We start from the raw sequence: 184,146 nt of genomic DNA on the forward strand, positions 1-184,146 counted from the left end.
TTGCCGATGATTTTCGGCACGCTGAGGTTCTGGAAGATGCGCTGGTTGATGCGGTGCGCCAGGTAGGACAGTTGCGGGCGCAGGGTCACCGCGTAGCGGGTCAGGCGTTTGCCCGAATCACCCTGGGCGGCACGGTAGATCTGGCCGTGAATGCCGCTGCCGTCCGGCGAGAGCTGCAAGAAGGCCGGTTTGTGCAGCAGGGTTTCGAGGTCCAGGGACGGCTGTTCACTGACCAGCTCCACCTCAAACACGAACGGTTGGCTGATCGCCTCCCGGCCTTGCAAGGACAGCACCTGCAAATCGCTGGAGAGACCTTCGATGGTCAGGGCAAAGTGAGTCTGATTGGCCGGCGCGAACATCCCTTGTTCCTCGTGCAGTGCTGCGGCGTGCGCCAATGGCCGAAAAGGCCTCGGCAGACGCAAAAATTCTGGAAGGGCGAAAACAACATCGACCAGCAGAGCTGGCCGATGCTTGAGACGGTCGGCCTGATTTAGGCGACCGGCAGACGCCAGTCATCGGAACCCGAAGTACCGGAAACTTCGTGGGTCCAGGTGATTTTGCGGTAGGTGAACTGCACTTCTTCCAGGTGCGTGAAGTGCGAGTTCGACGGGTCCTGGCAGTTGTGCATTTTGTTGTTGATGGCGACGATGATGGCGTCTTCCAGTTTGGTGGTGTAGTAGTGCTCTTGGGTACCTTGAGCCGAAGTGCGGTACCACTGGATAACGATTTCGCTCATGCGCTCGCCGGAAGTCAGAGCGGCTTGCAGCAGTGGCGAGGACTTGTCGTAGACCTTGGTGATGACCACTGGCTTGTGAACGCGCTGACCGGTTGGCTGACCGGATTGCGGGTCACGCGGGATGATCACGTCGTGGCTGAAAGCCTGAACCATGACCTGGTCTTCGTGGCCTTCCTGGTAGGTGTTGCCAACCGAATCGGCGGTGAACGCGCCGGCGGTGATCAGACCTTGTTTTTCGCCAGTGACGGACATGTACGCTGGTGTAGCCATGGGTGTGCTCCTTGCTAAAAATTTTGGGGTGCCCGGGAGGCGTGTATCGCCCGGTGGGTGCCTGACTGTTATCAAGGTCCGTGCCAGAAGCGGTTAACGTTATATAAATCAGTGGGTTGAGTCGGTTTTATAACGATGGAAAAGATTTTCATCTTGGAACCCAAAGGAATGTGCGCAAGAACTTGCACACCACTGCGCAACTTCTTGCGCACTCGGCTGGAGGGCCTGACAGGCCGGGCGATCAGCCGCAAGGCAGGACATTTTTGGAGGATGAGTGCGCAACTTCTTGCGCATAACGGCCTTGCGCCACCCGTCATCGGCGCCTGACATCCGGTGCAACGAATGGGCCCGCCGCAGGGTCCATAGAAACAGCGCCGTCGAGCGTCCGAACAACCCTGAAACGGAGTGAGAACGACATGAAAATCCTGATGGTTTTAACGTCCCACGATCAATTGGGTGATACCGGCAAGAAAACCGGCTTCTGGCTGGAAGAATTCGCCGCTCCGTATTTCACCTTCAAGGACGCCGGTGCTCAGCTGACCCTGGCCTCGCCCAAGGGTGGCCAACCGCCGCTGGACCCGAAAAGCGACGAGCCCGACTTTCAAACAGAAGCCACCCATCGTTTTCGCAAAGATTCCGCCGCCCAAGCGGCGCTGGCGTCTACGGCGGTGCTGAGCACCGTGAGGCCGGAGGATTACGACGCCGTGTTTTATCCCGGCGGTCATGGTCCGCTGTGGGATTTGGCCGAAGACCGCTATTCGATTGCGCTGATCGAAGCGTTTATCAAGGCCGGCAAACCGGTCGCGGCGGTCTGTCATGCGCCGGGTGTGTTGCGTCACGTCAAAGGCACGGACGGCCAGCCGTTGGTCAAAGGCAAGCGCGTGACGGGCTTTAGCAACTCGGAGGAAGAAGCGGTGCAACTGACAAAGGTCGTGCCGTTTCTGGTGGAAGACATGCTGAAGGAGAAGGGCGGGATTTATTCCAAGGGTGATGACTGGGCGAGCTATGTGGTTGAGGACGGGTTGCTGATCACCGGTCAGAACCCGGCGTCTTCGCAGGCGGGTGCTGAAGCGTTGTTGGCGAAGCTCCGCTAAACCCGCAGCCGCTGGCGCACGTTGCGCCAGCGGCTACATGGGGTGTGTCTCAGATGGCATGCCCCAATGTGGCATAGCATTCTTCTACCGAGCGCCGCTGCGTCTCGGCATACAACCCCAGCTCATCAATCGTTAATCGTCCCAGCGCCTGTTCAAACGCCTGTTGATTCGAATGCTCGCCATAGTGGGTTTGCGCCGCGTCTCCCAGGTTCGACTGGAAAATCCCCGCCGCACTCACCGGCAGAAAGTCCTCATACACCAGCGGTTCGACCCGCAGATACCCGCCGTCCAGCAAATCCTCCAGCGACAACGATTCCAGCTTGTCCGCCTGCAGGCCTTTTTCCGTCACGAAGTAGCGAAAGTACGCCAGTTCCTGTCGGCGCATGCCTTCGTACGTGTCAGGGAATTCGCCAAAGTGCTGGGTCATCAGCGCGTTGTAGCGTGCGGCATTGGCTTCATTGGGGAAGTCTTTCAACTCGTCCCGAGCGGCGTTGAGCAAACGGTCGTACAACGCCCGTCCCTTGGGTGTCAGCGCGGCGCCACGCTGCTCGATTTCACCGAAACGCGCGCTGTGGCTGCCACGGGTTTCAGCTTGATCGGTGAATGCAACCGGCTCGTCCAGCGCTTTGAAACTGGTCTGGCGCAGCAGGATCGGGCACTGCCGGCGGGGCGGGCCTTCGACCACCGCTTTAGGGGTGATGCCGTGGGCAGGCATCTGCGCCTGGACGATGTCGATGTCCAGCGTGCGCGGGGTGAGGTGGTTGATGTGCGGGCCTTTGAAGGCCACGACGTCGGCGATCAGGCGATGCTGGTGGCTGAGTTTCTGGTATTGCTCGGCGGTAACCGTGGCGCTGTGGTGCCAGCGGAAGGTTTCCAGCGCCTGTTCGACGAACTGCTGCGCTTCTTGTTCGGTAAGGCCGCCCTCGGTTTCCGCACGTTCGATCAGGGTCAGCGCTGCCGGGGTGAAGATCTGGCGTTTGTCCAGCACCGACTGGGCGAAGGCCCGCAGGTCCAGGTCTTCGATCAGTTCCAGGCGCAGCAGCGAGGTGAATACGCGGAAGGGGCTGACCTGCAACGCGTCTTCATGCACCGCGCGAAACGCCGTGGAATGCACCGGCACGCCGGCCGGGGTCAGGTCGTAATAACCCACCGGTTGCATGCCCATCACGGCGAACAAACGGGCGAGCGTGGCCAGTTCTGCGGCGGTGCCGACGCGGATTGCACCGTGACGTTCCAGATCCAGGCGTTCGATTTCGCCGGTGCTGTTCAGCTGACGGGCGATCTGCGGGTCGTTGTCCAGCACGTATTGGTTAGTCTGCTCCACTAACTCCATGAGTGCGCCGTACAGGGGCACTTCTTCGCGGTACATGTCGGACATCGCTTTGGAGAAGCGTTGACGGATCAGGTCAGGGCTGACGAAGGGTGACTGGCTCATGAAAGAAATTCCCGGCGCGGTGACGTAAAGGATGTGCGAAAAGATCGCAGCCTTCAGCGGCGCCGACAAACGAAGAATCTTACGGACTTCATTCTCCCCAGGACTGCTGCACTACCGCTCGTGTAGCCGCAGCCTCGCGTTGCTCGTCAGCGGCTAAGGGTCGCGTTAGAGGGTCGCGTTACAGGTGCGAGCGGCTTTCGGTGCGCAGCGATCCCAGGAACTCGCGATACAGACGTGCGGTATTGGCCGGCTGTTCGACCATTGGCATGTGCCCGACGTGGTCCCAGATATGCACCCGCAGATCGACGATGCCTTTGCTCCAGACGGCCACGCTGCTGACGTCGATCAAACGGTCCTTGTGCCCCCACAGCAGCAGCGCCGGGCATTTGATGTCAGCCAGTTTGGGTTCCATCGGCGGGCTGGCGCGGAAGTCGTTGAAGATTTCTTCCAGCTCATCGCGACTTTGCTCATAGCGCTGGGCAACGGCGTCCAGCACCACGCCAGGCACCCACGGCGGTTCGGCCATGGTCATGGCGTAGAAACGCCGAAACTCTTCCCGCGAATGAATCAGAAAAGGGTTGTGCCCCTTGGCCAGGTGTCGCTCCAGATCACTGGCCTCGGGCGCAGTGACGCCGGCCGGGTCGATCAGCGCCACAGAAGCGATGCGGTCCGGGTAGGTGGCCGCCAGCCACGCCGCGATGTAGCCGCCCATGGAGTTGCCGATCACATGCACTTTCTCGACCCCGCAGACGTCGAGCAGCTGGATCATCCGCTTGGCCTGCAACGGGATGTCATAGCCGCCACCGGCCTTGAAGCCGGTTTCGCCATGGCCGGCAATGTCTGGAATGATCACCCGATGCGTACCGACAAAATGCCGGGCGAAGCGCAACCACAGGTTTTTGTCGGCACTGTAGCCGTGCAGCATCAGCACACTGCTGGACGCCTCATACGGCCCGCCTTGCCAGGTCGAGACGGTCATTTCGTTGATCGGCACGACGATCTTGTGCAGCCGATACAGCTTGGCTTCAATCGCCATGTTCCAGTCGTACAGCCAATAACCGATGGTCGGGTAGCTCAACCAGCTCCAGGCCACGATAACCGCGATAATGACGACCAATAGAAGCATCGGATGACTTCCTTAAACGTGATCAGGACAGAATGTGGTCGGCCGGTTTCAAGGCCCGGGTCAATCGGTGATAGCTGAAACTAAACCCCGGAAACATGGCGATCACATGACCGCTCTTGCTTTGATACCAGCTGTGACAGCCTCCAGACTTCCAAACGGTGCGCTCCATTTCCCTGTGGATCATTTCAGTGTAGGTACGTTCCGCTTCGGGGCGTACTTCAATGCTGCGTAAACCCTGTGCTTTTAACGTACGGATGCAGTCGAGGATGTAATTCATCTGCGATTCGATGATAAACAGCGCCGAGGTGTGGCCAATGCCGGTGTTGGGGCCGGTGACGATAAACAGGTTCGGGAAGTCCGGCAGGCTGGTGCCCAGATAGGCCCGCGGGTACTGCGCCCAGACGTCCTTGAGTCGTGTGCCGTGTTTGCCGGTGACGGGGTAGGAAATCACCCCGTCAGTGGCGTCGTAACCGGTGGACCAGACGATCAGGTCGAGGTCGATGTGCTGGCCGTCCTGAGTGACGATGCCGGTTTCATCGATGGACGCGATGCCCTGTTCGCGACTGTGCAACGTTACGTTGGGGCGGCTCAGCGCCGGGTAGTAGGTGCTGGAGACCAGCACGCGTTTGCAGCCGATGGTGAAGTCCGGAGTCAGTTTTTTGCGTAGTTCGGGGTCCGGCACCTGGCGCTTGAGAAAGCGCAAGGCCTGATGCTGAACCATGCGGATCGCCGGTTTCGAGTATTTGAAGGCAATCACGCGGGTTTCGAACTGCCAGTAGATCATCCAGCGCAGCAGTTTGTAGGCCGGTTTCAGGCCCAGCAGCCAACGCTGGAAAGGACCAAACGCGCGGTCAGCCCTCGGCAATACCCAGTGCGGCGTGCGCTGGAACACATGCAGGTGCGCGACGTCCGGGGCAATCGCCGGAATGACCTGCGCGGCGCTGGCACCGCTGCCGACGATGGCCACGCGTTTTTTCCGGTAATCGTAGGAATGGTCCCAATTGTTGGTGTGAAAGGTCTTGCCCTGAAAGCGTTCCACGCCTTCGAAGTGCGGGACGACCGGTTGGCTCAACGGCCCCGTCGCGTTAATCAGAAACTGCGCGTAAAACGTGCCTTTGCTGCCGGTGTGCACGGCCCAGCGTTTGTTGGTGTCATCCCATTCGATGCGTTCGACATTGGCCTCCAGCTCGACCCTGTCGCGCAGGCCGAAGTGTTCCACCACGTACTGGGTGTAGTGGTGCAGTTCCGCCTGTTGGGCGAACATTTGCGTCCAGCGATAGGGCGCAAAGGACAGCGAATAAAGGGGCGAGGGCACATCCACTGCTGCGCCTGGGTAGGTGTTCTGGCACCAGGTGCCGCCAAAAAAGTCCCGCCGCTCCAGCAAGCGAAAATCGTCGATGCCGGCCTTGAGCAAATTGATCGCCGCGCACTGACCGCCAAAACCGCTGCCAATGATCAACACTTGAAAAGTCTGCATGGGCCTCCTTTTTTAGAGTTATTGATTGAACCCTCCCTTCATGTATAGCCAAACATTGGGGACTCGCCTCGTGGCAATACCCCGGTATTCAAGCCGCTCACCGGTGATGGCTATTTAACGTCGCCCTGATAGACTTCAAACGCACCTGCAAGCCCGGTGTAATCCGGTTCCGATGAGTGGCGCAGAGGCCCTATGGCAAAAGCGGGGAAAGGACTTTCATTAGCCAGGAGGCTTTATACATCGCGAACCCTGGGCCTGGCCTTGGGATTGTTGTGCGTGGGCGCGGCGATGTACCCGCTCGACCCGGCACCGTGGGTGTGGGGGCTGATGCTGTTCAACGGCGTGTTGTGGCCGCACGTTGCTTATCAGTGGGCACGTCGGGCCAAGGTGCCGTTTCACGCCGAGCACCGCAACATCCTGGTCGACGCCTTTCTCGGCGGTTTCTGGGTCGCGGCCATGCAGTTCAATCCACTGCCCAGCGTTGCAACGCTGTCGATGATGGCGATGAACAACGTCGCCATCGGCGGCATGCGATTCCTGTTGGTGGGCACCGTCGCGCAAATACTCGGGATGGGGGTGGGGTGGCTGGCGTTTACCCCCGCGTTCATTCCGTCGACAACACCGTTGCAGATGTTCGCCTGCATGCCGCTGCTGATCCTGTATCCCTTGGCGCTTGGCTGGATCTGCTTCCGTCAGGCCACCACCCTGGGTCAGCAAAAGCGCGAGTTGCTGGCCCTGAGCCGTACCGACAGCCTGACCGGCCTGCTGAACCATGGCGCCTGGAAGGATCAACTTGAAGTCGAATTCCAGCGCTGCCAACGCCTGCAGCAGGGCGGGGCGATTGCGCTGATCGACATCGACCATTTCAAAGCGATCAATGACACCTACGGCCACGTCGCCGGGGACATCGTGTTGCGCCAGTTGAGCAAAATGCTCAAGCAAAACCTGCGCGTCGCTGATGTGGCCGGGCGCTATGGCGGCGACGAGTTCTGCGTGATCCTGCCCGATATGCCGTTGAACAGCGCCGCTGCGACGATGGAGGCACTGCGCGACCGCTTTGCCACGTTGGGTTACGAGCAGAGTCCGGCGTTGAAAGTCAGTTTGAGTATTGGCCTGGCGTCTTTCAGTACGGCGCACACCGATGCGACGTTATGGCTCAACGATGCGGATCAGGCGTTGTATGAAGCCAAGACCACGGGCCGCAATCGCGTGATCTGCCGCACCAATGGAAAGCCCTATCGTGAACTGCTCGACCCGGTCTGACCCTTTACTGCAGGTTAATCTTCGGCCATGGATTCTTGTGTGTCGCATTCGGTCTAGAGCCTTGCGTCGTAGTCAGGTAGGGTGTTTTTGACCCCGACACGAAACAAGGACCGATTCATGACGCTCAATCTCCCTCGCTCCCTTCTGGTCACCAGTCTGACCCTCGCCCTCGGCGCCTTCGCTCCTGCAGCCTTCGCCGAACCGCACAAACAAGTCCTCGCCGATTCCGAGCAATACAAGGGTGAAGCCCTGAAACTGCTGGAGCGGCTGGTCAACATCGACTCCGGATCCGGCTATGAGCCCGGCCTGACGCAAGTGCGCGACATCGCCATCGACGAGCTGAAAAAGCTCGGTGCGACCATTGAGCTGGTGCCCAACACACCCGACAAAAGCAGCCACGTGATTGCGACGCTGAAAGGCACCGGCAAGGCGAAAATCCTGCTGATGGCGCACATGGACACCGTCTTCAAGGAAGGCTCTGCCGCCGAGCGCCCGTTCCATATTAAGGACGGCCGCGCCTATGGGCCTGGCGTGATGGATGACAAGGGCGGCATCGTCGCCGGGATCTATGCGCTGAAAGTCCTGAAAAGCCTCGACTTCAAGGACTACGCGCAGATCACGTTCCTGCTCGACGCCAGTGAAGAAACCGGCTCCGACGTCGCCACCGACCTGATCAAGAAAACCGCCAAGGCCCACGACGTGACCCTCAACCTCGAACCGGGTCGTCCGGCGGATGGTTTGGTGGTGTGGCGCAAAGGCAGTGCGACGGCGGTGGTGGAAGTCAAAGGAAAAGCCGCTCACGCCGGTGTCGCGCCGGAACTGGGGCGCAACGCTGCCATGGAAGCCGCGCATCAGATTCTGCAACTCGGCAAGTTGGGTGATGAAGAGAAGAAAACCACCATCAATTTCACCGTGATCAAGGCCGGCGACCGGACCAACGTGATCCCGGACCAGGCCACGGCCAAGGCTGACGTGCGGGCGGCGGTACCGGAAGAATTCGACCGGATCGAGAAGGATCTGGCGCGGGTTTCCAAGGACAAGCTGATTGCGGATACCGAAGTCACCACCACCCTTCAGCGCGGATTACCGCCGATGCCGCAGACGGCGGAGTCGGATCGGTTGATGGCCATGGCGCAGGGGATTTACGGCGAAATTGGTCGCAAGTTGACCGAAGAAGGCAGCGGCGGGGCGGCGGATGCCAGTCTCTCGGCGGGTGTGGGTACGCCGACACTGGATGGGTTCGGGATTGTGGGCGGCAATATCCATACACCTGAAGAGTACGCGGAGGTAGAAAGCGTGGCGCCGCGGATTTATCTGTTGTCGCGGATGATTATGGAATTGACCAAGCAGTAATCCGCACCACTGATCGTTCCCACGCTCCGCTTCGGAATGCAGCCCTGGACGCTCCGCGTCCCTTCGAAGCCGAACGCGGAGCGTCCGTTGAGGCATTCCCACGCAGAGCATGGGAACAATCATCACTCCTTCACACGCATAAACTCTTCGGCCCAACGAATGTAGTCCTCAGGCTGCGTGTACGTATGCGTCAGCTCCGTCGCGCTCAAGTCGGACGCCTGGGTAAAGATCTGCCGCTGCTCGCGCAAGCTGTCGTACGTCGCCTTGATCGCCGCAAAGTAAGCGCCATGCCCGTCAATGGTCACCCGCACGCCCAGTTCGGCCAGGCGTTTGTCGTCGCGCAGCGCCGGGTTGCCGTAGGTGACCAGCATCAGCGGCACGCTCAGGTGTTCGGCGATTTTTTCCAGTTGATCGAAGTCCTGCACGCCCACCATGCAGATCCCGTCTGCCCCGGCGGCTTGGTACTGCTGGGTGCGACTGATGATTTCCTGGATCGGCAGAATGCCGGCGTTGGTGCGGGCGATGATCGCCATTTCCGAATCAACCCGGGCTTCCAGCGCGGCGCGGATCTTGCCGACGCCTTCTGCGACCCCGATCAGGTCGGTGGATTTGCGGCCGAATTGCGCCGGCAGCAAGGTGTCTTCAATAGTCAGGGCGGCGATGCCGGCGCGTTCAAGTTCGACGATGGTGCGCATCACGTTGAGCGCGTTGCCGTAGCCATGGTCGGCGTCGGCGATGACCGGTAGTTGCGCGACGCGGCCAATGCGCGTGGCCTGTTCGGCGAACTCGCTGAGGGTGATCAACGCAAAGTCGGGGGCGCCCAGCACCTGCAACGATGCGACGGAGCCGCCCAGAATTCCCACTTCAAAACCCAGGTCAGCGGCAATGCGGGCCGACATCGGGTCGAAGACCGAAGCCGTGTGATAGCAGGTGTTGGAAGCGAACAATTCGCGAAAGTTACGGCGCAAATCTTGATGGGAAAGCCTGGACATACGAGTTCCACCACTGCAATTGGAATGGAAGGGCTTGAGCAAAAGTGTCAACGCCGAAGGAACAAAAGGCTATCACGGGGGCGGGGGGCAAATGATGACGAATTTACAGGGATGCCGGTTTTTTCGTCGGTGCGTTCAGAAAAAGGCCGCAGACCTGATCGGTCTGCAGCTTGCGGCATGTTTAACGGTGGCGCTTTCAGCCGTTAGCCGTCACGTTCCAGATTTGCTTGATTTCATGGATGTTACCCACGTTATAGCGAAGCACGAATTCGCCACACGGGGATTGCTTGGTAGTCTCGACGGGAGTGTTGATCACGTTGGTACCTGCACGCAGCAGCGGGGTTTCATTCCAGTTGTTCGTTGGCTTGTTCATGTTTTCTTCCTTTGGTTTTTATCGGGTAGCGAATGACTACCACTATTAAGCAGTGCCAGCGTTTTTTCAAAGAACGCTGTTTCCTGCGTAGCAATACCGGGATAAGTCGGTATGTAGTTTTCGTCGAAGCACCACGCTTCTTCGTTTTTAACCGATCGTTGAGGATGGATCAGTAAACTCAACGAAGCGGACATTGTTTTCGGGGGGAGCTGCTTGTGTATTTCCTGTAGTGGAAGCATGTGCAGGACCTCGCCGGGTGCGAGTTTAAGTACTCGCTCTTCGCCGAGTATCGGTCTTGCATTCACGCGAATCGGTGTGTCATCAAGTATTTTTCGGGTCACGGTTATATAGCCGTCGCCGCTGTAACCCATGGCATAGATTTCAAAGTCGTGGGTGTGGTTCAAATCGTAGATGAACGTTTCACTTTCGTCTTGAGAAGAGACCGGTGACCAAAAACCCAAACGAACAGTAAACAGGTCATTGTAATACAGAACAAAAGCGTAAGCGCTATAGATACTGTTGCGTGTGCTGAAACCTTCTTGCTGAATAATGTTGTAAAGGTGCTCGCTCAGCAAGGTACGGTTGGTACTCAGTTGACGTAAGTCTTCTATTATTTGTGGCTTGTCTCGCTCTAGATCGTAAGCCGCCATTCGCTCAACAAATGTATTCAGCTTCATGCCGCTTCACTCTGTTGTTCGAGTAAAACATTCAGGCGACTGTTTTGCAGGTTTCTCAACAGTGGTACGAAATGCAGTGCGGCTTGCGGATCGATTTTATGAATGACCTGAAATGCTTTCCACGCGACGGCGGGGTGGTAGTGATAAATCAATTCTTCGGCCACTTTGCCAGCCCCTGGATCCTGCGCCGCTTCAAGTAGTTCAAGGCTCACCAGGTAGCGTGCGGCGCTATCGTCATGGGGAAACCAGGCGATTTTGTGTCGAGAGGCACGATCAAATACCCCGATATCTGCGCTTTTATCTGGCAGGTTGATACTGCCAATGAATGTCGCGTGCCCGTCGCCTGTGGGGTTGCTGTCGAACAGGACCTTCGTACCGTCGATGAATAACGGGTTGTTGGCGTCGACAATGACCTGCTTTCCAAGTATCAGATTGTTGGCTTCTACTCCATAGAGCTGGACAGGAAATGACTGGTCGTTGATGGCAAACAAAACACTGTTGCCTGGAACGGTGTACAGCTGCGGTGACGGCGGTGCGCGATCAGGTACTTTGAGACTGATGTTTCCACTGTCGTTGCAGTACAGTGTCAATGTTCCGGTGAGGGTGTTTGTTGACTTCATGATCGTCGCGCTTTTAGATGTTTCATGAGGGTGTTCAGGCGTGTTATGCAGCACGCTGACTAACTTATGAATTTCAGCGGATGTGTCCAGTGTTTTTAAAGTGGTTATCAGTTCGTTGGATGATAAGGTTGCGTTTAAAAGTGTCTTGATCATGAAGTGTTCTGCTTCGGTTCTTTGGGGTGGGGCGATCAGCTGGTTTGAGGTTGTGCGAAATACCGGGGCGTAAGATCAATTGTCTATAGGACGTTGCGTGGTGGGCTCGTTTAATGTGGCCGGTTTGTGTTTTTAGTATGGGGAGGACGACCACTAAAGGCAATTTAGTAGTTGTTAGTTGATGTTGTCAGTTGTTAATGGATGTTTATGGTGGGCTGATCCGCTATGGCGGAACTTTGGTTTACATTGATTATTAACACCAAGGCGACACTGTTACGCCGCCACAGCCTGCTGCTGTTGCTTCAACAAAGGCACCGCACGCACCGAATTGCCAGGTTGCAGTTGCAGGCGTTTGGCGGTGAGGCGGTCGACCACCAAACTGTTGCCGACCAGGCGTGCCTTGGCCACGGTAATGCGGCAGTTTTCCAGGCGTCGGTTGTGGATCAGCCACACCGGGGCCTGTTCGTCGGGTGTGCCAATGGCCAGTACCAGCGCCTGGCTGTCGCGCACGCTACGGATTTTCGCCACCGGCGCTTCGATCACCGGCCCGGCGTCGAAGATGTCGATGTAACCCTGATGGGCAAAGCCCTCGGCATTCAGGAGTTTCATCGCCGGCACGGTGTTCGGGTGCGCTTTGCCGATCACCGCCTGGGCCTGCTCAGTCAGCAGGCAGGTGTAAAGCGGTTGGCGCGGCATCAGTTCGGCGATGAAGGATTTATTGCCCAGCCCCGACAGGTGGTCGGCGTAGCTGAATTCCTTTTTGAAGAAGTGCCGGCCCAGGCTGTCCCAGAACGGTGAACAGCCGTGCTCGTCGGCGCTGCCACGCAGTTCGGCGATGAGTTTGTCGCCGAACAATTGTGGGAACTCGGCGACGAACAGCAGCCGTCCCAGCGACAGCAGCCGGCCGTTCGTACCCTGGCGTTGATCGTGACGCAGGAACAGCGAGCACAGCTCCGATTGGCCGGTCATTTCGTTGTTCAGGAACAAGGTCGGAATCTGTCGCGCAATCCCAAGATCCGGCGAAGCGCTGACAGTCAGCCCGACCCGGTAGTTGTACCAGGGTTCACGCAGGCCAACGGCGCCAGACATTGCACTGACGCCGACCACTTGCTGATCGTCATCCTCCAGCACAAACAGGTAATCGGCATCCGCACGCTCCACCTGTTCGGCAAATGTCCGCTGGGCCCAGCGCACCCGGTGCACCAGGCGATCCTCGTTGGCCGGCAGCGTGGTGAACCCCGGGCCGGCCTGTTGCACCAGATCCATCAAGGCGGGCAGGTCGGTGACGCGAACCGGGCGGACAATCATGATGCAGCTCCTTCTTTGCGCCAGTTCGGGCGCTGTCGTTGGGCACAGGGCCGGGTGATGCTCACAAGGCGATCAGCCGGATCGGGCTGCCATCGGTCACGTTCAAGGCCTGACACATCTCGGCGCTCAACCCCACCGGTTGCCCGGTTACAACATCCAGTTCAACGACGATCGCGCGATAGCCTTCGAGCGCATCGTTGCTCACCAGGTAACGACCGCGTGCATCGATGGATGAGCGCCGTTGCACCGTGCCTGTCTGGCTTTGGGCGATGGAGAGCACGTTCGAAGTGCGCGCATACAGGGTAGGGCCACCGTCGAACAGGTCGATGTAGCTGTTGGTTTCAAAGCCTTCGCGCTCAAGAATATCGAAGGCCTCCTGGCCGTCCGGGTGAATCCGGCCAATGCAGTCCTGGGCCGCCTGGGGCAGCATCGGCACGTAGATCGGGTACTGCGGCATCAGTTCGGCGAGGAAGGTCCGGGTTTCCAGTCCGCACAGCCGTTCGGCCTCAGTGTAAGGCAGGTCGAAAAAGTGTTTGCCCACCGCATCCCAGAACGGCGATTGCCCCTCATCGCTGCTGTAGCCGACGATTTCGGTGATGACCGCGTCGGCAAAGCGCTGCGGATGGGCGGCGATGAACAGCAGCCGTGCCCGTGACAGCAGCTCCGAAAATGCAGTGCGCACCAGCGTGGTATCGATGTGAAAGCCGCGCAGCAAGGTGTGACCGTTGAGGTCCTGGCACAGCGACAGCGCCGGCACGCCATGTTCGATGTTCAGTTCCCGGGAGGCGCTGGTGAAGTGGCGGTTACGCAAGCTGTAGAACGGCTCGTTGAAGCCGGCGGTGGCCAGGAGCTCTGAACAACCTGCCAGGCGTTGGGTCGTCAGGTCCTCCAGCACGAAGAAGTAATTCTCCGGGCCCTGTGCCTCAACGTCTTTTTCGAATGAGGCGCAGGAATCGATAATCCTCTGGCGCAGGCGTTCGGTGTCGTCCGGCAACGACGTGACACCCACCAGGCTGTCGCGCGCCAGTTGTTGTAACTGGGGCAGGTCGGTTAACTCGACTGGGCGTAAGACCAGCATGGATGTACTCCTGTATCAAAGGGTTCGGCGATGTGTTCCGAACCTGACTATCACTGTCGGTTTCCACGCGTTGAAGCAGCGATCGGCTGATTTGTTGTCAGACGCCGCCCTTTTTATCTTAAGCCGTTGCTCGGCTCGGACAGCACCCTGGGGGAGCCGGTTTTGTTGAGCAAAAAATAGGTCAGTCCCAAGGCTATGGCGCGGGGAGGGTGCGTAAACAGGCGGGGCCAGTGCAGATGGACTTGTTGCAGGTGGGGACGTGGTTGCAAGAGAGGGCCGAGCCCGTTACGCCGGTACGGGGCCAGCAAGGCGCGTGTGACCTTGCGTTCCGACGACGTCAGCTCCAGGCCGGCGTCGGTGATCAGGTCTCTGAAGGTGGGCATCCGGGCTCCTGCTGGATGGCGATGTCGGTTTCATTTCACAAATTGCGAAAGCAGTATTTATGTAGCCGAGCCTACAAGTCTAGTGAATTTTTCCACGCCTTTTTTGAGCCCTAAAACAGGGCGTAAACCGCGCGCTAAAGGGGCTACATGGTAGTCGATAGAGCTTGTAGGCTATCGCCCATAAACGTGTCGGAGATTGCCGAGTTTCACCGGCCCGCTGCAGGGGCAAGCCAGGCGTGCCGGTTGAAACGAAACGCCCTGAGTCGGGCTTCTTGCGGCACAATCAGGCGAATATCGTCGGCGCGTTGCCGTTTCCGTTTCATCGCCAGGGTGTTTATCCGTGCAAACAACCCGTTTGACCTTGATCTGTCACGCTCGAACCGTCGCACAGAAATTGGCGCGTTTTCCTACGAACGAACCGCTGGAAATGGATTGGCAATCGGCGAAGGGGTCGCGTCGTCATGCGTTCAAAGGGACGCCGCGTTTGCTCTGCGGTCCGGAATTGCGCACCCGGCAAACGGCCGCACTGTTTGGCGATGAAGTTGAAGTGGTCGATGCATTGAGCGATTGCGACTTCGGGCAGTGGCAGGGCGTGCGCATTGATGACCTGCAAACGTCGCAGCCCGAGGCGCTCCAGGCCTGGCTCGATGACCCAACCTCGGCGCCCCATGGCGGTGAGTCGGTGGCGCAACTGGGTCAGCGTGTGGCGCAGTGGCTGCACACCCTTGAGGCAACGCCGGGGCATGTTATTGCGGTCACCCATCCGTTTGTCATTCGCGCTGCGCTCACCCTGGTATTGCAGGGTGCGGCGTTCAACCAGATTGACGTTGAACCGTTGTCAGCCATTGAGTTGCGGTTCACCGGCCGCTGGCGCCTGCGCTTGCTCGGCACTGATGCCCAAGGAGTGCTGTGATGAGAAAACTGTTGGTCATCGGCATCGGCGCCGGTAATCCCGACTACATCACGATGCAGGCTGTGAAGGCGTTGAATCTCGTCGATGTGTTTTTCCTGATGGACAAGGGCCAGGACAAAGATTCACTGATCCACCTGCGTCGCGACATCTGCGAACGCTACATCACCGATCACGACTATCGCTTCGTCGAAGCCCACAGCCCCGAGCGTGAGCGCGGTGAGGTGGACTACACGAGCAGTGTCGAAGACCTCAACCTTGCCAAGCAATTGACCTTCGAACGCCTGATCAACGAGGAAATGACTGACGAGCAATGCGCCGGTTTCCTGGTGTGGGGCGATCCGGCGTTGTACGACAGCACGATCCGGATTTTGCAGGCGATCCTGGCGACGGGGCGCTGTGTGTTCGAGTTCGAGGTGATCCCCGGCATCACCAGCGTCCAGGCATTGGCAGCGCGCCATAAAGTGCCGCTCAATCGCATCGGTCGCTCGATTGAAATCACCACCGGGCGCCGTTTGGCCGCGGGGCAGGTGAGTGACGCGGACAGTGTGGTGGTGATGCTGGATGCGCAAGATGCCTACCGTCAGGTGGCTGATCTGCAGACCGAGATTTACTGGGGGGCTTATTTGGGGACGCCGGATGAGATGCTGATCAGCGGCAAGCTTGAAGAGGTAGCGGATGAGATTGAGCGGGTGCGCAAGGCGGCTCGATTGGCGAATGGGTGGATTATGGATACCTATCTGCTGCGCAAGCCTTGAATCCAGTGGTGTCTAGGCTGGCCTCATCGCGAGCGAGCTCCCACAGGAATTTCAGGCGTTATATCGATCCAATGTGGGAGCGAGCTTGCTCGCGATGGGGCCCTGAAGGTCAGCTCAAATACCAGCCATGTCCCCACGCCCAAACCGCTCCCGGTACACCGACGGCGGCACCCCCACCACCCCCCGAAACGCCACCCGAAAACTCTCCACCGACCGATACCCGCACTGCTCGGCAATCTGATCGGTATTGTGCCCGGTGCCCTCCAGCAACTCCCGGGCCCGCGCCAGTCGCTCATGCTGCAACCAGGCTTTTGGCGACATCCCGGTGGCTTCGGTAAAGCGGCGCAGAAACGTTCGCTCACTCATCGCCGCCTCGCTCGCCAGATCACGAACCTCCAGCGGCTGGTGCAAGCGCTCCCGCGCCCATTGCATGACGCGTGACACGTCACTGCGCGGCGTCGGGCTGACCGGTGTCGGAATAAACTGCGCCTGGCCGCCAGTGCGTTGCGGCGACATCACCAGCCGCCGAGCCACCGTGTTCGCCACTTGCGTACCGAAATCCCGCGCCACCAGGTGCAGGCAGGCATCGATGCCCGCTGCGCTGCCGGCCGAGGTAATCAATTGACCGGCATCGACATACAACACCTGCGGGTCCACCAGAATGTGCGGAAAACGTTCAGCCAGTTCAGTGGTGTAGCGCCAATGGGTGGTAGCGCCGTGACCGTCGAGCAAACCGGTCGCCGCCAGCACAAACACCCCGGAACAGATCGACAGCAATCGCGCCCCGCGTGCATGGGCCTTGCGCAAGGCGTCGAGCAAGTGTTCGGGCACCGGCGCATGACGGTCGCGCCAGCCGGGAATGATGATGGTCCGGGCATCTTCGAGCAGCTCCATGCCACCATCGGCCAGCACCTGAATGCCGCCCATGGCGCGCATCGGGCCTTGGTCCACGGCGACAATCCGGTGTTCGTACCACGGGAAGTCGAACTCTGGCCGTGCCAGGCCGAAAATCTCCACGGCAATGCCGAATTCGAAAGTACAAAGGCCGTCGTAGGCCAGAATCGCGACCAATCCAGGGTTAGGCTGCATTTGGCGGAAAGTTCCCGGTGAGTGTCTTGTGCGCCACTGTAGCGGCAAGTGGCGGGCGGATAAAGTCTTCTCACGCCCACACACTATGGAGTACAGAACATGACCAGCCTGGTTCGCGAAATCCCCGCCGCCCCTTCGGCCATTGCCTTGATGCATTTCAGCAACCGCCTGACTTTCGAAACCGACTGTTCCGACGTCCACACCAGCCAACAGGCCGGCGAAGTGGATTTTGTGCTGGTGGACGTACGCGGTCCGCTGGCGTTCGAGCGCGGCCATGTGCCGGGCGCGATCAATATTGCGGGGCGATTGCTGACCGCTGAAGGTCTCGCGGCTTACCCGAAAAGCAGTTTGTTCGTGGTGTATTGCGCGGGCCCGCATTGCAACGGCGCCAACAAGGCCGCTGTGAAACTTGCGGCACTGGGTTACCCGGTCAAGGAAATGATCGGCGGGGTGACGGGGTGGCTGGATGAAGGGTTTGAGTTGAGTGTGGCGGTGCAGCGGCCAGCCTCGACCGCCATAGGGTGTGAATGTTGATCAACCATTGCGCATAGCGGACGAAACGGTCCACCACCCATCCAGCGTCGCCTGCAACCAGTCATATACGGCGGTGTAGGCGGCGCTGTCCTGTTCACCCCGAGGCAACGGTGATTCCTCACCAAAGTGTTCATTGAGCATCGCCACCGACCCGGCATTCCACTCCGGATGGAACTGCAACCCCACACGCATCGGCCCCACCCGATACATCTGCTGTTCGCATTGAGCGCTGCTGGCGAGCAATTGCGCGCCGGGCGGCAGATCAATCGCGTCTTCGTGCCACTCCAGCACCTTCAGCCGCTGGCCATCGGCGAACGTCACCTCAGTCCAGCCGGTTTCGGTTCGATCCATCCGCCGCACCTGTCCGCCCAGACTCAACGCCAACAACTGCGCCCCCAGGCAAATCGCAAACACCGGAGCGCCCTGATTCAGGCTGCCCGCCAACCACTGCCGCTCGGCTTCCAGCCAGGCCGGGCCAGCACTGGATTCGTAAGGCCCACCCAACACCATCACCGGTGTCGCGCTCACCGGAGGCAATTGGCCGAGGTCTGCGCGAAAGACGTTCAGCGTCAAGCCTCGGGACGTGGCCCATTCAGCAATCGCCCCGGGACCTTCGGCGGGGTGGTGCTGGATCAGGTTCAATGTTGGCATCAGGATTCCCTGTCGTTTTTGTGTGTAGGTTTTGTCTGATTAAAGGACTTGTCCTACAGTCTGTGCACTGCGGTGGCGCACACTTCAAGGGACTCCGTTACGCGAGCCACTTTTCTGTAAGTATTTGTCGCTTAAACACAATTTGCCCATTTGAAGCCACTCTAGACTGCCGACCACTTCGGTTTTCACCGGCCGAAAGCCAATCGTAAGCTGCCAATAAAAGCCTCCGCACACGGGAGTTATAAATGAAAAAGCTAGTGATGTTCGGTGCCCTGGCACTGTCGATGTTGTCCCTGACCGCTGTGGCCGATGACGCCAAGCCGATCCGCATCGGTATTGAAGCCGGCTACCCGCCATTCTCGATGAAAACCCCTGACGGCAAACTGACCGGTTTCGACGTGGACATCGGCGATGCGCTGTGTGAGCAGATGAAAGTCAAATGTACGTGGGTCGAGCAGGAATTCGACGGCCTGATCCCGGCGCTGAAAGTGAAGAAAATCGACGCGATCCTGTCGTCCATGACCATCACTGACGACCGCAAGAAGAACGTCGATTTCACCATCAAGTACTACCACACGCCGGCGCGCTTCGTGATGAAGGAAGGCACCGACGTCAAGGACCCGCTGACCGATCTCAAAGGCAAGAAAGTCGGTGTGCTGCGCGCCAGTACCCACGACCGCTTCGCCACCGAAGTGCTGGTGCCGGGCGGGATTCAGCTGGTTCGCTACGGTTCCCAGCAGGAAGCCAACCTGGACATGGTCTCTGGCCGCGTTGACGCGCTGCTGGCCGACTCGGTCAACCTGGACGACGGTTTCCTGAAAACCGACGCCGGTAAAGGTTTCGCCTTCGTAGGCCCGGAATACAACGATCCGAAGTACTTCGGTGGCGGCGCCGGCATTGCCGTGCGCAAGGGCGATACCGCCCTGGCCGAGCAGTTCAATGCCGCTATCACCGAAATCCGCGCCAACGGCAAGTACAAGCAAGTGCAGGACAAGTACTTCAAGTTTGACGTTTACGGCGAGTAATCACGCTGTTCAAAAAAGTGGCAACCGTTGACGCGGTTGCCATTTTTTTTGTGCATTCTTTCTAGCAACAGAGAACGCTGTAGGAGTGAGCCTGCTCGCGATAGCAGTGGGTCAGTCGAAATTTAATGACATGACCCACCGCTATCGCGAGCAGGCTCACTCCTACAGGGGGATCTCACTGTTCAGATTTCAGGAGTTTATCCATGCAACGCACCGACCATTCACTGCCCTGGAGCCACCTGGGCACCGAACGTACCCTCAGCGTGTTTCGCTACGGCGCGGGCACGCGCAAGGTCTACATTCAGGCCAGCCTGCATGCGGACGAACTGCCGGGCATGCGCACGGCGTGGGAGTTGAAGAAACGCCTGGCCGAACTCGACACCCAAGGCCAACTGCAAGGCGTGATTGAACTGGTACCGGTGGCGAACCCGATCGGCCTCGATCAGCACCTGCAAGGCAGCCACATGGGCCGCTTTGAACTGGGCAGCGGCAAGAACTTCAACCGCTCGTTTGTCGAGCTCAGCGCACCGGTGGCCGCGTTGATCGGTGACCGATTGGGCGACGATGCGCAGGCCAACATCGCCCTGATTCGCCAGACCATGGGCCAGGTCCTTGATGGTTTGCCGGCACCGGCCTCGCAACTGGAAGCCATGCACCGCTTGCTGTTGCGCCATGCGTGTGATGCCGACATCACCCTCGATCTGCATTGTGATTTCGACGCGGCGATTCATCTCTATGCCTTGCCGCAGCATTGGCCGCAGTGGCAATCCCTGGCTGCGCGGCTGAAGGCTGGCGTAGCGTTGTTGTGTGAAGATTCCGGCGGCAGCTCGTTCGACGAATCGTGTTCTTCGCCATGGTTGCGTCTGGCGCGGGCGTTTCCTGACGCCGCTATTCCCCCGGCCAACCTGGCGACGACGCTGGAGTTGGGCAGCATGGGCGACACGCGGGTTGATCAGGCTCAGGCTAACTGCGAGGCGATCCTCGGTTTTCTGGCCGAGCAGGGATTCATCAAGGGCGCATGGCCGGCGGCACCGAGCGAATGCTGTGAAGGCATGCCGTTCGAAGGCACCGAGTACCTGTTCGCGCCGCATCACGGGGTGGTGAGCTTCCTGCGCAACGCCGGTGAATGGGTGGAGCGGGGCGATGCACTGTTTGAAGTGGTCGACCCGTTGAATGACCGGGTGACCACCGTGCGCGCCGGGACGAGCGGCGTGTTGTTCGCGATTGATCGCGGGCGGTATACGCAGCCGGGGACGTGGCAGGCGAAAGTGGCGGGGCGCGAGCCGATTCGGGTTGGGAAGTTGATTAACGATTAACTTCGGAGTCTCTAGTGCTTCCCCTGGCCTCATCGCGGGCAAGCCCAGCTGCCACAGGGGATCAGTGTTGAACACACATCTGTGATTCAACAAAGCCCCCTGTGGGAGCAGAGCTTGCTCGCGATGGGGTCATCAGCAACACCTGATATATCAGGGCCCACAGTGCTAGGCTCACCCCCGAATCCTGTTTCTGTAAAGGAAGGCCAATGTTGAAATTTCTCGCCATGCTGACACTGCTGGCATCCGCCTCGGTCCACGCTCAAACCCCGCTGCAATCCGATCTGCCCCTCAAGTACCTGGAACAAGCCAACCCCGAGTCGCAACACCAGCCACTGGTGATTTTCCTCCACGGTTACGGCAGCAACGAGCAGGACTTGTTCGGCATCAAAGATGATCTGCCCGCGACTTATACCTACCTGTCGGTGCGGGCGCCGATGACCCTGGAAGAGGGCAGCTACCAGTGGTTTACCAAGAAGGGCGAGGGCGCCTATAACGGCAAAACTGGCGACTTGAAGTCCAGCGGTCAGGTGCTGCTGGATTTCATCGCTCAAGCAGCGAAAAAATATCACACCGAACCCGACAAGGTGTTCCTGGTGGGGTTCAGCCAAGGCGCGATCATGTCCTACGAAGTGGCGTTGCGTCACCCCGAGGCAGTCGGCGGGATTGCAGCGTTGAGCGGACGGGTTCTGCCAGTCCTGAAATCAGCGCTCAAACCGGATGAAAACCTCCAGAAACTGGCGATCTTCATCGGTCATGGCAAAGAGGACAACCGCCTGCCGTACAAGGACGGAACAGACGCCGACACCCTGCTGAAAAGCCTGTCCCTCAAGCCTGAGTTTCATGGCTACGAAGGACTCGGCCATAACATCAGCGAGGCCGAGATTGTGGATTTGAACGCCTGGCTGCAGCGCCTCAACCCTTGAAGCTTACTTGCCGGTGACGATCTGTTTGATCAGCGTTTCATGCGCGGCCATGTCACCCGGACGGGAAATCACCTGAACCACTGCCATGCGGTTACCCGACGCCGCCATCAGCGTGGTGTTGAGGGTCATGCCGCCCCCTTGCGTGGCGGTGCTGTCCACCTGACGCAACCCCAGGCCTGACGCTTTCTGTGTCAGGCTTTTTTCGCTGAGTTTGTTGAAATCCGGCAGGGCCTTGCGTTGTGCGGCTTCGAAATCGGCGGCCGTACCGTCGAGAAACGCGCCGTCGTTGTCTTTGACGGTGACGTCTTTCGGCAGGTTGTTTTCCGCGGCGATCACCACGGTCTTGGTGGTTTCGTTGGTGTACATGGTGCCGCTGGCGCCGGACGGGCTGGCCGGCAGCGTGTTGGCGGTAAAGCCCTTGGGCAGGGAGAAGGTGAACTTGCCGCCCAGCATCGAGACTTTCTGCGTGGACGATGGCGTGGTGGCCGTGGCCTTGGCGGCCTGTGCATTCAACGCGCCCAGACTGGCAACCGCCGTCAGCAACAGGACAACGGCTTTTTTACTCAACAGTGACATGCAAAAAACTCCAGGGATGATCGCGCTTTGAGGGCGATCATCCCATGGACGTTGTGAAGCATTCCAGCGCGGCGGTGGTTTACACCCCGCGTTGCGACGGATAGCTGCTGATCACATCAAGAAACTCGATCCGCCGATCCTCGGCCAGCAACTCCGGCAGCAGCGCTTCGTACACCTGGCGATAGGGTTTGCTCAGGTGACGGGCGATGAAGTCTTCCTTGCTGCAATTCCAGGTTTCGTACAGCACCAGGGTGTTCGGCTCGTCTTGCAATTGGTGGACCCAGGTGTTGACGAAATCCGGCTCGGCAGACATCTGGTGCACCACCTCCAGCAGCCGTTCCCTGGTTTCGGCGAAACGTTCGGGTTTGGCTGGCAGGTAAACGATAAACGCGACTTGATCACTCATTTCATCACCTTCAAATGCTGGAGTCGGGACCGGATCTGGAGACTCAGGCCTGGTTTTGCGGGAACAGGTTGCGACGGGTTTCTTCGTCGAACTCGGCCTTGAGCACCAATTGCTCTTTCAAGCCGTGGGCACGTTGAGCGGCTGGGCGGGCGCTGATTTCATCGAACAGGCGCTTGACGTTCGGGTACGCCGCCAGTCCGTTTTCGCCGAGGATGTACGGCGCGTAGTTGGCCCAGCCCCAGAGCGCCATGTCGGCGATGCTGTAGGTGTCGCCGGCGAGGTATTGATGATCGGCCAGGCGCTGGTCGAGTACGCGGTAGTGACGTTCCACTTCTTTCAGGTAACGGTTTTTCGCATAAGCGAGGTCTTCCGGCGCGTGGTGCAGGAAGTGCACGGCTTGACCCGAGAACGGTGACAGGCCGGTGGCGATGAACATCAGCCACGACAGCAGTTCGGCATTGCCGGCAGCGGTGGTCGGCAGGAAACGCTGATGTTTTTGCGCCAGGTGCACCAGGATGGCCTGGGAGTCAAACACTGTGGCGTCACCATCAACGAGTGCTGGAACCTTGGCGTTCGGGTTGATCGCCAAAAAGGCTGGCAGGTGCTGCTCGCCCTTGAAGGTGTCGACGCCGATCAATTCGTAAGGCGTTTGCAGTTCTTCAAGCAGCAGGGCAACTTTCATCGGGTTAGGCGAAGGGTGGAAAAAGAATTTCATGGTGCAGGCCTCAGTCGGGTGGGTTGTGAACTGAGGCTGATGTTGAGGGAAACCCGTTCGATTGACGTACGAGGTTGTTGCTTTACTCGTTCGATGTTATCGAACGTGTTGCGATAGCCGTCTCGGAGGATCGCGTGGTGGCAATCACCGCGCCACCAATGATCAACAGCGCGGGCACGATCAGGATCGGACTGGCCTGGCTATCGCCCACGGTGATCAACAGCAGCGTGGAAATCAGCGGCGCCAGGTAGGAAAGCGCCCCCAATGTCGCCAGACTGCCGTGCTTGGTGGCGTGGTCCCAGGCCAAAAACGCCAGGCCCACCGGTCCCAGGCCCAGGCAGAGGATCGCGGCCCATTGACCGGCATCCGGCCAGACCGTGGTTTCAAACAGCAGATGGCAGATCAGCCCGCCGATGGCCACCAGGCCGCAGACACCGCCGATGGTGTTGCTGGGCACGTCGCTGAAGCGTCGATTGAAGACTGAATAAACGGCCCAGATCAGCGCACAGCCAAACGCCGCGAGATAGCCGGCCACCGGCATCGCCGCACCCGCCGCTGGTGCGTGTTGCTGCATGATGAACGCCGTGCCGGCGAGCCCTAGCAGCGCGCCGAGCATCTGTCGCTTGTGCAGCTTTTCCCCGGCCGATAACGCTGACAACAACACCAGCAACAAGGGCCAGAGGTAGTTGATCAGACTGGCCTCGGCGGCTGGGGCGGCTTTGAGCGCGAAAAAATACAGCGCGTGATAGACGAAGATTCCGCTGAACCCGGTCGCCCAGACGGCCCAGGGTTGTCGCCAGCTGCTGAAACCGGCGATGCCACGTCGCCCCAGAATGACCACGCTCGCCGCGAAGGCCACACCGAAACCGAGCGCCATCAGCTGAAACGGGGGAATGCCTTGGGTGAGGGTGGTCAGCAGCGCGAGGCAGGACCAGAGGAATATGGCGACAACGCCCACGGCAGTGGCTGAGCGGGCAGTGCGCACGGGTAACGTGGCGTGATTCATGTCTGGTCCTTCAGCACGGTGAGCGGGCGACATCCTGGCCCGCAGCTGTGAAGGAGCTTAGCGGTTGATCGCGGATCGTCCAGGCGCGGTCGTCGGCTTGACCGGGCGTGCCAGCAATTGCCGGGTGACCCCGAGCATCGCCACTGAAACCGCGACGCTGAGGGCAAACGCGCTCAGCCCCATGTGCGGCAATGCCAACGCCAACACCAGACAAAACGCCGCGAACGAATACATGCCGGTCGCCGTTGCTCGAAGGAGTGCGGCGGTAAACGCCGGGCCCCGGGTTTGCTGGGAAAACACTGCCATCACGCTGCCCAACACCGGGAACACCGCGAGCAAGCCGCTCCAGCGTTCGCCGACGGTGCTCGCCAGCAACGTAACCGCGAGGGTGAGCAGGGCGCCGGCCATCATGCGCAGCAGCAATTTATCGGACTTCGGCGCCGGGCCGGACACCAGCGGCTTTACCTTGGGGAACAGGTAAGGCGCAGCGAGCAGCGCAGTCGCCGCGGCGATGACTGAGAACACCAGGGACGGCGGGATCAGCGACAGGATGACGGCCGCCAAGGCCCAGACGGACAGCGACACCAGCAGCGCCAACGGCCAATTGGCGTGCTGGGCAACCTGGGCGTAGGTCACGCAGAAGGCAATCATCGCGAACATCGCCGATAACGCGGCCGTCGCCGATTGGGCGGCAAACACTTCACCTTGCTCGATGGCGAGGAAGAACAGAATCGGCCCGACCACCACCGGCAACCCGGACAACCAACCGGCCACGCTTGGCCCCCAGCGTTTACCGGCCAGGGAGATCAGCAACAGAAATCCTGGAATCACCAGCAGTTTGAGCATCAGCACGCACGCATCTCCTTCCTGAGAGAGACGGCAACGTTAGCATCGCGCGCACTGAATTGCTCCATCGATTGCCTGTTTTTGTATACAAAGTCGCCAGCCCTTGAACGTTCCCACGCTTTGCGTGGGAACGTTCATCAACTGCGGGCCCTTGGGTGTGCCGGGCGAAGCGTCTAAGCTGCACCCTCTCACCTGTTTCTGGATGTGTGTGTGAAATTCAGTCTACCCAAAGTCGCCACCGCGCCGTTCTGCCCGCCGGAAGTGGCCGGCACTGTTCCCGTTGATCCGCGCGCATCGTTCTTCAAGCGGGTGCTGAGCTTTGCCGGGCCGGGTTTGCTGGTGTCCATCGGCTACATGGACCCGGGTAATTGGGCGACCGCCATCGAGGCCGGCTCGCGCTTTGGCTACAGCCTGTTGTTTGTGGTGCTGCTGGCGAGTCTGGCGGGGATGGTGGTGCAGTGTTTGTGTTCGCGCCTGGGCATCGCTACCGGGCGCGATCTGGCGCAATTGTCCCGCGAGCGCTACAGCACGCGCACGGCACGCACGCAGTGGGTGCTGGCGGAAATCTCGATCATCGCCACCGACCTTGCCGAAGTGCTTGGCTGTGCGTTGGCGTTTCATCTATTACTCGGGTGCTCGCTGACGTTTGGCATCGCCCTGACGGCGTTCGACACGCTGCTGGTGCTGGCCCTGCAAAACCGCGGTTTCCGTCGTCTGGAAGCAATCATGCTGGTGCTGGTGAGCACCATCGGCGCGTGTTTCTTCGTCGAATTGCTGCTGATCAAACCTTACTGGCCAGACGTGGCGCGCGGCTTCACGCCGTCACTCTCGGCGATTGGCGATGCCGCGCCGCTGTACCTGGCCATCGGCATTCTCGGGGCCACGGTGATGCCGCATAACCTGTACCTGCACACCTCGATCGTGCAGACCCGACTGATCGGCAAGGACCTGGCCAGCAAGCAGGACGCGGTGAACCTGGCGCGCATCGACACCATCGGTTCGCTGGCGTTGGCACTGCTGGTCAATGCAGCGATCCTGATTCTCGCGGCGGCCGCGTTCCACAAGACCGGGCATACCGATGTGGTGGACATCCAGGACGCCTATCACTTGCTGGATCCGCTGGTGGGCGGGGCGTTGGCCAGCGTGTTGTTCGGCGTAGCGTTGCTGGCGTCGGGGCAGAGTTCGACCTTTACCGGGACCATCGCCGGGCAGGTGATCATGGAGGGTTTCCTGAACCTGCGGATTCCGTGCTGGCAACGGCGCTTGATCACCCGTGGGCTGGCGCTGATTCCGGCGTTCATTGGGGTGTGGCTGATGGGCGACAGTGCGGTTGGCAAGTTGCTGGTGTTGAGTCAGGTGGTATTGAGTTTGCAGTTGCCGTTTGCGTTGTACCCATTGATTCGCATGACCAACGATCGCCAGTTGATGGGGGCGTTCGTCAATCGCTGGCCGACTCGGGGTTTGGCGTGGGGGTTGTTTGTGGTGATCAGTGGGGCGAACAGCTGGTTGATCTTGCAGTTTCTGGGGTGACTGTCCGGGCCTCATCGCGAGCCGGCTCGCTCCCACAGTAGATCTTCGGTGAGCACAAACCCCCTGTGGGAGCGGACCTGCTCGCGAAGAATGATGACGCGGTCCCGGCCTGCTCACACAACTTGTAGCCGCAGGCTTCGCCAGCGGCTACAAGGGATTCGGGTATAGCGCAAGGACCCGGCGCGACGTGAATCGCGCCGGGGGTGTTGCCAGGCTGCAGCGGATCTTCGTGGGTCCCCGCGCAGTCTGAAGAACGCTTTACGCTCGTTCGATCGCCAATGCCACGCCCTGACCACCGCCGATGCACAGGGTGGCGAGGCCTTTCTTGGCGTCGCGCTTGATCATTTCATGCAGCAAGGTCACCAGCACGCGGCAGCCCGATGCGCCGATTGGGTGGCCCAGTGCGATGGCGCCGCCGTTGACGTTGACCTTGTTCAAGTCCCATTCCAGGTCCTTGGCCACCGCCAGCGATTGCGCAGCGAACGCTTCGTTGGCTTCGATCAGGTCGAGTTGATCGATGGACCAACCGGCCTTGCTCAGGCAACGACGGGTGGCCGACACCGGGCCGATGCCCATGATCGCCGGGTCTACGCCGGCGTTGGCGTAAGCAGCGATTGTCGCCAGCACGGGCAGGCCGAGGGCCTTGGCTTTATCGGCGCTCATCAGGATCACGGCAGCGGCGCCGTCGTTCAGCGACGATGCGTTGCCTGCCGTCACCGAGCCGTCCTTTTTGAACGCCGGTTTCAGCTCGCCCAGCGCTTCAGCGGTGGTGCCGGCACGCGGTTGTTCATCGGTGGCGAAGGACAGCGGATCGCCCTTGCGCTGAGGAATCAGGATTGGCGTGATCTCATCGACAAAACGCCCGGCTTCGATGGCCGCCGTGGCTTTTTGCTGGGAGCTAGCCGCGAAGGCGTCCTGTTGCTCGCGGGTCAGGCTGTATTTCTCGGCGAGGTTCTCGGCGGTGATACCCATGTGGTAATCGTTGAACGCATCCCACAGACCGTCGCTGATCATGGTGTCGACGATTTGCGCATGACCCATGCGCAGACCGGTGCGAGCACCCGGCATCACGTAGTTGGACAGGCTCATGTTTTCCTGGCCGCCGGCAATGATCACGTCGGCATCGCCGCAGCGAATCGCCTGGGTGGCCAGGTGCAAGGCTTTGAGGCCGGAACCGCAGACCTTATTCAGGGTCATGGCCGGCACGGTGAACGGCAGGCCGGCCTTGATCGCGGACTGGCGCGCAGGGTTCTGCCCGGCGCCGGCGGTCAGGACTTGACCCATGATCACTTCATCGACTTCAGCCGGGTTCAGGCCGGTTTGCGCCAGCAGCTGACGGATCACCGCCGCGCCGAGATCAACCGCGGAAACGCCGGCCAGAGAGCCCTGGAAGCTGCCAATGGCAGTGCGGGTGGCGGCGACAATGACGACGTCTTGCATGGGGGAATTCCTCACTGGTCAGCGAACTGCATTTCTGGAACGTGATCGGGAACAATCAGTTTACCAGCGGTTTTGGCGACGATTTCCTCGACGCTGACGCCCGGTGCACGTTCCTTGAGAATGAACGCGCCGTTTTCGATTTCCAGATAAGCCAGGTCGGTCAATACGCGCTTGATGCAGCCGGCGCCGGTCAGCGGCAGGCTGCAGTGGTCCAGCAGCTTGGATTCACCGTCCTTGGACGCGTGGGTCATGATGACGATGATGTTGTCTGCGCCAGCCACCAGGTCCATGGCGCCGCCCATGCCCTTGACCAGTTTGCCGGGAATCATCCATGAGGCGATGTTGCCTTGCACGTCGACTTCAAAGGCGCCCAGCACGGTCAGGTCGACATGACCACCGCGGATCATCGCGAAGGACTCGGCCGAGGAAAAGATCGACGCGCCGGTACGTGCGGTCACGGTTTGTTTGCCGGCGTTGATCATGTCGGCATCAATGGTTTCTTCAGTAGGGAAAGGACCCATGCCCAGCAGGCCGTTTTCCGACTGCAGCATGACTTCCATGCCTTCAGGGATGTAGTTGGCGACCAGGGTCGGGATGCCGATACCCAGGTTGACGTAAAAGCCGTCCTGCATTTCGCGGGCGACGCGTTGAGCCATTTGTTCGCGGGAAAGTGCCATTGTTGTTATTCCTTCATTCGGTCCGGGGGCAGGGGATCACTTACGGATGGTGCGCTGTTCGATGCGCTTCTCGAACGTGCCGCAGATGATCCGGTCGACGTAGATGCCAGGGGTGTGGATCTGCGCCGGGTCCAGCTCGCCGGGTTCGACGATTTCTTCGACTTCGACCACGGTGATCTTGCCGGCGGTGGCGGCCAGCGGGTTGAAGTTCTGGGCGGTGTGACGGTAGATCACGTTACCGAAATGGTCGGCTTTCCAGCCTTTGACGATGGCGAAGTCACCGGTGATGGACTCTTCCATCAGGTACTTGCGGCCATGGAATTCGCGGACTTCCTTGCCGTCGGCAACCGGGGTGCCAACGCCAGTGGCGGTGAAGAACGCCGGGATGCCGGCGCCGCCTGCGCGCATTTTTTCAGCGAGGGTGCCTTGGGGGGTCAGGACGACTTCGATTTCACCCTTGAGCAGTTGCTCTTCGAACAGCTTGTTTTCGCCGACGTAGGAGGCCACCACTTTGCTGATCTGGCGGTCGGTCAGCAGCACACCGAGGCCGAAACCGTCGACGCCGCAATTGTTGGACACCACGGTGAGGTCGCGGGTGCCTTTGCGTTTGATCTCGTTGATCAGGTTTTCCGGGATCCCGCACAGGCCGAAGCCGCCGGCGATCACGGTCATGCCGTCTTCCAGACCTGCCAGAGCTTCCTCGTAGGAACTCACGCGCTTGTCGAAACCTGCCATATGCACCTCTTTTATTCTTTGTGGGCGGCTGGCTAGCCGAATGAAGGGGAGTGTCTCGCTGTTGTATTCATTTGTTAAGTTGATTTTTAAGGTGGATTGATAGATAAAACTCACCAATCGGCGCTTCAATCTTGCCGCTTGAAGCTTATAACTTACCGCTGGAGCGAAGCGACCATGACAGTCAAGCAGATCCGCGCCTTCCTGGCGGTGGCCCAGAGCCTGAGTTTTGCCGTGGCCTGCGAACGCCTCCATCTGTCGCAATCGGCATTGAGCCTGACGATCAAGGCGCTGGAGGAGGGCCTGGGTGGGCGCTTGTTCACCCGCAACACACGCAACGTGGCGCTGACCGCCGAGGGTGAATCGCTGGTGCCACTGGCTCGCCGGTTGATCGCCGATTGGGACAATGCCGAGGACGAACTGCGCCAGCGCTTTACCCTCCAGCGCGGCCGCGTGACCCTGGCCGCGATGCCGTCGTTTGCCGGCAACCTGCTGCCGCCGATCCTCAAGACCTTCCGTGCGCGTTACCCCAAGGTCAACGTCACGGTGAATGACGTGATCAACGAGCAGGTGCTGGAAATGGTCCGCGACCGCCAGGTTGAGCTGGGCGTGGCGTTTGAGCCGACGCAAAGTTCGTCATTGGCGTTCATGCCGCTGTACATGGACCGCTTTGTGGCCATCGTGCCGAAGGATTCGCCGCTGACCGAGCATGATGATATCGATTGGCAGATGCTGCTCAAGGAGCCGTTCATCACCTTGCAGCGACCGTCGACGGTGCGGGTGATGCTGGAGGAACACCTACAGGCGCGGGGAATGAAGTTGCCGGTGGAATTTGAAAGTCATCAGTTGGCGACGGTCGGCAGAATGGTGGCCAGCGGGTTGGGGGTGAGCGCGGTGCCGGCGCTGTGCGCGGGGCAGATGCAAGAGCTCGGTGCGCGGTGCATCCCCCTGCGCGATCCGGTGGTGGAGCGGGCCATCGGCGTCTTGACCCAGCCTGGCGGTGAACTGTCGGCGGCGGCGCAGGCGCTGTTCGATATCCTCAAGGAAGAACTCGGCCAACCCATCTCCACGCACTGATCATCGGCTTGATAGCCAGCACAAATCTAATGTAGGAGTGAGCCTGCTCGCGATGGCGGTGGATCAGTCGACATCAATGGTGAAGGTACTGGCTTCATCGCGAGCAGGCTCATTCCTACAGGGTCAGTGTTACGTCAGTTTTTGGGCCAGCAGGGGTAAAAGCTGTTCACACGAGCCTTCAATCTTCATATCCAGCAGGTCATCCGCCCGTGTCTTCCCCAGATTCATGGCAATCAACGGCTTCCCTTGATCCGCCACCGCCCGGCACAGCCGAAACGCGGAGTACGCCATCAACGAAGACCCGACCACCAGCAACCCCGCCGCCTTTTCCACCGCGGCCATCGCCTTGGCCGCCGTTGCCTGCGCGACGTTTTCGCCAAAAAACACCACGTCCGGTTTCATCCGCTCGCCTTTGCAATGCGGGCACTGTGGCACTTGAAACCGCGCTTCGAATGCCGCATCCAGCAAGGTGTCGCCATCCGGCGCCTGTACCGCATCGACCCCGGCCAGATAAGGATTGTGCGCTTCCATCAATCGCTGAATGACGTCCCGCTCGCTGTGTAGTCCGCAATCCAGGCACAGCACCCGGTGCAGGCTGCCGTGCAGTTCGATCACATCGTGACTGCCGGCCTGATCGTGCAGGGTGTCGACGTTCTGGGTGATCAGGCCGCTGATCTGTTGCTTGCTTTGCAAATTGGCCAACGCCTCGTGCGCGACATTCGGCTGCGCCAGACGCACACGCGGCCAGCCGAGCATGGCCCGTGCCCAATAACGTCGACGCGATTGCGGGGCGGAGAGAAATTCCTGATACATCATCGGTTGCCGGCCGCGACGCACGCCCTGGTGATCGCGGTAGTCCGGAATGCCTGACGGGGTACTGATGCCGGCACCGGTCAGCACCACGAACGGCTGTTCAGCCATGAGTTGCCGAAGCCGCTCGAGTTGTTCGCGCAGGAGGCTGTCGAGCATGTTCAACACTCCGCAGAGGGCCTTGAGAGTGTGCAGCGTAGCAGACCGATCACCCGGACAGCGCGGCTGTCCGGGTGAAGATTGAGGTTTATTTACGCGCTTCCAGAATCAGGTTGAACGGTGTTTCGGTGGCGCGCCGGAACGACTTGAATCCCGCCTCGGTGAACACCTTGCGTAACCGCGCTTCGCCAGCCTGGGCGCCGAGCCCGAGACCGACTTCCTGGGACAGCGAGTTCGGCGTGCAAATGAATGTCGAGGCGGCATAGAACAGCCGGCCCACCGGGTTAATGTTGTCGTCGAGCGAATCATTGGCGAACGGCTCAACCAGCAGCACTGTGCCGTCCGGTTTCAGCGACTCATAGGCATGTTTGGCCGCGCCCACCGGGTCGCCCATGTCGTGCAGGCAGTCGAAGTAGCAAATCAGGTCATAGTCACCGCCAGGATAACTCTTGGCGGTGCCCTGAAAGAACCGGGCCCGCCCGGCCACGCCGCCTTCTTCGGCACGTTGGGTGGCGACGGTGACGGAAGGGGCGTGGTAGTCGAAACCGACGAACCGCGAGTCCGGGAACGCCTGGGCCATGATCACCGTTGAGGCGCCATGCCCGCAGCCGATGTCCGCGACTTTCGCGCCAGCCTCAAGCTTGGCCACCACGCCCTCAAGGGCCGGCAACCACTCGGTGATCAGGTGCGCTTTGTAACCAGGCCGGAAAAACCGCTCAGTGCCGCTGAACATGCACGGATGGTGATCGCCCCAAGGCAGGGCACCGTCGCCGCGCATGGCTTTGACCAGTTTGTCCTTGTCGTGGAAAAACGACGCCACCACGCCGATACCACCGGCTATGTAAACCGGTGAGTCTTCGATGGCCAGGGCCAGGGCTTGTTCTTCGGGCAGGCGGAACTGGCCTTCACGGTGCTCCATGTAGCCGGAGGCGGCGTGGGCGCTGAGCCATTCGCGCACCAGGCGGGAGTTGCAGCCGGTTTTCTCGGCGAGTGTTTCGGGGCTGATCGGCTGACTGTCGGCCATGGCCCGGTACAGGCCGAGTTCTTCGCCGAGGATGACATTGGCAAGCATCGCCGCGCCGCCCATGTCATTTACCAGTTTGCCCATGAAATCGTTGAGTCTGGCCTCGTCCATCACGTGTGCTCCTTTGGCAGGATCACGGTCCAGAGGCCGTATTTATCGAGGCATTCGTCTCTGGGCGGTGGTCGTGGGAATGAACAGGACGCCCATGCACGTCCTGGGTGCATTAAGTTTAGTTCGTGGCCCGCGCGCTGCGACCAGGAGCGACGAAAGCCCCGCTCCCACAAGGGGATTTGTGTTCCCACAGGGGAATGGCGGTGTGTATCGCACTGTATCTAAACCCGCACCCGATACAGTTTCTGCGACTGCCGGCCATTGCCGAACACAGCCCGGATACAAACCTGCGATGAACTGTACAAGCCATCCAGCGCCCGAACTCCGGTTCTGCCGAGGCATTCTCACTCCGTGAAGGGATCCCCCTGATGACTAAGCTTGTGTCTGAAACCAACCCCGTCAATCGCCTGCGCGTCGACCATTACACCCAAGGCATCATCGGCCCGAGCCAGCCCATGCTCGGGCCGCTGGCCGACGGTGGCACGCTGATCACCGGCACGCCGCCGGGCTGCTGGGGGCCGATGATCACGCCGGCGTTCGAAGGCGGCCACGAAGTCACGCAACCGGTGGCCATCGCCGGCGCCGAAGTCGGCGATGCGGTGGCGATCAAGATCAAAAGCATACGCGTGACCTCGCTGGCGACGTCGTCCGGGGTCATGAGTTTTGTCGAGGGGCGCTACAACGGCGACCCGTTCGTCTCCAAATTCTGCTCCAAGTGCGGCACCGACCACCCGGCCAGCCACGTTGAAGGCATCGGCGAAGACTCGATTCGTTGCAACAACTGCGGCGCTGAAGTCAGCGCGTTTCGTTTCAGCCATGGTTACGTGATCGTGTTCGATGGGCAAAACCAGGTCAGCCTCACCGTCAATCAGGACGTCGCCAACCGACTGGCCGGCAATGCCTCGCAGATGTCGGCCCTGCCGGAGTTCGCCGCCCAGCATTCGATCCTGTCGCTGGCCCGCGCTGACATTCCTGGCGTCGCCGCGCACATGCGTCCGTTTCTCGGCAACATTGGCACTACGCCGTCCCGTGACTTGCCCGACTCGCACAACTGCGCCGATTTCGGCCAGTACCTGATCAACGCGCCGCACCGTTTCGGCATGACCCGCGAAGAACTGCACGCGGCGAAAACCGACGGCCACATGGACACCAACTCGATTCGCGAAGGCTGTGTGCTGATCTGTCCGGTGAAAGTACCCGGCGCCGGGGTGTACATGGGCGACATGCATGCCCAGCAGGGCAACGGCGAAATCGCCGGGCACGCCACCGATTGCTCCGGGGAAACCGAAGTGCAGGTGGAAGTGATCAAGCACCTGACGCTGGAAGGCCCGATCCTCCTGCAAAACCTGGATGACCTGCCGCCCATGGCTCGGCCGATGACGGCCGGACAACGGCAGAAAGTCCGCGAACTGGGCGAGCGCTGGGGTCAGCACGAGATCGAACAGAGCGGCCCAATCACCTTTATCGGCAGCGGTGAAAACCTCAACGTCGCCGTGGAAAACGGCCTGAAACGCGCGGCGTCGGTCACCGGCCTTGCGTATGACGAAGTGCTTAACCGCGCGACCATTACCGGCTCCATTGACATCAGCCGCTTGCCCGGCACCGTCCGCGTGACCTTCCTGTGCCCGATGACCGTGCTGGACCGGATCGGCATCGGTCACCTGGTGCGCGAGAAATACGACCTGGCATAACGCCCACTCACGGGTCTGTACCAAAGTGTGTACAGACCCGCTGCTGATACATCCACCCAGATTTTCTGCCGCAACCGAACACAGCCCCGATACAGCGCTTCGATTAACTGTGATTCCGTTATGGCAATCATTGAGATCCACACCATGCAGACCTCTTCCACACCCACCCAGGCCAGCGTCGGGCTCGGCCTGCGTCGCGGTTTATTGAAAGACCTTCTGGCCGCCCGTACCGGTGATTTCGACTTTCTGGAAGTCGCCCCGGAAAACTGGATCGGCATCGGCGGTGCCCATGGCCATGCACTGCGCACCCTGGCCGAACGATTCCCTTTGTCCTGTCATGGTTTGTCGTTGTCCCTCGGCGGGCCGGCGCCGCTGGATGTCGGTTTTTTGCAGGAAGTCCGGGTGTTCCTCGACCAGCACCAGGTGCCGCTATACAGCGAGCATTTGAGCTATTGCAGCGATGACGGCCATCTCTACGACCTGCTGCCGCTGCCCTTTACCGAAGAAGCGGTGCACCACGTGGCGGCGCGCATCCGTCAGGCCCAGGACATTCTCGGCCGACGCCTGGCGGTGGAAAACGTTTCCTATTACGCCGCGCCGCAGCAGGACATGGATGAGGTGACCTTCACCAACGCGGTGTTGCGCGAGGCCGATTGCGACCTGCTGCTCGACGTCAACAACGTGTATGTCAATTCGATCAACCACGGTTTCGATCCGCTGACCTTTTTGGCTAATGTCGATTCAGGCCGGGTGGTGGGCATGCACGTGGCCGGGCATTTCGACGAATCCGACACCTTGAAAATCGACACCCACGGTGCCTCGGTGAAATCGGTGGTCTGGTCGTTGCTGGCGCAAGCGTATGCCCGGTTCGGCGCGCAACCGACGCTGCTGGAGCGGGATTTCAACTTCCCGGCGTTTTCTGAACTGGTGGCCGAATTGCAGACCATTCGCCGCTTGCAAACCGAGGGGGTGAACCGTGGATAAGCCCAGCCTGTTGGAACAGCAAACCACCCTGGGCCTCTACCTGCGCGATCCCGAGCACTGCGCGCCGCCCGGCGAAATGAATGCCGCGCGGGCGCAGGTATATCGCGACTTGATTTTCGCCAACCTGTCGACGTTGCTCAGCGGCACGTTCCCGGTGCTGATCAAGATAATCGGTGATGAGCAGTGGCGCACGCTGGTGCGGATTTTCCTGCGGGACCACCGTGCACAGACGCCGAAATTCGGCGAGATCGCCCAGGAATTTATCGGCTTTCTCGCGGCTGATCCGCAGGCGCTGAGCGAGGGCACGTGGCCGCCGTTCATGGTGGAACTGGCGCATTACGAATGGGTCGAGATGGCGTTGCAACAATCCGATGCCGAGCCGTTGGCGCCGAGCGATGCGGCGTTGATCCTGCAGCGGCCGTTGCAGGTTTCGCCACTGGCATGGCCGCTGGCGTATGGCTGGCCGGTGCAGTGGGTCGGACCGGATTTTCAACCCCAGGCAGCACCTGCTCAGCCGACGTTGTTACTGGTGCGCCGGGCGAAAGACTGGAGTGTGAAGTTTTCCGAACTGAGCCCGTTGGCGTGGCGGCTGTTGCAGCGGATCGAGGCGTTTCCCGACCTGAATGGACAGGCGCAGCTGGAAGAGCTGGCGGTCGAGGCGGGTGCGCGCGGGTCGGCGGAATTCATGGAAAGTGGCGCGGCGTTGTTGCGCCAGATGCACGGAGAAGGAGTTTTGGGGGTGGCATGATCGTTCCCCGCGGAGCGTGGGAACGATCATTGGCGGTGCGGCTTACACGGAGAAAAAGTACCGCGTCAGGTGAAAGAAGATCGGTGCCGCGAAGCAGATTGAATCCATCCGGTCGAGCATGCCGCCATGTCCTTTGATCATGGTTCCCCAATCCTTGGCGCTCAGGCTGCGTTTGATCGCTGACATGACCAGCCCACCGAGAAACCCCATCACCACAATCACCAGCGACATCAGCAACGACTGCCAGAAATTGAACGGCGTCATCCAGAACATGCACCCGCCGATCAGCGTGGCCGACAAGCCGCCACCCACCAAACCTTCAACGGTTTTCGACGGGCTCACCAACGGCGCGACTTTGTGTTTGCCAAAGAGCTTGCCGAACACGTACTGCAACACGTCACTCAACTGAACGACAAAGACCAGATAGAAGAGCAACAACGCGTTCTGCCCGGTGAACCCTTGCAGGTCCAGCAGCAACAGGGCCGGGGCGTGGCTGATGCAGTAGATGCAAATCATCACCCCCCATTGAATCTTGGCCGCGCGCTCCAGAAAGCTGTCGGTGTCCTGGCTCAGCACCGCAATCGCCGGCAGCAGCAGGAAGGCGTACACCGGAATCAACAGGGTGAACAGCGAATACCAGTGCGTGCCGATCAGCACGTATTGCAGCGGGATCAGGATGAAAAACGCCGAGAACAGCGCGTTATGGTCGCCGGGGCGGGTGGGCGTCAGGGTGATGAATTCCCTGAGGGCGAACAGCGAAATGAAGCCGAATAGAATGACCGTCGCATTCCCGCCCAGCAGGTAGGAGACGAAGAAGATGATCACCATCCCCCACCAGGCATTCACGCGCTGATTGAGGTTTTCGATGGTCGAGATCGAGCCCTCGGTTTTCGCCCGTTTAGCCAGCACGCGACCAATAATCGAAGCCACCGCCAGCAGGCAGGCGATGGCGCCAAAGAACCACAGAAACTTTTGTTCGAGCGTCATGCCGACAACCTCACGATGGCGTCACGCGCCCGTTGCAGAAACACCTGCTTTTCCTCATCGACGAACCGTGGCATCGGGTCGCCGATGCGGATAGTGCAGATGATCGGCAGCGGCACGTGTTTGCCCTTGGGCATGGAGCGGTGCAGGTTTTCCAGGTAGATGGGCACCAGATCAACTTCCGGGAACGCCTCGGCCAATCGGTACAGACCGGATTTGAATTCCCCGGGCAAGGCCTGGCTGGAGCGCGTGCCTTCCGGAAAGATGATGATCGAATGGCCGGCGCGCACCACATCGAAAATCGGCTCCAGTACATTGGTCCCCGGTGTCGGGTTGCGGTCGATCAGCACGGCATTCAGGCCTTTCTGCGAGATGTAGCGCAGAAAGCGGTTTTTGCCCCAGTAGTCGGCGGCGGCTACCGGTTTCACATTGACCCGGGCTTCGGGGGGCAGGGCGGCGATAATGGCCAGCGTGTCCATGTGGCTGGTGTGATTGGCAAAATAGATGCGCTGGCGGGTCAGGTCCGGCGGGCTTTCCCAGCGGGCGGTGACACCGATCAGGAAACGCAGCACTGAAATCAGCGCATTACTGATCCACATGGAGATTCCCCTTGAGCTGACGCGAGATGGCCAGGGTTCGCGTGACACAGGTCGCGGCGGATCCGGCGGCGATGATCACCAGCGTGATCAACAGTGCGTAGTGCGTGCCATACATCGTGGCTTCGAACGCATTCAGCAGCAGCCCGGCAGTCATCACGGCCATTCGATGCTGCTTGGCCATGGGGCCGATGAAGGTCTGCTTGAGGCCCAGCGAACCGCCAAACACGCGAACATACGCCGTGAGCGCCGCGGCCAATGCGGCAAACCATCCGAGGTCGCCGTGCCCGATGGCATAGCCGAGCCCGATGATCAGCAGGCTGTCGGCAATGCGGTCGGGGAATTCGTTGTAGAGGCTTCCGATGTCGGACTTCTTGCCGCCCTCGATGGCCACCATGCCGTCGAACAGGTTGCACAGCAGGCGCAACTGAATGCCGATGGCGCAGAGGATCGAGCCGATGAGGCCGTTATCGATATTCAGAGCCGCTGCCCCGGCGAGCGCAAAAGCAATGCTGGCGACGGAGATCTGATTGGGGGAAATGTCGCGTTTCACCAACCGGTCGGTGATGCGTTTTGCCCAGCCCGCCGAACGTGTCTTGATGGGCCTTCTGTTGTCATCCATTTACCGATATCCCTATTCATGATGATGCGCCGCAGGGGCAAATCGCCCGGCAGCGCCCCACAATATAGAGGCTTTCCTGTGTCCCTGCGCCTGTTTACTGACTGACAGGTCGAATCGGCAACTTCAGCTCCGCACACAATCCCCCACCCTCACGATTACTCAATACCAGCGATCCACCGATGGCCAACGCCAGTTGCTGGGCAATCGCCAACCCAAGCCCGGTGCCGCCGGTGCTGCGGTTGCGTGAATTTTCCACCCGGTAAAACGGCTCCATCACCTGTGCCAGCTCTTCCTCGGCAATGCCTGGCCCGCGGTCCATGACTTTCACCGACAGGCTGCCGTTTTTGCTTTCTACCTTGAGTTCGGCCGCACCCGCGAACTTCAGGGCATTGTCGGTGAGGTTCACCAACACCCGGCGCAATGCATGGGGGCGAGTGTCGATGACGGCTTCACTTTTGCCGCCCAGTTGCACGTCTTTGCCCATGTCCTGATAGTCGAACACCAGGCTGTCGAGAAATGAGTCCATGTCGGTGCGCCGACTTTCTTCGGTCGAGCCGTGAATGCTGCGCGCGTAGGCCACGCCTTCGCGCACCAGGTGTTCCATCTCGCCGAGGTCGTTCCACAGTTTGTCTTTTTCGACCGAGTCGTCCATGAATTCGGCGCGCAGTTTCATGCGGGTGATCGGGGTTTGCAGGTCATGGGAAATCGCCGCCAGCAGTTGCATACGTTCCTTGAGGTACGCGGCGATGCGTGCCTGCATGGCATTGAACGCCTTGGCCGCGTGGGCGACTTCGGTCGGGCCTTGTTCGTCCAGGTGCACGGCGTGGGTATTGGGGTCGAGGGTTTCCACGGCTTGGGCCAGGCGGGTCAGCGGGCGGATGGCGATGCGCACGGCCAGCCAGGTGCAGGCGATCAGCAGCGCCAATTGACCGAGCAACACAAACGGCAGCCACGGCGACAGCGGCACCATCGCCGGTCGTACGTCGATGGTCACCGGGCTGCCATCGGCCAGTTTCAGGTGGACCTGGAAGTGTTTGATCGGGCCGGGGAGGTCGGTCACGGTCATCGGGTAGTCCTTGCCGATGGCGTCCTTGATCGAGGTCACGGCAATCGGCGTGTCGCGCATGGCCGTGCCCGGCGAACCTTCATCCAGCAAATAGCGGTAGTTGCGCCGTTCCAGTTGCTGCAGCCAGCTCGCCCGCTCGGTGGCCGGCAAACGGTCGAGGATGGCGATGGAGGTCGAGACGTCGGTCTCGAGATTACCGAGCATGGTGTTTTTCGCGGTTTCGTAACGCTCGTAATACTGCGCGCCGAAGGACAGCGCCTGGGCGAGGATCAAGCCGATCAGGAAGATCAGCGACAGCCGCGAGGCGAGGGTACGGGGCCAGCGAATTGCCAGGTTCATGAGGGCGCACCGATGACTTCCACTGCCAGCGAAAACACATAGCCCTCGCTGCGCACGGTTTTGATGTAGGCCGGTTCGCGGGCGTCGTCCAGCAAGCGCTGGCGCAAGCGGCTGACCAGCAAGTCGATGGAACGGTCGAACAGGTCAGCGTCGCGGCCCTGGGTCAGGTTCAACAATTGATCGCGATTGAGCACCCGTTGCGGGTGATCGAGGAAGACCCGCAGCAGTCGGTATTCGGCGCCACTGAGCGCCACCATGGTGCCGTCCTCGTCCAGCAGGTGCCGGGCGGAGGTGTCCAGGCGCCAGCGACCGAAGGCCAGCAGCCGGCCGCTTTCGGTCACCACCAGGTTCGGCGGCAACATGCGTGTGCGGCGCAGCACGGCGTTGATGCGGGCGAGCAGCTCGCGGGCGGCAAACGGTTTGACCAGGTAATCATCGGCGCCCATTTCCAGGCCGATGATGCGGTCGGTTTCGTCGTTGCGCGCGGTGAGCATCAACACGGGCGTGGCCTTGTGTTTACCGGCGCGCAATTCGCGGCAGAGCATCAGGCCGTCGTCGCCGGGCATCATGATGTCGAGCACAATCAGGTCCACCGGCGTGGTTTCAAGGAAGGCACGCATTTGGCGGCCGTCGGCGACGACTGTGGTGCGCAGGCCGTTCTTCTTCAGGTAGTTGCCTACCAGTTCCCGGATCTCGCGGTCATCGTCGACGATGAGAATGTGATCGACGTGTTCCATGGGGGCCTTGCCTCTGTAAATGGGGGATGTCGCGCAGTCTATCGAGCCTTGGCCCGCTTGCCCGCCACCCTTTGTATTGCAGTGTATCTGGCTTGGCGGCGGATACACGCAGACGCAAAAACACGGTTTTTCAGGGGTTTTGTATCGCTGTGTATCAGGGGGCGGCTTTGATACGTACCGATTTATCCGCGTCTGTTCTCGACACAGAGCAGATACCTCGCGGGCTTCTAATAGGTTCCAACGAGGCAAACCACACCGCCTCGGCTCAATTGAACAACCTACCCATTGAAGCCTTGAGGAAACCGCCATGAACACCAAAGCCATTTACGCCGCTTGCCTGTTTGCTGCCCTGAACATCTGCACCTTGTCGGCCCGTGCCGAAGCAGACGTTACAGCCAAAACCTACACCTACGGCACCCATCTCGACATCAAGAAGGTCGTGTCGCTGAAACAGGATGCGACCCCAGTCTGCGGCGTGGTGGATGCGCAACTGACTTACCTGGATTCGCAGAACAAAACCCAGGTTCTGGACTACCGCAAAGTGGCTGACAACTGCAACTCGGACAACTGATTGCTGCACTCACCCAGTGCCCATCCCCTTTGAAACAGGAAGAACACCATGAACAACGTAAGCCGCTACCTGACCGCCATTGCCTTCTCCATCGCCGGCGCCGCCGCCCATGCCAATGCCGCTGTTGAACAGAACAGTTGTGGCAGCGCCACCTGCTTCCAGCTGACGCCGGTGGCGCACAAGGATTCCAACGCCTTTCTGGCCGAGGATGGTTTTAGCCGTACGCCGCAGGGGCAGATGGTTGCCGAGAACGGCGGCAGCCGGACTCCGCAGGGTCAGCAACTGGATAACCAGACGGCCTGAAAACCCCACCGCCCCCTTGTGGGAGTGAGCCTGCTCGCGATAGCGGTGTGTCAGACAACAATGATGCCGACTGATACACCGCTATCGCGAACAGGCTCACGCCTACAGGGATTGTGTGATGTGTCGCCCTTCATTATTTCAAGGTGATCCCATGTTTCTCATCGCTTTCCTGGGCGGCGTATTGACCGTGCTCAGTCCCTGTATCCTGCCGGTTGTTCCGTTCCTGTTCGCCGGGGTCAAACGTAGCCGTTCCTCCATCCTGCTGACCCTCGGCGGCATGGTCCTGACGTTCGCCCTGATCTCCAGCCTGGCCGTGGTCAGCAGTGAGTGGGTGGTGCAAGCCAACAACACCGGTCGCCATGTCGCCCTGTTCGTGATGGTGCTGTTTGCCCTGTCGCTGATTTTCGCCCGGATCGGTGACTGGATGGCCCGTCCGTTCGTGGCCCTGGGCAATCGCCTGGACCCCGACACCCGCAAAATGTCCGGCCCGTTGAGTTCGGTGATGATCGGTGTGGCCACCGGGCTGCTGTGGGCACCGTGCGCCGGGCCGATCCTCGGTGTGATCCTCACCGGCGCCATGCTGCAAGGTGCCAATGCGCAGACCAGTCTGTTGCTGCTGGCCTACGGCCTGGGCAGCGCGCTGTCCCTGGGGACTTTGATCTTCGCCGGTCGCGGCCTGGTCAATCGCTTGAAAGCGTCAATCCCGGTCACCGGTTGGCTGCGCAAGGGGGCAGGTGTTGCGGTGCTGGCGGCTGCGGCCGTGATTTCCACCGGCGCTGACAAAACCCTGCTCGCCGGCACCTCGTCCGAAGGCGTCAGCAGCCTCGAACAAGGCGTGCTGGAAACCGTGCCGAAAGTCGTCGACTACTTCGTCAGCAAGGTCAAAGCGGACTCGTCGATGGACAACGCCCAAGGCGCCATGCCATCGCTGAACGGCGCCGTCGAATGGATCAACTCGCCGGCCCTGACCAACGAATCGCTGAAAGGCAAAGTGGTGCTGGTGGATTTCTGGACCTTCGACTGCATCAACTGCCAGCACACGCTGCCGTATGTGAAGGACTGGGCGAAGAAATACGAGAAGGACGGTCTGGTGGTGATCGGTGTACACACCCCGGAATACGGTTTCGAGCGCATCATCGACAACGTCAAGGATCAGGTGAAAAAGCTCGGCATCACGTACCCGGTGGCCATCGACAACAACTACGCGATCTGGCGCAACTTCGATAACCAGTACTGGCCCGCTCACTACCTGATCGACGCCAAGGGCCAGGTGCGTTACACCCACTTCGGCGAAGGCAGCTACGAGACGCAGGAGAAGATGATCCAGCAACTGCTGGAAGAGGCGAAAGCCCCGGCGGCATAAGCGATCAAATCAATGGCTCACAGGCTCCGCGCCGTGGGCCATTGGTTTTTGCGCCTGACTGCGCCGCCACGCAGCCGGCGGTGCGCCGAACTCACGACGGAAGGCCCGGCTGAACGCGGTATCGGTCTGGTAACCCACCTCTTCGGCAATGCGCATCAATGAGCTGTTACTGCTGCGCAACAGGTTGGCCGCCAGCAGCATCCGCCATTGGGTCAGGTACTGCATCGGCGAACTCCCCACCAACTGCTGAAAGCGCTCAGCCAACACCGATCGTGAGGCGCCGGCCGTACGCGCCAGCTCATCCAGCGTCCAGGCGTGGCAGGGTTTGTTGTGCAGTGCGTTCAACGCAGCACCGACAATCCGGTCACCGACCCCGGCCAGCCAACCGGTCCGTCCTTCGCCCTGTTCGTTCATGTGCAGGCGCAGCACTTCGATGAACAACACCTCGGCCAGTTTCGCCAGCACGCCTTCGCCTCCGGGCCTCGGCGAGCGGGCTTCCGCCAGGGCATAACGCACGGAAGACTCCAGCCACATGCCGGCATGCGAGCCACGCACGTTGACCCGAACCACCGCCGGCAGCCCGGTCAGCAACATGCCGGCCAGCCGCGTATCGCACGCCAGATAACCGCACACCAACCGCGTGACTGCGCCACCTCCGCCATAACTCAATTGCCGTGGACGCCGTGCCAGCACCACGTCCAGCCGCGCACCTTTGGCGGGCGGCAGGCCAGGTTTGGAACTCATGCGATGGGCATCACCTTGCGGGAACACCACCACATCGCCCGCTGCCAGCAGCAGTGGCGGATCATCCCCGAGTTCGACGTAACACTCGCCCTCGGTGATCAGGTGGAAAATCACCACGCGTTCGGCACCGGGCTCCAGAAATGGCGCCGCCGTGTCGGCGCTGGGCGACTGGTAGCACCAGGGCGCGGTGAACCGGGCATTGATGAAAATCGCGCCGACCAGGCGTACGACCCGCAAGGTTTGGGACAGAGCGTCCATGGAGGTTTTCCGGTGTATGGATCGCATTGATTGTGAGCCTGTCGCCGGAAGGCAGCCAACCTCCGGACGATCGGACAAGGTTGGCCGACGATCGGGCAGGACGCGAGCGTGCGCCGGGGTGATAGTTGACTCACAGGGCCACTACCGACCCTGTCATCAATAACAAGAATGAGAGGTTGCCATGCCTAAGTTCATCATAGAACGCGAGATCCCCGGCGCTGGAACACTGTCAGAACGTGATTTGAAAGCCGCCGCGCTAAAGTCCTGCGACGTGTTGCGCGAATTGCCAGAGGTGCAGTGGCTTCAGAGTTACGTCACCGGTGACAAACTCTACTGCGTCTACATCTCCCCCAGCGAAGCGCTCATCAAAGAACACGCGACCCGCAGTGGTTTCCCGGCCAGTCGTATTTCCCAAGTGGCAAGCATTATCGATCCCACCACGGCGGAATAGGCCGCGGTCGGTTGCTATCCGTACGGAGCAGACTTCATGAGTACACCGATTGATCTCACTGCCCTGAAAAACCGCCAGATGGCCTCCTGGGCCAGCGGCGACTACGCCATTATCGGCACCACCTTGCAGATTGTCGGCGAGCAGCTTGCCGAAGCCTGCGACCTGCTCTGTGACGAGCGGGTGCTGGACGTGGCCGCCGGCAACGGCAACGCGACACTCGCCGCGGCACGTCGAGGCTGTCACGTCACCTCGACGGACTATGTGGCCGCCTTGCTGGAGCGTGGAGAGGACCGGGCCAGGGCAGAACGTCTGGAAGTGACCTTCCAGGTAGCCGACGCCGAAGCGTTGCCATTCGAGGACGCCAGCTTCGATGCTGTGCTGTCGACCTTCGGCGTGATGTTCACGCCCGACCAGCCCAAAGCGGCCACAGAACTGGCGCGAGTCTGCCGCCCGGGTGGGCGGATCGGCCTGGCCAACTGGACGCCGGAAGGCTTTGTCGGGCAGGTATTCAAGACCCTGGGCCGGCACCTGCCACCACCGGCGGGGGCACAGCCGCCGTCCAATTGGGGCACGGAAGCCTGGCTGCATTCACACTTTGATGAACGCAACTTCCTGGTCCAGGTGACGCGCCGCACCTTCAACTTCCGCTATCGCTCGGCGGCGCACTTCATCGACACCTTCCGCAACTGGTACGGGCCGGTCCACAAAGCCTTCGCGGCGCTACCGCCCGAGGGGGCCAAGGCCTTCGAGCAAGACCTGACCGAGCTGCTGAACCGGATGAACCGGGCGGGAGAGAAGTCGCTGGTGGTGCCCAGTGAATACCTTGAAGTAGTCATCACAAAACGCTGATTTGGCTGAGATGAAAAGTAGGAGTGAGCCTGCTTGCGATGGCGGCGGCACAGTCAACATTGATGTGGCTGACAGACCGCTTTCGCGAGCAGACTCACTCCTACAGGAAATTGTGGTGTTTTTGAGATTTACGAGAGGCTGGCGCCTCGGGCCGTCAGCAGTTCGCGCAATACCGAGCGGTGGCAGTGCGCTTCGTCTTCGCAGTAACAACCAACGGCCAATGAGGTTTGATGGGAGAGGGCGGCCAGCAGGTCCAGTAACTGGCTCGGCGCGGGGTGGTTCATTTCAGCCTTGAACTTGCGCCTGAAGGCTTCCCAGGCCTTGTCGTCGGTGGCCGCTTTGGCCTCGGCCACCAATTCCGCACTGGGCGACAGCAGCGGCTGCCACACGTCATAAAAATCCCGGCTGGCAAACTCGGCCTTCGGTACGCCACGGGGTGGGCGGCGGACCGTGCCCAGGCGCAGGCCTTCATCGGGCGTGCGCGGTGAGCCGAGGCGAACGATATGAATGGCCATGGCGGGTTACGAGTGACGCGAGCCGTCAAACCATTCCAGTGCCGTGCGCCAGATGCAAATCCCCAGAAAGTAAGCCGACATCAGCAACCAAAGCCCCATCACCATTGGGTTGATCACCGGATGATTGATCACCAGGGACAGACTGCACAGCAGCCAGATCGCCGTCACGGCGATGTTGATCGGCATAAAGCGGCGCACGCGAAACGGGTGCAGGAACTTCATCCGGGTCACGGTCAGCAAGGCCAGGCCGATGACCGTAAGCAAGGTGATCCAGGGAGACGGGGCGATGATGTACAGGCACAGCGCAACCACGTTCCACGCGGCCGGGAAGCCCTGGAAGTAATTGTCTTTGCTCTTCATGTTGACGTTGCAGAAACAGAACAGCGACGACACCAGAATCAGCGACACGGTCAGCAGCAGCGTGTAGTCCGGCAGCGGGATGTAGCGGTAGATGAACAGCGCCGGAATAAACACATAGGTCAGGTAGTCGATCACCAGGTCCAGGATTGAGCCATCGAAACTGGGCAGCACCGACTGCACATTGACCTTGCGCGCCAGTGCGCCATCCAGCCCGTCGACGATCAGTGCAACGCCCAGCCACAGCAGGCAATTGGTCGGTTGGTTTTCCAGCAGCGCCAGGGTGGCGAGGAAGGCGGTTACTACGCCGGTCGCGGTAAAACCATGGGCGCCCCATGCTTTGAGCCTGGCAATGTGTACAGTCGAAATCACGGGGGCGTTCTCCAAAAAGTGAAGCTAGCCTGTTATCACCCCTTCAGGTGGAGGTGTCGGCAAACCGGGTCGGGGTGCAGGTATCGACCGGAAATTCGGGCATAAGGTTCACCGTCAGTAAATCTTAGCCAATACCCCGGAAAAAACCGGCGTATTCATTGGGGCGAGCAGGTTTGACGTCAGCCCAACGGTGGTGGCGCATTGGCAGGCGAGGTCTATCGTTGCCTGACTGGGTCACTTTCGTTTGATGAGGACGTCGTCATGAACACCAGCGATTTGCTCGAACAATTACTGCGGGCCGGCCAGGGCTCGATGACGCAGCAGGGCGGCGGTGGCGCGTCGTCGCAAGACCCGCTCGGCGGCCTCGGCGGCTTGCTGGGTGGCCTGATGGGCGGCGGGACCGGCTCAAGTGCTGGCGGTGGCGGCCTGGGCGGCTTGCTCGGTGGTTTGCTCGGCGGCGGTTCACCGATGGGCGGCTCGACCCAGACTCGCTCCGGTGGCGGCACTAACTATGCAGCGCTGGCGTCGCTGGGGATGATGGCTTTTCAGGCGTATCAGGCCTGGCAGCGCAGTCAGGCCTCGGCCCCGCAACAGGCACCGCGCACGGTGGATCTGTTGTCCGGCCCGGAAGTCGAAGATCACAGCCATGCGGTGCTGCGCGCATTGATTGCAGCGGCGAAGGCCGATGGCCGGATTGATGACGCCGAGAAGGGGATGATCAGCGCTGAAATCGGCAAACACACCGATGACCCGGACCTTCAGCAATGGCTGGATGAGGAGGTCGCCCGGCCGCTGGATGCCAACGAAGTGGCGGTGTCGGCGACTGATCCGGCGATTGCGGCGGAGATGTACCTGGCGAGTGTGATGCTGGTGAATGACCAGGGCGAGGCTGAGCGTAATTATCTGGATGAGCTGGCCGGGGCGCTGAAGATAGATCCGCAATTGCAGGTGCATCTGGAGCAGCAGGCCAGGGGTGGTGCTGCCTGACACGGGAGCACAAAAGCTGTGCTGTTCATGAGATTGCTTTCGCGAGCAGGCTCACGCCTACATTTGACCGCGTACTTCAGATAGAACGCGGTCAAATGTAGGCGTGAGCCTGCTCGCGAAGAACGATAACGCGGTCAACCGACCAAAAACCTCACGCCATACGACTCGGCAATCTCAAGTATCCGGGGCAGGTCTTCAGGCACCTTGAGCCGATCCACCGCCGCAAAAAACTGCCCACCTCGCGGATCCGACACCACACCAATCATCTTCGCCGTCGCGCTGATGTTCTTGTAAGCATGGATCGCCCCTCCGGGAATGTGCACATACCCCCCGGCCGAAACCGTATTGGACACGCCCGCCACCGTCACTTCAACCTGCCCGTCGACCACATAAAACGCCTCATCCCACGGATGAAAGTGCGGTGGCGGGCCGCCCCCTTGCACACCTTCCTGAATGTGCATTTCAAAGGGTTTGCTCAGATCACCGCCGGCCAGAATCGTGATTTTCTCGCCGACGACATTCACCGCAGCCGGCGATGTTGCCGACTCGATGACATGAACCGTTCGCATGATTGCTCTCCGAAGAATGAACCCGCACCTGCTGAGTATATTCACTGACATGATCGTCGGAGCTGCGCCACAAGCCCGTCTGTCCGGGCAATTTCAACGCCGATTGAATTTTTTTCCGGCGTCGTCGCTCTGCTGATGTAGAGACGTGTTGCTGAACGTCCTGCCACTGGCCATAGACCGAGAGATGCGCCCATGACTGCCCTGACACGACTCCACTCCCGGCCTGCCCATGCGCAGGCAATGACTGCCGTTGGCAGCCTGAAGCAAACCTACGAGCAGTTGCTGCTGAGCGATAATGCCCAGCCTCTTGCGCGCACATTTCTGCACGCACAACTCCAGCATGCAGAGCACCTTGCGCAGGACATGCCGCAAGACCTGTCGGCCCTGCAAGGCTTCGTCGAACAACACTTTGCCGAAGTGGCCCGCCAATACGCCGAGTACCTGAAAGCCCGCAAAGCCGGAGGCGGGCGGCAGTTCTTCAGCAACAAGGCTCACGCCCTGTTTTTCCTGCAAGCGGTTGCCCCCACCAAACTGGTCGACGGCGCCTGGCTGTCCGGGTTGCTGCAACACTGGCGCGATCCGCGTTTCGACGGACTGATTTGTACCTATCTGGAAGAGTTGGGCGACGGCAACCCGGCGCAGAACCATGTGGTGATTTATCACAGGCTATTGGCCGATCTGGGTTTGCAGAACAGCGGCGTCATTGCCGACGAGTATTACCTGCAAGGCGCGATTCAGCTGGCGTTGGGTGAGTGCGCCGACGAATGCCTGCCCGAGGTGATCGGCTATAACCTGGGCTATGAACAACTGCCGCTGCACCTGCTGATCAGCGCCTATGAACTCGCCGAGCTCGGCATCGATCCGTATTACTTCACGCTCCACGTGACCATCGACAACGCCAGCACCGGCCACGCGCACAAAGCCGTGCAGGCAGTATCGCAACTGATGCCGCTGGAAGGTGATCGTGACGAGTTTTTGCGGCGGGTCGCGCTGGGCTATCGGCTGAATGATCTCGGGCAGGGCAGTCGGGCGATCATCGAATCGTTCGACCTCTACCGCGAAGTGCTGAACATGCTGGAGCGCAAACGCCCGTTCGGCCAGCACATGCATTCCGACTACTGCCGATTTGAAGGCAAGACCGTCAACCAGTGGTTATCGGCGCCCGAGCAGTTGCCCGGTTTCCTCACCGCCCTGGAAAACAAGGGCTGGATCAAGCGTCACCAGGACCCACAAGCCAGCCGTTTCTGGCAGTTGATCGAGGGTGACGGCGCGGCCATGTTCGGGGTGTTCAGCCCTTATGAAAAACAGCTGCTGCACGACTGGATTGCCGGCGACTGGACACCCGAGTGCCCACCACCGGCCTATCGCCGCAGCCAACACGACGACATCGAACCGCAATTGCCGGCCAGCGATCCGGATGTCCAGAGCCTGCAGTCCGCGCTGGGAGGACGACCCGCTGCCGAACAGATGCAAGTGCTGATCCCGTGGCTGTCGGCGCAGCGCCACGCGCATCCCGCCGGTCTGCTGGCCACGCGTCGTTTTATCGAGCTCAAGTCCAGCCTTCGCTAAGGAGCCTTACATGAATCAGGAAGAACACCTGAGCGCTGCCAACCTGGCGTTACTGCAACTGGGACGCCGCTTGCAGGCTGACGGCTATCGATTCATCACACCGACACCGCTGACGCATCAGCGCGTGCTTGATCGTGCCTTCGGGCGACAGGCCCAGACCCTGCGCGATGTGTTCGGTTGGTCGCGGCCGTTCGAGCCCGGTTTGTTGTCGGCGGATGAGCAGCTTCAATTGCAACGGGCTGGCGTGCTCGAGGAAGGCAACGGTCACCTGAAAAGCCGGGTGCGCTGGTCGAGCCTGGATGACCTGCTGTTTGTGCACTCCGCCTTTCCCACCGACGCGGCGGACGCAGTGTTCTTCGGACCAGACACTTACCGGTTTGCGCAACTGATCCATGCCCATCTGCAACAGAATGTCGCCCCGATCCGGCGCGCCGTGGACATCGGCTGTGGTGCCGGGGTCGGCGCGATTGTGATTGCCCGCGCACGCCGGGAAGCCGAAGTGCTGGCCGTGGACATCAACCCGGCGGCGCTGCGCCTGACCACGATCAATGCCGCGCTCGCCGAAGTGGCCAATGTCAGCGTCGAGACCAGCGATGTGCTGCAAGACGTCGACGGTCAGTTCGACTTGATCGTCGCCAACCCGCCCTACATGGCCGACCCGGCCGAGCGCGCCTACCGACATGGCGGCGGGGCGTTCGGTGCGCAACTGTCGCTGCGCATTGTCGAGCAAGCCTTGAATCGATTGGCACCCGGTGGTTCGCTGGTGTTGTACACCGGGGTGGCGATGATCGATGGCCACGATCCTTTCCTGCAAGCGCTGACCCCGCGCCTTGAGTCGCCGATGTTCGGCTGGACCTACCGCGAGCTCGATCCCGACGTGTTCGGTGAAGAGTTGCTGACCCCGGGCTATCAACGGGTGGAGCGGATTGCGGTGGTGGCGCTGACCGTTACGCGAGCCGGCCCCGGTATCGGAGGGATTGTTGAGTCAGCAGCAGGTGCGCCATGAACAAGAACCTCGACGACTACAACCGCATGCGCGATTTTTCGGCGACCTCTGAGCCCGCCGCGAACCAACGCCGGGGTAAAAAAGCCGCGAAAGATCACGCGCTGCAATTCTGCATTCAGAAGCATGACGCCTCACACCTGCATTACGACTTTCGCCTGGAACTCGATGGCGCCCTGAAAAGCTGGGCGGTGCCCAAAGGCCCGTCGCTCGACCCCAAGGTCAAGCGCCTGGCGGTCCACGTCGAAGACCATCCGCTGGACTACGCGACCTTCGAGGGCAGCATCCCGGAAGGCCATTACGGGGCTGGTGATGTGATCGTCTGGGACCGTGGCGTGTGGATCCCGCAGGAGGATCCGGCCAAGGCCTACGCCAAGGGCAAGCTCAAGTTCGAGCTGCAAGGCGAGAAGCTCGGCGGGCTCTGGAACCTGGTGCGCACGCACATGCCGGGCAAGCAGGAGCAGTGGTTTTTGATCAAACACCAGGACAGCGCGGCCAAACCCGAGAGTGATTACGACGTGGTCGCGGCCGAGCCCGACAGCGTGCTGAGTGACCGGACCATCGTCGCCAAAAAATCCAGGTCAGCGGCTAAACCCAAAGCCGTCAAGCAACCCGCGCGCAAGGCTGTACCCAAAGTAAAATCGGCGCCGCTCACCGGCGCCCGCAAAGCCCAACTGCCCGACCAGCTCAAACCCGAACTGGCCACGCTAGTGGAGAAGGCCCCGGACGGCGAGTGGAGTTATGAAATCAAGTTTGACGGCTACCGGATCATGGCCCGCATCAATCACGACGAGGTCAAACTGTTCACCCGCAACGGTCACGACTGGACCCACAAATTGCCCAAACAAGCCGAAGCGTTAGCGGCGCTGGGCCTCGAATCGGCCTGGCTCGACGGTGAAATGGTGGTGGCCAACGAGCAGGGCGTGCCGGACTTTCAGGCGCTGCAAAATGCCTTCGACGCCGGTGCCAGCGCCAACATCCTGTACTACCTGTTCGACCTGCCTTACCTCAACGGCGTGGACCTGCGCGAGGTGCCGGTCGAAGAACGCCGGGTGGCGCTGGCGACTGTGCTCAACGCCAATCACGACCCTTTGCTGCGCTTCTCGGATTCGTTTGGCGAAGCGCCGGAAGCCTTGCTTAACAGCGCCTGCCAGATGCAGATGGAAGGGCTGATCGGCAAACGACTGGGTTCGCCTTACGTGTCCCGGCGCAGCAGCGACTGGATCAAGCTAAAGTGCAAACACCGCCAGGAATTCGTGGTGGTCGGCTACACCGACCCGAAAGGTTCGCGCAACGCATTCGGTGCATTGCTGCTCGGCTTGCATGACCGTGACAGCGGCAAGTTGCGTTACGCTGGCAAGGTCGGCACCGGGTTCAACGAGACGACCCTCAAACGCATCTACGCGCAGCTGAAACCGTTGCTGGCGAAGAAATCGTCGGTGGTCAATCCACCGACCGGTTTCGAGGCCAAGGGTGTGCACTGGCTCAAACCCACTCTGTTGGCGGAAGTGGCCTTCGCCGAGATGACCAAGGAAGGCTCGGTGCGTCATGCAGTGTTCCATGGCCTGCGCGATGACAAACCCGCTGAGAGCATCACTGAGGAGCGCCCGAACGTGGTGAAGATCCCAGAGAAAAAAACCGCCCCGGCAGCGAAAAAGAAAACCGATTCACCCGCGCCGTCGCAGATCGGCCTGGGCGCGGGTAAGGTGCGTATCACTCATCCTGACCGGGTAATCGACGCCTCCAGCGGCACCACCAAGGTGCAATTGGCTGAGTATTACGCCAGTGTCGCCGAATGGATTTTGCCCGAGCTCAAGGACCGTCCCGTGGCACTGGTGCGTGCGCCGGACGGTATCGGTGGTGAACTGTTTTTCCAGAAAAACGCCGAGCGCCTGGCCATTCCGGGCATCACCACGCTGGACAAGGAACTCACCGGCCAACCGGTGATGATCATCAACAACGTCGAAGCGCTGATCGGCGCCGTGCAGATGAGCACCGTGGAACTGCACACCTGGAATGCCACTGCGGACAACCTCGACCGGCCCGACCGCTTCGTGCTCGACCTCGACCCGGACCCGGCGCTGCCGTGGAAAAGCATGGTCGAGGCGACACAGCTAACGTTGTCGGTGCTCGATGAGCTGGGATTGAAAGCGTTTCTCAAAACCAGCGGCGGCAAGGGTATCCACCTGGTGGTGCCGCTGACCCGCAAGCTCGGTTGGGACGAGGTGAAGGACTTCAGCCATGCGATAGTCAGCCACATGGCCAAGCTCTTGCCGGAACGGTTTTCCGCGGTGTCGGGACCGAAGAACCGGGTAGGGCGGATCTTCATCGATTACCTGCGCAACGGTCTGGGCGCCACCACCATTTGCGCTTACGCAGCGCGCACCCGTGAAGGGTTGCCGGTGTCGGTGCCGATCTTTCGCGAGGAGGTGGCTGAACTCAAGGGCGGCAATCAGTGGAACGTGCACAACGTGCATGAGCGCCTGGCCGAAGTGGGCGATGAGCCATGGGCGGACCTCAGGAAAACCCGGCAGACGATTACGGCCGAGATGCGACGGCGGGTGGGGATGAAAAAATAATCGGCGTTTGAAATGCCAGCGCCCCTTTAATGGGGCGCTGGTCGTTTCTCTTTGTTGCTTGATAAACGGTTATTTTTTATTGATGAACGCCCACAAGTCGGAGTTCAGCTTGTCGATGGCCACTTTGAAATCCTTGGCAGTGACTTTCTGGCTTTCGTTTTCCAGTGTGGTGCCAAAGACCTTGCGCACAACCCGGCCTACGGTCTGATTGGTATTGGCGTCGACAAACTCAGCCTCGATGTACAGCTCGGTGTCCTGGTCACGGTGACCGGTCGCCGCCTGTGTCGCGCCGACGACGGCAGCGATTGGAACGACTTCATACCACTTCATGCCTTCGTTCGAGGCGCTGACCCCGGTGATGGCTGCACGCAGGATCAAGGTCCTGGAACCGGCCGGTGCCGACGTCGAGTTGCTCACAATCCGGTATTTAGTGCCCAGCGTGGCTTTGGCCTTGCTGGTCATGTAGTTCTGGATGTCGGTCAGCGTCTGCTGATTCACCCGTTCATTGGGTTTCGGCGCCGGATAGAGTTCCAGCTTGTTGAACGCCACGGTGTCATACGCATTCGGATTCCACGACGGGCTCACCCAGCGCATCGCCGTGCCACCGCTTGGTGTTTCGACTTCTTTCAGGTTGTTGTAACTGGACAGGTAGCCGGAGTACTGCTCCTTCTCTGTGACTTTTGAAGTACAACCGCTTAGCAACACGCCGGTCAGTGCAGCACCGATGAACAGGTTTCGGGACAGATTCATAGTGGTGTTTACTCCATGGTTTGAGTCATTTTTTTTTCATTAACTACACATCAAAAACGCCAAGTCATGTTCCCGGTCAGCGCTTGTATCCAGGCGTTGTCGAATTGACCGGAAATTCGATTGCCCGAAACGGTTTTGGTCTGCTCGACGGGCATGTCACCCAGCCAGACCATGGCCCAACTGACATTGACGTCGGTGTCTTTGTTAAGAGCATAGGTGGCTCCTGTCGCAATGCGCCAGCTTTCGTTCATTGGCACGATGACGCTGCGATTGCTGTCGGAAACGGCACTGCTGTCGTACGCCACGCCGACGTTCCACAACCATTGTTCGGTGGCCTGGTATTGCGCGCCAAGGGAGAGGTGCCAGGTGTCCTTGAAGCCGGCATCGACCGTTTTTGATTGCGCCCCCGCTGCCGTGGTGTCGACCTGTACGCCGATGTCACCGAACTCCGACCAGTCCTGCCAGTTGGCCGAGGCCAGCAAGGCCCATTGCCGATCCAGTTGTTGATACAGGCTCAAGGTGACAGTTTGCGGCACCGTTATGTCGAGTTTGGTATTGGTGTTGTTGATGCGATCCAGCAAACGACCATCGCCTTTCACATCCAGTCGGTCTTCGAAATCCAGGTCTACCTTGCTGGTGTAGGTCAGGCCAATGCGCGTGCCGGCTTGTGGGGCATAGATCACCCCCACGTTAGCGCCGTAGCCCCAGGTGCCGTCCTTGTATTTGTACTGGCCGTCCGCGCGGTCGGTGAGACCCAAGGGGGAGCGGTCGATGGCGGTGTCCGCCTGCAACATGCCGTACATGGCCTTGACGCCCACACCGACCGACCATTGCTCGTTGAAGCGATACGCCACGCTGGGCACCAGGGACAAACCCAGCAGGCTGGAGTTTTGCGCGAAGTAGCGGCCGGACCAGTCGTTGTCGTAATTGACCGCCAGACCGAAATCGCCGTACTGGCCGAAACCGACGCTCCAGTGATCGTCGAGTTCATGGGTGATAAAGAAGCTGCCGCCAGGAATCGGGTCGAGGGCATTGCCACTGCCGCTGCCGGGGGTATTGGTGCCGGAATCTCGATCGAAGGACAGGTCACCGTAAAGCACTTGCAAACCGCCCGTGATCTGCGTGCCCGGCAAGTAACTCATGCCGGCCGGGTTACTGGCGATGGTCGAGGGGCCTTGAGCGCGGGCGGCGGCGCCGGCGTTGGCCAGGCCGGTGTTATCCGTGCCGATTTCGTAGAGCATGATGCCCCCGGCCCAGGCTTGCTGGCAGCACAGCGCAAGGAGGGTGAAAGTGGGTAAAGCAACTGTTCTTGTTGTCATGGATTTCCCCCAGCATTATTCCCTTCGAACAAGGGTAGCTGACGCCAGCCACCCTTGGATTCGGCTGCTTACTTGCCCATGGCTGCCCGGGCCGCTTCGATCTTGGCTTTGACCGAGTCGAGGTTGAAGCTCGCGCCTTTTTGCATCGGCGGGAACTCGATGGCGGTCTCAGCCAGTTTGGCCACCTGTTGCTGGACAAACACAAAACGCCAGAACTGGAACTTGAACCAGTCAAAGTATTGCGTCGAACCTTGCGCAGCCCCATTGTTCGCCCACCCCATGCGCTCAAACGGGTCGAGTCGCAGGTTGGTCAGGTAGGGCACGTCCACCGCCACTTTTGCTCCCAGCCATGCACTCGGCTGGTCAATGAAACGATATTTGTAGTCATCAATGCGCACTGCACCGAGGGTGCTCTCTCCAAAGTAGAAGATTTCATGCCGGTTGGACGGACCTTTGCCGGTAATCATCGGCGTCTGGTCGTAACCGTCGAGGTGCACCTTGTAGGTGGTATCGCCCAGTTGTTTGCCCTTGAGCAGTTCTGCGGTGATGTTCGGGTTGCCCGCCGCCGCGACCAGGGTCGGGAACCAGTCCATGCCCGAGATGATGCCGTTGGCGACCTGGTTGGCCGGCACTTTGCCCGGCCAGCGGATAATGGCCGGTACCCGGAAACCGCCTTCCATCACCGTGCCTTTACCCATCGCAAACGGGGTGGTGCCACCGTCCGGCCAGGTGAAGTTTTCCGCACCATTGTCCGTGGTGAAGACCACGATGGTGTTGTCATCCAGCCCGTCTTTTTTCAGCTTGGCCATGACATCGCCGACGACGTCATCGAGCTGAGCCATGCCGGCTTCCTGTTCCGACCAGCCGTTTTCTGCATTGCGCATGCCTTCGTACTTGTCGGAAAGGTGGGTAACGATGTGCATGCGGGTCGGGTTCAACCAGACGAAAAACGGTTTGTTGTCCTGCTTGGCCTTGTCGATGAAGCTGAAGGTCTTGTCACGAATTTCTTCGTCGACGGTTTTCATCCGCTCCGGATACAACGTGCCGGCGTCTTCGATTTTCTGTTTGCCGACCTTGCCCCAGCGCGGCATCACGGTGGGGTCATCGGTGGTGGTGGCCCAACTGTGGACCATGTTGCGTGGTCCGACCTTGTCCAGCAGCTCCTGCGGATAGTTGGGGTGCGCCGGGTCTTCCATGGCGTCGAGGTGATAGAGGTAACCGAAGAACTCGTCGAAGCCGTGGACGGTCGGCAGGAATTCGTTCAAGTCGCCCAGGTGGTTCTTGCCGAACTGGCCGGTGGCATAACCCATGGCTTTCAGGGTGGTAGCAATGGTCACGGCTTCGGCGGGAATACCGATGGGCGAACCGGCCTGGCCGACGGTGGTCATGCCGGTACGGATCGGCAGTTCACCGGTGATGAAGTTGGCGCGCCCGGCCGTGCAACTGGCCTCGGCGTAATAATCGGTAAAGCGCATGCCCTCATTGGCGAGCTGGTCGAGATTGGGTGTACGACCGGCCATCATCCCTTGGTTGTAGACGCCGATGTTGGACCAGCCGATGTCGTCGCCCATGATCACCAGAATGTTGGGAGGCTTATCGGCGGCGTGAGACATGCCGGCAATAGACATCGCAGACAACAGTAGAGGCACGGCGAGTACGGAGGATAATTTTTTCCGGTTCATGTCGAGTTCCTGTGCAGGACGTTAGCACTCGGAGAGAAGCCCCCCGGCCTCACTGAAATATTGGATCCCCCGCGAACAGCGTAGGTAAGGATCGTGAAATATCCAGAAACGGACATGCGAAAACAGGCCAGGCCGGCACACCAATGCGTTTTATTCGGCAATGAGTTGATGTGCGTCATCACATTGCACCTTGGGCACCAGCCTGTTCGAGTTCAGCCGGGAAGGTTAACTGCCTTGCGGCACCACCCGGGCATCATTGCCTGAGCCTTCGATGTAAACGTTCATGCCTTTACCCAGGGCGGGATTGATCGGCTGGGTCACCGATACCAGCACGCCACTTTTGACGCGCACGATGATCTGCTGCGCCTCTACCGGTTGATCGTACTTTTTCTTCTCGGCGTAGTTACCGCCAACCGCACCGGCGAGCGCGCCGGCAACCATGGCGACATCGCGACCGGTGCCACGCCCGATCAGGCTGCCGATGCCCAGCCCGCCCAGGCCACCGAGCACAGCGCCAACACCGCTGTCGTGATTGGTCTGCATCTGTGTGAGGGTTATCTGCTCGATCTTTCCTGAGCGAATCTCCATCTCACCGGCACCACCACCGCTTGATCCCACAGCGGCACAGGCACTGATCAACACCATCGCTAACGTGACAGTCATCCAGGACAGGACAGTTTTCATGCTTCGATCCTCGTTATCAGGAGTGGTTTGGAACAGGACTCAACTGCTAATGAACGCCCGCAGATCGGCATTCAGTTTGTCGATCGCGTCTTTAAAGTCCTTGGCGGTGATTTTCTGGCTCTCGTTTTCCAGTTGGCTACCGAATACCTTGCGCACCACTTTGACCATGGTCTGATTGGTTCTGGCGTCAATGAACTCGGCTTCGATGAACAGGTTGGTGTCTTGATCCCGGTGGCCGGTGGCGGCCTGTGTCGCGCCGATAACGGCCGCGATCGGCATCACCTCGTACCACTTCATGCCTTCGTTCGAAGTGCTGACGCCCGTGATTGCCGCACGCAGGATCAGCGGATGCGACCCGGCCGGTGCGGCGGCCGCGCTGGACGCTCTGCGGTACTTTTGGCCCAGCACGCTTTTGGCCTTGCTGGACATGTAGTTCTGCAAGTCGGTCAGTGTTTGCTGATTGACCTGCTCATTGGGTTTCGGCGCGGGATAAAACTCCAGCGTCCTGAACGCGATGGTGTCGTACGCATTCGGGTTCCACGACGGGCTCACCCAGCGCATCGCCGTTCCACCGCTGGGCGTCTCCACTTCCTGCAGGTTGTTGTAGTTCGACAGGTAGCCGGAGTACTGCGTCGTCTCGGTGACTTTCGAGGTGCAGCCGCCGAGCAGGAGCCCGGCCAATGCGGTGCAAAGGAGCAGGTTGCGGGACAGATTCATGGGGGTGCGTGCTCCATCGATGAAGCCCAATGTTCGGTCGTGACACAGCCGGCCAGCGCCCACCGGCTCTCGAAATCCAGAAACCTCTGCGGAGAGCGTAGGTAGCAATTGCCAAATATCCAGCATTTGCTTTCTTCGCTGATTGTTTACGTTCGTTTCGGCCCGCTATTTTTTCGATGGAATGGCGGATGCCATAAAACTGGGCTTTGCTGATAGGCGACGTCACCTCCGTCACCAGGCGTTCAACGCCTGACCTCTCTCTGCGGAGAACATCCGATGCCCACCCGCCAACAGCCTGTTCGCTGGCTCTCGATCAGCGTTGTCATCGCGGCGTTCACGACCCCGTTGTATGCCGGCCAGACACCCGCCGTCGATGCGCCGACGGCGCAGTTGGAGCCCAAAGCGCTGGATGTTCTCAAGGCCATGAGCGCCCGGCTGACCAGCACTCAGGGCCTGAGTTTCAAAGCCGTGACCACCTACGAAAAGCCCAGCCGGCTGGGGCCGGCCCTGGCCTACAGCACGGTGGCGCTGGTCAATGAACAGCGCCCGGATCGCCTGCGTGTCTTGACTTCGGGCGACGGTCCGGCCACCGAGTTTTATTACGACGGCAAGCAAGCCTATGCCTATGAGCGAAAAGACAACCTGCTTGCACAAGTCGATGCGCCGCCGACCATCGATGCAACGCTGGAGGCTGCGTATAAGCGCGCCGCCATCTATTTTCCGTTTACCGACGTGATCGTCGCTGATCCGTATAAAGACTTGTCCAGGGACATGCGTGTGGCGTTTTACGTCGGCCAGTCCACGGTGGTCGGCGATACCACCACCGATGTGATTGCCTACACCAGCGACACGGTGTTCGTCCAAGCCTGGATCGGTACCGAGGACAAGCTCCCGCGCCGGTTGCGGGCAGAGTTTCTCGATGACCCGAGCCGATCCCGGCATCAGGTCGATTTCAGTGACTGGAAGCTCAGTTCGGCGATGCCTGCGACGTTCTTCAAGCCCGACCAGATCGAATCGGCGCACCGTATCAAGTTTGCCCCGCCACCCAGCCTTCGTGCCCCACAAGGCGTTAAAGAACCGGTCACAAAACCCTGAACGAGGAGGGTGAATCATGAACAGATCTACCTTGAAGTTCGCGGGGTTGCTAGTCGCCGCGCTGGTGTGTAACGAGGCGGCAGCCTGGTCGCACGCCGGTCGCTTTGGAGGGGGATACGGCGGAGGGGGTTCATGGAGTCGTTCCGGCGAATTCGGCTCGGCTTCGGGCGGTGATGGCAGTTGGAGTGGAGAAACCGATCGCGGCGGCTCGGTGTCCGGCGGTGACGGCAGTTGGAGTGGTTCAGGCTATCGCGGCGGTTCGGCGTCCGGTGGCGAAGGGGCCTGGTCAGGCACGGGGGCCGAAGGTGGAACAGCGTCCGGCGGGGAGGGGGCCTGGCATGCACAAGGTGAAAATGGCGCCGCCGCTGCTGGCTACCACGCGGATGGTTATGGCACGACAGCCTACCGGGGACCCGCTTATGGCGGGGGCGCTTACCAGTCCGTTCCTTACGGGACGGCCTACTACCATCCGCCCGCCGCTGTGATTGCCAGCAGCGGCTGTTATTACTGCGGCGGCGGAGTCAATCCGGCAGCCGCCGTTGCGACGGGCGTGGCGGTGGGTGAGGCGGCGGGGACGGTGGTCGACGAGAATGCCGACGCCGACGATTTTAGCGCTGGCTATAACGCCGGGATGGTTGCTTCAGGACCGCCGACGATGCCCTTGGGCCAGACCTATGCCAGCCTGCCTCCCGGATGTCATTTGCAGACTTTTTCCCAGAACACGTATTACCAATGCGGCAATGCCTGGTTGCAACCCGCCTATGGCGCCAACGGGGTGTATTACACCGTGGTGACACCCCCGTGATCGGCGTTGCTCGGTCATTGGATTCCTGAATTGCGCCGCGACAGTCAGGCGTCCCGCAACAAGTCGTTGGCGTTGAGGATGTCGTAGGCGATTTCCGGGCGCTTCTCAAGGCCACGGCGAATGGCAGCGGGGATTGACTGGCGGGTCTTGCGGCACAGCCCCGGCTGCTCGCCGAGGGTGATGCCGATGCCGCGCATGGTCCGCACTTCGTTGAAACCTGGGGCAATCTCGACGCGGATGCCCAGTTGCTCGAACATCCGCTGTTGCAGGCGTTCGAGGTCGGCCAGGCTCTGGAGGTTTTCCAGGCGGTCGAGCAGGCGCTTTTCTTCCGGGCGGGTCAGAAACAGGATGCGCACGTCCGCACCCGGTGTTTCCAGCAGCGGGTCACGCCCGCAGGTGCAGGCGCCGGGCGGGCAGGGGGAGCGGATCGAAACAGGGGTCGTCATGGGCCCTAATCATAGAGCGCGCCAATCCGCTTTGCCCATAGCTGAATCGTCAGTCCGAGAGATCAGTCGTCGGGATGATCTGCGCATCCTCAACCGCCACACTGCTGGCGGTTTTCTTTTCCCGTCGATCACTCATCCAGGTGTTCAACTGCTCACCGAATTCGGCCGGGGCCTTGCGCCCGACTCTTCTGGCGAGGTCGAGAATGGTCTGCTGGGCGAGCGCTTCTTCCATGCGTTTTTGCGCGGTCATCATCACGGCATGTACCGAGCAAGGACCGTCGAGGGCCCACGCTGGCGGGGCGCCGTCGAACAAGGCGCAACGCCCGCGAATCTCGCGGCAATCGAAGATCAGTTTCTTGCCATCGATGGCGTTGACGATATCCAGCACGCTGATTTCGTCCGCCGGCCGCGCCAGTTTGAACCCGCCGCGCACGCCTTCGGTGGCCACCACCAGTTTGGCCTTGGCCAGGCGAGTGAAGATCTTGGCCAGGTAATCCAGCGGCACGCCTTGCAGTTCGGCGAGGTCGCGCACGCTTGCCTCACGGCTGTCGCCGTAATCGCCTACCAGAAAAATCAGGCAATGAATGCCGTATTCAACGCCCGCACTGTAAAGAGACATCGGGATCTCCGACTGAATGAGTCGCCAATGTTATCAGCCGATGGTGAGGCGGGCAACAATCCATGTTTGTCGCTATCTGCCCCGTGTTGCTTATAGATAAAAGCTGTTGGCGGGATTGTCGAGGTATCGAAGTGAATGATGGCAACCATGGAAAAAAGAACGTTGCACACTGTAACTCGGATAACTATAGTCGCCGTTGTCCGCTCGGCAACGAGTTCAGTCTTTGGTCATCCTCGGAGTTAAAACCATGAAACAGCACATTCTGGTCATCGGCGCAGGTTTCGGCGGCATGTGGACGGCGTTGAGCGCTACACGCCTGTTCGACCTGCATGATCACAACGGGGTAGAGGTCACGGTACTGGCGCCTCAGGCCGAGCTGCGCGTGCGTCCGCGCTTTTACGAACCGAATGCTCATCAACTGGCTGCACCGCTCGGTGAGCTGTTCGATGCAGTCGGTGTGAAGTTCATCAAGGGGGCCGCAGAGACCATCGACGTGGAGCAGAAAAGTGTCGGTTACACCGATGCTTCAGGCACCACCCAGAGCCTCAGCTACGACAAACTCGTTCTGGCGACCGGCAGCCGTCTGGCCCAGGCGAACACCCCGGGTGTGTCCGAGCATGCCTTTGATGTGGACCAGATCGAACACGCCGTGCGTCTGGAAAACCACCTCAAATCCCTGGCCAACCAGCCAGAAAGCAAAGCCCGCAACACCGTGGTCGTCGCTGGCGGCGGTTTCACCGGGATTGAAACGGCGACTGAAATGCCGGCGCGTCTGCGGGCAATTCTCGGTGAGGGCGCCGACATTGAAGTGATCATCATCGACCGTGGCGAGAAGGTCGGGGCTTCAATGGGAGCCGAAATCAGCCAGTCGATTGCCGAGGCGAGCGCTGAACTGGGAGTGAAATGGCGCGTGAAGTCGTCGGTGGCGGCGGTCGATGCAAACGGTGTGACCCTGGCCGACGGCCAGCGCATCGAGACCCAGACCGTGATCTGGACCACCGGTGTGCGCGCCAGCTCGCTGACCGAGCAAATCCCTGCCGAGCGTGATGGCCAAGGCCGTTTGCACGTGGACAGCCATCTGAAAGTCATCGGCCAGGACGACATCTTTGCCACAGGTGATGTGGCTTACGCGGCCTGCGACGACATCGGCAACTTCGCGATGATGACCTGCCAGCACGCCATCTCGCTGGGGCGTCACGCCGGTAACAACGTGGCGGCGCAGATGCTGGGCGTGGACCCGACGCCGTACAGCCAGCCCAAGTACGTGACGTGCCTGGACCTGGGCGCCTGGGGCGCGGTCTATACCGAGGGTTGGGACCGTCAAATCAAACTGGTCAAGCAGGAAGGCAAAAACCTGAAGACGCAGATCAACACCGTGTGGATCTACCCCCCGGCAGCTGATCGTGCCGTCGCATTGGCCGCAGCGGACCCGATGATTCCGGTGGCTTAATAGCGCCCAAATGAAAAATCCCGCTCAAGTGACCTTGGGCGGGATTTTTTATATATGGAAAGCTAGATGTGGAAAGCCTGGCGGCCGACCAGCAGCCATTTCCCACCCTTCTTCTGCCAGATCTGGAAGTTCTCGATTTCGGTCGGGATCACTTCAGTGCCCTTGAGGGCCTGGGCCGAGAAATGATTGCGCACCAGCGCCACATCGCCGGAGACGTTGATGGTCTGGTTTTGCATTTCCAGGGTTTTGAACGCGCTTTTGCCGGTTTCGATATCGGCGATGAATTCGCTCTTGTCCTGAACCTTGCCGCTGGAATGCCCGTAGGTCAGGTTCTCGGCGGTCAGGGTTTTAAGTTCGGGAATGTTCTTGTGCAGCATGGCTTGGGTCAGATGGTCGACGGCGCTGGCGACCTCTTTCTCGCCCGGTGCCGGGGCGGCGGCGACGTAGCCACTGAAGAGGCAGAGAAAACCGGCCAGCAGTTTGACGTTCTTCATAGGTGTTTCCTTATTGTTGTGGGAAGGTGACTCGTCGGTCATCGTACAACCTATAAAGAATTTAGAGAATACCCGGCACGACCCGTCTTCCTGGTCGTGCGCGGGCAGCGTGTTTCAGGCCAGCATCGACAGCAAACCGCCCTGACGATCCAGCTTGGCCAGGTCATCGAAGCCGCCGACATGGGTGTCGCCGATGAAAATCTGCGGCACGCTGCGTCGACCGCTGCGGCTGAGCATCTCCTCGAATTTGCCGGGGCTGGACTGGACGTTTATTTCCTCGGCCGCGATGCCTTTATTGGCCAACAGCGCCTTGGCGTTGCGGCAATAGGGGCAGGTGTCGGTGGTATAGATCGTCACGCTGTTCATCGTCGATACTCCTGAATTTAGTGGCCGCGCTTATGCATAGATGGCGGGAAAGTCGATCTCGGTGAGGGCGAGGTTGTTGAGGTAGTTGGTCAAGGTTTGTGCTGCGATGTGGCCCACCACCTCAACGATCTTGGCGTCGGTGATGCCGGCCGCCCGTGCGGCGTCGAGCTGTTCGAGGCTCAGATGGCCACGGCTTTCGGTAATTTGTTGGGCGAGGGTGGCGTAGGCATTCAACTGGCCGTGTCGGGCGCTGACGATGTCTTGTGCGGACAGCCCGGCTTTACCGGCAAACAGCGTGTGCGCCGCCAGGCAGTAATCGCAGCCGTTGACTTGCGAGGTGGCCAAAAAGATGGCTTCTTTTTCCGTCGCGCTCAGGGACGTTTTGCCCAGCGTCGCGCTTTGTTGCAGGTAGGCCGCAAGTACCACAGGGGCGTGCGCCAGGGTTTTGAAGACGTTCGGCAAAAAGCCGATTTTTTTCTGTACGCCTTCCAGCAGTGGGCGGGTGGTGTCAGTCGCGTTTTCGAGGCTCAGGGCGGTGATGCGGCTCATGGGTATTGCTCCGTCGATTCAAGCGCGGTGTGCGCTGGGTACGGGGTCTATGCTATGGGGCGACGCTGGCTTTTAGGGTGCAAATCGTCGAGGATATGCGACAGATCGTCCAGATATTCACCCGGGAGCCGTTCCATGGATCGCTTGTCCACGTTACTCACCCACTTCGGCGTCAGTGCCGGGAGCTTCTACAGCGGGCATTTTTGCGGCTCCGTGGCGTTTGATGGCGACCAGTCAACCGGCCACCTGCACCTGTTGCAGGCCGGCGAAGTGATGCTGAAAATGGCCGATGAGCCCGACCAGGTGCTCACCGAGCCGACGCTGATTTTTTTCCCGCGACCTTACCGTCACCGTTTATTCGCCAGCGAAGACTCGGGCGCCCAACTGGTGTGCGCGTCGCTGGATTTCGACGGTGGCGCCGGCAATGCCCTGGCCGCCGCGCTGCCGGACTTTCTGCTGCTCAAGCTCGACAGCATTCCGACGATGGCCGGCACGCTGGATTGGCTGTTCAGCGAAGCCTTCGGCGGCATTTGTGGCCGTGAAGCGATGATGGATCGACTGTTCGAATTGCTGGTGATCCAGCTGCTGCGGCATATCCTCAGCGACCGCGAACAGAGCCCCGGCATGATGGCCGGCCTCGCCGATCTGCGACTGGCACGGGCCATGAGCCTGATGCACGACGCGCCGGAAAAGTCCTGGACCGTGGCCGAACTGTCGGCGGCGGCGAACATGTCCCGCGCCAGTTTTGCCGAGCATTTTCGTCAGGTGGTAGGGCAGACACCGGTCGACTATCTCGTGAGCTGGCGCATCAGCCTGGCGCAGAAACGCTTGCGCGAAGGCAAGTCGATTGCGCTGATCGCCGATGAAGTCGGCTACGAAAGCCCCTCGGCACTGGCCCGGGCGTTTCGCCGAAAAACCGGGGTCAGCCCGCGGGAGTGGGTGCAGGCCGGCAAACGCCCGCGATGATCGGGTCTGCCGGGTGGTCTGAGGATCCTGAGATAGACTAACCAGCGGACATCCAACGAAGGGAGTGACCACCGTGGCGCGATTCACATGGACTCGCTGATCACCGCCGCCGCCCGTGCATTGGCCGCGGGTGATCCCCTCGGGGCGTTGAACCGGGTGGCCCTGCGCGAAGATGCGCCAGCGCTGGCACTGCGCGGTATCGCCATGGCGCAGCTCGGCGATCTGGAGCGCGCCAAGGCATTGGTCAAACGGGCGGCGCGTGCATTTGGTCCCAAAGAGCCGATGGCCCGAGCCCGCTGTGTGGTGGCCGAGGCCGAAATCGCCCTGGCGTCTCGCGATTTGAGCTGGCCGGAAAAAGCCCTCGACGCCGCGCGGGCAACGCTGGAGGCCCATGGCGATTGGGTGAATGCGGCCCATGCGCGGTATCTGGAGATCCGGCGTTTATTGCTGATCGGTCATCTCGAACAGGTCGAGGAGCGGCTCGCCCGGCTAGACCCTGCGCCCTTGCCACCAGCCTTGCGCGCCGCCCATGAATGGGTGGTGGCCGGCATCGCTCTGCGCCGGCTGGAGATCAAAAAGGCGCGGTCCGCGCTGGAAAGGGCCGGGCGCTTCGCCGGCGAGGCGGGGATTCCGGCGCTGAGCGCAGAAATGGAGAACGTCGTTCACGTCCTCAACGCGCCCGCCGCCCGGCTAATCAGCCGGGGCGAGGCGCGACCGGTGCTGCTGGATGAGGTTGAAACGCTGCTGACCTCAACGTCACTGGTGGTCGACGCCTGTCGATACACGGTGCGCGGCGCCGGCATGTCGGTGTCGCTGGCCAGGCGCCCGGTGTTGTTCACCCTCGTACGGGCATTGGCCGAAGCCTGGCCAGCCGATGTCACTCGCGAAACACTCATTGCCTATGCTTTTCGTTTGAAACTCAGTGACGAATCCCACCGTGCGCGGTTGCGCGTCGAAGTCGGACGGTTGCGTGCGGCGCTTCGACCGCTGGCCGGGATCACGGCGACGAAACGTGGCTTTGCACTGATGTCGGCGGACGTCGTGGTGCTGGCGCGGCCGGTCGAAGAACAGCACGCGGCGCTGTTGGCGTTTCTGGCAGACGGCGAGTCGTGGTCGAGTTCGGCGCTGGCGATGGCGCTGGGCACCGGTCAGCGCAGCGTGCAACGAGCGCTCGATTCGCTGGCGGTCGCCGGCAAAGTGCAGGCGTTTGGTCGTGGCCGCGCCCGTCGCTGGATGACGCCACCGATGCCGGGATTCGCGACGACTTTGTTACTCACGGCTTTGTTGCCGGGTGATTAGGCTCCACTCCACACACCCAGTGAAGAGGATGCAACCATGAAACGTTCAACTGCTGAAATCATCCGTGAATACGGCCCGTTTCCCGGTGTCGACAGCGTGCACGGCGTCTCGTTTGACGGCCAGCACGTCTGGTTTGCTTCCGGCGAAAAGCTCAACGCCCTCGACCCGGACAGTGGCAAGCCGCTGCGTTCGCTGGATATCACCGCAGACGCAGGAACCGCTTTCGACGGCGAGCATTTGTTCCAGATTGCCGGGGAACACATCAACAAGATCGATCCCAAGAGCGGTCGCGTGCTGGCCACGATTCCGGCACCCGGCAGCGGCACCGATTCGGGGCTGACCTGGGCGGAAGGCACCTTGTGGGTCGGTCAGTACCGGGCGCGCAAGATTCATCAGATCAACCCCGACACCGGGGCCATTCTGCGCACCATTGAGTCCAACCGTTTTGTCACCGGCGTGACCTGGGTGGATGGCGATCTGTGGCACGGCACGTGGGAGGAAGATCAGAGTGAGTTGCGGCGGATTGACCCGACCACCGGCAAGGTCCTGGAGGCGGTCGAAATGCCGCCTGGGGTCGGGGTGTCAGGTCTTGAGTCGGATGGTGGCGAGCAGTTTTTCTGTGGCGGGGGTAACAGCGGCAAGGTGCGGGCCGTGCGCCGGCCCGTGGCTTCCTAGAACGTAAACTGACGCGACGAGCGGGGCGCACGTTGGGCCAGTTCGATCTCCAGCAAGTGCTCAACCAGCACGTCATTGAGAAAGCGGAACTGATCATTGAGACCGACCACTTCGTTGTTGAAGTGGTTGGAGGCTGCCGGCATCAGCAGCGCTTCGAAGTTTTTGTCGAACACCAGTGACGGTGCCTGGCGCGACAGGTATTCGTGCGCGTAGTAGTTGGTGCCAAACACCGGGAAGCTCACGGAAAGGCTCACGGAGTGGATCATGATGGTTGCTCCTCGGTCTGACCGATGTCCAGGAAGAAGCGGGAAAACAGGGTCAGCGAAACGGCCGTCAGGGCCAGGCAGGTCAGGAGATGGATCAACATGATGTGGCCCTCCGATGTGGGCGTAGCGTTGTGATGGAGTGATGGTGCTTCAGGCGGTTTTATTGCGGAAGGCATTCGTCGCGATGGTGAATATCAACATTAATGATGGTGTTCTTTCGGGCTCCATCGCGAGCAGGCGCTCAAGTTCACCCTCAACCCAGCGAACAAACCCCGACTCCTATACTCAAATCAATAGGCCTGTGAGTTCCGGGCATTCTGCCCAGGGGCGACTGTAGGAAACCGCGATCTTGAACCTGCGTTCGCTGATCGTCGCCGTGTTGGTGGTGTTGGCGGGTTGCGCCACGCCTGCGCGTGCTCCCGTGGTGGACGTGGTCGTGGTGGTGTCCGACAGCACGTGGCACCAGGTGGATCGCGAAATCGTCGAAGCCTCCCAATCAGCCACCGAGCAGACCCGAATCTACTCGCGCGGGGCCATGGACTACTGGCGGACACGGGTCTACCAATTGACCGAAGAAAACTTCATCCCCTGGTTCAGCAGTTATTGGACCCAGGAGTGGCTGTCGATGAAGGTCAGCTGGTACACCATCAGCGCCAAAGGCGAGCAGGATGCCTCGGCCAAGCGCTTGGCGGAGTATTTGCTCGAGCAGTACCAGCAACGGGTGCTGGCGCCGGTCGCGGTCGAGATTGATCCCGATGCGATCCTCGGCCAGGCCACGGCGTTCTACGTGGACATTCTTCAGGAAGAGCTGCAGAAAATTTCCAAACGTCACGGCATACCGATGGCCCAGCTCAACGGGCGCATTCAGAAGATCCCCGCCATCGCCCTCGGACCGCCGTCGGCGCGTAATGCCTCGCTCTACCAGGTCGTCCATACGGCCCCCTTGAACTCGCTGCCGGCGTACGCGGCGCTGATCGACAAGATCCACAAGGCTGGCGGCGACAAAGGCGTTGGCTCGACCGACACCGCCATGGCCCCCGTGGCCAAACGTGCCAGTCAGCGCATGGAAGCCGAAATGGCCCCGCGTGGGGCCGCCAGCGCCGTGGCCGCTGCGGCGGGGAAACTGGCCGGGGGCTTGATCACCGTCGGCGTGGCCGGGGTTCGCGCACTGATTCAAGCCGCCGACCGGCCCGACAGCGAGGCGCTGATTCGCAGCAGCCTGGGCAACACGTTCGACAAGGCCTGGCTGAAGCTGGTGCAGAATCCGACGACCGGCGTCATGGCGGGGACGCTGTACATGGCGGGGCAGATCGAGGGCAACCTGGCGGCGAGCGCTGCACCACCGTCGGTCGGTTCGCCAGACGGTGACGTCGATTGGAACCCGACGCAATCGACTAGCCAGCAGACCGACCCTCAACCCCCCGCAGGAGAATGACCATGTCTTATGTCGATGGCTGTGTGATTGCCGTACCGACCGCCAACCGCGAGCAATTCAAGAAGCACGCCGAAATCACCAGTGCGATTTTCAAGGAGAACGGCGCCTTGAGCATTGTTGAATGCTGGGGCGACGATGTGCCGGACGGCAAAGTGACCTCGTTTCCGATGGCGGTGAAACTCAAGGCAGACGAAACCGTGGTGTTTTCCTGGATCATCTGGCCCGACAAGGCGACCCGCAATGCCGGCATGCAGAAAATGATGGCCGACCCGCGCATGCAACCGGACGTCAATTCAATGCCGTTCGATGGTCAGCGCATGATCTTCGGCGGCTTCAACATCCTCTACCAGTCCTGACACAACCTCACCGGATCACTCCGCGCTCGGGGTGATCCGGCAACTCTTGCGATGGCGGATTTCGTCATCCGTCGGCCGCTCCCTGACGAACTCGAAACGTGGCTCACCTTCGCTATAGTGAACCAGCCAGCCCCATTCCAGCTCGGACTCATCCTGCCCCGGTTGCGGTGGCATCGCCCACCATGGCTCTTTGCTGATGATCTGCCGCATGGCCCCCTCCCGTTGTTTTCGGTTGGTTCAACTATAACGTGCATGTCAGGAGGTGCCAGGCATGAACGACGAATCCCATGAACCGCTCAAGCGGCTGTTTTTTGCGCTGAACTGCCCGCCCGAACAACGCAGGGCGATTGCCCAGTGGCGCGGCGCACTTGAACTGCGCAGCGGGCGGCCGGTGCCGGCGGATAACTTTCACCTGACGTTGTTGTTTTTGGGTTCTGTCGGTGTGGCGCAGATCGGCGATATCTGCACGGCCGCGGCCAAGGTTCACGTACCGGGTGTGGCGTTGAGCGTGCTGCTTGATCGGCTGGATGTGTGGCGCAGGGCCGGGGTGTTGGTGCTCGCGCCAGAGCAGGCGCCGCCGCAGTTGTTGCGGCTGGTGTATGCGTTGGAACAGGCGATGTTGCCGTTTGGGCTGGAGGAAACGGCGAAGGAGTTTCGGCCGCATTTGACCTTGATGCGTGACTATCGGGTGCCGGTGCCTGAGTCCGCGACGCCGCCGGATTTTTTTCTGCGGGCGGATCGTTTTGTACTGTTTGAATCGCATAAGGGGCGTTATCGGGCATTGGCCGAATGGCCGCTGGTGCCCGTCTAAAAAAAGGCGCCCGAGGAGGGCGCCCAAATTCACCTTAACCGAGGAAGCCAGGTGAGGCCGTTCTGCTGCAGGGAGCGTGCAGCGGTGGTAAGGCGCTGCGGGAACGGAAAACGGTTGAGTCTTGTGTTGCGAGTGCTGGCCTCATCGCGGGCAAGCCCGGCTCCCACAGGGACTGGTGTCGTGCACTAACCTGTATTCCGACACAGAAACCTGTGGGAGCCGGGCTTGCCCGCGATGGCGGTCTCACATTCAGCGATTACTTCCCGAGCTTGACCCGCGTCCAGCCCCGGGTCATCACCCGCTGAATGCCGATCGGCATATCCGGAATTGCATACAACGTCGCCATCACCTCCTGCGGCGGATACGAACCCGGATCGTCGCGAATCGCCTCATCCACCAACGGCGTCGCCGCCGCGTTGGCGTTGCTGTAGCCGATGTTGTTAGTGATCTCGGCAATGATGTCCGGGCGCATCAGGAAGTTCATGAACAGGTAGGCGTTCTCGACGTTCGCCGCGTCCCGGGGAATGGCGACCATGTCATAGAAACTGCCGGCGCCTTCTTTCGGGATGCTGTAGTCGATCTTCACCGCATTGCCAGATTCCTGCGCGCGGGCCTTGGCTTGCAAGACGTCGCCGGAATAACCGACCGCCACACAGATGTTGCCGTTGGCGAGATCAGAGATGTATTTCGACGAATGGAAGTACGCCACCGAAGGGCGAATCTTCATGAACAGCGCTTCAGCTTCGGCGATCTGGCCCTTGTCCTGCGAGTTCACCGGGTAGCCCAGGTAGTGCAGGGCGGCCGGGAGCATTTCCGTTGGCGAATCAAGGAAACTGATACCGCAGGCTTTGAGCTTTTCCGCGTTTTCCGGTTTGAACAGCAAGTCCCAGGAGTTGGTCGGTGCATGGGCGCCGAGCACTTCCTTGACCTTGGCCGGATTGAAACCGATGCCGATCGAGCCCCACATGTACGGGAAGGCGTGAGCGTTATCCGGGTCGCTGGCGGACGCATTTTTCAGCAGGACCGGGTTGAGGTTTTTCCAGTTCGTCAGCTTCGATTTGTCCAGCGTCTGATAGACGCCAGCCTTGATCTGCTTGGCCAGGAAGCTGTTGGACGGCACGACAATGTCGTAGCCGGATTTGCCTGCGAGCAGGCGAGCCTCAAGGGTTTCATTGCTGTCGAACACATCGTAGGTCACGCGGATGCCGGTCTCGTCTTCGAACTTCTTGACGGTGTCCGGGGCGATGTAATCCGACCAGTTGTAGACGCGCAGTACCTTGTCATTGGCCTGGGCGCCGGTAGCCATCGCGCCCAATAAGGACAGTGTCAGCAGAGTCCTGCCAAACATTTTCATCGGTACAACTCCATTCTTTTTATTTAGAACACAAAACCTGTGGCGAGGGCGCAAGCCCCCTCACCACAGTTAACTCAACAACGGTATTAAGCCGTTGCTCCAGCCATTTGCTTGTTCGGTTGCTGCCACGATTCACTGGCGGTCTGGTCCATCGCTTCCTGGATCGCACGTTTGCGGGTGGCTTCAGCGCGGCGGCTGAAGTACCAGACCATGAAGGTCACGATCGAAACGGCGAGCAGAATCAGGCTGGCCACGGCGTTGATCTCAGGCTTCACGCCCAGACGCACCGCCGAGAACACTTCCATCGGCAAGGTCGTCGAACCCGGCCCCGACACGAAGCTCGCCAGTACCAGGTCATCCAGCGACAGGGCAAACGACATCATGCCGCCGGCCGCCAGCGATGGCGCGATCATCGGAATGGTGATCAGGAAAAATACCTTGAATGGCTTGGCCCCAAGGTCCATGGCCGCTTCTTCGATGGACAGGTCCAGCTCACGCAAACGGGCGGAAACCACCACCGCCACATACGCCGCACAGAACGTCGTGTGGGCGATCCAGATCGTGACGATGCCACGTTCCTGCGGCCAGCCGATCAACTGCGCCATCGCCACGAACAGCAGCAACAACGACAGACCGGTGATCACTTCCGGCATCACCAGCGGCGCCGTTACCAGGCCGCCAAACAGCGTGCGACCCTTGAAGCGCGTAACGCGCGTCAGGACAAACGCCGCCAGCGTACCGAGTGCGACCGCGGCCACCGCCGTGTAGCAGGCGATCTCCAGCGAGCGCACCACCGAGCCCATCAGTTGCGTGTTGTCGAGCAGGCCGGCGTACCACTTGAACGACCAGCCACCCCACACCGTCACCAGTTTCGAGGCGTTGAACGAGTAGATCACCAGGATCAGCATCGGCAAGTAGATAAACGACAGGCCGAACACCAGCATCATTTTTGAAAAACCGAAACGTTTCATCCCCGTGCCTCCATCTCTTTGGCCTGGCTGCGGTTGAACAGCAGAATCGGCACAATCAGGATCAACAGCATCACCACTGCCAGAGCAGACGCCACCGGCCAATCGCGGTTGTTGAAGAACTCTTGCCACAGCACGCGACCGATCATCAGGGTTTCCGGGCCGCCCAGCAGTTCCGGGATCACGAACTCACCGACCACCGGAATGAACACCAGCATGCAGCCGGCGATGATGCCGTTCTTGGCCAGCGGCACGGTGATTTTCCAGAAGTTGTTGAAGTTGCTCGACCCCAGGTCCGAACCCGCTTCCAGCAGGCTTTGATCGTGCTTGACCAGGTTGGCGTACAGCGGCAACACCATGAACGGCAGGTACGCATACACCACGCCGATATAGACGGCGGTGTTGGTGTTGAGGATCTCGATCGGGTGATCGGTCAGCCCGGTCCACATCAAAAACGCATTGAGAAGGCCGTTATTGCTGAGGATGCCCATCCACGCGTAAACGCGGATCAGGATCGCGGTCCAGGTCGGCATCATGATCAACAGCATCAGGACGTTTTGCGTTTCCTTGTTGGCCTTGGTAATGGCGTAGGCCATCGGGAAACCGATCACCAGGCACATCAGCGTGCTGAAAAACGCGACCTTCAACGAGCCGAGGTAGGCCGAGAGGTACAGTTCATCGTCGGTCAGCAACAGGTAGTTGCCGACGTTGAGGAACAGCTGAAACTTCTGTTCGGCGTAGGTGTAAATCTCCGAGTAAGGAGGAATGGCCAGCGCCGCTTCCGAGAAGCTGATCTTCATCACCAGGAAGAACGGCAACAGGAAAAACAGGCACAGCCACAGGAAAGGAACCCCGATGACGAGCTTTCGACCACTCGGCATCAGCCGCATGAACTGCTGATTGAGTGTTTTCATGAGCGCAGTACCACGCCGCTGTCGTCTTCCCACCACACATAGACGGTGTCATCCCAGGTCGGACGCGCGCCACGGCGTTCGGCGTTGGCCATGAACGACTGCACGACTTTGCCGCTTGGCAATTCAACGTAGAACACCGAGTGACCGCCGAGGTAGGCGATGTCATGCACTTTGCCTTGGGACCAGTTGTAGCGGTTCTCGGGCTTGACCGTGCTGAGCAGCATTTTTTCCGGGCGGATGGCGTAGGTGATCGACTTGTCCTGCACCGAGGTGCTGACGCCGTGACCGACGTAAATCTTCTGCTCGAGGTCCGGGCTGTGGATGATCGCGTGACCTTCAAGGTCTTCCACCACGGTGCCGTCGAAGGCGTTCACGTTGCCGATGAACTCGCAGACCATGCGGCTGACCGGTGCTTCATAGATGTCGACCGGGCTGCCGATTTGCGCGATCCAGCCCAGGTGCATGATTGCGATGCGCTGGGCCATGGTCATGGCCTCTTCCTGGTCGTGGGTCACCATCACGCACGTCACGCCGACGCGCTCGATGATTTCCACCAGCTCCAGTTGCATCTGTGAACGCAGTTTTTTATCCAGTGCACCCATCGGTTCGTCGAGCAGCAACAGCTTCGGACGCTTGGCCAGGGAGCGGGCGAGGGCCACACGCTGACGCTGACCGCCGGACAGTTGATGCGGTTTGCGCTTGGCGTATTGGGTCATGTGCACCAGGCGCAGCATTTCTTCAACGCGGGCGTCGATTTCGCTGGCGGGCAAACGGTCCTGCTTGAGGCCGAAGGCAATGTTCTGCGCCACGGTCATGTGCGGGAACAAGGCGTACGACTGGAACATCATGTTGATCGGTCGCTCGTACGGCGGCATGTCGGTGATGTCCACGCCGTCGAGGAAAATCCGCCCCTCGGTCGGGCGCTCGAAGCCTGCAAGCATGCGCAGCAGGGTCGATTTGCCGGAACCGGAACCGCCGAGCAGGGCGAAGATCTCGCCTTGATGAATCTCGAGCGAGACATCGTCTACTGCGCAGGTTTCGTCGAATTTCTTGGTGACGCGGTCGACTTTCACCAACACCTTTTTCGATGTCTGGTGACCTTCAAGAGCCTTCCTGTAAATGCTGGAGGCGTTTGCCATGTGAAACTCCCAACAGGTTTCAGTCGTCGGGCCAACGCGGCCTGACTTAATAGTTGATTGCAAGCCTGAGCCGTGCGAAGTCAGTGAATTCGGCAGTGCCCCCTGTGGGAGCGGGCTTGCCCGCGATGGCGGTGTGTCAGGCGACATCATCGTTACCTGATACACCGCATTCGCGGGCAAGCCCGCTCCCACAGGGATTTTCACCTGCTTCACTGGAATCGCCCGGCCTGGGCTTATTCGGCGCCGCCGTCCTGGCTGCCTGGTAGTACTTGTTGTTATCGCAGTGTGTTGCTGTCGCGAGGGGCGGGCGCGCGAAGGCACGCCCGTCTGACTCGCGGGGGCAGTAATCGGTTGTTTGTGTCTTGAGTCAGCGGCTTTTACGCAGCGCGGCCCGTCGCCGGCACGCATCGCCGAACGCCTGGAAAATACTCAAGTAAGGAGGATGGGTGAGCACCTGCCATTCCGGGTGCCATTGCACGCCGACGGCAAACGTCGGGCTGTGCTCCACCGAGATCGCCTCGATCAAACCGTCCGGCGCAATCGCTTCGGCACGCAGGCCGGGGGCGAGTCTGTCGATGCCCTGGCTGTGTATCGAATTGACCCTGAACTCGACTGGCAACTCCAGCGCTTCGAACACACCGCCCGGTTGCACGGTCACCGCATGCGCCGGTGCGTATTGCACCGCCAGCTCAGGACTGTCCGCTTCGCGGTGGTCGAGCATGCCCGGCAGTTCGTGGACCTTCTGGTGCAGGCTGCCACCAAACGCCACGTTCATTTCCTGGAAGCCCCGGCAGATGCCGAGCACCGGCACGCCAGCCGCAATGGCCGCACGTAATAAAGGAAGGGTCGTGGCATCCCGCGCCGGATCGTGATCCGTGCCGGGAGCGCTGGCCGGGCCTTGATAGTGGAAAGGTTCCACATTCGAAGGGGAGCCGGTCAGCAGCAGACCGTCGAGATGGGCGAGCACATCTTCGATTTCAGTCAATTCGCCTAAGGAAGGGATGACCACAGGCAGCCCCAGCGCCGCGACGCTGACAGCACGCAAGTACTTGTCGCCGCTGATGTGGTAGGGGTGCAGGCCAATCTGTTTGACGCATGCAGTAACGCCGATCAATGGCTTGAATGCCATTTTTATCACCTCGAAGTTTCACACTTGAACGAGCTTTTCCGGAGCTTAGCCTTGTTGATTTTAATTAACAACTCTCATGTAAAAAATTCTAAACGCCGCACGTCTGATCCTCAGCGTTTACGCGGTGCTCAAGGCTGATCTGGCACTCTCGTCCCCTAAAAAGGCCCGAAAATAAAGGTTGAAGGGGCAAGTGTTCGCTATTGACTTCACTTTGCCGTTCGGGTTGACTGGGCTCGTGAAAGGGTAGTGAACATAATAATTAACAGCTAAAAAATAGGTGCATCATGTCGGTCCCTCTGCGTGCCGTTCAACTCAACGAAGCAAACGCATTCCTTAAGAAATATCCTGAGGTTTTGTACGTCGACCTTCTGATTGCGGATATGAACGGCGTGGTGCGCGGCAAGCGCATCGAGCGCACCAGTCTTCATAAGGTCTACGAAAAAGGCATTAACCTGCCGGCGTCCCTGTTTGCTCTGGACATCAACGGTTCCACGGTGGAAAGCACCGGCCTGGGTCTGGACATCGGCGACTCTGACCGAATCTGCTTCCCCATCCCCGGCACCCTCAGCATTGAGCCGTGGCAGAAGCGCCCAACCGCTCAATTGCTGATGACCATGCACGAACTCGAAGGCCAGCCGTTCTTTGCCGACCCGCGAGAAGTGTTGGCCAATATCGTGCGCAAGTTCGATGACCTGGGCCTGACCATCTGCGCAGCCTTCGAACTCGAGTTTTATCTGATCGACCAGGACAACGTGAACGGTCGTCCACAATCGCCACGTTCCCCGGTATCGGGCAAGCGTCCGGTGTCGACCCAGGTGTATCTGATCGACGACCTCGACGAATACGTCGACTGTCTGCAAGACATCCTCGAAGGCGCGAAAGAGCAGGGCATTCCTGCCGACGCCATCGTCAAGGAAAGCGCCCCGGCGCAGTTCGAAGTCAACCTGCATCACGTCTCCGACCCGATCAAGGCCTGCGACTACGCGGTGTTGCTCAAGCGTCTGGTGAAGAACATCGCCTACGACCACGAGATGGACACCACGTTTATGGCCAAGCCCTATCCGGGTCAGGCGGGCAACGGTTTGCACGTGCACATTTCGATTCTCGACAAAGAAGGCAACAACATCTTTGCCAGCGAGGATCCCGAGCAGAACGCCGCGCTGCGACACGCGATCGGCGGTGTGCTCGAGACCCTGCCGGCGCAGATGGCGTTCCTCTGCCCGAACGTCAACTCGTACCGTCGTTTTGGTGCGCAGTTCTACGTGCCGAACTCCCCGAGCTGGGGCATCGACAACCGTACCGTGGCGGTGCGTGTGCCAACCGGTTCGCCGGACTCGGTGCGAATCGAACACCGCGTTGCGGGTGCCGACGCCAACCCGTACCTGTTGATGGCCTCGGTGCTGGCCGGTATTCACCACGGCCTGACCAACCAGATCGAGCCGGGCGCCCCGGTGGAAGGCAACAGCTACGAGCAGAACGAACAAAGCCTGCCGAACAACCTGCGCGATGCACTGCGCGAGCTGGACGACAGCGAAGTCATGGCCCGTTACATCGACCCGCTGTACATCGACGTGTTCGTGGCGTGCAAGGAAAGCGAGCTGGCCGAGTTCGAGAACTCCATTTCCGACCTTGAGTACAACTGGTACCTGCACACGGTTTGATGGGGCAAAACCCGGGTGAGGGGGTGTACACAAAACCTGTGTGCACCGCCAAACCCTGTGGGAGCGGGCTTGCCCGCGATGGCGTCATCACAGTCTCCATTGATGTCGCCTGACCCGTCGCTATCGCGGGCAAACCCACTGCCACAGGGATCTGCGGTGTACTGATACCCAACAAATACTTATTCCTCTGCGTCGAGTCACAACCATGACAAACACTCGCAGCGACTGGGAACAACGCTACCAGTCCCTCACCATCGAAGCCCGTGCATTCATCGACGGCCAATACTGCCCGGCACTCAGCGGCGACACCTTTGAGTGCATGAGCCCGGTCGACGGCCGCTTTCTGGCCAACGTCGCCAGCACCGACGAAGCCGACGCCAATGCGGCCGTCGCCGTCGCGCGCCGCACGTTTGAATCCGGCATCTGGGCCAATCTCGCCCCGGCCGAGCGCAAGCGCACCCTGATTCGCTTTGCCGACCTGATCCTGGCCAACCAGGAAGAACTCGCCCTGCTCGAAACCCTCGACATGGGCAAGCCGATCAACGACTCGATGAACATCGACATTCCAGCGACCGCCAACGCGATCCGCTGGAGCGCCGAAGCCATCGACAAGATCTACGACGAAGTCGCCGCCACCCCGCACGATCAACTCGGCCTCATCACCCGTGAACCTGCGGGCGTGGTCGCGGCCATCGTGCCGTGGAACTTCCCGTTGATCATGGCCAGCTGGAAGTTCGCCCCGGCACTGGCTGCCGGCAACTCGTTCATCCTCAAGCCATCGGAAAAGTCGCCGCTCACCGCCATTCGCATTGCGCAACTGGCGCTGGACGCCGGCATTCCGAAAGGCGTGTTCAACGTTCTGCCGGGCTACGGCCACACCGTCGGCAAGGCGCTGGCGTTGCACATGGACGTCGACGTGCTGGCCTTCACCGGCTCGACCGCGATTGCCAAGCAACTGATGATCTACGCCGGGCAAAGCAACATGAAACGCGTCTGGCTCGAAGCCGGCGGCAAGAGCCCGAACGTGGTGTTCGCCGACGCGCCAGACCTGCGCGCCGCCGCACAAGCAGCAGCCGGCGCGATTGCCTTCAACCAGGGCGAAGTCTGCACCGCGGGCTCGCGCCTGCTGGTGGAGCGTTCGATTCGCGAGCAGTTCATTCCACTGTTGGTGGAAGCGCTGCAAGCCTGGAAACCGGGGCACGCACTGGACCCGGAAACCACCGTCGGCGCGGTCGTCGACCAGCGTCAACTGGACAACGTGTTGCGTTACATCCAGGTCGGCAAAGACCAGGGCGCGCAACTGATCGCGGGCGGCAGCCGCACCCTCGAAAGCACCGGTGGCCTGTACGTGGAACCGGCGATTTTCGACGGTGTGACCAACGCCATGACCATCGCCCGCGAAGAAATCTTCGGCCCGGTGCTGTCGCTGATCACCTTCGACACCGCTGAAGAAGCGCTGGCGATTGCCAACGACAGCATCTTCGGCCTGGCCGCTGGCGTCTGGACCAGCAACCTGAGCAAGGCCCACACCTTCGCGCGCGGCTTGCGCGCCGGCAGCGTCTGGGTCAACCAGTACGACGGTGGCGACATGACCGCGCCGTTCGGCGGGTACAAGCAGTCGGGTAACGGTCGGGACAAATCGCTGCACGCGTTCGACAAATACACCGAGCTCAAAGCGACCTGGATCAAGCTCTAATACCTATAAAAAAAGCGACGGTCGCCGGCACGCTGCCGGTGGCCATCGGAGAAAGCTATGAAACAAAATTCTGTGAAACAAACCCACGTAAACAGCTACTACGCCGCCACCCGTAACTTCACCGGCGACTTCCCGGTGCTCGAACAAGCGGTGGACTGCGACGTCTGCATCATCGGCGCCGGCTACACCGGTTTGTCCTCGGCCCTGTTCCTCGCGGAAGCGGGCTACAGCGTGACCGTCCTCGAAGCCGCCAAAGTCGGTTTCGGCGCCAGCGGTCGCAACGGCGGCCAACTGGTCAACTCCTACAGCCGCGACGTCGATGTCATCGAAGAACGCTACGGCGACAAAACCGCTGAAGTCCTCGGCAGCATGATCTTCGAAGGCGCCGACATCATTCGTCAGCGCATACAGCACTACGACATCCAGTGCGACTACAAGCCCGGCGGCATCTTTGCCGCGATGAACAAGAAGCAGCTCAAAGGCCTGGCCGAGCAGAAAAGCAGCTGGGAACGCTACGGCAACAAAAACCTGAAAATGCTCGACGCGGCGGACATCAAGCGCGAAGTTGGGTCCGATGCCTACGTCGGCGGCCTGCTGGACATGCAGGGCGGCCATATTCACCCGCTGAACCTGGCCCTCGGCGAAGCCTCGGCCATCATCGGCCTGGGCGGCAAAATCTACGAACAATCGGCCGCGGTAGAAATCACCTACGGCGAACCGATTACCGTGCGCACCGCCAAAGGCGTGGTGAAGGCCAAGTACCTGCTGATCGCTGGTAACGCCTACCTGCCGCAGGGCCTCGACAATCGCGTGACCAGCAAAAGCATGCCGTGCGGCTCGCAAATCGTCGTCACCGAACCGTTGTCGGAAAAGGTTGCGCGCAGCCTGATCAAAAACAACTACTGCGTCGAAGACTGCAACTACCTGCTCGACTACTACCGCCTGACTGCCGACAACCGCCTGCTGTACGGCGGCGGCGTGGTCTACGGCGCGCGGGAGCCGGACGACATCGAACAACTGATCCGCCCGAAAATCCTCAAGACCTTCCCGCAACTCAAGGACGTGAAAATCGACTACCGCTGGACCGGCAACTTCCTGCTGACCATGTCGCGCATGCCGCAGTTCGGCCGCATCGAGAAAAACGCCTACTACATGCAAGGCTACAGCGGCCACGGCGTCACCTGCTCGCACCTGGCCGGCAAACTGATCTCGGAAATGATCCGCGGCGACGCCGAACGCTTCGACGCGTTCGCCTCGCTCCCGCACATGCCAATGATCGGCGGCCGCACCTTCCAGGCCCCGCTCACCGCCATGGGCGCCGCGTACTACGCGCTGCGCGATCGGTTCGGCATCTGATAAACGCTGCAAAACCTGCGGGAGCGGGCTTGCCCGCTCCCACAAGTTGATCCCGGTCGATCACAAGTTTTGCGGTCGCCACAGAACTCTGTGGGAGCGGGCTTGCCCGCGATGAGGCCCGACCAGCCACCATCAACCCCAACCAAACACCCTGATTTCAGGCCCAAACAACCTTTTCACCCACCCATTCATCGAACCTGCTGAGCAACACCACCAAACGTGATTTAATACCCGCCTTTCACATTTCCGGGACAGGGAAGCGGTACTTTCGCGGCCAAAAGTCGCCCGCCATCCACCCCCATAACCCTTAAGTATTCTTCGCATAAGGCTGTCATGGACACGGGCTCACGACTCAAACTAGTACGCGAAAGCTACAAACTGTCCCAGCGCGAGCTGGCCCGGCGTAGCGGCGTCACCAATGCCACCATCTCCCTGATCGAACAAAATCGCGTCAGTCCCTCCGTCAGCTCGCTCAAAAAACTGCTCGAAGGCATACCTATGTCTTTGGCGGACTTCTTCACCTTTGATCAGCCACCGCGTGAGCATCAATACGTGTTCCGCGCCAACGAACAGCCGGATCTCGGCCGTCATGGGCTGCGGTTGCTGCTGATTGGCGCTTCGGTGCCGAGTCGGCAGATGCGGTTGTTGCGTGAACAGTACGCGCCAGGGGCGAGTTCTGGGGAGGAACCCATCGTTCACTCGGAAGGCGAGGAGTGTGGGCTGGTTACGCGGGGGACGGTTGAGTTGACCGTGGACGGCCAAATCAGTGTGCTCAACGCCGGCGACGGCTACTACTTCCCGACAACCCTGCCGCACAAGTTTCGCAACATCGGCCAGGATGAAGCGGAAATCATCAGCGCCAACACTCCAGCCAACTTCTAATCTCAAAACGGACGCAACCCTGTAGCAGCTGCCGAAGGCTGCGTCCGCAGACGGAAAAGACGAAAAGGTGACAGATCTATTTGAATACACAGATCTGTTCCCTTATTTCGAATGGCCGGTCAGCTCAAATTTTTACAACCTCGATCGTCCATTCGCCCTGCACTTTCCGTGTGACGTATTGGAATGGCACAAACATTCCATACGTTTCGAGGTAGACGTAAATGTTGGTGCCGTATTGGTAGGTATCTTGGGTGCAGCTGAGTAGCTTGGCAGTCCCGGTCAAACTCGGGTGATACGCGCTGGCGGGTTTCTGCGACTGCACCTCACAGCTGAATCGGTTGTCGACCGGCACCAAGGCTCTGGGACCTTTCCCGCCGTTGGTATAAAGCATCTGCATATCCTGCGCGGTGTATCGCAGGAGGGCGCCGACCGGCATGTGCGCCCAATCGCCCTCGAAGCTGAGGTTCGTCAGCGCCTTATCCTCAATCGTTATCTCTCCTGCACGATTGCTGAATTCACTTTCAGCCAGGGTAATCAGTCCTCGGAACGTGGCTTTGACCCACTGACCGCGTCGGTCTTCATAACGCTCCGTCAGTTGATTTCCCGCCTTGCCCAAAAGGTATGTCGAGTCACGCCCGTTGAGCCGTACCGCTTCATCGGAATACTGTCTTGGCTCGGAGTTGTCTTTGAACACTCGGCGCAGCTGCTGAATGCTTTTCTCCAGTTTGGGCATATTCAATGCCTCGATGGCCTTCAACACCGGGGCGGCAACGACAGGGACCGGTGATTCGAAGGGCGACTGTTCGCGCCCTTCAAATGGTTTGTATTGGTCCAGCGATTGCGGTTTGCCGCAGGCCACCTGAACCAACTGACGCTCATCGGCTGTGAGGCTTTGCGAGCCGATGGCTTTGAGATCTGTCTGCACGCTGCCAGCGAGCACACGACTGTGAGTATCCAGGTAGAAATGGCTTAACGCGGTCAGTTGTTGCAAGGCGCAATTGGCTGTCCACCGCTGGCGTACTTGCCCATACAAGACGTTTTTGCCGGGCACCAAGCTCTCGCCGGGCAGTACCCGAGCCGTCCAGAAAGTCACCTCATCACCTTTCACGTTCAGGCTGCTGCGGTCGATCATCTGCCAATCCTGATGCTCGGGGGCAGAGAACATGCGCCATTGAGGAGATGCGGTCTGGGCACACACCTGCTTCAACTGCGCACTTTGCAGATACTGGCTCTTTTGTTCAGCCGGTAATTGCCAGGACTCCTGCGAACGCCCCCTCGGGTTGTCGGAGAATCGAGACATTCCCCTTTTGCTGCGGTAAGCCATTTGCGCATCGGGCTCGCTGCAGTTGGCGTCGAAACGTGCCAGATAGTGGCGTTCCGGACTTGGGGACGAAGCCACTAAATAGGTGATCCGGTCTCCCTCTCGCACGATCGAATTCGGCTCGGGTTTCTCGAGTATCACACTCTTGAAAACCGCCAGGCCCGGCTGGACCTCAGGTGTTGTGGTTTGAGCGGACGCGGGCTTTGTCGCTTGGCATCCAGAGAGGATCAAGGCAGCGGTCAGCAGTGAAAAAAGGCTGAAAGGGTGGGGTGTGGCGTCCATGCGGGTGTACTTCATTGATTATGATTGGGTGGTGGCATATTAACATGAGTGCTGGCTGCCAAAAGGACGCCGATGCTGGCAGCGTTAGATTTCGATGTTATGGAGCGCGAACAAAGTCAGCCGCGCTGATAGAGCAGACCATCCTCTCGCTAACTCGACAGGGGAATGAAATAAAAAACCCGCAACTCGGTGCGGTTTTTTTACGGCTTAGCTCTTATTACTAATTCTTTGGTGCCTCAAACCCGCGTTGCTCAATCACCCGAAACACATCACTCACATCCTGGATCAGGATTCGGGCGATGTTAGTGACGGTGTTGATGTCATTTTCGGCGTAGTCGGGGAGGCTGGTGCAGGCCGTGAGGTTTAGGTATTTGAGGACGGCGCTGAGGCGTTCGCTGACGCAGTTGTGGAGTTCGCGCAGTGGGGCATCGCTGTCGATGAGCAGGACGGGGTAGTTGGTGGCGAGTTGGGACATTGGGGTGAAGCGGCGGGGCGGGTTCTGGGTTGACATGCATATAGTCCTAAAAAATGAGTCAAAGTCGTCAAAATCCATTCACAGACAGAAACCAGCTGTGTCATGTCTGACGGTATTTGGTGATCTTCTTTTAGGGCTGCGAAACCCTGTCTCTGATGGTCGTCAGTGACGGGGCGAACTTTAAGCGAAGATTTTGGTGCCTGCAAACGGGGTTGTAGGACCGAAAGCGGGTTATTGGTTGATGTCGGAGGCAGAGCTTCCGGCGGGGTTACTGGCGTTAAATCAGAACGTGTTTAAGTGTCTGTGTACCTTGCTCGTTGGATTTACGGCTGCTGTGTAGCCGGACGCAGACTTCGCCAGCTGCTACAGGATGTGGGTGTGTTTAAAAACGCGGTGAAGGGTGGGGCGGCTTCGCTGCCCAGCGGGAGCAAGCTCCCTCGCCACAGAGGGTGGTTTCCTACACGATTTTCGGATGGCCAGAAACGACAAAGCCCCGAATCATCGAGGCTTTGATCCTTTGATGTCATTGCCTGGCTTGAGGCGAGTGCGGGTTGTGTTCGGTGTGTTTGGGGCCGGTCAGTGCCCATGCCACGACGCCGATCAGTGGCACGAAGACGATCACGACGATCCACAAGAGTTTGTTGCTGGATTTGCCTTGGGCTTTTCGGACTCGGTTGATGGCCCATAGCTCGATCAGCAGAAGCACTGCCACGAGTACGATCCAGATTGTTTCGGTTTGCATTGCTCACCCTCCTGATAGTCATTCAGTTAGGTGAGCTGCGGTGGGCGGGGTTCATTTAATTTTTGGTTAAGCGGGGTTGCTCGCGATAGTGGTCTGTCAGGCAATTCAGAATTGACTGTCAGGGCCTCATCGCGAGCAAGCTCGCTCCCACAGGGATTGTGGGGATAGTTAGAGGGAGGTGGCCAGTTTTCCGGTCGAGAGACGACGCTTATACGCACTGTCACGATTGGCCAGCCAGAAATACAAGGGCGAAGTCACCAATAACCCCACCAGCCAGGAAAGGTCTGCGCCGTTGATGTGTTCCGAAATCGGCCCGACATACAGCGGCGTGTTCATGAACGGTATCTGCACGACGATGCCAATCGCGTAGGCCAACAGCGCCTGCGGGTTGTACCGGCCGTAGATCCCGCCGTCGACTTTGAAGATCGAGTTGATGTCGTACTGACCTTTGTGAATCGCATAGAAGTCGATCAGGTTGATCGCGGTCCACGGCACCAGCACCACGAGCAGCACCAGGACCATGTCGACGAAGTGGCCGATGAAGTTGGCGGAGGCGCCAACGGCGGCGAAGCAGCACGCGGCGAGGACGATGACCGAGAAAACGGCGCGGCTTTTGGCGGTGGGAATCCAGCGATAGGCGAAGGTTTGCACCAGGGTGATCAGCGACAGCACGGCGCCGTAGAGGTTGAGGGCGTTGTGGCTGATGACGCTGAGCAAAAACAGCACGAGCATCAACGGGCCGATGGAGCCGGTGGCGAGTTTGACCGCGTCCATGGTGTCCATGCCGACGGGGGTGGCGAGCACGGCGACGGCGCCGAAGATGAACGAGAGGCTGGAGCCGAGCACGGTGCCCAGGTAAGTGGTCCAGAACGTGGCGGCGACCGGTACGTTGGCCGGCAGGTAGCGCGAGTAGTCGGAGACGTACGGCGCGAAGGCGATTTGCCAGAGCGCGGCGAGCGAAACGGTGGCGAGCCAGCCGGACAGGTTGAAGCTGCCACGGGTGAGGAAGTCGGCGGTTTGTACGTGGGTGAATATGTAGCCGAAGCCGAGCACGATGCCGGCGCCGAGCACCCAGGTGCCGATGCGGTTGAGCACGTGGATGAAGCGGTAACCGATGATGCCGATGATGCCGGAACCGAGCGCACCGATGACAATGCCGACGGGCACCGGCACGCTGTCGACCACGCCATGCAGGGACTTGCCAGCGAGGACGATGTTGGAGGCGAAGAAGCCGATGTACATGACGCCGGCGATCAGCACCACCAGCAGCGCACCGAGGGAGCCGAACTGGGCGCGGCTCTGGATCATTTGCGGGATGCCCATCTGCGGGCCTTGCGCCGAATGCAGCGCCATCAGCACGCCGCCAACCAGGTGGCCGACGAGAATGGCGACGATGCCCCACACCAGGTTCAGGTGAAACATTTGCACGCCGAGGGCGCCGGTGACGATCGGCAGCGGCGCGATGTTGCCGCCGAACCAGAGGGTGAACAGGTCGCGGGTTTTGCCATGACGATCTTCGGGTGGCACGTAGCCGATGGTGTGTTTCTCGATGAGCGGGGCGGAGGTTGTTGCAGCGGTAACCATGACGAACTCCAAGGCAATGTGAGTACGTGGACGTACTTCGGTGAGCGCCGTATGGGGGCGACGCTTTTCTTGTTGGAGTTGATGATGGGCGGTGGGCGGGGAGAGATAAATTAGTAAGATTGTGGGTATAGACGTTAAAAAATGTATGCCGGTTGGTCGCTGGAAATCCGGGGCGAACAGGGGGGGTATTACGGACGCGATACTGTGGGAGCGGGCTTGCCCGCGATGGCAGTCTGTCAGCCAACTCAATATTGACTGTCAGGCCCTCATCGCGGGCAAGCCCGCTCCCACAGGGATTTCTGGTGTGTTCGGATGCTTTGCTAGCTGATCGATTGCAGCATCCGTTGCAGCATCGCATCGCAGGCGGTGAGTTGTTGGAGGCTGACGAATTCGTCGGGTTTGTGGCCTTGGTCCATGCTGCCGGGGCCGCAGACGACGGTGGGGATGCCTGCTGCGTCGAACAGGCCGCCCTCGGTGCCGAAGGCCACGGTGCCGAATTCTCGGGAGCCGGAGAACGCGGCAATCAACTCAGCCGCTTCACTGTGCGCATCGGTCGCCAGACCGGGGTACGCCGACAACTCGCTGAAGCGGATCTCACTCTGTTCACTTACGGCACGCATGCGCGGCAACACCTGTCGCTCGGCATAGGCCTTCAGTTCCTGCGCCACATCATTGGGATCAAACGAGGGCAGGGCACGGATTTCGAAGTCGAAGCGGCAATCGGCGGGGACGATGTTCAACGCTTTACCGCCAGAAATCACGCCGGTTTGCACGGTGCTGAATGGCGGATCGAACCGCGCATCGTGAAGCTCCGGTGCCTTCAGTCGATGACCCATCCGCCCCAGTTCACCCACCAGTTCAGCCGCGTATTCAATCGCGTTGACCCCCAGCGGCGCGTACGCCGAATGGCACGCTTGCCCGTGAACATCACAACGCATCGCCAGTTTGCCTTTATGCCCGAGCACCGGTTTCAGTTCGGTCGGCTCACCAATGATGCAGAGCATCGGTTTGACCGGACGCTGTTGCAGTTCCGCCAGCAGCGATCGCACGCCCAGGCAGCCAACTTCCTCATCATAAGAAAGCGCGATGTGCACCGGCACGCGCAGCGTGGCCTGCACCAGCGACGGCACCAAGGCCAGTACACAGGCGATGTAGCCTTTCATGTCCGCCGTACCGCGACCGTAGAGTTTGCCGTCGCGTTCGGTGAGTTCGAACGGTGGAACGGTCCACGGCTGGCCGTCGACGGGCACCACGTCGGTGTGCCCCGACAGCACGATGCCCGGCACGCCCGCCGGGCCGAGGGTGGCGAACAGATTGGCCTTGCTGCGTTGCTCGTTGTAGACCAGTTCGCACGGCACGTCGAAACCCGCGAGGTAATCGCGGACGAACTCGATCAGGTGCAGGTTGGACTCGCGGCTGGTGGTGTCGAACGCCACCAGCGTCTGCAACAACTCGCGGCTGTGGCTCATCGGTCGTCTCCGGCGACGCCGTAGCCAGGGGATTTGTCCGGGGCGAGGGCGCGGTCGATGTAGTCCTGAACCTGCGGGCGATAGGCGTCCCACAATTTCTCGAGCTCACCGATAGGGTTTTCGTCGGCCCAGTCGACCCGCAGGTTGATGATCGGCCAGGTCAGTTCACCCACGACGATCATCGCCGCCGAATGCACCGGCCCGGCTTCACCGCCGGCGGCAATCGCGGCTTTCATCGCGGCGAGCAAGCGGTCGGCCAATTGACCTTCGCCATGTTCGAACGCTGCGACCATCGCTTCGATCACCGAGCGGTCCGCGAGCATGTTGCCGGCCGCCACGCAGTGTTCACCGGACACCGCGTTGTGATTGCCCAGGGTTTGCGCGCCGCTGAAATGCGCGGTGCGGCCGAGGTGGTCGATGGCGGTGATTTGCCGATACTGGCTGTAGCCGTTGCGGGTCAGGACTTTGTCCAGCGCCTCGGCCGGTGCGAGGCCTTGCTCCATCAGGGCCAGGGTTTCGGGGCCAAGCGAGGGAAGGGTGATGTTTTGCGTCGAGACCGCGCCGACACCCGGCAGCAGCCAGGGGCAACGGGCGCCGACGGCGATGCTGGAGGAACTGATTGCGATGCCGAACTGACCGGTTTCGGGGCAACGGGCGGCGATGGAGAAGGTCATGGTTTTGCTCCTTGGTTAACCCTTGGCTATTGAGGTGTCTGGGGCAAGTCGAATCGTCGCACCGCCGCTCCCACAGGGATCTTCAGTGGCCACAGAATTGTGTGCGACGATAAACCTGCGGGAGCTGGCTTGCCTGCGATGGCCGCGACTCGGTGTACCTGCTTACTCAGGAATCACCGCAATCACATCAATCTCCATCAACCACTGCGGCTGCCCCAGTGCCGACACCACCAACCCGGTCGAAATCGGAAACACGCCCTTCAGCCACTTGCCCACTTCCTGATAAACCGGCTCGCGATACCGCGGATCAATCAGGTAAGTCGTGGTTTTAACGATGTGGCTCAGGTCGCTGCCAGCCTCTTCCAGCAACTGCTTGACGTTGCGCATCGCCTGCTCGGCCTGCGCACGCGGGTCACCCAATCCGACCAGTTTGCCTTCGAAATCAGTGCCGACCTGGCCACGAACATAAACGGTATTACCGGCCCGCACGGCTTGGCACAAATCATTGTCCAGGCTCTGGTTCGGGTAGGTTTCCTTGGTGTTGAACATGCGAATACGGGTATGGGTTGGCGTGGCCATGTGAAGCTCCTGAAAAAAGTCTTAAGCGCTGACAGTGGTTTTATGGGCGACCGGCACGGCTTCAGCCTGACGCTGCGCCGCGTCGTGGTAGTCGAGGTACGACCGCTGGATGGCGATGTGATCGGCCACGTATTTCGCGTCGTGCCAAACGCCCCAGATGAACGAAGACCCACGACGCGACTGCCACGGCAGTCCGAGGAAATAAACCCCGGGCTCGCTCGACACACCGCGCTGATGCTGCGGCTTGCCGTTGTCGTCGAAAGCATCCACCTTGAGCCAGCTGTAATCGGTGGCAAAACCGGTGGCCCAGATGATCGAGGTCACGCCGGCCTTGACCAGGTCGAGCTCAAGAATTGGATTCGTCACGCACGCTGGATCAGGGAAGGTCATGCGCGCTTCAGGTTCTTCCGGCAGGTCCAGGCCGTTGCGCTCGATGTAGGCATCGGCAGCGTTGAGCAGCGCCAGATAGTTTTCGTCACCGCGCGCCAGGTTCTCGGCCAGGTTTGGCTGGAACGTCGCCACGCCGCCATTGAACGATTGGGTCAGGCCGACCAGGGTCATGCCGCGATGGGCGAGGCCACGGAAGTCGACAGTTTTGCCGCCATGGGCACCGCTGACCGCGATGGTCACATGTTCCCGGCCGGGTTTCATCGCCGCCTGATCCCACTCGCCGAGCACGCCCAGCCACCAGCAGAAATCCCGGTTGCGATAAGCGCGAGGTGGGCGGTCGTGTGCACCGACCGAGAGGTAAACCTGCTTGCCCGAACGCTGCAGTTCATCGGCGATCTGCACGCCCGACGAACCGGCACCCACCACCAGCACAGCGCCTTCCGGCAGTTGCTCGGGGTTGCGGTAATCGGCCGAGTGGATCTGAATGAACGGCTGATCTTTTGGCGCGATGGGCGGAATCACCGGTTTCTGGAACGGCCCGGTGGCCGCCACCACACGGTTGGCTTCAATCACGCCGTCGGAGGTTTCAATGGTGAAGCCTGGGCGGCCGACATTGCGCTTGACGCTCAGCACGTCCACGCCGGTGCGCACCGGGGCGTTGAATTTCTTGGCGTAGGCTTCGAAGTAATCGGCGACACGTTCTTTCGGGGCAAAGCCGTCGGGGCTCAGGTCATCGAATTCCATGCCTGGAAAGCGGTCGTGCCACGCCGGACCGTTGGCCACCAGCGAATCCCAACGCCCGGTGCGCCAGCGCTCGGCAATGCGGTTGCGCTCCAGCACCAGGTGCGGCACGCCGAGTTTGCTCAGGTGTTCACTCATGGCCACGCCAGCCTGACCGGCGCCAACGATCAGCGTGTCTGTTTTTGTTTTTTCTGTGGTCATCTCTTTACCCTTCGAAGTGGGATTCAGGTCGCTAATGGCCTGCCATCTCTTGGGGTCAAGACTAGGGATCACCCTGGTATCGGTAAAATATTATTAAGCTGGCATTTGAGTATAAATAACTGAGGCAGAGCGCCCGAACCCGCCTGGGCAGCGGGTTTGGCGGGAGGCGTGTCGAATGGCTAGTGCGCTTTCCAGTGCCCGCCGCCCGATTCACAGTCAATCTTTGCCTGACTCAGGTGTTCGGCACTGTAGTAGTACGTCGTGACCTGCGCGTTATCGGGGATATTCAGCGAGGTGCTGTTTTTGTCCTTGCTGGTGGAGTGCGGGTTGGCCAACGATTCCTGGGTCAGTGTGGCAATGCAGGTGGCCTGGTAGTGATCGGCGCACTGCTCGACCTTTTTCTTGGTGCTGGTCAGCATGTCCTTGCTTTCGTTGCTGCACGACCAGTCGATGGCGTTGACGGGCATGCCGTCGTACTCATAGCAGCTATGGGATTCAACCACCGGCACGGAAGGGCTTTGGGAGCGGGTCAGGACGTCGCAGCTTTCAGCCATGGCCAGCGTGGGGCTGAGGCAGGCGAGCAGAAGCAGAAGTCGGGTGTTCATCGGGATCTCCTCTCCAATGGCGCCTGACTTCGTCGAAGTTCGGCGCTATAGGGTTTCGAAAACGCGATGGGCCGCAGGGTTCAATTCGATTGTTGATCCGCTGCAGCCATCAGGCCGGGGCCTTAATGCATCTTGCTGTGATCCATCGTGCCGAGTGCCCGCGCTTCGGCTTGCACTTCGATGGTTTCTTGCTCGCCCTTGGCGTTTTTCACGGTCAGGGTCAGCGGGACTTTATCGCCTTCCTTCACCTGGGCGGTCAGGTCAATCAGCATCACGTGGTAGCCGTGGGGATCCAAGGTCACAGGCTTGCCGGCCGGCAGCGCGACGGATTCGACCATGCCCATCTTCATCACATCGTCTTTCATGCTCATTTGGTGAATCTGTACCGTTTTTGCCACCGGGGACTGAACGCTTACCAGGGTGCTGTCGCTGTCAGCTTGCACGGTCATGAAGGCGCCGGTCGACGGTTGGCCGGCAACGGTCGCGCGGACCCAGGCGTCGTGGACTTCGGTTTGCGCCGACGCCTGGAACGCCAGGCCTATCAGCGACAGGCCCAGAGCCATTTGTTTGATGCGTTTGAAGGATGTGGCAGTCATTAGCAGACCTCCATGACGGTGAGCAGGTCTTCTGCGCACTCTTGGGCGGTAAGGGACGCGGACAGGCCCAGGCGCAAGTTGCCCCGGGAGTCGAAGACGTAACTGGTCGCGGTGTGGGAGAGGGTGTAGCTGTCACCGTTCGGGACTTTTTCAAAGAACACGCCAAACTCCTTGGCGGTGGCGGCGGTTTCTTCCAGCGTGCCGTGCAGCGCCTCGAACGTCGGGTCGAAGGATTTGACGTATTTGTCGAGCATCTGCGGCGTGTCGCGTTCAGGGTCGAGGGTGATGAAGATCACCTGGAGCTTTTCGCCATCGCGGCCCATCAGTTTTTTCGCTTGGGCGGCGCGGGCCAGGGTGGTCGGGCACACGGCCGGGCATTGAGTGAAACCGAAGAAAATCATCGGCATCATCCCGCGATAGCTGGTCAGCATCCGGGTTTCGCCATCGACGTCCTTGAGCTTGAAGGTCCGGCCCATGATCTTGTCGCTGAGGTCCTTGCCGTACTTGAACGACAGTTTGCTGCTGTCATCACAACCGGCCAGCAGGCCGAGGCTCAACAGGCTCATGCCGCGCAGGACAGTGCGACGGGTATACAACGTACTCATGGGGGAAAATCCTGTGTAGCGACGTGAAATCTTGGGCGGCTGATGTATCAGACGAAAAATGCGCGTGGATATTAACAAACTGTAGTGGTCCGCTGGTCATTGTCGGACCGGCGCGGGTTGCGGTACAGAGACAGAACCTGCAGAAAACTACGGATCAGATACGATCCCTGTAGCCGCTGCCGACCCTGCGTTCGGCACCGGCTACAAGGTCGGCGTTGCAGCAGACACAATCTCCTCGCCGTTGCGTTACGGCTGCTAAGCTTCGACCTTGCAGCGTCCGAGCCTTCCCCGGCGGGAGCATTGCAGAGGTTCAAGGAGTACGACTTCAGTATCCATTCCACCTCAAAAGAGGTGGTGAGTGATTGTCGATAACCTGCACGGAGGCAGGCAATGGTAATCAAGCACGTTGGCCATTCGAGTGCCGAGGGTGTTCCCGAGCCACTTGATCGTGAAGAAATGGAGCGGGTGCTGGCGCAGTTGTTGGCCAGTCCGGTGTTTGCCAAGTCCAGGCGGATGGGCGATCTGCTGCGCTTCCTGGTCGATCATGACCTTCAACATCCGACCATTGCGCTCACTGAGCACGCCATCGGCCTGGCGGTGTTTCGCCGTGATCCGGCGATTTACTGCACTGGCGACGATCCGGTGGTGCGTGTGCAGGTGGGGCGATTGCGCCGCAAACTTGCGGCGCATTACGCCACCAGCGGTCAGCAAGACCCGGTACACCTGAGCCTTCCGGCTGGATGTTATCGCCTCGCCTATCAACGACTTCGGCCCAAGGCGATCGCGGCGCGCCACCCGGTGTTGCAGATTCAGCCGTTCACCTGCATCACCCGCGACGGCGACGACTTTGCCCGGGGCTTGTGTGAAGAGCTGAGTTGCAGGCTGTTCGAATCGTTCGAGCAGACACAAAGCCATGGCAATCACGTATTGATGAAGGTGCCACGCAGCAGCGTCAAAGCCTCGGACCTGGTGCGGGCCGGGCGCGGCAATTACTCACTGGAGGGCAGTGTGCGGGTTGAGTCGACCCGGGTTCGGGCTTCGGTGCGCTTGATTGATGTCGCACAGGGGCGGATTCGCTGGTCAGAACAGTTTGATCGTAATCGACCTTACGGCATCGCCACGCAGGAGGATCTGGCGGAGTCGATTTGCCAATCGTTGACGGGGTATTTCGCCCGTGGCGGCAGTGACGCTTGAATAGACGGGGCAACCGCAAGGTTGCCCCGGTTGCAGGGCTTACACGACGGTCCAGCTGCCTCCGGAGTAGAGGCGGGCGGCATTGTTGTCGAACGTCAGGTCGATTTCGACGGATTGTGAGCGCGACGTGCTGAACATGGTGCTGGTCTGCACGTTCTGTTCGAACCACACCAATAGGGTTTCGATCGGGGTCAGCGCCGTAGAGCCGCGGACCACTGGGTTGGAGGCCACGTAGATCGGGGTGCTGACCTGCTTGCCATCGATGCCGGTGGACAATTGGCTGACGCCCGGGTGGATGTTGCCGTAATTGTTGATCAGGGTGATCGACGTGTCAGGGCCGCCGCTCGTCGCCGCGCCCATCAACCCCGAATTGTCGAGTATTGACTGTTGACCCAGACCAATCGTGACGATGTTGGTCGAGACTTCCACTTGCACGTTCGCCTGGAACGTATTGGAACCGAACAGCTGATACTGCGGGGTCCAGCTAAAGGTGTTGTTGCTCAGGTATTGGACATAGGACTGCCAGACCACATTGTAGGCTTCGTTACCGACCTTCTTGGCGAAACACAACTTGTAGCCTGATTGTTTCAGCGTGGTCAGGTCGCCGGCGGCGATCTGGATTTTGACCGACTTTTGAGTGGCCGCCAGCGTCGAAGTCAGGACCTTGGCGTAGTCAGTGCTTTTCAAGGCTGTTGGAGCGGCCAGCAGCGATTTGATGGCGGCCTGCACGTTGTCATGAAGTGTTTGTTGATGCTCGCTTACTGCAATGGATTTGCTCATGGTTTCCCTATTCCTTGGTGTGGTGTGTCGGGCAATCAATGGCTCATTGAGCACATCGACGGCTTCACTGTAGGCGGGCGGAGCGGGGCGGCGAAGTGTCTTGGCGTTACAGCCGGAGGGCTCATCAACACGGTTCCAGCCCGGCAGGTAACAGCGCGTGTAACGGCGGAGTATCAAGCGATGAAACAGCGGGGAGGCCTTTCGACCACCCCGCCGTGGCCTCAGTGCGCGGCCGCACTCACCGTTGCGTCAGCAAAGGTGAAGTTCCAGCTGGTGCGTTTGCCTTTGGCGACCTCGATCAGCTTGTTCTCGAACACCGTGTGATTGACCAGGCCGGTGTAGGTCATTTTTCGGCTGGCGTTGTCGCCGGTCACGTCAACCGGCGTGCCGTCGGACTCGAACATGGCCTTTTTCAGATCGGCTTCCGACGGGACGCTGCTCTGGTTTTTTTCAACAATGACGAAACTCATGGTGTCACCTCTTCCGTGATGGGGGGATCGGCGGGCAGCCGGGCCGAACGTCCGTGCCTGCACACCGAAGGCACTACTCTATTGGCCGGCCAGGCCGCGCAGAAGTGACAACACGGTCGCTAAGGTAACAGCGTGGAGATCGTCGGAATCAGCCACGTAACAAGGGCGTATCACGGCACGCGTTTCTCCATGGTCGCCTTCAGCGCTTCCGTCACCAGCGCCGCCACAATCGGCTCTGACGTCGAACGCATCTCTCCACCGACGGTGGCTTGCTGGGCTTTGACCTTTTCCACGTATTGCGATGCGGGTCCATCGGCGACCAGCGATGACAGCTCTTCCTCGGAGAACGACTTCTCATAGGCCCGCGCCAGGTTCTCGTCCCATTCCGGCTGGTACTTGGGTAGTAACGCGGTGATTTCTTCGGAGACGATGCGGTTGGCGTCGTCAGCCCCCAGCTTCTCGGCAATCACCGACCAGGACACCGTTCCCTGCGCCGTCGACAGGGCGATGGCCGGGAGGTTGCTGCCCATGTGCGCTTTGGCGACCAAGGTGCGCGCTTCATTCAGGGCCGGGGTGTCCGCAGCGGCTGGATTTGAAAGTGTGAATAGCAGCGTTAATGCGAGGGCGGTAGTAGACATCCGATGCACGATTGGGCTCCGTGGTTGGGGAAACAGGGACATCAGAGCAGCGTAGACCAGGCCCATCGACCAACCATTGGTTTAATCAATAATCACCATCAAGGAATGCAAGTTCTGTTTTTTCGCCATGGGAGGAGGATAGCCACATACCGAATTCGCCTTTGAAGGAACCTGTGCGATGAGAATGTCTACCTTGCTGGCTTTTGTCGCCGTATTCACCGGCAGCGTCGCCGCCACCGTGCCGGCCTACGCGGCTGAGCCGGCTTGCCATTTCCCCCCTGTAGCCGACAGCACCGCCAGCCTGCAACATGCCCAATCAGTGGGCGTGCTCTACAGCGAAAACACCGTCAACACCCTTCAATACCTTGAGCAATACCATGCGGTGGCGGTGAACGGCGCGAAGAACCCGCAGCTGGATTCGCGCATCAGCAGCGCCTTCGTCAACAGCTCTGATCCGAAACTTGCGATCAACTGGCTCATGGGCTCGCTGCAAAAACAGTTCGGTTCGGTGACGGTCTACGACAACCTCGACGCACTGGTACAAGCCCACCCCGACGTGGTGGTGATGCTGGACACCTACAGCCGCCTGGTGTCCAAGCGCAATAATCAGGTCGAAGCGCGTTTCATGGCCAAGTTCTACGATGCGAACCTGCAGTACATCGGCCAGGCCGAAGGCTCACGCGCCCAACAAATGCCTTCGGTTTGGGTGCACGGCAAAGCGGCGCCGGACATTGCGGCGCAGATCGACCGGCAAACCGAATTGCAGGTGAATGCGCTGAAGCAGTTTGATGCTTCGCTGAAGGCGTTGGTGACCTCCGGCAACGTGGCGCAGGTGGCGAGTAACTAAACCTTGGCAGGTGTTCAGTTCAACTCTTTCAGGAAGGCCGACGCGGCAAACCCATCGATCAGGCCATCACCTTGAAGGTCGATACTCGACCATTCGGTGTTGGCCGGTTTGGCGATTACTTGCTGACCGGGCTTCAAGCTACTCACTACGCTGTACTCGGTTCCTGGGCCACCACGCAGCCTCAGACTGGTGCGCGCTATCACTTCGTGAGTGGCGGCAACCGGAGTTAGCGTATCGGTCGACGATTCGACCGCAAGCACGAACGCCCCGAAGTCGTCGGTGTGTTGGGGATTGATCAGGTTGAAGTCGAGGTCCAGGCCGCCCAGTTTCGCCGCCGGGGCTTTTTGCTGAATGTGATAGGCGCCATTCTTTATCGCCTCCTTCGTTCCACGAAACCCGGAAGACATCGCCAGCCAGATCAGTGAGCACAAGTTGCTTTTGGACAACGCGCTGGCGGTGGCACCCGAGCCATAGACACCGACCCGATAAGCTGGCTGGCCGCCGGAAACCTCGTTGAACGCCCGCTGCACTCCCTGGAAATACGGGACGATGTTGCTGGTGATTTCGTTGGCGCTGGCATCAAAGTCGACGGAAAAATAGATGCCTGACCCGTCAGGTTGGCCGATGTCGTTGTGGGCATAGCGGTAAGCTCTGCGTCCCGCCTCATACCCTTTGATTTCGGAAAAGTCGTCGGCGTTGTTTTGTCGCTGTTGGAACACCACGGCGATGTTCATGCCTTGTGCACAGATTGATTGCGCCTCAATCAGCGTCAAGCACTTGTCAGGGAACGTTCTCGAGTTGCTGAAGTTGTAGTAACGAATAATGGTTCGTACATTTTCTTTCACCAGGTTGCGCAGTTTTGATGTGGTGTTGTAGGGGGTGTCGATAATGAACATGATAAGTTTCCTTTCGGCGATGGCGCACTTATACCGAGTGCGAGAGTCGATGGTTTTCGCTCAGGCATTAATAAGAGGCGCGTTTAGCGAGGTCGTCAACACACTTAAGTATTTATACTTTCAAGGTGTAAGGGAATTGAATCAGCTGTTAAGTTGATGCAACAAGGTTTGATAAGTTTGTGAGAGGGTTGAAGGTGTAATATGTTTTGTGCGTGTTGTTGTATTTATGCTTGCCGGGCTTTACAGCCCGGCAATGTGTTTGAAGTTATCGCGATCCGTTATAAACCCGATTAATCGCGCCGCGAACTGCGTCGCGCCACGCCGGCAACGCTGACCGGGGTGAGAGGGCGACCAACGACGGCTTCGGCCGGGGAAATGACACTGTGTACGCCGGGGATCGACAGGGTCTCACCGAGTTCTAGCGCGGCGCTCAGCACCAGGCCGCCGAGCAGCAACCCGCCTGTCTTTATCAAAAGGTTCATTTGGCTGGTCCTTTCACAAAGTTCTTCGGCAAATCATCGCCATTAGGAAGGTCCTTCAAGTCGATTTTCTTCGCATTCGTCGAGTTGTTGAAGGTGAAGTCGTCAGCCGCCACTTCACTGCCGGTCTTCCAGTCACTCAATCGAATGCTGAACTGCGGCCCACCCTCCACCCGTTTTGAGGTGATGACATAGCGGCAGGGGTAGGGGCGCTCACCTTGGGCGATCCAGATCTGCCAATCCACTTCCTTGGTTCTGAACGCCAGGTGATCGCACTCGACCCCACTGATGACGCCACTGCCCAGGTCTTTTATGTCGTTCACGCCCGTCATCAAGGACGCTTGAGGGTTGGACACGAACAGATCGGCGCCGGCTAAAGGTCGGTCGTATTTTTTCCTGAGTACATCAATCAAATTATCCAGGGTGCCGGGCACTTCCACTTGCGTATACGCGTTAACGTTTTTGCCAAACAGGGTCAGGGTTTTTCCGTCAAACAGTATTTCCATGTCGACAAATCCGCTGGCGCGAGTATTGCGTATCTTGTCTGGCCGGCTGATGACGGTTGTACCGGAAGCGGACAGTGCAAGTTTCTGCTTCTCTTTGGTGGTGACTTCGTAGTCGGTGTCGTAATTGAACGATATATTTTTTTGCGCTGACATATAGTCGGACATGCTCTTAAGCAAGTTTTTAGCGTACGCCTCATCGGCATGGGCCGTGATCGGACTGTTCAATCCGATGATTAATGCCAGACCGGCGCCAGTGATACGCAGTGTCGCGGATTCGATTAACTGTCGGGCGATCTTTTCCATGGAAGTTCACCGCTTGGAATTGCCGGGTTGCCCGGCCTGGACTTATAACGTTAGTCCCATCACCTACGTATTGAACGACCACTCATCCGGGCTGGTGTTTGAGCGATTAGCGCTCGATTATTCGGTCTATTGAATGACGGCGTTCAGCAAGCGACTCACGGCTTCTGCCTCGACCGCTCCTTCGGCGAAACCTTCGGCAAACACCGCGCAACTCGCGGTGTGGTCACCTTCACCGCAGCGATATACCGCGATCACGCTGCCCGGTCCGCCGCCGGTGTGTCCGCTTAATACCCGCCCACCCTCGACCGCGCCTTGCATCAGGCCAAGCGCGTAACCCGGCGCAAGCCACGGACGCCCGGCTATCGGCCCGCCAAGCGTGCGAGCCGTCTGCATCTCGCGCAGCAACGCCGGCGGCAGCGTCTGGCCGGCCAGTAGACGATCGAGACAAACAGCGGCTTGATCCAGCGGGCCAACCAACAGCCCGTGATAAACCCAGCCCGGGTCGTACGATGGTGCGGTGCCCATGTTCACGCCCTGCAGATCGGCGGGCGTTGTGGCGAGGCGTACACCTGACAGACCGAGGGGTGAAAAAACCAGTCGGGTCAACGCTTCTTCCAGCGCAAGACCGCTCAGGCGTTCGATGAATTTCGCCACGTACAGGTAGCCAACGTTTGAATAGCGCCAGCCGTCACCGGGCGTGTAGCGCAACCGGGGCGCGTCGAGCCGGCGCAGCATTTCCTCGGCGGGCCACGGTGTTTCGTTGCTTGCGACGGCCGCGTGGTATTCCGCCAACTCTGCGTAATCCGCCAGCCCGGCTTCATGCCGCAACACTTGGCGCAAGGTAAACGGCCCTTCCGGCAGTGTCTCGTCCAGGTCGAACAGGCCATCACGCACCAGCGACAGCGCGGCGGCGCTGAGCACGGTCTTGGTGAAACTCCACCAAGGAACAATCACCTGAGGGTCTACAGGCATGGGCATTGAACCGTTTGAGACAAGGGCAAAAAGCATGGGTAATGGCTGCTCTGGACGAAGGCACCGTGGGAGTTTGCCAGATACCTCATCAATCACCGCCTCGATTGTGTTTTTCCGGCGGTTTGGCTAATCTCGCATAAACACGCAAAAGCAGGCATAAACATGCAAGATCAGCACGCTGCATCCGAGCTCCCTTCCGTGCGCCGGCAGAAAATCCTCCTGATCCTTGAACGCGACGGCAAGGTCATGGCTTCGGAGTTGAGCCAGCATTTCGCCGTGTCCGAAGACACCATCCGCCGTGACCTGTCAGAGCTCGCCAGCGCAGGACTGGTGCAACGGGTGCATGGTGGGGCGTTGCCGCGACCGAAAGACACGGGCAAGGATTTCTTCACCCGGGTGGGTGAAACCGATGAGGTGAAAACGCGCCTGGCGCAACTCGCCGCGCGCCGGGTGCAGGATGGCCAGATTGTGCTGTTCGATTCAGGGAGCACCACGCTGCAGATCGCGCGGTCGCTACCGGCGGACATTGCCATCACGGCGATTACCGCGTCGCCGATGATCGCCATTGCGTTGGCCGACTACAAAGGCATCAAAGTGATCCTGGCCGGCGGGCAACTCAATCCCGCGACGATGTCGGCCAGCGGGCAGGAAACCCTGCGGCTGATCGAGGGGATCAAGGCTGACTTGCTGTTCACCGGGGTCTGCGCGATTCACCCGGACGTCGGCATCAGCTCGCTGCATTTTGATGAGGTGCCGGTGAAACAGGCGATGCTCAATAGCGCATCGCACGTGGTGGCCGTGACCATGGCGGACAAACTGGGGGCGGTGGAACCGTTCGTGGTTGCACCGTGCAATCGCCTCCACACGCTGATCACTGAGCAACAGGTGGCGTCGGGCAACGTTGAGGATTATCAGCGGTTAGGTATTGAAGTGATTCAGGTCGATGCCTGAGCTCAACCATGACCCAGCGCAATCGCAAACGACACAACGATGAAGCAGGCAAAGGCAAAATTCAGGTTCATGAGGGTGTCGTCCGACTATCCGAGATGGCGACATCTTGAATAAGCCGGGGACAAATAAAAAATTCGTCTTCGTGATGTAAATGATCGAAGGAATTGATACCTAAACCAGGTACTTGTGAAACCACGTCACGGTGCGGTCCCACGCCAGTTTCGCGGCGGCTTCGTCGTATCGCGGCGTCGAGTCGTTATGGAAACCATGGTTGCAGCCCGGATAAATGTAAGCTTCATAGGTTTTGCCGTCGGCTTTCAGCGCCGCTTCATACGCCGGCCAACCGTCATTGACGCCCTTGTCCAGTTCACCGTAATGCAGCAATAGGGGCGCCTTGATCCTGGGCACGTCTTCAGCCTTTGGCTGGCGGCCATAAAAAGGCACGGCTGCCGCCAGTTCCGGATACGCCACGGCCGCTGCGTTGGCGACACCGCCGCCATAGCAGAAGCCGGTGATGCCGACTTTGCCGGTGGTGGTGTCGTTTTTCATCAGCCACTCGATGGCGGCGAAAAAGTCGTTCATGAGTTTTTCGGGATCAACCTTCGCCTGAAGCTCACGACCCTTGTCATCGTTGCCCGGATAGCCGCCCACCGAGCTCAAGCCGTCAGGGGCGAGGGCGATGAACCCGGCCTTGGCGACGCGTCGAGCGACGTCTTCGATGTAGGGATTGAGGCCACGGTTTTCATGCACGACCACCACCGCCGGGACTTTGCCGCTGGCCTTGGCCGGGCGCACCAGGTAGCCGCGCACATTGCCGTGGCCCTTGGGTGAGGGGTAGGTGATGTACTCGGGCAGGATGTCCGGGTCGGTGAATTCCACTTGTTCGGCGAGCGCGTAGTGGGGGCTCAGTGAGGCGAGCAGTGCGCTGGCGGTCAAACCGCCCAAAGCGAACAACGCCGCGCGATCGAGAAACTCGCGGCGGTTGATCTTGCCGTGGACGTAGTAGTCATAGAGTTCGAGCAGTTCGGGGGCGAAATCTTTGGCGGTGAGACGTTCCATCGAGGCGCTTCCCGTTTAATCAGAATTTGAATCAGTAAAGCAGTGTTTGGTACACCACCCGGGCCATGCGCCCGGGTATGCACAACGAGGGTTAATGCCCACCCACCACCATATGACTGAACGGTGCCACATACGCCTGCAACGTCACCAGCCCGCCGACCAGAATCGCCAGCACAATCGAGTGGAAGAACACATACCGCAGAATTTCCCCCTCATGCCCGTACCAGCGTGTTGCCGTGGACGCGACCACAATCGACTGCGCGTCGACCATTTTGCCCATGACCCCGCCAGAGCTGTTCGCCGCCGCCATCAGCACCGGGCTGATCCCGAGCTGTTCGGACGTTACCCGTTGCAAGCCGCCGAACAACACGTTGGACGCGGTGTCCGAGCCGGTCAACGCCACGCCGAGCCAGCCGAGGAGGGTGCCGAACATCGGGTAGAAAATGCCGGTCGCGGCGAAGGCCAGGCCCATGGTCGCGTCCAGTCCCGAGTAACGCGTGAGGTAACCCAAGGCCAACATCGCCGCGATGGTGATCAATGAGTAGCGCACCACCCACAGTGTTCGCAGGTATTGGCGAGCCAGTTGCGGGATCGAGTAGCCCATCAGCAGCCCGCCGAGGATGGCGGACAGCAAGATGCCGCTGCCGGTGGCGGTGAACCAGGTGAACTTGTAGATCGCCTCTTCGGTTTTCGGTGCCGGCACCACCGGTGGCACCTTCTCGACTTGCAGGTGCAGGGTGGTGAAGGTCAGGGCCGGCGAGAAGATCGGGTTGGCTTCGCGCATTGGTTTGCCCTGCGGGTCGAGCTTGACCGACTGGGTCTGCGGATCGATCGCCGGGCGGGTATCGAACATGTTTTTGAAACCCTGGGTGCCCCAGGCGAAGACGAAGATCGTGAGGATGATCCACGGCATCCAGGCGCGCATCACCGCCGGTTTCGCATCGCCGGAGAAGGTCCCGCCGACCGCCGGTGGTTGCTCATGTTCGGCATCGATTTTCGAGTTGTCGACACGCCCGGTCAGGGCGGCCGAGGTGTGGACCGTGGCCGGTTTCCAGACCTTGAGGAAACCCGTGAGGCAGGCCATGGAAATCAGCGCGGCGATCACGTCCACGAGCATCGGGCCGTGGTAGTTGGACACAAGAAATTGCGGGACCGCGAAGCTGACGCCGGCCACGAGGATCGCCGGCCAGATCTCCAGCATTTTTCGCCAACCGGCGAACGCCCAGATCAACCAGAACGGTACGAGCACCGAGAAGAACGGCAGCTGCCGACCGACCATCATCGACAGCTCCATTTCATCCAGTCCGGTGACTTTGGCCAGGGTAATGATCGGTGTGCCCAGCGCGCCGAACGCCACCGGTGCGGTATTCGCGATCAAGGCCAGGCCCGAAGCGGCCAAAGGCGAGAAGCCCAAGCCGATCAGAATCGCACCGGTCACCGCCACGGGCGTGCCGAACCCGGCCGCGCCTTCAAAAAACGCACCGAAGCAGAAGGCGATCAGCAGCAGTTGCAGGCGTCGATCGTCGGTGATGCGCGCCAGGGAATCCTGCAGCACTTTGAACGAGCCGTTCTCGGTGGTCAGTCGGTGCAGGAAGATGATGTTGAGCACGATCCAGCCAATCGGCAGCAAGCCGTTGGCCGCCCCGAACAACGCCGCCGAGCCCGCCATGTTGGCCGGCATGCCGAAGGCAAAGATCGCGATCAGCAGGGCGGAGCCCAGTGCAAGCAGCGCCGCCATGTGCGCCTTGATGTGGAAAAACGCCAGGGAGGTCAGCATCACCACCACCGGCACGGCGGCCATGAGGGTTGAAATGACCGGGTTACCGAAGGGATCGTAGATTTGCTGCCAGACCATGTTCCACCTCTGCTTTTTATTGTGGGTAGCGCAGGCCCCGGGCGGGGTTGGTGAAATGCAGTATAGGTGGCATTACGCCGCTGTCTCGGCAGGTTCGTCGCCATTGAAACGTGCCGTGGCCGGCGATGATTCCGGGCGAACTTCTACTACGCTCAGAGGGATGACTGACCCGATCCACTCACCACGCGGGGGAGACAGCAATGACTGAACGCCACGAGGAACACAAGGAGACGCTTTCCAACGGATGCTCGATCAAAGTCACAGCCGAGATACTGAAAGACGGCTCCCTGAAAATGCTCATCGGGGTGTACCGGCCGGACGGTTCGGTGATCGAAGAAAACCACCATCCGTCCCCGCACCTGCTGGACATGGAGGCGGCGATGGACTGGGCCATCGAGCAAGCCAAGACCGTCGGCAACAGTCAGCAAACGTTGTAAGAGCGGCTCGTCACCGCTCTGTTCATCATCCTTATTGCGTACCGAACATGGCCGTCCAGTAGATGCCTGCATCGCTTTTCGGATCGTTCGCGTAAGCCGCGCCGAGCTCACGGAACTGTGGGTTCATCAGGTTGGCGCAATGACCGGGGCTGGCCAGCCAGCCGTCGACCACTTTACGCACGGTGTCTTGCCCGGCGGCAATGTTCTCGCCGATCTGCTGAAAGTTGTAACCCGCCAGTTCCGCGCGATCCCCTGGCGTGCGGCCGTCGCGGTCCTTGTGATCAAAATAGTTGCCGTTGGCCATGGCCCGCGAGTTGGTTTCGGCGGCGGACGCGAGGGTGGCGTTCCAGGCCAGCGGCGTGGTCGCGGCAAATGACTGGGCGCCGCACTGACGGGGTTTGCTGCGCGCGGCATTGAGCTCGACCAACAGCTTCTGGCCTTCGGCGGCGGCATCACCCAGGCGCGCGGTCAACAGCGGGCGGGCGAGCACGATGCGCCAGTCGTTGCCTTGGCGGCTGACGCCGATGTCGACGAATTTCAGGTTAAGCACCACCTGGCAGAAGCTTTCCTGTATCGCCATCATTGCCGATTGCGCATCACGCGGGCCGGTCAGGGATATCGCCTGCACATGGAGCATCGGATACGACGCACGCACCATGGCCTGCTGCAAGTCGACCTGTCCGCTGGCCGGCAAAATCAGGCGCGGATCGCTGGTCAGTGGTGGCAACTCCGGCGAGACCTGACCGGCGCAACTCTGCGGCAGGCTGCGAAAGGCGTTGATCGAATCGGCCAGTTGCGATTCCTCGGACGCCATGGCCGTTGTGGCAAGCACCAGACCCAACGACAACCCCGACAAGCGCATAGCGGATGAAAAGACGTGCATGGAAACCCCCTTGGACGGACTGCGCCCATGATGCGCGAATTCCCCCCGTACAAGGCAATGGCTTTTTGCAGTTTGTTGCTGAGTAGTTGATATGATTTGGCTACTACCCTAATCCGACACCTTTCAGAGTGTTTGCACCATGCCCGCTAAATGCATCGCCGCGTTTCTCGCTCTGTGTCTACTTACCGGTCAGTCCATGGCGGACGATCAACAACAAAAAAAGGAGGTTGCGCAAGACAAGGCGCAGGTGCTTGAACAGAAGGCCGCCGAGAAGAGCAGTAATGTACCGGTGCCCAAGTCCGAGGCCATCACCCAGTCCGAAGTCCAGGCCGTCGACCCGGCCGGCACGGCGCCGTTGGACGACGCGATTACCTGCATGGCGCGCTCCATCTACTGGGAGGCCAAAGGCAAGGACACGGCCGATATGGAAGCGGTGGCCAACGTGGTGATGAACCGCCTCGGCCACGAGGGTTTTCCCGATACGGTGTGCGCAGTGGTCAAGCAAGGTTCCGAAACCAAGAGCTGCCAGTTCTCCTGGTGGTGCGACGGGAAATCGGACTCGGTCCAGGAAGAAACGCAATATGCGCTGGCCAAGGAAATCGCGCGCAAGGCGCTGAACAAGCAACTGCCGGATCGCACCGGCGGCGCGATGTATTTTCACGACAAGACGGTGAAACCGGTCTGGGCCAAGGAGTACATCAAAACAGCGAGCATCGGTTTGTTCGTGTTCTACAAGCCCCATGACGGGTCGGCGAAGTAGCTCGGCCGACCCAGAGGCTCACAGCACTTAAGCCTCGCGACCATGCGCTGCGGCGGCCAGTTGCCCGGTATCGACCCGGACAAACACTGAGTCGCCCACCGCCGTGAGCACGCCGTCGGCGTAGACCTCGCAGATGACGCGGGTCTTGCGCCCGACCTCGCCCTCAACCCTGGCGCGCAAGGTCAGCGTAACGCCCATCGGCGTCGGTTTGATGAACTTGATGCCCAGGTTGCCGGTGACGCAGTCGATGCGCGGCAGGGAGCCCGGTTCGCGGTTTTCGGCCCGGTAGTGATACGCCATGGCCGTCCAGTTCGAATGGCAATCCACCAACATCGCAATCAAGCCCCCGTACACCAGATCCGGCCAGCCACAGTATTTGGCCTCGGGCAGGTGCTCGGCGACGACGTGGACGCCGTCCTCGTGCCAGTGGCTCTTGACGTGCAATCCGTGAGGGTTGCGGCTGCCGCAGCCGTAGCACACGCCATCCGGTGCGGCGCGGTCCTGCATGGAGATATCGAGCATGGTGATCCCTTGTTGTGCCTTGAAGTCCGTCTGCGATTAAAGCGCTGGAACGAGGGGAAGTCCATTGCGCCATCCTGGTGCTTTTTTAACAGCGCACGCCGAGCGCCATCAGCTTTCCCATACGGGCACCGGTGCTTTCAAATCAATGAGATAGCGCGGTGATGCAAGTCGGGCGCAAACGTGGCATGCACATTGCTCCTGTCACAGCGCACCTTTTTCGGTGCGAATGATCCGGGACGACCCGGAGGCCTCACGGCTGTGCGATATCTGGACGACCAGGTGACATTTTGACTAATCATCAGGAGGTTACTTATGGCGCCCATGCCTCGAATTGCCCCTCATTCAGCCTTTGAAACCTTGCCCCTCGTCGACATCAGCGGGCTGTTTTCGAACCTCGCATCCGAACGCATAAACGCAGCGATTGCCTTGGGCGACGCCGCCTCGCAAGCCGGGTTTCTCTATGTGACCGGGCACGGTATCGACCCGCAGATCATCCATCGGCTCAAGCAACGGGCAGCGGAATATTTCGCCCAGTCGACCGAGCAGAAAATGCAGGACTACATCGGACTGTCGAGCAATCACAGCGGCTATGTGCCCGAAGGTGAGGAGCAATTTGTCGAAGGGGCTATCGACCACAAGGAAGCCTTCGACGTCGGCTTCGATTATGCGTCGGCGCTGGGGCGACGGCCGATGCTTGGGCCGAATCGCTGGCCGGTCTTGCCGGGTTTCAAGGACGACATCAAGGCCTACTACGACGCGGTGTTCAACCTCAGCCTCACCTTGTTTCGCGGCTTCGCACTGGCGCTGGGCCTGCCGGAAAATGCCATCAGCCAGCGGGTGAACAACCCGCCGAGCCAACTGCGCCTGATCCACTATCCCTTTTCGCCGAATGCCCCGGTGGATCGCCCCGGCATCGGCGCGCACACTGATTACGAATGCTTCACCATCCTGCTGCCGACTGCACCGGGCCTTGAAGTGTTGAACGGGGTCGGGCAGTGGATCGACGTGCCGGTGGTGGACGGCGCGTTTGTAATCAACATCGGCGACATGATGGAAGTGCTGAGCAACGGCCGCTACGTCGCCACCGCTCACCGGGTGCGCAAAGTCGCTCAGGAGCGCTACGCCTTCCCGATGTTTTGCGCCTGTGACTACGACACGGTGATCGAGCCCATCGCACAGTTGCTCGACCCGCAAACCCCCAGCCGTTATGGGCCACACGTCTGCGGCGATCACCTCTACGCGCAAACCCTGCAAACCTTCCGCTACCTCAAACAGCGACTGGCCGCCGGCGAGTTGAGCTTGCCCGACGGCGCCAAGGGTTTGTCTTCGTTTGGTCGCGTCGCCATGGCGGGGGAGGCTTGAGATGAATCTGCTGGATCTCGTTACCCAACATCCGCAACCCGCCGCTGATGGCGTACCGGACTGGATGCTCGGCTTCTACAAACGCCGCTCGATCAGTTTCGCTGACGGCCTGACTGACGTGGACACCCACGTCTGCTGGTTTCAAAGCCGCCACTTCACCATCGATCTGCGCCTGCCGCTGGAAGGCCAACAAGTGCCGGCCAAACCGCTGCTGGAATACAGTGCCGAAGAACTGCAGACCCTGGCCAATTACGAAGGCTGGGAAGCGTTGTGTTCATGGGAAGGCGACGTGTTGAATTGGCACACCGACACCTCGTTACAGTTGCATAACCGTTGGCCCGAGCCCGGTGTGCTCAAGCGCATCGGCAACTGCATGATCGAGTTTTCCCCCAGTGGGGCCTATGTCGAGGACTGGCGACTCCAGGTATCAAAGTCGGGTGCGTTGATCGGCTTGCGCTTGATTGAGGAACGAGAGGTGCTGAGCGGTTTTGTGCTGCACCGTGGCGGTGGTTTGATCGTCTGCGGTGAGCATGCGGCGTTGGTGCTCGGGCGGGCTGATCCGCTCGAATCCAGTCCTGAGGGCGAACCGCTGCGGGATCTGATCGCCCGCCACGGTGAAGACCCGCAATGGCTCAAGCGTGCATTCAACTTTGAGACATCGGTGGCCGAAGGTTCTCTCGAAACAGGCTACAAAGTGACGCTTTCCACCTGCGCCGGGCGTGTCGGTCAGCCGCTAATTTCACTGGAGGGTTTCGAGCGGCTGGCCGACGGCAAGCACGTCTCGCAATCAGTCGCCGTCGATGGCGTTGCCCGAGAACGCCTGTTCGTCATCGACACCCTGGAACCCGACGTCAGCTACACACAAACCACCGGATTCACCGCCAGCGCCGCGCAATGGTACGCACGTGAATCCCCGACCTTGAGCCGCTACACCCAGCCGCTCGTTTGACATCAACGCGTCACCCATTTCATAACCCGTGAGGTTTCCATGAAGGCATTCTCGTGCGTGTTTTACCGTTTCGCAGCGGTGTTGCTGGCCGTCTCCTGTCTCGCGTTCGGCGCTTCGGCGGCGGAGAAAAAGCAGGAGTTCAAGGTGGCGTGGTCGATCTATTCCGGCTGGATGCCCTGGGGTTACGCCAGTGAACACGGGATCATCGACAAGTGGGCGAAGAAGTACGGGATCAAGATCGAACTGGTGCAGCTCAACGACTACATTGAATCGATCAACCAATACGCGGCTGGCGCGTTCGACGCCTGCGGCATGACCAACATGGACGCCCTGACCATTCCGAGTGCCAATGGCGTGGACACCACCGGCCTGATCCTCGGCGACTATTCCAACGGCAACGATGCCATCGTGCTCAAACACGGCAAGACCTTCGCCGACATCAAGGGCCAACAGGTCAACCTGGTGGAGCTGTCGGTCTCCGACTACCTGATGTCCCGGGCCCTGGACATCCATGGCCTGTCGCAGCGGGACATCAAGATCATGAACACCTCGGACGCCGATGCCGTGGCGTCTTTCACCACCCCCGGCGTGACCGCAGCGGCGCTGTGGAACCCGCAACTGAGCATGGTGATGAAACAGTCACCAACGGCGGTGGAAGTGTTCACCTCCAAGGAAATCCCGGGCGAGATCATCGACATGATGGCCGTCAACACCGAGACCCTGAAGGCCAACCCGGAACTGGGCAAGGCACTGGTCGGTGCCTGGTTCGAAACGCTGCAGTTGATGTCTGGCGACAACGGCCAGGCCATCGCCGCACGCACCTCGATGGCTGAACGTTCGGGCACCGACCTCAAAGGCTACGAAGATCAACTGACGCAAACCATGCTGTTCTATACACCGGCCACGGCGTTCGAATTCGCCAATTCCGACGCGATCCGCCACACCATGGACAAGGTCCGCACCTTCTCCTTTGCCAAGGGCTTGCTGGGTCAGGCGGCGACCAGCGCCGATGCCGTGGGCATGCAATTCGCCGATGGCTCGACGTTGGGTGACAAGAACAATATCAAGCTGCGGTTTGATACGCAGTTTGTGAATATGGCGGTGACCAATCAGCTGTGACCGTTCGGGGGGCGTTCGAAGGAGTGCCCCCTTATTGGCGGTCAGAACTTGGCGTAGTTCAAGGCATCGACAATGGCTGAACCACCGATGCCGGTCAGCGACAGCAACAGCGCACGAATCAGCGGGTCTTCGGAATAGCGGGAGAACGAGCCCGTGTTGAGCGTGGCGATGCGGTCGCGGATCATCTGGAATTTTTCGTAGTAGCCCGGCTTTTTGGGGGTCTCCAGTAGATAGGCATCGATACGCATCAATGCCAGCGTACGAGCCTTTTCGGCCGCCCGACGCAGCGACAGTGCGGACGCGAGCAGGATCAGCGTGGTCAGCAGGAATGAAATGACCACGCTGGGAGGCGTCGGCCAGTTGTCGAACAGGCTGCTGCGCGACGCCAGCAGAATCAACATGACCACCGTCGGCGCATAGATCAGGCGGCTGACCGCTGAAGTGCGCTTGGCGATCAACTGCAAGTCCACCCATTCATCGATGCAGGGATGCCTGAGAACGCCGAAAATCTTCCCGTGTTCCTGCTGCAGCTTTTCGGGCCAGATCGCATGGTGATTGCTCAGATGCCGTATGAACCGGGTCAGTAGCAGATTGGCGTCCACGACCCAGAACACCAGCACCTGGAAAGCCAGGGTCGGGATCAGCCAAACGAACATCCACCAACTCGACTGACCGCGCACCGGAACCTGTTCCATTGGCCAGATCACAAACAAGACGCTGGTGACCACGATGAACACCCAGGTCGCGAGCAAGGCGCGCAAGAGGCGGGCACCGAACGCTCCGCAGATGCAGTGCTCTCCCCAGAAGCGCGCAATGGAAATCATATTTCGTTCGTCGTCGCAGTTGGCCTGGACCGTTGTGCACGTCTTTGACCAGTTGTCATTGGTACTGACCAACGGGAAAAAAATCAGCAACAGGAAATGCCCAAACTCATTGCACCAACGACGAAAGCTCCAGCGCCTGCCTTTGTGAAAAAAGTGCAGTACCTGGCGGCACAAACCCAATCGGTATCTGCGCATGTAGGCGTGCAACTGGTAGGCGCTTTCTATCTCGGCCCTGTTGATGCGCAGGTTGCGCCAGCCCCATGCCAGTGCCGAAAGGCAGATCAGCACGGCGGCGACGCGCAGCGCTACCGTCGGCCAGGCACTGATGCCTTCAAACAGGAACATCGGCTCGCCGAGCCCATTGTTCGTCAAGGTGCTGCGCATTTGGTACGCCAGCATCAACGCGAGCACGAACCCCACGAGAGGGACGACGATGTACCACGTTGGCGAATCGTACACGCCGCTGCTGGCGCTGGCCGTTGCGTTATTTTCCAGTGTCTGCTGGTCGAGGTGACGGGTCCAGTTCGAGGTAATGATGCCCAGCAGGATCAGCACGAACGTGAACCAGAGAAACTCGGCATGCCAGAAGCGGGTGGCGATAAATGCGCAGGCTGCCGCGATCATATAAAGCGTCATGGGCACGCCGCGTACCCAGTCAAGCTTCGTCTCGTGGGCCATTTTTGGCCCCGACACCCATCGCCAGGCAATGAACCCGCCAAGTAGCAGAAGGGTAAACGTCAGCGGCCCAGCCCAGAAAAATGCTTGGGTTCTTTTGAATTCTTCGCGCATGGATTGAGAAGCATCAGGGTAGGGCGGTGGCGATGGATCCTGCAGGCAGTTCAAAGACATCAGATCGTGAGGACGTATGTCTTGATCCGAAACGGTCAGCAGGGTCGCAGCCTCGCAACTCGTCGGGCGTTCATGGATTACCGGGCTGGCCAGCGGGATGAAGCCGCTGATACCCACCTCATACATACCGGGCGAGAGCAGGTTCGATTTCGAATAGTGAAATTTCGCAAACTTGGCATCGAAGGGTTGTGGTGCCAATGCCGCCAGCACGGACACGAAAACCGAACTTTGCAGACTGTCGCGAAACGGCGGCACGTCTTGTTGCAGGGCGCGCGTCAGCGTCAGCCCATAAGGCGCCGCCAGAATCAGGTTGCGGGTGGTTTCGGCCTGACCTCGTTGCAACATGCGCGCGTCGAGGTCGGTGGAAAAATACAGCTTGTATGGCATCCGGCTCTTGAGCGCCTGCAATACCAGGAGTTTGTCGTAGGTATCGACACCTAATATGCCGATGGCGCCGATGCCTGGTTCGCCGTTTTGTCGATAGACCGCGTCCTCGCGCGCGATGTGGTCGGCAAGGCGTCGCAGGTAGTCGAACTGGGAGTTTCCGTCGGCTTTCTCCAGTGGGCTGAGGTCAATTTTGTTGGCGTCCTTGCTGTTTTTGCCGGCATCGCTGCTGGCGGTTTTGTCATTGCTCGCGGCTTCCTCGGGGAGGCGTCCGTCCAGTCCCCGTAGATAGCTGTAACGTAAAACCCACTTGTCGACTGCTGTCTTGTCGTCGCGTTCGTTCAGGTCGGCCTTGTCGACCACCCAGGCCTTGAAACTTTCGATCAGCGCGCGACTGTAAAAGCTGTCCCATTCGGAAATCAGTGCGATTCGGTCTGGCGGCAGCGGCCAACTGTTCTTTACGCAGAGTTGTCCGTTTCGCTGCCGCTTGTCTTTGCTGCAATGCAGGCTGGTGGCCGGATCGACATTGCGCAGTTTCAGTTCCTCCAGTGTCAGTTGCGCCATGGTGCCGTCGTCGCTGACGGTGCGCAGCAACTTCATGGGTTGTTTGTTCTTTATTGGCGGCTCGGGAACATTGAGGTGGTTTTTCAGTGTCAAGTTGTCCGCAGTGGCCAGGGGCGAGTAGATCTCGACATTGGATGTTGCCCGGGCGTTGGCTTCATCCTGATACATGCCACGCAAGATGGTTGAAGTGGCGGGGCCGATGACTTTGAGCACCGTACGATCGTCAGGCACGCCGGTGCAGGCCAATGGGTAACTGTTTTCGACCGTGCTGCACGCCAGGCTTTGACGCAACTTCTCCAGTTGCTCCAATGGCCGTGGACCCAGTGCGTCCTGCTTGAGCCAGAACACGATGGTGTGGTCGGCGGGTTCGGGGGCGCCTTCAAGAGGTTTGGGTGGATCGAATGGATTGGAAACAAATATTTCATACGGCACATCGATGAAGCGTTGGTCCGGCGAAGGATCAACCGAGAGATCGGCGGCCAGTCTCAAACAATGGATGTACTGCTCCTGATCCGGCACCCGGTGGGAGTTTTTGAACCCGGCAAGCAGGGCATAGCGAGTGCGCCGCCGGCGCTCGACCTCGTCGGCGTAAGGGCCGCCTTCCACCAACGACACCATGATGTCGGGCGGGGTGGAAGTTCCGGGCGGCGAGGAAGCCCTGGGCGTGCACAATTGCGCGGCATCCGGACTCTTGATGTCGTCAAGTTTCTTGCGATAGCGCTCCAGTGCATCAAACGGGTCTTGCCATAACCGCGCCTCAATGGGCAGTTGCGCCTGAAACTGCGCACCGATGGGCCGCGGCTCGAGGAATGGTTCGCGAGTCAGTGCAAACGTCGATACGACCAGACTGAGGATGACCGCACTACCCGGTAGCCAAAACGCCAGATTAGTGCCTGAGTCCTTATTAATGTCCATGGCCTTTCCCTCGAATGGCCGACAGCAACACGTTAGTTATAGACCCGATTGGCAAGTTGGATTTTGAACATGAGTTAGTTTCTGTAGTTGAAACTATTGTTGCGACGGAAAGTTGTAACGCGGTTAATACACTAGTGTGAAATAGACAAAGTTGAAGTATTCGATCCGCTGATCGCCGAATTCTTGCCCCCACGCTAACTGGCGTAGAGTGATGGCTTGAAATCATCTATGCCGCTTTTAAGGTCAAAGGGATCAACCGCCCATGCACCACATCGGACTCATCGTCTACCCAGGCTTCCAGGTCCTCGGCCTCGCCATGTGCGCCACCTTCGAACTGGCCAATAACACCGCCGAAGCGCCGGTGTACAGCCTTTCCCTGCTGTCCGAGCACGGCGGCACGGTGCAGACCTCCGCCGGATTCGGCGTGGAAACCCAGGCATTCGATCAACGGGCGTTCGATACGCTGCTGGTGATGGGCGACAACCTGATCCGGCCCACGTCGCCAGGCATGGTGGCGTTTTTGCGCCGTGCCAGCGAATCCACCCGGCGGCTGGGGTCGATTTGCACCGGTGCGATTGCGCTGGCCGAGGCGGGTTTGCTCGATGGGCGGCGAGCGACCACACACTGGTGTCATGCGCCGGCCTTGCAACGGGCGTTTCCAAAGGTACTGGTCGAAGAGGACCGCATCTTCATCAACGACGGCAACCTCTGGACTGCCGCCGGCATGAGCGCCTGTGTCGACCTGGCGTTGGCGCTGGTGGAAAAAGACCTTGGCGCCCAGGTGGCGCGCACGGTGGCTCGGCAGTTGGTGGTGTATCACCGCCGCGCGGGTGGGCAATCGCAGTTCTCAGTGATGCTGGAATTGGAGCCGAAGACCGATCGCATTCAGGCGGCGTTGACCTACGCCAAACAGCACCTGAAATCCGCGTTGTCGGTGGAAGAGTTGGCGGGCGCTGCGAATTTGAGCCCTCGGCAATTCAGTCGAGTATTCCATGCGGAAACTGGTCAATCGCCCGCCAAAGCCATCGAAAACCTTCGCGTGGAAGCCGCACGGTTGATGATGGAAACCGGTCGGCATGCCATCGATGTGGTCGCCACCGAGACCGGTTTTGGTGACCGGGAGCGTATGCGTCGGGCCTTTATCCGCGCCTTCGGCCAACCACCGCAGGTGATCCAGCGGGCGAATCGGGTGATGACCTGAAAAGTGGTGTATTCGACATTTAAGACAAAATATGATTACCGTAATCTGGATCTCGTTGAAGCCCATTCCCTCAGTGAGATCACCGCCATGACCATCGTCAAAGCCGCTGCCGTCCAAATCGCACCTGTGCTCTACAGCCGTGAAGGCACCGTAGAGAAGGTCGTCAACAAAATTCGCGAACTCGGCGAGAAGGGCGTGCAGTTCGCCGTCTTCCCGGAAACCATCGTGCCGTACTACCCGTACTTTTCCTTTGTGCAGTCGCCATTCGACATGGGCTCCGAGCACTACAAGTTGCTCGATCAGGCTGTTGTCGTGCCGTCGGCAACCACCGATGCAATCGGCAAAGCGGCCAAAGACGCCAACATGGTCGTGTCCATCGGCGTCAATGAGCGCGATGGCAGCACCCTGTACAACACGCAGTTGCTGTTTGATGCCGACGGCACGCTGATTCAGGCGCGTCGCAAGATTTCGCCGACCTATCACGAACGCATGATCTGGGGCATGGGCGATGGCTCCGGCCTGCGTGCCATCGACAGTGCTGTTGGCCGTATCGGTCAACTGGCCTGCTGGGAACATTACAACCCGCTGGCCCGGTATGCCCTGATCGAAGACGGCGAACAGATCCACGCCTCGATGTACCCCGGCTCGTTCGCCGGTGAGCGGTTCACCCGGCAGATGGAAGTCAGCATCCGCATGCATGCCCTGGAATCGGCGTGCTTTGTGGTCAACTCGACCGCCTGGTTATACCCGGATCAGCAAGCACAAATCATGGCCGACACCGGTTGCGAGATCGGCCCGATCTCCGGCGGTTGCTACACCGCGATCATCGACCCACAAGGTGAAGTCATCGGCGCGCTGACTGAAGGCGAAGGCGAGGTCATCGCTGACATCGACCTGTTCCAGATCGAGATTCGTAAACGTCAAATGGATGGCCGCGGTCACTACAGCCGTCCGGAAATCCTCAGCCTGAACATCGACCGCACACCGCACCGCCATGTGCATGAGCGCAATGCCCAGCCGACACGGGCGGTCACCGGTCAACCGGAAGCCGTGTGATCGGGTAAACGCGAGGTACAAAAAAGGCCCCTTCATCAATCGATGAAGGGGCCTTTTCCGTGGTGGGCAGTTTTACAGTTCCTGGGCCAGGAAGATCAACGTGTTGCCATGCGCCTCAGCCGCTGCGCGCTGGTTGTAGCTGTCGCGGTGCGAGCAGTTGAAGCCGTGTTCGGCTTCCGGGTACACGACAATTTCCACGTTGTCGTTGGTGTCGAAACGTTCGGCGATTTTCTCCACGGCTTCGAGGGAAATGTGGCTGTCCTGTTCACCGAAGTGCATCAGCAAAGGCACTTCAATGTCGTCGGCGCGGTCCAGGTGATTCTGGATGCCGCCGCCGTAATAGGCGATCGCTACATCCACCAAACCATTGGTGGCCGTGAGGTACGACAGCAGGCCGCCAAAGCAGTAACCGATGGAAGCGATGCCGCCATCCAGCCCCGGCTGGGCATCGAGGGTGTCGATGGCCAGTTTGATGTCGGCCTGGGCCTTGGTGATGTCGGTGGCGTTCATCAGCTCGACGGCGCGTTTCCAGCCGGCTTCGTCGTAGGTCAGTTCGATGCGGTGGCCGTTGCGCCAGAACAGGTCCGGCGCGATCACCAGATAACCATCAGCGGCGTATTGCTCGGCGACGGAGCGGATGTGCTCGTTGACGCCGAAGATCTCCTGGATCAAGACGATCCCCGGGCCACGCTGGGTATGCGGAATGGCCAGGTAAGCGCCAAATTTACCGTCGTCGCTGTCGATCTCGATCCATTGGGTGGTCACGCTCATGGTGGCTCCTGTCTACGCAAGTGAGGTGGAAGGTGAAGCGTGTCACGGTAGCATTTCAACGATTGTGACGGCGCCAGAAAAATCGCGCCAGCAGCGTATCGAGGCTCAGCTTGCCGGCACCCGAGAGCAGCAAGGGCAGGAGGGCGGCGAGGTAGATCACCGGCAGTTTGAAGTTGCCGTGGCCTTTATTGCTGATGGCGTAACCCTGGGCAAGCTCACTTAATGTAGACCAATCGGCCGGCCAGTGAACGGCGGCAGTGGCGACAACGGTGACCACGATCAGGATGATCGCCGAGACCCGCGTGCCCACACCCACCAGTATCGCGAGGGCGCAAATCAGCTCGGCCCACATCGACAGTTCCCAGTTCAACGTGGCAGGCACGTGATCGAACGGAAACGGAAAACGGTCCTGGATGTCGGCAAACCAGTTCTCGCCGTTCCATTTTTCCAGGCCCGACTCAAAGAATTCCCAGGCAATGAACAACCGCAAGGTCAGGGGCGCGAGCCAGCTACCGGCACGGTCGAGGTTCAGGTGCAGGCCTTTGACGGCCGAAGAGATTGAAGTGTTCATGGGCTAGATCTCCGTCAGGTCAGGAATGCGGGGCATCGAGTGCCCCGCGCAAGGGGACTACTCGGCGGCACCGCACTTGCCTTCGCCACATTTGCCTTCGGCGGGTTTTTCCGCGGTGTCGGCCTGGACCTGGCTGTAACCGTGGGCCAGTTGTTTCATGCTGAACGCTTCGGATTCGGAGGCCGAAGCGATGTTCGACAAGGCCAGGCCACCGGCGATGAGCAGGCCGAGGGTCAGGGAAGAAGTGGAGAGCTTGAACATGGTGATACTCCGTACAGTGAGTGAGTTGAGCGCTTTGATCGGCTTGGCCAATCGACCGGTGCAGTTGACCAAGCCGGTGTATCTGCGATGTGTCGTTGGGGCGGGGTTTTATGGACGGGGTGTGTCAGGGGCGGGTCTGTACACACGCAGATACACAGCCACCGCGAATCCCGTGTAGGCGTTGGGTTTTGGATTGGGGTGAGGCCGCTGTGATTCCTGGCCGACGCGCAGCGTCTAGCCTCAGTGTCCCCGCAATCCCATGGGGCGTGACTTTGGAACCTCGCATGCAAGCGCTGTTGAACGAGATCCTCGACGCTGTCCGGCCGCTGATCGGGCAGGGCAAGGTGGCGGACTACATTCCTGCCCTCGGCACCGTGCCGGCCAATCAATTGGGCATTGCCGTGTACAGCAACGACGGTGAGTTGTACTGCGCCGGCGATGCCGAGACGCCGTTCTCGGTGCAGAGTATTTCCAAGGTCTTCAGCCTGGTGCAGGCCATCGAACACTCCGGTGAGGCGATCTGGGAACGTCTGGGCCACGAACCTTCCGGTCAACCGTTCAACTCGCTGGTGCAGCTGGAATTCGAGCGCGGCCGTCCGCGTAATCCCTTCATCAATGCCGGCGCCCTGGTGATCTGCGACATCAACCAGTCGCGCTTTGCCGCCCCGGCGTTGTCGATGCGGGATTTTGTTCGTCGGCTGTCCGGCAATCCGCAGGTCATGGTCGATGGCAAAGTCGCCGAGTCCGAATACCAACACCGTGCGCGCAACGCCGCCATGGCCTACCTGATGCAGTCGTTCGGCAACTTTCACAACGACGTCGAATCCGTGCTGCGCAGCTACTTCAGCCACTGCGCGTTGCGCATGAATTGCATCGACCTGGCCCGGGCGTTCTGCTTTTTGGCCAACGACGGGTTCTGCAAGCACAGCGGCGAACAGATCCTCACTGCGCGCCAGACTCAACAGGTCAACTCGATCATGGCCACCAGCGGGCTGTACGACGAGGCCGGCAACTTTGCCTATCGCGTGGGTTTGCCGGGCAAGAGCGGGGTTGGCGGCGGAATTGTCGCCGTGGTGCCGGGGCAATTCACGGTGTGCGTCTGGTCGCCGGAACTGAACGCCGCCGGCAATTCCCTGGCCGGGATGGCCGCGCTGGAATTGCTGAGCCAGCGGATTGGCTGGTCGGTGTTTTAACGGGCAGGATTAATGACGCTCCGGAAAATTTCCTATACATTTTCCGGCCGCCCCCTGCATGGTGAAACCGCTTCATGTCTCTTGCGCTCGAACGTCTAGTCGCTGGTACGCCGATTCCTTTTGCCGGTAATCGTGTCACGGTCGTCAGCCCCGAACTGGCCGCACGCTTCCAGCCCGGCGACCACCTGCTGGTGGAACAGGTCAGCGGCGAATTGTTGCTGATCCCGGTGGCGGACCAGCAAGCGGCCAGCGTTGCGATAGAGCGCGCAGAAGCAGCCTTCATCGCGATGTCGGCGGTGTCGGATCAAGCGATCAGCCACTTCTTCGACCTGTTTGCCCAACGTCTGGAAACCCCGCAATGCTGGGACTTGATCGCGGCCGCCAACCTCGCTGACATCGAGCGCGCCAAAGCCCGTGGACGCTCAACCACGCGCTTGCTGGCCGATGAACGCATGCGCCGCGACATGATCGCCGGCCTACGGGCGTGGCGCGATGCGTCGGCCACGCGCGGCAAAGTGATCAGTTGCGTCGAACATGACGGCTGGAAAGTCGAGCAAGTGGTGTCGCCGCTGGGCATCGTCGCGTTTGTCTTCGAAGGTCGACCGAACGTGTTCGCCGATGCCGCCGGTGTCTTGCGCACCGGTAACACCGCGGTGCTGCGTATCGGCAGCGATGCATTGGGCACCGCCCAGGCCATCGTCACCCATGCGCTGAACCCGGCGCTGAGCGACGCCGGATTGCCGGTCGGCGCGGTGTCGCTGGTCGAAAGCGTCAATCACGCGGCCGGTTGGGCGATGTTCGCCGACCGGCGTCTGTCCCTGGCCGTGGCGCGGGGTTCGGGGCGTGCGGTCAGCCAATTGGGCAGCATCGCCCAACAAGCGGGCACCGCCGTCAGCCTGCACGGCACCGGTGGCGCCTGGCTGATTGCCGACCAACACGCCGACGCGACGCGCTTCGCCGCCGTGGTGCGCAATTCCCTGGACCGCAAGGTCTGCAACACCCTCAACGTCTGCCTGATCCAGCGCGACCGCGCCGCCGATCTGGTGCCGCTGTTTCTCGATGCGTTGCAACAGGCCGGCACTGCACGGGGCCAGGGCTGCAAATTGCACATCGTCGAGGGCAGCGAGGCATGTTTGCCGACGGAATGGTTGAGCGCGAGCGTCGAGGTGTACCGCGCCGAAGGCTACCGCACCGAAGCCATGGCCGAGCCACTGCCGGAGGAGCAATTGGGCCGCGAGTGGGAATGGGAAGAAACCCCGGAAGTCAGCCTGATGATCGTCGATGACCTGGACCGTGCGATTGCCTTGTTCAATCGCTATAGCCCGCAGTTCACGGTGTCGTTGATCAGTGAGGATGACGCGGCGCATGAGCGCTTCTACAACGCGGTCAACGCGCCATTTGTCGGCAACGGCATCACGCGTTGGGTCGACGGACAGTACGCCTTGAACAAGCCGGAGCTGGGTCTTTCGAATTGGGAGAGTGGTCGACTGTTTGCGCGCAGCGCGATTCTCTCGGGAGACGGTGTGTTCACCATTCGCAGCCGCATGACGCAGACCGATCTGTCGGTCAAGCGCTAGGGATTCCGACCGCAGGCGAGGGGGCACACTATAATTAAGGTGTTTGCTCCTTCGTTCTGAAAGAGGGATCCATCATGAAACTCCGTTCCTTCGAGCAATATTCCCATCACCTGGAATCGGTCGCTCACGATACCTGGCTGACGGCCCGGGTGAAGTCGGCCCTGGCCATGGGCGAACCCACCCTCGCCATGCACATTCACGTCAAAACCCATGCGGGCACCGTGGCGTTGAGTGGTCGGGTCAACACCCATCGGCAATGTGAACAGGCTGTGGCACTGGCCCGCTCGGTTCAAGGTGTGGTCGACGTCGATGCCCGGGAATTACTGACACACGTGTTCAAACCAGGCACTTTTCCCGAAGCGCCCAACGCTGAGGAGAGCGCGGAGCAGCGGCCACGTTCGTCAGACGACCAATGACCCTGTCAGCAGCGCTTCCGGGATCGGGAGCGCTGCGCAAGGGCTGATCATCAAGCGGCTTCGACCGCTTTGCCGTACACCGCGCACGTCGTCGGATGTTCCGCCAGCGAGACGAAGGTGCGGGTGCTGGCCTCCAGGGCGTCAATCGAACCGGTTTCGATGTCGTAGACCCAGCCATGCAAATTCAACAGGCCTTTTTCCTGCGCCAGGCGCACGCTCGGGTGTGTCTGGATGTTGGCCAGTTGCGCAATGACGTTTTCCCGGACCATTGAACTGACCCTTGCCGCATCACTGGTGTGAGGGCGGGATTCGTTGATGACTTTCGCCGATTCGGCGTGCTGCAACCAGCCGCTGACTGCCGGCAGGTGATCCATGCATGTGCACTTGGCGATGGCGGTCATGGCGCCGCAATCCGAATGGCCGCAGATCACAATGTCGGTCACACCGAGCACTGCGACCGCGTATTCAACCGTGGCCGACACACCGCCCGGATGAGGGCTGTAGGAGGGCACGATGTTGCCGGCGTTGCGGATGACGAACAATTCACCGGGTTCTTGCTGGGTCAGTAATTCGGGCACTACACGGCTGTCGGAACAGGTGATGAACAACGTGCCGGGATGCTGGGTGGTGGCCAGGTGTTTGAACAGGTCGGTGCGTTGTGGAAAAGCTTCGTTCTGGAACTTCAAAAAACCGTCGATGAGCGCTTTCATGCTGATGTCCTCATTGTGTTTGTAGCCGCTGTCGAGCCCGCGAGGCTGCGTCCGGCTGCGAAGCAGTCGCCTGTATTGGCGAGGACTGCGTCCTCGGACGCAGCCTCGCGGGCTCGGCAGCGGCTACAGGGGGGTTGTGTCGGGTTAGAACGGGCGCAGTGGCAGGAACTTGCCGTCCAGGGTGATCACCGCACGGGAGCCGCCTTCCGGGTCTTCGACTTTTTTCATGTCGAGCTTGAAGTTGATCGCGCTGATGATGCCGTCGCCAAATTGCTCATGAACCAGGGCTTTGAGGGTGGTGCCGTAGATCTGGATCATTTCGTAGAAACGGTAAATGGTCGGGTCGGTCGGGACACCGGAGAGGCTGCCGCGCAGGGGGATGATCTGCAGGCGGGCCACCGCGTCGGCGTCCAGTTCCAGCTTGTCGCCGATCACTTCGGCAGCGGCTTTGGGCAACGGATGCTGACCGAGGAGGGCGGCGGTGACGTAGGCCAGGCCCAGGCCGGTGCCGTCGGTCAGGTCCTGCCAGGACAGATTCTTGCGGGCCTTGGCATCGAGGATCGAGGTGGTCAGGGCCAGGCTTGGGTCGTTGTAGGCGTGGGACTGTTGCATGGTGATTCTCCTGTCGGCGTGGTGTTGCTTGGGTGTGAAGCCATCTTCTGCCGATTGATCCATAGCGTCCAAGATCGATATACAATGCTGTGCATAAGCCCTGCCTATAGATGGAATCCCCATGCTGCTACGACATCTGCGCTATTTGCTGGCGGTCGCCGACCACGGCGGCTTCACCCGGGCCGCCGAGGCGTTGCATGTGTCGCAGCCGACCTTGTCCCAGCAAATCCGGCAGCTGGAAGAAACCCTGGGCGTAAGCCTGTTCGACCGCACCTCGCGCACCGTCAAACCGACCGATGCCGGCGCGGCCTACATCGAGTGTGCTCGTCGCGTATTGGTGGAACTGGAGGCTGGAAAACGTGCGCTGCATGACGTGAAGGACTTGTCCCGCGGCACCTTGCGCCTGGCGATGACGCCGACGTTCATGGCGTATCTCGTGGGGCCGCTGGTGCGCGATTACGTGGCGCGGTTTCCGAATATCCATCTGGAGATTTTCGAACTGTCGATGGGTGACATTGAAGCGGGGTTGGTGGATGACTCACTGGACATCGCCATTGCGTTCAATGAAGTCAGAAATGCCGACATTGAATCGATTCCAGCGTTTACCGAGACACTGGGGGTGATGGTGGGGCGCGCTCACCCGTTGTATGACAGTCAGCTCGCATTGCCCGCTGAAGAACTCGCTCAACTGGAGTTCGCGCTGTTGACCCCGGACTTCATCACCCGCACCCGCATCAATGAGTATTTTGCCCAGGAGCAGATCACGCCGAAGGTGGTGATCGAGGTCAATTCTGTGAGCACCTTGCTGGAAGTCATTCGGCACACGGCAATTGCCACCATCCTGCCGGAAGCCATCGCCAGCCAGGAGCGTGCGCTGCGCAAGATTCCATTGGTGGGGGAGGCGCCAACCCGCGGGGCGGCGTTGTTGCGTCGTAAAAACAACTACCACAGCGCGGCGTCGGTGGCGTTTATGAATCTGGTGTTGGGGCTGTAAAACACTCAGGCACAAAAAAGGGCCTGCTCTTTAATGGGAGCAGGCCCTTTTTTATCAGTAAGTCAGTTTGTTAGTAGAACCGATCAATCACCCGAACTTCGTTTTGGTTCTGCAGCGAAGCCCATGCCTGTTTCAGCGTTTGCAGAACATTACCGATGAAGTCCTTGTCGGCCGCGGCTTTCTTGCCGACATAGCCCTGGCCGCGACGGTACATCTTCAGTCGGGCGAGCAGGTTCTGGTTGTTCTGGTCGAACTCCGCTTCATGAGCGTGAGGCGACAGGCAGTCGATATGAACCTGGCCCGATTTGCTGATCCACAGAATGTGGCTGTCGTGGCTGTCTTTTTGCGCCGCGAACAGACGAGCCAGTTCATCGATAGAAGGTTGATTGTTCAGATTCATAATTTGCCCCTTGACCATTTGGTGATCTTTCAAAGTTGGTTCGCTAATACAAGTAGCCCATCGGTTAGTTGATCCCTGGCACCGAAACCAGGACGTCAGCGGTCGGCCGTCAAATTCAACGGGTCTCGCGTCTGTTGCATGTAGTCGTGTTGAATAACTGCTACGCGTTAGCGTCACAACGAAGAGAAGCAGCGAATACCTGGAGGCCACTGCCGACTTTTCAGGGTCGGCCACAAGCTTCATGAGGATTGATCGCCAGCGCTTCTCGTCCTTGTACTGGACGTTCGGGCCAGGTCAGCTTCTTCAATCTGCCTTGTGGGCAGCGTGTATCCGGGAAAAACAGCTCGGCGGTCAGACGAGCTTGCTCAAACATGTTGCTGTACTCCCGATCGGGGAGATGTCTGCATCATGCAAGGGCAAAACGGAGGCGTCAACCGTTATGTAGTGATTTTTTTCAGTCACTACATATTGTCGGACAAAACGGATTGGAATGAAAAAGCGAGGCCGGGACACGCCCCTCAGGCCTACGGCTGCGGGCTCTGAAAGCGGTAGAACGTGCAGGGATAACCGTCTACTGGCTGCTGATGCAGGGTGAATTGATTGCCCGTAAGATCAGGCATCACTTTGGCCCAGAACCGCCGTGCAGGCGGGTTCGCATCGATGTGGAAAATCTGCCATTGACCGGGGAATTGGCTCAAGAGGGTGGAAACGACAAACTTCGCGACACCTTGGCCACGGAAGCGCCGACTGACAAAAAAATAGCCGATGTTGTACTCGGCGCCTTCGAGGTGGGTGTCGTCGTCCACGGTCACGAAACCGGCCAGCTCACCGTCGACCCGGATCAAAAACGCTCGGGTCGCGGGCTTGCGCCAGTAATCGAGTTTGGGCTGGATGTTGAAAAAGCCATGCTCACCCAGTTCCAGCGGCAGCCATTCGCTGAAGTCGTAGACGTAGAACTGCATCAGGTTTTGGAGGGTGTCGAAGTCGTCACGCTGGGCGGCGTGCAGTTCTATCGAAGGCATTGTGCGGGGCGCTCCAGGTTACGCAGGGCCATCCGTGGCCCTGTAAGGATCACTCAGTGCGGCGCGAAGTCGTACTGGCCGCCTTTCTTCAATGCAGCGAGGTAAGCCGGGCGCGCCTGGAAGCGTTGGACCCAGGCCGCCACATGCGGGTAGTTGGCCAGTTTGCCTTGGGCACGGGCGATCTCGCCGATGAAGCTCATCTGGATATCGGCGGCGCTGAACTCGTCACCGAGCAGGTAATCGGACTGGCTCAGTGCGGTGTCGAGGTAGCCCAGGTAGTTCGCCACTTCCGAGTTGATGCGCGGATGCAGCGGCGCCCCGGCTTCACCGAGGCGTCCGACATACAGGTTCAGCATCAGCGGCAACATCGCAGAGCCTTCGGCGAAGTGCAGCCACTGGACGTATTCGTCGTAGGCAGGGGTGGAAGGATCGGGTTGCAGGCGACCCTGGCCATGACGGCGGATCAGGTAATCAATGATCGCCGCGGACTCGATCAGCTTCTGCTTACCGTCTTCAATGACCGGCGATTTACCCAGCGCATTGATCGCTTTCAGTTCCGGCGGGGCAAGATTGGTTTTCGGATCGCGCTGATACAGTTTCAGCTCGTAAGGAATCGCCAATTCTTCCAGCAGCCAGAGAATGCGCTGGGAACGGGAGTTGTTCAGGTGATGCACGATAATCATAAATATAATTCCTGTAGCCGCTGTCGAGTGAAACGAGGCTGCGATGTCTTTTCAGAACAGGCAGTCGCCGGGCTTGAAGAACACTAGACCATCCCGGTCCGTTCGAAGTGCCATCAAGCCTTGCTTGTCGGTTTCGCGGCGCGTTTGCTGCCCGTCGAGGGTTTGCGTGTCGCCGGTTTGCGTTTTTTCTTCCACGGTGCGGCACCTCGCCCGGCCGGGCTGGCGGGGCCGCTGATGGTCAGGCTCAAACCGGCGCAACGGGCGACTTGTTTGCTCATCCACGCCGCCTGTTTGGTGACGAACTCTTCCAGGCTCATTTCGCCACTCTGCACCATGTCCAGCGCTTGTTCCCAGATCGCGGTGGTGCCGGGGTCGGCAATCGCGCGCGGCACCGCATCGATCAGGCTGAAAGCTGCCGGGGTAGCGGCCAGCGCTTTGCCGTTCTTGATCAGGTAACCACGGTCGAGAAGGCCCTGAATGATCGAGGCGCGTGTCGCCTCGGTGCCGATGCCGGTGGTGTCCTTGAGCTTCTGTTTGAGCAGCGGGTCTTCCACCAGTTTGGCCACGTTTTTCATGGCCTTGATCAGGTCGCCTTCGGTGAACGGTTTGGGTGGCTGTGTCCACAGGTCCTTGAGCTTCACATCGGCCACGGTGCAATCCAGCCCCTCCGCCAGTGCCGGCAAGGTTTGTGGCGCAGGCGCCTCACGGCCCTTGGCGGGGGCGAGGGCTTCCGGCAGGGCACGCTTCCAACCGGGTTCGACGATCTGTTTGCCGACGGCACGCAGGGCTTCGCCGGCGCAGTTGAAGTCGGCCTGGGTGCGGTCGTATTCATGATTGGGCAGGAACTGCGCCAGATAACGCGCACGAATCAGCGTGTAGACCGCCCGCTGTTTGCCCACCAGCCGATCCAGATTCTTCGCCGCTGCGGTGGGGATGATGCCGTGGTGCGCCGTGACCTTGGCATCGTTCCAGGCCCGTGAGCGCCGTTGCGGTTCCAGGTAATCGTTCAGCGCGTTCAGGGACGGATCGGCCTGGCGCAGTGCGGCGAGAATGCCGGGGGCTTCGCTGTGCTGACTCAGCGGCAGAAAACCGCAATCACTGCGCGGGTAGGTGATGACTTTGTGGGTTTCGTAGAGCGCCTGGGCGATATCCAGAGTTTCCTGGGCGCCGAGGCCGAGCTTCTTCGAACAGACTTCCTGCAAGGTGCCCAGATCGAAGGGTAGCGGGGCGACTTCACGCATGCGCTCGGTGCGCAGTTTGATCACTCGTGCGCTCGCGGCGTTGCCAAGCGCTTGTGCGGCGGCTTGCGCGAGGGGCTGGTTCAGGCAGCGATCCTGGTCATCACAAGCATCGGACGTTGCACGCCATTGGGCTGTGAACGCCGTACCTTCGTGCAGCAGCTGCACGTCGATGGCCCAGTAAGCCACGGGGACGAAATCGGCAATGCTGCGATCGCGGTCCACCACCAGCCGCAAGGTCGGCGTCTGCACCCGACCTACCGGCAACACGCCCTGATAACCGGACTGACGGCCCAGCAACGTAAACAACCGGCTCATGTTCATCCCGATCAGCCAGTCGGCCCGGGAGCGACCCAGCGCCGAATGATAAAGGCTGAATGTTTCGGCCCCCGGTTTCAGCGCAGACAGTGCCTTGCGGATCGACGCATCGTCCAGCGCCGACAGCCACAGCCGACGGATCGGCCCGCGATAGCGGCAGTGCTCGACCAGTTCGCGAGCGATCATCTCGCCTTCGCGGTCGGCGTCGGTGGCGATCACCAGCTCATCGGCCTCGCCGAGCAAGCGTTTGACGGCTTTGTACTGGCTGGCCGTGCGCGGCTTGACGGTCATCTTCCATTTCTCGGGAATGATCGGCAGGTCGGCCAGTACCCAGCGTTTGTAGCGCGCGTCGTAGGCGTCCGGCGGTGCCGTTTCCAGCAAATGGCCGATGCACCAGGTCACCGTGACGTCTGTTCCCAGCCAGCAGCCATCGCCCCGACGCTTGGCGCCTAGCACGGCTGCAATGTCTTTGGCCTGGGAAGGTTTTTCACAGAGGTACAGCCGCATAACCACCATCGTTCATCAAGTGTGCAAGAGGCGCACAGAATGGCCGGTGATGAGCGCCGGATCAATCTTTATCTGTATGGATGTACAGCAAAGCTGTTGCGTCGGGTTGCGGCGGTCAAAACGGCCCGTTCGGCTGCGGGGCCGTGGCGATGCCGAATTTTGGGTTATACCTGACAGTTGTGGTCTCAGGTTTCGGGGCAACGGCGCACGCCATCAAGGGCGGGCCACGCTCCCAGGTTCATCACCGTCATGAGGAACGTATTCCATGAAAAGCTCCGGTCTCAGTCCTGTCATCACCATCGACGAGCAGCCGGGTTGCCTGCTGGTGAAGTTTCATGGCATTCAGGTCGCCGCGTCCGCGCGCGCTTTGGTGCTGTTGGAGGCCAATTACCCGCCGGTCTACTACATACCGCGAGAGGACATCGACGAAAAGTATTACGCCCGCACCGACCACACCAGCTATTGCCCCTACAAGGGCGATGCCAGCTATTACAGCTTGCAAGTCCCGGGGCATGAAGGCGCCAATGCGGTCTGGAGTTACGAGAACCCTAAAATATCCGTCAATCAGATTCGTGGATACGTGGCGTTCTACCCGGATCAGGTGAAATTCGAATTGCTCGATGCCGAAGCCTGAGGATCGTTTTCCAAGGTGTGTGGCGAGGGAGAACCTCGCCACAAAGCCCCGTCAGTTTTTATCGAGATCGACGTTCTTGGTCTCGCGCAAACAGATCATCCCCACCACCAGGCTCACCGCGGTAATCACCACCGGGTACCAGAGCCCGTAGAAGATGTCGCCGGTGTAGACCACCAACGCAAACGACACGGTCGGCAAGAACCCGCCAAACCAGCCGTTGCCGATGTGATAGGGCAGCGACATCGAGGTGTAGCGGATGCGCGTCGGGAACAGTTCGACCATCAACGCCGCCAGCGGGCCATAGCACATGGCGCTGATGATGATCAGCGCGACGATCAACGCAACGATCATCGGCTTGTTGATTTGCTGCATATCAGCCTGTGACGGATAGCCGGCCAGTGTCACCGCGCCACGCAGGGCCGCTTCGTCGTAACCGTCGATTTTCACGTCACCGACACTGACCTGTACGCCACTGCCCGCGGGTGCTTCGGCGCTTGCGTATGGCAGGCCTTGTTTGACCAGGAAGGTTTTGACCTTGTCGCACGGGCTATCAAATTTCGCCTTGCCCACCGGGTCGAACTGGAACGTGCACGTCGCCGGGTCGGCCAATACGGTAATCGGTGCCTGACGGCTGGCCTGGTCAATGGCCGGGTTGGCGTAATGCGCCAGGGATTTGAAGATCGGGAAATACAGCGCGGTGGCCAGCAGCAGGCCGATCATCAGCACCGGTTTGCGCCCGACCTTGTCCGACAGCCAGCCAAAGAAAATGAAGAAAGGCGCGCCAATGATCACGCTGACAATCAGCAAACCGTTGGCCACCGCCGGGTCCATCTTCAGGAACTGGGTGAGGAAAAACAGCACGTAAAACTGCGCGGCGTAAAAGGTCACCGCTTGCCCGGCGTTGATGCTGAACAGGGCAATCAACACGACCTTGAGGTTTTCCCACTTGCCGAAGGAATCACGCAGCGGCGACTTGCAGAGTTTGCCTTCCTCTTTCATTTTCACGAAGGCCGGCGACTCGTGCAGGCTCAGGCGAATCCAGGTCGAGATGCCCAGCAAAATGATGGAAAACAGAAACGGAATCCGCCAGCCCCAGACTTCAAACTGGTCGCCAGTGAAGTAGCGGCAACCGAGCACCACCAGCAGCGACAGCAATAAACCGAGGGTCGCCGTGGACTGAATCCAGCTGGTGTGGAAACCACGTTTGCCTATCGGTGCATGCTCAGCGACATAGGTGGCCGCGCCGCCATATTCACCGCCCAGGGCCAGACCCTGAAGCATGCGCAGCACCACGAGGATAATCGGCGCGGCGATGCCGATGCTCGCGTAGGTCGGCAGTAAGCCGACGCAGAACGTCGCCAGGCCCATGAGTACGATGGTTGCGAGGAAGGTGTATTTGCGTCCGATCATGTCCCCCAATCGACCGAACACCAACGCGCCGAAAGGCCGCACGATGAAGCCTGCGGCGAAGGCCATCAGGGCAAAGATGAACGCCGTGGTGTCGTTGACCCCGGCGAAAAATTGTTTGCTGATGACCGCCGCGAGGGCGCCATAGAGGAAAAAGTCGTACCACTCGAACACCGTCCCCAGTGACGAGGCGAAGATGACTTTGCGGGTGTCGTGGGTGATCGCCGCGACGGGCGCGGCTTCCAGGGTCTGAACATGTTCTGACATATCGGTATCCCTCACAGTGATTGTTTTTGTTGTTCCACTGGTGTTGCGTGTTCCATGTAGAGCTCAATGCCCACAAGCCAAGCTCATTACCCTTGTAGGCGTGAACCGGCTCCGGGCGGCGTTCCGACGATAGCGGTGTAGCAGTCACCATAGATGTTGAATATCAGTCAGTCATCGCGAGCAGGCTCACTCCTGCAGGAATGGTGTTGGCTGTTGATTCGAGGATTAGCTGGGCGGCTTTTTCGGCAATCATCAACGTCGGCGAACAGGTATTGCCCGAGGTAATGCGCGGCATGATCGAGGCATCAGCTACACGCAAACCGGGAATGCCACGGACCCGCAACTCGGCATCCACCACCGCTTCCGCGTCATTACCCATCCGGCAAGTACCCACCGGATGGAAAATAGTCGTGCCGATCTGCGCAGCCGCCTCATGCAATTCCTCTTCAGTCTGCAAACGGTCACCGGGCAAATACTCGACCGGTTTGAACGCATGCAGCGCCGGCGCAGCAACGATGCGCCGGGTCAGGCGAATGGCATCAGCCGCCACACGCAAATCCTCCGGGTGACTCAAATAGTTGGGGTTAATCACTGGCGCGTCCTGCGGGCTGGCAGAACTGATGTCTACTCGGCCACGGCTCTGCGGCCGTAGATCGCAAACCGAGGCAGTAAAAGCAGGGAAGGGGTGCAACGGCTCGCCGAAGCGCTCCAGCGACAAGGGCTGCACGTGATATTCGAGATTCGCCGAGGTCTGTTCCGGACCCGAGCGGGCGAAGGCCCCCAGTTGACTCGGCGCCATGGACAGCGGGCCGCTGCGGTCATACAGATAGCGCAAACCCATGCCCATCTTGCCCCACACGCTGCCGGCGATCTGGTTCAGCGTTCGCGCATTTTCCAGTTTGTAGATCAACCGCAATTGCAGGTGATCCTGCAGATTGCCGCCCACCCCCGGCAGCTCATGGGCGACGCCGATTCCGAGTTTTTGCAGCAGCGGACGCGGACCGATCCCCGAGCGCTGAAGGATGCCCGGTGAGCCGACAGAGCCGGCGCACAAGACGATTTCCTTGCGCGCCTTGAAGGTTTTCGCCTGACCTTGGCAGCGCGTTATCAGCGCTGAGGCGCGACCGTTTTCCAGCAACACGCGGTCCACTTCGACGTCGGTCAGCACGGTGAGATTGACGCGATGGCGGACCGGTTTGAGAAAAGCCTTGGCCGCGTTCCAGCGGATCCCGGCCTTCTGGTTGACCTGAAAGTAGCCGCAGCCTTCGTTATCGCCCTGGTTGAAATCATCAATGCTGGCAATGCCGCTTTGCTCGGCAGCGTTGCGGAAGGCGTCCAGAATCGACCACGACAGCCGCTGCCGCTCGACCCGCCAGTCGCCGCTGGCGCCGTGAAACTCGGAGTCGCCGGCAAAATGGTTTTCGCTCTTTTTGAACAACGGCAACACGTCGTTCCAGCTCCAGCCCGGATTGCCATCGGCAGCCCAGCGGTCGTAGTCGCCGGCCTGGCCACGCATGTAGATCATGCCGTTGATGGAAGAACAGCCGCCGAGCACTTTGCCGCGCGGGTAACTCAGGGTGCGACCTTGCAGGCCGGCTTGTGCCTGAGTCTTGAAACACCAATCGGTGCGCGGGTTGCCGATGCAGAACAGGTAACCCACGGGAATGTGAATCCACGCATAGTTATCGCGGCCACCGGCTTCGAGCAGCAGCACCCGGTGTTGCGGGTTGGCCGACAGTCGATTGGCCAGCAAACAACCCGCCGGCCCGGCGCCGACCACAATGTAGTCGAATTCATCCAGGAGAGTCTTCATCCCTGACCTCGTCTTGTTGTTCTTGTTGTCGGTCATCCTAGTTGTTCGCTTTCGTCAAAAGAATGTTAGTTTTTGCGCAGCCGCTGTGCGTTTTTAAACAGCATTGCCTCAAGGACGGATCATGTTCGACTGGAATGACCTGCGGTTTTTTCTCGAGTTGCAGCGCAGCGGGCGTTTGCTCACCGCTGCCCGCCGTTTGAACACCACCCACGCCACAGTCGCGCGGCACATCGAGGCCATCGAAAAGAGCCTCGGTACGGCGCTGTTCGTCCAGCATGCTCAGGGTTACGAAATGACCCCGGCCGGCGAAGCGCTGCTCAAACACGCCGAAGCCATGGAAAACGTCGCGTTGCTGGCCCAGGAAGAAATCACCCAGTCCACCGCGCCGCTGGGCAAGATTCGCGTCGGCGTCACGGAAGGGCTGGGCATCATGTTCCTTGCCAGCCGCATGAACGGCTTGTTCGAACGCTATCCGGGACTGGAAGTGGAACTGGTGGCGGTGCCGCGCTTCGTCAGCATCCTCAACCGCGAAGCCGAAATCAGCATCCACCTCGAACGCCCGGCCGCCGACATGCTGGTCACCCGCAAACTCACCGACTATCGATTGGGGCTCTACGCCAGCCAGGCGTATCTCGATCGCTCACCGCCATTGCGCAGCCGCGAAGACCTCGGGCGCCATGCCTGGATCGGCTATGTCGACGACTTGCTGTTCAGCCAGGAATTGATGTTCCTTAATAGCTTCTGCCGCAATCCACGGGTGGTGTTTCACAGCACCAGCGTCATCGCCCAGCAACAGGCTGCGCGCTCCGGGTTGGGGATTGCGGTGTTGCCTTGTTACATGGCAAGTGCAGATGCGGACCTGGTGCCGTTGTTGCCGGACGAGAGTATTGAGCGAAGTTACTGGATCAGTACCCGGCGCGAGTTGCACAAGTCGGTGCGGCTGCGGGTGGTTTGGGACTATGTGGTGGGGTTGTGTGAGGCGGAGCAGGGGTTGTTGCTGGGATAGCCAATCGCGGCCACTCTATGGGCTGACGACAAGGAGCGTTATCCGACACTCCGTCGTGACAAAGGGAGCTTGCAGCATGGCCGAAGACACAAAAGTAAAAGGACCGGCGTCGTACTTCCCGTCCATTGAGAAAAAGTATGGGCAGCCGATTAGCCACTGGCTGGCGTTGCTCGGAACAGTGAGCGACAAGAAGCACATGGAAATCGTGGCGTGGTTGAAAGATGAACACGGCATGGGCCATGGCCATGCCAATGCGTTGGTCGCGCACTATCTGGCCGCCAACAAAAAGTGACCGGGCAGGGGGGCAGGGCATGTTTGTGCCCCCCCGATCCCTCAGACAAAACACAAAACCCTGTGGGGGTGAGCTTGCTCGCGCCCACAGGGATTTCATTTGTCTGGCGCTTAAACAACAAAACCCGCATCTGTTTAAGCGAAGCCTCCTGTTACCAGCCAAAGGCTACAACGCCTTGCGCCATCGCCTACGGGTAAGACAGAATTCGCCGGCTTGTGCGTCTGGGGCGCGGGTTTTATCGTGGCTGGGTCACTGAAAAACAGTGATCGGGTTTGGTAGCCCGGTATAACTAGTCGCATAGCGCACCGTTTGCAGGACTGTTCTGTCTCTGCTTTATGGTGGCCATGCGCAGGGCTCCCATGGGAGCGCCGGGTTCCTAGTTACCGGTCTACCAACCCGCGTATGGCCGCCACCCATCGTTTGGTAGCGTGGGTGAAGGCTCCGTTTTCAATTAGGAGTTTTACTATGATCAAACCAACACCCAACCCGCCCGACACCGATCCGGCATCGCCCTACGAATCCCTCGATTCGAAAAAACTCCACGAAGCGGCCGAACGCGCCCTCGACCACTATCTCAACCCGGCCGCCCAGATCATGGCCAGCACCCACGAACCCGAACCGATGTTCCTCGCCAACCCCAAGTGCGACTCAGAATCCCTGCTGGTCAACGCCAGCGAATCACTGGGCTCGGCGACCACCATGCTCAGCAATCTCGCGGCGTTGTTGGAGAACTCACACCGCAAGACGCTGCTGGGGATTACGCAGGTGGTCATGCTGGGGGAACTGGCGGTGAATCAGGCGCTGGATAAGGTTGAAGTGAAGGAGTAAGCACGGCCCCTCTGTGGCGGGAAACTGATTGCTCGCCACAGAGCGCAACCACCAATCGCACCCAGTCAACGCTGATTCCATCAAGGAAGATAAAAACCATGAAACTATTATTCATCACTTTTCTAGGGGGGGTGTCGTTAGCTCAAACATCACTATCCTTCGCTGAAAATGTTAATGGAAAAAACCTCTATTTACAGCGATGCGCCATGTGTCACGGAATAGATCTCAAAGCTACAGGGCCATTGGCTAATAAAAGCAATCCTCCTACACCTGATCTAACAACCTCCGCTTTCAAAAAACGATTAAATGATTATCCGGGCGTGATTGTGTCATCGATAATACTTCGTCCCAATGGAGACTTAATTCCAAAAACGTTACGAGAGAACGGTGTAAAGCTATCGCCGTACTCATGGAGCATTAAAGATCTGCGCGATTTGAATCAATACATGGGGGGTGTTATTTCAAAAAAACGGTGATGTTTGAGATGAGAGACAGGCACAGACAGCTAAAAGCCATTTCAGGTTTGAGGACGTGTGGGGCAATGCAAATGAGCCAGCCGACCTCTCGCAGGTAAATCGCTCATGAGCAATCTCGGAATACAACCTCGGGCGGCTCATCGCATCCAGCAGCAGTCGGCTGCGGTTGTGACAGGCAAATAACGGCCAAAAGGAGACATTCGATTTTTTTGAGAACCTCAAGTCCTTCGATGAAAGCAGCAGATCTCGCACTGGTTGCGCTGCCAATTCGACCAATCGCTCGCACACGGTCGATCTCAACTAATTCCGGCCTCGCAAGAAAGACAGCGCCGGAGCATGGTCATCATTCACCTGAGTCCTGACCGCTCGGCTCGTTGTCCCAACATGCTAAGAAACTGTCCCGCTGCGCTCATAGCCTCGTGCCTGGGATATCTACGATAGGACCACTACCTCCGCCCCATCAGCGGGGGCCGGTTACCTATAACGGGCGCATATCTTGCGCACCGACGTATAAGCACGGAGTGGAGACAACAATGACAAAAATCGCCGAAATCCAGGACACCCCTTCACCAACCTCTCCCTCGGCACCGGCCATCATCCGGTCGTCGGTGCGCCAGCATTCGATCAAGGTGGAGCTTTGCACGCCCGCCATCGGCGCCGAGCTCAGCAACGTCAGCCTTGTCGACGCCGCTGAGGACCCCGAACTGATCGCGCAAATCCGGGAGCTGTGGCTCAAGCACAAAGTGCTGTTCTTTCGCGATCAGAACATCACTCCAATGGAGCAACAGCATTTCGCCGCGCAATTCAGCGAACTGGAAGCACATCCCCTGGCGCCCAGCCATCCGGAGGCGGACAAGTTGCTGATGCTGTACCGCAACCTCGATCCGAGCAAGCCCAAGAGCTATGTCGAAAAGGCCAGCCGCGAGAACCTCTGGCATGCCGATGTCACTTACAAGAAGGCGCCGCCCCGCGGCGCGGTGTTGCGCTGCGAACTGGGTCCGGAAACCGGCGGAGACACTCTGTTTTCCAACATGGTGATGGCCTACGACAATCTGCCCGACACCATCAAGCAGCGGATCGAGGGTTTGTATGCCAAGCACGGTGCCGAGCAGACCTTTGGCGCCCAGTTGCCACGCGAAGAACGTCACGCGATGGCCCTGAAGACCCCCGGCGCTGAACACCCGGTTGTGCTGATCCATCCCGAGACGGGTGAAAAGGTGCTGTTCGTCAACTCCGCGTTCACCACCCATTTCTCGAATTTCTTCAACTTCGAGGACATCCGTTACGGCCAGGACTTCATGCCCGAGGCTCATCATCTGATGAACTACCTGATCTCCCAGGCCGCCATTCCTGAATATCAGGTACGCCTGAAATGGCGCACCAACACGGTTGCCATGTGGGACAACCTGCAAGTCCAGCACTACGCGGTGGCTGACTACGGCAATGCGCCAAGAAAGATGCTGCGCGCGACCCTGACGGGCACCCCGCTGAACTGACCCTGACTGCCTGACAGGCTGCCAGAACACCCGACCCTCCGTGATGGTCGGGCGATCCCGGCCGCCGAAAAATTCCCGCTCACAACAACAATCAACGGAGATACCTATGCTCTACGAACACGTCGACACCGCCGTCATCGATGGCGAATCCCTGCCCTGGATTCCGTTTACCCCGTATGCGGATAACGTCCTGCTCAAGTACTTCAAACTCGACCCGATCCGCGGCGAATGGATCGTCATGATGAAGGCGCCGATCGACATGCAACTGCCCAAGCACCATCACACGGGCACGGTGATGGTCTACACCTTCGAAGGCCAGTGGAAATACAAGGAGCATGACTGGGTCGCCGGCCCGGGCAGCATTGTCTACGAGACGGCCGGGTCGACTCACACCCCGGAAGTCGTCAGCACCGGCAATGGCGACGGCTATGTGCTGACCCTGGTCCAGGTCAATGGCGACCTCGCGTTTGTCGATGACAACGACAATATCGTCGCGCTGGAAAACTGGAAGTCCGGCCTCAAGCGTTACCTCGCTTATTGCGAGCTGCACGACATCGCGCCGAAAGATCTCACAGCATTTAACTGATCCGGTTCCAGCAACGCTCCCGGCAGGCCCCGATTCACGGGGCAGCCGGGACGGTTACCTGATCGCCAATATCCAGGGGAGGAAAACAGGCTGTCCCGGTTCGCGGTCTTGACGTGGAATCTGACAGAGAGCCCTGGCCGCCTGTCCGCTCCCCGATCTCAGACTTATGAACGGAGCGATGCCCATGCATGGCTTGATGATGCACAAGCAGCTGTTGATTTCTTCTCTGATAGAACATGCCGACCGCCATCATGGCGATACACCGATTGTGTCCCGCAGGGTCGAGGGCGATATCCATCGCTACACCTTCCGAGACTGCCACCGTCGCGCGCGCCAGATGGCCAGCGCCCTGACCGGCCTGGGCGTGCAGCCAGCCGACCGCATCGGTACGCTGGCCTGGAACGGCTATCGTCACCTGGAGTTGTACTATGGCATCGGCGGCATGGGTGCCATCGTGCATACCATCAACCCACGCCTGCATGAAGACCAGGTGGCCTACATCGCCAATCATGCCGAAGACCAGTACATCTTTTTCGACATGACCTTCCTGCCGTTGATCAAGCTCATCGCTGGCCGCTGCCACACGGTCAAGGCGTTCATCGCCATGACCGATCAGGCCCATATGCCGACAGACGCCGGTATCGACAACCTGCTGTGCTATGAAGATCTGCTTCAACAGGGTTCCTGCGACTACGCCTGGCCGGATCTCGACGAAGATGCCGCGTGTACGCTCTGCTACACCTCCGGCACCACGGGCAACCCAAAAGGTGTCTTGTACAGTCATCGCTCATCGCTGCTGCACACTTATGCGGCGGCGCTACCGGATGCCCTGAATTGTTCGGCGCGCGACGTCATCCTGCCGGTTGTGCCGATGTTCCATGTCAACGCCTGGGGGCTCCCGTATATCGCCTGCATGGTCGGCGCCAAGCTGGTATTTCCGGGACCTGCGCTGGACGGCCAATCGCTGTTTGAGCTGCTCGAAGCCGAGCAGGTGACGCTGTCCGCCGGCGTACCGACGGTCTGGCAAGGCCTTCTTGGGCATCTTGAGGTCACAGGTCAGCGGTTCTCCAGCATGAAGCGCACCATCATTGGCGGCGCAGCCTGCCCCACGGCCATGCTGCACACGTTTCAGGAGATCTTCGGCGTAGCAGTGCTGCACGTCTGGGGGATGACGGAATTGAGCCCGATCGGAACCATTGGCACCCTCAAGGCCAGGCACCTGGTCATGTCCCCGGCCGAGCGTAATGCCGTGCAGTCCAAACAAGGCCGCGCAGTATTTGGCGTCGACATGAAGATCGTCGGTACGGACGGCGTGGAACTGCCTTGGGACGGCGCGACCTCGGGTGACCTGATGGTGCGTGGACCCTGGGTGGTACGCGACTATTTCAGAAACGAAGGTGAGTGCTCGCCGCTGCTCGAGCACGCCGGCCAGACATGGTTCCTGACCGGCGATGTGGCGACCATCGATGGCGATGGCTTCATGCAGATCACCGATCGCAGCAAGGATGTGATCAAGTCGGGTGGCGAGTGGATAGGCTCCATTGACCTGGAGAACATTGCGCTGAGCCACCCGTCAGTCGCCCAGGCGGCCTGCATCGCGGCCAAACATGCGAAGTGGGATGAACGGCCCTTGCTGATCATCGTCAGGAAAGCGCAGGCAGCCCTGACGCGGGATGAACTGCTGGCCTTTTATGAAGGCAAGATTGCCAGGTGGTGGACGCCGGATGATGTGGTCTTCGTCGACACGATTCCACTGGGTGCTACGGGCAAGGTCTTGAAGAACTGTCTGCGCGAGCAGTTCGGCGATCATCTGCTGGTCAAGGTTGTCAGCTGAGTAGCCAGGTAAAAATCCAGCCCTGTCCATGTGCAAAGGCAGCGCGGACGTTACGGCAGATGCCGCTAGCGTTCGCCCTGCCTTTTGCATTCACGCTATGCAGTGGCTTAGCGTGCCGCTGGCTCACAGGACATCGACTGCTCGAGAAACTCCAGCAGCAATTCGTTGACCTGGGCAGGGCTTTCCTCTGCGGCGCTATGGCCTACACCGGGTAGCAGCACCTTTTTGCACAGTGCGGGCAGATAGGCGTCCATCTGGTCGTAGAGACCACGGATTTCGACCGGCTCCAGGGAAGGGTCGGCAGCACCACCGATGAACAGGCTCGGCTGGCTGACCTTCGCGCCGTCGAGAAACGCGGTGATTTCCCAGTTGCGGTCACGACAGCGGTAATAGTTGAGGGCTCCGGTAAAGCCCGTGCGTGTGTACTCGGCGACGTAGTAGTCCAGCGACCGCGGGCTCAACCAGGACGGAAACTCCCCCTTCGGCTCGGTGAAGGCATTGAGAATGGGTTCACCGGCCTCGACGAACAGACGCCAGCGTTCGGCGCCGACGGCGCTGCCGGAGATCGAATAGAAGACGCTGCTCAAGGTCTTGCGCGGATCATGGGCCAACTCGCGATCCGGCTTGTCGAGCTGCTGGAAATACAGGTGGTGGTAGACCCTTCCTTTCGCCATGGCCTGCAGACCCGCGGTCGGCTTGACCTTGCTGCGCGGTGGCACCGGCGTATTGAGCATCACCAGGCCACGGAACAGATCCGGTCGCAACAGGGCCGACGCTTGAGCCACCCAGGCCCCCAGGTCATGCCCAATGATGACCGCGGACGTTTCGCCCAGGGCCCCCATCAAGCCCACCATGTCGCCGACGGCCTGGCTCATGTCATAGGCTTCGATGGCATCGGGTCGGTCCGACTGCCCGAACCCGCGTTGATCGGGCACGACAACCCGAAAGCCGGCCTCGGCCAAAGCCACGATCTGGCGCCGCCACATGTACCAGAGGTAGGGGAAACCGTGCAGCAGGATGACGAGCGGGCCCTGGCCCTCGTCGATGTAATGCATGCGGATGCCGTTGACTTCGGCAAAGCAGTGGTTGAATGCATCAGGATCGTCGGCATCCGCAGGCGCCATTGCAGCGAGCGGCTGACCGATACGCATCGAAGTGCGCGTCTCCATTTTCTACCTCCATCTTATCAATTGTGGGCCTGAAGGTAGCGCCATGTGGGTGCCCTGCACTGAGCTTCCCGGGACACAATCTTGTGAAATTGGGACATCGTCAACACCTAAAGCGCGGCGCCTTACGCCATCGTTCCCGGCTCTTCGCCTGTGTCCCAATATGCTAAGAAATTATCCCGCCATGCCCATGGCACCGGGCCCATGCTCCCTAAAATGGATCCGCGCTACCTGCTCTGCATCACGCCAGACCAGGGTTGAAGATCGCTGGCGCCAGTAGTTCCGCCACAAGCGTCCTCTTCACGCGCAAAACACCTTCGATGAAAAAAGCAACGCCGCCATCGGCCGAGGGAGATCCTGCACATGCCCAAGCTTGTTCGCGCCGCCGTCTTGACCAAATACCTGGAAGTCACCCAGGACCTCGGATTCAACCCGTGCGACATCATGACCGTCGTCGGGCTGAGCAAGGCTCAACTGCGAGTCCCGGAAAACCGTATACCCATCGATTCCGCCATGCGCCTGCTGGAAGATTCTGCCGTCGCCAGTGGTTGCCAGACCCTCGGCCTGCGCATGGCCGAGTCGCGCCAGCTTTCAGACTTCGGCGCGGTCAGCCTGCTGCTCAGCCAGCAACGCACCCTGCGTGAGGCCTTTCAGGTAATGGAGCACTATCGTCATCTGATGAATGACTCCCTGGGGATCTTCGTTGAAGAAGCCGGCCGGATGGTGATCATTCGTGCCGAGATGGTCACCGAATCGTTGCTGCCCAGTCGCCAGGCCTCGGAACTGGTCATCGGCGTGCTGTTCGGCATGTGCTCGACACTGCTCGGCGTGCAGTGGCGCCCGTACAGCGTTAACTTCATGCACCAGCCGCCAGAGAACCTGCATCTGCATCGACGCCTGTTCGGCTGCAACCTGGAGTTTGGCAGCGATTTCAACGGCATCGTCTGCTCCGATGCCAGTCTGGACATGGTCAACGCCAATGCCGACCCGGCCATGGCAAGTTATGCCAGACACTACATCGACTCGCTGCAAAGCGATGTAAACACGTCGTTGTTGTTCGAAGTGCGCAAGGCCATCTACCTGTTGTTGCCCATGGGGCGCGCCACGATCGAACAGATCGCGCTGTCACAGGGCATGAACGTGCGCACCTTTCAACGCCGTCTGCAGGACGACGGCTGTGCCTTCAACGACCTGATCAACGAGGTGCGCCGTGACCTGGCGCTGCGTTATCTGGAAAACCCGAATCACTCGATGAGCAGCATCGCCGACATGTTCGGCTTCTCCATGGCCAGTTCCTTCACGCGCTGGTTCATCAACCAGTTCGGCATGCCGCCAGCGGCGTGGCGTCGCGCGCAGAAACAAGCGGTCGCTCCCTGACAGGGAGCGCTGTTCCCGCCTTTCAACGCACACAAAAAAACGGCGACTGCTGGTACAGTCGCCGCGAAAACCGGTGCTTGTCACACCGGTGGTGAGCCTCACTGTAATGAGGAGCCAGCTCAGTGAAGCCCTGCCATAAACCTGTGTGAAGCCTGTTTTCAGGAACCCCAGTGCAGTAACAGAAGCACCAGCACCACGAGAAACACAGTTTCCCCGACCATCAGCAGGATCGGCTTGATCCCGACCGCCGCCAGTTCCTTGAGCCGGGTTTTCATGCCCAGGGCACTGATGGAAATCACCAGGCACCAGCGCGAGAACTCATTGACCCCGCCTTGCACCGCCGGCGCGATCCAGCCGGTGCTGTTGATGCAGGCCAGCATCAGAAATCCCACGGCGAACCATGGCAGCAGCGGTGGGCGTTTGCCTGTCGGGTCGGCACCTTGCATGCGGGTAACCATGGCCGCAGCGACGATGACCGGCAGCAGCATGGCGACGCGTATCAGCTTGACCACAGTGGCGGTATCGCCGGTCTCGGTCGACATGCCGTAACCGGCGCCCACGACCTGAGCGACATCGTGGATAGTCGCGCCGAGGAACACCCCGGCAATTTGCGGCGACAGTGATAACCCGTAAGCAATCATTGGATAGACGATCATTGCCAGGGTCGACAACGCCGACACGCCGATCACCGTGAACAGGGTCGCACGCTCTTTCTGCGGATGGTTAGGCAACGCTGCGGCCAGGGCCAAGGCTGCCGATGCACCGCAGATGGCGGTGGCGCCACCGGTGAGCATGCCGAACAATCGGGAAAAGCCGAGCAGCCTGGCAGCGATCACCGAGACGCCGATGGTCACCACCACCAGGATCACCACCAGCGCCATCGGCTTCCAGCCCAACGCCGCCATTTGTTCCAGGGTGATACGCATGCCCAGTAGCGACACGCCGATGCGCAGCACCATACGCGCGGTGAACTCGACACCGGCCTTGCACGAGCCTTCGTCCGCCAGAAAGTTCAGCGCCATGCCCAGCAACAAGGCGAACAGCATGACCGGCGCACCATAGTGCTCAGACAAAAACGAAGCGGCAGCCGCCACGATCAGGCTGACGGTAAAACCCGGTGCCAATTCGCGCACGCGGGTATGGGCTTGGTTGAGAGCAATGGCGCTCATGGTATGGATTCCTCACCAATCAGCATCTGCTCCAGCTTGCGCTTGCCGATCAGGTTCCAGGGGCGATCGAAAAACACATCAACACTTGAAAATCGACTCACAACTTCACCTCTAACGCGCCGCCACTGACAGGTGCTGCGACGCTGTCACCCGTTAAACGGGCAATATCTTTGTGGTAGTGACACTTGGCGTAAAAGAACACCGCCGCGGCCGCGAGGCTGACCAGTGGCACCAGTTGAAACGCGGCATGCAGGCCGATCAGGTCGGAAACCCGGCCGGTAATGAATGGCCCCGGGGCCAGGCCCAGCAGATTATTGGCCAGGGTCAGCGTGGCAAATGCGGTGCCGTGCACCGAGTAATGGGTCAGGTTGGCGACCATCGCCCCGCTAGGGCCGGTGGTCCCGGTGGCAATCAGCATGCCCAGGCAGATCAACAGCAATTGCACGGGCCCCGCCTGCAGCGCGAACGCCGCCGACAAGAGCAGGCAACTGCCCAGGCAGAAGGCAATGGCCAGGCTGACTTTGCGCTCCGGTAAGTTGCGACACAGCCGGTCGCTAAGCATGCCGCACAGAATCATCCCCACACCGCTGCACAGCACAATGAGGGCAGCCAGCCCGCCTGCCTTGTCCGTCGGCATGTCGTAGTAGCGGTTCAGGTAGCTGGGAATCCACACCATCACCGTGCCGCCGACAAACAACTGCAAACCACTGCCGACATAGGTCGCTACTACCGAACGGCTGGACCACAGGGTGCGCAACGGGCGCAGGTCCTGCGTCCCCTGGTTCAGGGCCTGCGCCGCACGTTGCGGCGCAATGCGTGCTTCCTTGACGATGATCGGGTACAGCACCGCCAGGCACAGGCCGAACAACGCCATGCCGGCAAATGACCAGCGCCAGCCCAGCTTGGCGGCGATCGCGCCGCCCAGGGCCATGCCCAGCACAGCGCCGAACAAGCCGCCGGCCATGAACGCGCTGGCCAGGGTGGCTCGCATGTGTTTTGGGAATACCGAAATCACCACCGCGATGCCCACGCTGCCGTAGGCGGCTTCGCCGACGCCGACCATGAACCGGGCGATGAACATCTGCGGGTAGTCCTGCGCCAAGGCGCAGCCCAAAGTGGCCACGCTCCACAGCATCGCCATCAGCGCCAGGCTCTTGACCCGGCCGAAGCGGTCGGCCATCAGCGACAGCGGGAACGTCAGCAGGCCGACCATCAGGGCGACAATGCCACTGAGCAGGCCGAGCTGGCCGTCACTCAGTGCCCACTCGCTCTTGAGCAGCGGGAACACCGCATTGAGCACCTGGCGCGACATGTAATCGGAAATCAACATGCCGAAGGTCAGTGCAAAGACAATCCAGGCATATCTACGCGCAACGTTGACGCAACCAGCGTCATCATCGTCGGCGATTGGGTGAAAGGCCATGTAGCCTCCTCATGGGTTTTATTGTTGTTATCCAGCGGATGGCCTATACGGCGCTGCCTCCACTATTTTCAGTGACCTGAAGGTAGCTCTGGCGGGGCGTCCTGCACTAAGCTTCGCAGGACACACTCTTGTGAAATTGGGACAGCCCAGCATGTACACCCTGACCCGCAGTGCCAGCCTGACCCACTATGAGCAAGTGGCCCGCTCCGTAGGGCTGGACCCGTTTCGCATGCTGCGTCTAGCCAAGCTGCCAGCCAGTACCCTGGCCGATCCGAACATCATGATCAGCAGCGATTCGGTCGGCTGGCTGCTGGAAGAGTCGGCGCGCCTGTCTGGCCATGAGGCGTTCGGGCTGTTGCTGGCGCAATCGAGGCAACTGTCCAACTTCGGCATGCTCGCGCTGCTCATTCGCGAAGAGCCGACACTGCGCGCAGCCTTGCTGTCCTGCGCGCGTTACGCCCGGTTGCATAACGCCGGCGTGGAGCTGCGGCTTGAAGATGTCGGGGACCTGGTCCTGTTGCATATGGGTGTGAACATGCAGGGTCATCATGGCGTCTGGCGCCAGGCGATCGAACAGGCGACGGGGATTATCGTGCGCACCTTGAACAATCTCAGCGGCCAGACTTTCCGGCCAGTCAGGGTCAGCTTTACCCACGAGCGACCCACCAGCCTGGAAGTCCATCACCGCGTGCTGGGCACGGCGATCGAGTTTTCCCAGGAGTTCAATGCCATCGTTTGCCGCGCCCGCGATCTCGACGCGGCCATTCCCGCGGCAGACCCGACGCTGCATCGCGAAGTGAAGCGATCCCTGGACCTGCTGTTGGCCAACCTGCGCGACGAGCCGACGCAGCAGGTGCGCCAGGTGGTCAAGATGTTGTTGCCGGGCGGGCTGTGTTCCGTCGATGGCGTTGCCCAGCATCTCGGCGTGCATCGACGCACGCTGAACCGGCACCTCGCGGAGGAAGGGCAAAGCGTCACCACCATCATCAATGCCGTGCGTGCCGATCTCGCCGAAGAGTACCTGGCCAACAGCAAGCGCCGGTTATATGAGGTCGCCGAGCTGCTTGGTTTTTCCTCTGCCGGTGACTTTTCCCGCTGGTTCCGTGGCCAGTTTGGCCAGACGCCATCGAGTTGGGTCACAGCCTACCGAGAGAGCCAGGTGACACCCGGGTCACTCACCTGAGTAAGTGGAACGGGCGGTCCCAAGGGAGCGCGCCTGCGAGCGGACGACCTTGTCCCAATACGCTAATAAAATGTCCTGAAATGCACAGGATTGCCCGTGCCTGCCAATTAGGATAGGCGCGCGGCATCGCTGTCGGCTCCTGCCGCAGCCTCCCGCGGATTCACCTGTCCCACACCGCCGCAGCCAAAAAACTGGATCAACAATAACAAGCGCCGCCGTCACTCAAGGCATGGCTTTCACCTGTCACGCCCACGGCCCGGCCATAGACCAATTAAATGGAGACGCAATGCGAGTCGAACAACTGACCTGCGCCATCGGCGCGGAACTGCTCGATGTGAACCTGGGCGACGCAGTGCGCGATGACGACATGTTCAACGAAATTTACGCCGCACTGCTCAAACACAAGGTGCTGTTCCTGCGTGACCAGGATCTGGACAAACTTTCCCGTCGCGATCACGAGGCTTTTTCCCTGCGCATGGGGCAGCTCGAAACCCACCCGATGCTGCCCAGCCATCCCGAAGCGCCCGGCCTCGTGCAAATCTACAAGACCCCCGAGAACCCGGCGGACCGCTATGAAAATGCCTGGCACTGCGATGCCACCTGGCGTGAATCGCCGCCGATGGGCGCGGTGCTGCGTTGCATCGAATGCCCTCCGGTCGGCGGCGACACCATGTGGGCCAACATGGTGCTGGCCTATGACAAGCTGCCGGCGGACGTGAAACAGGAAATTGGCAACCTGATCGCCAGCCATAGCTTCAACGCCTCCTTCGCCGCCGCCATGCCCAGGGAAAAGCGCCTGGCGATGAAGGCGCAGTACCCGGATTCTGAGCATCCGGTCGTGCGCACCCACCCGGAAACCGGCGAGAAGGTGCTGTTCGTCAATGCCTACGCCACACACTTCGTCAATTACCACCGCGATGGCCGTGTCCGTTTCGGCCAGGATTACAACCAGGCCGGCGTCGACCTGCTCAAGTACCTGATCAGCCAGGCCTACAATCCTGAGTATCAGGTGCGCTGGCGTTGGAAGAAAAACAGCGTGGCGATTTGGGATAACCGCTGCACCCAACACTATGCCGTGATGGACTATCCGCCTTGCCATCGCAAGATGGAGCGCGCGGCTATTATCGGTGACACACCCTACTGATCAGTCAACCGGTTCAAACCCCAGAGACGCTGCTGGGCGTCTCCTTTGGGTCGATTTCTGCCTCACAAGAGGATCCCCCCTACGCTTGCAAAAATCGATCGGGCCGGCATGGACAAAGGGCACTGGACGCCTTGTCATCGATGATCTCCTCGCTGGCCAGACGTCCCACTGTCGCAGCCAAAGTAATTCCAGGGTGCATTGCACAAACGTAGACGCCACCCACTTTGGGTAGATAACCGATGATGGGGATGCCATCGGCAGGCATGGGCCTGAGTCCGACACAAGCCCGTTCCGGATCTATGGAAACAACACCATGGAGTTCGTTCTGGATTGTCTTGGCAGTTCGAAGCGCTATCGCAGCCGGCTGATTTTCCATGGCGTCGTCCAGGTAATCTTCTGCCGCCAGCAACGCATCATCCGAACTTTGCCTCACTTCCATTTCAGGGCTGGAGATGAGGGTGTGCACGAGGTTGGGTTGTGACTTGTAACGAATGAAAATGGCAGGCGAGGCCTCTATTGGCAGGGACACTCCAAGCATGTCTGTCAGTTTCGTGATGCCTGTCCCGGCTGCCAGTACGACAATATCGGCATCGAGGATGCCTATTGTTGTTTCGACTCCGGTCACCGTTGCACTCTGGGTTACAAAACCGAGCACTCGCGTCTGAGTGAGAATCTTCGCCCCATACGCCTGGGCACCTGCGATCAACGCATGCGTAGCTGCCACTGCGTCCAGCGCTCCTTCTTCAGCTGCATACAGAGCAGACTGGGGAGGGTTCTTGAGATTTGGTTCCAGGTCGAGAATCTGCGATCGAGACACCAGGTTTGCCGAAGCTTGGTGACCTGAGATCGGCAGCGCTCCAATCGCCATCACGCTGTAAGACAAGGCACCTGTCCATCTTATCTCCAGACCTGGCAGCTGCGTTTCGAGTCGGCGGTACTCCTTGATGGCAGAACCGCGCAGTTGCGCAATTGGGTCAGGTTCGGGGTGTGAGGCATTGAGCCAAGCGAATGAGCTGCCAGTCACTCCCGAAGCTATATCTTCAGCTTCTACCAAAGTGACATTCGCGCCTTTACCTGCCAAGTGATACGCCAATGACGCGCCAACGATGCCTGCACCAATGACAACGACTCGTTTGTCCTGACCATTTCCCATATCAACCTCCGTTCTGTCGATGTGCCGATGGTACGACAGCTGGATGATTTCATGACATGAGAACCTGATCGTTCAGCTTTTTGAGTGTCTGCTTCTGGCCGATTTCTGCCTGTCGCGACAGATCAAAATCGAACCAAAAGCGGACATTTTTAAGGTGATTTTTGATTCCTCATCGTCTTTCTCATTGCTGCCCTTCAATCAGGATTCATATCCGTTGTAGCGCTCAAATTGGAAGCTCCTAGGAAGTAAAACATTCCACCTGCAACAATGAAGAGCGCAAGCATGTAGAAGATGTAGTGGGGAGGCTGAGTCGCCAATACGATTCCGCAAAGCACTGGCCCCAGCGCCGCGCCGAGGTTGGACAGGTTTTGTGCTCCGTAATACATGCCGCGCAGGTTGTCCGGAGCGATTTTGTCGATGAACATGTACTCGGCGGGGAATACGATGATCTCGCCGACCGTAAAAATGGCTATCGAAATGACCCAGGGCAGGATAGAGGTCGACAGGGCAAAACCCGCCAACCCCATCATGAACATACTCAGTCCCGCGACCAGCCACAGATTCAGATGCCTGTGAGAGATCTTCCTGCCTATGGAGTATTGCAAACTGATCACCATCAGCGCGTTGGTCGCCACAACGATACTGATGATCTGATAGGTGGATTCTGGTGTCGTAGTGACCACCAGATACTGCGAGAGGTAAGCGGTGAACTGGCCAAAGACCACCGCACTTAGCAGCCCACCAATGGTGAAACACACCAACCGATAATCCTGGAGTAACAATTTTCCCACGGCCAGAAACGGTACTGGTATCTGAGCCGAATCGGTGGCGTTCAGGTCTCTATTGCCCCAAACGAAATAGATGAAGAAAAATCCTGCTCCCAGCCCGGCGGATAACAGGAATGGCAAGCTGATATCCAGTTTGGCCATGCCAGCGCCAAGAAACGGGCCGACGGCATACCCAATGTTGGTCAGCGTATATTTGATCGAGAAAACTTCGCTGCGATCAGTGACGGGAAGCAGGCTGCCAAATCCTGATTTAATCGCGATATCAATGACCGCATAAGCCAGGTTGATCAGTACCAGACAGCTGTAGAACAGCCAAAGTTCGCGAGCCAGAAACGTCCCGAGAAACCCCAGCGTGAACACGCCACTGAAGGCCAAGATCAGCCGGTAACTGGACATCTTGTCGACCAGAAAACCACCGTAAAGACTCAATAACGACCCAATGATCAGTGTGCTGCCTATAACCAGGCCGATATCGGCGACGCTTAAGCTGAAACTGCCGGAAAGGTAAATGACCAGATAGGGCAGTGTAATTGCTCGCGCCAGGGTCAATATAAGGGATGCCGAAAGCAGCAAATTTATTGTTGTCGGATAGTTTTTTAGCGTGGCCAGCATCCTTGCCTCATCGTTCAGCAGGTTGTTTTTCATGGTGTTCGGCAGTCGCATCGGGTTATGGATGCGCGGATCAAGCTTACTGGGGAATTGTGTTCTGATTTATGATGTTTTTTACCAGATCGAAAGAACTCAGTTCATGAATGCGGGGCGTCCATGTTTTCCTCCGAACGTTTAAAGGGCATTGATGTATTTGTCTGCGTTGCCGACTCCGGCAGCTTTAAAGGCGCTGCCGAGCGGATGAGTCTGACGGCTTCGGCAGTCAGCAAAGGAATCGCTCGATTGGAGAGCAGGCTTGGGACTCGGTTATTCCATCGAACAACTCGAAGCTTGTCACTGACGGATGCGGGGATTGCGTTCTATCGCACATGTAGAGGCGTGCTGGCTGAGCTCGAAGAGGCTGAGCTGTCCCTACTTGCCGAAAACACTGAACCTCGCGGCAGGATTCGCATTGACCTTCCAGGTGCATTCGGCCGCCTGCAGGCACTTCCGGTCATTCTGCGGTTTGCCCAGGAACATGCACTGCTGCTGCCGCACATTTCGTTTTCCGACCGTTTCATCGATCCTATCGAGAAAGGTGCCGATATCGTCGTACGCATAGGTGGTTCGGACGTTTGGCCCGCCACATTGGGGCACCGCTATCTGGGCAGTGAGTGGCATATCTTCTGTGCGTCTCCCGCATATTTGAGTAAGCACGGCACGCCCTTGACTGATCGCGACCTGGAACATCATCAGTGCATCGCTTACGGCTGGGCGGATGGAACGGTTAACCCTTGGAGTTTTTCAGGAAAGCATCCGGGCGAAATTGAACGCAGGGCTATAGGCGCAAAGTTCGTTGTGGGAGATGGCGAAGGTTTGGTAATCGCGGTATCGGCGGGATGCGGGATAGCACAGTTACCGTCATGGTTGATCAAACGTCAGCTTGAAGAGGGGACATTGGTTGAAGTGCTTCCCCAGTTGGCAACCGATGGCCAGGCGATCAATCTGATTTGGGTAAAGAGCCGTCAGGCGCTTCCCAAGGTCAGTGCATTATTGGAGGCACTTACCGCTGGTTTGGTGCCGTCTGCTAGCAAAACCCAATGACCGCTTCTGGCCGAAAGCAGCCATCCACTAACAACCTCTTTCGACCAAAGCTGAAGTGGCCAGCTTGGGGAGCAGACATTCAAGGTCTGGCCTAACCCGGCGCTACGCGGCTTTTCGCCCGGCGCGCCATATTGATCGATACGTTAAGCCCCAGGCTTCAGATGCGCCTAAGTGTCAGCGAAACATCTTCCCTCGTTTCCAACCCCAATACTCCAATCGGCAGCGTGACGTCTGAAGCTGACGCGCCGGCAATCCGAGCGGTATTAATAAAATAAAAACTACCTGTTCTGCGCCTGAACGTCGCGATGGAGTTCGCGCGACTTCGCACATGACTCGGTTTTCTGATCTGGCTCAACGTATCTACCGTACCTGGGCGTAGTGTTTGCAATAACGTTTCGTAGACACGGCGGAAATGGGTGCTTACGTCCTTTACGGTTTTCAGTGTGTTTTTGAGATGTTTTTGCCTTTTTCATACTTTAAAGGGTGTCCGATGAAAACCTCATATTTCGTAGCAACGACAATCCTCGCCGCAGGCTTGTCTGCCCTTGCATCTCCCGCCAACTCGCAGACACTCGAAAAAATTGCCGACAGTAATAAAATCACCGTGTCTTACCGGGAGGCATCGATACCTTTCAGCTACTTGATCGGTCCTACCGAAGCGGTGGGTTTCTCAGTCGATTTAACGGATGCCATCGTTGATGATGTGCGCAGGAAGCTCAAGAGGCCGAACTTGGAAGTGGCTTACATTCCTGTGTCTTCGCAAACCCGCATTCCGTTGCTGGTTAATGGCACATACGATCTGGAGTGCGGATCCACCACCAACAACGCTGCGCGTGGCAAGGACGTGGCTTTTGCAATTAGTCATTTCTACACCGGCACGCGTCTATTGACCAAGAAGACCTCCGGCATAAAGAACTACGCCGATCTCGCAAAGAAGACGGTCGCCAGCACCGTCGGCAGCACGAACGAGAAGGTTCTCCGCCAATACAGTGCCGACAACAATCTAGACATACAGGTCGTCTTGGGCAAAGACTATGACGACTCCTTGGCGCTGGTTGAAAATGATCGTGCCGTGGCGTTTGCCATGGACGATATTCTGCTGTTTGGCCTCATGGCGAACTCCAAAAATCCCGATTCGTACGAAGTCGTGGGTGATGCGCTGCAAGTCGAACCCTACGGCTGCATGCTTCGCAAAGATGATCCTGAATTCAAGCAATTGGTCGATGGCACCATCACCCGCCTCATGGAGTCGGGCGAATTCGCAAGGCTGTACACCAAGTGGTTTCAATCACCGATTCCTCCAAAAGGAATGAATCTGAATATGCCGATGAGCGAACAGCTCAAAGCCAATCTCAAGGCCCGCAGTGACAAACCAGCGCTGTAAAGCTTGACGAGTACCTGAGCAAATGACACAGAAGTCCGATTTGACTCGGTCATTGCGAGCAGCTGCCGGCTCCACATCGCATTGGGTTGGCACTAAGGCTCGTTGAGAGCGGTTCCAGCCGCAAACTCAGATTAGAGTGGGCTCTATTCACCTAATTGAGTACAAAGCCGATCGGTTGCGTAATCTCATACTCGCGGGACTTTACTTAAACGGTGGGAGGCAACTCCCGTGTCATGTGCGGTAAAGACGTGCGTGGCGAGCTATCCGGAATAGCCAGCGTCGCACGTAACCCGCCTTCCGGTCGGTTGACCAGCGTGATGTGTCCGCCCAGCCGGGTCGCGATGGTGTTGACGATGGTCAGCCCCAGTCCCGCGCCCTGGACATTGCCGCGACTGTAAAACCGTTCGAACAACCGCTCGCGGTCCGCTTCATCAATGCCAGGGCCCTGATCCTCGACACTCAGCAAATAGAAGCCATCGGCCTGACCTAACTGCACGGTGATCACGCCTTTATCAGGGGAGAAATTTACCGCGTTGCTGATCAGGTTGTTCAGTGCGATGTCGATGGCGGCAGCGTCGGCCACCACTTTGAAGGGGCGGTCCTGGACGTCGAAGGCCAGCTCAAGATTTTTACTCAGTATCCAGGGCGTAAGCTGAGCCAGGCTGCCGCGCACAATTTCGGCCAGGTCGATCCCGTGCTGCAGCGGCGCCATGGCTTTGGGTTCCAGGCGAGCCATGGTCAGCAATTGATTGACCAGGCGGCTGGTGCGGTCGACGCCGGCGATCAGAAACTCCAGCGAGTCACGGCGCTCTTCTTCGGTGCCAGCCTCCAGCAGATTTTGCGCATGGACCCGCAGCACCGCCAAAGGCGTGCGCATTTCGTGGGCGGCATCGGCGATGAAGCGGTGTTCGCGGGCCAGCACTTCCTGAATCTGCGCCAGCATGCGATTGAGCGCTGCTTGCATCGGCTCCAGTTCACTGGGCAGCGGGGTCAGTTGCAACGGTTCCAGCGAGCCGCTGTGCCGTGCCCGCAACGTCGCCGCCATGTTTTCCAGCGGCTTGAGGCCCCAGCCGATAGCGATCCAGATCAGCACCGCCAGAATCAAGCTGCCCAGCACATTGGGCCACAAGGTATGGCGCATGATCCGATCCACCAGGTCCGCGCGCACGTCGTCCCGTTCGCCGACCCAGATTTTCAGCTCGTTCTGTTTGTCATCCAGCAGGAACGCGCGCCAATGGCGATTGTTCAGGTCGACCACATCACTGAAACCGGGTGTTGCTGGCGGTGTGCTGAAAGAGGGCGCGCTGGCCGTATGTACCAGCACTTCGCCGTGACGATTCCAGACCTGAAACGCCAGTTTGGTTTCATAAGGATGGCCGTCGACCCTGGGGTCTGCTTCGCCCAAGGCTTTATTGAAGGCCTGATACAGGTCGGCGTGTTCCTTGTTGGCCAAGGGCATGCGCATCACGCCTTGCAACAGCCGGGCGTTTTGAGCCAGTTGGGCATCATAGACTTCGGCGATTTCATGATTGCTGTCGTGCAGATTGAACAGGCTGATCACCGCGACGCCGACCAGCATCAGGCCAATGATGAGCGTGAGGCTGCGGCGTCGAATCGACGTCATCGACGCTCCTCCACCAGATAACCGACACCGCGAATGGTGCGGATCAGGTCGGTGGAGAATTTTTTGCGCAAGTGGTGGATATGCACTTCCAGGGTGTTGCTTTCGGCTTCCTCGCTCCAGCCATACAACAACTGCATCAGGTGATCGCGGGTCATGACCCGGCCTGGCGGCGAGAGCAATTCGTGCAGCAGCTGATATTCCTTGGGCGTCAGTGCTACCGGTTCGCCGTGATAACTGACTTGCTGGGTGCCAGGGTTCAGGCTGATGCCGGCGTGCTCGATCAGCATTTGCGCGCGCCCGACACTGCGGCGCAGCAGGGCCCGCAAGCGCGCCTTGAGTTCTGCCAGGTCAAAGGGCTTGATCAGGTAATCGTCGGCCCCGGCATCCAGCCCGGCAATGCGGTCTTCGGTCGCGTCGCGCGCGGTGAGGATCAGCACCGGCAGGTTGGAACCGCTGTCACGCAAGCGCCGTAATACCTCAAGCCCGTCCATGCGCGGCAGACCGAGGTCGAGCACGGCCAGGTCAAACGTTTCGCTCAATAGCGCGTGCAAGGCGCTGGCACCATCCTGTAGCCAATCGACGGTGTAACCCTCGCGGCCCAAGGCCTGATGGATGCCCTCGCCGAGGGCAACGTCGTCCTCGATCAGTAATAAGCGCACACGAACTCCTGTCAGTCGAGTTTCTTGTTCACGTCCACCAGCAACGCTTCAATCTCTTTGCGTCGCCCCGCGTCGGCGGTTTCCCGTCCGGGTCTTGGCGCTGCCTGCAACGCTTTCTGCAGCGCGCTTTTGGCTTCGTTGTAGCGCTTTTGACGGTAGAGGTGATCGCCCCAGAAGTACAGACTATCGATGCCGTCCGGGTTGAGTTGCAAGGCCTGTTTGAGCAACTGTTCGGCCTTGTCCGAATCACCAAAACCGATGGGCCAGCCCGGCACGCGGTCATACAGCGCACCCAGACTTGTATAAGCCGAGCCTTGCAGGGCTTTCGGGTCCAGGGTCAGGGCTTTTTCCAGATCGGCTTTTGCCGCCTTGACCTTGCTCAGCGCGCCGAGGCCGCCCTGGGCACCGGCCCAACTGCTGTTGACGATGCCGGACCAGATCCAGGCTTCTGCCACCGATTGGCGTTGCTGGGTGAACGCCGACGCCTGGGCCGCCAGTTGTTCAAACGCTGCAGTGCGTTGCGCTTCGGGCACTTCGTATTGAATGTGCGCCCAGCTTTGCTGGATGCCTTTGAGGCGTTGCTGGTCGGCGGGGTCGAGGGCCCAGGCACTTTGGCTCAAGGCGCCGAGTATCAGGCAAGCGATGACTTTTTTCATGGTTTCAAGTGCTCGTTGTCAGGTTTTTCGCTCAGACGACGGATCAGCGGCAATTGCTTGCGCAAGCCCTTGTCCACCAGATGGGGCAGCAGACTGTTCAGGCGCACGAAAAAGCGTTCCGGCCAGCCCAGGTACAAATCGCGGTGATCACCGGCGATGGCATGGATCACGGCAGCCGCGACCGTTTGCGGATCATCGACGTTGGCTTTGAGTGCATCATTCAAGGCTTGGGCCGCCGGGCTGTTCATCCGGGTGCGGGTGGCGCGCGGGGCGACATACAACACGTTGACGCGGGTGTCCGCCAGTTCCCGGCGCAAGGCTTCGGAAAACCCGCGCAGGGCAAACTTGGTGGCGCAATAGCTGGCATAGCCGGGGTAGCCGATGGAACCGTAGGTTGAGCCGACGTTCACCACCATCGCGCTTTCGGCTTCCTTGAGCAGCGGCAGCAAGAGTTTGGTCAGGCAGATCGGCGCGCTGATGTTGACCGCCATCATTGAGTGGATTTCGCTGTCCTCGAGTTGTTCGAGCATGGCGAAGTGATTGATTCCGGCGGCGTTGATCAACAGGTTGATCCCGCCAATGGCTTGGGCAGCAGCCAACACCTTGCGCCGATCGGTGAGGACGGTCAGGTCCGCGCCGATCCAGCACAGCTGCTGCGGATAGCGCGCCAGCAACGGCGCCAACGGTGCCTCTTGCCGCGCGACCGCCAGCACTCGGGCACCGCTGGCGCACAGGGCGGTTGCGATCGCCAGGCCGATGCCACCGCTGGCACCGGTGAGTACCACACGAGCTTCAGACAGGCGCATGCAATGTCTCCCCGTCGCGTGGCAAGCCACGGAACATGTCGGTGTACAGCGTGTACACCACTTTGGACGCGTGAATGACCGCAGCCTGGTCGGCCGGATCATCGAGGGTGTTCATCAGGCGGCGATAAGTCTGCATGTGCTCGATGTCCAGGGAGCCATGGGAGCTGAGGTAGCTGAAGGCACTTTCCGGCAAGTCCAGCCGCTCGCGAATACTGCCGGCGGCGTGAGTGGCCAGGGCGATGCTGGTGCCTTCCAGCACGTTGACCATCCCGAACAGGCCGACCGGGTTGTCCCGGGCAATCAGGTCGTAGAGAAAACTGACCATCAACTCGATGGGCAGGCTCGGATGACCGTCGCGCACCGCAACCTTGTCGCCGCCGCAGGCCTCGATGTCATTGAGGATCCATTGTTCGTGGCCGTATTCATCCTCGATGTATTCGCAAACGGCTTTGCGCAGCCATTCCAGACGCAACGGCAGACGCGCGCCGCAGGCCATCATCAAGGGCACGGTGTGGCGTACGTGGTAATAGGCTTGCGCCAGAAACGCGCGGTAACTTTCCAGGCTGACCTTGCCCTCCAGGGCGTCGATAATGATCGGCAGATTGAACAGCGCATGGCGTTCTTGTTGCGTGGCTTCTTGCAGCCTGTCGAAAAAACTCATGATGCGGATTCCTCGGAGAAGACAGATTCAGACAGTTGCGCCCGGTAACGCTCGACGATGGCGTCACGGCGCAGTCGGCCATTGGCGGTAAGCAGGCCATTGGCGGGGGTGAAGGGTTGATCCAGTCGGGTCCAGTGGTGGACCTGGGCGTAATCGGGCAAGGCTTCGTTGGCCTGGGCGACGGTGGCGGCGAGTTCGTCGTCGGTGCATTCAGGACGCGAGGGCCAGAGCAGCGCATGGTTGTAGGGCAGGGCTTCGCCGTAGACGAAGGCCTGGGCGATGTGGCGGCGCTGGGTCAATTCGGACTCGACCCACTCCGGGTTCACGTTGCGCCCGAAACTGGTGACGAATTGATGTTTCTTGCGCCCGTTGAGGTAGAGAAAACCTTCGGGGTCAAATTCGCCGAGATCACCGGTCGGCCACCAATCATCGGTGGGCGGTGCTTCGCCCAGATAGCCCAGCAAGGTCGAACCCTTGACCAGCACTTCGCCGTCCTGAGCCAAGCGAATCTCTACATGGGGCAGGGGCTGGCCCACGCTGCCGGGACGGCGCGCGCCGGGCCGATTAAGGCACACCACCGAGGCGCACTCCGACAGTCCGTAGCCTTCGTAAACCGGCAGGCCGATACGTCGAGCACGGTGCAGCAATTCCTCGGACACCCGTGCGCCACCCACTGCGGCAAAACGCAGCGTGCCGGGGTTGAAGGCTTTCTGCTCGGCGGCACTGACCAACATTAGTAACAGCTGCGGCACCAGGATCAGGCTCTCGGGGGCGCGGGCGGCCAGGCAACCGAGCAGCTGTGGCACGTCCACTCCGCTGGCCCCTTGGATGCCGAGGGATTTCTGGCTGGGCACGCTCAAGGTCGCGCCGGCATACAACGCGGCATAACAACCGAGGTTTTCCAGCAGGATCGCCAAGGGCAACAGCGCCAGGTGATGCTGCGGATCGGTGGGTTTGCTGGCCTGATCCAGTTCGCGAGCGACCGTCAAAATACTCTCCGCGCTCAGGCACACGCCTTTGGGCGTACCCGTGGTGCCGGAGGTGAAGGTCAGTTTGGCGGTCCCCTCGGGCAGGCGATTCGCGTCCATGAAGGTCCGGCACCAGAACCCGTCGGCTTTCTCGTAGCCGGCCTCCTGCAGTTCGGCGTCCAGCTGCGGCTCGGCAATCACCCGTTCGGCGTGACTCTGTTCCAGGCAGTGGCGGCGCTGGGCCGGGCTGAAAAACGGTGGCAACGTCAGGCAGGTCAGGCCTTCGAACAACGCGGCCAGGTCCCAGAGCATCGCTTCAACGCCATTGTCCAGGGCCAGCGCAAGCACCCTGACGTGTTCATCGCGCAGACGCTGCTGGCGAGTCAGCACTTCGGCGTACAGCGTGGCGTAGTCCACCTTCACCTGATCGCCCCACAACGCAATCGCGCTGGGTGTGCGTTCGGCATGGTTGCGCAGGGTCTGTTTGAACCGTTCGGTTTCAGGCGACATGGCTGGACTCCTCATTGGACGTTGGCAACCCCAGGCGACTGAACATCCCGCTGTTGTGCAAATGGATGAAGCCGGCGCGAATGTTGCCCACGTGTACCCAGGGCTTGCTTTCGTAATAACTGCCCCAGTGGTGGCGCTCATCACCCAGCCGCTCGGGATCGGCGGCGCACAGCGTCACGGGTTTCAAGCCCAGGCGATGAAAGCTGTTGACCAGGCCGACATTGCCGGTGAACGCCACCCACTCCAGGCCACCCATGGCCAGAAGGTAGGTGATGGCGATGATGCTCATCCGTGCGCTGCCGGTGTCACTGGCGGCCAGGTTGCCGACTTCGACGATGCCGGCACGGTCCACGGGGCGATCGGCGGCCGCGCTGATCAGCGGGTCGATCGATTCGTCCAGATAACGCTCCAGAAACAACTGCCCAAGACTCGCGAGACGAATCCCGGCCACCGCACACAGTTCGCCCGCCGCGTTGCTCATGCCGAACAGTTCGGGCATGAAATGACGGATGTCGGCACCGTGGGCCTTGCGAAAGCGTTGCTGGATAAAGTCTTCAAAGAGGGGGCGCCGGGGCTCGTCCGGCAGCGCTCTGTGCAAACTCATCTGTTCGGTTTCGGATTGGCCGAAACGCAGGGGGAGCGCGATGTTCCACTCAAAATCGGGCATGGGAAGACGCCTCCACGGTTCAATTGAGGAAGAGTATTGAAGGCAATACTTAAGAGAGTCTGAAGGTGGAAAAAAGGAGGAGGGCAGCGGTCTTCAGACTGCCTTAAGACTTGGCGGGCAATGTGCGGCCAGTCAGTTCGGTGACACATCGGACCCAGGTAAGGCGAATGACTCGCCAGCCGGCAACAACTTTACGAGGCCCCTTATGACCCGCGACTCAGCAGCACCTCGCTATGGAAAACTGTCGATGATCATGCACTGGCTGATGCTGGGCTTGTTTGTCGGCGTCTACACCAGTATCGAGCTCAAAGGCATGCTCCCCCGCGGGCATGCGTTGAAGGGCCTGTTTCTGGGGCTTCATGGGCTGTTCGGGTTGAGCATTTTCATATTGGTCTGGGTGAGGCTGCTGGGGCGACTCACGCCTCGTCCGCCCATCACCCCGGCATTGCCCCTGTGGCAGACCGGCATTTCGCACCTGATGCATCTGGCGTTGTACGGATTGATGATCGCCACCCCGCTGCTGGCCTGGCTGATGCTCTCGGCCGGCGGCAAGCCGATGCCCTATTTCGGGTTCTACCTGCCGTCATTGGTGGCGGTTGATCCTGATCTGGCCCGGCAGTTCAAGCATTGGCACGAACTGCTCGGCAGCGCCGGTTACTGGCTGATCGGTTTGCACGCGGCGGCGGGGCTGTTTCATCACTATTGGGTCCGCGACAACACCCTGACCCGTATGCTGCCGGGCCGATCCGGCAATGCGGTCAATCAGCGCCAGCGATGATCTTGAATTTGGTGCGGGCCAGGCAAAAAGACAATACACGGACTATTGAAGTCCCCTGAATACCCCTCAGGCAAAACACAACCCCCTGTAGGCGTGAGCCTGCTCGCGAAGACGGCCGCCCATCCAGCACCGATGCTGAGTGACACATCGCCATCGCGAGCAGGCTCACGCCTACAGGGATTTCGTTCGAATGAGGCAGTGCGTCATTTGCCTCTGTTCCGCTGACGATGAGCACGGCGATAGCGTTACACCATCGCTCTGTGTCTCGGGACTCCGGACTGGGTATTTGCAATTTGAATCGGTCACAGGTGTTCATCTGCCGAACTAACACTGATTTTAGCTTCCTGGGCGAATCGAAAAAGACCTACACCGAGGAAGTACGTGGCAACGACGAAAAGTAGACCGGCACCATAGGCGTACTTGAAGCCGATGAACTCGGTTAAAAAGATAATAGCGAGCAGCAGGGTGGCGCACAGTCCGCCGCGTAAAGAAGACAGGATACCGGCGCTCAATAAGTCAGCCCTCCGCCGCAATCGCTCCAGGTCAACCCTGAGGTGCGCACGGCTCAGGTCGTCTTCGGGGATCGCATTGAGTACCCGTGTACGGTCGATGACAACTGATAACCTCGAAGACATTAACGAAACGAACGCCGCTATTGCACCCAAGAAAAACGTAGGGGCTGTTGCTTGTGAAAAGATGTGGGACAACCGTACAGCGTCAGGAATGAACTCGTTCAATTGAGAGCCCCCCTATAGGCCGAGTATCTGCCATTTTCCAGGCTGGAATAAGGCGCCACTTGGAACTCACTGCCTCCTCCAGATCGCATCGCCGCAACAAACACAGCTTTGGCATCCCGTTTCGCGGAGGTTGGCCGGCGGTTGGATAGCGACGGTTTAATTGCAACCGTCGCCGGGTCAATTTACTCCTTGGTTCGTCGGCGCGCGTGCAACCTGTATCGCCGCGTATTTTGAATTCATGCGTTACTCTTTGCCGCTTTCGATGGCTTGCTGGGCCTGCTTCAACTTCTCGATATCGGCTTGGGTCAACTCGGGGCGGTCAATCTTCAGCGTCAGTTTGTTCAGCTTGCCGGTGAACGTGAACGGCGGCAGATAGTCAGCGTCGTTGACCCCGGTGAGGGTGTCAGATCCGATATCCAGACTTTCATCCCAGGCCAGGGTGAAGGGAAGGCTGTGCTCCATTTTGTGTTGGTCGACGACTTTGCCGTCCACCTTGAGCGTGCCCATTCCGCCGAGACCGACGCCCGAAAAACTGTTGAACGCCAGCGTTGCAGCGCCGAGACCGTCGTACTTGAAGTCGAATTCCAGCACATGTTTGCCCGGTGTGAGCGCGTCGGCACCAGCCCAGCGTACCCGCTCCAGATCGATCAGGTTCCACAGGAACACCGGTTTGCTCTTCAGAAGGTAGAAGCCGTAGCCAGCGAAACGTCCGCCCTGGGTGATCAACATGCCTTCGGCACCGTTATCGCCAACTTCCACCTCGGCTGTGTAGGTGTAGGACGTATTCAGCACGCTCGGCGCATCGCCATTGGGTGTGCCCTTCAGAGGATGTTCCCAGGTGAACACGTTGCGTCCGGCCGTAATGCTCGGCCTTGGGGCTATCATCCGCGGCAGTACTGAAGTGTCGAGCGGCAGTACCTGATACTTGCGCGCTTCATCCATGAACATGGCCTGCAGCTGTTTGAGCTTCTCCGGGTTCTGCAACGCCAGATCGGTGGACTGTGAGTAGTCCTCGTTCAGGTTGTACAACTCCCATTGCATCTGCATGGGGTCGGAGGCTTTGGCGGTCATATTCCAAGGGGCCCGCACCACTTTGGTACTGGCCATCCAGCCGTCGTGGTAGAGCGCGTGGTCGCCGAGCATTTCGAAGTATTGAGTCTTGTGGGCAGAGGGGGCCTGGGCGTTTGTCTTGTCGAAGGTGTAAAGCAGGCTGTTGCCTTCAATGGGCTTCTGGGCAATGCCATTGACCGTGTTCGGCGCACTGACGCCGGTGGCCTCCAGGATGGTCGGCACAATGTCGATGACGTGGTGGAACTGGGTACGGATGCCGCCCTTGTCGGTGATTCGCGAGGGCCAGGAAATGGCCATGCCCTGGCGCACGCCGCCCAGGTGCGATGCGATCTGCTTGACCCATGTAAAGGGCACATCAAAGGCCCAGGCCCAGCCAGCAGCCATGTGGTTGTAGGTCTGGTCGCTGCCCCAGGCGTCGTAGTATTTCTTCAGTTGCAACTCGACCGGTATTTGCACGCCGTTGAACATGGCGACTTCATTAGGTGTTCCGAACATCTGCCCTTCAGCACTGGTGCCGTTGTCGCCGGTGATATAGATGATCAGGGTGTTGTCCAGTTTGCCCATGTCCTCGATGGACTGGATCACGCGGCCGATCTCATGGTCGGTATAGGCCTCGTAAGCGGCGAACACCTCAACCTGGCGGATATACAACTTCTTCTGGTCGGCGCTCAGGCTGTTCCAGTCGGGCAACAGATCGTTGGGCCAAGGGGTCAGTCGGGTGTCCGGCGGAATCACACCGAGCTTTTTCTGGTTGGCAAAGATGGTCTCGCGCAGCTGGTTCCAGCCGCCATCGAAGAGGTGCATGTCGCCGATCTTCTTGATCCACTCCTGCGTAGCGTTATGTGGCGCGTGGGTGCCGCCGGGTGCGTAGTAGACAAAGAATGGACGGTCCGGGGTCAGGGCGTTCATGCGTTGCATGTAGTCGATCGCATCGTCGGCCATTGCCGTGGTCAGGTTCCAGCCAGGCTTGCCCTCGAATGGATAGATTTGTGTGGTGTTGCGGAACAGGTTGGGCTGCCACTGATTGGTGTCGCCACCGATAAAGCCATAGAAGTACTCAAACCCCATACCGGTTGGCCACTGACCGAAGGGCCCGGCCTGGCTGGCCTGGAAGGCTGGGGTGTTGTGATCCTTGCCGAACCAGGAGGTGTGGTAACCGTTATCTTGCAAAATGCGGCCGATCGTCGACGTGTTTTTTTCGATGATGCTGTCATAGCCGGGATAACCGGTGGCCGTTTCGGAAACAGTCCCGAAACCGACCGAGTGGTGGTTACGTCCGGTAATGAGTGCCGCGCGGGTCGGTGAGCACAGCGCGGTGGAGTTGAATTGGGTGTAGCGCAGGCCGTTGGCCGCGATGCGATCCATGGCAGGCGTTGGAATCACCCCGCCAAAGGTGCTGGATACCCCGTAGCCAGCGTCATCGGTGATGATCAGCAGCACATTCGGCGCGCCCTTGGGCGGCACGATGGTCGCCGGCCAGTAGGGTTTGGAGCTTTGCGCAATGTCCGTGATCGTGCCCCCGAAGGGTATGTCGGGCGCCGGTAGCTGATCGCCGGAAATGACTCGGGTGGTGCTGGTCGTGCCCGGCGGACCATTGAGTTGATCAGCCTGAGGGTTGTTGGTGTACACGCCGAGGGCAAGGCATAGCAGCAGGGGAGAGACGGTTCGCCGCACCGAGGTTGAACAAGGAGGGATCATCATTGGCTCCTGTTTGGGAACACACCGCTGCAAACGGGTTGCCGCTCGGACAGGGAATGTGCGCGATTAAAAGTGGCCTGTGTTGGTGTTGCCTTTATTGATATTTGTCAATTGAACCAGTCTTTGCAGGTGCGCTCGGTCAGCGATCAACCGCACAATCCTCGCAGCCAGACAAACCCGTGGACGCGCCGATGCAGCTCAAGAACAAACGCTGGAGCAATGCCATTGTTGCAGTCGGACTTCTGACTGTCGGCCTGGCTTTCGCGGTGTATCAGCACCTTCGTGATCCATCGCCCATGACGTTGGGTGATGGAAAAAATGGCCCCCCGGAGATGGTTTGGATTCCTGCCGGCGAGTTCTTGATGGGGAGCGATAACAAGAAGGCGAAGCCCAGTGAGGGGCCGGCTCACAAGGTTCGGCTCGATGGTTTCTGGATTGACCGTCATGATGTCACTAATGCCGATTTCGCCCGCTTCATTGCTGAAACACATTACGTCACTACTGCCGAACGCAAGCCTGAATGGGACGATCTGAAAGTACAGCTACCCGCAGGTACTCCAGAGCCGGACGACAGTGTCATGGTGCCTGGCGCATTGGTTTTCGTGGGCACGGACAGGCCAATCCCCCTGGATGATTTCAGCCAGTGGTGGGCATTTGTTCCCGGGGCCAACTGGCGTCATCCGTCAGGCCCGGGCAGTAGCATCGAGGGCAAGGAAACCCATCCGGTCGTTCAGGTTTCACATGAAGACGCAGAGGCGTACGCGCAGTGGGCACATAAACGTCTGCTGACCGAGGCGGAATGGGAATACGCCGCAAGAGGGGGGCTGAAACAAGCGGACTATGCGTGGGGGAATGATTTCACGCCGGGCGGCCAAAAAATGGCCAACACCTGGGATGAGGTACAACCGTTTCCAGTGACCGGGTCCAGCAATACATTCAAGATTGGCACCCAACCGGTAGGAAGTTACAAACCTAACGCGTATGGGCTGTACGACATGTCCGGGAACGTTTGGCAGTGGGTCGCCGATTGGTATCGTACTGATGCCTTTAACCTTGAACTCAAACGTCAGTCAGCTGGCGGAGTCTCGTCTAACCCGGTGGGGCCGCCGGACAGCTATGACCCAGCACTCGGGACAACGGCCAACGCGCCTCAGCGTGTGATTCGAGGTGGATCTTTTCTTTGTAGCGACAGCTACTGCACGAGCTTTCGAACCAGTGCCAGGCAGGGGGCGGATCCGATGAATGCCATGTCACATCTCGGATTTCGCTTGGCGATGAGCAATGATCAATGGAAAAAGATCCGCTGAATACAATCCGCACGCCGGTGTCGCGTAGTGCCGTCAAAAATGTTCGGCCAAGGCGCCCAACCCCTTGAGGGTTCTCTGGTATCGACAGCTCCCCTGGACAACAACCAGCTTTGCAACGCTTCAGTCATTGCCTTCCCGCACCCACCGCCTGACTTCACCCTGCACGGCATACGCTGGCGCCTCCACCGCATTGAAATCCTGCGTATACCGCTGGGCAAATCCCTCAACTCCCCATTCCTGAAACTGCTGGACATGCTTCAGCTCATGAGCCCAGAGCGCAATGTTCACTTCTGCCGTTTGAGCATCCCGAAAGAGGATGACGTCGATCAGCGTCACCGCACCGACATCGGGGTTTTGCAGCATGGCCGTGGCGGCGGTGAATTGGCCGTTATCGCTCACTTTATAGCGCGCGGCATCGAGCACGCCGGGGTCATACCAGCGCAACAGTTGCTCGCGAATGTGCGGTGGAATGGGTTGAGTATCGGCAGTGGCTGCTTCAGCCCGGGCTTGAGTCAGCCACATCGCCAAGGCGGGTGCGGCGATCTGGTAGATGCCATCAGGTGGCAGGCCGAGCAGTTGCCCCACGTCTGGCAGGCAAATGCAGCTGTCCAGGCACACTTGTTTTTCACCCGCAGGGCAGGGACTGGTCTGGGCGGGCACTTCAAGGGGCAGGTAAAGAAAAAGCAGCGTCATCAGGCGCTTGGTGATGGGCGGCATTGGGCGCTCCAGGGACGGATGCGGCGCGAACAGTGGATCAAAATTGATCGACGACCCGGATCGCTTTAGCCTAGACCCGAATCAACCCCATCAGCATAATTCCAAAAAAGGGGGGGACTTGTTTTCCATGTCTCATCCAAGGGTCAACAGGACGCCGGGGCGGCAGGAGCATGCAATGGAACTGAAGTTCAGCCACATCGATGTACTGGTCAATAGTCTCGACGAAGCCTGTGCTTACTACGCGAACATACTGCAAGCCAGGATCTCTAGAACCCTCATTTGGGAACGCGGTGGTCTGCACGTGCGCTACGCGATTGCGCTGATCGGTCAAGAGCGCTTCATGTTGGTACAGCCGTTGGCGGGGAACCTGAAGGAACTGTTGGACGCCTCGGGCGAGGGGATGATTTATCGCCATTGCTACTCGACACCGGACATCGAGAAGACCTTTGACGAATTGATAGCCGCCGGTGTTCAGCCGGAAGATGAAAACGGCAAGCCATTGGCCCGCGCGAATCTGCAATCCCCATCCGGGGCACGCATCCTCTGGTTGCCCAAGCGTTTCGGGCACTTCTCTATCGAAATCCTGGAAGAGAAGGCGCTGGAGGCATTTGTTGCGGCGGCGTTCGAGGACGAGGTCCTCCCAGTCCGGTAAGCGCGGTACTCCTGTGGTAATGGGGTGGCTGATTGGCGACTGCTTCGCCGCCGAACGCTGCCTTGCGTTGCTCGTCAGCGGCTACAGGTCAAGGGAGGATTTCGAATGCGGTGCTGGCCAGGCGTTCGCCGTTTACGAGGATGTGCACGGCATGCACGCCCATATAGTGTTTGCGGGTGGTGAGCTCTTTGATCTGCTGGCCACGGCTGACGAGTTCGCTGGCGTTGCCGGGCAGCGTCAAGGTCTTGAGCTTGAACACCTTCGCCGACGTGCTGCCATTGGCTTTGACGTAATCAATCGCATAGTCGATCACCAGTCGTTGGCTGTCGGGTACGGTGGATTTCACACCAAACGACAGGGTGATTTTCTCTCCGAGCCGAATCACCGCCGGCTCGACCGTCACCCCGACAATCTCGACCTCAGCCTTGCCACTGGCGCCAATAATCGCCAGCGCTCGCTGATTGCCCTGTTTGATCAAGCTGCGCAACGCATGCCTGGCAATCCACGCCGTGTGCTTGTTATCCAGCGCCCAACCCTCGATCAGGTCCAGCACCCATTCCGGATGATCCTTGGTGATGTCATTGAGGTGGTTGGCCACGGACTTGCGCACATAAAGGCTTTCATCCGCCTTCAGGTTGTCGAGAATCGGCGCCGCCAGCGTCGGATCTGCCTGGACCTGCTCCAACCGGAACGACCACGGCAAGCGCGGTCGGCTGCCTTCGCTGGCCAGGCGTCGGACATGCTCATTCTGATCCCGCGACCATTCCTGCATCAGCGCCAATGAACGCTGCAAATCACTGCGCAGAAAATACCGAACCGCAAATTCCGCCGAGCCAAACGCGGTGAAATACTTGAGCGCCTCCATCGACTGCTCGAAATCATGTTCGCCATACATCGCCACATAATGCGGCAGCGAAATACTGACGAAACCACTGTTCAGCCGAGGGGCGAGGGCGCGCAGCACCTCAAGCGACTCGTCATACCCCAGCGGCAGCACCGCATGCAGGCATTCACTGACCCGCGCCATGCGCTGCATGATCGACAGGTCGGCGAGGCCGTCGTTGGCCATCCTCAGGAAGGCCTTGGCCTTGAACCCGGGGTAAACCGCCGTCATTTCGGTTGCGATGTGCTTGAGGCGCTCGGCGTTGAAGATTTCCTTCAGCGCCGGGGCGGGTTGTTCGGCGGCGGTCATGGTTGAGTCCGGTCGGGTGGGCGGCTCAGGTTATCGGGGTATTGATGAACGCCTCAAGCTTTTCTGCCTGCGCGGTGAAGGCGGCAATTCGCGGGAAGCGCTCGGCATCGACCTGATCCGGGATCACCAGATGGGTGAAGCTCCAGGCGACGGCCACTGTAATCCCGTCCTGCGCGATCAAGGCGCCATTCGCTAACGGCTGCTTTTCCAGTTCACGTTCAAGTGATGAATAAGCGGCGGCCAATTGGCCTTCGACGCGTTCGACCCACGGTTGAAACTGGATCTCGGCGGGACGCAGGTTGCGCTCGTAATAAAGCTGCACTGATTTTTCGCACGCCGCCAACGCCAGGCCGATCACCCGCAAGGCGCGCAGCCGCTGCTTGAGGTCGCCGGGCATCAGGCTTTTGCCGGGGCCGGCGAGGGCTTCGAGATAGTCGATGATCAGGGTTGAATCCATCAACACGTCGCCGTCGTCCAGCACGAGCGTCGGCGCCTTGACCACCGGGTTGATCTGTTGAAATTGCTCGAAGTGCCGAAACACTGAGACCGATTGGTGCTCCAGGTTGATGCCCAGGTGTTGGGCAGAAATGGCCACGCGCCTTACGTAGGGTGAATCCAGCATGCCGATCAGCTTCATTAATACACTCCTGCAGAGGACCCATTCGGGACGGTCAACCTTAGCTGAGGATCCGCGCCCTGCAAGCAAAGGGAGGGCTTGTGCGGCCGTTTGTCTTCTATATACAGCCGCTCGATTGAATTTCTTGCTATAAACGCACTCCGATAACCGCCGCAACGGTCGCAGTAGAGCACTTTGCGTACCTTGTCGGACAAATTCGCTGACTTTTCAGTTGCTGGGGCCTCAAGTCGGCCTTAGACTGCCGCCCCTCGTAAATTGAGTGCCGGGTGGCGCTTGGAATAAACGGCGCCTTTCCGATGGCCTTCAACAGGTCCGCCGGAACGCTCCCTAATTCGCCTTAATGCACGTTTTTTTATAGAGATATCAATGACAAAGGACAAGTTGCTGGCCATGCCGGCGGATGACTACATGAATGCTGAGCAACATGCTTTTTTCAGCGAGCTGTTGCAGAACATGAAAGTCGAAACCCATGAGCGCATCGAGCAGAACCGCATCGCCATCGAGAGCCTGGACACCCCGGCCGATCCGGCAGACGCGGCTTCGGTCGAAGAAGAGCGCACCTGGCTGGTCAACGCGATCGATCGCGACCAGCGCATGCTGCCTCAGTTGGAACAGGCTCTGGAACGCATCAAAGAAGACAGCTTCGGCTGGTGCGACGACAGCGGCGAGGCCATTGGCCTGAAACGCCTGCTGATCAGCCCGACCACCAAGTACTGCATCGAAGCGCAAGAGCGTCACGAACAGATCGACAAGCACCAGCGTCAGGCCTGATTTCGTAGCGCCCCGCATCGCGGGCGAGCCTCACTCCCAAAGGAGCAAGGCTGGCCCGCGATGCTTTTTTTCGTCTGTAAAAAAGCTCATGCGCCTCTATTGATCTACTGCACTACCCACGACTAATGGACCATAGATAATGGCCTTGTAGTGGCGTTTAATGCGAAGACAACAATTAGAAGATCGTGGGGTGACGAAGATGACGAGAGACGGATCTCTGGCGACGGCCGCGCCTGCGCCAGTACTTTTGCCGAAAAACCCCTGGCTGACGCCGACCCTGCAAAGCATCGCCCTGATGCTGTTGTTGTGCGGCATGGCGCTGGGTGGATGGCCGCTTTACCTCGGCTTGCCGTTGGCGGTGTTGATTATCTGGTTGCCGCGTCTGCGTTCACGCGCTGCGCCTCAAGACTCGCCGGCGGAAAACGCCAGCGCCATCACCACATTGACCCGCGATCTTTCCTACACCACCAGCCATAACGCACTGTCTGCGGCCGGCGTGGCCTTTTCAGTCAAGCAACTGGCGGACAAGCTGCAGTCGCAACTCAGCGCGGCGGCGCAGATTGTCCGCAATGCCGAGGCGATGATCGCGACCGAAGAAGTCACGTCCAAGCTCAGCCGCGAAGCGCTCGGCGCCGCCAGTGAAGCGCATCAGAGCGGTGCCGCCGGGCGTAAGGAGTTGATCGAGTCCATCGCCCGCATGCATCAACTCAGCGAACGCGCCAGCAACAGTCGCGAGCTGATCGAGGCCCTGAGCCTGCGCAGCGACGATATCCAGCGGGTGACGCTTGTGATCCAGTCCATCGCCAGCCAGACCAATCTGCTGGCATTGAACGCCGCGATCGAAGCGGCGCGGGCCGGGGAACACGGGCGCGGTTTCGCGGTGGTGGCCGATGAAGTACGGGGTTTGGCCGCGCGGACCGCGACGGCGACCGGTGAAGTCGGCGAGATGGTCGCCGATATCCAGCAACGCACCGCCCAGGTCGTCGAGCAGATCCGCCAACTCTCCAGCGACCTCGATACAGGTGTCGAGCAAGTCGAGCATACCGGTCAGCACCTGGAAAACATTGCGCGCCTGGCGGCGGGTGTCGAGCATCAGGTCGGGGAAATCGCCCGTGGCGCCGACACCAATCGCGAACAACTCGACAGCCTGTTTCACGCCATCGAACAGATGCGCAGCGATCTGGCGATCAGCGACCAGCAGACCCAGCGTCTGGCCCAGGCCGCCGTGCAAATGGAAGGGCAGGCCGAATCCATCAGCGAGCGCCTGGCCGAAGTCGGACTGGATGACTATCACCAACGGATTTATGACCTGGCCCGGGAAGGCGCAAGCCAGATTGCCGCGCGTTTCGAAGCGGATATCGACCAGGGACGCGTCAGTCTCGATGACTTGTTTGATCGCAATTATCAGGCGATCCCCAATACCAGCCCGGCCAAGTTCCAGACCCGCTTCGACCGCTACACCGATCAGGTCCTGCCGACGATTCAGGAGCCGTTGTTGCCGCGTCATGAAGGGCTGGTGTTTGCCATCGCCTGCACACAGCAGGGTTATGTGCCGACTCATAACATCGTTTTCAGCCAGCCGCTGACGGGCGATGCGACGGTCGATACTTTGCAAAACCGCACCAAGCGCAAATTCGCTGATCGCACCGGTATCCGCTGCGGCAGCCATCAGCAGCCGGTGTTGTTGCAGACGTATACCCGCGACACCGGCGAACTGATGCACGATCTCTCTGTGCCCATCCTCGTCAAGGGCCGGCATTGGGGCGGTTTGCGCCTGGGTTACAAACCACAAGGGCCACGCTAGCCGCTGGCGATTGTTACGATTCCGGCAACGAAGCTGTGCAGCCTCGTTGCTGTTTCCTCTCGGATGAACTCATTAACATGCCTTCATTGTTAGGTTGCTAATGAAATTCGAGAGGCCAGCATGCAAAGCAAATTGGATATCGCGGTGATGATTGGCAGCGGGGTGCCCGCCTGTTTGCGCGCGATGGGACAGAGCGTTTGTTGGGTGGTACTGCTCAACGGCGAGCGCCGGGGGACGGCGTTTGCCAGTCGCGGTGAGGCAGAGGAGTGCAGGGCTGCCTGGCTGGCGCAATTGAACGTCGAATCAGCGGGCAGCCTGCACTGACTGTGCTGGCTAGTGACGCTGGTGCAGGCGCAAATTCAGGTCGTCGACCACTCGCGCCCAATCGGCGTCTTTACGTATCTGTTCTTTGAGGAAGCCGGCTTGCTGCGGGGTCCAGAACTCGGCGTCGATCATTTTTTTGTCTCCGGCCAACGGTGAATGGCTGGCGATGAAATCGTCGATGCCTTTTTGGCTGGAGTCCAGACCGAGTTGGTCGAACAAACCTTTCAAGTCGTGTGTAGGTGAATCCATGTTCATCTCCTGGTGGGTCGCGTCGAATGCGAGATCTGAAGGGCGGCTTCATTGCATCTGAGGCGGCCGCGCTTCAGGAGTTCGATGGATGTTCAAAAACAGGAGTGAGCATAGACGGCAAATTTGATGATCAGGCTTTCAATGCCCCTGCATCGACGGCAGCCTTCAGTTCAATGGCCGCTTCCTGAGCGGCGATGGCGGCGACATCTGCCGTTTTGAACCAGCGATCTTTCTCGACCTGGTGATACGTCACCGTGGTCAATTTTGGTTTGGCGCGCATGACTATCACTGCCTGGAATTCGCCGTCGATCTCTCTGGCTTCGCCCCGGATAATAAATTCGCCGATATCAAATTCCGTCACGTAGCAGCCTTCCCTTGGAAATGTTTTGTTGTTTTGAGCGCCGTCCGACGTGGGAACGGGTTTCATGGGGCGGGCAGTATGGCAGTAGTTGCCCGCCGACGGCTGAGTTAACTCGACGGTGTGACGAAACGTCTATTGGAATGAACTCAGGCGTGGCTTTATTCGCGTGATTCAAGTGAGCGAGCAAGCGCACACGCCTGGTTGTGGTCACCGCGGAAACCTCTGACGCGTCCTGTGGAAGTTTCCTTGATATGGAAAAACGCGTTACCGGCCAGGACGACCTGGAACCTGGGTCGGGCAGGGCTTACAGGAGGGAAGGGCGGTTGTTCGTATAACGCCTGCGACAGCGCTAAGGCGTCGTGCGTGTAAGGCGATTGGTCGGTTGCAAAGTGAGTCATTGTGCACATATGAAGTCCTTTTCATTGTTTTGCCGACGTATGTATGCCGTTTTGGCTAGTCTCTGTCAGCATCGCTGCTCTAGAATCGCCATCAAGGGTGGGCGAATGGTGTCCATCTAAAGCAATTTTTTGCGTGCGATATGTCGGAAAAGTGCTTTTCTTGTAGGGTTTTTTCCTTAAAGTTGGTAGTCCTGTTTTCTCTGGCAGCAAGAAGGGCATTTTCCTTCAACATCTGACGACGTTGAGGGAAGACGGCGCGAGTGTTATTCCAGTACGCTCACTGACCTCGCGATGCATAAGCCCTCTGCCCGGATCAGGATTTCAACCCGGTTTATTTGCTAGACCCTCGGCATGGCCGCTTTTTTCTGCTGCGCGTTTGTCCTGCGTGCGGCATCCATTTCAGATGTGGGGATGTTTCCTTGGCAGTAAGTAATCTCGATATGCATGCTTTGTTCGTGCTGGGTGATTTGCGCGCAAAGTTGGTTAAACAGTTTCAATCTCGTTTCGTCTATGTCACCGAACAGAACGCCGAAGGCATTTACATTGCCGAGATCGACACCGAAGAAGCACTGGTGGTGGATGACAAGCCAGGGCTCAAACTCAAGGTTGGCGATCATTTCAGCGCCTCGGTCCTGCCCAGTCGCGAAGGAGGCAAGCTGGACATCAAGTTCCGCGAGATCAAACTGACGGTGTATGGCTTGGGCGATTACGCGTTTGTCACCACCGCCGATGGCCAGGCGATTGTGTTCAAGGAAGGTCATAGCGTGGTGATGGTGTTTGCCGCTCATCAACAGTTGCAGGAAGGCCTGACCAAAACCCTGAAAGCCGTGACCGCCAAAGCCGCCAAGTGGCGCAAGGGCGAGCTGGTGACCTTCAAGGCCAGCGAGTAATGACCCTGACCCGCGCCGACTTCCACGAACAGAACCAGGCCAGTGCCCACACTGATGCCCTTCGGTTGTTCGAGCAGAAGGCTGTTCTGCAGGGAGCCTGGCTGAATTGGGTGGCGTCACAGCTCTATACGCTGCGCCCGGCGGCGTACGCCGGCATGGTCAGAAGAGAGCTATCCCTCTTGCAGGAATCTTCCGAAAATTAAATCCCGTCCCTCGAAATCAGGATCCTCTACTACAGTCAATTGACTGAATATTTTGAGGCTTGCGGTCTTTCATCAGGCCATCCTGCTATTGCTGTGAACAGCACGAGGTGCAAAAGCATGAAAGGATTTCGACGGTTACTGGCTGCGTCCGTGGCCAGTTTCGGGTTGTTGACGTCACCTGTTCCGGTGTTCGCCGCCCAGGCACCGATCCACTTCGCCGACCTGAATTGGGAAAGCGGCAGCCTGATCACCGATATCCTGCGGATCATTGTCGAGAAGGGCTACGGGCTACCGACGGATACCTTGCCGGGCACCACCATTACCCTGGAGACCGCCCTGGCCAATAATGACATTCAGGTCATTGGTGAAGAATGGGCCGGCCGCAGCCCGGTCTGGGTCAAGGCTGAGGCCGAAGGCAAGGTCGCCAGCCTGGGCGATACGGTCAAAGGCGCGACCGAAGGGTGGTGGGTTCCGGAGTACGTGATCAAGGGCGACCCGGCCAAAGGCATCAAGCCACTGGCGCCGGGGCTGCGCAGTGTCAGCGACCTGCCCAGGTACAAAGACGTGTTCAGCGACCCGGAATCCCCTGGCAAGGGCCGCTTCCTCAACAGCCCGATCGGCTGGACCTCGGAAGTGGTGAACAAGCAGAAGCTCACCGCCTATGGCCTGAACGACAGCTATGTGAATTTTCGCAGCGGTTCCGGAGCGGCGCTGGACGCGGAAATCACCTCATCTATCCATCGCGGCAAGCCGGTGCTGTTCTATTACTGGTCACCGACGCCCTTGCTCGGACGCTTCAAGCTGATCCAGCTGGAGGAGCCACCGTTCGACGCCGACGCCTGGAAGACCCTGACCGACGCTGACAATCCAAATCCCAAGCCAACCCGTTCACTGGCCTCGAAGCTGTCCATCGGTGTGTCTACGCCGTTTCTAAAACAGTACCCGCAGATCACCGAGTTCTTCAGCAAGGTCGATTTGCCCATCGATCCCTTGAACAAGGCCCTGGCCGATATGAGCGAAAAACACACCCCGCCACGCCAGGCTGCGGAAGCATTCATGAAGGCGCACCCGGATGTCTGGAAGGCGTGGTTGCCCAAGGAGGTGGCCGATAAAGTTTCCGCCGAACTGAAGTAAACCGCTGATCCACACAACTTCATTCGCTATCGCCGCCCGGAGCACGTGTGCTCTCACTGGATGGATAACTGAATATGAACCTGTTGGTTGCGCAATGGATGGCTTCAATCTTTTTGATGATCAGCCTGGTCCATGTGTATTGGGCGTCGGGTGGCAAGTTGGGCAGCGAGGCGGCGGTACCGCGATTGCCCGGGGAGGGGGGCGCGCAATCAAGGCCTGCGTTCAAGCCGTCGGGGTTGGTGACGTTGCTGGTGGCGGTGGGATTGCTGCTGATCGCGATGCTGGTGTGCCTGCGGGTCGGGCTGTGCTTGCCGGCGGTGCAGGACGTGTGGCTGCAATGGGTGATCAGTGGCATCGCGATACTGATGTTCGCCCGGGCGATTGGCGATTCGAACCTGGTCGGGTTTTTCAAAGAGGTGAAGGATTCGAAGTTTGCCCGGCTCGATACGTGGGTGTATTCGCCGTTGTGCGTGGCGTTGGGGGCGGGGTTGTTGACGGTGGCCTGGATTTGAGTGGCTGCTGATATCGCTATCGCGAGCAAGCTCGGCTCCTACATCTATGGGGGGCTAATAGAGTCCAGGTATCAGCCGCCAGGTCGTGGCGCAATACGCCTCATACTCCCCACCAAACTGCGCCCTCAACAACGCCTCTTCCGAGTGAATCCGCGCAATCAGCGGAATCACCGTCAACGCCGCCAGCAACAGCCCGACCCCCGAACGAAAGGCCAGCGCCCAGCCCAAGGCAATCACCAGCATCCCCAGGTAGCTGGGGTTGCGCAGGCACCGGTAAATTCCGTCGGTGACCAGCGTGTGCCCCGGCTGAATCGCCACCAGGCCGCTGAAGCGCTTGCCCAGTACAAACACCGGCCACATGCGTAGCGCGCCGCCGAGGCAGAACAACAATGCGCCCATCCAGCGCAGGCCTTCGCCGCCAAAGGTCCAGAAGTCGATCCGGTCGGTGTAGGCTGGCAGGAATCCGCTGAGCAACCCGATCACCCCGAACGCCGGCAGCACCCAGCGATTGGCCCGGTCTTCCCGTTCGCCGGAACTCAGATTGACCTCGGTGAACAGCGACAACACGGTCATGACCACGGTTGCGAGGGCAACCACCACCAACGACCCATGGGCAAAAAACGCCGCAAACCCGCCCATGCCCCACACGGCAAGACCGAGGTAGGCAAGGGTGCCGACGATGGCGAAGAACGCCAGTTTGGCCGAGATTTTCATGGGCGCCTCCTGATGAGCCTTGGCCCGTTTCAGTTTAGATGCCCACGGTTGTTCACGCGTTCAACTCGGCCCTGGCATTGCGCCGGATCACTTGCGGCGGTTGGCCGAATGCCCTTAAAAAGGCTTCGCGCATGCGGCGTCGGTCGGTAAAACCGGCCTCGGTGGCGATCTGGTCGAGGGTCAGGCGCCCGCGTTCGAGCATCTGCCGTGCCGCTTCCAGACGCAGGTTTTCGATGGCCTTGGCTGGCGTCTGTCCGGTCTCGGCGCGAAAACTGCGGCTGAATTGCCGCGGGCTCAGGCGCGCCACGTCGGCCAGTTGCTCCACCGAGAGCGGCGAGGCCAGGTGTTCCTGGGCGTAGCCAAGAACAGTCTGAATGCGGTCAGATTTTGGCGCCAATTCGAGCAATGCCGAATGCTGGGACTGGCCACCCGCACGACGCTGGTACATCACCAGTTTCTGCGCCACGGAACGCGCCAGTTCCGCGCCGTGATCCTTCTCGACCATGGCCAGCGCCAGGTCGATGCCGGCGGTCATGCCGGCCGAGGTCCAGATCGGGCCGTCGACCACGTAGATGCGGTCTTCTTCCACCTTGATCGAGGGAAAACGCGCTTGCAGGTCTCGGGCATACGCCCAGTGAGTGGTGGCCCGCCGTCCGTCGAGCAGACCGGCCTGCGCCAGCACGAACGCCCCGGAACAAATTGACGCCATCCGCCGTGCGGTGCTCACGCTGTCGCGCAGGTAGGTCAGCACGCTGTCGGGCGCCTGTTGGACGATGCAATCGCCGCCGACCACGATCACCGTATCAAATACCCGCTCACCGAACGCCAGGGTTCCGACGCTCAATCCCCCGGAGGCGCGCAGGGTGCTGCCATCTTCGGAGACTACGCTGACGTCATACAGCGTCTCACCGGCGCTGAAGTTGGCGTACTCGAACACCGGCATGGCGGCCAGCGCCATGGACTGGAAACCCTCGAACACCACAAATGCCACGCTAGTCATTGCCAGACCCTCAAAAGGACATGTCCTGAAAACGTACTTTAAACGTCATTTGAGACAAGTGTAAGAGCCTCTATAACTGTTCGCACCCGGCGAACTGATCGCCTCACTGTGAAGGAAACTCGACATGGCTCTCTCATCCAAAGGCACCGCATTGATCACTGGCGCATCGTCGGGCATCGGCGCGGTGTATGCCGACCGTCTCGCGCGGCAGGGTTACGACCTGATTCTGGTCGCCCGCAGTCAGACCAAACTGAACGCTCTGGCGAACCACTTGAGCAATGAAACCGGGCGCGCGGTGGAGGTGGTCGCCGCCGATTTGAAAGTCAAAGCCGATGTGCTGCGAGTCGAGGACATCCTGCGTAACGACGCCAGCATCACCTTGTTGGTCAACAACGCCGGCGTCGGCGCTGTCATGCCATTGCTGGGCAGCCCGGTCGATGAGATGGAAGACATGATCACCCTCAACGTTACCGCGCTGATGCGTCTGGCCTACGCCGTGGTGCCAGGCTTCGTCGGCCGTGGCACCGGCACTGTGATCAACATTTCGTCGATCGTTGCCGTCGCGCCAGAAATCCTCAACGGTGTGTACGGCGGAACCAAGGCTTTTGTCTTGGGCTTGAGTCAGTCGATGCACCACGAACTGGCGGACAAAGGCATTCGTGTCCAGGCGGTATTGCCCGGCGCGACCGCAACCGATTTCTGGAACGAAGCCGGCAACCCGGTGGAAAACCTGCCGCAAGAGATCGTGATGTCGGCGCAAGAAATGGTTGATGCCGCGCTGGTAGGTTTGGCAAACGGCGAAGTGGTGACCGTGCCGAGCCTGCACGACGGCGAGCAATGGGACCGTTACGAAGCGCAGCGTCAGACTCTGTCGGGGTTGTTCGGCAACTCCAGCGCCGCAGCGCGCTATCGCTAAACCGGGGGCGGCGGGCAGGGTGAACTAAGCTTGGATAAGAATGGTTCACCTTTGGGACACCCGCGATGCTTCACATCAAGACACCGTTGATCCTGCACCTGGGCCTGTCGACACCGACCCGACGGATCTGGTTAAAGATGGAAAACCTGCAACCCAGCGGTTCGTTCAAGCTGCGTGGCATGGGGTTACTGTGCAGTCAGGCCAAGGCGCAGGGCAAAAGCCGAGTGGTGTGTCCTTCGGGGGGCAATGCCGGTTTTGCCACTGCTATTGCTGCCGCCAGCCTCGGGTTGAGCGCCTGCATTGTGGTACCGCACACCACCCCTGAATCAACCCGCGCGAGGATCCGCAAAACCGGTGCCGAAGTAATTGTGCACGGCAAGGTCTGGGACGAGGCCAATCAACGGGCCAAAGAACTTTCACAGGACGCCGACACCGAATACGTACCGGCCTTCGATCACCCCGTATTGTGGGAAGGGCACAGCACGCTGGTCGATGAAGTGCTGGAGGTGTGTCCTCAAATGGATGTGATGGTGACGTCGGTGGGGGGCGCAGGCTTGCTGGCGGGCATTCTCACAGGGCTGATGCGCCATGGGCGCACGGATTGCCGGATCATCGCTTGCGAAACCGAGGGTGCCGCTTCTTTCGCGGCGGCCATGAAAGCCGGGCATCCGGTCCGGTTGCCGCGCATCGATACCGTGGCGACCTCGCTGGGCGCGGCGAAGGTGGCGGCCTGGCCGGTGCGGCACCTGCGCGATTTCCGTCACCAATGCGTCGTGCTCAGCGATGAGGACGCGATCATGGGGGTCGTCCGTTTTGCCAGCGACCTGCGTCAGCTGGTGGAGCCAGCGTGTGGTGTGTCATTGGCGGTGGCGTACCTCGACCATCCCGCCATAGCCGATGCGCACGACGTGGTGATCGTGGTCTGTGGCGGGGTGAGTGTCAGTGCGCAATTAGTCGCCGGGTGGGCACGTTTGTCCGCAGGGAAAGCGAAGTAGGGCTGTAAACGCACTCCAGGTGTCACAAGCCCCACCGCTGTTTTCACGGACTTTATTGGCCGGCAGCATCGCCTTCCTGGATCAGGATGGCGCGAGCCAGGTCTTCATCGGTGGCGTTGAGTCCGGGATTGTCCTGACGGATTTTTTTCAGCACCGATTCCAGATAAACCCCGCGAATAGCACCACCACTGGCCACGAAGCTGGAAGCGTCATCCCGCGCGGGAATCATGAGTTTATGGTCCTTGAAGGTCGAGTACAGCGAAGCGGAGACCCCGGCCGACGTGGCAACATCGCCCGCATCCACTTTGGCCATAGCCGAGCCGAAGGGTAAACACAGCATCAGGGAAGAGATGATAATCAGACGGCGCATGACGGTGTCCTCTGAAAGCGTGAAGCAAATAGGAAGTACCTCATAGTTTAGGATGCGCGGCGAGCGCCAGGAGTTCCTTGACCGAAAAATTTCGTTCAAAAACGCACAATTGCTCCGGTGGTCAGCCACTGATCACGTTCCCCTGTCAGATTGCGTCCCGCCACCACATCAACGTCGATACGCTCGCCAAGGTGAAACCGTGGACCGGCCTGCCACGCCTGTTCAGCACCTCGTTGGCCATAGCGTTCGGCAATCAGCGTCAGTGACCGGGCCAGGTCGTATTCGACGCCGGTGCCCCAGGTCCAACGATGGTGTTGTGCCCCGTCGTCATAGGCCTGAGCCCATCCCGTGTTGAGGTTCAGGCGCAGTGCTCGAATCGGCTGGTAGGTGAACGGAAGGTTCAATTCGCTGCCATCGAAAACGTGTGCCCGGTTGAAAGCGAAATGCGCCGTGCCTGCCAGCGCCCATTCAAGACCGAGATCTTCTCGCGCAAACAGTGAGGTCTTGAACTGCGGGCTCAGTTGAGTTTCCGAGTCTGCGTCATCGCGACTGTGCGCAATGGCCGCGCCGAGTTGCAGGGTGGGCAGCCCCTTCAACGTGCAGTCCTGGGACAACGATGCGTTGCTCGATGAGTGATTATGGCGACCGCTCTGGTACCAGGTGTCGATGTTGCATTCGCCCGGTGCATTGATCGCGGCATCATCCACCACGTACGCACCGCCGGCCGCTTTGGCTTTGGACATCACTGTCAGGAGTGCGATCAGGCTCAGGGTGATACTGACGAACCACAGATTGCGCCGCACCCTTCGACCTTGCACGGGTGGCAGGTTGCGCACAAAAGACATGAATTCACGAGTCGGTTTCTGCATGAGGTTTACCTCGAAGTTTTCATTTGAAAAGCAGCCCCCTTTTAACCACACCCCCCTGTAGCAGCTGTCGAGACCCGGCGAGGCTGCGTCCGGGCTCGACAGCTGCTACACCGGGCGTGCGGGGGTGGCAAGCGACAGGGTTTGCAAACCGGCCGCCCGGGCTTGGGCGAGCAGCTCTTCGGTGTCTTCGCCGCCGGGCAGGGCGATCACCACGTCCGGTCGGCTGTCGCGCAACATGAAGTGGTTGCGCAAGCGCTCTGCCGATTTGCCGTGGCGCTGCCAGTTAGGCGGGTAACGCACAAGGTCGATGCCTTGTTCTCGCGCCCATTCTTCGATTTCGCCGCCCAGATGCCGGTTACCGCCATGGATCAGCACACGCACCGGGTGCGCGCGTTGGAAGGCGTCGAGCACCCGTCGGCAATGGCCGCTGTCGGCGTAATGGCGTCCCGCACAAATCAGCAGGCGCATGACGGGGTTTCCTTCGCCGGATCGTTGTTCTCGATCACTCGCTCACCGACGCGTTCAAGCAAGGGATAGGCGAGGGCGGCGATGTGGTGGTGCACGCGGCGGTAATCGCGCAGCACGCGCTGGAAGAGGTCTCCGGACTCGGCCCAGGTGTTTTTGTCATCCTGCAGTTTGCGAAAATGCTCACGGCTGGCGTGCGCTTCCAACTGTCTGACGGTTTCCTTGCGACTGATCAATTGATGGGCGATGGCGATGTCTTCGCGCAGGAATACGCTGATCGCCAGGCTCAGGCTTTCCAGCAAGGCGTCGTGCAGCGGGGCGATGTTGCCCAGCTCGAACGCCGAGAACTGTTCGCCACGGCGCACCCTGCGCATCGCCAATTGCGCGAGGCTGCTGGAGAGAATGTCCGCCGCGTGTTCGAGGTTGATCACGAACAGGAGGATTTCCTGGGCGCGATCGGCATCGTCGTCGCTGAGGCCTTCCTTGCCGATGTCGGCCAGATAGGCACGAATCGCTGCGCTGAGCAGGTCCAGGGATTGATCGATGCGTCGTACGTCGTCGACACAGGTCGGCGCCGAGGTGTGGAACAGCTGCAACAGGCGCCCGAGCATCGCCGAGAACATATCGACCATGCGCAGCGCTTCCCGGGCCGCGTTGGACAAACCGATATTGGCCACGTCCAGGCCGGCCTCGTCCAGATAGTGCGGCATGCCGGGATCGACTTCCCGCACCGGATCCGGCAGCAGCCGGGTCAGGGCATTGGCAAGTACGTCGGTCAAACCGATGAACACCAGCGCCAACAACAGATTGAAACCGCTGTGCAGGACCACCACCAGTGTCGTCGGATTCAGGTTCGTCTCGGCCAGCTCCCCGGCAAACGGCAACACCGCCAGCGCACCGACCACCCGCACCAGCAGATTACCCAGCGGCAAACGTCGACCGACGCTCGATCCAGCGTTGATCACTGACGGCAAGGTCCCGCCAATGTTTACACCCAGGACCAACGCCACCAGGGTGGTCGCGGAGAGCATGCCGGTCGCGGCCAGCGAGACGATCAGCAACACTACGGCCACGCTGGAATGGCAGAGCCAGGTGAGCAGCAGCGCCACCAGCAGGGCAATCAGCAGGTCGCCGTCCAGGCTTTGCATGATCAGTTGAAACACTGGCGTGGTTTCGACGTGCGCCAGGGTTGAACCGAGCATGTGCAGGGCCAGCAGCATCAGCCCCAGGCCGATCAGCGCACAGCCGATACTTTCAAAGCGTGAGTCATCGCGCAGGCGAAAGACGATCAACCCCGTCAGTAGCATCAGTGGCATGAGCATCGACAGGTCGAGGCTGAGCAATTGCACCACCAGGGTCGAACCGAAATTGGCGCCCAGCATCATCGCCAGCGCCGGGGCGAGCGCGAGGGTGCCGGCGGCGGTGAACGAGGTCGCCATCAGGCTGACGGCGGTGCTGCTTTGCAGGAGGCCGGTGATGCCGATCCCCGACAGCAACGCCATCCAGCGGTTGTTCAGGTGGTGGCCGAGCCACTGGCGCAACGGCGAACCAAAGCCGCGCAGCAACGCCGAAGAAATCATGTGAGTGCCCCACAGCAGCAATGCGATGGCACCTGCGAGGTTGACCAGTAGAGTCGTTCCCGACATGAGAACTCTCCTTATTCCGTGTTGCATTGATTGAAAATCCAACCACAAAAACCTGTGGGAGCGAGCTTGCTCGCGATAGCGGTGTGTCAGTCAACACGGATGTTGAATGTGCTGATGCCATCGCGAGCAGGCTCACTCCTACAGGGGGTGGCTCAAATCAGAACCACTGCTTGAAGCGGCGGATGTAGAGGGTTTTCATGACCTGCGCGAAGACGCAGTAGCTGAGCAAGGTGCCGACCAGCCAAGGGAAATACGCCCACGGTAATGGCTGCAAACCGACCAGCGTGCCCAGTGGCGAGAACGGAATGTAGATGCCCAGCACCATCACCAGCCCGGTCATCAGAATCACCGGCAATGCCGCCGTGCTCTGGAAGAACGGGATCTTTTGCGTGCGCAGCATGTGCACCACCAGCGTCTGCGACAGCAGCCCTTCGATGAACCAGCCGGACTGGAACAGGCCCTGCATTTCCACACTATTGGCGGCGAACACGTACCACATCAGCGCAAACGTGGTGATGTCGAACACCGATGACGTCGGCCCGATCCACAGCATGAAACGGCCGATGTTCTTCGCGTCCCACTTGCGCGGTTTGCTGAGGAATTCCTTGTCCATCTTGTCCCACGGCAGCGCCAGCTGAGAGATGTCGTACATGAGGTTTTGCAGCAGCAGGTGAATCGACAGCATCGGCAGAAACGGAATGAACGCACTGGCCACTAGCACCGAGAACACGTTGCCGAAGTTGGAACTGGCAGTCATGTTCAGGTACTTCATGATATTGCCGAAGGTTTCGCGGCCCTTGAGCACGCCTTCTTCGAGCACCATCAGGCTCTTTTCCAACAGGATGATATCGGCCGATTCCTTGGCAATGTCGGTGCCGCTGTCCACCGAAATGCCGACGTCGGCATCGCGCAGGGCGGGGGCATCGTTGATACCGTCGCCGAGGAAACCCACGGTATGACCGTTGGCCTGCAACGCCTTCAGCACCCGCGACTTTTGCAGCGGCGTCAGCTTGGCGAACACCGTGCGTTCTTCGACGCGCAGCTTGAGGGTGGTGTCGTCCATGCTTTCGATGTCCTGGCCGAGCAGCGGGGTGCCCGGTTCCAGGCCGACGTCGCGGCAGATCTTGCCAGTGACGACCGCGTTGTCGCCGGTCAGCACCTTGACCGTCACGCCCATGTCCCGTAGCGCCGCAATGGCTGGGCCAGCGGTTTCCTTCGGTGGATCAAGGAAGGTCAGGAAGCCGCGAATCACCAGTTCGCGCTCATCCTCGGTGGTGTACTGGTTTTTGCTCTGTGCTGTCGGGATCTCGCGGGTGGCGACCAGCAGCACGCGGAAGCCGTCTTCGTTGTACTCGTTGGCCAGGGCCAGCAGGTCTTTGCGGCGTTGATCATCGAGGGCGACGACGCTGCCGTTTTCATGGAGGTGACTGGCGATGGACAGCATTTCCTCGACCGCGCCTTTGCACACCATCAAGTGGTCGTCGCGGCTGTCCTTGACGATGATCGACAGGCGCCGACGGACGAAGTCGAATGGCAATTCATCGACCTTGCTGTAGGCGAATGGCACACGGAACTTCGTGTTGCTGTTGGCAAATTGCACCACCGCCTGATCCATCAGGTTTTTCAAACCACTCTGGTGATGGCTGTTGAGCCACGCCAGTTCGAGGATCACATCGTCGCGCCGGCCATGGCTGTCGACGTGGTGCTCGAGAATGATCTTGTCCTGGGTCAGGGTGCCGGTCTTGTCGGTACACAGCACGTCCATCGAACCGAAGTTCTGGATCGCGTTGAGGCGCTTGACCACCACTTTGCGCTTGGCCATGGCCATCGCGCCTTTAGCGAGGTTGGCGCTGACAATCATCGGCAGCATTTCCGGGGTCAGGCCGACCGCGACCGCCAGCGCAAACAGAAACGCGTCGCTCCAGTCGCCCTTGGAAAAGCCGTTGAGCAGGAACACGATCGGCACCATCACCAGCATGAAACGGATCAACAGCCAGCTGACACTGTTCACCCCACGGTCGAACGCCGTTTGCACCCGCGAGCCGACAATCGCTTTGGCCAGCGAACCGAAGTAAGTGCGCGAGCCAGTCGCGACCACCACGGCTTTGGCGGTGCCGCTGACCACGTTGGTGCCCATGAAGCAGATGTTTGGCAGGTCGAGCAGGTTCGATTGATCGGCGGCGTTGCCGGTAGCGGACTTCTGGGCGACGTTGCCCAAGGTGTCGTATTTCTCCACCGGCAAGGCTTCGCCGGTGAGCACGGCCTGGCTGATGAACAGGTCGCGGGATTCGATCAGGCGGATATCCGCCGGGATCATGTCACCGGCGCTGAGTTGCACGATGTCGCCGGCCACCAGCTCGCGCATCGGTACTTCACGAAGCGTCGCCTCCTGGCCACGTTGCCCGCGCCGCAACACGGTGGCGGTGGTGCGCACCATGGCCTTGAGGGTTTCGGCCGACTTGGCCGAGCGGTATTCCTGCCAGAACCGCAGCAGGCTGCTCAAGGTAACCATGGTCATGATGATAATGACCTTGGTCAGGTCGGCGTCGTCGCTTTCACCCTGGCTGATCGGCAGCCAGTAATCGGTGAAGAAACTGATGCCAGCCAGGGTCAGCAGCACATAGATGAAAGGATTGTTCAGGGCTTTGAGCAGCTGGACGAGGGCGTGAGGCGGCTTGTCGTGGGCGACTTCGTTGTAGCCCCCACGCGCCAGACGGCCCTCGACTTCCAGTTCGGTGAGGCCGTCCGGGGTTGCATTGAGGTTGGCGAGGGTGACGGCGAGGCCGTTCTGGGCTTCTCGTGCGGCGCGCATCGACAGTTTGGCGTTGTCGCTGCTGGCACCTTTGGCGCGGGTATTCGGGGTTTTTACGGTGGTCATCGCGTGTGCTCCTGCCGCTGACTGGCGGCACGACACACAGCCGGCTCACCCAACTACAGGCGAGCGAATGTATGTCGAGCCGCAAACAAGCGATCGATGTCAGAAGTATTGGTTTGTTGTTTTAACGTTCGCTGGCTATCAATAGGGAAGTGATAGGCAGCGAACCGTCTACTGGCTTCGTCCATAACTAACTCCAATTAACGTGTGTTTTAAAAGGCAATAAGAAGTTGTCGGTTTCCCTTGTCAGGAAACCGTTGAAGGAAGGACTTTAAAGTGCCTTCAAATCAACTGAATGTGCGGTTTGTCAGGCTCGGCTTCGCAGCCGGACGCGACGCGCGATGCGTCGACTCGGTGGTTCCTGGCTGTCGTCCAGGTTCCAGCGTTGCTGAAGTCGACCCGTCATCGGGCAGACGCGCCAGTTGGCACGCGGATGTGCCTTGGAAGTGGACGAAGGGCTGGAAAACGGCGCAATGGCGCGCTTCGCGAGCGTAGGCTCACGGCAGGGCTTGACCCGCATGGTCGAAGCAAAGGCGCGTACGCCGGGCATTACGATGGTGTTGAAGTTCATAACATGCCTCTGGACCGGACGGACACCGGTGAGGCAAGTTACGGTGGAGCATCAAGCTCTAGCGCAGCTCACCCGACCGAAAAGTCGAGTCCCGTCATTTTCTGGGTTATGTGCCAGATTCTGCAGTTTCGCAGCAACCCGACAGCGACTAGATACTGTGTCCATTGGATTCCGTAGTGAATTGAAAAAGGGCCTTCGTCGAAGGCCCGGGCAATTTACTCAGCGAGGTGAAGTCCGTCAACCTTAAAGGCCCGATTAATAGTGTATTAAATGGAAAAGTTGCACATTTGATTATTGAGTTCAGCCAAATGACAGTAAGTTGTCATTCATGTGAAGGCGTGCAGCGAGGGCCGGTTTGAAAATGAGCACAGGACAATCGAGCATCGATACCGACTGCGTAGTGGTTGGGGCCGGCGTGGTCGGGCTGGCGGTTGCCAGGGCGCTGGCCGGGACCGGGCGGGAAGTGATCCTGATCGAAGCCGGCGAGGGGATTGGGGTGGGCATCAGCTCGCGCAACTCGGAGGTGATTCACGCCGGTATTTACTACCCGACCGGTAGCCTCAAGGCGCAGTTGTGCGTTGAAGGCAAGCAACGGTTGTATGCCTTCTGCGATGCGCGCGGGGTTGATTATCAGCGCCTGGGCAAGCTGATCGTGGCCACCGATGACAACCAGTGCGCGGCGTTGCGGGCATTGTTGGAACAAGGGCGACGGAATGGCGTCGATGATTTGCAGTGGCTGGATGCCGCGCAGGCCCGAGTGCTTGAACCGGCACTGTCCTGCGTCGCCGCGCTCTGGTCACCTTCTACGGGAATTATCGATTCCCATGCGTTGATGCTCGCGCTTCAGGCGGATGGGGAAGCCAGCGGGATGTCGATTGCCTTTCATACACCGCTGGAATCCGCTCGTTGTACGGCACACGGTTTTGATCTGGTCATCGGCGGTGCGCAACCCATGCCCCTGAGTTGCCGCGAGTTGATCAACTGCGCCGGGCTTTCTGCGCCTGACGTGGCGAGCCGGATCGAAGGGTTGCCCTCGCAGCACGTTTCAGTGGCCCGATTGTGCAAGGGCAGTTATTTCAGTTTCAGCGGCCGCGCGCCGTTCCGGCATCTGGTCTATCCGGCGCCGGAAAGTGCCGGGCTCGGCGTGCACATGACCCTCGACCTCGGCGGCCAGGCACGTTTCGGGCCGGACGTCGAATGGGTCGATCAGGTCGATTACCGCGTGGACTCGCGCCGCGCCGATGGATTTTACGAGGCGATCCGCCGTTACTGGCCCGGTCTTCCCGATAACAGCCTGCAACCGGCCTACAGCGGCATTCGCCCGAAAATCACCGGTCCGACCGAACCTGCAGCGGATTTCATCATCAGCGGTCCGGCCGAACATGGCGTGCCGGGACTGGTGAACCTGTTCGGCATCGAGTCACCGGGCCTGACCAGTTGCCTGGCACTGGCCGAGCGGGTGGTGCAGCGCCTTACGCAAACCCGTAGCAGCTGACGAGCCGAACGCAGCCTCGCGGTGCTCGTCAGCTGCTACATAAGGGGCACGAAGCGCAGGTGCCGGTTATCAGCCGTTGCGATGCCCGGAGCCATGAGGGCTATGCTTTGCAGTGCGCCCATCACCATGGGAGACCTCTGATGATCAACGTACGCACTGCCCGCATGCTTGCCGATTACAAAAACTGGGCCGACCAGCGCCTCTTTGACAGCCTGGCCGCATTGCCGGCGGGTGAGGTCAGTAAAGATCGCGTGTCGGTGTTCAAGAACATGATCGGCACCCTGAACCACATCTACGTCGTGGACTGCATCTGGCAGGCCCACCTCGAAGGCCGAGGCCACGGCTTCAAAACGTCGCATGATCTGTTGCACGCCGACCTTGCCGAACTGCGCATGGCGCAACGGGAGATTGATCACTGGTATTGCGACTGGAGCGAAAGCCAGACCGAAACGTCACTGGATAAACCCGTTGAATTCACGTTTGTCTCTGGCGAAAGCGGCACCATGAGCGCTGGCGCGATACTGATGCACGTGGTCAACCACGCCAGCTATCACCGTGGCTGGGTGATCCAGATGTACTTCGAAATCCCGGCCATGCCACCGGTCACGGACTTGCCGGTGTACCTGCGCGAAACCCAGTCGACCGCTTTTAAGTCGCCGCATGCCCCGGCAGTGGAGCCGCCATGTACTGTGCAATTTTCGAGCGCAACCAGCGTTCTGCCGGGTCGTTATCGTTGACGCCGTTCCAGACCATGGACAGTTCGGACAGCACGATATCAAACGGCGGGTCGTCGGCCCGCAACTGGCTGCTGCCTTCGATCAGCGCACACGCGGCATAGTCCGGCACCGAGGCGAGCAAATCGGTGCCGGCCAGTAATGAGCGCAATCCGGCAAACTGCGGCACCGCCAGCACTACCCGCCGCGAACGACCGATGCGCGCCAAGTCGTTATCGATGGCCCCGGTCAAGTCCCCGGAAAACGACACCAGCGCATGAGGTCTTTCGCAGAATTCATCCAGTGTCAGAACACCGGGGCGGTCGTCGCCGCGCAGGATTTTTACGCTCAAGTCGCGCAATTTCTTGCGCTTGGCGTTGGCTGGCAGTTCCGTGGTGTAACTGATCCCGACAGAAATCTCGCCGCTGGCGAGCATCGACGACATCAGCAGAAAATTCACCCGCCGCACCACTACCACGACGTTCTGCGCTTCTTCGCGAATCTGCTTGAGCAACGGCGGAAACAAGCCGAACTCAGCGTCGTCGGACAGGCCGATGCGAAACACATCACGGCTGGTGGACGGGTCGAAATCCTTGGCCCGGCTGACCGCGCCGGAAATGGTGTCCATCGCCGGTTGCAGTTCCTTGAGGATCGCCAAGGCGCGCAGGGTCGGCTCCAGCGTACGGCCGTTGCGCACCAACAGCGGGTCGTCGAACAAATCGCGCAATTTGGCCAGTGAGGCGCTGACGGCGGGTTGGCCGAGGAACAGCTTCTCCCCGGCGCGGGTGAGGTTTTTCTCGAACATCAGGGTTTCGAAAATCACCAGCAGGTTCATGTCCACACGGCGCAGGTCGTTGCGGTTCATGTTGGAGGCTCGCAGGATTTTGAGGGTCTGTTCAGTAAAGCATCAAACCTGAGAGGGTCATTAAACGGCGATGTGTAACACACATCTCCAGACACTCTGCGAGGCTACACAATCCCTGCCAGGCATTCCGCATTCCATGATGTCGGGCGAACTGGCGGTGAACCGCATGCTGGATAAAGTCGATCCACAAAGCTAACGCTGATCTAAGGCGAGGCGAGGTCCTGTGGCGAGGGAGCTTGCTCCCGGTGGGCAGCGCAGCGGCCCCACTCACTGGTGACGCGTTCTATCAGGCACGCCGCGGCAAAGGTTTTACGACTACTGCGTAGCCGAACGGGAGCAAGCTCCCTCGCCACACTGGTCAAGTTGACCTTGAATTTTGCAGTGTTTGTTCGGGCCTCATCGCGAGCAGGCTCACTCCCACAGGGATTTTTGTGGACTCACTA

General features: G+C 59.7%; 189 protein-coding genes and 1 pseudogene. 77 read left to right on the forward strand and 113 right to left on the reverse strand.

Features of this window, described 5'->3' with window-relative positions:
* Together D882_RS0121855 and D882_RS0121865 are read right to left on the reverse strand one after the other, a co-directional pair.
* A partial coding sequence (locus tag D882_RS0121855) for a contractile injection system protein, VgrG/Pvc8 family (RefSeq protein ID WP_027923554.1) occupies positions 1 to 359 on the reverse strand: 359 nt, incomplete at its 3' end.
* Positions 360 to 490: 131 nt separating this feature from the next.
* Positions 491 to 1,006 (reverse strand): Hcp family type VI secretion system effector, encoded by a 516-nt coding sequence (locus tag D882_RS0121865; protein ID WP_007948242.1) that lies wholly within the window; start codon positions 1,004 to 1,006, stop codon positions 491 to 493.
* 416 nt (positions 1,007 to 1,422) lie between these two features.
* Between D882_RS0121865 and D882_RS0121870 the strand changes: the two genes are divergently transcribed.
* The gene (locus D882_RS0121870; RefSeq protein ID WP_027925202.1) at positions 1,423 to 2,100 is read left to right on the forward strand and encodes a type 1 glutamine amidotransferase domain-containing protein; all 678 of its coding nucleotides are present in this window, start codon (positions 1,423 to 1,425) and stop codon (positions 2,098 to 2,100) included.
* 49 nt (positions 2,101 to 2,149) lie between these two features.
* Here the strand turns inward: D882_RS0121870 and D882_RS0121875 are convergent, their stop codons facing one another.
* The 3 genes from D882_RS0121875 to D882_RS0121885 form a co-directional block, all read right to left on the reverse strand.
* Positions 2,150 to 3,535: a VOC family protein gene (locus D882_RS0121875; protein ID WP_027925203.1), complete on the reverse strand. Its 1,386-nt coding sequence runs from the start codon at positions 3,533 to 3,535 to the stop codon at positions 2,150 to 2,152.
* A 178-nt stretch (positions 3,536 to 3,713) separates the two neighbouring features.
* Entirely contained in the window at positions 3,714 to 4,661 is a 948-nt protein-coding gene (locus D882_RS0121880; protein ID WP_027925204.1) for an alpha/beta fold hydrolase, read from the reverse strand.
* Between the two features lie 22 nt (positions 4,662 to 4,683).
* Positions 4,684 to 6,138 (reverse strand): NAD(P)/FAD-dependent oxidoreductase, encoded by a 1,455-nt coding sequence (locus D882_RS0121885; RefSeq protein ID WP_027925205.1) that lies wholly within the window; start codon positions 6,136 to 6,138, stop codon positions 4,684 to 4,686.
* 192 nt (positions 6,139 to 6,330) lie between these two features.
* Here D882_RS0121885 and D882_RS0121890 point away from each other — a divergent pair, with 192 nt between their 5' ends.
* Positions 6,331 to 7,401 (forward strand): diguanylate cyclase, encoded by a 1,071-nt coding sequence (locus D882_RS0121890; protein ID WP_027925206.1) that lies wholly within the window; start codon positions 6,331 to 6,333, stop codon positions 7,399 to 7,401.
* A 117-nt stretch (positions 7,402 to 7,518) separates the two neighbouring features.
* Positions 7,519 to 8,754, forward strand: coding sequence for a M20/M25/M40 family metallo-hydrolase (locus tag D882_RS0121895; RefSeq protein WP_027925207.1), 1,236 nt, complete (start codon positions 7,519 to 7,521; stop codon positions 8,752 to 8,754).
* Positions 8,755 to 8,876: 122 nt separating this feature from the next.
* Here D882_RS0121895 and D882_RS0121900 read toward each other — a convergent pair whose 3' ends face one another.
* The 7 genes and pseudogenes from D882_RS0121900 to D882_RS1000000132730 all read right to left on the reverse strand — a co-directional run.
* On the reverse strand, positions 8,877 to 9,746 hold the full coding sequence (locus tag D882_RS0121900; protein WP_027925208.1) for an oxaloacetate decarboxylase: 870 nt from the start codon (positions 9,744 to 9,746) through the stop codon (positions 8,877 to 8,879).
* A gap of 196 nt (positions 9,747 to 9,942) precedes the next feature.
* Positions 9,943 to 10,119 carry a hypothetical protein gene (locus D882_RS1000000132910; RefSeq protein ID WP_172825910.1) on the reverse strand — a complete coding sequence of 59 codons (177 nt, stop codon included), beginning with the start codon at positions 10,117 to 10,119 and terminating at the stop codon, positions 9,943 to 9,945.
* Positions 10,116 to 10,796 carry a hypothetical protein gene (locus D882_RS0121910; protein ID WP_027925209.1) on the reverse strand — a complete coding sequence of 227 codons (681 nt, stop codon included), beginning with the start codon at positions 10,794 to 10,796 and terminating at the stop codon, positions 10,116 to 10,118. Before D882_RS0121910 ends, D882_RS1000000132910 begins: the two co-directional genes overlap by 4 nt.
* Positions 10,793 to 11,569: a hypothetical protein gene (locus D882_RS0121915; protein WP_027925210.1), complete on the reverse strand. Its 777-nt coding sequence runs from the start codon at positions 11,567 to 11,569 to the stop codon at positions 10,793 to 10,795. The genes D882_RS0121910 and D882_RS0121915 overlap by 4 nt, the downstream gene beginning before the upstream one ends.
* A 273-nt stretch (positions 11,570 to 11,842) precedes the next feature.
* Positions 11,843 to 12,877: an arginine N-succinyltransferase gene (gene astA / locus D882_RS0121920; RefSeq protein WP_027925211.1), complete on the reverse strand. Its 1,035-nt coding sequence runs from the start codon at positions 12,875 to 12,877 to the stop codon at positions 11,843 to 11,845.
* A gap of 61 nt (positions 12,878 to 12,938) precedes the next feature.
* Complete coding sequence (locus D882_RS0121925; protein ID WP_027925212.1) at positions 12,939 to 13,955, reverse strand: arginine N-succinyltransferase; 1,017 nt, start codon at positions 13,953 to 13,955, stop codon at positions 12,939 to 12,941.
* Positions 13,956 to 14,206: 251 nt separating this feature from the next.
* A pseudogene (locus D882_RS1000000132730) lies at positions 14,207 to 14,338 on the reverse strand (MurR/RpiR family transcriptional regulator); the annotation flags it as partial.
* Positions 14,339 to 14,678: 340 nt separating this feature from the next.
* Here D882_RS1000000132730 and D882_RS0121935 point away from each other — a divergent pair.
* Together D882_RS0121935 and cobF are read left to right on the forward strand one after the other, a co-directional pair.
* Positions 14,679 to 15,251, forward strand: a complete 573-nt coding sequence (locus D882_RS0121935; RefSeq protein WP_027925214.1) for a histidine phosphatase family protein — start codon at positions 14,679 to 14,681, stop codon at positions 15,249 to 15,251.
* Positions 15,251 to 16,006: a precorrin-6A synthase (deacetylating) gene (gene cobF, locus D882_RS0121940; RefSeq protein ID WP_027925215.1), complete on the forward strand. Its 756-nt coding sequence runs from the start codon at positions 15,251 to 15,253 to the stop codon at positions 16,004 to 16,006. Before D882_RS0121935 ends, cobF begins: the two co-directional genes overlap by 1 nt.
* Positions 16,007 to 16,120: 114 nt before the next feature.
* Here the strand turns inward: cobF and ftrA are convergent, their stop codons facing one another.
* Positions 16,121 to 17,095 carry a transcriptional regulator FtrA gene (gene ftrA, locus D882_RS0121945; protein WP_027925216.1) on the reverse strand — a complete coding sequence of 325 codons (975 nt, stop codon included), beginning with the start codon at positions 17,093 to 17,095 and terminating at the stop codon, positions 16,121 to 16,123.
* A gap of 99 nt (positions 17,096 to 17,194) precedes the next feature.
* Between ftrA and D882_RS0121950 the strand changes: the two genes are divergently transcribed.
* Positions 17,195 to 17,629, forward strand: a complete 435-nt coding sequence (locus tag D882_RS0121950) for a rhodanese-like domain-containing protein (protein WP_027925217.1) — start codon at positions 17,195 to 17,197, stop codon at positions 17,627 to 17,629.
* Here D882_RS0121950 and D882_RS0121955 read toward each other — a convergent pair whose 3' ends face one another.
* Complete coding sequence (locus tag D882_RS0121955; RefSeq protein ID WP_027925218.1) at positions 17,630 to 18,280, reverse strand: type 1 glutamine amidotransferase; 651 nt, start codon at positions 18,278 to 18,280, stop codon at positions 17,630 to 17,632.
* Between the two features lie 245 nt (positions 18,281 to 18,525).
* On the opposite strand from D882_RS0121955, the gene D882_RS0121960 reads away from it, so the two are divergent.
* From D882_RS0121960 to D882_RS0121970, 3 genes are all read left to right on the forward strand, one after another.
* Positions 18,526 to 19,305: an ABC transporter substrate-binding protein gene (locus tag D882_RS0121960; protein ID WP_027925219.1), complete on the forward strand. Its 780-nt coding sequence runs from the start codon at positions 18,526 to 18,528 to the stop codon at positions 19,303 to 19,305.
* A 203-nt stretch (positions 19,306 to 19,508) separates the two neighbouring features.
* Positions 19,509 to 20,621: a M14 family metallopeptidase gene (locus D882_RS0121965; RefSeq protein ID WP_027925220.1), complete on the forward strand. Its 1,113-nt coding sequence runs from the start codon at positions 19,509 to 19,511 to the stop codon at positions 20,619 to 20,621.
* Positions 20,622 to 20,827: 206 nt separating this feature from the next.
* Positions 20,828 to 21,544: an alpha/beta hydrolase gene (locus tag D882_RS0121970; RefSeq protein ID WP_027925221.1), complete on the forward strand. Its 717-nt coding sequence runs from the start codon at positions 20,828 to 20,830 to the stop codon at positions 21,542 to 21,544.
* 3 nt (positions 21,545 to 21,547) lie between these two features.
* Here D882_RS0121970 and D882_RS0121975 read toward each other — a convergent pair whose 3' ends face one another.
* The 5 genes from D882_RS0121975 to D882_RS0121995 all read right to left on the reverse strand — a co-directional run bounded on the left by D882_RS0121975 (position 21,548) and on the right by D882_RS0121995 (position 25,099).
* The gene (locus D882_RS0121975; protein ID WP_027925222.1) at positions 21,548 to 22,120 is read right to left on the reverse strand and encodes a hypothetical protein; all 573 of its coding nucleotides are present in this window, start codon (positions 22,118 to 22,120) and stop codon (positions 21,548 to 21,550) included.
* 79 nt (positions 22,121 to 22,199) lie between these two features.
* Positions 22,200 to 22,526, reverse strand: a complete 327-nt coding sequence (locus tag D882_RS0121980; protein WP_027925223.1) for a putative quinol monooxygenase — start codon at positions 22,524 to 22,526, stop codon at positions 22,200 to 22,202.
* 43 nt (positions 22,527 to 22,569) lie between these two features.
* Complete coding sequence (locus tag D882_RS0121985; protein WP_027925224.1) at positions 22,570 to 23,241, reverse strand: glutathione S-transferase family protein; 672 nt, start codon at positions 23,239 to 23,241, stop codon at positions 22,570 to 22,572.
* A gap of 82 nt (positions 23,242 to 23,323) precedes the next feature.
* Positions 23,324 to 24,247: a DMT family transporter gene (locus D882_RS0121990; RefSeq protein ID WP_027925225.1), complete on the reverse strand. Its 924-nt coding sequence runs from the start codon at positions 24,245 to 24,247 to the stop codon at positions 23,324 to 23,326.
* A 57-nt stretch (positions 24,248 to 24,304) separates the two neighbouring features.
* A complete protein-coding gene (locus D882_RS0121995) occupies positions 24,305 to 25,099 on the reverse strand; it encodes a hypothetical protein (RefSeq protein WP_027925226.1) in 795 nt (264 codons plus the stop codon).
* 204 nt (positions 25,100 to 25,303) lie between these two features.
* Between D882_RS0121995 and D882_RS0122000 the strand changes: the two genes are divergently transcribed.
* The gene (locus D882_RS0122000; protein ID WP_027925227.1) at positions 25,304 to 26,623 is read left to right on the forward strand and encodes an Nramp family divalent metal transporter; all 1,320 of its coding nucleotides are present in this window, start codon (positions 25,304 to 25,306) and stop codon (positions 26,621 to 26,623) included.
* 258 nt (positions 26,624 to 26,881) lie between these two features.
* Here the strand turns inward: D882_RS0122000 and D882_RS0122005 are convergent, their stop codons facing one another.
* The 3 genes from D882_RS0122005 to D882_RS0122015 are packed head-to-tail and all read right to left on the reverse strand — an operon-like array spanning position 26,882 to position 29,475.
* Entirely contained in the window at positions 26,882 to 28,063 is a 1,182-nt protein-coding gene (locus tag D882_RS0122005; RefSeq protein WP_027925228.1) for an acetyl-CoA C-acetyltransferase, read from the reverse strand.
* 11 nt (positions 28,064 to 28,074) lie between these two features.
* Entirely contained in the window at positions 28,075 to 28,740 is a 666-nt protein-coding gene (locus D882_RS0122010) for a CoA transferase subunit B (protein WP_027925229.1), read from the reverse strand.
* A gap of 36 nt (positions 28,741 to 28,776) precedes the next feature.
* A complete protein-coding gene (locus D882_RS0122015; RefSeq protein WP_027925230.1) occupies positions 28,777 to 29,475 on the reverse strand; it encodes a CoA transferase subunit A in 699 nt (232 codons plus the stop codon).
* Between the two features lie 174 nt (positions 29,476 to 29,649).
* Between D882_RS0122015 and D882_RS0122020 the strand changes: the two genes are divergently transcribed.
* Positions 29,650 to 30,549, forward strand: a complete 900-nt coding sequence (locus tag D882_RS0122020; RefSeq protein WP_027925231.1) for a LysR family transcriptional regulator — start codon at positions 29,650 to 29,652, stop codon at positions 30,547 to 30,549.
* Between the two features lie 129 nt (positions 30,550 to 30,678).
* Here the strand turns inward: D882_RS0122020 and D882_RS0122025 are convergent, their stop codons facing one another.
* Together D882_RS0122025 and D882_RS0122030 are read right to left on the reverse strand one after the other, a co-directional pair.
* A complete protein-coding gene (locus D882_RS0122025) occupies positions 30,679 to 31,518 on the reverse strand; it encodes an NAD-dependent protein deacetylase (protein ID WP_027925232.1) in 840 nt (279 codons plus the stop codon).
* Between the two features lie 88 nt (positions 31,519 to 31,606).
* Complete coding sequence (locus tag D882_RS0122030) at positions 31,607 to 32,653, reverse strand: class I SAM-dependent methyltransferase (RefSeq protein ID WP_027925233.1); 1,047 nt, start codon at positions 32,651 to 32,653, stop codon at positions 31,607 to 31,609.
* 368 nt (positions 32,654 to 33,021) lie between these two features.
* Here D882_RS0122030 and D882_RS0122035 point away from each other — a divergent pair, with 368 nt between their 5' ends.
* From D882_RS0122035 to D882_RS0122045, 3 genes are all read left to right on the forward strand, one after another.
* Complete coding sequence (locus tag D882_RS0122035) at positions 33,022 to 34,344, forward strand: acetamidase/formamidase family protein (protein ID WP_027925234.1); 1,323 nt, start codon at positions 33,022 to 33,024, stop codon at positions 34,342 to 34,344.
* A 144-nt stretch (positions 34,345 to 34,488) separates the two neighbouring features.
* Entirely contained in the window at positions 34,489 to 35,328 is an 840-nt protein-coding gene (locus D882_RS0122040) for a DUF692 domain-containing protein (RefSeq protein WP_027925235.1), read from the forward strand.
* On the forward strand, positions 35,321 to 36,076 hold the full coding sequence (locus D882_RS0122045; protein ID WP_027925236.1) for a DUF2063 domain-containing protein: 756 nt from the start codon (positions 35,321 to 35,323) through the stop codon (positions 36,074 to 36,076). Before D882_RS0122040 ends, D882_RS0122045 begins: the two co-directional genes overlap by 8 nt.
* 42 nt (positions 36,077 to 36,118) lie before the next feature.
* Here the strand turns inward: D882_RS0122045 and D882_RS0122050 are convergent, their stop codons facing one another.
* The 5 genes from D882_RS0122050 to D882_RS0122070 all read right to left on the reverse strand — a co-directional run bounded on the left by D882_RS0122050 (position 36,119) and on the right by D882_RS0122070 (position 40,420).
* A complete protein-coding gene (locus tag D882_RS0122050; RefSeq protein ID WP_027925237.1) occupies positions 36,119 to 37,063 on the reverse strand; it encodes a phosphatidate cytidylyltransferase in 945 nt (314 codons plus the stop codon).
* On the reverse strand, positions 37,060 to 37,659 hold the full coding sequence (locus D882_RS0122055; protein ID WP_027925238.1) for a 1-acyl-sn-glycerol-3-phosphate acyltransferase: 600 nt from the start codon (positions 37,657 to 37,659) through the stop codon (positions 37,060 to 37,062). The genes D882_RS0122050 and D882_RS0122055 overlap by 4 nt, the downstream gene beginning before the upstream one ends.
* Positions 37,646 to 38,278, reverse strand: a complete 633-nt coding sequence (locus tag D882_RS0122060) for a CDP-alcohol phosphatidyltransferase family protein (protein WP_027925239.1) — start codon at positions 38,276 to 38,278, stop codon at positions 37,646 to 37,648. The genes D882_RS0122055 and D882_RS0122060 overlap by 14 nt, the downstream gene beginning before the upstream one ends.
* Positions 38,279 to 38,372: 94 nt before the next feature.
* A complete protein-coding gene (locus D882_RS0122065) occupies positions 38,373 to 39,683 on the reverse strand; it encodes an ATP-binding protein (RefSeq protein ID WP_027925240.1) in 1,311 nt (436 codons plus the stop codon).
* Positions 39,680 to 40,420, reverse strand: coding sequence for a response regulator (locus D882_RS0122070; protein WP_027925241.1), 741 nt, complete (start codon positions 40,418 to 40,420; stop codon positions 39,680 to 39,682). Before D882_RS0122070 ends, D882_RS0122065 begins: the two co-directional genes overlap by 4 nt.
* 307 nt (positions 40,421 to 40,727) lie before the next feature.
* On the opposite strand from D882_RS0122070, the gene D882_RS0122075 reads away from it, so the two are divergent.
* From D882_RS0122075 to D882_RS0122085, 3 genes are all read left to right on the forward strand, one after another.
* Positions 40,728 to 40,991, forward strand: a complete 264-nt coding sequence (locus tag D882_RS0122075; protein ID WP_027925242.1) for a DUF2790 domain-containing protein — start codon at positions 40,728 to 40,730, stop codon at positions 40,989 to 40,991.
* A gap of 48 nt (positions 40,992 to 41,039) precedes the next feature.
* Positions 41,040 to 41,294: a hypothetical protein gene (locus tag D882_RS0122080; protein ID WP_027925243.1), complete on the forward strand. Its 255-nt coding sequence runs from the start codon at positions 41,040 to 41,042 to the stop codon at positions 41,292 to 41,294.
* Between the two features lie 151 nt (positions 41,295 to 41,445).
* On the forward strand, positions 41,446 to 42,657 hold the full coding sequence (locus tag D882_RS0122085) for a cytochrome c biogenesis protein DipZ (protein ID WP_027925244.1): 1,212 nt from the start codon (positions 41,446 to 41,448) through the stop codon (positions 42,655 to 42,657).
* A gap of 9 nt (positions 42,658 to 42,666) precedes the next feature.
* Here D882_RS0122085 and D882_RS0122090 read toward each other — a convergent pair whose 3' ends face one another.
* Complete coding sequence (locus D882_RS0122090) at positions 42,667 to 43,659, reverse strand: AraC family transcriptional regulator (RefSeq protein ID WP_027925245.1); 993 nt, start codon at positions 43,657 to 43,659, stop codon at positions 42,667 to 42,669.
* A 181-nt stretch (positions 43,660 to 43,840) separates the two neighbouring features.
* On the opposite strand from D882_RS0122090, the gene D882_RS0122095 reads away from it, so the two are divergent.
* Together D882_RS0122095 and D882_RS0122100 are read left to right on the forward strand one after the other, a co-directional pair.
* A complete protein-coding gene (locus D882_RS0122095) occupies positions 43,841 to 44,110 on the forward strand; it encodes a DUF4242 domain-containing protein (RefSeq protein WP_027925246.1) in 270 nt (89 codons plus the stop codon).
* 36 nt (positions 44,111 to 44,146) lie between these two features.
* Positions 44,147 to 44,959, forward strand: coding sequence for a class I SAM-dependent methyltransferase (locus D882_RS0122100; RefSeq protein ID WP_027925247.1), 813 nt, complete (start codon positions 44,147 to 44,149; stop codon positions 44,957 to 44,959).
* A gap of 128 nt (positions 44,960 to 45,087) precedes the next feature.
* On the opposite strand, the gene D882_RS0122105 is transcribed toward D882_RS0122100, so the two are convergent.
* On the reverse strand, positions 45,088 to 45,474 hold the full coding sequence (locus D882_RS0122105) for a DUF488 domain-containing protein (protein WP_027925248.1): 387 nt from the start codon (positions 45,472 to 45,474) through the stop codon (positions 45,088 to 45,090).
* Between the two features lie 6 nt (positions 45,475 to 45,480).
* Positions 45,481 to 46,203, reverse strand: a complete 723-nt coding sequence (gene pcsA, locus D882_RS0122110) for a phosphatidylcholine synthase (protein WP_027925249.1) — start codon at positions 46,201 to 46,203, stop codon at positions 45,481 to 45,483.
* A 261-nt stretch (positions 46,204 to 46,464) separates the two neighbouring features.
* On the opposite strand from pcsA, the gene D882_RS0122115 reads away from it, so the two are divergent.
* The gene (locus D882_RS0122115; protein WP_081743997.1) at positions 46,465 to 47,190 is read left to right on the forward strand and encodes a tellurite resistance TerB family protein; all 726 of its coding nucleotides are present in this window, start codon (positions 46,465 to 46,467) and stop codon (positions 47,188 to 47,190) included.
* A 134-nt stretch (positions 47,191 to 47,324) separates the two neighbouring features.
* On the opposite strand, the gene D882_RS0122120 is transcribed toward D882_RS0122115, so the two are convergent.
* Positions 47,325 to 47,759, reverse strand: coding sequence for a cupin domain-containing protein (locus D882_RS0122120; RefSeq protein WP_027925251.1), 435 nt, complete (start codon positions 47,757 to 47,759; stop codon positions 47,325 to 47,327).
* Positions 47,760 to 47,951: 192 nt separating this feature from the next.
* Here D882_RS0122120 and D882_RS0122125 point away from each other — a divergent pair, with 192 nt between their 5' ends.
* From D882_RS0122125 to ligD, 3 genes are read left to right on the forward strand one after another with little or no spacing between them, the layout of a single operon-like run.
* A complete protein-coding gene (locus D882_RS0122125; protein WP_027925252.1) occupies positions 47,952 to 49,328 on the forward strand; it encodes an iron-containing redox enzyme family protein in 1,377 nt (458 codons plus the stop codon).
* A gap of 10 nt (positions 49,329 to 49,338) precedes the next feature.
* Entirely contained in the window at positions 49,339 to 50,334 is a 996-nt protein-coding gene (locus D882_RS0122130) for a class I SAM-dependent methyltransferase (protein WP_027925253.1), read from the forward strand.
* Complete coding sequence (ligD, locus tag D882_RS0122135) at positions 50,331 to 52,910, forward strand: DNA ligase D (RefSeq protein ID WP_027925254.1); 2,580 nt, start codon at positions 50,331 to 50,333, stop codon at positions 52,908 to 52,910. Before D882_RS0122130 ends, ligD begins: the two co-directional genes overlap by 4 nt.
* A 69-nt stretch (positions 52,911 to 52,979) precedes the next feature.
* Here the strand turns inward: ligD and D882_RS0122140 are convergent, their stop codons facing one another.
* The 5 genes from D882_RS0122140 to D882_RS0122160 all read right to left on the reverse strand — a co-directional run bounded on the left by D882_RS0122140 (position 52,980) and on the right by D882_RS0122160 (position 58,062).
* Entirely contained in the window at positions 52,980 to 53,660 is a 681-nt protein-coding gene (locus D882_RS0122140; RefSeq protein ID WP_027925255.1) for a DUF3313 domain-containing protein, read from the reverse strand.
* Between the two features lie 50 nt (positions 53,661 to 53,710).
* Positions 53,711 to 54,979: an OmpP1/FadL family transporter gene (locus D882_RS0122145; protein WP_027925256.1), complete on the reverse strand. Its 1,269-nt coding sequence runs from the start codon at positions 54,977 to 54,979 to the stop codon at positions 53,711 to 53,713.
* A 68-nt stretch (positions 54,980 to 55,047) separates the two neighbouring features.
* On the reverse strand, positions 55,048 to 56,661 hold the full coding sequence (locus D882_RS0122150) for an arylsulfatase (protein WP_027925257.1): 1,614 nt from the start codon (positions 56,659 to 56,661) through the stop codon (positions 55,048 to 55,050).
* A gap of 225 nt (positions 56,662 to 56,886) precedes the next feature.
* Entirely contained in the window at positions 56,887 to 57,345 is a 459-nt protein-coding gene (locus D882_RS0122155) for a glycine zipper 2TM domain-containing protein (protein WP_027925258.1), read from the reverse strand.
* 39 nt (positions 57,346 to 57,384) lie between these two features.
* On the reverse strand, positions 57,385 to 58,062 hold the full coding sequence (locus D882_RS0122160) for a DUF3313 domain-containing protein (RefSeq protein ID WP_027925259.1): 678 nt from the start codon (positions 58,060 to 58,062) through the stop codon (positions 57,385 to 57,387).
* Between the two features lie 276 nt (positions 58,063 to 58,338).
* On the opposite strand from D882_RS0122160, the gene D882_RS0122165 reads away from it, so the two are divergent.
* Positions 58,339 to 59,157: a DUF2092 domain-containing protein gene (locus tag D882_RS0122165; protein WP_027925260.1), complete on the forward strand. Its 819-nt coding sequence runs from the start codon at positions 58,339 to 58,341 to the stop codon at positions 59,155 to 59,157.
* A gap of 16 nt (positions 59,158 to 59,173) precedes the next feature.
* The gene (locus D882_RS0122170; RefSeq protein WP_027925261.1) at positions 59,174 to 59,962 is read left to right on the forward strand and encodes a hypothetical protein; all 789 of its coding nucleotides are present in this window, start codon (positions 59,174 to 59,176) and stop codon (positions 59,960 to 59,962) included.
* A gap of 44 nt (positions 59,963 to 60,006) precedes the next feature.
* On the opposite strand, the gene D882_RS0122175 is transcribed toward D882_RS0122170, so the two are convergent.
* Together D882_RS0122175 and D882_RS0122180 are read right to left on the reverse strand one after the other, a co-directional pair.
* Positions 60,007 to 60,408, reverse strand: a complete 402-nt coding sequence (locus D882_RS0122175) for a hypothetical protein (protein WP_027925262.1) — start codon at positions 60,406 to 60,408, stop codon at positions 60,007 to 60,009.
* Positions 60,409 to 60,457: 49 nt separating this feature from the next.
* Entirely contained in the window at positions 60,458 to 61,027 is a 570-nt protein-coding gene (locus D882_RS0122180) for an Rrf2 family transcriptional regulator (RefSeq protein ID WP_027925263.1), read from the reverse strand.
* Positions 61,028 to 61,274: 247 nt separating this feature from the next.
* Between D882_RS0122180 and D882_RS0122185 the strand changes: the two genes are divergently transcribed.
* Positions 61,275 to 62,477, forward strand: coding sequence for an NAD(P)/FAD-dependent oxidoreductase (locus D882_RS0122185; RefSeq protein WP_027925264.1), 1,203 nt, complete (start codon positions 61,275 to 61,277; stop codon positions 62,475 to 62,477).
* Positions 62,478 to 62,539: 62 nt separating this feature from the next.
* On the opposite strand, the gene D882_RS0122190 is transcribed toward D882_RS0122185, so the two are convergent.
* From D882_RS0122190 to D882_RS0122200, 3 genes are all read right to left on the reverse strand, one after another.
* Complete coding sequence (locus D882_RS0122190) at positions 62,540 to 62,971, reverse strand: nuclear transport factor 2 family protein (RefSeq protein ID WP_027925265.1); 432 nt, start codon at positions 62,969 to 62,971, stop codon at positions 62,540 to 62,542.
* Positions 62,972 to 63,085: 114 nt separating this feature from the next.
* Positions 63,086 to 63,337 carry a glutaredoxin 3 gene (grxC, locus tag D882_RS0122195; protein WP_027925266.1) on the reverse strand — a complete coding sequence of 84 codons (252 nt, stop codon included), beginning with the start codon at positions 63,335 to 63,337 and terminating at the stop codon, positions 63,086 to 63,088.
* 30 nt (positions 63,338 to 63,367) lie between these two features.
* Positions 63,368 to 63,886 (reverse strand): carboxymuconolactone decarboxylase family protein, encoded by a 519-nt coding sequence (locus D882_RS0122200; RefSeq protein ID WP_027925267.1) that lies wholly within the window; start codon positions 63,884 to 63,886, stop codon positions 63,368 to 63,370.
* 135 nt (positions 63,887 to 64,021) lie between these two features.
* Here D882_RS0122200 and D882_RS0122205 point away from each other — a divergent pair, with 135 nt between their 5' ends.
* The 3 genes from D882_RS0122205 (at position 64,022) to D882_RS0122215 (ending at position 66,826) form a co-directional block, all read left to right on the forward strand.
* The gene (locus D882_RS0122205) at positions 64,022 to 64,852 is read left to right on the forward strand and encodes an AraC family transcriptional regulator (RefSeq protein ID WP_027925268.1); all 831 of its coding nucleotides are present in this window, start codon (positions 64,022 to 64,024) and stop codon (positions 64,850 to 64,852) included.
* A gap of 87 nt (positions 64,853 to 64,939) precedes the next feature.
* Positions 64,940 to 66,151, forward strand: a complete 1,212-nt coding sequence (locus D882_RS0122210) for a hypothetical protein (protein WP_027925269.1) — start codon at positions 64,940 to 64,942, stop codon at positions 66,149 to 66,151.
* A gap of 36 nt (positions 66,152 to 66,187) precedes the next feature.
* Entirely contained in the window at positions 66,188 to 66,826 is a 639-nt protein-coding gene (locus D882_RS0122215) for a glutaminyl-peptide cyclotransferase (RefSeq protein ID WP_027925270.1), read from the forward strand.
* Here D882_RS0122215 and D882_RS0122220 read toward each other — a convergent pair.
* A complete protein-coding gene (locus D882_RS0122220) occupies positions 66,823 to 67,092 on the reverse strand; it encodes a hypothetical protein (protein ID WP_027925271.1) in 270 nt (89 codons plus the stop codon). The two genes, D882_RS0122215 and D882_RS0122220, sit on opposite strands and share 4 nt — an antisense overlap.
* A 349-nt stretch (positions 67,093 to 67,441) precedes the next feature.
* Here D882_RS0122220 and D882_RS0122230 point away from each other — a divergent pair, with 349 nt between their 5' ends.
* Together D882_RS0122230 and D882_RS0122235 are read left to right on the forward strand one after the other, a co-directional pair.
* Positions 67,442 to 68,527, forward strand: a complete 1,086-nt coding sequence (locus D882_RS0122230; RefSeq protein ID WP_027925272.1) for a hypothetical protein — start codon at positions 67,442 to 67,444, stop codon at positions 68,525 to 68,527.
* Positions 68,528 to 68,529: 2 nt separating this feature from the next.
* Positions 68,530 to 68,883: a DUF1428 domain-containing protein gene (locus tag D882_RS0122235; RefSeq protein WP_027925273.1), complete on the forward strand. Its 354-nt coding sequence runs from the start codon at positions 68,530 to 68,532 to the stop codon at positions 68,881 to 68,883.
* Between the two features lie 15 nt (positions 68,884 to 68,898).
* Here the strand turns inward: D882_RS0122235 and D882_RS0122240 are convergent, their stop codons facing one another.
* A complete protein-coding gene (locus tag D882_RS0122240) occupies positions 68,899 to 69,093 on the reverse strand; it encodes a hypothetical protein (RefSeq protein ID WP_027925274.1) in 195 nt (64 codons plus the stop codon).
* Between the two features lie 61 nt (positions 69,094 to 69,154).
* On the opposite strand from D882_RS0122240, the gene thpR reads away from it, so the two are divergent.
* Positions 69,155 to 69,694 (forward strand): RNA 2',3'-cyclic phosphodiesterase, encoded by a 540-nt coding sequence (gene thpR / locus D882_RS0122245; protein ID WP_027925275.1) that lies wholly within the window; start codon positions 69,155 to 69,157, stop codon positions 69,692 to 69,694.
* 256 nt (positions 69,695 to 69,950) lie between these two features.
* Here thpR and D882_RS0122250 read toward each other — a convergent pair whose 3' ends face one another.
* The 5 genes from D882_RS0122250 to D882_RS0122270 form a co-directional block, all read right to left on the reverse strand.
* The gene (locus D882_RS0122250; protein WP_027925276.1) at positions 69,951 to 71,048 is read right to left on the reverse strand and encodes a polyamine ABC transporter substrate-binding protein; all 1,098 of its coding nucleotides are present in this window, start codon (positions 71,046 to 71,048) and stop codon (positions 69,951 to 69,953) included.
* An 86-nt stretch (positions 71,049 to 71,134) separates the two neighbouring features.
* Complete coding sequence (locus D882_RS0122255; protein WP_027925277.1) at positions 71,135 to 72,019, reverse strand: ABC transporter permease subunit; 885 nt, start codon at positions 72,017 to 72,019, stop codon at positions 71,135 to 71,137.
* Positions 72,016 to 72,897: an ABC transporter permease subunit gene (locus D882_RS0122260; RefSeq protein ID WP_170219144.1), complete on the reverse strand. Its 882-nt coding sequence runs from the start codon at positions 72,895 to 72,897 to the stop codon at positions 72,016 to 72,018. Before D882_RS0122260 ends, D882_RS0122255 begins: the two co-directional genes overlap by 4 nt.
* Positions 72,898 to 72,926: 29 nt before the next feature.
* A complete protein-coding gene (gene potA / locus D882_RS0122265; RefSeq protein WP_027925279.1) occupies positions 72,927 to 74,069 on the reverse strand; it encodes a polyamine ABC transporter ATP-binding protein in 1,143 nt (380 codons plus the stop codon).
* Positions 74,070 to 74,436: 367 nt separating this feature from the next.
* Positions 74,437 to 75,198 (reverse strand): gamma-glutamyl-gamma-aminobutyrate hydrolase family protein, encoded by a 762-nt coding sequence (locus D882_RS0122270; protein WP_027925280.1) that lies wholly within the window; start codon positions 75,196 to 75,198, stop codon positions 74,437 to 74,439.
* 284 nt (positions 75,199 to 75,482) lie between these two features.
* On the opposite strand from D882_RS0122270, the gene D882_RS0122275 reads away from it, so the two are divergent.
* The 4 genes from D882_RS0122275 (at position 75,483) to D882_RS0122290 (ending at position 80,793) form a co-directional block, all read left to right on the forward strand.
* Positions 75,483 to 76,859 (forward strand): glutamine synthetase family protein, encoded by a 1,377-nt coding sequence (locus D882_RS0122275; RefSeq protein WP_027925281.1) that lies wholly within the window; start codon positions 75,483 to 75,485, stop codon positions 76,857 to 76,859.
* Positions 76,860 to 77,064: 205 nt separating this feature from the next.
* The gene (locus tag D882_RS0122280) at positions 77,065 to 78,555 is read left to right on the forward strand and encodes an aldehyde dehydrogenase (RefSeq protein ID WP_027925282.1); all 1,491 of its coding nucleotides are present in this window, start codon (positions 77,065 to 77,067) and stop codon (positions 78,553 to 78,555) included.
* Between the two features lie 72 nt (positions 78,556 to 78,627).
* Complete coding sequence (locus tag D882_RS0122285) at positions 78,628 to 79,911, forward strand: FAD-binding oxidoreductase (protein ID WP_027925283.1); 1,284 nt, start codon at positions 78,628 to 78,630, stop codon at positions 79,909 to 79,911.
* A gap of 333 nt (positions 79,912 to 80,244) precedes the next feature.
* Positions 80,245 to 80,793, forward strand: coding sequence for a cupin domain-containing protein (locus D882_RS0122290; RefSeq protein ID WP_007946335.1), 549 nt, complete (start codon positions 80,245 to 80,247; stop codon positions 80,791 to 80,793).
* 124 nt (positions 80,794 to 80,917) lie between these two features.
* Here D882_RS0122290 and D882_RS0122295 read toward each other — a convergent pair whose 3' ends face one another.
* The 11 genes from D882_RS0122295 to D882_RS0122345 form a co-directional block, all read right to left on the reverse strand.
* Complete coding sequence (locus D882_RS0122295) at positions 80,918 to 82,396, reverse strand: hypothetical protein (RefSeq protein WP_155953743.1); 1,479 nt, start codon at positions 82,394 to 82,396, stop codon at positions 80,918 to 80,920.
* Positions 82,397 to 82,616: 220 nt separating this feature from the next.
* Positions 82,617 to 82,907: a hypothetical protein gene (locus tag D882_RS0122300; protein ID WP_027925285.1), complete on the reverse strand. Its 291-nt coding sequence runs from the start codon at positions 82,905 to 82,907 to the stop codon at positions 82,617 to 82,619.
* A 487-nt stretch (positions 82,908 to 83,394) separates the two neighbouring features.
* On the reverse strand, positions 83,395 to 83,613 hold the full coding sequence (locus D882_RS0122305) for a PLD nuclease N-terminal domain-containing protein (RefSeq protein ID WP_027925286.1): 219 nt from the start codon (positions 83,611 to 83,613) through the stop codon (positions 83,395 to 83,397).
* Positions 83,614 to 83,781: 168 nt separating this feature from the next.
* Positions 83,782 to 85,197 carry a cytosine permease gene (locus D882_RS0122310; RefSeq protein ID WP_027925287.1) on the reverse strand — a complete coding sequence of 472 codons (1,416 nt, stop codon included), beginning with the start codon at positions 85,195 to 85,197 and terminating at the stop codon, positions 83,782 to 83,784.
* Between the two features lie 320 nt (positions 85,198 to 85,517).
* The gene (gene argE / locus D882_RS0122315) at positions 85,518 to 86,666 is read right to left on the reverse strand and encodes an acetylornithine deacetylase (RefSeq protein ID WP_027925288.1); all 1,149 of its coding nucleotides are present in this window, start codon (positions 86,664 to 86,666) and stop codon (positions 85,518 to 85,520) included.
* A complete protein-coding gene (locus tag D882_RS0122320; protein WP_027925289.1) occupies positions 86,663 to 87,340 on the reverse strand; it encodes a DUF1028 domain-containing protein in 678 nt (225 codons plus the stop codon). The genes argE and D882_RS0122320 overlap by 4 nt, the downstream gene beginning before the upstream one ends.
* A 162-nt stretch (positions 87,341 to 87,502) precedes the next feature.
* Complete coding sequence (locus tag D882_RS0122325; protein WP_027925290.1) at positions 87,503 to 87,919, reverse strand: RidA family protein; 417 nt, start codon at positions 87,917 to 87,919, stop codon at positions 87,503 to 87,505.
* A gap of 21 nt (positions 87,920 to 87,940) precedes the next feature.
* A complete protein-coding gene (locus D882_RS0122330; RefSeq protein ID WP_371258958.1) occupies positions 87,941 to 89,287 on the reverse strand; it encodes a flavin-containing monooxygenase in 1,347 nt (448 codons plus the stop codon).
* A gap of 143 nt (positions 89,288 to 89,430) precedes the next feature.
* A complete protein-coding gene (locus D882_RS0122335; protein ID WP_027925292.1) occupies positions 89,431 to 89,856 on the reverse strand; it encodes a hypothetical protein in 426 nt (141 codons plus the stop codon).
* 122 nt (positions 89,857 to 89,978) lie between these two features.
* Positions 89,979 to 90,452, reverse strand: coding sequence for a copper chaperone PCu(A)C (locus D882_RS0122340; protein ID WP_027925293.1), 474 nt, complete (start codon positions 90,450 to 90,452; stop codon positions 89,979 to 89,981).
* Entirely contained in the window at positions 90,452 to 91,057 is a 606-nt protein-coding gene (locus D882_RS0122345; protein ID WP_027925294.1) for an SCO family protein, read from the reverse strand. Before D882_RS0122345 ends, D882_RS0122340 begins: the two co-directional genes overlap by 1 nt.
* A gap of 390 nt (positions 91,058 to 91,447) precedes the next feature.
* Here D882_RS0122345 and D882_RS0122350 point away from each other — a divergent pair, with 390 nt between their 5' ends.
* Entirely contained in the window at positions 91,448 to 92,251 is an 804-nt protein-coding gene (locus D882_RS0122350; RefSeq protein ID WP_027925295.1) for a membrane protein, read from the forward strand.
* A gap of 39 nt (positions 92,252 to 92,290) precedes the next feature.
* On the opposite strand, the gene D882_RS0122355 is transcribed toward D882_RS0122350, so the two are convergent.
* The 3 genes from D882_RS0122355 to D882_RS01000000131340 all read right to left on the reverse strand — a co-directional run bounded on the left by D882_RS0122355 (position 92,291) and on the right by D882_RS01000000131340 (position 94,139).
* The gene (locus D882_RS0122355; RefSeq protein ID WP_027925296.1) at positions 92,291 to 93,031 is read right to left on the reverse strand and encodes a hypothetical protein; all 741 of its coding nucleotides are present in this window, start codon (positions 93,029 to 93,031) and stop codon (positions 92,291 to 92,293) included.
* 221 nt (positions 93,032 to 93,252) lie between these two features.
* Positions 93,253 to 93,501 (reverse strand): hypothetical protein, encoded by a 249-nt coding sequence (locus D882_RS0122360; RefSeq protein ID WP_027925297.1) that lies wholly within the window; start codon positions 93,499 to 93,501, stop codon positions 93,253 to 93,255.
* Positions 93,502 to 93,671: 170 nt separating this feature from the next.
* The gene (locus D882_RS01000000131340; protein ID WP_155953744.1) at positions 93,672 to 94,139 is read right to left on the reverse strand and encodes a hypothetical protein; all 468 of its coding nucleotides are present in this window, start codon (positions 94,137 to 94,139) and stop codon (positions 93,672 to 93,674) included.
* Between the two features lie 178 nt (positions 94,140 to 94,317).
* Here D882_RS01000000131340 and D882_RS0122370 point away from each other — a divergent pair, with 178 nt between their 5' ends.
* Complete coding sequence (locus D882_RS0122370; protein WP_027925298.1) at positions 94,318 to 94,986, forward strand: hypothetical protein; 669 nt, start codon at positions 94,318 to 94,320, stop codon at positions 94,984 to 94,986.
* Positions 94,987 to 95,000: 14 nt separating this feature from the next.
* On the opposite strand, the gene D882_RS0122375 is transcribed toward D882_RS0122370, so the two are convergent.
* From D882_RS0122375 to D882_RS0122395, 4 genes are all read right to left on the reverse strand, one after another.
* Entirely contained in the window at positions 95,001 to 95,882 is an 882-nt protein-coding gene (locus D882_RS0122375) for a glycoside hydrolase domain-containing protein (RefSeq protein WP_027925299.1), read from the reverse strand.
* 290 nt (positions 95,883 to 96,172) lie between these two features.
* Positions 96,173 to 96,364, reverse strand: a complete 192-nt coding sequence (locus tag D882_RS0122385; protein ID WP_027925300.1) for a hypothetical protein — start codon at positions 96,362 to 96,364, stop codon at positions 96,173 to 96,175.
* A complete protein-coding gene (locus D882_RS0122390) occupies positions 96,361 to 97,170 on the reverse strand; it encodes a DUF2092 domain-containing protein (protein ID WP_027925301.1) in 810 nt (269 codons plus the stop codon). The genes D882_RS0122385 and D882_RS0122390 overlap by 4 nt, the downstream gene beginning before the upstream one ends.
* Before the next feature lie 126 nt (positions 97,171 to 97,296).
* Entirely contained in the window at positions 97,297 to 98,178 is an 882-nt protein-coding gene (locus D882_RS0122395; protein ID WP_027925302.1) for a serine hydrolase, read from the reverse strand.
* A gap of 126 nt (positions 98,179 to 98,304) precedes the next feature.
* On the opposite strand from D882_RS0122395, the gene D882_RS0122400 reads away from it, so the two are divergent.
* On the forward strand, positions 98,305 to 99,093 hold the full coding sequence (locus D882_RS0122400) for a DeoR/GlpR family DNA-binding transcription regulator (RefSeq protein WP_027925303.1): 789 nt from the start codon (positions 98,305 to 98,307) through the stop codon (positions 99,091 to 99,093).
* Positions 99,094 to 99,264: 171 nt separating this feature from the next.
* Here the strand turns inward: D882_RS0122400 and yghX are convergent, their stop codons facing one another.
* Positions 99,265 to 100,152, reverse strand: a complete 888-nt coding sequence (gene yghX / locus D882_RS0122405) for a YghX family hydrolase (RefSeq protein WP_027925304.1) — start codon at positions 100,150 to 100,152, stop codon at positions 99,265 to 99,267.
* Positions 100,153 to 100,243: 91 nt separating this feature from the next.
* Positions 100,244 to 102,007, reverse strand: coding sequence for an L-lactate permease (locus D882_RS0122410; RefSeq protein ID WP_027925305.1), 1,764 nt, complete (start codon positions 102,005 to 102,007; stop codon positions 100,244 to 100,246).
* Between the two features lie 200 nt (positions 102,008 to 102,207).
* On the opposite strand from D882_RS0122410, the gene D882_RS0122415 reads away from it, so the two are divergent.
* The gene (locus tag D882_RS0122415; protein WP_027925306.1) at positions 102,208 to 102,444 is read left to right on the forward strand and encodes a hypothetical protein; all 237 of its coding nucleotides are present in this window, start codon (positions 102,208 to 102,210) and stop codon (positions 102,442 to 102,444) included.
* A 31-nt stretch (positions 102,445 to 102,475) separates the two neighbouring features.
* On the opposite strand, the gene D882_RS0122420 is transcribed toward D882_RS0122415, so the two are convergent.
* Entirely contained in the window at positions 102,476 to 103,327 is an 852-nt protein-coding gene (locus D882_RS0122420) for a CAP domain-containing protein (RefSeq protein ID WP_027925307.1), read from the reverse strand.
* Between the two features lie 139 nt (positions 103,328 to 103,466).
* On the opposite strand from D882_RS0122420, the gene D882_RS0122425 reads away from it, so the two are divergent.
* Positions 103,467 to 104,087 carry a cell wall hydrolase gene (locus tag D882_RS0122425; protein ID WP_027925308.1) on the forward strand — a complete coding sequence of 207 codons (621 nt, stop codon included), beginning with the start codon at positions 103,467 to 103,469 and terminating at the stop codon, positions 104,085 to 104,087.
* A 27-nt stretch (positions 104,088 to 104,114) separates the two neighbouring features.
* On the opposite strand, the gene D882_RS0122430 is transcribed toward D882_RS0122425, so the two are convergent.
* Positions 104,115 to 104,609 carry a PaaI family thioesterase gene (locus D882_RS0122430; RefSeq protein ID WP_027925309.1) on the reverse strand — a complete coding sequence of 165 codons (495 nt, stop codon included), beginning with the start codon at positions 104,607 to 104,609 and terminating at the stop codon, positions 104,115 to 104,117.
* Positions 104,610 to 104,921: 312 nt separating this feature from the next.
* Here D882_RS0122430 and D882_RS0122435 point away from each other — a divergent pair, with 312 nt between their 5' ends.
* The 3 genes from D882_RS0122435 to D882_RS0122445 are packed head-to-tail and all read left to right on the forward strand — an operon-like array spanning position 104,922 to position 108,039.
* Positions 104,922 to 105,971: an isopenicillin N synthase family dioxygenase gene (locus tag D882_RS0122435; RefSeq protein ID WP_371258957.1), complete on the forward strand. Its 1,050-nt coding sequence runs from the start codon at positions 104,922 to 104,924 to the stop codon at positions 105,969 to 105,971.
* 1 nt (position 105,972) lies between these two features.
* Positions 105,973 to 106,920, forward strand: coding sequence for a hypothetical protein (locus tag D882_RS0122440; RefSeq protein ID WP_027925311.1), 948 nt, complete (start codon positions 105,973 to 105,975; stop codon positions 106,918 to 106,920).
* 39 nt (positions 106,921 to 106,959) lie between these two features.
* A complete protein-coding gene (locus tag D882_RS0122445; protein WP_032833637.1) occupies positions 106,960 to 108,039 on the forward strand; it encodes a putative urea ABC transporter substrate-binding protein in 1,080 nt (359 codons plus the stop codon).
* Between the two features lie 41 nt (positions 108,040 to 108,080).
* Here D882_RS0122445 and D882_RS0122450 read toward each other — a convergent pair whose 3' ends face one another.
* Positions 108,081 to 111,575 carry a membrane protein gene (locus D882_RS0122450; RefSeq protein ID WP_027925313.1) on the reverse strand — a complete coding sequence of 1,165 codons (3,495 nt, stop codon included), beginning with the start codon at positions 111,573 to 111,575 and terminating at the stop codon, positions 108,081 to 108,083.
* Between the two features lie 262 nt (positions 111,576 to 111,837).
* Here D882_RS0122450 and D882_RS0122455 point away from each other — a divergent pair, with 262 nt between their 5' ends.
* Positions 111,838 to 112,776, forward strand: a complete 939-nt coding sequence (locus D882_RS0122455) for a GlxA family transcriptional regulator (protein ID WP_027925314.1) — start codon at positions 111,838 to 111,840, stop codon at positions 112,774 to 112,776.
* Positions 112,777 to 112,863: 87 nt separating this feature from the next.
* The gene (locus tag D882_RS0122460; RefSeq protein WP_027925315.1) at positions 112,864 to 113,832 is read left to right on the forward strand and encodes a nitrilase-related carbon-nitrogen hydrolase; all 969 of its coding nucleotides are present in this window, start codon (positions 112,864 to 112,866) and stop codon (positions 113,830 to 113,832) included.
* Positions 113,833 to 113,904: 72 nt separating this feature from the next.
* Here the strand turns inward: D882_RS0122460 and D882_RS0122465 are convergent, their stop codons facing one another.
* From D882_RS0122465 to D882_RS0122475, 3 genes are read right to left on the reverse strand one after another with little or no spacing between them, the layout of a single operon-like run.
* Positions 113,905 to 114,603 (reverse strand): dienelactone hydrolase family protein, encoded by a 699-nt coding sequence (locus D882_RS0122465; RefSeq protein WP_027925316.1) that lies wholly within the window; start codon positions 114,601 to 114,603, stop codon positions 113,905 to 113,907.
* Positions 114,604 to 114,658: 55 nt separating this feature from the next.
* Positions 114,659 to 115,174, reverse strand: coding sequence for a DoxX family protein (locus D882_RS0122470; protein WP_027925317.1), 516 nt, complete (start codon positions 115,172 to 115,174; stop codon positions 114,659 to 114,661).
* A gap of 57 nt (positions 115,175 to 115,231) precedes the next feature.
* Positions 115,232 to 115,435 (reverse strand): hypothetical protein, encoded by a 204-nt coding sequence (locus D882_RS0122475; RefSeq protein ID WP_027925318.1) that lies wholly within the window; start codon positions 115,433 to 115,435, stop codon positions 115,232 to 115,234.
* A gap of 284 nt (positions 115,436 to 115,719) precedes the next feature.
* Here D882_RS0122475 and glsB point away from each other — a divergent pair, with 284 nt between their 5' ends.
* The 3 genes from glsB to D882_RS0122490 all read left to right on the forward strand — a co-directional run bounded on the left by glsB (position 115,720) and on the right by D882_RS0122490 (position 118,621).
* Positions 115,720 to 116,628: a glutaminase B gene (glsB, locus tag D882_RS0122480; protein WP_027925319.1), complete on the forward strand. Its 909-nt coding sequence runs from the start codon at positions 115,720 to 115,722 to the stop codon at positions 116,626 to 116,628.
* A 74-nt stretch (positions 116,629 to 116,702) separates the two neighbouring features.
* Positions 116,703 to 118,205 (forward strand): aldehyde dehydrogenase family protein, encoded by a 1,503-nt coding sequence (locus D882_RS0122485; RefSeq protein ID WP_027925320.1) that lies wholly within the window; start codon positions 116,703 to 116,705, stop codon positions 118,203 to 118,205.
* A gap of 74 nt (positions 118,206 to 118,279) precedes the next feature.
* The gene (locus D882_RS0122490; RefSeq protein WP_027925321.1) at positions 118,280 to 118,621 is read left to right on the forward strand and encodes a BON domain-containing protein; all 342 of its coding nucleotides are present in this window, start codon (positions 118,280 to 118,282) and stop codon (positions 118,619 to 118,621) included.
* Between the two features lie 50 nt (positions 118,622 to 118,671).
* On the opposite strand, the gene D882_RS0122495 is transcribed toward D882_RS0122490, so the two are convergent.
* Together D882_RS0122495 and cynS are read right to left on the reverse strand one after the other, a co-directional pair.
* On the reverse strand, positions 118,672 to 119,331 hold the full coding sequence (locus D882_RS0122495) for a carbonic anhydrase (protein ID WP_027925322.1): 660 nt from the start codon (positions 119,329 to 119,331) through the stop codon (positions 118,672 to 118,674).
* Between the two features lie 144 nt (positions 119,332 to 119,475).
* Positions 119,476 to 119,943 carry a cyanase gene (gene cynS / locus D882_RS0122500; protein ID WP_027925323.1) on the reverse strand — a complete coding sequence of 156 codons (468 nt, stop codon included), beginning with the start codon at positions 119,941 to 119,943 and terminating at the stop codon, positions 119,476 to 119,478.
* Positions 119,944 to 120,064: 121 nt separating this feature from the next.
* Between cynS and cynR the strand changes: the two genes are divergently transcribed.
* The gene (gene cynR, locus D882_RS0122505) at positions 120,065 to 120,937 is read left to right on the forward strand and encodes a transcriptional regulator CynR (RefSeq protein ID WP_027925324.1); all 873 of its coding nucleotides are present in this window, start codon (positions 120,065 to 120,067) and stop codon (positions 120,935 to 120,937) included.
* Positions 120,938 to 121,007: 70 nt separating this feature from the next.
* Here the strand turns inward: cynR and D882_RS0122510 are convergent, their stop codons facing one another.
* The 4 genes from D882_RS0122510 to D882_RS0122525 all read right to left on the reverse strand — a co-directional run bounded on the left by D882_RS0122510 (position 121,008) and on the right by D882_RS0122525 (position 125,105).
* Complete coding sequence (locus D882_RS0122510) at positions 121,008 to 121,337, reverse strand: hypothetical protein (protein WP_027925325.1); 330 nt, start codon at positions 121,335 to 121,337, stop codon at positions 121,008 to 121,010.
* A 524-nt stretch (positions 121,338 to 121,861) separates the two neighbouring features.
* Positions 121,862 to 122,359, reverse strand: coding sequence for a GNAT family N-acetyltransferase (locus D882_RS0122515; RefSeq protein ID WP_027925326.1), 498 nt, complete (start codon positions 122,357 to 122,359; stop codon positions 121,862 to 121,864).
* A 53-nt stretch (positions 122,360 to 122,412) separates the two neighbouring features.
* Positions 122,413 to 123,042 (reverse strand): glutathione S-transferase family protein, encoded by a 630-nt coding sequence (locus D882_RS0122520; protein ID WP_027925327.1) that lies wholly within the window; start codon positions 123,040 to 123,042, stop codon positions 122,413 to 122,415.
* 113 nt (positions 123,043 to 123,155) lie between these two features.
* The gene (locus D882_RS0122525) at positions 123,156 to 125,105 is read right to left on the reverse strand and encodes a DNA topoisomerase III (RefSeq protein ID WP_027925328.1); all 1,950 of its coding nucleotides are present in this window, start codon (positions 125,103 to 125,105) and stop codon (positions 123,156 to 123,158) included.
* Positions 125,106 to 125,370: 265 nt separating this feature from the next.
* Between D882_RS0122525 and D882_RS0122530 the strand changes: the two genes are divergently transcribed.
* Entirely contained in the window at positions 125,371 to 125,739 is a 369-nt protein-coding gene (locus D882_RS0122530) for a DUF427 domain-containing protein (RefSeq protein ID WP_027925329.1), read from the forward strand.
* A gap of 51 nt (positions 125,740 to 125,790) precedes the next feature.
* Here D882_RS0122530 and D882_RS0122535 read toward each other — a convergent pair whose 3' ends face one another.
* Entirely contained in the window at positions 125,791 to 127,413 is a 1,623-nt protein-coding gene (locus D882_RS0122535) for an MFS transporter (RefSeq protein WP_027925330.1), read from the reverse strand.
* 163 nt (positions 127,414 to 127,576) lie between these two features.
* Positions 127,577 to 129,226, reverse strand: a complete 1,650-nt coding sequence (locus D882_RS0122540) for a GMC family oxidoreductase (RefSeq protein WP_027925331.1) — start codon at positions 129,224 to 129,226, stop codon at positions 127,577 to 127,579.
* Positions 129,227 to 129,347: 121 nt separating this feature from the next.
* Between D882_RS0122540 and D882_RS0122545 the strand changes: the two genes are divergently transcribed.
* The 7 genes from D882_RS0122545 to D882_RS0122570 all read left to right on the forward strand — a co-directional run bounded on the left by D882_RS0122545 (position 129,348) and on the right by D882_RS0122570 (position 135,744).
* Positions 129,348 to 130,232 (forward strand): LysR family transcriptional regulator, encoded by an 885-nt coding sequence (locus D882_RS0122545; protein ID WP_027925332.1) that lies wholly within the window; start codon positions 129,348 to 129,350, stop codon positions 130,230 to 130,232.
* Positions 130,233 to 130,308: 76 nt separating this feature from the next.
* Entirely contained in the window at positions 130,309 to 130,524 is a 216-nt protein-coding gene (locus D882_RS0122550) for a DUF4287 domain-containing protein (protein ID WP_027925333.1), read from the forward strand.
* A 465-nt stretch (positions 130,525 to 130,989) separates the two neighbouring features.
* Complete coding sequence (locus D882_RS0122555; RefSeq protein WP_027925334.1) at positions 130,990 to 131,352, forward strand: DUF6124 family protein; 363 nt, start codon at positions 130,990 to 130,992, stop codon at positions 131,350 to 131,352.
* A 98-nt stretch (positions 131,353 to 131,450) separates the two neighbouring features.
* Positions 131,451 to 131,828 (forward strand): c-type cytochrome, encoded by a 378-nt coding sequence (locus tag D882_RS1000000132245; RefSeq protein ID WP_081743999.1) that lies wholly within the window; start codon positions 131,451 to 131,453, stop codon positions 131,826 to 131,828.
* 623 nt (positions 131,829 to 132,451) lie between these two features.
* Positions 132,452 to 133,324 (forward strand): TauD/TfdA family dioxygenase, encoded by an 873-nt coding sequence (locus D882_RS0122560; protein WP_218186582.1) that lies wholly within the window; start codon positions 132,452 to 132,454, stop codon positions 133,322 to 133,324.
* A 106-nt stretch (positions 133,325 to 133,430) separates the two neighbouring features.
* Positions 133,431 to 133,910 (forward strand): 2,4'-dihydroxyacetophenone dioxygenase family protein, encoded by a 480-nt coding sequence (locus tag D882_RS0122565; RefSeq protein ID WP_027925336.1) that lies wholly within the window; start codon positions 133,431 to 133,433, stop codon positions 133,908 to 133,910.
* Between the two features lie 184 nt (positions 133,911 to 134,094).
* On the forward strand, positions 134,095 to 135,744 hold the full coding sequence (locus D882_RS0122570) for a 3-(methylthio)propionyl-CoA ligase (RefSeq protein ID WP_027925337.1): 1,650 nt from the start codon (positions 134,095 to 134,097) through the stop codon (positions 135,742 to 135,744).
* Between the two features lie 107 nt (positions 135,745 to 135,851).
* Here the strand turns inward: D882_RS0122570 and D882_RS01000000131345 are convergent, their stop codons facing one another.
* On the reverse strand, positions 135,852 to 136,913 hold the full coding sequence (locus D882_RS01000000131345) for an alpha/beta fold hydrolase (RefSeq protein ID WP_081744000.1): 1,062 nt from the start codon (positions 136,911 to 136,913) through the stop codon (positions 135,852 to 135,854).
* A gap of 360 nt (positions 136,914 to 137,273) precedes the next feature.
* On the opposite strand from D882_RS01000000131345, the gene D882_RS0122580 reads away from it, so the two are divergent.
* Positions 137,274 to 138,287: an AraC family transcriptional regulator gene (locus D882_RS0122580; RefSeq protein WP_027925338.1), complete on the forward strand. Its 1,014-nt coding sequence runs from the start codon at positions 137,274 to 137,276 to the stop codon at positions 138,285 to 138,287.
* Positions 138,288 to 138,445: 158 nt separating this feature from the next.
* Here D882_RS0122580 and D882_RS0122585 read toward each other — a convergent pair whose 3' ends face one another.
* Positions 138,446 to 139,456: a YeiH family protein gene (locus D882_RS0122585; RefSeq protein WP_027925339.1), complete on the reverse strand. Its 1,011-nt coding sequence runs from the start codon at positions 139,454 to 139,456 to the stop codon at positions 138,446 to 138,448.
* A gap of 97 nt (positions 139,457 to 139,553) precedes the next feature.
* Entirely contained in the window at positions 139,554 to 140,879 is a 1,326-nt protein-coding gene (locus tag D882_RS0122595) for an MFS transporter (protein ID WP_027925340.1), read from the reverse strand.
* A 151-nt stretch (positions 140,880 to 141,030) separates the two neighbouring features.
* Between D882_RS0122595 and D882_RS0122600 the strand changes: the two genes are divergently transcribed.
* Both D882_RS0122600 and D882_RS0122605 read left to right on the forward strand, forming a co-directional pair.
* Positions 141,031 to 142,062: an AraC family transcriptional regulator gene (locus D882_RS0122600; protein WP_032833639.1), complete on the forward strand. Its 1,032-nt coding sequence runs from the start codon at positions 141,031 to 141,033 to the stop codon at positions 142,060 to 142,062.
* Positions 142,063 to 142,348: 286 nt separating this feature from the next.
* Positions 142,349 to 143,206 (forward strand): TauD/TfdA family dioxygenase, encoded by an 858-nt coding sequence (locus tag D882_RS0122605; RefSeq protein WP_027925342.1) that lies wholly within the window; start codon positions 142,349 to 142,351, stop codon positions 143,204 to 143,206.
* Between the two features lie 79 nt (positions 143,207 to 143,285).
* Here the strand turns inward: D882_RS0122605 and D882_RS0122610 are convergent, their stop codons facing one another.
* Both D882_RS0122610 and D882_RS0122615 read right to left on the reverse strand, forming a co-directional pair.
* Positions 143,286 to 144,359, reverse strand: a complete 1,074-nt coding sequence (locus D882_RS0122610; RefSeq protein ID WP_027925343.1) for an FAD-binding oxidoreductase — start codon at positions 144,357 to 144,359, stop codon at positions 143,286 to 143,288.
* A 194-nt stretch (positions 144,360 to 144,553) separates the two neighbouring features.
* Positions 144,554 to 145,759: an MFS transporter gene (locus tag D882_RS0122615; protein ID WP_027925344.1), complete on the reverse strand. Its 1,206-nt coding sequence runs from the start codon at positions 145,757 to 145,759 to the stop codon at positions 144,554 to 144,556.
* 153 nt (positions 145,760 to 145,912) lie between these two features.
* Here D882_RS0122615 and D882_RS0122620 point away from each other — a divergent pair, with 153 nt between their 5' ends.
* Together D882_RS0122620 and D882_RS0122625 are read left to right on the forward strand one after the other, a co-directional pair.
* Positions 145,913 to 146,839: a LysR family transcriptional regulator gene (locus D882_RS0122620; protein ID WP_027925345.1), complete on the forward strand. Its 927-nt coding sequence runs from the start codon at positions 145,913 to 145,915 to the stop codon at positions 146,837 to 146,839.
* A gap of 412 nt (positions 146,840 to 147,251) precedes the next feature.
* Positions 147,252 to 148,223: a transporter substrate-binding domain-containing protein gene (locus D882_RS0122625; protein WP_256218463.1), complete on the forward strand. Its 972-nt coding sequence runs from the start codon at positions 147,252 to 147,254 to the stop codon at positions 148,221 to 148,223.
* Positions 148,224 to 148,428: 205 nt separating this feature from the next.
* Here D882_RS0122625 and D882_RS0122630 read toward each other — a convergent pair whose 3' ends face one another.
* Genes D882_RS0122630 through D882_RS0122660 form a run of 7 tightly spaced genes read right to left on the reverse strand, consistent with a single transcriptional unit; the run spans position 148,429 to position 154,774 of the window.
* Complete coding sequence (locus tag D882_RS0122630) at positions 148,429 to 149,847, reverse strand: ATP-binding protein (protein ID WP_027925347.1); 1,419 nt, start codon at positions 149,845 to 149,847, stop codon at positions 148,429 to 148,431.
* Entirely contained in the window at positions 149,844 to 150,506 is a 663-nt protein-coding gene (locus D882_RS0122635) for a response regulator (RefSeq protein WP_027925348.1), read from the reverse strand. The genes D882_RS0122630 and D882_RS0122635 overlap by 4 nt, the downstream gene beginning before the upstream one ends.
* Positions 150,507 to 150,517: 11 nt before the next feature.
* Positions 150,518 to 151,162, reverse strand: coding sequence for a tetratricopeptide repeat protein (locus tag D882_RS0122640; protein ID WP_027925349.1), 645 nt, complete (start codon positions 151,160 to 151,162; stop codon positions 150,518 to 150,520).
* Positions 151,159 to 151,968, reverse strand: coding sequence for an SDR family oxidoreductase (locus D882_RS0122645; RefSeq protein ID WP_027925350.1), 810 nt, complete (start codon positions 151,966 to 151,968; stop codon positions 151,159 to 151,161). Before D882_RS0122645 ends, D882_RS0122640 begins: the two co-directional genes overlap by 4 nt.
* A complete protein-coding gene (locus D882_RS0122650) occupies positions 151,955 to 152,629 on the reverse strand; it encodes a TenA family transcriptional regulator (RefSeq protein ID WP_027925351.1) in 675 nt (224 codons plus the stop codon). Before D882_RS0122650 ends, D882_RS0122645 begins: the two co-directional genes overlap by 14 nt.
* The gene (locus D882_RS0122655; protein WP_027925352.1) at positions 152,626 to 154,107 is read right to left on the reverse strand and encodes an AMP-binding protein; all 1,482 of its coding nucleotides are present in this window, start codon (positions 154,105 to 154,107) and stop codon (positions 152,626 to 152,628) included. The genes D882_RS0122650 and D882_RS0122655 overlap by 4 nt, the downstream gene beginning before the upstream one ends.
* A complete protein-coding gene (locus D882_RS0122660) occupies positions 154,097 to 154,774 on the reverse strand; it encodes a thermostable hemolysin (RefSeq protein WP_027925353.1) in 678 nt (225 codons plus the stop codon). Before D882_RS0122660 ends, D882_RS0122655 begins: the two co-directional genes overlap by 11 nt.
* Before the next feature lie 205 nt (positions 154,775 to 154,979).
* Between D882_RS0122660 and D882_RS0122665 the strand changes: the two genes are divergently transcribed.
* Entirely contained in the window at positions 154,980 to 155,552 is a 573-nt protein-coding gene (locus D882_RS0122665; RefSeq protein ID WP_027925354.1) for a cytochrome b, read from the forward strand.
* 302 nt (positions 155,553 to 155,854) lie between these two features.
* Here D882_RS0122665 and D882_RS01000000131350 read toward each other — a convergent pair whose 3' ends face one another.
* Together D882_RS01000000131350 and D882_RS01000000131355 are read right to left on the reverse strand one after the other, a co-directional pair.
* Positions 155,855 to 156,289, reverse strand: a complete 435-nt coding sequence (locus D882_RS01000000131350) for a DUF2721 domain-containing protein (RefSeq protein ID WP_032833640.1) — start codon at positions 156,287 to 156,289, stop codon at positions 155,855 to 155,857.
* A gap of 243 nt (positions 156,290 to 156,532) precedes the next feature.
* Positions 156,533 to 159,058, reverse strand: a complete 2,526-nt coding sequence (locus tag D882_RS01000000131355) for an arylsulfatase (RefSeq protein ID WP_081744001.1) — start codon at positions 159,056 to 159,058, stop codon at positions 156,533 to 156,535.
* A gap of 191 nt (positions 159,059 to 159,249) precedes the next feature.
* On the opposite strand from D882_RS01000000131355, the gene D882_RS0122680 reads away from it, so the two are divergent.
* A complete protein-coding gene (locus D882_RS0122680; RefSeq protein ID WP_027925355.1) occupies positions 159,250 to 160,365 on the forward strand; it encodes a formylglycine-generating enzyme family protein in 1,116 nt (371 codons plus the stop codon).
* A gap of 120 nt (positions 160,366 to 160,485) precedes the next feature.
* Here D882_RS0122680 and D882_RS0122685 read toward each other — a convergent pair whose 3' ends face one another.
* Positions 160,486 to 161,082 (reverse strand): DUF4157 domain-containing protein, encoded by a 597-nt coding sequence (locus D882_RS0122685; protein ID WP_027925356.1) that lies wholly within the window; start codon positions 161,080 to 161,082, stop codon positions 160,486 to 160,488.
* A 175-nt stretch (positions 161,083 to 161,257) separates the two neighbouring features.
* Between D882_RS0122685 and D882_RS0122690 the strand changes: the two genes are divergently transcribed.
* The gene (locus tag D882_RS0122690) at positions 161,258 to 161,734 is read left to right on the forward strand and encodes a VOC family protein (protein WP_027925357.1); all 477 of its coding nucleotides are present in this window, start codon (positions 161,258 to 161,260) and stop codon (positions 161,732 to 161,734) included.
* Positions 161,735 to 161,822: 88 nt separating this feature from the next.
* Here D882_RS0122690 and D882_RS0122695 read toward each other — a convergent pair whose 3' ends face one another.
* Both D882_RS0122695 and D882_RS0122700 read right to left on the reverse strand, forming a co-directional pair.
* Positions 161,823 to 162,926: a DNA alkylation repair protein gene (locus tag D882_RS0122695; RefSeq protein WP_027925358.1), complete on the reverse strand. Its 1,104-nt coding sequence runs from the start codon at positions 162,924 to 162,926 to the stop codon at positions 161,823 to 161,825.
* A gap of 25 nt (positions 162,927 to 162,951) precedes the next feature.
* Entirely contained in the window at positions 162,952 to 163,563 is a 612-nt protein-coding gene (locus tag D882_RS0122700) for a glutathione S-transferase (RefSeq protein WP_027925359.1), read from the reverse strand.
* A gap of 366 nt (positions 163,564 to 163,929) precedes the next feature.
* On the opposite strand from D882_RS0122700, the gene D882_RS0122705 reads away from it, so the two are divergent.
* The 3 genes from D882_RS0122705 to D882_RS0122715 all read left to right on the forward strand — a co-directional run bounded on the left by D882_RS0122705 (position 163,930) and on the right by D882_RS0122715 (position 166,462).
* Positions 163,930 to 164,334 (forward strand): TraR/DksA family transcriptional regulator, encoded by a 405-nt coding sequence (locus D882_RS0122705; protein ID WP_007907888.1) that lies wholly within the window; start codon positions 163,930 to 163,932, stop codon positions 164,332 to 164,334.
* Positions 164,335 to 164,914: 580 nt separating this feature from the next.
* The gene (locus D882_RS0122710; RefSeq protein WP_371258959.1) at positions 164,915 to 166,138 is read left to right on the forward strand and encodes a methyl-accepting chemotaxis protein; all 1,224 of its coding nucleotides are present in this window, start codon (positions 164,915 to 164,917) and stop codon (positions 166,136 to 166,138) included.
* A 120-nt stretch (positions 166,139 to 166,258) separates the two neighbouring features.
* Positions 166,259 to 166,462 carry a hypothetical protein gene (locus D882_RS0122715; protein ID WP_027925361.1) on the forward strand — a complete coding sequence of 68 codons (204 nt, stop codon included), beginning with the start codon at positions 166,259 to 166,261 and terminating at the stop codon, positions 166,460 to 166,462.
* 9 nt (positions 166,463 to 166,471) lie between these two features.
* Here the strand turns inward: D882_RS0122715 and D882_RS0122720 are convergent, their stop codons facing one another.
* The 3 genes from D882_RS0122720 to D882_RS1000000133255 form a co-directional block, all read right to left on the reverse strand.
* Positions 166,472 to 166,711 (reverse strand): DUF2789 domain-containing protein, encoded by a 240-nt coding sequence (locus D882_RS0122720; protein WP_027925362.1) that lies wholly within the window; start codon positions 166,709 to 166,711, stop codon positions 166,472 to 166,474.
* Positions 166,712 to 166,841: 130 nt separating this feature from the next.
* Positions 166,842 to 167,072, reverse strand: a complete 231-nt coding sequence (locus D882_RS0122725; RefSeq protein WP_027925363.1) for a hypothetical protein — start codon at positions 167,070 to 167,072, stop codon at positions 166,842 to 166,844.
* 158 nt (positions 167,073 to 167,230) lie between these two features.
* Complete coding sequence (locus D882_RS1000000133255; protein WP_081744002.1) at positions 167,231 to 167,479, reverse strand: hypothetical protein; 249 nt, start codon at positions 167,477 to 167,479, stop codon at positions 167,231 to 167,233.
* A 431-nt stretch (positions 167,480 to 167,910) separates the two neighbouring features.
* Between D882_RS1000000133255 and D882_RS0122730 the strand changes: the two genes are divergently transcribed.
* The 4 genes from D882_RS0122730 to D882_RS0122745 all read left to right on the forward strand — a co-directional run bounded on the left by D882_RS0122730 (position 167,911) and on the right by D882_RS0122745 (position 170,209).
* Entirely contained in the window at positions 167,911 to 168,360 is a 450-nt protein-coding gene (locus tag D882_RS0122730) for a hypothetical protein (RefSeq protein ID WP_172825907.1), read from the forward strand.
* On the forward strand, positions 168,360 to 168,563 hold the full coding sequence (locus D882_RS0122735; RefSeq protein ID WP_027925365.1) for a hypothetical protein: 204 nt from the start codon (positions 168,360 to 168,362) through the stop codon (positions 168,561 to 168,563). The genes D882_RS0122730 and D882_RS0122735 overlap by 1 nt, the downstream gene beginning before the upstream one ends.
* A 117-nt stretch (positions 168,564 to 168,680) precedes the next feature.
* A complete protein-coding gene (locus D882_RS0122740; RefSeq protein WP_027925366.1) occupies positions 168,681 to 169,697 on the forward strand; it encodes an ABC transporter substrate-binding protein in 1,017 nt (338 codons plus the stop codon).
* Positions 169,698 to 169,771: 74 nt separating this feature from the next.
* The gene (locus D882_RS0122745) at positions 169,772 to 170,209 is read left to right on the forward strand and encodes a DUF3995 domain-containing protein (RefSeq protein ID WP_027925367.1); all 438 of its coding nucleotides are present in this window, start codon (positions 169,772 to 169,774) and stop codon (positions 170,207 to 170,209) included.
* Between the two features lie 54 nt (positions 170,210 to 170,263).
* On the opposite strand, the gene D882_RS0122750 is transcribed toward D882_RS0122745, so the two are convergent.
* On the reverse strand, positions 170,264 to 170,923 hold the full coding sequence (locus D882_RS0122750) for an isoprenylcysteine carboxylmethyltransferase family protein (protein WP_027925368.1): 660 nt from the start codon (positions 170,921 to 170,923) through the stop codon (positions 170,264 to 170,266).
* Positions 170,924 to 170,975: 52 nt separating this feature from the next.
* Positions 170,976 to 171,923 (reverse strand): GlxA family transcriptional regulator, encoded by a 948-nt coding sequence (locus tag D882_RS0122755; RefSeq protein WP_027925369.1) that lies wholly within the window; start codon positions 171,921 to 171,923, stop codon positions 170,976 to 170,978.
* A 124-nt stretch (positions 171,924 to 172,047) separates the two neighbouring features.
* On the opposite strand from D882_RS0122755, the gene D882_RS0122760 reads away from it, so the two are divergent.
* Both D882_RS0122760 and D882_RS0122765 read left to right on the forward strand, forming a co-directional pair.
* A complete protein-coding gene (locus tag D882_RS0122760; RefSeq protein WP_027925370.1) occupies positions 172,048 to 172,839 on the forward strand; it encodes an SDR family oxidoreductase in 792 nt (263 codons plus the stop codon).
* 65 nt (positions 172,840 to 172,904) lie between these two features.
* Positions 172,905 to 173,834, forward strand: coding sequence for a pyridoxal-phosphate dependent enzyme (locus tag D882_RS0122765; protein WP_027925371.1), 930 nt, complete (start codon positions 172,905 to 172,907; stop codon positions 173,832 to 173,834).
* Positions 173,835 to 173,886: 52 nt separating this feature from the next.
* Here D882_RS0122765 and D882_RS0122770 read toward each other — a convergent pair whose 3' ends face one another.
* The 6 genes from D882_RS0122770 to D882_RS0122795 all read right to left on the reverse strand — a co-directional run bounded on the left by D882_RS0122770 (position 173,887) and on the right by D882_RS0122795 (position 180,630).
* Positions 173,887 to 174,204: a DUF2388 domain-containing protein gene (locus D882_RS0122770; RefSeq protein ID WP_027925372.1), complete on the reverse strand. Its 318-nt coding sequence runs from the start codon at positions 174,202 to 174,204 to the stop codon at positions 173,887 to 173,889.
* A 95-nt stretch (positions 174,205 to 174,299) separates the two neighbouring features.
* Positions 174,300 to 175,073 (reverse strand): hypothetical protein, encoded by a 774-nt coding sequence (locus D882_RS0122775; protein WP_027925373.1) that lies wholly within the window; start codon positions 175,071 to 175,073, stop codon positions 174,300 to 174,302.
* Between the two features lie 105 nt (positions 175,074 to 175,178).
* Complete coding sequence (locus D882_RS0122780; RefSeq protein WP_027925374.1) at positions 175,179 to 175,541, reverse strand: DUF2493 domain-containing protein; 363 nt, start codon at positions 175,539 to 175,541, stop codon at positions 175,179 to 175,181.
* Positions 175,529 to 177,184, reverse strand: coding sequence for a Na/Pi cotransporter family protein (locus D882_RS0122785; protein ID WP_027925375.1), 1,656 nt, complete (start codon positions 177,182 to 177,184; stop codon positions 175,529 to 175,531). The genes D882_RS0122780 and D882_RS0122785 overlap by 13 nt, the downstream gene beginning before the upstream one ends.
* A 157-nt stretch (positions 177,185 to 177,341) precedes the next feature.
* Positions 177,342 to 180,062: a magnesium-translocating P-type ATPase gene (gene mgtA, locus D882_RS0122790; protein WP_027925376.1), complete on the reverse strand. Its 2,721-nt coding sequence runs from the start codon at positions 180,060 to 180,062 to the stop codon at positions 177,342 to 177,344.
* 304 nt (positions 180,063 to 180,366) lie between these two features.
* Positions 180,367 to 180,630, reverse strand: a complete 264-nt coding sequence (locus D882_RS0122795; RefSeq protein ID WP_027925377.1) for a hypothetical protein — start codon at positions 180,628 to 180,630, stop codon at positions 180,367 to 180,369.
* Between the two features lie 361 nt (positions 180,631 to 180,991).
* Between D882_RS0122795 and D882_RS0122800 the strand changes: the two genes are divergently transcribed.
* Together D882_RS0122800 and D882_RS0122805 are read left to right on the forward strand one after the other, a co-directional pair.
* A complete protein-coding gene (locus D882_RS0122800) occupies positions 180,992 to 182,125 on the forward strand; it encodes an NAD(P)/FAD-dependent oxidoreductase (protein ID WP_027925378.1) in 1,134 nt (377 codons plus the stop codon).
* A 140-nt stretch (positions 182,126 to 182,265) separates the two neighbouring features.
* Positions 182,266 to 182,862: a DinB family protein gene (locus D882_RS0122805; RefSeq protein WP_027925379.1), complete on the forward strand. Its 597-nt coding sequence runs from the start codon at positions 182,266 to 182,268 to the stop codon at positions 182,860 to 182,862.
* On the opposite strand, the gene D882_RS0122810 is transcribed toward D882_RS0122805, so the two are convergent.
* Positions 182,774 to 183,703, reverse strand: a complete 930-nt coding sequence (locus tag D882_RS0122810; protein ID WP_027925380.1) for a LysR substrate-binding domain-containing protein — start codon at positions 183,701 to 183,703, stop codon at positions 182,774 to 182,776. The two genes, D882_RS0122805 and D882_RS0122810, sit on opposite strands and share 89 nt — an antisense overlap.
* Between the last annotated feature and the right edge of the window lie 443 nt (positions 183,704 to 184,146).

This window comes from Pseudomonas sp. URMO17WK12:I12, assembly GCF_000514395.1.
Lineage (GTDB): Bacteria > Pseudomonadota > Gammaproteobacteria > Pseudomonadales > Pseudomonadaceae > Aquipseudomonas > Aquipseudomonas mucoides.

Bases quoted from the DNA above. Each gene is read 5' to 3' on its own strand.
- D882_RS0121865 (WP_007948242.1), bottom strand. From the start codon at position 1,006: ATGGCTACACCAGCGTACATGTCCGTCACTGGCGAAAAACAAGGTCTG.
- D882_RS0121870 (WP_027925202.1), top strand. From the start codon at position 1,423: ATGAAAATCCTGATGGTTTTAACGTCCCACGATCAATTGGGTGATACC.
- D882_RS0121875 (WP_027925203.1), bottom strand. From the start codon at position 3,535: ATGAGCCAGTCACCCTTCGTCAGCCCTGACCTGATCCGTCAACGCTTC.
- D882_RS0121880 (WP_027925204.1), bottom strand. From the start codon at position 4,661: ATGCTTCTATTGGTCGTCATTATCGCGGTTATCGTGGCCTGGAGCTGG.
- D882_RS0121885 (WP_027925205.1), bottom strand. From the start codon at position 6,138: ATGCAGACTTTTCAAGTGTTGATCATTGGCAGCGGTTTTGGCGGTCAG.
- D882_RS0121890 (WP_027925206.1), top strand. From the start codon at position 6,331: ATGGCAAAAGCGGGGAAAGGACTTTCATTAGCCAGGAGGCTTTATACA.
- D882_RS0121895 (WP_027925207.1), top strand. From the start codon at position 7,519: ATGACGCTCAATCTCCCTCGCTCCCTTCTGGTCACCAGTCTGACCCTC.
- D882_RS0121900 (WP_027925208.1), bottom strand. From the start codon at position 9,746: ATGTCCAGGCTTTCCCATCAAGATTTGCGCCGTAACTTTCGCGAATTG.
- D882_RS1000000132910 (WP_172825910.1), bottom strand. From the start codon at position 10,119: ATGAACAAGCCAACGAACAACTGGAATGAAACCCCGCTGCTGCGTGCA.
- D882_RS0121910 (WP_027925209.1), bottom strand. From the start codon at position 10,796: ATGAAGCTGAATACATTTGTTGAGCGAATGGCGGCTTACGATCTAGAG.
- D882_RS0121915 (WP_027925210.1), bottom strand. From the start codon at position 11,569: ATGATCAAGACACTTTTAAACGCAACCTTATCATCCAACGAACTGATA.
- astA (WP_027925211.1), bottom strand. From the start codon at position 12,877: ATGATTGTCCGCCCGGTTCGCGTCACCGACCTGCCCGCCTTGATGGAT.
- D882_RS0121925 (WP_027925212.1), bottom strand. From the start codon at position 13,955: ATGCTGGTCTTACGCCCAGTCGAGTTAACCGACCTGCCCCAGTTACAA.
- cobF (WP_027925215.1), top strand. From the start codon at position 15,251: ATGAGAAAACTGTTGGTCATCGGCATCGGCGCCGGTAATCCCGACTAC.
- ftrA (WP_027925216.1), bottom strand. From the start codon at position 17,095: ATGCAGCCTAACCCTGGATTGGTCGCGATTCTGGCCTACGACGGCCTT.
- D882_RS0121950 (WP_027925217.1), top strand. From the start codon at position 17,195: ATGACCAGCCTGGTTCGCGAAATCCCCGCCGCCCCTTCGGCCATTGCC.
- D882_RS0121955 (WP_027925218.1), bottom strand. From the start codon at position 18,280: ATGCCAACATTGAACCTGATCCAGCACCACCCCGCCGAAGGTCCCGGG.
- D882_RS0121960 (WP_027925219.1), top strand. From the start codon at position 18,526: ATGAAAAAGCTAGTGATGTTCGGTGCCCTGGCACTGTCGATGTTGTCC.
- D882_RS0121965 (WP_027925220.1), top strand. From the start codon at position 19,509: ATGCAACGCACCGACCATTCACTGCCCTGGAGCCACCTGGGCACCGAA.
- D882_RS0121970 (WP_027925221.1), top strand. From the start codon at position 20,828: ATGTTGAAATTTCTCGCCATGCTGACACTGCTGGCATCCGCCTCGGTC.
- D882_RS0121975 (WP_027925222.1), bottom strand. From the start codon at position 22,120: ATGTCACTGTTGAGTAAAAAAGCCGTTGTCCTGTTGCTGACGGCGGTT.
- D882_RS0121980 (WP_027925223.1), bottom strand. From the start codon at position 22,526: ATGAGTGATCAAGTCGCGTTTATCGTTTACCTGCCAGCCAAACCCGAA.
- D882_RS0121985 (WP_027925224.1), bottom strand. From the start codon at position 23,241: ATGAAATTCTTTTTCCACCCTTCGCCTAACCCGATGAAAGTTGCCCTG.
- D882_RS0121990 (WP_027925225.1), bottom strand. From the start codon at position 24,247: ATGAATCACGCCACGTTACCCGTGCGCACTGCCCGCTCAGCCACTGCC.
- D882_RS0122005 (WP_027925228.1), bottom strand. From the start codon at position 28,063: ATGCAAGACGTCGTCATTGTCGCCGCCACCCGCACTGCCATTGGCAGC.
- D882_RS0122010 (WP_027925229.1), bottom strand. From the start codon at position 28,740: ATGGCACTTTCCCGCGAACAAATGGCTCAACGCGTCGCCCGCGAAATG.
- D882_RS0122015 (WP_027925230.1), bottom strand. From the start codon at position 29,475: ATGGCAGGTTTCGACAAGCGCGTGAGTTCCTACGAGGAAGCTCTGGCA.
- D882_RS0122020 (WP_027925231.1), top strand. From the start codon at position 29,650: ATGACAGTCAAGCAGATCCGCGCCTTCCTGGCGGTGGCCCAGAGCCTG.
- D882_RS0122025 (WP_027925232.1), bottom strand. From the start codon at position 31,518: ATGCTCGACAGCCTCCTGCGCGAACAACTCGAGCGGCTTCGGCAACTC.
- D882_RS0122030 (WP_027925233.1), bottom strand. From the start codon at position 32,653: ATGGACGAGGCCAGACTCAACGATTTCATGGGCAAACTGGTAAATGAC.
- D882_RS0122035 (WP_027925234.1), top strand. From the start codon at position 33,022: ATGACTAAGCTTGTGTCTGAAACCAACCCCGTCAATCGCCTGCGCGTC.
- D882_RS0122040 (WP_027925235.1), top strand. From the start codon at position 34,489: ATGCAGACCTCTTCCACACCCACCCAGGCCAGCGTCGGGCTCGGCCTG.
- D882_RS0122050 (WP_027925237.1), bottom strand. From the start codon at position 37,063: ATGACGCTCGAACAAAAGTTTCTGTGGTTCTTTGGCGCCATCGCCTGC.
- D882_RS0122055 (WP_027925238.1), bottom strand. From the start codon at position 37,659: ATGTGGATCAGTAATGCGCTGATTTCAGTGCTGCGTTTCCTGATCGGT.
- D882_RS0122060 (WP_027925239.1), bottom strand. From the start codon at position 38,278: ATGGATGACAACAGAAGGCCCATCAAGACACGTTCGGCGGGCTGGGCA.
- D882_RS0122065 (WP_027925240.1), bottom strand. From the start codon at position 39,683: ATGAACCTGGCAATTCGCTGGCCCCGTACCCTCGCCTCGCGGCTGTCG.
- D882_RS0122070 (WP_027925241.1), bottom strand. From the start codon at position 40,420: ATGGAACACGTCGATCACATTCTCATCGTCGACGATGACCGCGAGATC.
- D882_RS0122075 (WP_027925242.1), top strand. From the start codon at position 40,728: ATGAACACCAAAGCCATTTACGCCGCTTGCCTGTTTGCTGCCCTGAAC.
- D882_RS0122080 (WP_027925243.1), top strand. From the start codon at position 41,040: ATGAACAACGTAAGCCGCTACCTGACCGCCATTGCCTTCTCCATCGCC.
- D882_RS0122085 (WP_027925244.1), top strand. From the start codon at position 41,446: ATGTTTCTCATCGCTTTCCTGGGCGGCGTATTGACCGTGCTCAGTCCC.
- D882_RS0122090 (WP_027925245.1), bottom strand. From the start codon at position 43,659: ATGGACGCTCTGTCCCAAACCTTGCGGGTCGTACGCCTGGTCGGCGCG.
- D882_RS0122095 (WP_027925246.1), top strand. From the start codon at position 43,841: ATGCCTAAGTTCATCATAGAACGCGAGATCCCCGGCGCTGGAACACTG.
- D882_RS0122100 (WP_027925247.1), top strand. From the start codon at position 44,147: ATGAGTACACCGATTGATCTCACTGCCCTGAAAAACCGCCAGATGGCC.
- D882_RS0122105 (WP_027925248.1), bottom strand. From the start codon at position 45,474: ATGGCCATTCATATCGTTCGCCTCGGCTCACCGCGCACGCCCGATGAA.
- D882_RS0122115 (WP_081743997.1), top strand. From the start codon at position 46,465: ATGAACACCAGCGATTTGCTCGAACAATTACTGCGGGCCGGCCAGGGC.
- D882_RS0122120 (WP_027925251.1), bottom strand. From the start codon at position 47,759: ATGCGAACGGTTCATGTCATCGAGTCGGCAACATCGCCGGCTGCGGTG.
- D882_RS0122125 (WP_027925252.1), top strand. From the start codon at position 47,952: ATGACTGCCCTGACACGACTCCACTCCCGGCCTGCCCATGCGCAGGCA.
- D882_RS0122130 (WP_027925253.1), top strand. From the start codon at position 49,339: ATGAATCAGGAAGAACACCTGAGCGCTGCCAACCTGGCGTTACTGCAA.
- ligD (WP_027925254.1), top strand. From the start codon at position 50,331: ATGAACAAGAACCTCGACGACTACAACCGCATGCGCGATTTTTCGGCG.
- D882_RS0122140 (WP_027925255.1), bottom strand. From the start codon at position 53,660: ATGAATCTGTCCCGAAACCTGTTCATCGGTGCTGCACTGACCGGCGTG.
- D882_RS0122145 (WP_027925256.1), bottom strand. From the start codon at position 54,979: ATGACAACAAGAACAGTTGCTTTACCCACTTTCACCCTCCTTGCGCTG.
- D882_RS0122150 (WP_027925257.1), bottom strand. From the start codon at position 56,661: ATGAACCGGAAAAAATTATCCTCCGTACTCGCCGTGCCTCTACTGTTG.
- D882_RS0122155 (WP_027925258.1), bottom strand. From the start codon at position 57,345: ATGAAAACTGTCCTGTCCTGGATGACTGTCACGTTAGCGATGGTGTTG.
- D882_RS0122160 (WP_027925259.1), bottom strand. From the start codon at position 58,062: ATGAATCTGTCCCGCAACCTGCTCCTTTGCACCGCATTGGCCGGGCTC.
- D882_RS0122165 (WP_027925260.1), top strand. From the start codon at position 58,339: ATGCCCACCCGCCAACAGCCTGTTCGCTGGCTCTCGATCAGCGTTGTC.
- D882_RS0122170 (WP_027925261.1), top strand. From the start codon at position 59,174: ATGAACAGATCTACCTTGAAGTTCGCGGGGTTGCTAGTCGCCGCGCTG.
- D882_RS0122175 (WP_027925262.1), bottom strand. From the start codon at position 60,408: ATGACGACCCCTGTTTCGATCCGCTCCCCCTGCCCGCCCGGCGCCTGC.
- D882_RS0122180 (WP_027925263.1), bottom strand. From the start codon at position 61,027: ATGTCTCTTTACAGTGCGGGCGTTGAATACGGCATTCATTGCCTGATT.
- D882_RS0122185 (WP_027925264.1), top strand. From the start codon at position 61,275: ATGAAACAGCACATTCTGGTCATCGGCGCAGGTTTCGGCGGCATGTGG.
- D882_RS0122190 (WP_027925265.1), bottom strand. From the start codon at position 62,971: ATGAAGAACGTCAAACTGCTGGCCGGTTTTCTCTGCCTCTTCAGTGGC.
- grxC (WP_027925266.1), bottom strand. From the start codon at position 63,337: ATGAACAGCGTGACGATCTATACCACCGACACCTGCCCCTATTGCCGC.
- D882_RS0122200 (WP_027925267.1), bottom strand. From the start codon at position 63,886: ATGAGCCGCATCACCGCCCTGAGCCTCGAAAACGCGACTGACACCACC.
- D882_RS0122205 (WP_027925268.1), top strand. From the start codon at position 64,022: ATGGATCGCTTGTCCACGTTACTCACCCACTTCGGCGTCAGTGCCGGG.
- D882_RS0122210 (WP_027925269.1), top strand. From the start codon at position 64,940: ATGGACTCGCTGATCACCGCCGCCGCCCGTGCATTGGCCGCGGGTGAT.
- D882_RS0122215 (WP_027925270.1), top strand. From the start codon at position 66,188: ATGAAACGTTCAACTGCTGAAATCATCCGTGAATACGGCCCGTTTCCC.
- D882_RS0122220 (WP_027925271.1), bottom strand. From the start codon at position 67,092: ATGATCCACTCCGTGAGCCTTTCCGTGAGCTTCCCGGTGTTTGGCACC.
- D882_RS0122235 (WP_027925273.1), top strand. From the start codon at position 68,530: ATGTCTTATGTCGATGGCTGTGTGATTGCCGTACCGACCGCCAACCGC.
- D882_RS0122240 (WP_027925274.1), bottom strand. From the start codon at position 69,093: ATGCGGCAGATCATCAGCAAAGAGCCATGGTGGGCGATGCCACCGCAA.
- thpR (WP_027925275.1), top strand. From the start codon at position 69,155: ATGAACGACGAATCCCATGAACCGCTCAAGCGGCTGTTTTTTGCGCTG.
- D882_RS0122250 (WP_027925276.1), bottom strand. From the start codon at position 71,048: ATGAAAATGTTTGGCAGGACTCTGCTGACACTGTCCTTATTGGGCGCG.
- D882_RS0122255 (WP_027925277.1), bottom strand. From the start codon at position 72,019: ATGAAACGTTTCGGTTTTTCAAAAATGATGCTGGTGTTCGGCCTGTCG.
- D882_RS0122260 (WP_170219144.1), bottom strand. From the start codon at position 72,897: ATGCCGAGTGGTCGAAAGCTCGTCATCGGGGTTCCTTTCCTGTGGCTG.
- potA (WP_027925279.1), bottom strand. From the start codon at position 74,069: ATGGCAAACGCCTCCAGCATTTACAGGAAGGCTCTTGAAGGTCACCAG.
- D882_RS0122270 (WP_027925280.1), bottom strand. From the start codon at position 75,198: ATGGCATTCAAGCCATTGATCGGCGTTACTGCATGCGTCAAACAGATT.
- D882_RS0122275 (WP_027925281.1), top strand. From the start codon at position 75,483: ATGTCGGTCCCTCTGCGTGCCGTTCAACTCAACGAAGCAAACGCATTC.
- D882_RS0122280 (WP_027925282.1), top strand. From the start codon at position 77,065: ATGACAAACACTCGCAGCGACTGGGAACAACGCTACCAGTCCCTCACC.
- D882_RS0122290 (WP_007946335.1), top strand. From the start codon at position 80,245: ATGGACACGGGCTCACGACTCAAACTAGTACGCGAAAGCTACAAACTG.
- D882_RS0122295 (WP_155953743.1), bottom strand. From the start codon at position 82,396: ATGGACGCCACACCCCACCCTTTCAGCCTTTTTTCACTGCTGACCGCT.
- D882_RS0122300 (WP_027925285.1), bottom strand. From the start codon at position 82,907: ATGTCAACCCAGAACCCGCCCCGCCGCTTCACCCCAATGTCCCAACTC.
- D882_RS0122305 (WP_027925286.1), bottom strand. From the start codon at position 83,613: ATGCAAACCGAAACAATCTGGATCGTACTCGTGGCAGTGCTTCTGCTG.
- D882_RS0122310 (WP_027925287.1), bottom strand. From the start codon at position 85,197: ATGGTTACCGCTGCAACAACCTCCGCCCCGCTCATCGAGAAACACACC.
- argE (WP_027925288.1), bottom strand. From the start codon at position 86,666: ATGAGCCACAGCCGCGAGTTGTTGCAGACGCTGGTGGCGTTCGACACC.
- D882_RS0122320 (WP_027925289.1), bottom strand. From the start codon at position 87,340: ATGACCTTCTCCATCGCCGCCCGTTGCCCCGAAACCGGTCAGTTCGGC.
- D882_RS0122325 (WP_027925290.1), bottom strand. From the start codon at position 87,919: ATGGCCACGCCAACCCATACCCGTATTCGCATGTTCAACACCAAGGAA.
- D882_RS0122335 (WP_027925292.1), bottom strand. From the start codon at position 89,856: ATGAACACCCGACTTCTGCTTCTGCTCGCCTGCCTCAGCCCCACGCTG.
- D882_RS0122340 (WP_027925293.1), bottom strand. From the start codon at position 90,452: ATGACTGCCACATCCTTCAAACGCATCAAACAAATGGCTCTGGGCCTG.
- D882_RS0122345 (WP_027925294.1), bottom strand. From the start codon at position 91,057: ATGAGTACGTTGTATACCCGTCGCACTGTCCTGCGCGGCATGAGCCTG.
- D882_RS0122350 (WP_027925295.1), top strand. From the start codon at position 91,448: ATGGTAATCAAGCACGTTGGCCATTCGAGTGCCGAGGGTGTTCCCGAG.
- D882_RS0122355 (WP_027925296.1), bottom strand. From the start codon at position 93,031: ATGAGCAAATCCATTGCAGTAAGCGAGCATCAACAAACACTTCATGAC.
- D882_RS0122360 (WP_027925297.1), bottom strand. From the start codon at position 93,501: ATGAGTTTCGTCATTGTTGAAAAAAACCAGAGCAGCGTCCCGTCGGAA.
- D882_RS01000000131340 (WP_155953744.1), bottom strand. From the start codon at position 94,139: ATGTCTACTACCGCCCTCGCATTAACGCTGCTATTCACACTTTCAAAT.
- D882_RS0122370 (WP_027925298.1), top strand. From the start codon at position 94,318: ATGAGAATGTCTACCTTGCTGGCTTTTGTCGCCGTATTCACCGGCAGC.
- D882_RS0122375 (WP_027925299.1), bottom strand. From the start codon at position 95,882: ATGTTCATTATCGACACCCCCTACAACACCACATCAAAACTGCGCAAC.
- D882_RS0122385 (WP_027925300.1), bottom strand. From the start codon at position 96,364: ATGAACCTTTTGATAAAGACAGGCGGGTTGCTGCTCGGCGGCCTGGTG.
- D882_RS0122390 (WP_027925301.1), bottom strand. From the start codon at position 97,170: ATGGAAAAGATCGCCCGACAGTTAATCGAATCCGCGACACTGCGTATC.
- D882_RS0122395 (WP_027925302.1), bottom strand. From the start codon at position 98,178: ATGCTTTTTGCCCTTGTCTCAAACGGTTCAATGCCCATGCCTGTAGAC.
- D882_RS0122400 (WP_027925303.1), top strand. From the start codon at position 98,305: ATGCAAGATCAGCACGCTGCATCCGAGCTCCCTTCCGTGCGCCGGCAG.
- yghX (WP_027925304.1), bottom strand. From the start codon at position 100,152: ATGGAACGTCTCACCGCCAAAGATTTCGCCCCCGAACTGCTCGAACTC.
- D882_RS0122410 (WP_027925305.1), bottom strand. From the start codon at position 102,007: ATGGTCTGGCAGCAAATCTACGATCCCTTCGGTAACCCGGTCATTTCA.
- D882_RS0122415 (WP_027925306.1), top strand. From the start codon at position 102,208: ATGACTGAACGCCACGAGGAACACAAGGAGACGCTTTCCAACGGATGC.
- D882_RS0122420 (WP_027925307.1), bottom strand. From the start codon at position 103,327: ATGCACGTCTTTTCATCCGCTATGCGCTTGTCGGGGTTGTCGTTGGGT.
- D882_RS0122425 (WP_027925308.1), top strand. From the start codon at position 103,467: ATGCCCGCTAAATGCATCGCCGCGTTTCTCGCTCTGTGTCTACTTACC.
- D882_RS0122430 (WP_027925309.1), bottom strand. From the start codon at position 104,609: ATGCTCGATATCTCCATGCAGGACCGCGCCGCACCGGATGGCGTGTGC.
- D882_RS0122435 (WP_371258957.1), top strand. From the start codon at position 104,922: ATGGCGCCCATGCCTCGAATTGCCCCTCATTCAGCCTTTGAAACCTTG.
- D882_RS0122440 (WP_027925311.1), top strand. From the start codon at position 105,973: ATGAATCTGCTGGATCTCGTTACCCAACATCCGCAACCCGCCGCTGAT.
- D882_RS0122445 (WP_032833637.1), top strand. From the start codon at position 106,960: ATGAAGGCATTCTCGTGCGTGTTTTACCGTTTCGCAGCGGTGTTGCTG.
- D882_RS0122450 (WP_027925313.1), bottom strand. From the start codon at position 111,575: ATGGACATTAATAAGGACTCAGGCACTAATCTGGCGTTTTGGCTACCG.
- D882_RS0122455 (WP_027925314.1), top strand. From the start codon at position 111,838: ATGCACCACATCGGACTCATCGTCTACCCAGGCTTCCAGGTCCTCGGC.
- D882_RS0122460 (WP_027925315.1), top strand. From the start codon at position 112,864: ATGACCATCGTCAAAGCCGCTGCCGTCCAAATCGCACCTGTGCTCTAC.
- D882_RS0122465 (WP_027925316.1), bottom strand. From the start codon at position 114,603: ATGAGCGTGACCACCCAATGGATCGAGATCGACAGCGACGACGGTAAA.
- D882_RS0122470 (WP_027925317.1), bottom strand. From the start codon at position 115,174: ATGAACACTTCAATCTCTTCGGCCGTCAAAGGCCTGCACCTGAACCTC.
- D882_RS0122475 (WP_027925318.1), bottom strand. From the start codon at position 115,435: ATGTTCAAGCTCTCCACTTCTTCCCTGACCCTCGGCCTGCTCATCGCC.
- glsB (WP_027925319.1), top strand. From the start codon at position 115,720: ATGCAAGCGCTGTTGAACGAGATCCTCGACGCTGTCCGGCCGCTGATC.
- D882_RS0122485 (WP_027925320.1), top strand. From the start codon at position 116,703: ATGTCTCTTGCGCTCGAACGTCTAGTCGCTGGTACGCCGATTCCTTTT.
- D882_RS0122490 (WP_027925321.1), top strand. From the start codon at position 118,280: ATGAAACTCCGTTCCTTCGAGCAATATTCCCATCACCTGGAATCGGTC.
- D882_RS0122495 (WP_027925322.1), bottom strand. From the start codon at position 119,331: ATGAAAGCGCTCATCGACGGTTTTTTGAAGTTCCAGAACGAAGCTTTT.
- cynS (WP_027925323.1), bottom strand. From the start codon at position 119,943: ATGCAACAGTCCCACGCCTACAACGACCCAAGCCTGGCCCTGACCACC.
- cynR (WP_027925324.1), top strand. From the start codon at position 120,065: ATGCTGCTACGACATCTGCGCTATTTGCTGGCGGTCGCCGACCACGGC.
- D882_RS0122510 (WP_027925325.1), bottom strand. From the start codon at position 121,337: ATGAATCTGAACAATCAACCTTCTATCGATGAACTGGCTCGTCTGTTC.
- D882_RS0122515 (WP_027925326.1), bottom strand. From the start codon at position 122,359: ATGCCTTCGATAGAACTGCACGCCGCCCAGCGTGACGACTTCGACACC.
- D882_RS0122520 (WP_027925327.1), bottom strand. From the start codon at position 123,042: ATGATTATCGTGCATCACCTGAACAACTCCCGTTCCCAGCGCATTCTC.
- D882_RS0122525 (WP_027925328.1), bottom strand. From the start codon at position 125,105: ATGCGGCTGTACCTCTGTGAAAAACCTTCCCAGGCCAAAGACATTGCA.
- D882_RS0122530 (WP_027925329.1), top strand. From the start codon at position 125,371: ATGAAAAGCTCCGGTCTCAGTCCTGTCATCACCATCGACGAGCAGCCG.
- D882_RS0122535 (WP_027925330.1), bottom strand. From the start codon at position 127,413: ATGTCAGAACATGTTCAGACCCTGGAAGCCGCGCCCGTCGCGGCGATC.
- D882_RS0122540 (WP_027925331.1), bottom strand. From the start codon at position 129,226: ATGAAGACTCTCCTGGATGAATTCGACTACATTGTGGTCGGCGCCGGG.
- D882_RS0122545 (WP_027925332.1), top strand. From the start codon at position 129,348: ATGTTCGACTGGAATGACCTGCGGTTTTTTCTCGAGTTGCAGCGCAGC.
- D882_RS0122550 (WP_027925333.1), top strand. From the start codon at position 130,309: ATGGCCGAAGACACAAAAGTAAAAGGACCGGCGTCGTACTTCCCGTCC.
- D882_RS0122555 (WP_027925334.1), top strand. From the start codon at position 130,990: ATGATCAAACCAACACCCAACCCGCCCGACACCGATCCGGCATCGCCC.
- D882_RS1000000132245 (WP_081743999.1), top strand. From the start codon at position 131,451: ATGAAACTATTATTCATCACTTTTCTAGGGGGGGTGTCGTTAGCTCAA.
- D882_RS0122565 (WP_027925336.1), top strand. From the start codon at position 133,431: ATGCTCTACGAACACGTCGACACCGCCGTCATCGATGGCGAATCCCTG.
- D882_RS0122570 (WP_027925337.1), top strand. From the start codon at position 134,095: ATGCATGGCTTGATGATGCACAAGCAGCTGTTGATTTCTTCTCTGATA.
- D882_RS01000000131345 (WP_081744000.1), bottom strand. From the start codon at position 136,913: ATGGAGACGCGCACTTCGATGCGTATCGGTCAGCCGCTCGCTGCAATG.
- D882_RS0122580 (WP_027925338.1), top strand. From the start codon at position 137,274: ATGCCCAAGCTTGTTCGCGCCGCCGTCTTGACCAAATACCTGGAAGTC.
- D882_RS0122585 (WP_027925339.1), bottom strand. From the start codon at position 139,456: ATGAGCGCCATTGCTCTCAACCAAGCCCATACCCGCGTGCGCGAATTG.
- D882_RS0122595 (WP_027925340.1), bottom strand. From the start codon at position 140,879: ATGGCCTTTCACCCAATCGCCGACGATGATGACGCTGGTTGCGTCAAC.
- D882_RS0122600 (WP_032833639.1), top strand. From the start codon at position 141,031: ATGTACACCCTGACCCGCAGTGCCAGCCTGACCCACTATGAGCAAGTG.
- D882_RS0122605 (WP_027925342.1), top strand. From the start codon at position 142,349: ATGCGAGTCGAACAACTGACCTGCGCCATCGGCGCGGAACTGCTCGAT.
- D882_RS0122610 (WP_027925343.1), bottom strand. From the start codon at position 144,359: ATGGGAAATGGTCAGGACAAACGAGTCGTTGTCATTGGTGCAGGCATC.
- D882_RS0122615 (WP_027925344.1), bottom strand. From the start codon at position 145,759: ATGCTGGCCACGCTAAAAAACTATCCGACAACAATAAATTTGCTGCTT.
- D882_RS0122620 (WP_027925345.1), top strand. From the start codon at position 145,913: ATGTTTTCCTCCGAACGTTTAAAGGGCATTGATGTATTTGTCTGCGTT.
- D882_RS0122625 (WP_256218463.1), top strand. From the start codon at position 147,252: ATGGGTGCTTACGTCCTTTACGGTTTTCAGTGTGTTTTTGAGATGTTT.
- D882_RS0122630 (WP_027925347.1), bottom strand. From the start codon at position 149,847: ATGACGTCGATTCGACGCCGCAGCCTCACGCTCATCATTGGCCTGATG.
- D882_RS0122640 (WP_027925349.1), bottom strand. From the start codon at position 151,162: ATGAAAAAAGTCATCGCTTGCCTGATACTCGGCGCCTTGAGCCAAAGT.
- D882_RS0122645 (WP_027925350.1), bottom strand. From the start codon at position 151,968: ATGCGCCTGTCTGAAGCTCGTGTGGTACTCACCGGTGCCAGCGGTGGC.
- D882_RS0122650 (WP_027925351.1), bottom strand. From the start codon at position 152,629: ATGAGTTTTTTCGACAGGCTGCAAGAAGCCACGCAACAAGAACGCCAT.
- D882_RS0122655 (WP_027925352.1), bottom strand. From the start codon at position 154,107: ATGTCGCCTGAAACCGAACGGTTCAAACAGACCCTGCGCAACCATGCC.
- D882_RS0122660 (WP_027925353.1), bottom strand. From the start codon at position 154,774: ATGCCCGATTTTGAGTGGAACATCGCGCTCCCCCTGCGTTTCGGCCAA.
- D882_RS0122665 (WP_027925354.1), top strand. From the start codon at position 154,980: ATGACCCGCGACTCAGCAGCACCTCGCTATGGAAAACTGTCGATGATC.
- D882_RS01000000131355 (WP_081744001.1), bottom strand. From the start codon at position 159,058: ATGATCCCTCCTTGTTCAACCTCGGTGCGGCGAACCGTCTCTCCCCTG.
- D882_RS0122680 (WP_027925355.1), top strand. From the start codon at position 159,250: ATGCAGCTCAAGAACAAACGCTGGAGCAATGCCATTGTTGCAGTCGGA.
- D882_RS0122685 (WP_027925356.1), bottom strand. From the start codon at position 161,082: ATGCCGCCCATCACCAAGCGCCTGATGACGCTGCTTTTTCTTTACCTG.
- D882_RS0122690 (WP_027925357.1), top strand. From the start codon at position 161,258: ATGGAACTGAAGTTCAGCCACATCGATGTACTGGTCAATAGTCTCGAC.
- D882_RS0122695 (WP_027925358.1), bottom strand. From the start codon at position 162,926: ATGACCGCCGCCGAACAACCCGCCCCGGCGCTGAAGGAAATCTTCAAC.
- D882_RS0122700 (WP_027925359.1), bottom strand. From the start codon at position 163,563: ATGAAGCTGATCGGCATGCTGGATTCACCCTACGTAAGGCGCGTGGCC.
- D882_RS0122705 (WP_007907888.1), top strand. From the start codon at position 163,930: ATGACAAAGGACAAGTTGCTGGCCATGCCGGCGGATGACTACATGAAT.
- D882_RS0122710 (WP_371258959.1), top strand. From the start codon at position 164,915: ATGATCGCGACCGAAGAAGTCACGTCCAAGCTCAGCCGCGAAGCGCTC.
- D882_RS0122715 (WP_027925361.1), top strand. From the start codon at position 166,259: ATGCAAAGCAAATTGGATATCGCGGTGATGATTGGCAGCGGGGTGCCC.
- D882_RS0122720 (WP_027925362.1), bottom strand. From the start codon at position 166,711: ATGGATTCACCTACACACGACTTGAAAGGTTTGTTCGACCAACTCGGT.
- D882_RS1000000133255 (WP_081744002.1), bottom strand. From the start codon at position 167,479: ATGTGCACAATGACTCACTTTGCAACCGACCAATCGCCTTACACGCAC.
- D882_RS0122730 (WP_172825907.1), top strand. From the start codon at position 167,911: ATGCATGCTTTGTTCGTGCTGGGTGATTTGCGCGCAAAGTTGGTTAAA.
- D882_RS0122735 (WP_027925365.1), top strand. From the start codon at position 168,360: ATGACCCTGACCCGCGCCGACTTCCACGAACAGAACCAGGCCAGTGCC.
- D882_RS0122740 (WP_027925366.1), top strand. From the start codon at position 168,681: ATGAAAGGATTTCGACGGTTACTGGCTGCGTCCGTGGCCAGTTTCGGG.
- D882_RS0122745 (WP_027925367.1), top strand. From the start codon at position 169,772: ATGAACCTGTTGGTTGCGCAATGGATGGCTTCAATCTTTTTGATGATC.
- D882_RS0122750 (WP_027925368.1), bottom strand. From the start codon at position 170,923: ATGAAAATCTCGGCCAAACTGGCGTTCTTCGCCATCGTCGGCACCCTT.
- D882_RS0122755 (WP_027925369.1), bottom strand. From the start codon at position 171,923: ATGACTAGCGTGGCATTTGTGGTGTTCGAGGGTTTCCAGTCCATGGCG.
- D882_RS0122760 (WP_027925370.1), top strand. From the start codon at position 172,048: ATGGCTCTCTCATCCAAAGGCACCGCATTGATCACTGGCGCATCGTCG.
- D882_RS0122765 (WP_027925371.1), top strand. From the start codon at position 172,905: ATGCTTCACATCAAGACACCGTTGATCCTGCACCTGGGCCTGTCGACA.
- D882_RS0122770 (WP_027925372.1), bottom strand. From the start codon at position 174,204: ATGCGCCGTCTGATTATCATCTCTTCCCTGATGCTGTGTTTACCCTTC.
- D882_RS0122775 (WP_027925373.1), bottom strand. From the start codon at position 175,073: ATGCAGAAACCGACTCGTGAATTCATGTCTTTTGTGCGCAACCTGCCA.
- D882_RS0122780 (WP_027925374.1), bottom strand. From the start codon at position 175,541: ATGCGCCTGCTGATTTGTGCGGGACGCCATTACGCCGACAGCGGCCAT.
- D882_RS0122785 (WP_027925375.1), bottom strand. From the start codon at position 177,184: ATGTCGGGAACGACTCTACTGGTCAACCTCGCAGGTGCCATCGCATTG.
- mgtA (WP_027925376.1), bottom strand. From the start codon at position 180,062: ATGACCACCGTAAAAACCCCGAATACCCGCGCCAAAGGTGCCAGCAGC.
- D882_RS0122795 (WP_027925377.1), bottom strand. From the start codon at position 180,630: ATGAACTTCAACACCATCGTAATGCCCGGCGTACGCGCCTTTGCTTCG.
- D882_RS0122800 (WP_027925378.1), top strand. From the start codon at position 180,992: ATGAGCACAGGACAATCGAGCATCGATACCGACTGCGTAGTGGTTGGG.
- D882_RS0122805 (WP_027925379.1), top strand. From the start codon at position 182,266: ATGATCAACGTACGCACTGCCCGCATGCTTGCCGATTACAAAAACTGG.
- D882_RS0122810 (WP_027925380.1), bottom strand. From the start codon at position 183,703: ATGAACCGCAACGACCTGCGCCGTGTGGACATGAACCTGCTGGTGATT.